Annotated in this window: 141 protein-coding genes and 2 riboswitches (1 of these 143 running past the window's edge); of the genes, 119 read left to right on the top strand and 22 right to left on the bottom strand. The window is 62.3% G+C overall.

Annotated elements, in window-relative coordinates; genetic code table 11:
* From VQ071_RS02325 to VQ071_RS02370, 10 genes are all read left to right on the top strand, one after another.
* Positions 1–1,203 carry the 3' portion of a response regulator transcription factor gene (locus VQ071_RS02325; protein ID WP_340512227.1) on the top strand. The gene continues 237 nt to the left of window position 1, outside the view, so the window shows 1,203 of its 1,440 coding nt (coding positions 238–1,440); its start codon lies off the left edge, out of view; it ends in the stop codon at positions 1,201–1,203.
* Positions 1,200–2,948 (top strand): extracellular solute-binding protein, encoded by a 1,749-nt coding sequence (locus VQ071_RS02330; protein ID WP_340512228.1) that lies wholly within the window; start codon positions 1,200–1,202, stop codon positions 2,946–2,948. The genes VQ071_RS02325 and VQ071_RS02330 overlap by 4 nt, the downstream gene beginning before the upstream one ends.
* Positions 2,949–3,036: 88 nt before the next feature.
* Entirely contained in the window at positions 3,037–3,495 is a 459-nt protein-coding gene (locus VQ071_RS02335; RefSeq protein WP_340512229.1) for an RrF2 family transcriptional regulator, read from the top strand.
* A gap of 52 nt (positions 3,496–3,547) precedes the next feature.
* Entirely contained in the window at positions 3,548–4,384 is an 837-nt protein-coding gene (locus VQ071_RS02340; protein WP_340512230.1) for a helix-turn-helix transcriptional regulator, read from the top strand.
* Positions 4,385–4,483: 99 nt separating this feature from the next.
* Positions 4,484–5,575, top strand: a complete 1,092-nt coding sequence (locus VQ071_RS02345) for an ABC transporter substrate-binding protein (protein ID WP_340512231.1) — start codon at positions 4,484–4,486, stop codon at positions 5,573–5,575.
* Positions 5,576–5,722: 147 nt separating this feature from the next.
* On the top strand, positions 5,723–6,157 hold the full coding sequence (fucU, locus tag VQ071_RS02350) for an L-fucose mutarotase (protein WP_340512232.1): 435 nt from the start codon (positions 5,723–5,725) through the stop codon (positions 6,155–6,157).
* A gap of 106 nt (positions 6,158–6,263) precedes the next feature.
* Positions 6,264–8,015, top strand: a complete 1,752-nt coding sequence (locus VQ071_RS02355; protein ID WP_340512233.1) for a GAF domain-containing sensor histidine kinase — start codon at positions 6,264–6,266, stop codon at positions 8,013–8,015.
* Entirely contained in the window at positions 8,012–8,704 is a 693-nt protein-coding gene (locus VQ071_RS02360) for a response regulator transcription factor (protein ID WP_340512234.1), read from the top strand. Before VQ071_RS02355 ends, VQ071_RS02360 begins: the two co-directional genes overlap by 4 nt.
* Before the next feature lie 681 nt (positions 8,705–9,385).
* Positions 9,386–9,952 (top strand): NADPH-dependent FMN reductase, encoded by a 567-nt coding sequence (locus tag VQ071_RS02365; RefSeq protein WP_340512235.1) that lies wholly within the window; start codon positions 9,386–9,388, stop codon positions 9,950–9,952.
* 16 nt (positions 9,953–9,968) lie between these two features.
* Positions 9,969–10,751, top strand: coding sequence for a VOC family protein (locus VQ071_RS02370; RefSeq protein WP_340512236.1), 783 nt, complete (start codon positions 9,969–9,971; stop codon positions 10,749–10,751).
* 216 nt (positions 10,752–10,967) lie between these two features.
* Here VQ071_RS02370 and VQ071_RS02375 read toward each other — a convergent pair whose 3' ends face one another.
* On the bottom strand, positions 10,968–12,134 hold the full coding sequence (locus VQ071_RS02375; protein ID WP_340512238.1) for an ROK family transcriptional regulator: 1,167 nt from the start codon (positions 12,132–12,134) through the stop codon (positions 10,968–10,970).
* A 254-nt stretch (positions 12,135–12,388) separates the two neighbouring features.
* On the opposite strand from VQ071_RS02375, the gene VQ071_RS02380 reads away from it, so the two are divergent.
* The 8 genes from VQ071_RS02380 (at position 12,389) to VQ071_RS02415 (ending at position 22,408) form a co-directional block, all read left to right on the top strand.
* Positions 12,389–12,970 carry a glycerol-3-phosphate responsive antiterminator gene (locus VQ071_RS02380; protein ID WP_340512239.1) on the top strand — a complete coding sequence of 194 codons (582 nt, stop codon included), beginning with the start codon at positions 12,389–12,391 and terminating at the stop codon, positions 12,968–12,970.
* Positions 12,967–14,460 (top strand): glycerol kinase GlpK, encoded by a 1,494-nt coding sequence (gene glpK / locus VQ071_RS02385; protein ID WP_340512240.1) that lies wholly within the window; start codon positions 12,967–12,969, stop codon positions 14,458–14,460. Before VQ071_RS02380 ends, glpK begins: the two co-directional genes overlap by 4 nt.
* A gap of 122 nt (positions 14,461–14,582) precedes the next feature.
* Complete coding sequence (locus tag VQ071_RS02390) at positions 14,583–16,247, top strand: glycerol-3-phosphate dehydrogenase/oxidase (protein WP_340512241.1); 1,665 nt, start codon at positions 14,583–14,585, stop codon at positions 16,245–16,247.
* Between the two features lie 524 nt (positions 16,248–16,771).
* Complete coding sequence (gene xylA, locus VQ071_RS02395; protein ID WP_340512242.1) at positions 16,772–18,091, top strand: xylose isomerase; 1,320 nt, start codon at positions 16,772–16,774, stop codon at positions 18,089–18,091.
* Positions 18,092–18,171: 80 nt separating this feature from the next.
* Positions 18,172–19,668: a xylulokinase gene (gene xylB, locus VQ071_RS02400; protein ID WP_340512243.1), complete on the top strand. Its 1,497-nt coding sequence runs from the start codon at positions 18,172–18,174 to the stop codon at positions 19,666–19,668.
* Positions 19,669–19,860: 192 nt separating this feature from the next.
* Complete coding sequence (locus tag VQ071_RS02405; protein WP_340512244.1) at positions 19,861–20,634, top strand: ABC transporter ATP-binding protein; 774 nt, start codon at positions 19,861–19,863, stop codon at positions 20,632–20,634.
* Entirely contained in the window at positions 20,631–21,953 is a 1,323-nt protein-coding gene (locus tag VQ071_RS02410) for an ABC transporter permease (RefSeq protein WP_340512245.1), read from the top strand. The genes VQ071_RS02405 and VQ071_RS02410 overlap by 4 nt, the downstream gene beginning before the upstream one ends.
* A gap of 59 nt (positions 21,954–22,012) precedes the next feature.
* Positions 22,013–22,408 (top strand): hypothetical protein, encoded by a 396-nt coding sequence (locus tag VQ071_RS02415; protein WP_340512246.1) that lies wholly within the window; start codon positions 22,013–22,015, stop codon positions 22,406–22,408.
* 76 nt (positions 22,409–22,484) lie between these two features.
* Here VQ071_RS02415 and VQ071_RS02420 read toward each other — a convergent pair whose 3' ends face one another.
* Positions 22,485–23,753: an NAD(P)/FAD-dependent oxidoreductase gene (locus VQ071_RS02420; RefSeq protein ID WP_340512247.1), complete on the bottom strand. Its 1,269-nt coding sequence runs from the start codon at positions 23,751–23,753 to the stop codon at positions 22,485–22,487.
* A gap of 190 nt (positions 23,754–23,943) precedes the next feature.
* On the opposite strand from VQ071_RS02420, the gene VQ071_RS02425 reads away from it, so the two are divergent.
* The 5 genes from VQ071_RS02425 to acpS all read left to right on the top strand — a co-directional run bounded on the left by VQ071_RS02425 (position 23,944) and on the right by acpS (position 27,713).
* Positions 23,944–25,614, top strand: a complete 1,671-nt coding sequence (locus VQ071_RS02425) for an ATP-binding protein (RefSeq protein WP_340512248.1) — start codon at positions 23,944–23,946, stop codon at positions 25,612–25,614.
* Positions 25,615–25,673: 59 nt separating this feature from the next.
* The gene (locus VQ071_RS02430; RefSeq protein WP_340512249.1) at positions 25,674–25,799 is read left to right on the top strand and encodes a hypothetical protein; all 126 of its coding nucleotides are present in this window, start codon (positions 25,674–25,676) and stop codon (positions 25,797–25,799) included.
* 128 nt (positions 25,800–25,927) lie between these two features.
* Complete coding sequence (locus VQ071_RS02435; protein ID WP_340512250.1) at positions 25,928–26,362, top strand: BrxA/BrxB family bacilliredoxin; 435 nt, start codon at positions 25,928–25,930, stop codon at positions 26,360–26,362.
* A 136-nt stretch (positions 26,363–26,498) separates the two neighbouring features.
* On the top strand, positions 26,499–27,308 hold the full coding sequence (gene nadE, locus VQ071_RS02440; RefSeq protein WP_340512251.1) for an ammonia-dependent NAD(+) synthetase: 810 nt from the start codon (positions 26,499–26,501) through the stop codon (positions 27,306–27,308).
* A gap of 9 nt (positions 27,309–27,317) precedes the next feature.
* On the top strand, positions 27,318–27,713 hold the full coding sequence (acpS, locus tag VQ071_RS02445; protein WP_340512252.1) for a holo-ACP synthase: 396 nt from the start codon (positions 27,318–27,320) through the stop codon (positions 27,711–27,713).
* 79 nt (positions 27,714–27,792) lie between these two features.
* Here the strand turns inward: acpS and VQ071_RS02450 are convergent, their stop codons facing one another.
* Positions 27,793–28,161 carry a c-type cytochrome gene (locus VQ071_RS02450; RefSeq protein WP_340512253.1) on the bottom strand — a complete coding sequence of 123 codons (369 nt, stop codon included), beginning with the start codon at positions 28,159–28,161 and terminating at the stop codon, positions 27,793–27,795.
* A 74-nt stretch (positions 28,162–28,235) separates the two neighbouring features.
* Between VQ071_RS02450 and VQ071_RS02455 the strand changes: the two genes are divergently transcribed.
* On the top strand, positions 28,236–29,117 hold the full coding sequence (locus VQ071_RS02455) for a helix-turn-helix domain-containing protein (protein ID WP_340512254.1): 882 nt from the start codon (positions 28,236–28,238) through the stop codon (positions 29,115–29,117).
* 54 nt (positions 29,118–29,171) lie between these two features.
* Positions 29,172–30,419: an A/G-specific adenine glycosylase gene (gene mutY, locus VQ071_RS02460; protein ID WP_340512255.1), complete on the top strand. Its 1,248-nt coding sequence runs from the start codon at positions 29,172–29,174 to the stop codon at positions 30,417–30,419.
* A 150-nt stretch (positions 30,420–30,569) separates the two neighbouring features.
* On the opposite strand, the gene VQ071_RS02465 is transcribed toward mutY, so the two are convergent.
* Positions 30,570–31,181: a superoxide dismutase gene (locus VQ071_RS02465; protein WP_340512256.1), complete on the bottom strand. Its 612-nt coding sequence runs from the start codon at positions 31,179–31,181 to the stop codon at positions 30,570–30,572.
* Positions 31,182–31,621: 440 nt separating this feature from the next.
* Between VQ071_RS02465 and VQ071_RS02470 the strand changes: the two genes are divergently transcribed.
* From VQ071_RS02470 to folE, 8 genes are all read left to right on the top strand, one after another.
* Positions 31,622–32,044, top strand: a complete 423-nt coding sequence (locus VQ071_RS02470; RefSeq protein WP_340512257.1) for a GNAT family N-acetyltransferase — start codon at positions 31,622–31,624, stop codon at positions 32,042–32,044.
* A 527-nt stretch (positions 32,045–32,571) separates the two neighbouring features.
* Positions 32,572–33,972 carry a Kelch repeat-containing protein gene (locus VQ071_RS02475; protein WP_340512258.1) on the top strand — a complete coding sequence of 467 codons (1,401 nt, stop codon included), beginning with the start codon at positions 32,572–32,574 and terminating at the stop codon, positions 33,970–33,972.
* Positions 33,973–34,334: 362 nt separating this feature from the next.
* Positions 34,335–34,931, top strand: a complete 597-nt coding sequence (locus VQ071_RS02480) for a DUF402 domain-containing protein (protein ID WP_340512259.1) — start codon at positions 34,335–34,337, stop codon at positions 34,929–34,931.
* Positions 34,928–35,512, top strand: coding sequence for a signal peptidase I (gene lepB, locus VQ071_RS02485; protein WP_340512260.1), 585 nt, complete (start codon positions 34,928–34,930; stop codon positions 35,510–35,512). Before VQ071_RS02480 ends, lepB begins: the two co-directional genes overlap by 4 nt.
* An 88-nt stretch (positions 35,513–35,600) precedes the next feature.
* A complete protein-coding gene (queG, locus tag VQ071_RS02490; protein ID WP_340512379.1) occupies positions 35,601–36,770 on the top strand; it encodes a tRNA epoxyqueuosine(34) reductase QueG in 1,170 nt (389 codons plus the stop codon).
* A gap of 206 nt (positions 36,771–36,976) precedes the next feature.
* The gene (locus tag VQ071_RS02495) at positions 36,977–37,996 is read left to right on the top strand and encodes an HD-GYP domain-containing protein (RefSeq protein WP_340512261.1); all 1,020 of its coding nucleotides are present in this window, start codon (positions 36,977–36,979) and stop codon (positions 37,994–37,996) included.
* A 163-nt stretch (positions 37,997–38,159) separates the two neighbouring features.
* Complete coding sequence (locus VQ071_RS02500) at positions 38,160–38,384, top strand: YneF family protein (RefSeq protein WP_340512262.1); 225 nt, start codon at positions 38,160–38,162, stop codon at positions 38,382–38,384.
* A gap of 66 nt (positions 38,385–38,450) precedes the next feature.
* Positions 38,451–39,044: a GTP cyclohydrolase I FolE gene (gene folE, locus VQ071_RS02505; protein WP_340512263.1), complete on the top strand. Its 594-nt coding sequence runs from the start codon at positions 38,451–38,453 to the stop codon at positions 39,042–39,044.
* 91 nt (positions 39,045–39,135) lie between these two features.
* On the opposite strand, the gene VQ071_RS02510 is transcribed toward folE, so the two are convergent.
* Entirely contained in the window at positions 39,136–39,888 is a 753-nt protein-coding gene (locus VQ071_RS02510; protein WP_340512264.1) for a GNAT family N-acetyltransferase, read from the bottom strand.
* A 220-nt stretch (positions 39,889–40,108) separates the two neighbouring features.
* Here VQ071_RS02510 and VQ071_RS02515 point away from each other — a divergent pair, with 220 nt between their 5' ends.
* The 3 genes from VQ071_RS02515 to VQ071_RS02525 all read left to right on the top strand — a co-directional run bounded on the left by VQ071_RS02515 (position 40,109) and on the right by VQ071_RS02525 (position 51,620).
* Positions 40,109–41,185 (top strand): Gfo/Idh/MocA family protein, encoded by a 1,077-nt coding sequence (locus tag VQ071_RS02515; RefSeq protein WP_340512265.1) that lies wholly within the window; start codon positions 40,109–40,111, stop codon positions 41,183–41,185.
* A 195-nt stretch (positions 41,186–41,380) separates the two neighbouring features.
* Positions 41,381–42,970 carry a sensor domain-containing diguanylate cyclase gene (locus VQ071_RS02520; RefSeq protein ID WP_340512266.1) on the top strand — a complete coding sequence of 530 codons (1,590 nt, stop codon included), beginning with the start codon at positions 41,381–41,383 and terminating at the stop codon, positions 42,968–42,970.
* Positions 42,971–43,217: 247 nt separating this feature from the next.
* Entirely contained in the window at positions 43,218–51,620 is an 8,403-nt protein-coding gene (locus VQ071_RS02525; RefSeq protein WP_340512267.1) for a cadherin-like beta sandwich domain-containing protein, read from the top strand.
* 147 nt (positions 51,621–51,767) lie between these two features.
* On the opposite strand, the gene VQ071_RS02530 is transcribed toward VQ071_RS02525, so the two are convergent.
* The 3 genes from VQ071_RS02530 to VQ071_RS02540 all read right to left on the bottom strand — a co-directional run bounded on the left by VQ071_RS02530 (position 51,768) and on the right by VQ071_RS02540 (position 55,883).
* Positions 51,768–53,225, bottom strand: a complete 1,458-nt coding sequence (locus VQ071_RS02530) for a M4 family metallopeptidase (protein WP_340512268.1) — start codon at positions 53,223–53,225, stop codon at positions 51,768–51,770.
* Between the two features lie 378 nt (positions 53,226–53,603).
* Positions 53,604–54,758, bottom strand: a complete 1,155-nt coding sequence (locus VQ071_RS02535) for a Fe-Mn family superoxide dismutase (protein WP_340512269.1) — start codon at positions 54,756–54,758, stop codon at positions 53,604–53,606.
* 84 nt (positions 54,759–54,842) lie between these two features.
* Complete coding sequence (locus VQ071_RS02540) at positions 54,843–55,883, bottom strand: alpha/beta hydrolase (protein WP_340512270.1); 1,041 nt, start codon at positions 55,881–55,883, stop codon at positions 54,843–54,845.
* Between the two features lie 210 nt (positions 55,884–56,093).
* Here VQ071_RS02540 and VQ071_RS02545 point away from each other — a divergent pair, with 210 nt between their 5' ends.
* Complete coding sequence (locus VQ071_RS02545; protein WP_340512271.1) at positions 56,094–56,837, top strand: IclR family transcriptional regulator; 744 nt, start codon at positions 56,094–56,096, stop codon at positions 56,835–56,837.
* Positions 56,838–57,491: 654 nt separating this feature from the next.
* On the opposite strand, the gene VQ071_RS02550 is transcribed toward VQ071_RS02545, so the two are convergent.
* Together VQ071_RS02550 and acnA are read right to left on the bottom strand one after the other, a co-directional pair.
* Positions 57,492–58,655: a SepM family pheromone-processing serine protease gene (locus VQ071_RS02550; RefSeq protein ID WP_340512272.1), complete on the bottom strand. Its 1,164-nt coding sequence runs from the start codon at positions 58,653–58,655 to the stop codon at positions 57,492–57,494.
* 177 nt (positions 58,656–58,832) lie between these two features.
* Positions 58,833–61,547 carry an aconitate hydratase AcnA gene (gene acnA / locus VQ071_RS02555; protein WP_340512380.1) on the bottom strand — a complete coding sequence of 905 codons (2,715 nt, stop codon included), beginning with the start codon at positions 61,545–61,547 and terminating at the stop codon, positions 58,833–58,835.
* A 220-nt stretch (positions 61,548–61,767) separates the two neighbouring features.
* Here acnA and VQ071_RS02560 point away from each other — a divergent pair, with 220 nt between their 5' ends.
* Together VQ071_RS02560 and VQ071_RS02565 are read left to right on the top strand one after the other, a co-directional pair.
* Positions 61,768–62,820 (top strand): amidase domain-containing protein, encoded by a 1,053-nt coding sequence (locus tag VQ071_RS02560; protein ID WP_340512273.1) that lies wholly within the window; start codon positions 61,768–61,770, stop codon positions 62,818–62,820.
* 59 nt (positions 62,821–62,879) lie between these two features.
* Positions 62,880–64,019, top strand: a complete 1,140-nt coding sequence (locus VQ071_RS02565) for a D-alanine--D-alanine ligase (protein ID WP_340512274.1) — start codon at positions 62,880–62,882, stop codon at positions 64,017–64,019.
* A gap of 107 nt (positions 64,020–64,126) precedes the next feature.
* Here VQ071_RS02565 and VQ071_RS02570 read toward each other — a convergent pair whose 3' ends face one another.
* Together VQ071_RS02570 and rpoD are read right to left on the bottom strand one after the other, a co-directional pair.
* Positions 64,127–64,360, bottom strand: coding sequence for a hypothetical protein (locus VQ071_RS02570; protein WP_340512275.1), 234 nt, complete (start codon positions 64,358–64,360; stop codon positions 64,127–64,129).
* A 15-nt stretch (positions 64,361–64,375) separates the two neighbouring features.
* Entirely contained in the window at positions 64,376–65,269 is an 894-nt protein-coding gene (rpoD, locus tag VQ071_RS02575) for an RNA polymerase sigma factor RpoD (RefSeq protein ID WP_340512381.1), read from the bottom strand.
* A gap of 1,370 nt (positions 65,270–66,639) precedes the next feature.
* Between rpoD and VQ071_RS02580 the strand changes: the two genes are divergently transcribed.
* From VQ071_RS02580 to VQ071_RS02620, 9 genes are all read left to right on the top strand, one after another.
* A complete protein-coding gene (locus VQ071_RS02580) occupies positions 66,640–66,960 on the top strand; it encodes a hypothetical protein (RefSeq protein WP_340512276.1) in 321 nt (106 codons plus the stop codon).
* Between the two features lie 26 nt (positions 66,961–66,986).
* Positions 66,987–67,184: a DUF4177 domain-containing protein gene (locus VQ071_RS02585; RefSeq protein WP_340512277.1), complete on the top strand. Its 198-nt coding sequence runs from the start codon at positions 66,987–66,989 to the stop codon at positions 67,182–67,184.
* 417 nt (positions 67,185–67,601) lie between these two features.
* Positions 67,602–68,456: a sugar phosphate isomerase/epimerase family protein gene (locus tag VQ071_RS02590; protein ID WP_340512278.1), complete on the top strand. Its 855-nt coding sequence runs from the start codon at positions 67,602–67,604 to the stop codon at positions 68,454–68,456.
* Positions 68,457–68,458: 2 nt separating this feature from the next.
* Positions 68,459–69,496 carry a Gfo/Idh/MocA family protein gene (locus tag VQ071_RS02595; RefSeq protein ID WP_340512279.1) on the top strand — a complete coding sequence of 346 codons (1,038 nt, stop codon included), beginning with the start codon at positions 68,459–68,461 and terminating at the stop codon, positions 69,494–69,496.
* Between the two features lie 3 nt (positions 69,497–69,499).
* Positions 69,500–70,282: a glucosamine-6-phosphate deaminase gene (locus VQ071_RS02600; RefSeq protein ID WP_340512280.1), complete on the top strand. Its 783-nt coding sequence runs from the start codon at positions 69,500–69,502 to the stop codon at positions 70,280–70,282.
* Entirely contained in the window at positions 70,279–71,487 is a 1,209-nt protein-coding gene (locus VQ071_RS02605) for an N-acetylglucosamine-6-phosphate deacetylase (RefSeq protein ID WP_340512281.1), read from the top strand. Before VQ071_RS02600 ends, VQ071_RS02605 begins: the two co-directional genes overlap by 4 nt.
* The gene (locus VQ071_RS02610) at positions 71,484–72,335 is read left to right on the top strand and encodes a sugar phosphate isomerase/epimerase family protein (RefSeq protein WP_340512282.1); all 852 of its coding nucleotides are present in this window, start codon (positions 71,484–71,486) and stop codon (positions 72,333–72,335) included. The genes VQ071_RS02605 and VQ071_RS02610 overlap by 4 nt, the downstream gene beginning before the upstream one ends.
* A gap of 17 nt (positions 72,336–72,352) precedes the next feature.
* Positions 72,353–73,261 carry a helix-turn-helix domain-containing protein gene (locus VQ071_RS02615; protein WP_340512283.1) on the top strand — a complete coding sequence of 303 codons (909 nt, stop codon included), beginning with the start codon at positions 72,353–72,355 and terminating at the stop codon, positions 73,259–73,261.
* 4 nt (positions 73,262–73,265) lie between these two features.
* The gene (locus tag VQ071_RS02620; protein ID WP_340512284.1) at positions 73,266–74,345 is read left to right on the top strand and encodes a Gfo/Idh/MocA family protein; all 1,080 of its coding nucleotides are present in this window, start codon (positions 73,266–73,268) and stop codon (positions 74,343–74,345) included.
* 1,181 nt (positions 74,346–75,526) lie between these two features.
* On the opposite strand, the gene VQ071_RS02625 is transcribed toward VQ071_RS02620, so the two are convergent.
* Entirely contained in the window at positions 75,527–76,600 is a 1,074-nt protein-coding gene (locus VQ071_RS02625; RefSeq protein ID WP_340512285.1) for an SIS domain-containing protein, read from the bottom strand.
* A gap of 177 nt (positions 76,601–76,777) precedes the next feature.
* On the opposite strand from VQ071_RS02625, the gene VQ071_RS02630 reads away from it, so the two are divergent.
* The 15 genes from VQ071_RS02630 to VQ071_RS02700 all read left to right on the top strand — a co-directional run bounded on the left by VQ071_RS02630 (position 76,778) and on the right by VQ071_RS02700 (position 103,295).
* On the top strand, positions 76,778–77,644 hold the full coding sequence (locus tag VQ071_RS02630; protein ID WP_340512286.1) for a class II fructose-bisphosphate aldolase: 867 nt from the start codon (positions 76,778–76,780) through the stop codon (positions 77,642–77,644).
* On the top strand, positions 77,641–78,570 hold the full coding sequence (locus VQ071_RS02635; protein WP_340512287.1) for a 1-phosphofructokinase family hexose kinase: 930 nt from the start codon (positions 77,641–77,643) through the stop codon (positions 78,568–78,570). The genes VQ071_RS02630 and VQ071_RS02635 overlap by 4 nt, the downstream gene beginning before the upstream one ends.
* A gap of 117 nt (positions 78,571–78,687) precedes the next feature.
* Positions 78,688–79,470 (top strand): DeoR/GlpR family DNA-binding transcription regulator, encoded by a 783-nt coding sequence (locus VQ071_RS02640; protein ID WP_340512288.1) that lies wholly within the window; start codon positions 78,688–78,690, stop codon positions 79,468–79,470.
* Positions 79,471–79,638: 168 nt separating this feature from the next.
* A complete protein-coding gene (locus tag VQ071_RS02645; protein WP_340512289.1) occupies positions 79,639–80,649 on the top strand; it encodes a Gfo/Idh/MocA family protein in 1,011 nt (336 codons plus the stop codon).
* A 62-nt stretch (positions 80,650–80,711) separates the two neighbouring features.
* On the top strand, positions 80,712–81,941 hold the full coding sequence (locus VQ071_RS02650) for a Gfo/Idh/MocA family protein (RefSeq protein ID WP_340512290.1): 1,230 nt from the start codon (positions 80,712–80,714) through the stop codon (positions 81,939–81,941).
* A 32-nt stretch (positions 81,942–81,973) separates the two neighbouring features.
* Positions 81,974–82,765: a M55 family metallopeptidase gene (locus VQ071_RS02655; protein WP_340512291.1), complete on the top strand. Its 792-nt coding sequence runs from the start codon at positions 81,974–81,976 to the stop codon at positions 82,763–82,765.
* A gap of 303 nt (positions 82,766–83,068) precedes the next feature.
* On the top strand, positions 83,069–90,670 hold the full coding sequence (locus tag VQ071_RS02660) for a fibronectin type III domain-containing protein (RefSeq protein WP_340512292.1): 7,602 nt from the start codon (positions 83,069–83,071) through the stop codon (positions 90,668–90,670).
* Positions 90,671–90,882: 212 nt separating this feature from the next.
* Positions 90,883–93,429 (top strand): beta-mannosidase, encoded by a 2,547-nt coding sequence (locus VQ071_RS02665; RefSeq protein WP_340512293.1) that lies wholly within the window; start codon positions 90,883–90,885, stop codon positions 93,427–93,429.
* Between the two features lie 11 nt (positions 93,430–93,440).
* Positions 93,441–95,225 carry a hypothetical protein gene (locus tag VQ071_RS02670; RefSeq protein ID WP_340512294.1) on the top strand — a complete coding sequence of 595 codons (1,785 nt, stop codon included), beginning with the start codon at positions 93,441–93,443 and terminating at the stop codon, positions 95,223–95,225.
* Positions 95,226–95,243: 18 nt separating this feature from the next.
* Positions 95,244–95,729, top strand: coding sequence for a hypothetical protein (locus tag VQ071_RS02675; protein WP_340512295.1), 486 nt, complete (start codon positions 95,244–95,246; stop codon positions 95,727–95,729).
* Positions 95,730–96,033: 304 nt separating this feature from the next.
* Positions 96,034–97,659: a response regulator gene (locus tag VQ071_RS02680; protein ID WP_340512296.1), complete on the top strand. Its 1,626-nt coding sequence runs from the start codon at positions 96,034–96,036 to the stop codon at positions 97,657–97,659.
* On the top strand, positions 97,652–99,457 hold the full coding sequence (locus VQ071_RS02685; RefSeq protein WP_340512297.1) for a cache domain-containing sensor histidine kinase: 1,806 nt from the start codon (positions 97,652–97,654) through the stop codon (positions 99,455–99,457). The genes VQ071_RS02680 and VQ071_RS02685 overlap by 8 nt, the downstream gene beginning before the upstream one ends.
* A 255-nt stretch (positions 99,458–99,712) precedes the next feature.
* Positions 99,713–100,606: an ABC transporter permease gene (locus VQ071_RS02690; RefSeq protein ID WP_340512298.1), complete on the top strand. Its 894-nt coding sequence runs from the start codon at positions 99,713–99,715 to the stop codon at positions 100,604–100,606.
* A gap of 18 nt (positions 100,607–100,624) precedes the next feature.
* Positions 100,625–101,506 (top strand): carbohydrate ABC transporter permease, encoded by an 882-nt coding sequence (locus tag VQ071_RS02695; RefSeq protein WP_340512299.1) that lies wholly within the window; start codon positions 100,625–100,627, stop codon positions 101,504–101,506.
* An 88-nt stretch (positions 101,507–101,594) separates the two neighbouring features.
* Positions 101,595–103,295, top strand: a complete 1,701-nt coding sequence (locus tag VQ071_RS02700) for a hypothetical protein (protein ID WP_340512300.1) — start codon at positions 101,595–101,597, stop codon at positions 103,293–103,295.
* 87 nt (positions 103,296–103,382) lie between these two features.
* Here VQ071_RS02700 and VQ071_RS02705 read toward each other — a convergent pair whose 3' ends face one another.
* The gene (locus VQ071_RS02705) at positions 103,383–104,588 is read right to left on the bottom strand and encodes a NosD domain-containing protein (RefSeq protein ID WP_340512301.1); all 1,206 of its coding nucleotides are present in this window, start codon (positions 104,586–104,588) and stop codon (positions 103,383–103,385) included.
* A 250-nt stretch (positions 104,589–104,838) separates the two neighbouring features.
* Here VQ071_RS02705 and VQ071_RS02710 point away from each other — a divergent pair, with 250 nt between their 5' ends.
* The 7 genes from VQ071_RS02710 to VQ071_RS02740 all read left to right on the top strand — a co-directional run bounded on the left by VQ071_RS02710 (position 104,839) and on the right by VQ071_RS02740 (position 110,829).
* Positions 104,839–105,855, top strand: a complete 1,017-nt coding sequence (locus VQ071_RS02710) for an ROK family protein (protein ID WP_340512302.1) — start codon at positions 104,839–104,841, stop codon at positions 105,853–105,855.
* Positions 105,845–107,038, top strand: a complete 1,194-nt coding sequence (gene nagA / locus VQ071_RS02715; RefSeq protein WP_340512303.1) for an N-acetylglucosamine-6-phosphate deacetylase — start codon at positions 105,845–105,847, stop codon at positions 107,036–107,038. Before VQ071_RS02710 ends, nagA begins: the two co-directional genes overlap by 11 nt.
* Before the next feature lie 168 nt (positions 107,039–107,206).
* Positions 107,207–108,250: a UV DNA damage repair endonuclease UvsE gene (uvsE, locus tag VQ071_RS02720; RefSeq protein ID WP_340512304.1), complete on the top strand. Its 1,044-nt coding sequence runs from the start codon at positions 107,207–107,209 to the stop codon at positions 108,248–108,250.
* Positions 108,251–108,431: 181 nt separating this feature from the next.
* Positions 108,432–109,250, top strand: a complete 819-nt coding sequence (locus tag VQ071_RS02725) for a sulfite exporter TauE/SafE family protein (RefSeq protein WP_340512305.1) — start codon at positions 108,432–108,434, stop codon at positions 109,248–109,250.
* A 135-nt stretch (positions 109,251–109,385) separates the two neighbouring features.
* The gene (locus VQ071_RS02730) at positions 109,386–110,225 is read left to right on the top strand and encodes an inositol monophosphatase family protein (RefSeq protein ID WP_340512306.1); all 840 of its coding nucleotides are present in this window, start codon (positions 109,386–109,388) and stop codon (positions 110,223–110,225) included.
* A gap of 9 nt (positions 110,226–110,234) precedes the next feature.
* Positions 110,235–110,435: a hypothetical protein gene (locus VQ071_RS02735; protein ID WP_340512307.1), complete on the top strand. Its 201-nt coding sequence runs from the start codon at positions 110,235–110,237 to the stop codon at positions 110,433–110,435.
* 85 nt (positions 110,436–110,520) lie between these two features.
* The gene (locus tag VQ071_RS02740; protein WP_340512308.1) at positions 110,521–110,829 is read left to right on the top strand and encodes a hypothetical protein; all 309 of its coding nucleotides are present in this window, start codon (positions 110,521–110,523) and stop codon (positions 110,827–110,829) included.
* Between the two features lie 578 nt (positions 110,830–111,407).
* Here VQ071_RS02740 and VQ071_RS02745 read toward each other — a convergent pair.
* Together VQ071_RS02745 and VQ071_RS02750 are read right to left on the bottom strand one after the other, a co-directional pair.
* On the bottom strand, positions 111,408–112,742 hold the full coding sequence (locus tag VQ071_RS02745) for a glutamate-1-semialdehyde 2,1-aminomutase (RefSeq protein WP_340512309.1): 1,335 nt from the start codon (positions 112,740–112,742) through the stop codon (positions 111,408–111,410).
* Between the two features lie 718 nt (positions 112,743–113,460).
* Complete coding sequence (locus VQ071_RS02750; RefSeq protein WP_340512310.1) at positions 113,461–114,477, bottom strand: LCP family protein; 1,017 nt, start codon at positions 114,475–114,477, stop codon at positions 113,461–113,463.
* A 114-nt stretch (positions 114,478–114,591) separates the two neighbouring features.
* On the opposite strand from VQ071_RS02750, the gene VQ071_RS02755 reads away from it, so the two are divergent.
* The 3 genes from VQ071_RS02755 to VQ071_RS02765 are packed head-to-tail and all read left to right on the top strand — an operon-like array spanning position 114,592 to position 117,275.
* Positions 114,592–115,674 (top strand): ABC transporter ATP-binding protein, encoded by a 1,083-nt coding sequence (locus VQ071_RS02755; RefSeq protein WP_340512311.1) that lies wholly within the window; start codon positions 114,592–114,594, stop codon positions 115,672–115,674.
* Positions 115,671–116,465: an ABC transporter permease gene (locus VQ071_RS02760; RefSeq protein ID WP_340512312.1), complete on the top strand. Its 795-nt coding sequence runs from the start codon at positions 115,671–115,673 to the stop codon at positions 116,463–116,465. Before VQ071_RS02755 ends, VQ071_RS02760 begins: the two co-directional genes overlap by 4 nt.
* Positions 116,466–116,471: 6 nt before the next feature.
* Positions 116,472–117,275, top strand: a complete 804-nt coding sequence (locus VQ071_RS02765) for an ABC transporter permease (RefSeq protein ID WP_340512313.1) — start codon at positions 116,472–116,474, stop codon at positions 117,273–117,275.
* Between the two features lie 526 nt (positions 117,276–117,801).
* On the opposite strand, the gene VQ071_RS02770 is transcribed toward VQ071_RS02765, so the two are convergent.
* Complete coding sequence (locus tag VQ071_RS02770) at positions 117,802–118,458, bottom strand: DNA-binding response regulator (protein ID WP_340512314.1); 657 nt, start codon at positions 118,456–118,458, stop codon at positions 117,802–117,804.
* An 802-nt stretch (positions 118,459–119,260) separates the two neighbouring features.
* Between VQ071_RS02770 and VQ071_RS02775 the strand changes: the two genes are divergently transcribed.
* The 12 genes from VQ071_RS02775 to VQ071_RS02830 all read left to right on the top strand — a co-directional run bounded on the left by VQ071_RS02775 (position 119,261) and on the right by VQ071_RS02830 (position 134,880).
* Entirely contained in the window at positions 119,261–120,277 is a 1,017-nt protein-coding gene (locus VQ071_RS02775) for a LacI family DNA-binding transcriptional regulator (RefSeq protein ID WP_340512315.1), read from the top strand.
* Between the two features lie 17 nt (positions 120,278–120,294).
* Complete coding sequence (locus tag VQ071_RS02780) at positions 120,295–121,167, top strand: carbohydrate ABC transporter permease (protein ID WP_340512316.1); 873 nt, start codon at positions 120,295–120,297, stop codon at positions 121,165–121,167.
* A 13-nt stretch (positions 121,168–121,180) separates the two neighbouring features.
* Positions 121,181–122,008: a carbohydrate ABC transporter permease gene (locus VQ071_RS02785; protein ID WP_340512317.1), complete on the top strand. Its 828-nt coding sequence runs from the start codon at positions 121,181–121,183 to the stop codon at positions 122,006–122,008.
* Positions 122,009–122,165: 157 nt separating this feature from the next.
* Positions 122,166–123,527 carry an ABC transporter substrate-binding protein gene (locus VQ071_RS02790; protein ID WP_340512318.1) on the top strand — a complete coding sequence of 454 codons (1,362 nt, stop codon included), beginning with the start codon at positions 122,166–122,168 and terminating at the stop codon, positions 123,525–123,527.
* 169 nt (positions 123,528–123,696) lie between these two features.
* Positions 123,697–124,956 (top strand): amidohydrolase family protein, encoded by a 1,260-nt coding sequence (locus VQ071_RS02795; RefSeq protein ID WP_340512319.1) that lies wholly within the window; start codon positions 123,697–123,699, stop codon positions 124,954–124,956.
* A 20-nt stretch (positions 124,957–124,976) separates the two neighbouring features.
* The gene (locus tag VQ071_RS02800; protein WP_340512320.1) at positions 124,977–125,165 is read left to right on the top strand and encodes a hypothetical protein; all 189 of its coding nucleotides are present in this window, start codon (positions 124,977–124,979) and stop codon (positions 125,163–125,165) included.
* Between the two features lie 273 nt (positions 125,166–125,438).
* Positions 125,439–127,202 carry a sedoheptulokinase gene (locus VQ071_RS02805; RefSeq protein ID WP_340512321.1) on the top strand — a complete coding sequence of 588 codons (1,764 nt, stop codon included), beginning with the start codon at positions 125,439–125,441 and terminating at the stop codon, positions 127,200–127,202.
* Positions 127,203–129,638, top strand: a complete 2,436-nt coding sequence (locus VQ071_RS02810) for an alpha-mannosidase (RefSeq protein WP_340512322.1) — start codon at positions 127,203–127,205, stop codon at positions 129,636–129,638.
* A 745-nt stretch (positions 129,639–130,383) separates the two neighbouring features.
* The gene (locus VQ071_RS02815; RefSeq protein WP_340512323.1) at positions 130,384–131,013 is read left to right on the top strand and encodes a D-sedoheptulose-7-phosphate isomerase; all 630 of its coding nucleotides are present in this window, start codon (positions 130,384–130,386) and stop codon (positions 131,011–131,013) included.
* Positions 131,010–132,041, top strand: a complete 1,032-nt coding sequence (locus VQ071_RS02820) for an ROK family protein (RefSeq protein ID WP_340512324.1) — start codon at positions 131,010–131,012, stop codon at positions 132,039–132,041. The genes VQ071_RS02815 and VQ071_RS02820 overlap by 4 nt, the downstream gene beginning before the upstream one ends.
* Before the next feature lie 26 nt (positions 132,042–132,067).
* Positions 132,068–134,212: a Sip1-related alpha-galactosidase gene (locus VQ071_RS02825; RefSeq protein WP_340512325.1), complete on the top strand. Its 2,145-nt coding sequence runs from the start codon at positions 132,068–132,070 to the stop codon at positions 134,210–134,212.
* Between the two features lie 194 nt (positions 134,213–134,406).
* Positions 134,407–134,880 carry a peroxiredoxin gene (locus VQ071_RS02830; RefSeq protein WP_340512326.1) on the top strand — a complete coding sequence of 158 codons (474 nt, stop codon included), beginning with the start codon at positions 134,407–134,409 and terminating at the stop codon, positions 134,878–134,880.
* A gap of 35 nt (positions 134,881–134,915) precedes the next feature.
* Here VQ071_RS02830 and VQ071_RS02835 read toward each other — a convergent pair whose 3' ends face one another.
* Entirely contained in the window at positions 134,916–135,815 is a 900-nt protein-coding gene (locus VQ071_RS02835; protein ID WP_340512327.1) for a hypothetical protein, read from the bottom strand.
* A 255-nt stretch (positions 135,816–136,070) separates the two neighbouring features.
* On the opposite strand from VQ071_RS02835, the gene guaA reads away from it, so the two are divergent.
* From guaA to VQ071_RS02980, 29 genes are all read left to right on the top strand, one after another.
* Positions 136,071–137,591, top strand: a complete 1,521-nt coding sequence (guaA, locus tag VQ071_RS02840; RefSeq protein WP_340512382.1) for a glutamine-hydrolyzing GMP synthase — start codon at positions 136,071–136,073, stop codon at positions 137,589–137,591.
* A 275-nt stretch (positions 137,592–137,866) separates the two neighbouring features.
* Positions 137,867–137,971: a sporulation protein YjcZ gene (yjcZ, locus tag VQ071_RS02845; protein ID WP_340512328.1), complete on the top strand. Its 105-nt coding sequence runs from the start codon at positions 137,867–137,869 to the stop codon at positions 137,969–137,971.
* A 365-nt stretch (positions 137,972–138,336) separates the two neighbouring features.
* Positions 138,337–138,437, top strand: a riboswitch (purine riboswitch).
* Between the two features lie 125 nt (positions 138,438–138,562).
* On the top strand, positions 138,563–139,954 hold the full coding sequence (locus VQ071_RS02850) for an NCS2 family permease (protein WP_340512329.1): 1,392 nt from the start codon (positions 138,563–138,565) through the stop codon (positions 139,952–139,954).
* A gap of 275 nt (positions 139,955–140,229) precedes the next feature.
* Positions 140,230–142,362 carry an ABC transporter transmembrane domain-containing protein gene (locus tag VQ071_RS02855; RefSeq protein WP_340512330.1) on the top strand — a complete coding sequence of 711 codons (2,133 nt, stop codon included), beginning with the start codon at positions 140,230–140,232 and terminating at the stop codon, positions 142,360–142,362.
* 32 nt (positions 142,363–142,394) lie between these two features.
* The gene (locus VQ071_RS02860; RefSeq protein ID WP_340512331.1) at positions 142,395–142,910 is read left to right on the top strand and encodes a hypothetical protein; all 516 of its coding nucleotides are present in this window, start codon (positions 142,395–142,397) and stop codon (positions 142,908–142,910) included.
* 215 nt (positions 142,911–143,125) lie between these two features.
* Positions 143,126–143,677 (top strand): hypothetical protein, encoded by a 552-nt coding sequence (locus VQ071_RS02865; RefSeq protein WP_340512332.1) that lies wholly within the window; start codon positions 143,126–143,128, stop codon positions 143,675–143,677.
* A gap of 720 nt (positions 143,678–144,397) precedes the next feature.
* Positions 144,398–146,224 carry an alkaline phosphatase gene (locus tag VQ071_RS02870; protein WP_340512333.1) on the top strand — a complete coding sequence of 609 codons (1,827 nt, stop codon included), beginning with the start codon at positions 144,398–144,400 and terminating at the stop codon, positions 146,222–146,224.
* A 210-nt stretch (positions 146,225–146,434) separates the two neighbouring features.
* Positions 146,435–146,536: riboswitch (purine riboswitch) on the top strand.
* 240 nt (positions 146,537–146,776) lie between these two features.
* Positions 146,777–147,262, top strand: coding sequence for a 5-(carboxyamino)imidazole ribonucleotide mutase (purE, locus tag VQ071_RS02875; protein ID WP_340512334.1), 486 nt, complete (start codon positions 146,777–146,779; stop codon positions 147,260–147,262).
* Positions 147,259–148,602 carry a 5-(carboxyamino)imidazole ribonucleotide synthase gene (gene purK, locus VQ071_RS02880; protein WP_340512335.1) on the top strand — a complete coding sequence of 448 codons (1,344 nt, stop codon included), beginning with the start codon at positions 147,259–147,261 and terminating at the stop codon, positions 148,600–148,602. The genes purE and purK overlap by 4 nt, the downstream gene beginning before the upstream one ends.
* Positions 148,599–149,894: an adenylosuccinate lyase gene (gene purB, locus VQ071_RS02885; RefSeq protein ID WP_340512336.1), complete on the top strand. Its 1,296-nt coding sequence runs from the start codon at positions 148,599–148,601 to the stop codon at positions 149,892–149,894. Before purK ends, purB begins: the two co-directional genes overlap by 4 nt.
* Before the next feature lie 33 nt (positions 149,895–149,927).
* Positions 149,928–150,851, top strand: coding sequence for a phosphoribosylaminoimidazolesuccinocarboxamide synthase (locus VQ071_RS02890; protein ID WP_340512337.1), 924 nt, complete (start codon positions 149,928–149,930; stop codon positions 150,849–150,851).
* Between the two features lie 638 nt (positions 150,852–151,489).
* On the top strand, positions 151,490–151,732 hold the full coding sequence (gene purS, locus VQ071_RS02895) for a phosphoribosylformylglycinamidine synthase subunit PurS (protein ID WP_340512338.1): 243 nt from the start codon (positions 151,490–151,492) through the stop codon (positions 151,730–151,732).
* Between the two features lie 6 nt (positions 151,733–151,738).
* Entirely contained in the window at positions 151,739–152,431 is a 693-nt protein-coding gene (gene purQ / locus VQ071_RS02900; RefSeq protein WP_340512339.1) for a phosphoribosylformylglycinamidine synthase subunit PurQ, read from the top strand.
* A complete protein-coding gene (gene purL, locus VQ071_RS02905; protein ID WP_340512340.1) occupies positions 152,409–154,652 on the top strand; it encodes a phosphoribosylformylglycinamidine synthase subunit PurL in 2,244 nt (747 codons plus the stop codon). Before purQ ends, purL begins: the two co-directional genes overlap by 23 nt.
* On the top strand, positions 154,637–156,280 hold the full coding sequence (purF, locus tag VQ071_RS02910) for an amidophosphoribosyltransferase (RefSeq protein ID WP_445293247.1): 1,644 nt from the start codon (positions 154,637–154,639) through the stop codon (positions 156,278–156,280). The genes purL and purF overlap by 16 nt, the downstream gene beginning before the upstream one ends.
* 607 nt (positions 156,281–156,887) lie before the next feature.
* On the top strand, positions 156,888–157,934 hold the full coding sequence (purM, locus tag VQ071_RS02915) for a phosphoribosylformylglycinamidine cyclo-ligase (RefSeq protein WP_340512341.1): 1,047 nt from the start codon (positions 156,888–156,890) through the stop codon (positions 157,932–157,934).
* A complete protein-coding gene (purN, locus tag VQ071_RS02920; protein WP_340512342.1) occupies positions 157,931–158,548 on the top strand; it encodes a phosphoribosylglycinamide formyltransferase in 618 nt (205 codons plus the stop codon). The genes purM and purN overlap by 4 nt, the downstream gene beginning before the upstream one ends.
* 4 nt (positions 158,549–158,552) lie before the next feature.
* A complete protein-coding gene (locus tag VQ071_RS02925) occupies positions 158,553–158,981 on the top strand; it encodes a hypothetical protein (protein ID WP_340512343.1) in 429 nt (142 codons plus the stop codon).
* 185 nt (positions 158,982–159,166) lie between these two features.
* Positions 159,167–160,726, top strand: coding sequence for a bifunctional phosphoribosylaminoimidazolecarboxamide formyltransferase/IMP cyclohydrolase (purH, locus tag VQ071_RS02930; RefSeq protein WP_340512344.1), 1,560 nt, complete (start codon positions 159,167–159,169; stop codon positions 160,724–160,726).
* 22 nt (positions 160,727–160,748) lie between these two features.
* Complete coding sequence (gene purD / locus VQ071_RS02935; protein ID WP_340512345.1) at positions 160,749–162,017, top strand: phosphoribosylamine--glycine ligase; 1,269 nt, start codon at positions 160,749–160,751, stop codon at positions 162,015–162,017.
* Positions 162,018–162,114: 97 nt separating this feature from the next.
* On the top strand, positions 162,115–162,837 hold the full coding sequence (locus tag VQ071_RS02940) for a cyclase family protein (protein ID WP_340512346.1): 723 nt from the start codon (positions 162,115–162,117) through the stop codon (positions 162,835–162,837).
* 346 nt (positions 162,838–163,183) lie between these two features.
* Positions 163,184–164,005: an alpha/beta hydrolase family protein gene (locus VQ071_RS02945; protein WP_340512347.1), complete on the top strand. Its 822-nt coding sequence runs from the start codon at positions 163,184–163,186 to the stop codon at positions 164,003–164,005.
* A gap of 169 nt (positions 164,006–164,174) precedes the next feature.
* Positions 164,175–165,182 carry an ABC transporter substrate-binding protein gene (locus VQ071_RS02950; protein ID WP_340512349.1) on the top strand — a complete coding sequence of 336 codons (1,008 nt, stop codon included), beginning with the start codon at positions 164,175–164,177 and terminating at the stop codon, positions 165,180–165,182.
* 183 nt (positions 165,183–165,365) lie between these two features.
* Positions 165,366–167,033 carry a helix-turn-helix domain-containing protein gene (locus VQ071_RS02955; protein ID WP_340512350.1) on the top strand — a complete coding sequence of 556 codons (1,668 nt, stop codon included), beginning with the start codon at positions 165,366–165,368 and terminating at the stop codon, positions 167,031–167,033.
* Positions 167,030–169,027, top strand: a complete 1,998-nt coding sequence (locus tag VQ071_RS02960; RefSeq protein WP_340512351.1) for an AraC family transcriptional regulator — start codon at positions 167,030–167,032, stop codon at positions 169,025–169,027. Before VQ071_RS02955 ends, VQ071_RS02960 begins: the two co-directional genes overlap by 4 nt.
* 78 nt (positions 169,028–169,105) lie before the next feature.
* A complete protein-coding gene (locus VQ071_RS02965) occupies positions 169,106–170,164 on the top strand; it encodes a FecCD family ABC transporter permease (protein ID WP_340512352.1) in 1,059 nt (352 codons plus the stop codon).
* A 73-nt stretch (positions 170,165–170,237) separates the two neighbouring features.
* Complete coding sequence (locus VQ071_RS02970) at positions 170,238–171,212, top strand: FecCD family ABC transporter permease (RefSeq protein WP_340512384.1); 975 nt, start codon at positions 170,238–170,240, stop codon at positions 171,210–171,212.
* A 73-nt stretch (positions 171,213–171,285) separates the two neighbouring features.
* Positions 171,286–173,019, top strand: coding sequence for an ABC transporter ATP-binding protein (locus VQ071_RS02975; RefSeq protein ID WP_340512353.1), 1,734 nt, complete (start codon positions 171,286–171,288; stop codon positions 173,017–173,019).
* A gap of 111 nt (positions 173,020–173,130) precedes the next feature.
* Entirely contained in the window at positions 173,131–174,144 is a 1,014-nt protein-coding gene (locus VQ071_RS02980) for a S66 family peptidase (RefSeq protein WP_340512354.1), read from the top strand.
* A gap of 153 nt (positions 174,145–174,297) precedes the next feature.
* Here VQ071_RS02980 and VQ071_RS02985 read toward each other — a convergent pair whose 3' ends face one another.
* Both VQ071_RS02985 and VQ071_RS02990 read right to left on the bottom strand, forming a co-directional pair.
* Complete coding sequence (locus VQ071_RS02985) at positions 174,298–176,259, bottom strand: glycoside hydrolase family 15 protein (RefSeq protein ID WP_340512355.1); 1,962 nt, start codon at positions 176,257–176,259, stop codon at positions 174,298–174,300.
* Between the two features lie 5 nt (positions 176,260–176,264).
* Positions 176,265–177,548 carry a LacI family DNA-binding transcriptional regulator gene (locus tag VQ071_RS02990; RefSeq protein WP_340512356.1) on the bottom strand — a complete coding sequence of 428 codons (1,284 nt, stop codon included), beginning with the start codon at positions 177,546–177,548 and terminating at the stop codon, positions 176,265–176,267.
* 335 nt (positions 177,549–177,883) lie between these two features.
* On the opposite strand from VQ071_RS02990, the gene VQ071_RS02995 reads away from it, so the two are divergent.
* The 4 genes from VQ071_RS02995 (at position 177,884) to VQ071_RS03010 (ending at position 183,113) form a co-directional block, all read left to right on the top strand.
* On the top strand, positions 177,884–179,206 hold the full coding sequence (locus tag VQ071_RS02995) for a sugar ABC transporter substrate-binding protein (RefSeq protein WP_340512357.1): 1,323 nt from the start codon (positions 177,884–177,886) through the stop codon (positions 179,204–179,206).
* A gap of 90 nt (positions 179,207–179,296) precedes the next feature.
* The gene (locus tag VQ071_RS03000) at positions 179,297–180,589 is read left to right on the top strand and encodes a sugar ABC transporter permease (protein ID WP_340512358.1); all 1,293 of its coding nucleotides are present in this window, start codon (positions 179,297–179,299) and stop codon (positions 180,587–180,589) included.
* On the top strand, positions 180,586–181,419 hold the full coding sequence (locus VQ071_RS03005; RefSeq protein WP_340512359.1) for a sugar ABC transporter permease: 834 nt from the start codon (positions 180,586–180,588) through the stop codon (positions 181,417–181,419). The genes VQ071_RS03000 and VQ071_RS03005 overlap by 4 nt, the downstream gene beginning before the upstream one ends.
* Positions 181,420–181,553: 134 nt before the next feature.
* Positions 181,554–183,113 (top strand): alpha-amylase family glycosyl hydrolase, encoded by a 1,560-nt coding sequence (locus VQ071_RS03010; RefSeq protein ID WP_340512360.1) that lies wholly within the window; start codon positions 181,554–181,556, stop codon positions 183,111–183,113.
* A gap of 462 nt (positions 183,114–183,575) precedes the next feature.
* Here the strand turns inward: VQ071_RS03010 and VQ071_RS03015 are convergent, their stop codons facing one another.
* Together VQ071_RS03015 and VQ071_RS03020 are read right to left on the bottom strand one after the other, a co-directional pair.
* Entirely contained in the window at positions 183,576–185,324 is a 1,749-nt protein-coding gene (locus VQ071_RS03015; RefSeq protein ID WP_340512385.1) for an alpha-glycosidase, read from the bottom strand.
* Positions 185,325–185,496: 172 nt separating this feature from the next.
* Positions 185,497–186,456 carry a hypothetical protein gene (locus VQ071_RS03020; protein WP_340512361.1) on the bottom strand — a complete coding sequence of 320 codons (960 nt, stop codon included), beginning with the start codon at positions 186,454–186,456 and terminating at the stop codon, positions 185,497–185,499.
* 246 nt (positions 186,457–186,702) lie between these two features.
* On the opposite strand from VQ071_RS03020, the gene VQ071_RS03025 reads away from it, so the two are divergent.
* The gene (locus VQ071_RS03025; protein ID WP_340512362.1) at positions 186,703–187,791 is read left to right on the top strand and encodes a DUF3048 domain-containing protein; all 1,089 of its coding nucleotides are present in this window, start codon (positions 186,703–186,705) and stop codon (positions 187,789–187,791) included.
* The last annotated feature ends 169 nt before the right edge of the window (positions 187,792–187,960 follow it).

A 187,960-nucleotide genomic window follows, 5' to 3' on the forward strand; every position in this document is an offset into this window, starting at 1 on the left:
GTCATCCTCACCTGCTATCATGAATTCGACTACGTGCAGGAGGCGCTGCGGCTCGGCGCGATCGACTACATCGTCAAGACGCTGCTCAACAAGAGCAACGTGGACGAGACGCTGCAGCGCATCGTCAAGCGGTTCGACTGGGAGCGGCGGCATGTGACGGCGGCGGGTACGCAGCGTCCGTTCGAATCGGCGGTCGTGCTGGCGCCCAAGGGAACCGCGGCCTCGGAGGAGGCGCCTGCATTCGCGGGCCTCGCGACCGACGGCAAGCCGCGCCGCCTCGCGGGCGGGCTGTGGCTCTGCCAGGCGCCGGCGCAGCAGGCGGACGAGTGGCTGCGCGAGCTGCCGGCGCATATCGCCGGCAAGTGGCAGGCCGCCCGGGTGACGGCGGGCGAGGACGACCGCGTCTCCGCGCGCGAAGCCGAGCGGCTGATCGCAGGACGCCTGCCGGCCAGGCTATTCTACGCCGCGAGCGGCGAGCCCGGCGGGCGCCCCGTCGCCCTGAGCGAGCTGCGGGCGGAGGGCGGCCCGGCGGGCGCCGAGCTGGACGCGGCGTTCGGGGAGTGGGCCGAGTGCCGCTGGCTGCTGTACGGCGACGACTGGCGCAGATTCGTCGCGCAGATCGAGCAGTGGCAGCCGGACCCTGCACGGCTGCAGGCCTGGCTGCGGTCGCTGGCCGCGGAGTGGGCGGTCTATCTGGGATGGAGCGGCTTACAGGAGGGCGAGGCATCGCCATCGTTGTCGCCATCGCTTGACGCGACGGAGGCGCTGTATGCCTGGAGACAGTGGAAAAGCTGGCTGTCCGCCGCCGCGCTCCTCACCCAGCAGCGGCTCGTCGAGCTGTCGCTGTCGCGGGAAGTGTTCGCGAGTCTGATCCGGGCCGTGCTGTATATGAAAGGACATGCGGGAGAGGATCTGAATCAGGACGAGGTGGCGCGCCGGATCGGCATGAGCCGCAGCTATTTCAGCCAGTGCTTCAAGCGGTTCGCGTCCGGCGAGCCGTTCGGCGATGCGCTCCGCAAGCTGCGCCTCGCAGCGGCGAAGGAGCTGCTGCGCGCGACGGATCTGCCGATCCGCGACATCGCGGGCCGGGTCGGCTTCGAGGACGACAAGTACTTCAGCCGCCTGTTCCGCGACCGGACGGGCATGCTGCCGTCCGAATACCGGAGCGCGCTCCAAGGCGCGCTCGAGGGAGGCGCGCCTTGACCCGGGCCGGCGCAAGGCGCGGCGGGGCGCGCCGGGATGGGGAGCGGCGGACCGCGGAGGCAGGAGGTGCGGGCGCGATTGCGTCTGCGGCGAAGCGGGCAACGCGGGCGGCGGCCGCGCTGGCCGTCTGCGCGCTCGCGTTGACGGCCTGCTTCGGCGGGGGCGGCGGGCAGGCGCAGGACGGCGCCGACGCGGACGTCCCGCCGGCCGACCGGCAGGCCTACGCCAAGTACGAGACGCCGGTCACGCTGCGCATCCCGCACCAGTACTCCGACATCGAGCTGCCGGAGGGCGACACGAGCGAGAACAACTTCGTGAGCCGGTATCTCGGCGAACAGACCGGCATCTCGATCAAGTACGCCTGGGAGGCGCCCAGCGGCGTGCAGTACGCGGCCAAGATGGACTACGCCATCCGCAGCGGCGACCTGCCCGACGCCTTCGTCGTCGACCGCCAGCAGTTCAGGGAGCTGACGGCCGCCGGCGTACTGGCGGATCTCACGGACGTATATGCCGCGTATGCGTCGACGCTCGTGAAGTCGTTCTACGAAGCGACCGACGGCAAGGCGCTGCAGGAGGCGTCGATCGGCGGACGCCTGTACGGACTGCCCAATGTCGCGATCGAAGCGGACGCCCCGACCTATCTATGGCTGCGTCAGGACTGGCTGGACAAGCTCGGGCTCGCGCCGCCCCGTACGCTGGAAGACATCGCGCGGATCGCGACGGCGTTCCGCGCGATCGACCGCGACGGCGACGGCAAGCCGGACACGGTGGGGATCCCGGTCGACCGCGAGATGGTATACGGCGAGAAGACCGGCAACAACGGGCTGAACAGCGTGTTCGCGGCCTTCGGCGCCTACCCGCGCAAGTGGGTCGCGGGCCCGGACGGGCTGCCCGTATACGGCTCGGTGCAGCCGGAGGCCAAGTCCGCGCTGGCGCTGCTCGCCGGATGGTATCGCACGGGCGTGCTCGATCAGCAGTTCATGCTGCGTCAGGACCCGCAGGACCTGGTGGCGGAGAACAAGGCCGGCATCTTTTTCGGACCGTGGTGGGCCCCGTACTATCCGCTGTCCAAGTCGATCTCCCAGGACACGAAGGCGGACTGGCGCGTGTACGCGGTGCCGCTCGACGAGGCGGGCCGCTTCAACGTCAGCGAGGCGCCGGTCACGGACCGCTATCTCGTCGTCCGCAAAGGCTACGCGTACCCCGAAGCGGCGCTCAAGCTGCTGAACGTATTCACCCGCATCGAGCGCAACCAGGATCCGGCCGCCAAGCGCTTGCTCGCGGTGACGGAGCAGCTCGACACCCAGCTGCGCAACTATTATCCGTTCGACCTGCTGCTGGACTATCCGGACGCGATCGCCCAGCGGCACGACCGGCTCGCGAAGGCGCTGGCCGGAGAGCTCGATCCCGCGCAGCTCGATCAGGAGACCAAGCGGCTGTACGAGGATTCCCTGACCGAGCGGGAGTCCCCGCGCAAGAACCTCGACGCCTGGAGCGGCTCGACGGCCTATCAGCTGTGGGGCAGCGTAGAGCGGACGGAGACAGAGAAGATCGGCGCCTTCTTCGCGGACCCGCCGCCGTCGATAGCCGCCGAATGGTCGCGCCTGCTGAATCTGGAGACGGAGACGTACGCCAAGATCATCACGGGCGAGCTGCCGCTGTCGGCGTTCGAAGATTATGTGAAGCGCTGGCATGCGGAGGGCGGGGACCGGATGACCGGGGCCGTGCGGGCCGCATCCTCCTGACGGCTACAAGCTCTTGCTAGAGACATCGCGTGCCCTATGCGCTATACTGTTGTAAACGCAATGACGGAAAATGGAGGTGGGTGTGAGCATGCCGACCGATAAATGCGGAGGCGCAGCGACGCCCAGGTGGTTCGGATACGCATTGCAGTCTCTCGTTTACCTGGCCCATCACGCCGAACGGGAAGACCGCTGCCCGAGCGGGCAGATCGCGGGAGGCTGCGCCACGGAGGCGACGCTGATGAGGCGTATCCTGTCGCGGCTTGCCAGGGCGCAGATCGTGGGCGCCCGCGAGGGGCGCGAGGGCGGATACTTCCTGCTCAAGGCGCCGGAAGCCATCACGCTCGGCGAGGTGTACCGGGCGCTCGAGATCGCGGAGCCGCTGCACAGCGGGATGCTGGACAGCGCAGACGATTGCTCCGCGCTCGGCTCCGGCATGAAGGAGGCGTTCGGCGACGTCATCCGCGAGACCGAGCGCCGCATGATGGAGGTGCTCGACGGCCGCACGATCGCGGATATGATCGGGCAGGTATTCGGGCAGAAGGTGTGACGAAAGGGCGGCGCTGCCGCCCTTATTTTATGGAGAGGGTCGAGCAGGCGCGATGTCCTACACTTGCGAGCAATTGGCGGAAGCCTTCGAAAGCGCGAACCTGTCCGTCCACGGCGTATTCCGCACGCGGCTCGAGCCCGATTCGCTGTATGCGGGACATGTGGAGCGGCCTACGACGAGAGGCGCGGTGCTGATCGGTCTGAGCGGTCGGGCCGATTTTATATTTGACGGGACAGAGCGCCATGCGGTCGAGCCGGGCGTCGCACTGATCGGCGGGCTGAACAAGCGGCTGGAGATCAGAACCGGCGGCGAGGCGTTCGAGTACGGACTCGTGCATTACCTGCCGGAGCCGCCGCTCGGCGAAGCAGCGCATTTGCTGGCAGCCGTGAGCGTGCTTCGCATTAGCGCGGATCCCGAGCATCGTCTGCTGCTGGAGCAGCTGCTGGTGGCGGCCTCGCTTCCCGACGGGATGGTCCGTTTGGAAAAGAAGACGTTGTTCTACCAGCTCGTGAACAGGCTGCTGATCGCGGCGCGCGCGATGAGGCACGGTCCCGCCACGGCGATCATCGACGAGACGCTGGCGCTCATTCACGCGCATTACGCCGAGCCGATCACGCTCGCGCGGCTGGCCGAGCGGCATGGCCTCGGGCCCAAGTATTTCTCGGCGCAGTTCCGCAAGTACATGGGGATGGGACCGATCGATTATTTGATCCGCTACCGCATGAACCGCGCACAGGAGCTGCTCGCTACCGGATCGTACACGGTGCTGGCGGTCGCCAGGAGCGTCGGCTATCCAGACGCGTATTACTTCAGCAGGCTGTACAAGAAGTACAAGGGCGTATCGCCTCGGGAGACCGGCCTCAAGCATAGACGAAATCGTCCATCCTGATCGCGAACCATTCTCCATTTGCAGCGGGCTGGAGAGGTGTTAAAGTCTAGATGATAATGAGAATCGTTATCTACTAGATGAGCGAGAGGGATGTTCGACATGAAATACCGATTCAAGCTATGGCCGGCGCTCGTCGGCCTCATCATGCTGCTGACGCTGCTGTCCGCGTGCGGAAGCGGGGACAACGCGGCCTCGGGCAGTCCGAGCGCAGCCGCGGGCACAAGCGTCCCGGGCGAGAGCGCTGGCGCCAGCGACTCGGGCGCAAGCGGCAGCGCCGCTGCCGGCGCGGGCGCATCTTCTGCGGCTGCCGGCGCCGAGGCGGCTTTTCCCCGCACGGTCCCAAGCGTCGGCGGCGACGTGACGATCGCCGAGCGGCCCCGCAAAGTCGCGGTCGTCCATTGGGGCTACACCGACTCCTTGCTGCTGTTCGAGCTGGCGTCCGCCGGGTTCGCGCTTCCTTTCTCGGAGAAGCAATCCCTGCTCGGCACGGAGCAGTACAAGGCATACGCGGACAAGATCCCCGATATTCAGATCGTCGGCGAGAATACCGAGGTCAATCTGGAAAAGCTGACGGCCTACGGTCCCGATCTGATCATCGCGGGCAACAAGACGAACGAAAAGGTGCTGCCGCAGCTGTCCAAGATCGCGACGACGGTCGTCGTCGACGAATCGAAGATCGACGTCTGGAGCGACTGGCCGGCGCTCGTAACCGAATTCGGCGACATTCTCGGCCAGGAGCGGACCGCAGCCGACTATATCGCCGCCTACCGGGCGGAGGTCGCCGCCGCCAGAGAGAAGCTCTCGGGACTGAACGGCACGGTCGCCTTCCTGCAGGTGAGAGACAAGACGGTGTACCTGCAGGGCAGCGACCTGCTGAAGGATTATTACGACGGACTCGGTCTCCGGGCGCCCGAGGGGGATGCAGCGAAGAGGGGCGCAGAGCTCACGCTGGAAGGACTGAGCGCTCTCGACCCCGACTATCTGATCCTCGGCTACTTCAACTATCACGACTCCACGCTCGCCGCGTTCACCGATACGTGGCAGGACAGTCCGATCTGGAACAATCTGAAGGCCGTTAAAAACGGGCATACGTACGACGTGGACGGCCAAATGGTGCTCGGGTACGGACCGATCGACCGGCGCACCGGCGTGAAGGTCATCTCCGATTCGCTCTCCGGCGCGCTCAAGTAAAGACAAGGCGCATCGCTTCGGGTTATACTGGCGGAAGACGGCAGAATCGGGAGCTCCGGCCCGAGCTGGAACGATCGGCGAGCGACACGGAGATCATGCGCGTTCTGACCGTACGCATGTGTGCCAGCCGGCGGGAGGTCGATTGAATTGTTGAAGGGAATACCGGCGATATTGTCGCCGGAGCTGCTTAAAATATTGATGGAAATGGGCCATGGCGACGAGATCGTGCTGGGCGACGGGAACTTCCCCGCGGCGAGCCATGCGCGGCGGCTCGTCCGCTGCGACGGCCACGGCATCCCCGAGCTGCTGGAGGCGGTGCTGTCGCTGCTGCCGCTCGACCAGTATACTGCGCGCCCGGCCGCCCTCATGCAGGTCGTGCCCGGCGATACGGTCGAGACCCCGATCTGGGACCGGTACGACCGGATCGTCCGCGAGCGCGCGGGGCTGACAGATGCGTTCGAGCAGGTCGAGCGATTCGCCTTCTATGAGCGGGCGAAGCAGGCGTATGCGATCGTGGCGACCGGAGAGAGCGCCCTGTACGCCAACATCATCCTCAAGAAGGGCGTCGTCGCGCCCGAATAACGACATCGCGACGAACCGGAGGAGCCGGATATGCTCTCCTGCGCGCAGCTGCGCCGGGAGAGCGTATCCGGCTCTCGGCGAAGAGACGAGGGAGCGTGATACGCGCATGGCGAGAGAGCCGCATCTGCACGAGTTGGCGACGCTGAAGACGATCGCCGAGAAGCTTAACCAGCTCAGCGAGCTGCAGCCGCTGCTCGGCGAAGTGCTGGAGCTGCTGCTCGCGCTCACGGGGCTCACGACCGGCTGGATATACGTCGAGACCGGGCCGCGCCGGTTCTCGCTGGCGGCGGACGTCAGGCTGCCGCAAGCGCTGTCGCTCGGCTGCAAGCGGCCGATGCAGGGCAATTATTGCTGGTGCCTGACGCGCTTCGCGACGGACGAATTGACTAGCGCCGTTAATATTTTAAGCTGCAAAAGAATCGAGCTGGCGGTCCGCGACGCCACGGGCGACACCGGGGGCATCACGCATCACGCCACGGTGCCGCTGCGGGCGGGCGCGCGGCGGTTCGGCGTGCTGAACGTCGCGGCGCCCGGCAAGACGCAATTCGACGCCGAGGAGCTCGCGCTGCTCGAATCGGTCGCGCTCCAGATCGGCAGCGCGGTCGAGCGCGTGCAGCTGTACGAGGCGGAGCGGCGCCGGGCGGCCCACTTCGCCCAGCTCGGAGAGCTGGGGCGGGCGCTCGCCGCTGCGTCGGGGGATCGCGCCGGCGCGCCGCTGGCCGTCCGCATCGTAGAAGAGCTGGGCACGCGCTTCGGTTGGCCGTACGTCGCGATGATCGATGCGGACGGCGCGGGGATGCGCATGCGCGCCGTATACGAGGCAGGCGGCGCGCGGGATTCGGCGGCGATGCTGTCCGTGCCTGCGGCGGAGCTGCTCGGCGGCCGCATGGCGAGCCGGCGGTACGGGCTCGGCTCCGGCTGCGCGCCCGAGCTTCGCGGCGCGCGGATCGTCCTGCCGGAGGCGCCGGATCTGCTGGCCGCGTTCCTCGTCCCGTTCGCCTACGCGGACGATGCGCACGGCTTGATCCTCGTAGGCGCCTCGCCCGACCGGGAGCTCGACAAGGTCGATATCGAGGTGCTCGAGGCGCTGTCCGAGCAGATCGCCGCCGCCTTCGTGAGCGAGCGGGACGAGGAGAGCCGCAGGGAGCTGGCCCGTCTCGACGAGCGCAACCGGCTGGCCCGCGACCTGCACGATTCGGTGACGCAGATGCTGTTCTCCTTGTCCATGACGGCCAAGGGGGTAGAGGCCCAGCTGGCGGTTGGCGAGATGGATGCGGCTGCCGCGAATGTGGGCGATATGCGCCGGCTCTCGCAGACTGCGCTCAAGGAGATGCGCGAGCTTATCCTGCAGCTGCGGCCGTCCGATCTGGAGGACGGGGTGCTGCGCGCGCTCGTCGCCTATGCCGGGCGCATCGGACTGCGCGCGACGGCGCGCCAGTCGGGCGCGGGCCGCCGGCTGTCCGGCGAGGCGGAGCAGGCGCTGCGCGGCATCGGGCAGGAGGCGCTCAACAATATCGCCAAGCATGCGGGTGTCCGCGAAGCCGAGATCGAGCTGGCGCAGCAGGGCGGACAGGTCGTGCTCCGCATCGCAGACGGCGGGCGGGGCATCGGGGCCCGGCCGGGCGGAGATGCGTCCGCGGATCATGCCCTCGGACAGGGAGTTCCCGGCGAGGGCATGGCCGGGCGGCCGGCCGACGTCCCGGCTGCGGATGCCGCGGCATCCGGCGGCAGCTCGATCGGCCTCTCCACGATGCGCGAGCGGTGCGAGGCGTTGGGCGGGACGCTGCGTATTTACGGCGAAGAGGGGCTGGGCACGACCGTCGAAGCGATATTGCCGATAAAGGAGTTCGCGAATTGAGTATTCGAATATTGCTGGCCGACGACCATGCCGTCGTGCGGCGCGGCCTGCAGGTCATGCTGTCCACCCAGGGCGGGCTCGAGCTGGTCGGCGAAGCCTCGAACGGCCTCGAGACGCTCGAGCTGGCGCAGCGTCTGGCGCCCGATATCATCCTTATGGATCTGCAAATGCCGGTGCTGGACGGCCTCGCCACGATGGAGCGGCTGCGGCAGAGCGGATCGACCGCGAAGGTCATCGTGCTGACCTCGTTCGCGGACCAGACCCATGTGCTGCCGGCCGTCCGTGCAGGCGCGCGCGGATATCTGCTCAAGGACGTGGAGCCCGAGGAGCTCATCCGGGCGATCCGTCGGGTACACGAGGGCAAGATCGAGCTGCATTCGGAGGTTGCCGGGCAGCTGCTGGAGCTGGTAGCAGCCGCCGAGCCGCTGGCCGGAGCGCCTGCGGCAGATACGCCTGCGGCTCGGACGGGCCTGCTCGCAGCGGTCGGCGCGGGACCGTTCGCAGCGCTGACCAGGCGGGAGCTCGAGGTGCTCGGACTGATCGCTTCGGGCAAGAACAACAAGGAGATCGCCGCCGCGCTGTTCATCTCCGAGAAGACGGTCAAGACGCATGTCAGCCACGTGCTGGACAAGCTCGGCGTGCCGGACCGGACCCAGGCCGCGCTGCTCGCCGCCAAGCACGGGCTGTAGCAGGCGGAGGGGCGAGCCGCCCGGCACGGAGACTGCGGTGCGGGAGGGGCGAGCCCAATGTTGTCAGGTTAAGAACCCTGCCGCTCCCCGGCGCGTGGTCTTCATGAATAAATTGTGCTTGGTCTGTTTGTTGCGTATGAACGAGCGATCCTGGACGACAGGGATGCGGCTACGTTGAAGTTCTTCCCCAAACCGTTCGTGCAACACAGCCTTGAAAGGGGAGATAACTGCCAAACCGCAGTTATTTTCTCCTGCGCCAGGACATCTGGCGGCGATAACTGCATTTATACAGTTAATTTCGAGTCTGAGCCGGATGACGGTCGATTTTCGCGAGATTAACTGTATATTCGCAGCTATCGCTCCGAAAAATGCCGCCACCACGGAGATTAACTGTATATTTGCAGTTAACCTGACAACATTGGGGGCGAGCCCGCCAAGTGTTGACTGTGGCGGGCTGGCGGATGCTCTCGCCGCGGGATGCGCCGGCCCGCTTGCGGGCAGGGCGGCACAATCAGCCCTGTGGGCGGCACCCCGCGCTCACTCCCTCATCCGATAGTCGTACGAATCTCAGCCTCCGGCTGAGATTTTTTGCATCCGCAAATCCGCCTTTTCGCCGACGACGCCCTCCGCGCCTGACGCTACAATAAAGCCATTCCTAACAGACGGAAAGGATGAACGACCATGAAAATCGCGATTATCGCCGGAAGCAACAGGCAGGACTCGAACAGTACGCGCCTTGCGCGCTATGTCGGAGCGCTCATCTCTCGGCAGGAACATCAGGTGTCCGTTTTCGATCCGAAATTAACGCCGCTGCCGTTTTTCTCGACCGACGAGGACTTCGCGGGACATGAGGCGTTGGCTGCGTTCAAGCAGACGGTGCTCGACGCGGATGCCGTCGTGCTCGCTACGCCGGAATACCACGGCGCGCCGTCGGGCGTGCTCAAGAACGCGCTGGATTTTCTGGGCCAATCGCACTTTGAAGGCAAAGCGGTCCTCAGCATGAGCTCCGCCGGCGGCGCGGTCGGCATCGGCTCGCTGCAGCAGCTGCAATCGATCGTGCGTTCGCTGCACGGGGTGAATTGTCCTGAATGGGTATCGGTGTCCGGATTCCAGCGCGATCTGCCGTGGGGAGACGCCGGGGATACGGAAGCGAGCAAGAAGGTAGAGAGCCGCATTCGCATCGCCGTCGACGCATTCCTGGGGATGGCGGCGCGCCTCCGGGGCATCGGGTCGCTGCAAGCGCAGTGAAGGGAGGTTTGATGAGATGATTACGCATATCGTGTCGCTGGAGCTCAGGACTTCGTCCGTGCAGGGCTGCAAGCAATTTTACCGCGATCAGCTCGGCTTCGCCGTTATCGGCGAGACGGCAGACGAGATCCGCTTCGCGCCAACGCCCCGCGTCTCGCTTATTTTTCGGGAATCGGACGAAGCGCCGGCCCACGCTCACGTGGCGTTTGAAGTGCCGCATTCGGCGTTCGGAGAGATCGTACGGGAGCTGGAGCGACGCCGCATCGCGCCGCTGCAATGGGCGGACGGCAGGATTGTAGACGAATTTGAGTCGGGAACCAACGTTTACTTTCGGGACTGCGACGGCAACCTGCTCGAATTCATCGCGCATCCCGGCATCACAGAAGGAGTTGTCGAGCCTTCCGGTCCGTTTCGCATACTGTACGTGCGGGAGATCGGACTGCCGGTGGACGACGTACTGGCGTTCCGCGCGTTAATGGTCGACCTGCTCTCACTGCGTCTCGCCAAAGCTGCGGACGACTTCGCCTTCGCGATCGGAGGAACGGCGCATCTGGTCGTCGCCTCCAAGCGGAGACGATGGATCCCGATCGCGATGCGCGCAGTGCCCCCAAGCTTGAAGGTTGTGCTCGGCGCTTCGGACGCGCGGACCATCGAAGGGCTGAAGGAGCGGCTGGCGATGAAAGGAATGGAGTTCGGCGAGCGGGAAGGGGTAGTCTTCGAAGTCGAAGGCTATGAGTTTGCGGTGAGATTGGACGCCCGGTTTGCAGACGTGCCGGCGCGGCTCGGGCTGAATGGTTGAGCGTCGTCCGGCGAGAGCCGGCTGCAACCGACTCTCCCGACAACAGCCGCCTATCGAGGGCGGGTGGCTTTAAAGGTTACGTCCGGAGTAGACCGCTTCCTTTGTGTGAGGCGGTGTATTTCCGTTTGTGGAAAGAAAGTATAAGTACGACAAGCGCCGCGAATGGGATCATTAGCGTCAGCTATAAATGAAATGATAGACTCGTCAAATAGAAGCTCAAGCCGTCCGCAGCCGCTGGAAAAAGGCCGAAATCGCCGTCTCCGCCGCGCCCATGACTGCGGAGCGGTCGCCCAGCTCGGCGAAGAGGAGGCGGATGCCGCGCAAATGGAAGTTCAGCGCCCGCGCCTCCACCGTGCGAATCATCGCATCCTCCAGCCAGGGGCGCGCGCGGCTCATCGTGTTGCCGATGACGACGGCCTCCGGGTTGAACACGTTCACGATGTTGGCGATGCCGACGCCGAGCGACTCGCCGATGGCCGCGAACAGCCCGCGTGCGGCCTCGTCGCCGCGCGACGCCAGCTCCAGCAGGCTGTCGAGCGAGCCGCTGCCGATGCCGTCCGCCGCCGCGCGGGCGAGCAGCGCCTGTTCCGACGCATACAGCTCCCAGCAGCCCCGGTTGCCGCAGCGGCATGCCGGGCCGGTGGCCTCGATCGACAGATGCCCCATTTCTCCCGAGAAGCCCGCCGCCCCCTTGTACAGCTCTTTTTGCAAAATAAGACCGGTTCCGATGCCCATGCCCACGCTCACATAGATCATGCTGCCGAGGCCGCGTCCGCTGCCGAACTGGCGCTCGCCGATGGCGCCTACGTTGGCCTCGTTGTCGATCAGGACAGGGATGCCGAACGCGCGGGCGAGCGCATCCTGCAGCGGCACCTCGCGCCAATCGAGATTGGGCGCATACAGCACGGAGCCGTCCCGGTCCACGAGCCCGGGCACCCCGACGCCGATGCCGACGACGCCGAACGCGCTGTCCGGCGCCTCGGCCTCGAGCGCCTGGATGAACGGCCGCAATACGCCGAACACCTCGTCCGGGGCAGTCTGCGACAGCGTTGTCGTACGTTCGAGCACGATACCGCCCCGCAGGTCGGTCAGCACGCCGCGTATATAGTTGACGCCGAGATCGATGCCCACGGCATAGCCTGCATCCGCGACGAACTCCAGCAGCACCGGCTTGCGGCCGCCGCTCGACTGCCCCGTCCCGATCTCGCGCACGAGACCGCTGTCGATCAGATCCTGGATCAGGCTGGACACGGTCGCCTTGTTGAGTCCCGTCGTGGCGGAGATATCGGCGCGCGAGAGGGGGGCGTCCCGCAGCACCGAGTCGAGCACGATGGCGGTATTCATTCTTTTGATGAGGGCTTGATCGCCGGTGGGCGTCTTCATACGGGGTGTGCTCCTTCGGGCAGGCGATAGGGTTCGCGTCGTTAATGGTTAACGTCATCATATCACAGACTTTGTTTAATGAATATACAAACTATATCTAAACAAAGATAGACATGACGCGGCCGCGCGTAATATAATCGAAGGTAAGTTCATACACGCGGCGGAGAAAAGGAGAACACGCAGCTCATATCCCATTCGGGGTGAGTTCGTGCTTTCCTTTTCTTTTTTTACATACTGAAAGCGAGGGGTGCAGCATGTCGTTCAACGGACAACGGATACTGCCGGCAGCGCGCAAGGCCAAAGACCTGGAGAAGCTTCTGGCGCTGCCGTACGAATGGATCGTGCTGCTGGATATGCACGTCGGCCAGCTTCAGCCGCTCGTCCAGCTGGCGAAGTCGCACGGCAAGAAGCCGATCGTCCACGCGGATCTGATCGAGGGGCTAAAAAACGACGAATATGCGGCCGAATACATATGTCAGATGGCAAGGCCCGCCGGCGTCGTATCGACCCGCGCGGGGGTCATCGCCAAGACGAAGAAAAACGGATTGCTGGCGATTCAGCGGATGTTCCTGCTGGATACGAACGCCCTGGAAAAAAGCTATGCGATGTTCGAGCGGACGAAGCCGGACTACATCGAAGTGCTGCCCGGCGTGATCCCGCATATGATTGCAGAAGTATACGCGCGGACGGGAATTCCCATCTTCGCCGGCGGGCTGATCCGCACCGAGGATGACGTGGAGCGGGCGCTGCAAGCTGGCGCTTCGGCGGTGACGACCTCCGACAGGGAATTATGGCAGCTGTACGGGCAGGATGACAAGCAGGGGGGAAGGTCATGAAGCAGCGGTTCATACTGGCGATTGATCAAGGCACGACCAGCACGCGGGCGATCGTCTTCGACAAGGACGGGTGCGCAGTCAGCACCGCGCAGCAGGAGATTCGTCAATATTATCCCAAGCCGGGCTGGGTCGAGCACGATGCCAACGACATCTGGCTCTCGGTGCTGGCGGTCATCGCCCACGCCCTGTCGGACGCGGATATTGCGCCCGAGCAGATCGAGGCGATCGGCATCACCAACCAGCGGGAGACGGCGGTCGTATGGGACCGCGCCACGGGGCGGCCGATCCACCATGCGATCGTCTGGCAATCGAGGCAGACGAACGACATCTGCGAGGCGCTGAGGCAGGCGGGACATGAAGACCTGTTCCGGCGCAAGACGGGGCTGCTGATCGACGCGTATTTTTCCGGGACGAAGATCAAGTGGCTGCTGGATCATGTCGAAGGGGCGAGAGCGCGCGCAGAGGCGGGCGAGCTGCTGTTCGGCACGATTGACACATGGCTTGTCTGGAAGCTGAGCGGCGGACGGACCCATGTGACCGACTACTCCAACGCCTCGCGCACGATGCTCTACAACATACACGAGCTTGCCTGGGACGACGAGCTGCTGCGGCTGCTCGATATCCCGCCCGCGATGCTGCCCGAAGTACGTTCGTCCTCGGAAGTATACGGGCACACGACCGCGCACCACTTCTTCGGCCGGCAGGTCCCGATCGCGGGGATCGCGGGCGACCAGCAGGCGGCGCTGTTCGGGCAGGCGTGCTTCGAGCGGGGCATGGTCAAAAATACGTACGGCACCGGCTGCTTCATGCTGATGAATACGGGAGACGAGGCGGTCGAGTCCGCACATGGCCTGCTGACGACGATCGCATGGGGCATCGAAGGCAAAGTCGAGTACGCGCTGGAAGGCAGCGTGTTCGTGGCCGGCTCGGCGCTGCAGTGGCTGCGCGACGGCCTGCGCATGCTGAAGTCCGCGGCGGACAGCGAGACATATGCCGCCCGGGTGACGTCTGCGGATGGCGTATACGTCGTTCCCGCCTTCGTCGGGATGGGCACGCCATATTGGGACAGCGACGTGCGCGGCGCGATCTTCGGGCTGACGCGCGGCACGACCAAGGAGCACTTCATCCGCGCGACGCTCGAATCGCTGGCCTATCAGAGCAAGGATGTGCTGGACGTCATGACCGCCGACTCGGGCATCGCCCTGCGCAGCCTGCGCGTCGACGGAGGCGCCGTCGCCAACGATCTGCTCATGCAGTTCCAGAGCGACCTGCTCGGCGTGGAGGTCGAGCGTCCGGCCGCCCTTGAGACGACGGCGCTGGGCGCGGCCTATCTGGCCGGGCTGGCCGTCGGATATTGGGGGAGCCGACAGGAGATTGCGGCGGGCCGGCGGCACGACCGCACGTTCCGGCCGGCCATGCCGGAGGAGGAGCGGCGCGGCCTGTATGCGGGATGGCAGAAGGCGGTGCGGGCCGCGATGGCTTTTAAGTAACGGATGGGCCGACAAGTTAATAGCGGGTTGGAGATCGGGAGAGACCACGACATTCGTTTGGCCGCTGCAGGCGGCCCGCATGCGCGTGGTCTTTTACTATGGTGGAAAGAAGGGCTTGAGCGATGGGGCACATATTCTCGGCAACGGGGCGCGGCGATAGCTGGAGGCGGTTGAAGGAAGAGACGTACGACGTGCTGATCGTCGGCGGCGGCATCACGGGAGCGGGGATCGCGCTGGACGCGCAGACGCGGGGCATGAAGACGGCGCTCATCGACATGCAGGACTTCGCGGCGGGGACGTCGAGCCGGTCGACCAAGCTGGTGCACGGCGGACTGCGCTATCTGAAGCAATTCGAGGTCAAGATGGTGGCGGAGGTCGGCAAGGAGCGGGCGGTCGTCTACGAGAACGGCCCTCACGTCACGACGCCCGAATGGATGCTGCTGCCGATCTATCAGGGCGGAACCTTCGGCAGATGGAGCACGTCCGTCGGCCTTCGCGTGTACGATTGGCTGGCGGGGGTGAGGCGCGGGGAGCGGCGGAAGATGCTCGGCAAGGAGGAGACGGCGGCGAAGGAGCCGCTGCTGCGGCGCCAGGGCATGCAGGGCGGCGGTTATTATGTGGAGTACCGGACGGACGACGCACGGCTCACGATTGAAGTGTTGAAAAAAGCCGCCGCTGCCGGAGTGGATGCGCTCAACTATGTGCGGGCCGACAAGCTCGTTTATGATGGGGATGGCCGCGCGGCAGGGGTGGAGGCAGCCGATCTGATCGGGGGCAGCGGCTGCACGATACGGGCACGCCAAGTCGTCAATGCGACCGGGCCGTGGGTGGACGCGCTGCGCGAGCTGGACGGGTCCAGGCATGGCAAGACGCTGCGGCTCACCAAGGGCGTCCATCTCGTGTTCGACGGCGGGCGGTTCCCGCTGCGGCAGGCGGTATACTTCGACACGCCGGACGGTCGGATGGTGTTCGCCATTCCGCGCGACGGCAAGACGTATGTCGGGACGACGGACACCGACTACGCGGGGGATACGGCGCATCCGCGGATATCGGCGGCGGATCGCGACTACCTGCTGCGGGCGTGCAACGACATGTTCCCGGAGCTGAAGCTCGAACGCGGCGACGTCGAGTCGGGCTGGGCCGGCTTGCGACCGCTCATCTATGAGGAGGGCAAGTCACCCTCCGAGGTGTCCCGGCGCGACGAGATCTTCGTCTCGCACTCCGGGCTCGTCACGATTGCGGGCGGCAAGCTGACCGGCTACCGCAAGATGGCGGAGACGGTCACGGACCGGCTCGCGGCGGCGCTGCGGGCAGCTGGGTGCGGCCCGTACAGGCCGTGCGGGACGCGGACGATGCCGCTGTCGGGCGGCGATGTCGGCGGGTCCGGCGGGTACGCCGCGTTTGTGCGCGAGGCGACGGCGGCGGGCGAGCGGGCCGGGCTACCGCGGCAGGAGGCGGAGCGCATCGCGGCCCGGTACGGCTCGAACGCGGGCGCCGTATTCGAGCGGGTCGGGCGCTGGCAGACGGCGGGCGACGGCGGCAGACACGGACTGTCCGCCGGCGATTATGCGGCCCTGCTGTACGCGATCGAAGAGGAGATGGCGGTCAAGCCCGTCGACTACATGATCCGGCGGACCGGCGCGCTGCTGTTCGATATCGACTGGGTGCGCCGGCACAGGGATGGGGTAGTCGCCCTGATGGCGGAATGCCTGGGCTACGGCTCTGAGGAGCTGGCGGCGTACGAGGAGGAGCTCGACCGGGAGCTTGCGGCTGTGCGGTGCGAGTGAGCGAGAGGCGATGGCTCCCACATACCGCAGCATGGTCCGATCGCCTTCACTACGAGAGGCGATGGCTCCCACACCCCGCAGCATGGTCCGATCGCCTTCACTACGAGAGGCGATGGCTCCTACACACCGCAGCATGGGCTCATCGCCTTCACTACGAGAGGCGATGGCTCCCCCACACCATAGCATGGTCCGATCGCCTTCACTACGAGAGGCGATGGCTCCCCCACACCGCAGCATGGGCTCATCGCCTTCACTACGAGAGGCGATGGCTCCCCCACCCCGCAGCATGGTCCGATCGCCTTCACTACGAGAGGCGATGGCTCCTGCACACTACAGCATGGTCCGATCGCCTTCACTACGAGAGGCGATCGAACGCCCGCACCGCAGTATCGCCTCCACTGTCCGCACCGTTATAACTTTCTAATAACTTTGTTTAGCCAATAGACAAACTAAGTCGGAGGTGCTATGCTAAGAGCAGCAATGTAACCGAATTCATCCACCACTCAAGGAGGCATCCTGCTATTATGAGCCTGTTCCCGAATGTGCCGCAGATCAAGTACGAAGGCCGCAAATCCGACAATCCGTTCGCTTTCAAGCATTACAACGCCCAAGAGGTCGTGCTCGGCAAGACGATGGAGGAGCATCTGCGCTTCGCCGTCGCTTACTGGCATACGTTCAACGCGAACGGCACCGACCCGTTCGGCGCCGGCACGGCGGTCCGCAGCTGGGATTCGCTGTCCCCGCTCGATCGTGCCAAGGTGCGCGTCGAAGCGAACTTCGAGCTGCTCGAGAAGCTCGGCGTGCCGTTCTATGCGTTCCACGACGCCGACATCGCGCCTGAAGGCGCTACGCTCGCCGAGACGAACAAGAACATCGACGTCATCGTCGCCAAGCTCAAGGAGTTCCAGCAGTCCACCGGCAAGAAGCTGCTCTGGAACACGGCCAACCTGTTCACGAACCCGCGCTACGTATTCGGCGCCGCGACGAGCAACAATGCCGAGGTGTTCGCGTACTCCGCTGCTACGGTCAAGAAGATGCTCGAAGTCGGCAAGGAGCTGAACGGCGAGAACTACGTCTTCTGGGGCGGCCGCGAAGGCTACGAGTCGCTGCTCAACACGGATATGGGCCTGGAGCTCGACAACCTGGCGCGCATGCTGCATATGGCCGTCGACTATGCCAAGGAGATCGGCTTCGGCGCCCAATTCCTGATCGAGCCCAAGCCGAAGGAGCCGACCAAGCACCAATACGACTTCGACTCCGCGACGACGCTCAGCTTCCTGCGCAAGTACGGCCTGAAGGATCACTTCAAGCTGAACATCGAAGCGAACCACGCGACGCTGGCCGGCCACACGTTCGAGCACGAGCTGCGTGTCGCCCGTCTCGACGGCGCGCTCGGCTCGATCGACGCCAACCAAGGCGACTACCTGCTCGGCTGGGATACGGACGAATTCCCGACGGACCTGTACTCGACGACGCTCGCCATGTTCGAGATTCTCAAGAACGAGGGCGGCATCGGCAAAGGCGGCGTCAACTTCGACGCCAAGGTACGCCGGACCTCCTTCGAGGACGACGATCTGTTCTTCGCCCACATCGCCGGCATGGATTCGTTCGCGCACGGCCTGAAGGCTGCCGCCAAGCTGATCGAGAACAAGACGCTCGACAGCATCGTCGACAGCCGCTACGCCAGCTTCGGCGAAGGCATCGGCGCCGAGATCGTCGCGGGCAAGCACTCGCTCGCATCGCTTGAAGCGTACGTGCTGAGCGGCCAGAAGCCGATCGTGAACCGTTCCGGCCGTCTGGAGCAGATTCGCCAAGCGGTGAACGAAGTCATTTTCAGCGTGTAACGTGTAAAGTGTAATTAGCAGCGTGTAGTATTAAGTGTATTAAGGATAGAAGGAAACGAATCGAAGGAGACGGGCCACACATGAACTATGTCATCGGCATCGATCTCGGCACGAGCGCCGTCAAGGCGCTCCTCGTCGGGCAGGACGGAGCGGTGGCGGCCGAGGCCTCCCGCGAGTACCCGCTGTACCACGAGCGCTCGGGCTGGAGCGAGCAGGATCCGGAGGATTGGGTCCGCGCGACGGTCGAAGTGCTGAAGGAACTCGGCGAGAAAAAGACGGCGGCGGGCGACAGTATCGACGGGATCAGCTTCTCCGGCCAGATGCACGGGCTAGTGCTCCTGGACGGGGAGCACCGGCCATTGCGCCGGGCGATCCTGTGGAACGATACGCGCACGACGGCGCAGTGCCGCGAGATCGAGCGCAAGCTCTCAGACAGCCTGCTGCGCCTCACCCGCAATCCGGCGCTCGAAGGCTTCACGCTGCCCAAGCTGCTGTGGGTGCGCGAGCACGAGCCCGACGTATTCGCCCGCGCCGAATCGTTCCTGCTGCCCAAGGACTACGTGCGCTACCGGCTGACCGGCGCCGTCCATATGGATCTGTCGGACGCCGCGGGCACGCTGATGCTGGACGTGGCGGACCGCACCTGGAGCGGCGAGGTGCTGCAGGCGTTCGATATTCCCGCCTCGTTCTGCCCGCCGCTCGTCGAGTCCGTCGCCCAGACGGGCACGCTCGGCGAGTGGGCCGCGCGCGAGACGGGCCTGCCCGCCGCGACGCGCGTATTCGCGGGCGGCGCGGACAACGCCTGCGGCGCGATCGGCGCAGGCATCCTGCAGCCCGGCCTCACGCTGTGCAGCATCGGCACGTCGGGCGTCGTGCTCACGCACGAGCCGGACGCCTCTGCCGACTACGCCGGCAAGGTCCACTTCTTCAACCACGGCAAGCCGGGAGCCTTCTACGCGATGGGCGTGACGCTCGCCGCGGGCTACAGCCTCAGCTGGTTCCGCAACACGTTTGCCGCCGGCGAGCCGTACGACCAGCTGCTCGCGGGCATCGGCGACATCGCGCCGGGCGCGGGCGGCCTGCTCTATACGCCTTACCTGGTCGGCGAGCGGACGCCGCATGCGGACGCGGTCATCCGCGCGAGCTTCGTCGGCATGGACGGCGCGCACACGAGAACCCACTTCGCGCGTGCGGTGCTGGAGGGGATTACGTTCTCGCTGAACGAGTCGGTCGACGTGTTCCGCAAGGCCGGCAAGTCCGTGACGAAGGTCGTCTCCATCGGCGGCGGCGCCAAAAACCCCGACTGGCTGCAGATGCAGGCGGACGTCTTCGGCGCGGAGGTCGTGCGGCTGGAGAGCGAGCAGGGGCCGGGCCTGGGCGCCGCGATGCTGGCGGCGGCCGGATGCGGCTGGTTCGACAGTCTGGAGGCGTGCGCGGACGTGTTCGTCAAGCATGCGGCCTCCTACGAGCCGGATGCAGGACGCACGCAGCGATACGGCGAGCTGTTCGGCATTTACCGCGACGTGTACGCCGCGACGAAGCCGCTGAACGAGGCGCTGGCCGCTTTTCGCAGCTAGGGCTTCAATGATAAGATAGACGGGAGGAGCTTGCCCCTGACGGGCGGGTGCCTCCCTATAGTGAGAGAGCTCCCCGCAATTCCGGCCGGTAACCGGAGGGGGGCTCTTTGTCTTGTCCGGCCACCGCCAGAGGAACGCGACGGGATGCCAGGCGTAATAGAAGGTATAATGGTTGAAATAGAGGTGATGTCGATGGGCGATCATACGGACGGGTTGATGCGGGCGCATATCGAGGCGGCCGGGTACGAGCAAGGAAAGGCGGTGCTCCGGAACGTGACGATCGAGGTCCGGCGGGGCGAACGCGTCGGCCTGCTCGGTCCGAACGGAGCGGGCAAGAGCACCGTCATGAAGGGGCTGCTCGGACAGCTGCCCTACTGGATCGCGGACGTCGCTTGGGACTCGTCTGCGGCCCCCGGCGACGCGGCCGGTGCACAAGGCGAGATGAACCGGCAGGTCGCCTACATACCGGAGCAGCCGATTCTGTACGAGCGGCTCACGCTGTGGGAGCATCTCCAGCTGGCTGCCGCCGTGTGCGGCATCTCCGAGGCGCGGCTTGCGGAGCGGGCGGAGGAGCTGCTGCGCAGATTCCGGCTCTCGCATGTGAAGCACGATTATCCCGTCAAGTTCTCCAAGGGCATGCAGCAGAAGACGATGCTGGTGGCGGCCTTTCTGCTGGAGCCGTCGCTGTACCTGGTCGACGAGCCGTTCATCGGGCTCGATCCGGGGGCCATCATGGAGCTGCTGGAGGCGCTCGACGAGGAGCGCGCGCGAGGGGCGGGTGTGCTGCTGACGACGCATGTGCTCGACTCGGCGGAGCGGCTGTGCGACCGGTTCGTGCTCGTCCATCAAGGGAGCGCGGCCGCCGCAGGCACCGTCGCCGATATCCGGGCGGCGGCCGGCATGCCTGCCGGGACGCCGCTGTTCGACTGCTTCCGTCGGCTGACGCTGACGGCGGAGGACTCATGAAGGCCGGCCGATCAATCGGGCGCAGCGGTCCGTGGCGGCTCGCGCTGAAGCGCTGCCTGGCGTTCTGGCGCGCATCGGCCAATGCCTGGCGCCTCACGCTGGACTGGACCGTGCTGCTCTACCTGGTGCTGCCGGGGCTATGGATACTCGGCGGCATATACACCGACTGGCTGCGCCATCCGCCGGACTGGCTCGCCCGGCTGCCCGAGCGCACGTCGGCCGCGGCGCTGGCCGCCCTCATGCTGCGGGCGAGGCTGCGCACGTTCGCCGATCCCGGCGACGCGCTGTTCCTGCGCGCGAGCCGCCGCTGGGTCGCGGCGCTGACGCGCGCAGGCCTCGCCTACACGCTGGCGGCGAGGCTCGCCGTGGCAGCAGCGGCAGGCGGCCTGCTGCTGCCGCTGCTGCCGGCCGAGCCCGCCTGGCGGCTGGCGGACGGAGCGGTGTTCGTCCTGGCCGCCGCGCTCACGGGCTTCATCTGGACGCTGCTGCGCGACCGGGCGGAGCGGCGCTGGCGGGGCTGGCGGCGTATGGCCGCCGTCTACGGCGGGCGGGTGGCGTTGTTCGCCGCCTGGCTGCCGGCCGCCTCGATCTTCACGGACGGCGCCGCATCCGCGCTCGCCGTCTATAGCGTCGTGGCGGCGCTGGCCGCCGCGGCCGCATTGCTCGGCCTGCTGCGCATGCGCATGCAGGGCATGTTCGAGCAGGAGCTGGGCGCAGAGCGCCGGGCCTACGCGGACAACGTCGGCTGGGTGCTGACCGACACGCCGCGGACCCCGCGTCCGCCCGCAGGCAGACGGCCTGTGCTGCTGCGGCGGCCGGGGCCGCTGCTCCGCAAGCGGGACCCGGCTTCCCGTATCGCAGAGCTCTGGCTGCGCAGCATGGTCCGCGACGGGGATATGATGAAAAATCTGATCTACTATACGCTGCTCGGCGTCGCAGCCGTATGGCTGTCGCCGCCCTGGCTGGCCGCGCTCGCGTGGTTCGGCATGGGCGCGCTGCTGCTGTGGTGGCTGAAAGGGCAGTGGGAACTATGGGTCGGGGAGCGCTACATGTCGCTCTTCGAATGGGGCGAAGAACCGAGGCGGATGGCCGGGAACGTCGGGCGTCGGCTGCTGCTGCGCCCGGCAGCGCTGCTGTGGAGCGCTGCCATCGGGCTGCATGCAGGCTGGCTGTACGGAGGGCTATGGTGGCTGGCGGCATTGGTCCTGCCTGCCGTCTGCTATCCGCTGCTCGGCCCGATGAGCCGCGCGATCTCCGCGCTGTCCATGCGCAGAGCCGCCCGCCGGGAGACGCGCGAGCAGGACAGACGCATTACATGAAGCCTGACCTGGACGGATATGCTATGGCTATTCGTTCGAAGAAAGGAAGGCGTACCGCGATGACCCACGGAGCCCTGATGTTTGAATTTCCCGACGAAGCGAGCGCGCGGCAGGCTTGCGGCACGCTGGACGAGCTGGGCTACGAGCCGCAGCTGCATGGCGGGGGCGTGCTGCATATTCATGTCGAGCGCGAGGATCTCACGAGCGCGCTGGAGATCGCCCAGAGCCACGGCGGCCGGCTGGTGTCCGAGCAGGCCGCCGCGGACGGCGCGCTGACAGCCTCGGCCTATGCGCTGGACGCGCTGACGATCCCCGCGCATACCGTGAACGAGGATTGGGAGCCCGCCTACTTCGGCGGGGAGCCAGAGGCGCCGCAGGCGGGAATTGACCGTCCGGCGGCACAGCCTGCAGACGCCGCGGACGACGGCAGCTACAACCGCTTCGAGGCATACTGAACGAGCGGGAGGGTGAACCGCGCGTCGTCCCGAGACGACGGCGATCGGCCATTCAGGGGACAGCTGCCATCACCGGTCAGCCGATCCCCCCGCCAGCCTCCGCCGACCCGGCGGCATTCAGCCCGGCCACATAGCCGGTCGAGAATGCCGCCGTAATATTGTAGCCCCCCGTATAGCCGTGAATATCGAGCACTTCTCCCGCGAAGTAGAGCCCCTGCACAAGCTTGGACTGCATCGTTTTCGGATCGATCTCCTTGAGATTCACGCCGCCGCCCGTCACGAACGCCTCCTCGATCGACAGCGTGCCATTTATGTCGATCGGGAAGCCCTTGAGCAGGCCAGACAGATGGAGCCACGCCTGCTTCGGGATGTTGGCGTGCGTCGTATCTCCGTCGAGGCCCGCCTGCGCGAGCAGCAAGGGGAGCAGCCGCTCGGCGACTGCGCTCTTCAAGACGTTGCGGACGGCCTTCTTCGGCTCCTCCGCGCTCAAGCCATACGTATAATCGTACACCTGCGCCGCGCTCATGTCCGGATACAGATCGAGCGTCAGCCGCACCGGCGCGCCGCCGCTTTTTTTGAGCTGCTTCACGACGAACTGGCTGCACCGCAGCGCGATCGGCCCGGACAGGCCGAAGTGCGTGAAGATCATATCCCCCCGGTGTGTCACGAGGGGCTTGCCCTTGTCTCCCCATACGGTGAGCGTCACGTCGCGCATCGACAGGCCCTGCAGCTCTCTGCTCCGGATGAAGGGCTCGCCGGAGGTCAGCGGCACCTCGGTCGGGAACAGCTCGGTGATCGTATGCCCGGCCTGCTCGGCCCAGGCGTAGCCGTCGCCGGTCGAGCCCGTATGCGGCACCGACTTGCCGCCGACCGCGACGACGACGGCGGAGGCACCATAGCGGCGGCCGTCGGCCAGTCGCACGCCGGTCGTCCTGCCGTCCTCGTACAGCACCTCGGCCACAGGCGCATGCGTCACAATCTCGACGCCCTGCTCTCTTACTTTGCGCACGAGCGCGTCGACGACTGTCTTGGCCTTGTCCGTGACGGGGAACATGCGCCCGTTGTCCTCTTCCTTCAGGCGAATGCCCATCTCCTCGAAAAAAGCGGCGATATCGCGGTTGCCGAACACGGACAGCGCGCTGTACAAAAACCGGCCGTTGCCCGGTATATGCCGGATCAGCTCGTCCGTCTCCTTGGCGTTCGTCACGTTGCAGCGCCCGCCGCCCGAGATGCCCAGCTTGCGTCCGAGCTTGTCCCCTTTGTCGAGGAGCAGGACGCTCGCGCCGGACCGGCTGGCGGCGATGCCCGCCATGAGGCCCGCCGAACCGCCTCCGATTACGATCACGTTATAAAAATCCGAATTTTGGTTATTTATATTACACTCCACGCTTCATACCCTCTCTGTCGCCTTGCAATTGCAACCTTTTCCTAATATATAGTTTAAACTATATTCCTATTATTGTAAGCGGAATGTTTATATGTTTTAATCAAAATGATTGCTCGACAACACAGGACGTCTGTGCGGGGGGATTCCTATGGTCAACAACCTGCTTCTTCAAGTCCTTATCGCCCTGCTGCCAGTAGGAACCTTCCAGGTCTGGTACTCGCGCCCGCGTCAACTGAAGCATTCGCGTTACTTTATCGGTGTCGTCTGCGGACTCAGCATGATGCTCGGGCATTGCTACAATATTCATTTTGACCCGGTTGTGCTCGATTTAAGCTTCATTGCGATCATTATCGCCTCCCTGTACGGAGGTATTGTGTTCGGTGTCGCGCTGAGTACCGTGTACACGCTGCTGCATTTCTACGAGATGAACGATCCGGCCGCCATTGTCGGCTTAGGCGCGTTTTTTGTTTTCTACTTAATCTTTATCTACAAGGTTTCTTCTTCCTTTCGCATTCAGAACCGCAGCGCGAGGATGAAGACGATCGTGCCGCTGTGGGCGATCGGTCTGGCCGCCCATTTTATATCGCTAATCGCCGCATCCATCAACCACGATGAGCTGCCGGGTGACAATTTCGGCTGGTTTTTCGCAGCTTATATGGTCGCCTACGCGGGGATCGTTCATCTATCCGTTTATTACATTGAGATCGCTTACGAACGGGTCAGCCTGCAGACGCAGCTCAAGGAGCTGTCCAGCCAGTACAAGCTCGAATCGATCCGGATGCGCCAATTTCTCGACGTCGTCCCGCTTGCCGTCATGTTTATCGACGGCAAGGGCCGTATCGCGCACGCCAACAAGACCGCGCTGGAGATGGGCAATGCGGCAGCGGCGGAGGCGGACGACCTGCATTATACGGAGATGGCCAGGCAGATGGGCATCGAAGATTCGGCGTCCGTCATTCACGCCATCCTGCAAGACGGGGAGAGCAGGGCGTCGGGCGTGTTCAAGCTGGAGGGCCGCTCGATGCTGGCTACGGCTTGTTCGGTCAGCGAGGCCGGGCCCGACAGACAGTCGCGGGGCGTCGTCTATATTGCGCAGGACATTACGGATACGCAGCGGCTCAAGGACGAGCTGGATAAGATGGAGCGGCTCAGCCTGGTGGGGCAGATGGCGGCCAGCATCACGCATGAGATCCGCAATCCGATGGCGGTCATCCGGGGATTCGTGCAGCTGTTGAACGAACGCAGTCCCGCCGAGCAGCGCTCTTATTTTCGCATCGTCATGGAGGAGCTGGACCGGGCCAACGCCATTATCAACGACTTCCTGTCGCTCGCGCAGAACCGGATCGTGGAGAAGGAGACCGGCCGCCTCCAGTCCGTGCTCAAGGACATGATGCCGCTCATCTGGGCGGACGCGAATCTGCGGGGACAGTCCGTCGAGCTCATACTGTGCGAGGAGCAGGATGCGCTCGAGCTCAACGGCAAGGAGATCAAGCAGCTGATTCTGAACCTGGCCCGCAACGGGCTGGAGGCGATGGACGACAAGGGCGTGCTGCGAATCGAGACGCGCGACCTGGGGGACCGGGTGCAGCTGCTCGTAGCCGATACGGGAGGCGGCATACCGCCGGAGAAGGTGGAGCGGCTGTTCGAGCCGTTCTATACGACCAAGGAGCAGGGGACGGGACTCGGTCTGGCGCTCTGCCTGAGCATCGTCGAACGTCATGAAGGCCGCATCGAGGTGCAGTCGCGGGTAGGCGAGGGGACGACGTTTATCGTCACCTTCTGCAAGAGCGGGCATGCGTGCTGGGCGGCAACCGTATAGGCATGTGTCAAAAGGCGTACAATACTCCGGAACGCTCATACGTACAAGGAGGGACACGGATGGCAGGCAAGCAGCCGAAACAGAAGGGACACAGTCCGGCTCCGGCGCGGGATAGAGAGCAAGCATCTCCGCTGGCCCCCGGCTTCGACAAGAAGCTCGACGGCCCGAATATTCCCTCGACCTGATCCGGTTCGGAGCAGCCCGGCGGCAGCGCCGGGCTTTTGGCGCTTTTGACGGCCTGCGCATGACCGCGCTATAATAACGTAAGCGGCAATCCGCCGATTAGCGACTCATGCGAAAGCGAGGGATAGGCATGTCTATGTCATTCGAACGATATATGCTGGATATGATTCAGCCGATGCGCGACGATCTGACCCGTGTGGGCATCCAGGAGCTTAGAACGCCGGAGGAAGTCGAGGCGGTGCTGCCGGACAGCAAAGGAACGACGCTCGTCGTCGTCAACTCGGTATGCGGGTGTGCAGCCGGCCAAGCTCGTCCGGGCGTAGCCGAGGCGCTTCGCCACGATGCGCTGCCGGATCATCTGTTCACCGTATTCGCGGGCCAGGACAAGGAAGCGACGGCCAAGGCAAGAGAATACTTCGCCCCGTATCCGCCGTCTTCGCCGTCGATCGCCCTGCTGAAGGACGGAGAGCTTGTGCACTTTATCGAACGTCATCAGATCGAGAACCGCAGCGCCGAAGATATCGCCGCCGATCTGACCGATGCCTTCGACCGTTACTGCCGCTAATGCGGACCATGCCGCGGATGAGCGTTCATCCGCGGTTTTTTTCACGAATTGGCAGGAGCCGAGGACGGGCTCGTTGTTTCAGGTGCGACGAAGCCGTCTTACATATGTAGAAGGACATGAGACAGGAGGCGTTCATATGAGTTTGCAACAAGACATCGTAGCGCGCTTGGGCGTGAAGCCGTCGATCGATCCCGAAGCCGAGATCGCGAGGCGCGTCGGGTTCCTCAAGGACTATGTCAAACAAGCGGGCGCAGCCGGCTTGCTCATCGCGATCAGCGGCGGCGTGGACAGCGCGGTGGCTGCAGGTCTGTGCAAGCGGGCGACGGACGAGCTGTCGGCGGAGACGGGCAGGAAATACATGACGCTCGGCGTATTCCAGCCGTACGGCGAGCAGGAGGACATCGCCCATAGCTACGCTGTGGCCGAGGCGTTCGATCTCAAGCACAAGGTGGAGACGAACATCGAGGAGGCGGTCGACGAGATCGCGCTCGAGACCGAGCATGCGTTCAAGTCGCTGGGCATGTCGCGCCATGTCAGCCGCGGGGGCAAGGGCAACATCAAGGCGCGCACGCGCATGGTGGTGCAGTATGCGCTGGCGTTCGATCTGAATCTGCTGGTCGTCGGCACCGACCATGCGTCCGAGGCGCTGACTGGCTTCTACACGAAGTGGGGAGACGGCGCGGTCGACATCACGCCGCTCAGCTCGCTCAACAAGCGCCAGGTGCGCCAGGTCGCGCGGGCGCTGGGCGTGCCGGCCGAGGTGGTGGACAAGGCGCCGACGGCAGGTCTGTGGGCGGGCCAGACCGACGAAGCCGAGCTGGGCGTGAGCTACGATGACAACAGCGACTATCTGGAAGGCAAGCCGATCCCGGACGCGGCGCGCGAGATATTGGAGAAGCATTATCAGCGTACGCATCACAAGCGCCAGGCGATTCCCGGCATCTGACCCGCAGCGATGATTGAAGGTATAGGGATAGACGTCGTCGAGATGGAGCGGATGGCGAAGCTGCTCGCGGGCGAGAGCGGGCCCAGGTTCGCGGCCCGCGTGCTCACGTCGGCCGAACTGGAGCGCTACGCGGGAATGCAGCCGCGGCGCGCGGTCGAGTTCGCGGCGGGCCGGTTCGCGGCCAAGGAGGCGGTCGTGAAGGCGATCGGCTGCGGGATCGGCAGCTGCGTCGGCTTTCGCGACATCGAGGTGCTGCCGGACGAGCGCGGCCGTCCGTTCTGCCGGCTGTCGCCGGAGGCTTGGGGGAGGCTCGGCATGGAGGCGTCCGCCTACCGCTTGCATGTCGCGATCACGCACGAGCGGCGGCTGGCGGCGGCGACAGCTACGTTGGAGAGAGTCGAATAAGCAATGCCGAAGCCCGGCCGATCTGGCCGGGCTTTTGTTGGCGCTGCGATGCGGGACGGGCGGGGAACGCCGCGGCGTCTTATTTCTTGGCGGACAGCCAGACGGCGAGTGCGTCGATCTGCGCTTCAGTGAGACGGTCCTTCATCGCCGGCATGAGCTCGCCGCCGTCCGCGATCTGGCGGGCGATCTGCTCCTTGGTCAGCCTGGCGCCGACAGATCGCAGATCGGAGGCGGCGCCCATCTTGCCCTCCAGGCCGCGGCCATGGCAGCTGATGCAGTTGCTGCGGTACAGCTCCACCGTCTCGGCAGGACCCGCCAGTGCGGCCGACGCCGGGGCGGAGGCGGCGGGGCGGGCGGACTGGCCGCCGCCGCAGGCGGAGACGATCAGCGTCGTCGTCAGCAGGACGAGCGCGACAGCCGGCAGGCGGGGGGACGTATATATTTGCAAATTTACCCCGCTCCTTTTGTTAAGTATAATAAATAGAATCTACATCTTAAGACAGGCTTCCTTGGAGTGCAACGATGAGCATACGCTATTTTAACATATTAATGAATCATCTCGAAAAGATGCAATTCGAAGTTACCGCCGCCTCCTTCGAGGAGCTGACGGGCCGGGAGACGGAGCCGCCGGATGTTTACGACTGCAACCGGGCGCTGCTCGTTACCGGAGGCAAGGGCATTTTACATATGGACGACCGCTCCTTCCCGATGAAGGCAGGCACGTTCAGCTTCCTGCTCGCAGGAAGGCAGCATTCGATGCAGGCGCAGCGGGGCGAGACATTGTCGTATTGGTGGTGCCACTTCCGCGCGAGTTATGCGGACAGGGCGATTTTCAAGGAGATCGGCATGCCCGAGCATGTGAGCATTCCCGATCCGCGGGAAGCGATCGCGCTGTTCGAGCGCATCGGGCGCAATCTGCTCGCGGACCAGCCGACCTCGCGCCTGCGGCTGAAGACTTCGTTTATGGAGCTTGTGAGCGTTTATTTGGACCATATCGTAGCGGATACGGGCATTCAGGAGACGCCTTCGCCGGAGATCGAAAAGCTGGAAATCGTGCTGAGCTACGTGGACGAGCATCTGGCGGATTCGATCACCGTAGAAGATTTAGCGGGATTAATCTTTTTGCACCCGAATTATTTTATCGTTTACTTCAAAAGTCTGATGGGCTGTTCGCCGATCCAATATGTGAACCAAAGAAGGCTTGAGGTGGCCCGGACGCTGCTGGCCGATCCGGCTTGCAACGTGTCGGACGCGGCGAGCCGGATCGGCATGAAAATTTATTATTTCTCGAGAATGTTCAAGGCGTATACGGGGTTGACGCCGAGCCGGTACAAAAAGCTCGTGCTCGGTACGGCCAAGCCTGTCCTCGGATCCGGCGATCCTGGCGAACCGCGTGGTCAATAGGGCGCTCGGGACAGCCGCGCTGCGTGCAGGAAAGATGAAGGAGAGGGTGACGGCGTGAACGAGCGGGAGATCAAGTCTTTTTTTAGCGGCGAGCTGCTGGCGTGGTACAGGCAGGCGAAGCGCGACCTGCCCTGGCGGCGCAGCAGGGATCCGTACCATATCTGGGTGTCGGAGATTATGCTCCAGCAGACCCGGGTCGATACGGTAATCCCGTATTTTAACCGGTTCATGGAACGGTTCCCGACGATCGGGGCGTTGGCCGGGGCGCCCGAGGAGGACGTGCTGAAGGCCTGGGAGGGGCTCGGCTATTACTCGCGGGCCCGCAACCTTCAGGCCGCGGCCCGCGAGCTCGCGGACAAGCATGACGGCAGGCTGCCCGACGACAAGAGCGTCGTAGCCGGCTTGAAGGGGATCGGCCCGTATACGTCGGGCGCGATCATGAGCATCGCATTCGGGCGTCCGGAGCCGGCGGTGGACGGCAATGTCATGCGCGTGCTGTCCCGCTACTTCTGCATTGACGAGGATATCGCGAGGCCGGCCGTACGCGTCGGGATGGAGGGGCTCGCCCGGGAGCTGATCCCCGAAGGCGAAGCGTCGGACTTCAATCAGGCGCTCATGGAGCTGGGCGCGCTCGTATGTACGCCCAAGTCGCCGAGCTGCCTGCTGTGCCCGGTCATGGCGCACTGCCAGGGCCGGCTGGCCGGCCGCGAGACGGAGCTGCCGGTCAAGAGCAAGGCCAAGCCGCCGCGGCCCGAGCTACGCCTGGCGGCGCTCGTTCAGGACGCTGCGGGACGTGTCCTCGTCCGGCAGCGTCCGGACAGCGGCCTGCTCGCCCGCATGTGGGAGCTGCCGCATATCGCCGTTCCCGAGCGCGCCGACTGGGAGTCGGAGACGCAGAGCCCGGCGCTGCTCGCCGCAGCGCTGGCTGCCGAGGGGATGCCCGGCCTCGTCGAGCCCGGCGGACTGCGCCATGCAGCGGATGCGGAGCATGTGTTCACGCATCTGCACTGGTATTTGCGCGTCTTGGGCGGCAGAGCTGCGAGCGCCGACGGGTCGGCGGCAGCGGCGAATATCGCGGCGGAGCGCGGGAGCGGTTATCTGACCGAGGCGGCCGCGGCCTCGGAGACGGACGGCGGCAGCGCGGCGGGCGGACCGGCGGCAGCGCTGCCGCCGGGCTACCGCTGGATCGGCCCCGCCGAGTTCGAGCAGCTGGCTTGGCCCAACGTGTTCAGCAAGCTGCTGGGTGCGCACTTCAGCGGTAGCCTGGATAGCATGGTCCAACCAAGCAAACGCCGCCGATAGTGCGGGAATAGCTGTCGCGAAGGCCGATATCCGCTGCCCGGAGCGAGGTTGTCGGGCAATGAGCCATACAGGCTGCGCAACAAAAAAAGCCAGGGCCGCGTGCTGCGACCCTGGCTTGTACCGCGTTCAAGCTTGAACTGGCGTCCGAGCTTACTTGGCGGCTTCGTAACGCTTGCCGACTTCTTCCCAGTTGACCACGTTCCAGAACGCGCCGATGTAGTCCGGGCGCTTGTTCTGGTACTTCAGGTAGTAAGCGTGCTCCCATACGTCGAGGCCGAGGATCGGCGTCTCGCCTTCGAAGATCGGGCTGTCTTGGTTCGGCAGGCTGTATACCTTCAGCTTGCCGTCCTTGCCGACAACGAGGAATGCCCAGCCGGAGCCGAAGCGAGTCGTAGCCGCAGCCGCGAACGTTTCCTTGAACTTGTCGAAGCCGCCCAGCTCGCTGTCGATCGCAGCAGCCAGCGCGCCGGCAGGAGCGCCGCCGGCGTTCGGGCCGATCGTCTCCCAGAACAGGGAGTGGTTGGCGTGGCCGCCGCCGTTGTTGCGGACAGCGGTGCGGATGGACTCCGGCACAGCGTTCAGGTCGGAGATCAGATCGTTCAGGCTCTTGTCCGCCAGCTCGGGAGCAGACTCAAGCGCCTTGTTCAGGTTCGTAACGTAAGTATTGTGATGGCGGTCGTGGTGGATCTCCATCGTGAGCGCGTCGATATGCGGCTCGAGTGCGTCGTTAGCGTAAGGAAGAGCGGGCAATACATGTGCCATAGTGGAACAGCCTCCTTAGAATAATAACTGGAATGGAAATCTTCTTTTGTATTATCTCCGATTTTAAATACTAAAGCAACATGGGTGTTTAGAAAGTCGGAGAACCACGCGCTTCCATCGGTACAGCATAACCGGGCGCCTTCGCATTTATACAGCGAATTAACATTTCCTGTCGTAAATGGGCAGGGATAAGACCTTTTTCCTATAAAAATCGATTTGGGATCAAATTCGGCGATTTTCGCGGGAATTATGGAGTTTATCATATGTAAACGTTTTATATAAAGCGTTTTCACTGCTTTGCGCGCAATTTCTCCAAAATAATTTATGCGATCTTCCTAAAATAGCATGAAATTCTCACGAAATTGTCGTAATATAAAAAGACGTTAAAGCGATGTTCACAGTTCAGCCTCTACTTTAACTGAATTCGGGGAGACAGGCTCATGCAGATTCGGACTTTTCAATTGTCGGATTATCGCTTGGTATCCGAACTTCTGACGGTTGCACTGTCGGAGGAATGCTGTGAGGAGACGATGTCGGCATTATCCCGCCAATTGTCCTGGGACAGCGAGCTCGTGCTCGTAGCCCTTAAGGACGATGAGATCGCCGGGATCATGATCGGCACGATCGATCATAGCAAAGGATATGTGTATCGGATTGCCGTCCATCCGGAGCGGCGCCGCCAGGGCGTCGGGCGCGGACTCGTGTCGGCGATGAACGCGCGCTTTCGCCAGCGCAACGTGCATAAGGTTTTTGTCGCAGTGGACAAGCACAACGAACTATTGCTTCCGTTCTACCAATCCGTTAGTGAAGAGATGCTTAAGCTTGTGACGCCGCAGCGTCCGCTATCCATCGTAGCAGGCTGAACACCGTGCTTACGCTTTTAACGCAACATGCTTCACAGAGATCAGGAGAGCATATCTTACGTGTCGACAGGCGCCGGGCACCGGTTGCTTTTGGCCATAAGATATGCTTTTCTTATACAAGCATTTCGAGGTCCGCTAAGGCATGATATACAAGGACGGTTTAGTTGGGCCGGTTGGGTTGGTGGCAGAGCTGTCGTAAAACTCTTCAGAATAATTCTTATAAACACTCACTCGAGCAACCGATAAGTAGTCTTTTTAAACTCATAACTTTATTCTTTTGCGTGTCGTTAAGCGTCTCGGCAACGATTTTAGCAATTAAAGAGATGGTGTCGCGGAATAGCTCAAGCGATAAAGTGCAGTTAAGCGTTATCTTCTGATTCTTTTGCATTATTGACCTCTTCGGCTTTCAGGCTTTTTTGCTTCTCTTAATCTTCCATCGTAATGTAAATATTTGTCGATAAATAGTCTTATCGTTCCTTAACTTTCCATGTATGATGAGGGCATTACATATTTGGGGAGTGGTTGGGTTGAAAAAAGCAAAAGTGGTTGCTGCTTTTTGCGTGTTTTTCGCGCTATTATTTTCACACATAGGATCTTTAAGCGCTGCGGATACATGGGTTACTAAAGCATCTATGTCACTTGCACACGCTTACGGAGGAAGTGCGGTTTTAGACGGTAAGCTTTACGCAGTATCGGGTGAAATTAATCAAGGCGTTACAAATATTGTTGAGGCATACGATTTTGCTACAAATACGTGGAGTACGAAAGCTAATTATCCTATTTCAGTTGTAGGCGCCACTGCAGTTGCATTTGACAACAAAATATACGTTTTTAGCGGTTCAACTTCACGCGGCTCCCCTGAAACAGTCCAAAATGTATATGAGTATGATCCCAATAAGAACATATGGACTTCCAAAGCAAATATACCCACCGGACGAGTGGGGGCTTCGGCTGTTGTATTTAACAACAAGATTTATGTAATCGGTGGAATGAAGAATGGAAATATAGAGTTAAATGTTGTGGAAGTATATGATCCTGCAACTAATACTTGGTCAACAGCGGCAAATTTAAATTATGCAAAATTCACCGGGACAGCGTTTGTGTATCAAAATAAATTATTTTTTCTTGGCGATAAACTTGAGGAATATAATCTAACTACTAATACTTGGGTCGCCAAGCTTCCTGGGTTTACTCCAAGCAGCTATATGTATTCTGTAGTGTATCAAAACGATGTTTATGTTACATTTTGGGGAAACCTTTTAATTTATGACCCTATAAACAATGTACTAAAAGATACTATAGCAATACCCGAGACGAAACAAATGCCTTTCATTGGCTTGATCAACAATTCAATTATCTTTGCAGGTTCCTGGAAGCCATATACTGCTACAACTGTGGGATATACCATTGAATCAACCCTTCCTAATGTGCCCACAAATCTGTTGGCGAGTCCCAGTGATCATTTAGTTTCTCTTGAATGGTCATCTATAGCAGAAGCCACGAGCTACAATGTAAAACGCTCCACGACAGCAGGCGGACCTTACACGACCATTGCAACGGGCGTTACCGGCACGACATACAATGACAACGGTCTGACTAACGGCACAAAGTATTATTACGTCGTTACAGCAGTCAATACAGGCGGCGAGAGTGGCAATTCGAACGAAGCAAGTGCGATTCCGACCGCACCAGTATCGGCCAGCCGCGCACTCCTGACGATTCATCTGGTCGGCGGAGCTGAGAAGGAATACGATCTGTCCGCAACTGAACTGGACAATTTCCTCGACTGGACCGAATCCGCAACGCAGAATTCCAAATATAAATTCATCAAGACGTTTAACAAAGGGCCATTCAAGACTCGTGCTGAGTACGTGGTATTCGGTAAAATCGTGAATTTCGATGTGGATGAATACGATCCAACTGAATAAAACTCATCGATCGTCTGGCTGTCGCCGGGCGGTCTTTGCTTTTCTTTAGAGCATTTTTGCGGATTTACTTTACATTTTCTATAGCCGGTCGACGTGGGTCATATAGCTGCAGGGCTTTTGTTTATTTATAAATGTTTTGAAGTCGAGCTCCCCATCCAACGTTACAACAAAGACTCGTTGTCGCAACCTTGCTGCAAAAAAATGTTGCTAAAGGCACGTAAACGGTCGTAAATTAGGAGAAAGGGTTAACGGGCATTCACAAACGTGCTTTGGTTTATGCGATTCCCGATAATCGGGTATAATGAAAAAAGCGACAAAACTATTCTTATATTATATCAGGGTTCTACGGCAGGGGGCTTGGCATGGAGCGCAGCGGCGGCCTAATATCTACATCTATATATGAGAGCTGTACGATCAAGAGCTTCAAGCACAACGGCTCGCTCCATCGCATGTGGCTCGAGAATTGGAGAGTCCCCGAGCATATTCTGCATCCTTCGCACCGGGACGCGGGGATCATGGTGTACGTGAACGACCACACGCCGATCCGCGAATCCGACGGCAAGGAATGGATCAGCCGCGTGCCGGCCGTGTCCTTCTTTTTGCCGGGCGAATGGTTCAACGTCGTGGCGTTGCTCGAAGACCGCGGCGTCCGATACTATTGCAATGTGGCATCTCCGCCTTACCGTTATCAGAACGTGTTGACTTATATCGACTACGATCTGGACGTCGTGCTGCTGCCGGGCGGCTCCGTGCTGGAGCTGGACCGGGACGAGTATGACAAGCACAAGGAAGAGTACCGCTACAGCGCGTCCGTCCGCAACCAGGTGGAGGAGGGACTGCGCGCGCTGCATGAGCGGGTGGCGGGGTTCGGCATGCCCTTCGGCGACGAGGAAGCAAGGCGATATTACCGCGAGTGGAGAGACAGCCCCCAGGCGAAGGAGACTGAGTCGCAGCCATGAAGGAACTATCAAGCGTCCGGCAGCCCGGCAGAGCCCGCTCGGTCAAGCCCGAATCCGTCTGGCGGCGCGAGCTGTGGGAGTGGCTGCGCGCGCTCGGCATCGCATTTACGATCGTCATCCTGCTATGGGCATTCGTCTTCAGACTGTCGACGGTGAAGGGCGAATCGATGCAGCCGACCCTATACGAGCACGAGTGGCTGTTCGTGAACAAGATCGCCTACGAGCTCGGCAAGCCCAAGGCGGGCGATGTCGTCATTCTGAAGGATCCGAGCGACGGACCGGACAAGAAAAAGTATCTGGTGAAGCGCATCATCGGCGTCCCGGGCGACACGATCGAAGGCCGGGGCGGCCAGCTCTATGTGAACGGTGAGCTCCGCGTCGAGCCGTACACGGACAGTGAGATCGAGGACGGCGACTTCGGCCCGGTGCAGGTGGGCGAGGGGAAGTACTTCATTATGGGCGACAACCGCCATCTTGGCGCGAGCAAGGACAGCCGCACCTTCGGCGAGGTAGATGAATCGATACTGCTCGGACGCACGGAGTTCATCATGTGGCCGATCGTGCGATGGAAGGTGCTGTGAGACAGAGGAGGGAATCTTGACGTTGGAAACGAGGGGCGGTGCCGCCACAAGCCGCAGCGCCGCATTCTGGTTATCGTTGAAGGAGGAGATGCAGGCGGCGGCGCCGTCGCTTGGCATCGACCGCATTGGCGTGACGACGTCCGAGCCTTTCCCGGAGCTGCGGGAGAGGCTCGAAGTTCATCGGGAGCGTGGATACGAGTCCGGCTTCGAGGAGCCCGATCTGGACAAGCGCACCCAGCCGTCGCTCTTGTTCGAGGAACCTCGCTCGATCGTCGCGATTGCGGTGGCATATCCGTCGAAGCTTAAAAATCCGCCTGTATCCAAGCCCGGCGAGCGCCGCGGGATACTGTCGCGCTCAGCCTGGGGAGAGGATTATCATCGGGTGCTGGACAAGCGGCTCAAAGGACTGGCGGCCTGGCTGGAGGAGCGGGTGCCGGAGCTCAGATGGCTGTCGATGGTCGATACCGGCGCGCTCTCCGACCGGGCCGTAGCCGAGCGGGCGGGCATCGGCTGGAGCGGCAAAAACTGCATGATCATGAACGACGAGCAGGGCTCGTGGATATATCTCGGTGAGATGATCACGAATCTGCCGCTGCCGCCGGATGTGCCGATCGCCGATCAATGCGGCGACTGCACGATCTGCATCGACGCCTGCCCGACGGGGGCGCTGGTCGGACCGGGGCAGCTGAACGCGCAGAAGTGCATCTCGTATCTGACGCAGAGCAAAGGGCTGCTCGACGAGGAGACGATGGTCAAGATCGGCAATCGGCTGTACGGCTGCGACACCTGCCAGATCGTCTGTCCGGTCAACCGGGGCATCGACCACAGACATCAGGCCGAGACGCTGCCGGACCCGGAGGTAGCCAAGCCGCTGCTGCTGCCGCTGCTGCGGATGGGCAACCGCGCGTTCAAGGACACGTTCGGCGCGAGCAGCGCCTCCTGGCGCGGGCGCAAGCCGATCCAGCGCAATGCGCTGATCGGACTCGGGAACTTCCGCGACGAGGCGTCCGCGGGAGATGTCGCGCAGGTGCTGCGCGAGGACCCGCGCTTCGAGCTGCGCGCGACGGCCGCCTGGGCGCTTGGCCGCATCCGCGGCGAGATCGCCGAGGCGGCGCTGACGGCGGCGGCCGAGTCGGACGCGGACGAACGCGTCCGCGCGGCCGCCGCGCGCGCCCTGGCGGCGCTGCGGGAGCCCGAAGCGGGCAGACGCGGGCGCGCTGCCGGCGCCCGCGAAGAAGATCCCAGTCACCGGGCGTAGCGCCGGTTGCCCCGGCTGCGGGGCTCCGCTGTGGGAGCAGGGGGATCGTGACGAGAGAAAACGGTCATGCGTTTTCTCTTTTTTTTGCAGATTAGCGTCTCCGGCGCGAATCTTTATTTGCTATAACGGACCATAGCGGGATAAGATGTTGATAGAACGACCGTTCAGCCTTTACTTTACAGGGCATCCATGGGGGAACTTGAGATATGAAGCTCGCTGACATCGATAGTCTCGAACCGGGGCAGCTGCTCGGCAGAACGTTATTCTCGGAAAACGGTACGGTCCTGCTCTCGGCCGGCGTGCAGCTGACCGTGTTCATGATCAGTACGCTCCGCAGGCTCGGGGTGCCGATGGTCTATATCACGGAGCCGGGGGAGATGGAGATCCCGCAGGACGAGGTGCTCTCGGAGCAGACCAAGCAGGCGGTCATCTCCCAGATGTCGGCGGTCTATCACTCGCTGCGTTCCGGCAAGGAGTTCAATGCCAGGGCGATCAGCCTGTCCGTCGATCAGCTGATGGAGGACGTGCTCCGCAGCCAGAACGTTCTCGTCCAGCTCTCGGATATCCGTACCGCGGACAATGAGATGTACATCCATAGCATGAATGTCTGCATGATGGCGACGATGGTCGGCGTCAATATGGGGCTGAACATGCTCCAATTGAAGGAGCTGGCGCTCGGCGCCCTGCTGCACGATATAGGCAAGCTCGGTGCACGGGAGCTTGAAGAGGGGCGCACGCACCACGCCTGGCGGGGCTTCGAGCTGCTCAAGCTGAAGCGGGAATACAGCCTCCTCACCGCGCATGTGGCATTCCAGCATCACGAGGCGCCGGACGGCAGCGGACAGCCCCGGGGCTTGTCCGGAGACGAGATTCATCCGTACGCCAAGATTACGGCAGTGGCCAACCTGTACGACAACCTCGTGCACGGCACGGCCGATACGCCGCGCATGCTGCCGCATGAAGCGATCGAACGCCTCCACGCGCTGTCGGAGACGGCGCTCGACCGCGAGGTGCTCATCGAATTTCTGAAGATCGTGTCCGTCTACCCGAACGGCGTGTCCGTCAGGCTGTCCAACCGCTTGATCGGCATCGTCGTCGCCCAGCATCGCGGATTGCCGGGCAGACCGATCGTGCGCGTCATTGCCAAGGAGGGAGATTCCTCCGCCGCGCGCGAGCTGGATCTGTCCACTCTGCCGACGCTGTTCATCGAAGCCGTCATCAACTAGCACGACAGCACCGGAGTGCCCTGCTCCACCTGTGTCCGGAGGGCGGGAGCGGCCGGAGCGGGTTGATCGCAGGCCGCGGCTCGTGCTATTATAGGCTGGCTGTCCCGCACATTCGCGAGACTGTCGTTCATGCAATTATGCACACAATTTGGAGGTATGGCAGATGGGCTTTTGGGATATTCTGATTCCGATTCTGACGTTGATCGTCGGGCTCGTGCTTGGCTTCATCGGCGGCGTCTTCTACCTGCGCAGCCAGATGACGAAGATGCAGAGCAACCCGGACATGCTGGCCAAGATGGCCAAGCAGATGGGATATAATATGAACAAGCAGCAGCTCCAGAAGGCCCAGCAGATGATGAAGAACCAGAACTTCAAACCCCGCAAATAATGGAGGCGCGGCGCCCGGGGCTTTGTGGGTCCCGGCGTCCGTCTTCGGATGAAGGAAGGGTCGAGTATGGCCGGTCTTAAGGATTATCTGAACACGAACGTCACGAACAACCGCGAGCAGGTCGAGTATCATATCCGCGAGCTGCTCAAGCTGATCGGCGAGGATGTGGAGCGCGAGGGATTGCTCGAGACGCCGGCTCGCGTCACACGGATGTACGAGGAGATCTTCGGCGGCTATGCGATCGATCCGCGCGACGCGCTCGGCGTCACGTTCGACGAGCAGCACGAGGAGCTCGTCATCGTGAAGGATATCGTGTACTACAGCCAGTGCGAGCATCATATGGCGCCCTTCTTCGGCAAGGCGCACATCGGCTACATACCGAGCGGCAAGATCGCCGGCCTGAGCAAGCTGGCGCGGCTCGTGGAGGCGGTCACGCGGAGACTGCAGGTGCAGGAGCGCATCACCTCGCAGATCGCCGATATTTTGGACGAAGTGTTGCAGCCGGGCGGCGTCATGGTCGTCGTCGAAGGGGAGCATCTGTGCATGTGCGCCCGCGGCGTCAAGAAGTACGGCAGCAAGACGGTTACCTCCGCCGTACGCGGGCAATTCCGCGGCAGCCCGGCGCTGCGGTCCGAGTTTCTCTCGCTGTTGAAGGAATAACGTATAAAAAGCCGTCTGTCCGGCCGCGCGATGCGATCGGACAGACGGCTTTTTTCGGTATGCCGGGGGCTGCGGATACAGGAGAGGACGTTCACGGCCAGCGTACGCGATACCAATACTCGTACAGCTTGCGGTAGCCCAGCTTGTCATACAGCCGGCGCGCCGCAGCGTTGCTCTCTATGACCTGCAGGTAGCTGCCATGCGCGCCGTGCGATTGTCCCCAGCGAAGGATGTGCCTCATGAGCCGTTCGCCGAATCCGCGATTGCGGTGCTGGAGGGAGGTCACGATATCGTACAGACCGAGATCGCCGTCATCGATGACGCCGATGCCGACGGCTACGGGGATGCCCTCCGAGCGAAGGGTGAAAAAGCCGCGGCGCAGGGAGCTGCTTGCCAGCATGGCGGCCGCGATCGCGGTCTGTTCGGGCCTCAGCTGCAGCAGCCGGGAGGCGGTCGCCAGCCATTCCTCCGTCAGGTCGCCGTCCACGCACAGGTCGTCGGTCGAGCAGACATCGACCTGTGCGTCCAGCGAGCGGACAAGCACCAGGGAACGGTCCGCGAGCCGGTATCCGTAATCGTCCAGCCGTCCGTCCAGACCGGCCGATTCGCATAGCGGCGTGATCTTGAATATGGTAGGCAGCCCCGCGCGGTGGTAGGCATCCTCGCAGTAGCCGACCATGGCGCGCAGGTCGGCTCCGGGGTCGGTCCAGAGGGGCTGCACGGAATTGGATCGCTTCGTATATCCCCGCGATTGCCTGAGCAGCCAGCCGCCGTACGTCATTTGCTGCAGGGCAGGCCAGGCGTTCAGCGTTTTCCTCTCGATGATGCCGATATCCTCGCGCATGACGCACGCTCCTTCGGGAAAAAATCGAATCTCAATGAGAATAAATATACATAAATATTAATAAATATGCAACTTTCGCCGAGCGCGCGCCGAGGTCGGGCCGAGGACGGGCCTAACGAGAATAAGAACTGGGCTAAATCGCTCCTCGTTCGACGTGTCTAAGTTCGGTATGATAGCGGTAACAGCAATCAGAAAATAATCCTGTAATGGAGGCTAATCCATGTCAACGACGGACAAAGTACGTATCGGCCTGATCGGTGCCGGCAACATCGGCAACGTGCACCTGCAAGAGTTCGGCAAGCTCGCGGAGATCTGCGAGATCGTCGCGATCACGGACGTCTACCTGCCGCTGGCCGAAGCCCGCGCGCAGCAATACGGCATCGAGACGGTGTCCCCGTCTCCGGAAGCGCTCATCGAGCGCCTCGATATCGACGCCGTCATCGTGGCCGTGCCCAATCAGAGCCATGCGCCGCTCACGATCCGCGCGCTCGAGCACGGCAAGCATGTCCTCGTCGAGAAGCCGATGGGGCTCGATTCGGCTGCGGCCAAGGACATCGTGCGGGCGCAGCACAAGAGCGGCAAGACCGTTATGGTCGCCCATCAGATGCGCTGGGAGTGGCTCCCGCAGCTTGTGAAGGCGCAGGTCGACCGCGGCGAGCTGGGCCGCATCTATACGGCCAAGACGGGCTGGTACCGCCGCAAGGGCATTCCCGGCTGGGGCACCTGGTTCACGCAGCATGATCAATCGGGCGGGGGACCGCTGATCGATATCGGTGTGCATATGCTCGACCTTGCGTTTTTCCTCATGGGAGAGCCCAAGCCTGTATCCGTCTACGGCTCGACCTACGCCGAATTCGGTCCCCGCAAGAAGGGCATCGGATCCTGGGGCAAGCCGGATTGGAACGGCATCTACGACGTCGAGGACCTGGCGACCGCCATCATCAAGATGGAGGACGGCTCCTCGCTCACGCTGGAGGTCAGCTGGGCGGTTCATATGAACACGGACAGCGCGCCGTTCGTTCATCTCATGGGTTCGGAGGGCGGCGCCTTCCTCAAGGGCGGCGAGGGCAAGTTCCTCACCGAGCGATTCGACCAGCCCGTCGACATCCCGCTCATCGCTCCGATCGAGGACGAGGGCGCGCGGGTCAAGCTGAGCCGCCACTTCATCGATTGCGTCCGCACCGGACAGACGCCGACGACGTCGGCCGAGACCGGGCTTCGCAGCAATCTGATCATCGACGCGATCTACGAATCTTCCCGCACCGGCGGCGAAGTCAAGCTGGACTGGTCGCTCTAGCCCGATCGGCGACAGCGTCCTCACGCACCGCGGCAGCCATGAACCGAAGCCCCGCTTCGGTCCGTGGCTGTTTGCGCTGAATTGACTTTCTATACATTGAACTAGCAATCTGTGGTAGAATACGATTCGTCGGATTATTGACGAACCATGTAGAATTTCAACGCTTTCCGCGAGCTCGAAGACTGGAGAACGTTCATGCACAGATTCAGGTTCAGGCGGGGCAAGGGCATCCGTCTCTCTGTCATATTCACCGTCGTTGTCGTGCTCTCCGTCGCTATTACGGCGGCGCTGAACACGATCGTCGGCTATCAGGCGCAAAAACAATCGCTGGCGCGCAACACGCTTGAGCTGAACCGGATAACGGCCAACGAGCTGAGCGTCGCCATCGATACGATATTTGTCTCCATGACGCAGTCGCTCAAGACGGCCAGCGAGCACTTCGCCTCCCCCGGCGGCCGGATCGGGCGAGCCGGCGACTGGCTCGACTATACGCGGGGGAGCATGTCCTTTTTTAATTCCATCGCGCTTGTGGACGACAAGGGCAAGATCACGGCGATCTCGCCGAACAAAGGAGACCTCGTCGGTCAGCTGCTGACATCGGCGGCGGCCAAGCAAGCGCTGAGCGAGCGCGTGCCGCTCGTATCCGAGCCGTACGTCGCATTGACCAAGCGGCTGCTCGTGCTCGTCAGTTACCCGATCTTCGACGCCGACGGGACTTACCGCGGCTTCGTCAGCGGGACGATCTACCTGCACGAGAGCAACGTGCTGCAGACGATTCTGGGCACGCAGGAGTCGAACATGAACGGCTCCTATTACTACGTCGTCGACAATCGCGGCAATGTCATCTACCATCCGGACAAGTCGCGGATTGGCGACAACGTAGCCGTCAATGGGGCCGTCGCCGAGATCATGCAGGGCAGGGGTGGCCAGAAGGAGATCACGAATACGAGGGGACTGCGAATGCTCGCGGGCTACGCCATCGTGCCCAGTGTCAAATGGGGCATCGTCTCCCAGACGCCCGCCTCGAACGTGACGCGCAGCGTCAAGGGCATCGTGACCCGTATGGCGCTTATCTCCGCGCCATTCATCCTGATGCTGGCGCTGCTCGTCATCGGGATCTCGCATCGTCTCGCCTATCCGCTCCGCCGGCTGGCAGGCTATGCATCCCTGCTCAACAAGGGAGAGACGGCCGAGATTCCCGTCCTGACGACCCGCCATCTCATCTACGAAGCCAATGAGCTCAACCGTGCGGTGATCGATGCCTTCCGCATGATGGGAGACCGTACCGAGGCGCTGTCCATCGAAGCCCATACCGACGCGCTGACCGGACTGCGCAACAGGCGCTTCCTCGACTCGCTCCTCGCGGCCTGGGACCGTCAGCGCCAGCCGTATGCGGTCATCCTGATGGACCTCGACCGCTTCAAGTCCGTCAACGATACATACGGCCACCTCAAGGGCGACCAGGTGCTGCAGTTCCTCGCAGGCGTGCTGATCGAGGAGAAGCGGGACTGCGACTACGCCTGCCGGTACGGCGGCGAGGAATTCATCCTGCTGCTGCCCTACGGGGACAAGGAGCTCGCATACCTGCTCGCGGAGAGCATCCGCGTGCGCCTGATGGAGGCGGAGTCGCCGATCGGCCGGCCGGTCACCCTGTCGCTCGGCATCGCCGCCAGGCCCCAGGACGGCGCGAACGCGGCAGCGGTCGTCCATTGCGCCGACGAGGCGCTGTACCGCGCGAAGGAGGGCGGGAGGAATAGGACGGTGCTGTACAGGCAGGATCTGTGATATGCGGCCATGACATGATGTCGATTTTAACGATATTTTAAGGAATAGGGCCCCCAGCATCGTTCTGGGGGCCTTTTTTCTACATAAAGATCTATTTTCTGAGTAAATATTCCATATTTTTTAGTGTTTTTTAAGTGTTTTTTAATATAATGGTCCTACTTATAGGCATTCAAGGAGGGGCGAAAGAGCTCGATTCGCAAGAGGGCAAATCGAAGCAAAAGACCAGTTAGAGAGGGAGACTATCTTAATGAGTATTTTCGCGGCAACAGGCAGCCGTCGCAAAATCGCGGCCGTGCTCGCATTTCTGCTTATGTTCCAGATGGTGCTGTCGGGGTCCGCATCGTTCGGAGGCAGAGCTCACGCGGCAGACAAGCCTCAGAAGTATATTACGTTTTTGTATACGGACTTCAAGGAAGCAATCGACAGAATGTCCTTCAACGGTTGGGCCACGGCTGCGGATAACGGCGCTTTGCAACTTACGCCGAATAAAGGCAGCACTTTCGGCACCGCATTTAATAGAGAAAAAGTGTCGCTTCGCGATAATACCGGCTTCAGCACGTATTTTACGTTCAATATGACCAACAAGGGCAGCGATCCCGGCGTTCCGGCCGGAGCCGACGGGCTCGTGTTCGCCATCCAGACCAAGTCGAACAGCGCGGGCAGCGTCGGCGGCGGGATGGGATTTGAAGGCATTCCGAACAGTGTCGGCGTCGAGTTCGATACGTTTGACAATGGGCCTTCCAAATGGGGCGCCAACGGTGATCCGAGCGACAATCATGTTGCGGTCGATCTGAACGGCTACGTCGGCCATGGCAGGGGCGGCAATCCGGCCGCATACGCCGAGCCGACCATAGACTTTAACTCGGGAAGCGATGTGTACGTCTGGATCGATTACAAGACGGCGGATCAGACGCTTTATGTCTACTACAGCAGCTCGAGCACGCGGCCGACAACGCCGAAGCTTACGTATTCGGGGCTCGACCTGGCTTCCGTGCTTGCTTCGAAGGATGTATTCGTAGGCTTCACCGCCGCAACGGGAAGTGCTTGGCAGAACCATAACATTAAACAATGGTACTTCACGAACACATACGATCCGATCGACCTCAACAGCGCGACTTATGTGGAAGCGCCCAGCATCATGTCGGTCAACGCCGCCGTGTACGATTCGGGCAGCGTACAGACGGCTGTATACTACAAAGCGGATTTGAATCTCAAGGATTCCAAGAAAAATCCCGGAAAAAAAATCGATCTGTACGTGGAAAATGTGAATAACACCACGTTCCTCGATCCTGAAAACGAGTTTGCGCCGCTATCTGCGCCTCCGACTTTGAAGACGGACGACAACGGCAATGCGACGTATTTCTATACCGCAGTCAATGCGGCGCAGGCGATTCCGACGTTCCGGATCTCGACACTATACGGCGCCTATTACGACATTCGACTGACGACGCCTCCGCAAGTCGAGACCGGCACGCCCGAAGAGTTGTACAATGCCAACGATTCGAATGGGCAGAGAGCCAATATTCCGGTGAATATTGTTAATACAGGCGGTACGAGCATCAGCGAGTGGGCTGCCGAATACAGAGAGAAGACAGATAACGATAGCAAACCGTGGATTCACGTTGTCGGCACATATCCGTCTGCAGTCTTGAACGCCTCGGGAACTTATACCGTGCGGCTGGAAGGTCTGAAGGAGGACACATATTACGAAGCGCGCGCCTTTGCTAAAAATAACAAGGACAAGACTTTGGGGCAGCCTGTACAGTTCGTCGTGCAGATGCCGATGCCGAAGGACGGTCTCAAATACTCGCGCGTCGGTCCGTCCAAGATCTACTATGAAGACGCCGAGTCCGTACAGGTCGTCGGGGAGAATCTGTATTGGCTGCTGAAAAAACTGCCGTACACGCTCAGCGTGAAGATTAGCGGCGGCGGGCAGACATACACCATACCGCGTTCCGATATTCAAACTGTCGGCAACTCGGGATTGAAGATCAAGCTTCCGACACCGAACGGAGCGAAGCTGCCGCTCGGCGTATACGATCTAAACATTACTCACGAGTTTTTCGATAGCAAGACCTTCACGTCCGCCTTCGAGTTGACGAAAGATACCGCGTATCGTTCGATCAATTACGATGAGATTGTCGTCGATAATACTATGGAAAGATCGTTGCGCAACCCTTCCGATGTAGACAATATTACGCTGCGAGGTCCGTTCGTTGAGAACGCTTCGGAGAAGGGTGTCTTCCGGCTACGCGATCCGAATGCTGTCGTTACCTTGAATGACAACTTGCTGTTCAAAGGTACCGATCTGGTTGTCGACAAATCCAATCCGGTTCGTCAAGTGATTCGAGGCAAGGGCCGGTTGTACGTCAATGGTAAAAATACAATTCCGATTCTATCGACGTATACGATACTCGATGGCAATTTTGAGCTGGATCCCACCAACTTCAAATTCGGGATTTCTTCGCTGGCGTCTAAGGCGTTGGATTATACCGGCATGAATATGCCTGTGGATCTTGTTTCGTTTACGTTTATCAAGGGCGGTATCCGGATATCCGGCAAGGCCGACCTCGGCTTCAAGATGGGAAGCGCCAAGATCAATGCAGGGGCCGATGTCACAGCCCTGGACTTCATGAAAAACCGCTTCGATCTCGCCGCCAACTTCAAGGCTGGCGCAGACTTCAAGAGCGGACCGCTCGAAGCGGCAGAGCTTCGGTTCAGCATCGACACCCGGACGCCGGAGTTCGGCGTCGGCGCATCGGCCGAGCTCAAGAAGGCGAAAGTCGGCTTCGACATCGACCTGCTGCTCAAGGACAAGAAGCTGGACTCCATCAGCTTCGCCGTCAAAAAAGAGATTAAGATCGGCTCCACGGGCGCGCAGATTACCAAGCTCGGCGGCGGTGTCTCCAATATGACCGCGCTGTCCGAAGCGCCGCTGACGTTCTCGGTGCTCGGCGGATTGTCCGACTATCTCACGCCGAAGATCGGCGGAAACTACATGGTCAACGGCAACGATCTGCGCGTCGATCTGTCGGCCAACCACTTCGGCGCATCCGGCAAGCTGGCGATCTATTCGATCAACATAGCCGGTGTAGACATGTTCATCGTGTTCAACCCAACCGGTTATCGCGGTTACGATCGCGCCGGCTTCGATTTGGGCGCGAACATCAACGTGCTCGACATTCTGGTCGGCCAGGTTGTCGTGAAGTACTTCCAGGGATCTTCGTTTACGGGCTACGCTAGTGCTGCTGTACAGGTGCCGCGTTCGGTGCCGCTGGTCGGCGGGCAGCGGCTCTCCAAGGCCGAAGTCGGCGTCGACTCCTCACGCTTCAGAGCGGCGCTGTCGGTCATCGGCATCGGGTTCGTGGTGAAGTATCCGTTCTCGACGCGCAGCTTCGACTGGGATGTCGACATGGCCTCTACGCTCAAAAACATTGGTAGCGCAGTCGTCAATACAGGCAAGGCGGTCGTGAACAAGATCAAGAGCTGGTTCTGGTTCGTTGACCCGAATGCGGCAAGCGAATCGACGGCTGCCGACTTCGGCGACGTGCCAGGTGTCGTCGGCGAGAAGCTGTTCAGCCAGAGCAGCATTCGCGCTTCGATCTTAGGCACGTATGTAAACGGCCGGATCTCTACCGAAGTCACGGAGACGAATCCGATCGTGACCAAGGCGGCTGACGGCAAGATTACGCATGAATTCACGGCAAACGAATCCTACGACGCGCTCATCGCGGTCAAGGGTGCCGGAGAGGACCTGAAGCTGATCTCTCCGGATGGCTCCAAGTACGGCATTCGACTTGAAAAGAAAGATGGCATTGCGCCGAACGCATATTACGATGCGGAGAAAGGCGTGCTTGTCATCGAAGCGGCCCTCACGAAGGGCGTATGGAAAATTGTCGCAAACGCAACGCTCGATATTAAGGTGCACAAGCTTCTGTATGCAGGCGGTACGGGGGCGATCGACGAGCTCGCGACTGATCTGAATGGCGCGGTGGCCAAGAACCTGGTGCCGCTCGATATCGTGCGGCAAGGCAAATACCTCGTCGAGATCGTTGGCGGCGCAGCCAATGCTGCCCTGATCAAGGGAGACGGCAGAGCCTATTCGACCGAAGCCAATGCGGCGGACGCCGCATGGAACGTCAAGCGCGACGATGCGGACGGCACGACGTGGATGCTCATCGAAGCGCCGGGCGCAGAACGCTGGTATGTCAATGCAGGCATGGATGCCAAGGTAAACTTGTACCGCATGCGCGCCGACGCTACGATGAGCGAGACGATGGCATGGCGCGGCGGCTCGGAGTTTGCGGCCGCAGCGAACTTCACCGCGCTCAAGGGCTTCCAGGCGACGCTCGATATTTACGGCGGCACGCAGGACACGAAGCTTTATCGTCCTGACGGCACGTCCTATCCGCTGGTTTTCGACAAGAATTCCAACGACTGGAATGCGATCTATGACGAGACGCACGGCGTGGTCAGTACGCTGATCGATGTCGATCAGGACGGCATCTGGATCGTCAAGTCCGGCGGCTTCGTCGATCTTGACGCCATGACGCTGATGCAAAAATCGACGATGGCCGATATGTACGGACCGGATGCTGTATATACGTATTCCCTGTCGATGATGGAGAAGGGCAAGTATCTGCTCGACATCGCCGGTGGCGATCTGAGCACGAAGATCTACGGCACCGACGGCCGCGAGATCGCGATCAACGCGACGCCGGATGCTGTGGGGCGCAACGCCATCCTGGACGAGAACGGGCTCAAAGTATCGGTGGACATCAGCATGACGGGCACACTGAAGGTCCAGACGAAGGGCCATACGACGGTCGAGCAATATCTGCTGGCTCCGCTGCCTCAGGTGGCCAAGCTGACGGCCTCGGCCCAAGCGGAACGCAACGCTTATGAAGTGACCTGGCGGGTAGAAAATGCCAAGCCGGACACCAAGGTCAAGTTAATCATGGCGAACGACGCAAACGAGCCGGTCGGCCAGGTGCTCGCCGAGAACCTCCCGGCTTCGGGCATTACGACGGTGACGCTGCCTGCGAACAATCTGCCGGGCGATTACTATCTGGCGCTCGTTGCGGATAGCGAGTCTTACGCGCCGGTGTTCAAGACGCTGGAGCAGCCGATCGCATACCAGGCTTCGCAGATGCTGGCCAAGCCGGCCAACATCCAGGCCCAGGCGACCGGAGACGCGGGCGTGACGATTAGCTTTACGGATGCCGGTTATGCGAGCACGACCGCTTACCGCGTCTATCCGGCCGACGCGAATGGCAACGTGAACTACAACGGTACGTCGTACGAGTTCCAACCGGATCAGGGGCGCGGCGCCAATCAGCGCTTCGTGCTGGCAGGCCTCACGACCGAACAGGCGTACAAGCTGCGTGTCATGATCGTACGCGCGGCGTACGAGGCGGACGGAGAGACGTTGAAGTCGCTTCTCGTCAGCGAGCTGTCCGACGTGGCTGAGGTGTTCCTGCCCAAGCCTAACCCGGCGAAGCTGGACGTATCGTATGAAGCGGGCGACCGCGCGCCGTCCGAGCAGCCTTACTATCCTTATGAGGTAAAGGCGGAAGATCTGAACGGCTTGAGCGAAGCGGAAAAACAAGCACTGCAACACACGCTGGTTGTGACGGATTCCGATCATGTTGTCTTGCATGTCGACAGTGATCAGCCTGCGAAGCTCAAGCTGCTGGTGAACGATGCGGAAGTCGCACCGAAGAGCGGCGATCCGGCGGCGTTCGAGCTGGATACGTTGACTGAAGGAGAGTACCGGATCGAAGTTCAGGCGACAAATGCAGGCGGCGACACGAGCTCTCGCTACAGCCGGTTGATCGTGGACCGTACCGCGCCGTACTTGTACCTGAAGACGCCGACGAACGGCGCAATCGTAGACGGCAGCCGTGCCAGACTCGAAGGCGCGACCGAAGCCGGAGCTGTCTTGACCGTTAACGGCACCGTCGTGCCGGTCGATGCAATCGGACACTTCGTCTACTATGCGCCGTTCCCCGACAGCGGCGTGCTGCCGCTCGAGCTCAAGGCGACCGATGCCGCCGGCAACGAGACTGTGCACAAGCTTGAAGTGCTCGCCAGCGGCGCAAATGCCGCGGGCGAATCGAGTGCGGATCTGGCAGCGTTCGGAACCGGTGAAGGCGTACTGGATGCGGTGTTCATCCCGAGCCTTACGTCCTACAAGACTTCGATCGACGTACGCGAAAAGCAAACCCGCGTATGGGCGGTGCCCGTAAACAAGGAGGCCACCGTCACGATCGGCGGCAAACCGGTCGACGATCAGTTCTCGGCCGTCGTCGATATGACGAACGGCAGCGCCGTCCAAGCGGTCGTTAAGTCTGGCGGGAACACGCAGACCTATAGTCTGAACGTGACGACCGAGTCGGGTCTCGCGGGGCTCAAGTCGCTCGATGTATCCGCTCAGGATGCAGGCGGTGCGACTGTATCGGAAGCCATCGAACTGAGCAAGGACTACGGAGCGCCGTTTGCAGAGAATACGGTCAGCTATGCGGCACAGACGGACAATGCCGTAGCATCCGTCCGGGTTAAGCCCGTGGAGGCTGCGCCGGGTTCGCTGATCCGCGTTACCTCTGAATTGGCGAAGGATCAGTATAAGATTGAGTCGGTAACTTCCGGTCAATCATCCGGTCCGATCGCGCTGAAGGTAGGCTCCAACAAGATCACGGTCGAGGTGCTGTCGCCGAACGACGCGGCGGCAGCAACGCCGGATTGGAAAAATGCCAAAAAATTCGAGCTGAAGATCGAGCGCAAAACGGCTTCGGATGCGAGCCTTAAGCAGCTGGCGCTGTCCGGCATCGCACTCATGCCGGGTACGTTCGACAGCAGCGTGCTCGACTACAACGCACGTGTCGGTGCAAATACGTCTTCGGCGCAGCTGAGCTTCGCGGCAACGGATGCGAACTCCGCCGTGTTCATCAATGGCGCAGCCAAGGGCTCCGCGGGTACCGAGACGCTCACGCTGGCGACAGGAACCAACAGTTATGTGCTTGAAGTTCATGCGGCAGACGGCACGGTGCAGACGTATTCGCTCGTGATTTATCGCGACAAGACGTTCTCCTCCTCGCTGCTGCTGAGCGAGCTGTCCGTCAAGGATATGAAGCTGACGACAGAATTTAAGCCGCTGACGAGAAATTACCAGATCAAGGACAGCACTTATAGCGAGACGATCGTAGTAGTTGCGAAGCCAGAAGTCACGGGCGCGATCGTTAAGGTTAACGGCAAGGAAACTAAAGAAGACGGAACGGCGATGGCATCGCTCTCGGTTGGTATCAACTCGGTGCAGGTGCAGGTGCAGTCGCCGGATACTCAGGAGACCAACCTGTATTCCATCTCGATCGTCCGGAACGCGATCAGCGTGGAGCCGACCGACGAGTTCACCGTCAAGATCAACGACGACCTCAACCATAAGGTCGCGACGGGCAAGAAAACGAAGGAGAACGGCAAAAATGTGCTGCGTGTCTCCTTTGTGAAGGAAGAACTGAACAAAATGCTGGCATCGAGCGGTGCCAAGCCGGTCATCAAGATTAGTGCAGATGCCGGGATCGATCGGGTCGTAACCGGCCTCACCGCCGAGCTGGTTAAAAATCTGCAGCAAAAAGAGGCGGTATTGTACATCGACACGGGCAGCTCCTACTACATGCTCCCGTCCGCCGCTTTGGACATCGCGCAGATTCAAAATACGTTCGCGCCCGGCAATCTGTCGGACGTTGCGGTCACGATCGACATCAAGCATCCCGGCGCGGATGAGCAGGAAGCAATCGGCAAGCGCGCGGCCAAGTCCGGCGCAGCCGTCATCGGTACGCCGACGGACTTCAGCGTGACGTACACGTACAATGGCAAGACGATCGCGGCAGACCGGTTCTCTCAATATGTAGAACGCGCGATCGAGCTGCCGGCGGCGGACGCAGGTCAAGTCACGACAGGCGTACGCATTCTGGAGGACGGCAGCCTGTATCACGTGCCGACCTTCGTGAAAAAAGTCGGGGAGCGCGACTTTGCAGTCATGAACAGCTTCACCAACAGCGTGTATGCCTTGATTGCAAATAAGGCAAGCTTCAAGGACACGACGGGCAGATGGTCGCAGCAAGCGGTCGAGGATCTCGCATCCCGTACGATCCTCACGGGCACCGGCGACGGCGTCTTCGAGCCTGCGCGCAGCGTCACGCGCGCCGAGTTCGCGGCAATGATCGTGCGGGCGCTGGGACTTCCGGCGATGACCGACGGCGTCTACAAGGACGTGAAGACGGCCGATTGGTACGCGCCGTTCGTCTCCGCGGCCAAGTCGTACGGTCTGATCAGCGGCTATCCGGACGGGACGTTCCGTCCGAAGCAGACGATCACGCGTGCGGAAGCCGTCGCGATTATCGGCAAAGCCTGGACGCTGGCAGGCAAGACGGCCGCGACTGAGGACGAGGCGGCGGCAGCGCTGGCCGGAATCTCGGACAGCGCGGATATCCCGGCTTGGGTGCGCCCGGCTTTCGGATCGGCCTTCAAGCTGGGCCTGATCTCGGGCTACGGGGACGGCGGCGTCAAGCCGCTGCGGACGGTAACCCGTGAAGAGACCGCGGCGATGCTGCGCAATCTGCTGGTCCGCTCGGAGCTTATCGAGTCCAAGTAAATAGCACGACCTTACGCCTTTCCGGGGAGCAAGCGGCCCGGAAAGGCGTTTTTTTGCATGCTCGTCGGCGATGGCCGCCGATACGATCCATACAAAAAAGCCTCGGCACACCAGCCGAGGCCTTGCTGCTATTGGGAAGTGTCTTCGTTAGTTCGGCCGTTCGTCGATACCCACGGCACTCCAGGCATCCTTCACCTTCTGTGCTACAACTTTCTTCTGCGCGGCCGTCAGACCGGACAGCCGGCCGGCAGCGGCGATGTAGCCTTCTCGTGCTTCGTAGAAGTCGGCTGTCGGCGAGATCAGGCGATCGCGCAGCATGATGTAGGTGAGCCGTCCCAGCGTGTCGCGTCCGCCGAGCCCGATATCCGCGTTCTCAATCTTCAATGCGGTGAGGTAGGCGGCATGCGCGGGAATGCCGCTGTTGATATGGACGCCGCCGTTGTCATGCTGCCCGTCGACGGGCAGGTTGACGAAGTCGCTCATATGGGCGGGTTGGCCGTATTTGCCCGGATCGGCTAGGCTCCGGACGGCCGCTCCCGTATCTTCGCCGATCTCCCAGTCGTCCGCATCCATCACCGAAGCCATGATGTCCGAGATCGCTTCGTTCAGAGAACCTGCTTGCCCACGATACTCGAGACCGACCGTATACTGCGTGACGCCGTGGGTCAGCTCGTGGGCCACGAGGTCATAAGCGCAGGAGGTGCAGTTGACGCCGCCGTTTTTGAGACCCGTGCCGTCTCCGTAATACATCGCCCAGCCGCTCCAGAAGGCGTTATTCCGGGTTTGCGCGCTGGTCCCTACGTGCACGTAGGAACGGATCGCCATGTTCTTGTCGTCGATGCTGTTGCGGCCGTACTTGTTTTTGTAAAAAAGGTAGACTCGCTTGGCATTCACATGCGCGTCTACGGCAGCGGCGTCGGCGAACGTCTTCGAAGCTGAAGTGACATATTCGTAACCCTCCGGAAGATCCTTGCGCGTGGACGGCTTGCGAAAATCGAAAGTCTGGATGGCCGCCGGGCGGGTGCTGTCCAGCAACTGATAGACGGTCTTGCCCGAGTCTACGCGAGGTTGGATATAAAAGGACTGCGATACGCCGGACCGGCCCTTGCCGGAACCGATCGGAGGCGCAGCCTTCGCCGCGCTGAGACGGTCGTAGCGGTCGACGACTTCGCCGGTGTCCGCGTCGACGTAGCCAATCCAATCCCCGATGACAGGCTGCGTGAATCGAAGCTGTACCTCGTAAGCCAGATGCACTTGTCCATGGTACGGATATACGAGGAGCTTCGACACCGGCCCGGGCACTTCACCATCCATCGGGTCGGAGCCGATCGCTGCGCCCAGCTCCTTTTCCAGCACGGTCTTCAGAGCGGCGATCGCTTCGTCATCGCGAATCTTCGGCTTCGTCGAAGCCAAGCCGGACAGATCGGGCTCTCCTCCGGAGAGCTGGCGTACTTCATAAGCGTCGGCTCCCGCCTGCTTGTCCAGGCGCAAATAGCTTCCGTATACAGGAACGCCTTGATATTGCGATTGGAGCAGCAGCCCGGTGCCGCCATCAGCCTCGGCAGACCGATAGACGACGAGATCGTCAGCATATAGAGGGGGCACGACATCCGTCGATCCGGTGCCGCTGCGAGCAGAGGAAGCGGCTAGTTCTCCTGCGGGGAGAAGCATGACCGCCGTCAGTGCGGCAAGGGCCAGCCTGGCGAATGAGAAACCTGAAAGTCCTGAACATCCAAATCTATGCATGCGACTGCGTACTGGAATCATATGCGCCTCCTGATGCGAGATCTTCGTTGACCGTGACGGTCGCGCCGCCGCCGTGTCAACAATGTTAATTCAAATATACACCATATAAAGGATAAAGGTTATAAAATAAAATTCCATTATATTCCTACAGGTGCTATCCTTGTTTGCGAAAATAAGCCTCGCCTTACCGAACGCGTTCGTTCGGCCTGGCGAGGCTGTACCGGCTGTACCGCCGCTTCAAAAAGGCTGCCACTTCAGCTTGCGCGCTTCTTCGAACCGGGCCGCCGCATACGGCCAGTTCACGACGTTCCACCAGTCCTTCACGTAGTCGGCGCGTTTGTTCTGATGCTTGAGATAGTAGGCATGCTCCCATACGTCGAGCGGCAGGATCGGCACATTGTCCCATTGGGACAGGTTCTGATGCTTCTCGGCGGTGAGGATCTCCAGGCGATGCGCTCTCGGGCCCCAGACGAGGATCGCCCAGCCGCCGCCTTCGACCTTGCCTGCAGCCTCGGAGAACTGGCGCTTGAAGGCGTCGAAGCTGCCGAAGTCGCGCGCGATCTGATCCGCGAGAGGGCCCGTGGGCTTGCCGCCTGCGCCGGGCGCCATGACGTCCCAGAAGATCGTATGCAGATAGTGGCCCGCGCCGTTGAACGCCAGCTCGCGCTCCCAATGCTTCACCAGCTCGAAGTCGTTTTTGCGCCTGGCCTCTGCCAGCTTGAGCTCGGCCTTGTTGAGATCGTCGACGTAGGTCTGGTGATGCTTGTCGTGGTGAATCCGCATCGTCGTCTCGTCGATGTAAGGCTCCAGCGCATTGTACGCGTAAGGCAGCGGCGGCAGCTTGTGGCCGCCGATCGGCACGGGCGCGCCGCCGGCGCCCGATACGGCGGGGACGCCGGGCTGTACCGCCTGCTGGGCTGCGGGCGTCTGGTTCTGAGCCGGCGGCGCCGTCTTCGCTCGGCCCGTCCGTCTCGGCATGTCCGCAGGCTCGGGTCCGGTGCCGTATCCGTCGTCATCGGCGCCGCTCGCGTCACCTGCGTCCGCGAGACGAATATCGACGCCTTGGCGCCGCACGGCCTCGCTGCCGCTCTGCATGAGCAGCAGATGCTTGCTGAACTCGCGGCTTTGCAGCATCGCTTCGCCGATCAGATTGCGCAGGCGGGCCTCGCTGGCGGTCGCCTGCGCGTACGTGCCCTGCACTTGATTGGCCGCTTGCTCCTGCGCCTCGAACTGCGCGGCTTCAAGCGTCTTGCCGAGCGCCGTCTCCCACTGCCGCAGCAGTTCGACATATGGAGGTTCCAAGCCGGGAATCGCTTCTCGCAGCGCGTTCGCATGCCGATATTCCTGCCATTTGTACGCGATGACTTTTTCCAGCAGCTTGCCAGGCAGCATGGCCTCAGCCTCCTACATAACATGATGGGCTTCGTTCCCATCGTATGCGGGCGGCGAGTTGTCCCATGTCATGGCTGCCGGCGGTCAAGCAGCCTGCGTGAGCTCCGTCGCGGCAGTCTGACGCGCCGCTGCATCCGTGTCGACGGTTTGCAGGAACGCGGTCGTGCGCCGGATGTACTCTTCCGGATGCGTGCGGAATACCATCTCGTGAATCGCGTCTTTGACGAGCCAGAGCGAGGAATCGGCATTGGTCTGTGCGCTCGCGATCCGCTCGGAGAGCTCATACGGCGCCTTGTCGTCCTTGGTGCCGTGGATGAGCAGCAGCGGAAAGCTATACGCGGTGGACTGTACCTCCTGGGAAGGAATCTGATCGAGCCTGACGCCCGACCAGATCGGTGTGAACAGTGACAGCAGATTCATCGTCAGATGTGCGGGCAGCGTCCCGACTTTTTTGAGATTGTAGGCGATCGTATCCGCGTCCGTCACGAATGTGCTGTCCAAAATCATGCCGTCTATGAGAGACGTATGAAGCGCGGCTTGGAGCGCTGTGCCGGCGCCCATCGAGAAGCCCCAGACGACGAGCTCCCGGGATCCCATCGCACGCGCATATTCGAGCGCACCGATAAGCTGTTTCGATTCGCCTATGCCGAAGGTCGCAGCTGTCCGATGCTTGCTGTCGGCATAGCCATAGTCGAACATCAATACATTGTAGGCTTGCTTGTGGAGCATATCCGCAATGTCGTACATCGGCACCCACGACTCTTCGCGGTTCGCGCCGAAGCCGTGGCTGAGCACGACCGTGCGCGCGCTGGCGGCCGAGGCCGGAATCCACCAGCCGTTCGTCATGCGGCCGCCGTCAGAGGCGGGGAAGGCAATCTCCGTATAAGGCAGGTTTTTGGCGGACATCGGGTTCATATTGAGAGCGTCTACGGGCGGATGCGTGAACTGCCAGCTCAAGTAGCCGTATAGACTGAATACGAGGAGAACGGAAGCGATGGCGACAGCGGCGGCAGCGATGCCGAATATGCGGCTGAGGCGGCGGGATACGGCGACACGGGCGACCGCTTCTTCAATCTGAAGCGATCCGGGATGCAGGGGCATCGGCGACAGGATGGTGGTGCTCATGAGGATCGCCTCCTACTAATCTACGATGTAAGCGCATTATTTTCTGATAATTTAAATTTAGTGCTTGCGGCCTAAAGCGTCAACGGACTTTGGCGAATTGTTAGCCTTATGTAATCGTTCTGTAATACTAGGTTTGGAGATTTACGAGAAGACGCGTAGGGGTTATACTAAGCGTAACAAGGTTTCATGGTGTGAAACGGAGGGGCGCTTGTGGAAGAGGAAAAGAAAACCGTGCGCGCCGTCGAGCGTGCGCTCGACATACTGCTCGTGTTCACCACGGGGAGCGAATGGAGCCTGACGGAGCTGGCCGCGAAGTGCGGGCTGCACAAGAGCACCGTGCACCGCCTGCTCGCCACGCTGGAGGAGAGAGGCTTTGTCATGAGAGACGAAGCGACGGAAAAATACAGGCTGGGGCTTCGGATTCTGGAGCTGTCCGCGCACTTCGCAAGGGCGGACGATCCGACGATCGGTCTCATCGGCGAGATGGAGAAGCTGAGGGACCAGCTGGGGGAAACCGTCAGTCTGTACATTCGCGACCGGCTGGAGCGGGTCCGGATTCAGGCCGTGCAGAGCAGGCAGGCGATCCGGCGGGTGGCGCAGGTCGGCGTTCGTCTGCCGCTGTCCGTCGGCGCCTCGAGCAAGGTGCTGCTGGCGTTCGCGGACAGCGATACGAGATCGGCGCTGTTGAACGATCCGGCCTGGCCCGCGGGGCTCAGAGACGCCGCCTACGAGCGGCAGCTGGACGAGGTCGCCGCCGAGGGGTATGCGACGAGCTTCGAGGAGCGGGAGCCGGGCGCCGCCGCGATTGCGGCGCCGATCTTCGGCCGCTCGGGCAAGCTGTTCGCGGCGCTGGCCGTCTCCGGGCCGTCCAACCGGCTGACGCCCGACGTCATGAGCGAGCGGGCGCCTGCGATCATTGGCGCCGCGAAGCGCATGGGTGCGCTGTTGGATTGATCGCGGCCTTAGACGCGCAGAAAGAGGGCTTCACGCCGTCATCAATATGACGCTGTGAAGCCCTCTTAATTATTAGTGCATTTCGTCAGTCAACGCGCTTGTTCGAGCGAGTTGTGCGATAGTACCGTGTATCTCCGGCGAAAATGCCGATAAGCCGTGCCGTTGTGCGATAGTACCGTGTATCTCCGGCAAAAATGCCGATAAGCCGTGCCGTTGTGCGATAGTACCGTGTATCTCCGGCAAAAATGCCGATAAGCCGTGCCGTTGTGCGATAGTACCGTGTATCTCCGGCAAAAATGCCGATATGCGGTGTCGTTATGCGATAGTACCGTGTATCTCCGGCAAAAATGCCGATAAGCCGTGCCGTTGTGCGATGGTACCGTGTATCTCCGGCAAAAATGCCGATAAGCGACGCCGTTGTGCGATAGTACCGTGTATCTCCGGCAGAAATGTCGATAAGCGACGCCGTTGTGCGGCACTATCGCATAACTCGCTGCAGCCAGCCCAGTTCAGCCGAGGGAGGCCGCTCGCAGCGAAGAAGATCCCCGCGTCGCACAGCGCGGCGCCCTAGCTGCCGAATCGCCGGGGCCACGCCGTCACATCGCCGGGGCCTCACTGTCACATCGTCGAGCCTCGCCGTCACATCGCATCGCTTCAGGAAGCCTTCGCGCTCGGTTCAGCGCTGCCGCCAGCCGTGCTCGCGTCCTTTTTCGGCTCCAGCCCGTTGAGGAAGTCCAGCGCATCCTGGAGCGAGGAGACCGGCACGAGCTTGGGGCTGAGCTTGAGGTCGGCGACGGTCTGCTGGGCCAGACTCCAGTTGCCGAAGCCGTTCAGCACCGCGTTGATCGCATCCTTGGGTGCGATCTTCTCGTTGTCCTGCCAGTGGTCGGCGGCTACGCGCGTGTACGGCACGAGGAAGTAGTCCACTTTTTCCCGATCCGCCGCCATAAGCTTGTACTGGATGCCGCCGATGAGTCCGACGCTCCCGTCCGCCGCGATCGTGCCCGTGCCTGCGATACGGTAGCCCTTGGTCAGATCCTTGTTCTGGAGTTGGGAGATGATCTCCAGCGTCATCATGAGACCGGCGGAGGGGCCGCCCGTGTCCTCGAAGTCGAACTTGACCTTGTCCGGCGGCGTCACCTTCAGCACGGTCTGGTTGTTGAAGCCGATGCCCGGCTTGTCCGTGCCCGGCATCTTGATCAGCGGCACATCGGCCTCGAAGGCTTTGCCGCCGCGGGTGCCCTTCAGCTTGACGCTGTCGCCAACTTTCTTGGACGAGAGGTACTTGCTGAGCGTCTCCGCATTGTTCGCCTTTTGACCGTCTACCATGTTGATGATGTCGCCTTCCTGCAGACCGTGCTCGCGCGCCTTCGTCTCCTTGATGAACGAGTTGACGATGACTCCCTGTTCCTTGACGTCGATCTTCTTGTTCATGGCCGTATAGGCGGCGAGCAGGGCATTAGCTTCGGAGCTGTCGCGCATCCAGGCCATCAGGTTGCGATAGGCGCCCAGATTGACGGTTCCGCCGGTCGCCTTGGCCTGCGTCTCGATATCCATTCTCGGGTTCAACCATGCATATATAATGGAAAAAACATTCGGCTTGGAATAGGACGATACGGTCGTGAAGAGCAGCGCGCCCTTCTGATCGACCTTGTGGTCCGTCTCCACACGCGGATGCACCGGCTCGGCCGAGCCCGGTCCGTACAGCACGTAGGGCAGCGACCAGTTGCTGGCGACGATAACGATAATCGCTAGCAGCGCGATGATGATCGCCGCTCGATAACGCCGGATAAATCCACGCTTACTCTCAGTTGGCATCGCGATCGTCACCTCCGTCCCTCATTATAGCGCATACGCTTAGCGTTTCCCAATAACAGACTCGCATGAGCCGCGCAGCCCGGCCCAACCTCCCGCATCCCCACCCAATCCGCCGCCATCAGAAAAAGCCGCATCGCCGGGAGCGACCCCGGGATACGGCTTGACTGCTAAAACGAATTATTGGTTCGCGATCATCTGGCGCAGTACGGTCTGCAGGATACCGCTGTTGCGGTAGTAGTCGACGTCGACCATCGAGTCGAGACGGACGATGACCGGGAAGGAGAACGTCGTGCCGTCTTCGCGCGTCGCGGTGACAGTGACCGTCTGGCCCGGCTGCACGTCGTTCGACAGGCCTTCGATATCGAACTTCTCGTGGCCGCTGATGCCCAGCGTCTTCCAGCCGTTGCCCGGTTGGAACTGGAGCGGCAGGACGCCCATGCCCACGAGGTTGGAGCGGTGGATACGCTCGAAGCTCTCGGCGATGACCGCCTTGACGCCCAGCAGGAACGTGCCCTTGGCCGCCCAGTCGCGCGAGGAGCCGGTGCCGTATTCCTTGCCGGCGATGACGACCAGGTTCGTCTTGCTCTTCTGGTACTTCATCGACGCGTCGTAGATCGACATGATCTCGCCCGTCGGCAGATACGTCGTCACGCCGCCCTCGGTGCCCGGCGCAACCTGGTTGCGAATCCGGATGTTGGCGAACGTGCCGCGCATCATGACTTCGTGGTTGCCGCGACGGGAGCCGTACGAGTTGAAGTCCTTCTTGTCGACGCCATGCTTGATCAGATACTCGCCCGCAGGGCTGTCGACCTTAATGTTGCCCGCAGGAGAGATGTGGTCCGTCGTGACCGAATCGCTGAGCAAGGCCAGCACATTGGCGCGCTTGATGTCGCCGATGTCGCCCGGCTGGTCGCTCAGATCGGTGAAGAACGGCGGGTTGGCGATGTAGGTCGACTTGTCGTCCCACTCGTACAGCTCGCCTTCAGGCACAGGGATTTTGTTCCACTGCTCGTTTTGCGTAAAGACGTTCTCGAACTTCTTGCGGAACATCTCGGGATCGAGCGAAGCTGCGACGGCCTGCTGGATCTCTTCGTTGGTCGGCCAGATATCCTTCAGGTAGACCGGCACGTTGTTCGGGTCGTAGCCGATCGGATCGTTCGCGAGGTCGATGTTGACCGTACCGGCCAGCGCATAGGCGATGACGAGCGGCGGCGAAGCGAGATAGTTTGCCTTGACCTGCGCGTGGACGCGGCCCTCGAAGTTCCGGTTGCCCGAGAGGACGGCGGCGACGGTCATGTCGTTGTCCGCGATCGCTTGGCTGACTTCGTCCGGCAGCGGGCCGGAGTTGCCGATACAGGTCGCGCAGCCGTAGCCGGCGACGTAGAAGCCAAGCTTCTCCAGATAAGGAAGCACGCCGGCCTTCACCAGGTAGTCGGTAACGACGAGCGAACCCGGAGTCAGCGAGCTCTTGACATACGCCGGCTTGGTCAGGCCGCGCTCGACGGCTTTTTTGGCGACGAGGCCGGCGCCGATCATGACGCTCGGATTGGACGTGTTCGTGCAGCTCGTGATCGCAGCGATGACGACGGCGCCCGTCGTGAGCGTGCTCGCCTGGCCGTTGCGGTGCTTGACCGGCGCGGTCTGCGCGATCTTCTCGTCGGAGAGGCCGTAGCCGCCCTTGTCGATCGGCGTACGGATGATGCTGTTGAACTCTTCCTTCATCGCCGTCAGCTCTACGCGGTCCTGCGGACGCTTCGGACCTGCGAGGCTAGGCACGATGGTGGAGAGGTCGAGCTCGATGATGTCCGTGAACGTCGGGTCCGGCGTGTCGTCCGTACGGAACATGCCTTGCGCCTTGTAGTAAGCTTCGACGAGCTCGATCTGCTTCTCGTCGCGGCCGGTCAGGCGCAGATAGTTCAGCGTCTCGCTGTCGACCGGGAAGAAGCCGATCGTCGCGCCATACTCCGGCGCCATGTTGGCGACTGTCGCGCGGTCGGCCAGGCTGATGTTGGACAGGCCGGGACCGAAGAACTCGACGAACTTGCCGACGACGCCCTTCTTGCGGAGGATCTGGGTGACGGTCAGCGCGAGGTCGGTCGCCGTCGCGCCTTCGGCCAGGCTGCCGGTCAGGCGGAAGCCGATGACTTCGGGCATGACGAAGTACAGCGGCTGGCCGAGCATGCCGGCTTCGGCTTCGATGCCGCCGACGCCCCAGCCTACGACGCCCAGGCCGTTGATCATCGTCGTGTGGGAATCCGTGCCGACGAGGGAGTCTGGGTATACTTCGGTGACGCCGTCTTTGGTCTTGGTCGCGGCGACGGAGGCCAGGTACTCCAGGTTAACCTGGTGAACGATGCCGGTAGCCGGAGGTACGGCGCGGAAGTTATCGAACGCCGTCTGCGCCCAGCGCAGGAAGCGGTAGCGCTCTTCGTTGCGCTCGAATTCGAGATCCATGTTGGTCTTCAGGGCGTCAGCGGTGCCGAACGCGTCGACCATGACGGAGTGGTCGATGACCAGATCGACCGGTACGAGCGGGTTGATGCTCTTCGGATCGCCGCCGGCTTGCTTCACGGTCTCGCGCATCGCGGCGAGGTCGACGACGACCGGCACGCCGGTGAAGTCCTGCAGTACGATGCGGGCGGGGATGAACGGAACTTCCTTATCTTCGCGGCCGTTCGCCCAATTGGCGATTTGCTTGACGTGCTCGAGCGTGATGGCGCGGCCGTCGAATTGACGGACGGCGGCTTCGAGCAGTACTTTCATCGAGAAAGGCAGCTTGGATACGGGACCCAGGCCTTGCTCTTCCAGACCTTGCAGGTTGTAGTAACGGTACGTGTTGCCCGTGGCCTGCAGGTCTGCCTGTACGTTGTACGGTAGGGTGGACAAAATAATCGGCCTCCTAGATAAGATTGCACGGATCTCGGCAGAACAAAGCGAGGAGATGAATGCATTCTCCGTTTGTTTCGCTGTATGAAACCCGATTTCAAAATTAAACCTTCCTCATTATTATAGCGCCAACCCCGCGCACAGTAAAGAGAATATGTGACTAGTCTGTGCCAATCCGTCATATACATGTACCGATGCTATCTGTGCCGTACGGGAGGGATGCCCGGTGCCTGAATTAAATGAAGCAATTAAAACGGCGCTGGTCGAATATGTGGAGGCGGTCAACGAAGCGGATCTGAGGCGTTCGCCCGAGGCGCTGGGGCGCATCGGCGACGAGACGCACCGCTACAGGCTCGAGAGGCGGTCGCGTGCGCTCCGGCGGCGCGATGCGCCGGCTTCGGCCGCGCCGCGGCGCGGGGAGATCCGCGCCCATATCGTCCGCTGGAGCGCGACGGACAAGGAGGCGAACGTCGAGCTGCGCATGCGGCTCGTCAGAGCCTGCGGCTTCGGCGCACACGCCTATACGGAGGAGCGGATCGAACGCGAGCGGATCCGGCTGGTGCCCTTCGGCGGCGTATGGCGGCTCGACCGCGCGGAGCCGCTGGGCGACGAGCGCTCGTCCGCCTCGCTGCTCGGCGCCTTCGATGAGGCGGCGGCGTGGCCGGTGGCGCCGTCGCTACCATATGCTCCCGGGCGCAGCGGGTTCGCAGCCACGCAAGGCGCCGCGACGCTGCCGTGGTCCAATCCGTACGGCGGCACGGCCGCGCGCGGCGCGCCGTACAACCGTGCGGAGGCCGTCGCCTACGCGGATCTGTGGTGGGACGCGGGCAACCCGTCCTACGAGACGTTCGAGGTGAATTGCACCAATTACGTGTCGCAGTGTCTCTTTGCAGGGGGCGCGCCTATGAACTATACTGGGAAAAGAGAAGCGGGCTGGTGGTATCAGGGCCTGTCGGGCGGCCAGGAGCGGTGGAGCTACAGTTGGGCGGTCGCGAATAGCTTGCAGCACTATCTGAGCCAGCCGCGCGGGAGCGAATTGCGCGCGGAGCGCGTCGAGAGCCCCGCGCAGCTCGCTCCGGGCGACGTCATCTGCTACGATTGGGACGGCAACGGGCAGTTCCGGCACAATACGATCGTGACGGCGATGACACCCGAAGGCATGCCGCTGGTCAATGCCAACACTGTGCCGAGCAGGCACAGGTACTGGGATTACCGCGATTCCTACGCCTGGACGGAGAATACCCGGTATCGCTTCTATCATATCGCGGATTTCTTTTAACCGGAGGGCGCATCATCCAAGGCTAAGGCAGTCGAACAAGGCGGAGGTCAAGCTGACAAATGGGAACTGGACACAAGATTCGGGTCGGACTCGTCTACGGCGGCCGGTCGGGAGAGCATGAGGTGTCGCTGCAGACCGCGCTCGCGGTGCTGAAGGCATTTGATTATGACAAGTATGAACTGATTCCTTTCTATATTACCAAGGAAGGCCGCTGGCGTTCGGGCCCGCTGCTTGAGGCGTCGCCGGCGGCGGTCGCCGAGCTGCAGTTCGAGCCGCGCGCGGCGGACCCGGAGGAGGCGCCCGCCTCCGACTCGTCGCTGCTGCCGCTCATGCAGGGCATGTCGGAGAGGGCGCTTGCCGCCGGCGGAGAGAGCGGCGGCATCGGCTCCGTGGACGTCGTATTCCCGCTGCTGCACGGCACCTTCGGTGAGGACGGCACGATTCAGGGGCTGTTCGAGATGGCGAACCTGCCATACGTCGGCGCGGGCGTGCTCGCTTCGTCCGTCGGCATGGACAAAGCCGCGATGAAGACGATGTTTGCGGCGGCAGGCCTGCCGCAGGTCGGGTACCGCTTTTTCACGCGGTTCAACTGGAACAAGGAGCGGGAGGCGATCTTGGACGGCATAGAGGAGGGCATAGGCTATCCGAGCTTCGTGAAGCCGGCCAACCTCGGCTCCAGCGTCGGCATCTCCAAGGCGAGGAACCGCGAGGAGCTGATCGCCGCCGTCGAGGAGGCGCTCCGCTACGACCGCAAGGTCATCGTCGAGCAGTTCGTGGACGCCCGCGAGATCGAGGTCGCCGTCCTCGGCAACGACGAGCCCCGCGCATCCGTCGCGGGCGAGATCGTCAGCTCCAATGAATTTTACGATTACAAGGCCAAGTATATCGACGGCAAGTCCGCGATGATCATACCGGCGGACATCGCCGAGGAGACGTCGCTGTCCGTCCGCGAGATGGCGGTCCGCGCCTTCCTCGCGATCGACGGCACGGGGCTGTGCCGCGCGGACTTCTTCATGCGCAGGAGCGACGGCGCGCTGTTCATCAACGAGGTGAATACGATGCCCGGCTTCACGCCGTTCAGCATGTACCCGCTGCTCTGGCAGGAGACGGGCGTCTCCTACCGCGAGCTGCTCGACACGCTGATCGAGCTCGCGATCGCCCGCCACGCGGAGAAGCAGCTGATCGATTACGGCGGCTGATAGGCCGGCCGTGCGCGGCATCAGGCGGTCCGCATGCGCATACAGCCGTACACACAAGACGGGACGAAGCGATTCAGCTTCGTCCCGTCTTGTTGCCTCATATACGCTCATGCCCGCGGCTTGGCGACGTCGCGCCACTCTACGATGAACTCTCCGCCGAACTTCCCGTTCGCGAACCTGCTCGTCTCCTCGAGCGCATTGCCGCACTCGCAGGAGATCTGGTCCGCGCCGTAGTTGTCCGTGCCGAACGTGATCTCTTCGTTGCGGTACGCGCGGCGGCCTGCTTCGACGCGCTTCTCGAGGCCGCAGTCCAGACATCGAATGACAAATCCGCTTGCCATCGCTTGGCGCCTCCTTTATTCGAGGAAATCCTTCAGCCTGCGGCTGCGGCTCGGATGCCGCAGCTTGCGCAGCGCCTTGGCCTCAATCTGCCGGATGCGCTCGCGGGTGACGCCGAACGCTTTGCCGACTTCCTCGAGCGTCCGCGTATGGCCGTCGTCCAGGCCGAAGCGCAGACGGAGCACGCTCTCCTCGCGCTCGGTGAGCGTGTCGAGCACCTCCTTGAGCTGCTCGCGCATCAGCTCGAACGCGGCGGCGTCGGCGGGCTCGGGCGCATCCTGATCCTCGATGAACTCGCCGAGGCGGGAATCGTTCTCCTCGCCGATCGGCATCTCGAGCGACACGGGCTCCTGCGAGATCTTCATGATCTCCCGGACCTTGTCGATCGTGATGTCCATCGCCTGCGCGATCTCCTCGGGCGTCGGCTCGCGGCCGAGCTCCTGCAGGAGCTGGCGGGAGATGCGGACGAGCTTGTTGATCGTCTCGACCATATGCACGGGAATCCGGATCGTCCGCGCGTGATCGGCGATGCTGCGGGTGATCGCCTGGCGAATCCACCAGGTCGCGTAGGTGCTGAAGCGGAATCCTTTGCGGTAATCGAACTTCTCTACAGCCTTGATCAGGCCCATATTGCCCTCCTGGATCAGATCCAGGAAGAGCATGCCGCGTCCGACATATCGTCTCGCTATGCTGACGACCAGCCGCAGATTCGCTTCGGCCAGCCGCTGCTTGGCAATCTCGTCGCCGTCCTCGATCCGGTGCGCGAGCTCGATCTCCTCGTCCGCCGTGAGCAGCGGTACGCGGCCGATCTCCTTCAAGTACATGCGGACCGGGTCATCCATTCGAATGCCTGCGGGCACCTTCAGATCGTCGTCATTGCTGAAGTCGACTACAGGCGAATCGGTATCCATCGTCAAGGCACATTCCTCCATCCGGTAAAAGTGCTGGGCGGAACGGTGTAGAATAACGGAATTGACATCCGGTAAAATATGTGCTATCCTGAAGTAGGAAGTTTGTGACTGGATGTCTTATAAGTACCATTTCTCATTATACCACGCGCCAGACATTATTACAACTACACATCTTAAATTTTTAGACCGGACTTTGCGCTTCGTTTTCGGACGAGCCCAGATGCCGGTCTTTTTGATGTGCATAATGGGCGCCCGGAGTGAGGCATCGCCTCTCGAGGTGCAGGAGATGGGCGAATGGGGCGCCCGGAGTGAGGCATCGTCTCTCGTAGTCCAGGCGATGGGCGGACGGGGTGCCCGGAGTGAGGCATCGCCTCTCGTGGTGCAGGCGATGGGCGGATGAGGCGCCCGGAGTGAGGCATCGCCTCTCGTGGTGCAGGCGATGGGCGGATGAGGCGCCCGGAGTGAGGCATCGCCTCTCGTGGTGCAGGCGATGGGCGGATGAGGCGCCCGGAGCAACGCATCGCCTCTCGTAGTGCAGGCGATGGGCGGAGTGGGCGCCCGGGGCAAGGCATCGCCTCTCGTGGTGCAGGCGATGGGCGGAGTGGGCGCCCGGAGTGAGGCATCGCCTCTCGTAGTGCAGGCGATGGGCGGATGAGGCGCCCGGAGTGAGGCATCGCCTCTCGTAGTGCAGGCGATGGGCGGATGAGGCGCCCGGAGCAAGGCATCGCCTCTCGTAGTACAGGCGATGGGCGGAGTGGGTGCCCGGAGTGAGGCATCGCCTCTCGTGGTGCAGGCGATGGGCGGATGAGGCGCCCGGAGCAAGGCATCGCCTCTCGTAGTACAGGCGATGGGCGGAGTGGGCGCCCGGAGTGAGGCATCGCCTCTCGTGGTGCAGGCGATGGGCGTATGAGGCGCCCGGAGCAAGGCATCGCCTCTCGTAGTGCAGGCGATGGGCGGATGAGGCGCCCGGAGTGAGGCATCGCCTCTCGTGGTGCAGGCGATGGGCGGATGAGGCGCCCGGAGCAACGCATCGCCTCTCGTAGTGCAGGCGATGGGCGGATGAGGTGCCCGGAGTGAGGCATCGCCTCTCGAGGTGCAGGCGATGGGCGGATGAGACGCCCGGAGTGAGGCATCGCCTCTCGTAGTGCAGGCGATGCCAGCCTCTCGCTGAGCAGTTTGCGGGCCGCCGCGCTCTCGGCCGCCGGCTGGACGAACCAGGCCCGGATCGCATCCTTGCCTCTGGCGGTCAGGGAGTACGCTTTTTTGTCCGGCTTGTCGCGCTGATTTCATTGGAGCGGCGCCGCTTACTTTCATTAGCAGGCCTTGCCGGTTTATAATAGCAGCACAAGCCAATGGTCGGAGGGATGCAGATGGGCTTCCAGACGGAGTTCAACTCAGTGTGCAAATTCAAGTCCGAGCAAGAGCTGTACGAGCTGCTCGAATACGGGCGGGGCAAGATGGTGAAAAAGCAGTTCCGCGTCTTCCCGACAGGGCAAAAGGTCATCGCGTACGCGCCGGACAACCGGGCGGTCGCGATCGTCCGCATCGTCGCCTCGATCGCAGAGATTAACTTCCAGGGAGAAGAAGTGACCGAGGTCGAGATGGAGCTGGTGCGCAAGCTCACGGACGAGGAGTCGCGTGTGCAGACGTCGCTCGCGCACGAGATGTTTTTCGGCGAACAGCAAGCCTGAGCACGGATCGGAGAGGAGCGGCGCGGATGGGGACGAAGTGGGAGTATTGCACACTTAAGTACAAGACGGGCGGCTGGCTCGGCGGCAAGGTAGACGAGCAGGAGTTCCAGGACGAGCTGAACCGGTACGGCTACGAAGGCTGGGAGCTGGTGTCCTGCTTCGATACGAGCCAGGGCCAGGGCGCCTCGAGGGATATCATCGTCGTCTTCAAGCACCAGCTGTAGTACGAACGCGTCGGGCGGCGGACCGCCCGGCCGTCACTCTTGACACGTTTTCAGCATGCGCGATGCCCTCGGCCCTCACGAGCCGGGGGCTTTTGATTTATGGGGATCGCCAGGGAACGATTTTTTCCCGGGCGGTCCTTTTCATTACGCGGGCCCGCTCATGGCCAGTCGGACGAGATGCCTTTGACGAGGCCGCTAACCCGCACTGTTGCCCGGCAGCAAGGAGGACCGTGCCGCCGTATCGATTGAAAGACTTCTATTCTGCAAAAGTGCAGGGCAGCGCCGCATCGGGGAGAGTTTGCAGTCTACTTATCCTAAAAAAATGTAAAAATCCTTCGTAAAATACGTCAACTTCTGGCCTTGCGAAGTTGCTATAGTAGGGGGAGAGAAGGCGCAAAGGGAAGGGAGCCGTTGCGAGTGTTCACAGGCAGATTAGGCGTGCTGACGGATGAAGTGTCCGACCATTACGAGGAAGCGCTCGATTGGGCGGCGGAGCAAGGGCTGGCGCATGTGGAGGTGCGCGTCATAGACGGGCGGAACGCAGCGAGCCTTAGCGACGAGCAGGCGGCGGAGGTTCGCCGTCAGGCGGAGGCGAGAGGATTGTTCATATCGGCGATCGCTTCGCCGGTATTCAAGTGTGCGCTGGACCCCGCGCGCCCGGTCGCGACCGGGGACACGTTCGGACAGCAGGAGGAGAGCGTCGAGGCCCACTTCGCGAAGCTGTCGCGCGTCATCGAGCTCGCAAATTTGTTGGGCACGAAGCGTATCCGGATTTTCTCCTTCTGGCGCGAGCGGCACCCCGAGCGCTATGCCGAGGAGATCGCCGGACATCTGCGGCGGGCGGCCGGGATTGCGCAGGAGGCGGGAGTCGAGCTGCTGCTGGAAAACGAGTCTTCGTGCAACGGCGGGTCGGCGCGCGAGGTCGCGGATCTCGTCCGGGCCGTCGATTCGCCGGCACTGCGCGCGCTATGGGACCCGGGCAACGAGGCGCATGCGGGCAAGGAGGCGTATCCGCTCGGGTATGAGACGATCAGGCCCTACGCCGCCCATGTGCATCTGAAGGATGCTTGCTTCGGTCCGGACGGTACGGCGCGCTGCGTGCCGCTCGGATCGGGCGACGTGCCGGTCATCGCGCAGCTTAGGGCGCTCGCGGCGGACGGGTATGAGGGGCTGTTCACGATCGAGACGCACTATGTGCCCACAGACGGGAGCCGGATGACGGGGACCCGGATGACGCTCGAGGCGCTGCGCGCGCTGGCGAAGGAGGTATAGAGATGGCGCAGTGGAGATTCGGCATTATCGGCTGCGGCGCCGTCGCGGACAGGCATGTCGAAGCCATCCGGCAGATTGAGGACGCGAGCCTGGTCGCCGTCTCCAGCAGAAGCGGGAGCCGGGCAAGAGCGGTCGCGGAGCGGGAAGGCTGCGACTGGGTCACCGACTACCGCGACCTGCTCAGCCGCGACGACATCGATATCGTCTGCGTGACCACCTCGAGCGGCAGCCATGCGGCCATCGGCCTCGACGTGCTGAATGCCGGCAAGCATCTGATCGTCGAAAAGCCGATGGCCATGAACGCGCGGGATGCGCGGCTCCTGGCGGATACGGCCAGCCGGCGCGGGCTCACGCTCTCGTCCGTCTCGCAGCGGAGATTCGAGGCGAACAACCAGCTGATCAAGCGGGTGCTCGACGAGGGAGCGCTCGGCAAGCTGCTGCTGGCGGAGATGAAGCTGCCCTACTACCGCAGCCAGGACTACTACGACAGCGCCGAATGGCGGGGGACGATCGCCGAGGACGGCGGCGTCCTGATGAATCAGGGCATCCACAGCCTGGACCTGCTGCTCTGGTTCGCCGGAGACGTGCGCGCCGTATTCGGCAAGACCGCCACGCTCACGCATCGTATGGAAGCCGAAGATCTGGGCCTGGCGATCCTGCAGTTCGACAGCGGCGCATACGGCACGGTGATGGGATCGACCAGCGTGCGGCCGGGCTACCCGGCCACCATCTCGCTCTACGGCGAAGAAGGGTCCATCGAGCTGGAAGGCACCTCGGTCGTGCGCTGGTCCGTACCCGGCTGGGAGAAGCCACACTGGTCGCAGGAGGAAGCTTATGGCGGCGTATCCGATCCGATGAGCATCGTCGCGGAGTTCCATCAGAGCCAGTTCCTCGACGTCATCGCTGCGATCGAGACGGGCACGGCACCGCTCAGCTCCGGCGAGGACGGCTGGCGGGCCGTCAGACTCGTCGAAGCGATCTACGAGAGCGCCCGCCGCGGGGCGGAGATTCGGATCGGTGAGCAACCGGAGGAGGGATAAGACATGGCGATCATGCAGCAGCCGGTGAGACAGCAATCGGCGGACGATCTGAAGGTCCGGGTGTATCGAACCCGCGGCGAGATGGGCGCGGCGGCCGGGGCGGACGTCGCCGCCAGAATCAAAGGGCTGCTCGCGACGAAGCGGACGATCCGCATGGTTTTCGCGGCAGCCCCGTCGCAGAACGAAACGCTGGATGCGCTTGCAGCGGATCCGGATATCGATTGGTCCCGCATCACTGCTTTTCATATGGATGAATATCTCGGGCTGCCTGCGGGCGCTCCTCAAGCCTTCGGGCGATATCTGCAGGGCAGACTGTTCGACAAGGTGAAGCCGGGTACCGTCCATCTGATCGACAGCACGGGCGACAGCAATGCGGAATGCCGCCGGTATGCGGCGCTGCTCGGCGCGGAGCCGATCGATATCGTCTGCCTCGGGATCGGGGAGAACGGGCATATCGCGTTCAACGATCCGCCGGTCGCCGACTTCGCAGACCCGCAGCTGATCAAGCCGGTCGAGCTCGACGAGGCGTGCAGGCGGCAGCAGGTGAACGACGGCTGCTTTTCCAGTCTGGACGCCGTGCCGACCCATGCGCTGACGCTGACGGTGCCGGCGCTGCTCGCCGGCGCGCATCTGTTCTGCGGCGTCCCCGGTCCCACCAAGCGGCAGGCGGTCGCCCGGACGCTGAGCGAGCCGGTCGCGACGGCTTGTCCGTCCACGATTCTCCGGCGGCATCCGGACTGCACGCTGTACGTGGATCTCGATGCGTTCGGGGAGGCGGGACGATGATCGTCAAGGCGCTCCACTATCGCACGGGAGAGCCTGTGGCGATCGAAGTCAAGGCGGGGAGAATCGCGCGGATCGTACCCGCCGAGGCCGATTCTCCGGAGCGGGACGCGCTGCCGTACGCGGCGCCGGGCCTGATCGATCTGCAGATCAACGGCTTCGCCGGCTACGACTTCAACCGGCTGCCGATCTCGCCCGAGCTGCCCGGGACGGTCGTGCGCGAGCTGTGGCGGGAGGGCGTGACCGGCAGCTATCCGACCGTCGTCACGAACGACTCGAAGGCGATCGCGACTCAACTCGCGGCGATCGCCGAAGCCTGCGAGCGGGATGCGGCCGCGGCCGCAGGCATCGCGGGCATCCATCTGGAAGGGCCGTTCATCTCGCCCGAGGACGGCGCGAGGGGCGCGCACAGCCTGGACTATGTGCGGGCGCCCGACTGGGAGCTGTTCTGCAGATGGCAGGAGGCGGCGGGCGGGCGTATCGCCATCCTCACGCTGTCCCCGGAATGGGAGGGCAGCGCCGGCTTCATCCGCCGCTGCACGGACAACGGCGTCACCGTCTCCATCGGCCATACGGCGGCCACGCCGGAGCAGATCAGGGAAGCGGTCGCGAGCGGCGCGCGTATGTCGACGCACTTCGGCAACGGCGCCCATCTGATGCTGCCCCGCCATCCGAACTACCTCTGGGAGCAGCTGGCCCAGGACGAACTGTGGAGCTGCCTGATCGCGGACGGCTTCCATGTGCCGGACCAGGTGCTGCAGGTCGTCCTCAAGGTGAAGGGACCGAAGGCGATGCTCGTCAGCGACGCCGTGTACCTGAGCGGCATGCCACCCGGCGAATATACGACGCATATCGGCGGCCGCGTCGTCCTGACGCCGCAAGGCCGGCTCCATCTGGCGGAGCAGGAGCGGCTGCTGGCCGGATCGGCGCAGATGCTGCTGTGGGGCATCCGGCAGATGACGGACCGCGGCATCGCGAGCCTGGCGGACGCGTGGGACATGGCGTCGGTCCGGCCGGCCGGATTCATGGGGCTGCCTGCGGCGGCGGGATTGTCCGCAGGCGCGCCGGCGGACTTCGTATTGTTCCGCAGCGCCGGCGGCGAGCTTCGCATCGAAGAGACCGTCAAGGCGGGCGAGCGCGTCTATCGGGACGAGCACGGTCGGGCGAGCGATGGGCGTTTTCATACAGAACAGGGGGAACGACAATGAAATTCGCGGCATTCAGCGGCGTATTGATCGAGTACAGCATACAGGAAGCGATGCATCTGACGAAGAAGCTTGGTATGGACGGGATCGAGATCGCGGCGCGCGAGCCTCATATCTCCCCGTCCAGCAGCATGGCGAGAGTCAGGGAGGTCAAGGCGCTCTCCGACAGTCTGGCGCTCCCAATCCCCGTGCTGGCCAGCTACATCGGCGGCTTCTCCGACGCAAGCGACAGTGAGGCGAAGAGCTTTCTCGACGAGTTCAAGCGGCTGCTCGAGATTGCGGGCGTGCTGGGTACGGGCATGATCCGCGTCTTTCCCGGCGGGCCCAATGCCTTCATGGCGCAGGATTATCACTACGCAAAGGCTGCATACTGGATGAACTTGTTCGCGGAGGAAGCCAAGAAGCATCAGGTGAACATCCTCGTGGAGATCCATAACGACTCGCTCGTCGAGACGGTGGACAGCAGCCTGCGCCTGCTCGGCATGATCGAGAGCGACAATATTGGAATGATCCACGATGCGGGCAATATGTACATTACAGATACCGATTACGGCCGCGAGTCCGTCCTGCAGCTGGGACGCCATCTGATGCATGTCCATGTGAAGGATGAGCTCCGCGTCGCAGAGCTGGGCGCGCCCGGCACGTTCGCGAGCACGACCCGCCACGGCCGGGAGCTGTTCCTGCAGAGCCGTCTGGGCGAAGGCGGAGCCGATCACAAGCCGCTGTTCGATGCGCTGCGCGAGACCGGTTATTCGGATTGGGTGACGCTGGAATGTCATGCGCCGTTCCCGGCGTACGAGCGGCTGGAACATGACTTCGAGGTGGTTCGCAGACTCATCGCTTCGGCCTAACGACAGGTGGTGGTTTCATGAGCGAAGACTTGGAGATTCCGTATTATCAGAGCCGGACGCAGCTGAACAGGGATTTTCCATTTAAAATATTCCGATACTCCAGCCCGCTCCTGAAGCAGAGCCTGCACATGCACGACTACGTCCAGATCGCCTATGTCCGCAGAGGGATGTGCAACCACCAGATGCTCGGCAAGTCGCTGACGGTCAGCCAGGGCGATCTGTTCATCATCGCGCCGGGCACGGGTCACAGCATCAGCGCGATCGAGGACCAGCCGTTCGAGCTGATTCTGACGGACTTCTCGCCGGAGCTGCTGGAGGGCCAGCTGGGGCCGATGGAGGATGCGCTGAGGAGATATCTGACACCGGGACCGGCTTCGGCGCCGCATGCCTGGCTGCATGTCGGCAAGCATCGGCAGCCGCTCGTCGTGCAGCTGCTTCAAGATTTGCAGGACGAGTACGAGCACAAGGAAGTCGGCTACGAGTACGCGATCCGGCTGGCCCTGCTCAAGCTGCTGATGGTGGCGGACCGCGAATACCGGGCCATCCAGCGCAAGCCGAGCCGGCGGTCCGAATCGGAAGGCCGGGAGCCGATCGAGCAGGCGCGCCGGTACGTCCACGACAATTACAGCCAGGATATCCCGCTCGAGCACGGCGCTTATATCGCGAATATGGCGCCGGCTTATTTCAGCCATATGTTCAAGCAGGTGACGGGACAATCGTTCATCGACTACGTGAACGAGATTCGCATCGAGCGGGCCAAGGAGCTGATCCGGCGCCAGTCGCTGACGATCACGCAGATCGGATTCCAGGTCGGCTACCGCCACCTGAGCCACTTTATCCGCACCTTCAAGAAGCGTACGGGCATCACGCCTACGGACTACAAAAAAGCATTCGGCGACATGGCCGAAACGGAAGAGAGAGGGTAAACATATGAACGCAACCCCATTGAAGGTCGGCATCATCGGACAAGGCCGCAGCGGCCGCGACATTCACGGCAGCCTGCTCGTGCGGCTCCCCGACCAATACCGCATCGTCGCGATCGCCGATTCCATCCCCGAGCGTCAGACGCGCGCCAGAGAGGAATACGGCTGCAACACGTACGGAACATGGGAAGAGATGGCGGCGAGCGAGCAGCTCGATCTGGTCGTCAACGCGTCGCCGAGCCATCAGCATTTTCCGATCACGCTCGAGCTGCTGAAGCGGGGCTTCAACGTGCTGTGCGAGAAGCCGCTGGCCAAAACCCCCGACGAGGTCGATCAGCTGATCGAAGCTTCCAAGCGGTCGGGCAAGCTGCTCGCCGTCTTCCAGCAGTCCAGGTACCATCCCGCGTTCCAGCAGATCCGCCAGGTGATCGAGTCAGGCGTACTCGGACGCATCGTGCAGGTGAGCTTCGACATGAACGGGTTCGCGCGGCGCTGGGACTGGCAGACGCTTCAGAGCAACAACGGCGGCAACCTGATGAATACGGGCCCGCATCCGGTCGATCAGGCGCTCCAGCTGTTCGGCACCGACACGCTGCCGCAGATTACGTGCATCATGGACCGGGCCAATACGTTCGGGGATGCGGAGGACTACGTCAAGCTGCTCATGCGGGGGCCCGGCCGTCCGACCATCGATATCGAGATCTCGTCCTGCTGCGCCTATCCGCAGGATTCCTTCAATATTCAAGGCACGAACGGCGGCCTGCACGGCAGCCCGGATCATCTGGAGTGGAAGTACTTCAAGTCCGAGGAAGCGCCGGTGCAGCAGCTCGTGAAGGAGCCGCTGTTCAATGCGGCGGGGCTGCCGGCATACTGCAACGAGGAACTGACCTGGCATAGCGATTCCTGGTCGATGGCGCTGCCCGCAGGCCAGAGCTTGTTCGGCTATATGACCGAGAAGCTGTACCTGATGCTGCACCGCTCGCTGACGGAGGGTGCGCCGCTGGAGATCACGCCGGAGCAGGTGCGTCAGCAGATGTGGGTGATGGAAGAATGCAGGCGGCAGAATCCGCAGATTTACAGCGCATAGGTAAGTGGATTTGGACAGGGGTTGTCCCGGCGGGCTATTCATGCTGGCTGGGACAGCTCTTTTTTTGCGTATAACCACCAAAGCCACTTTGGCTCTCCGGCGCATCGCCACCCCGCAAGAAGTCTCGGATAGGACTACTTTCGCCCCCGGGCGCATCGACACCCCCCAAGCAGTCTCGGATAGGACTACTTTTGCCCTTCGGCGCATCGACACTCCGCAAGAAGTCTCGGATAGGACTACTTTTGCCCGCCGGCGCATCGCCACCCCGCAATAAGTCTCGGATAGGACTACTTTGGCCCGCCGGCGCAACGACACCCCGCAAGCAGTCTCGGATAGGACTACTTATGCCCTCCGTCGTATCGACACCCCGCAAGCAGTCTCGGATAGGACTACTTTTGCCCTCCGTCGCATCGCCACCCCGCAAGTAGTCTCGGATAGGACTACTTTGGCCCGCCGGCGCAACGACACCCCGTAAGCAGTCTCGGATAGGACTACTTTGGCCCTCTGGTGCATCGACACCCCGCAAGTAGTCTCGGATAAGACTACTTTTGCCCTCCGGCGCATCGACACTCCGCAAGAAGTCTCGGATAAGACTACTTTTGCCCTCCGGCGCAACGACACCCCGCAAGCAGTCTCGGATAGGACTACTTTGGCTCTCCGTCGTATCGACACCCCGCAAGCAGTCTCGGATAAGACTACTTTTGCCCTCCGGCGCATCGCCACTCCGCAAGCAGTCTCGGATAGGACTACTTTGGCTCTCTGGTGCAACGAAACCCCGCAAGCAGTCTCGGATAGGACTACTTTGGCTCTCCGGCGCATCGCCACCCCGTAAGAAGTCTCGGATAGGACTACTTTCGCCCTCCGGCGCATCGACACCCTGCAAGCAGTCTCGGATAGGATTACTTTGGCTCTCCGGCGCATCGACACCCCGTAAGCAGTCTCGGATAGGACTACTTTCGCTCTCCGGCGCATCGCCACCCCGCAATAAGTCTCGGATAGGACTACTTTGGCCCTCCGTCGCATCGCCACCCCGCAAGTAGTCTCGGATAGGACTACTTTGGCCCGCCGGCGCATCGCCACCCCGCAAGGCAGTCTCGGATAGGACTACTTTTGCCCTCCGACTGGCCCGAATGACAAAAGAAGCTCCAATCGGAGCTTCTTCGGCCCGCGACTCGTCCGCTTCAGAGCTCGACCCAGGCGACCAGGCCGTCCGGGCTGTCGGGGTCGATGCCCTTGCGTTCGGCGCGGCTGAGCGCGGCGATCTGCGGCAGAAAGAGAAACGGGATACCCTGCGCCGCAGGATCGAGCGGCCGGCTGGAGAAGGCGGCATAGTCCGCAAGCGCCGCTGCCTCGGCGTCGGCCTCGTCGGCGTAGACGATGACGGACGCGCCCCTGCGCTTCAGATCGCGAAGCAGATTGTGCCGATGGTTCGCCCTGCCCTCTGCTCCGTGCCGCGCCCCGCCGCCGTCGCCGGATATGGCCGCGATGACGAGCGTGTCCGGCCCGACGACGACCATCGGCCCGTGGCGGACGTCGAGCAGATGATACGACTGGGCCTGCACGGCTGCGATCTCGGTCAGCGCGATCGCGCCCTCGCTCGCGAGGCCCTTCAGCTCGCCGTCGGCCAGCACGACTGTCTGCGTCCAATCGAACCCCGCCGCCTGGCGGATACGCGGCTCGGTCCGCGCCATGAACGCTTCGCCATCCCCAATGGCCGCATCGATCGATGCGACCAGCGCTTCGTCGCCGCCGAGGAAGGCGGCGATCAGCAGGTTGGCCGCATACAGATTGATCACTGTGCGGGTCTGGCAGACGCTGGCGTCGAATGCCCAGGGCAGCTCCAGCGCCAGATCGGCCTCCGCCGACAGCGGGGAGCCTGCGACGCAGGAGATGGCCAGCAGCGGGACATGCCCCGCGCAGCGCAGCTGCCGGACGGCCTCGACGATCTCTGTCGTGCTGCCGGATCGGGACGGCGCGACCAGCAGGGTGCCCGTCAGCGCTGAGCGGTAGCGTTCGCCGTTCAATAGCATGTCGCCGCCCGCGAATGCCTGCGCAGTCATCCCCGCGCGGAGCCGGACAGACAAAGCGGCCGACTCGCAGAGACAATAGCTGGAGCCGCACCCGATAAAGGTCAGCGAGGCAGGCCCGAGCTCCTTTACAAACGCTTCAATCCGTTCCCGCTCGCTTAGCATATATTCGTAGGTTCGGCGCAATGCCGCATATTGCTGCTTGATCTCCCGGTAAGTCAAGCTCATGAGAGCAAACCTCCATATTGTGAATTATACGATCATAATAATTTAATAAAATGACAATTACAATCATTTAATGATTGAAAAAATCATAGTAGTTCTCTATATTAAAGACATAACGTCATGGAGACCCACACGCAAGCGAACGCAAACATCATTCAAGCAGGCCGGGAGGGACCAGTCATGCCTCTAACTTCGACGACGGCGATGCTGCGCCACGCGAGAAAACACGGGTACGCCGTAGCGGCTTTTAACGTTCATACGCTCGAGATGATGCAGGCGGTCGTGGATGCCGCCATCGAGAGCGACGCCCCGCTCATTATCCAGACGACCGTAGGCACCGTACAGCATCTGGGCGCCGACTACATCGCCGCCGCGGCCGGTGTGGCCGCGAGCCGGACGCGCCTGCCGATCGGACTCCATCTCGACCATTGCACAGATTACAACGTCATCGTCAGATGTATCCGCGCGGGATATACCTCCGTCATGATCGACGCGTCGATGCATCCGTACGAGGATAACGTGGCGCGCACGGCCAGCGTCATCTCGGTTGCCGCGGCGGTCGGCGTCAACGTAGAGGCCGAGCTCGGCAAGGTGGGCGGCGTGGAGGACGACATCGTGGTCGAGACGCGCGACGCGCTGCTGGCGGACCCGGAGGAATGCGTGGCGTTCGTCGCGCGCACGGGGGTCGACACGCTGGCGCCGGCCATCGGCACCGCGCACGGCATTTACAAGGGCGACCCGGATATCGACTTCGACCGGATCGCCCGCATCGCCGGCAGCGTCGACGTCCCGCTGGTGCTGCACGGCGGCTCCGGCATCCCGGCCGACCAGGTCAGGCGGGCAGTCGGACTCGGCATGGCGAAGATGAACATCGCCACCGAGCTGCGCATCGCGTTCTCGGAAGCCATCAGGCGCGTATTCGAGGAGCGTCCGGGGGAGAACGATCCCCGCAAGTACATGGTGCCGGCCAAGGAAGCGGTCAAGCGTCTGGCGCTCGACAAGATAACGCTGTGCGGCTGCGCCGGACGGGGCGGTGAGGCGGTGTGATCGTCACGGTCACGTTGAATGCCGCCGTCGACAAAACCTACTATGTGTCCGGGTTCGCGGCGGGCGCCGTGCAGCGGGTCAGACAGCAGATCGCCGAGCCCGGGGGAAAAGGAAACAATGTCGCCAAGATCGTCCGGCTGCTCGGCGGCGAAGCGGTCGCGACCGGGTTCGCGGCGGGAGGCGCGGGCGCCTTCATCGAGGAGCGGCTCGCGGCGAGAGGCATCCGCACCGCCTTCGTGCGTATCCCGGGCGAGTCCCGCACCTGCCTCAACATCGTCGACGAGACGAGCGGCGGCTCGACGGAGCTGCTGGAGGAGGGACCGGCGGTTGGGGAAGCTGCGCTCGCGGAGGTCAAGGACGTCATCGGCCGGCTGGGCGCCCAGGCGAGCGTCGTCGTCTTGTCCGGCAGCTTGCCCGCAGGTACGCCGGCGGACTTGTACGCGGAGCTTGTCGGCATCGCGGCATCAGCGGGGGCGCGCGTCTACCTGGACGCGAGCGGCGAAGCGCTGGCGCTCGGCATCGGAGCGCGGCCGGATCTGATCAAGCCGAACGAAGAGGAGCTCGCCCGGCTGGTCGGCCGCAAGCGTATTGAGGGGGCGCTGCTGGCGCAGACCGCAGCGATGCTGCATGGCCGGGGCGTGCGCCAGGTGTGCGCGACGCAGGGGAGCCGGGGCGCCGTCGCCTGCATGGACGGCGTCTTGTACCGCGTCATCGCGCCGGCCGTCGCGGCAGTCAGTACCGTCGGCTGCGGCGACGCCTTCGTCGCCGGGATGGCCTATGCCGACGAGCAGGGGCTGCCGGCCGAGGAGCGGCTTCGCTTGGCGGCGGCAGCCGCTGCAGCTGCTGCCATGACCGACAGGGCGGGCGAGCTCGACCTGTCCGTCTGCGAGCGGCTGCTGGACCGCGTGAAGGTCTCGCCCCTGTAGCACAGGCGCCGCAGCGCTGCACTCCCGCATGCGAAGGCAGCGCCATTGTTGCAATCCGAACGACTTCTCCTGCACAATGTAGAAAAATACGCGGAAGACGGGCGGAGGAGACGGTATATGGAAGCGACGTCGAAGGGCGAGGCGCGCAGGGCAAAGCTGCTGGAGCTGATCAAGGCCAGCGGGAGGCTGTCGATTCAGGAGATTACGGGCGCGCTGCAGTGCTCTGAAGCGACCGCGAGGCGCGATCTCGATCTGCTGGAGCGGTCCGGACCGATTATCCGGACAATCGGGGGTGCCGTCTATGAAGGGGCGCCGGCGCAGGCGGCAGCCGAGCTGCCTTTTGCGGACAAACGGCAGGCCCAGCTGCAGGAGAAGGAGCGCATCGCGGAGACGGCGGCAGCGCTCGTGTCGGAGGGAGACGTCATCTGCCTGACCGGCGGGACGACGACATTCCTCATCGCGCGCGCGCTCAAGGCCCGGCGCAACATCACCATCGTCACCAACGCGGTCAATATCGCCTGCGAGCTGGCGGACGCGGAGGATGTCCAGGTCGTCGTGGTCGGCGGCGTCATGCGGGCCAAGAGCTACGAGCTGATCGGGCCGCTCGCCGAGATCGTCGCGGAGCGCATCAATATCACCAAGATGTTCCTCGGCGTGGACGGCGTATCGGAGACGCACGGATGGACGATGCATGCGGAGTTGGAAGTCCGGATCGCGCAAATTCTGATCCGGCGCTCGGGCGAGGTGTTCCCGGTATTCGACGACAGCAAACTGGAGAAGACGGCTCTATTCACCATCATGCCGCTGGCCGATGCGACCGGCATCATCACGAACCGCCGGCCGGAGGGCTGGCTGGAGAAGGCTTGCAGGGAGCATGAGATTGCCGTACACGTGCCCTGATCGTGCGTAGTGAGCGTGCGTCGCGGGCATGCGTCGTGAGCATGCGCCGTGAGCGTTCGTCGTGAGCATGCGCCGTGAGCGTTCGTCGTGAGCAGGCGTCGTGGGCATGCATCGCGAACATGCGCCGTGAACGGCATTGAACGATAGCAACGATAGAGGGGCGAGACCATGGAGCGACCGGCGTTCTCGATCATCGGCTGCCAGCACGGGCATCTGATCAGGCTCATGGATGATCTGCTGGGCATGGGCTACCGGTGTACGGGCATCTACGAAGAGGCGGGCGAGGATATGATGCTGGCGCGGCTGCTGGCGAACAGGTACGACGTCCCGCTGCTCGGCCATATTGCCGAAGCACTGACCCACGACGTGCGTCTGGTCGGCTGCGCGGCGGTCAACAGCCGCAAGATCGGCATCGCGGAGCTGTGCGAGGAGCGCGGCAAGGCGATCATGTTCGACAAGCCGGCGGTGACGTGCAGGGACGGTCTCGACCGGCTGGGCGGCATCGTCGGGCGCGGCCGGATCGAGGTCGGCATGCTGCTGACCCAGCGGTTCGGCCCGGCGGTATACACGCTGAAGCAGCTGCTCGACGAAGGCGCGCTCGGGCGGCTCCTATCGCTCGGCATTCGCAAGCCCCACCGGCTGAGCGCCGACGGACGGCCGCGATGGTTTTTCGACCGGGAGCTGTCGGGCGGCATCATCCAGGACCTGCTCGTGCACGATCTCGACCTGCTCCGCTGGCTGACGAACGGTGAGATCGCCGACTGTCAGGGCTATCTCGTCAAGCGGACGATGCCGGAGCATCCCGGCTTTTACGACGTCGCCCAATTGAACGTGAGGATGGAGAGCGGCGCGATCGCCCAATTGTACGCCGACTGGCATACGCCGGAGCGGCACTGGACATGGGGCGACGGACGCATCTTCGCCGTCGGCACGGCGGGCACTGCGGAGCTGCGGCTGCAGGGAGACCCGCTGATCGCCAGGGGAGCGATGCTGCTCATGTCCGAGCCGTCCGGCGAGCTGAGGAGCGTGCCGCTGCGCCAGGCTCCGGTCGGCGTCACGGGAGATTTCCTGAACCGGCTGGAGGGCCTGCCGTCCGCGCTCACCGGCGCGGACATATGGGCCGCCTCGCGCGCGGCCGTAGAGGCGGACGAGCGGGCGGAGCGAATCTGCTGCGTGTAGCATTCAGCAAGCGCATTCTTTGGCGGCGGCCATAGGCCGCCGGGGAGAGGGAGGGGAAGCGGATGTCCAAGCGCACGGCGCTTCTGATCGGAGCGGGGGGCTTCGGCCGGGTTCATCTGAATGAATTGGTTCGCTTGTCGGACGAGGGCTTGCTCGAATTGGCCGCCGTGAGCGACGTACGGCTGCCAGACAATGCGGCGGCCGTCATGGCGGAGCGCGGCATCCGGCACTATGCCGATTACCGGGAGATGCTGGCCGGGGAGTCCGGCGCGGACTTTGTCATCGTCTCCACGCCGATCCCGCTGCATGTCCCGATGAGCGTCGACGCGATGGAGGCGGGCTATCATGTGCTGCTGGAGAAGCCACCGGCCGCCGTCATCCAGGACGTCGATCGGATCGCCGCGGCTGCCGGGCGGACCGGCAGGCTATGCGCCGTCAACTTCATGGCGCCGTCCCCGAAGGCGCTGGCGCTCGTCGAGCGCACGGTCGCCTCCGGCGAGCTCGGCCGGATTCGCTGCATCAAGGCGATCGCGCTGCTGCGGCGAACGGCCGCCTATTACGGCCGCACGCCCTGGGCCGGCAAGCTGTCGGCGAACGGCGCGCTCGTGCTGGACGGCGCATTCCACAATCCGGCCGCTCACCTGCTCTACAGCATGCTGAAGCTCGCCGAGACGGCTGCCGGCGCGCTCGACAGACAGACGGAGCCGCTGCGCGTCACGGCGGAGATGTATCACGCCAATCAGATCGAGAGCGACGATACGTCCGCGATGCGCATCGAGATGAGCGACGGCACGCCGCTCTGCTATTATGTCACGCTCTGCGCGCGGGAGACCGAGACGCAGCGCATCCGCATCGAGGGCACCGAGGGCGCGCTGGAGTGGGATTACGGCGATCAGGTGCGCGTCTGGCGATACGGATTGGGGAAAGCGCATGATTGTGCGGAGGGCGGCATGCTCGAGCGCCGGTATCGGAATCTGATCCGCGCCATCGACGGCGAAGACGACCGGCTCGACGTCTCGCTGGCGTCGACGAGACGGTTCGCGCTCGCCGCGAACGGCGCCTTCGAATCGTCGGGGACGGTCCGGACGATTCCGGACGCCTTCGTCACGCGTTCGGCGGCGGAGGATATGCCGGGCGCCTACATTCACGGCATCGAAGCCGATATCAAGGCGGCGTATGCCGCCGGCAAGCTTTTCTCGGAGCTGGGCGTGCCGTGGGCCGTTCCCTCGGAGCCCTTCGAGCTCGAAGCCTACCGGCATTTTCCGCAGCGGTTCAACGCGGCCGGAATCTAGCGCTCTCGCAGCGCCCACAGGGAGGAAGCGCGATGCGATTTTACGTCAGCGTGGACATGGAAGGTATCGCCGGCATTGTTTTCAAGGAGCAACTCTATCGCAATGAGGCTCTTTATGCGGAGGCGCGCAGTCTGTTGACGGACGAGGTCAATGCCGTCGTAGAAGCGCTCGTCGAGGCGGGCGCAACCGAGATCATCGTCAAGGACGCGCATGGCTCGGGCTTCAATCTGCTGCTCGAGCGTCTGCATCCCGCCGCTGTCTGCGCCATCGGCGCGCTGCCGTTGTCCAACCGGTTCGCTGGTCTTCATGCGGGCTTCGACGGTGCGCTGCTGATCGGCTATCACGGCATGGCGGGCACGCGAGAGGCGATACTGGAGCATACGTTCAGCTACGCGGACATTTACGGCATCGAGTTCAACGGAGCGCCGATCGGCGAGATCGGCATAGACGCGCTCCTGTTCGGGCTGCACGGCGTGCCTGTCGTGTTCGTATCCGGAGACGACAAGACCTGCGCCGAAGCCGAGCGGCAGCTCGGAGCCGTGTTTACTTACGAGACGAAAAAAGGAATGGGCAGGTATGCGGGACTGCTCAAGGCGCCGCAGCGGGTGCGCGCGGAAATCGGCGCGTCCGTCAGGGAGGCGGTGCGCCGCAGGGCGGAATGCGTGCCGTACGCGGTGCCGGGTCCGTACGAGATGAAGATTACGTATACGAGCACGGGCCTGGCCGACGCGCACGCCTCGGCAGATGCGGAGCGGTTGGACGGCCGCACCTACCGGCTCCAGGACGACGATCTGCACCGGCTGATTATCAGAACCTTCGCCTGATCGCTACCGCTTCGCCTGCCTCGTACGAGAGGCAGGTTTTTTGTTATGGCGTCATAGGCTTCCGTCGCGCAATTTGTATGAAAATGTCCGGGTATAAGACAAGTTAGGCTCGTGGTACGCATGCAGCATGTGTGACAACTTAGAGGTAGAAGTGCCGGCAACGAGACTGGGGGTTACGATGCGCTTCGGGGATTGGACATTAACGTTACGGAGGAGGAAGAATTGAAGACGCCCGCAGATCGGATTGATGTGATCGGATTCGGCATTTAACGCAAGACCATTCGATGAAAAGGATGTGTCAGCATGCTGTCGATCGTCAAGAAATCTGGATTTACCTTACTTATCGCCGCTCTGATTTCCGCCCCGCTTACTTATGCTCCTGCATCCAAAGCTTATGCCGATCCGGCGGAGACGAACGTCGCGTTCGGTCAGGCGACCGTCACCACGAACGGCATCGTCAAAAACGCCGTATCGCTCGCCAAGCTCGTCGACGGCGACCGGCAGTCGTCCGGCTATGCGCTCATCGACGCGTCCGACGGTCCCAAGTGGGTCCAGCTCGATCTCGGCGAATCGTTCGACGTCACCCGCGTGAACGTGCTCAACGATTGGGGCGCGGCCGCCTCGGAGCCGAGGACCGGCAGGGATATCATCGTCCAACTGTCCAACGACCCTTCTTATGCAAGCGGTGTCACGACGATCTTCAACAACGATAGTGACAATACGGCCGGCCAGGGCGCCGGGACCGACGCCGCCTATCTGGAGCCGACCGACGGCAGCGGCAAGACCTTGACGCTCTCCGCGGCGGTGAATGCGCGTTATGTCCGGTCATGGGCGAACGGCCATACACGTTCCTCGAACGGATCGGTCCAGACCGTCAACACGCCTGTCGAGCTGGAGGTATACGCCGCCGTCCCCGCGACGAATACGTCGCTGCCGAGCGCCGTCGGCCTGGCTGCGGGCAGTCCGACGGTGAACAGCGTCACGCTGTCCTGGACCAGCCCGGGACCGTCGGCGGTCAGCGGCTACGACATCCGCTATTCGACTTCGCCGATCACGAGTGCCAACTGGGACAACGGGGCGGTCGTCAAGCGGGTGACCGGCGAGCCGGCCCCGGCAGCATCGGGGACGACCCAGAGCAAGACGGTGAAGGGGTTGCCATCCGGCACGACGCTGTACTTCGCGATGAAGACGGTGGGCAGCTCGGGCCAGGTATCGTCCCTGTCAACCTCCGTCTCGTCGGCAACGCTGCCGGTCGCGAATATTGCGCTCGGCAAGGCCGTCACGACGAACGGCGAGATCAGCTCCAGCGGGCAGCCGATCTCCGCTCTGACAGACGGCGTGAAGACACGGGACAAATACGCGCTCTACAGCGTGGCGGACGGTCCCAAGTGGGCGCAGCTCGATCTGGGGATGGCATACGACGTCGCCCGGATCAATATCCGCAACGACTGGGGGGCATCCGCCGATGTGTATCGGTACGCCCGCGACATCGTCGTCCAGCTGTCGAACGACGCGAGCTTCGCGAGCGGCGTCGTCACCGTATTCAATAACGACGGTGACAACAGTGCCGGCCTGGGCGCAGGGTCGGACGCCGAGTATACGGAGCCGGCGGACGGCAGCGGCAAAGACATCAATCTCGCCGATACGGTCAGCGCGCGTTATGTCCGCTACTGGGCGAACGGACATGTCCGGGTCAATGGCGCGGTCAACACCGTGAATACGCCCGTCGAGGTCGAAGTATACGCGGACCCGCAGGACAGCTCTCCGCCTGCCGCCGTGACCAACCTTGCCAGCACGCATGTGTCCTGGCAGTCCATCTCGCTGAGCTGGACGGCGCCGGGCGGCGACGGCAATACCGGGACCGCGGTCTCCTACGATCTGCGGTACTCGACCAGCGCGATCAATGCGTCGAACTGGTCCTCCGCGACGCCGGTATCCGGCGTACCCGCGCCCAAGACTGCCGGCAGCGCCGAAGCCTTCACGATCGCCGGGCTGACGCCGGGCACGACGTATTACGTCGCGCTGCGAGCGAAGGACCTGGTCAACCTGGCACCGCTCTCGAACGTCGTGACCTTCACGACGCCGGCCACCGACGCCGTGCCGCCGGCCAGCATCGCCGACCTGCAGGCGACGCAGGCGATGTTCAAGTCGGCCAGACTGACATGGACGTCTCCGGGCGACGACGGCGCGGTCGGCAAGGCTGCGAGCTATGACGTACGCTATTCGACGTCGCCGATCACGCTGTCCAACTGGGCATCGGCGACGCAGGCCGAAGGCGAGATGCCGCCGTCGACCGCAGGCACGACTGCGTCTTTCAAGGTGACGGAGCTGACGGCTGGCGTTACCTATTACTTTGCAGTCCGGACGACGGACGCCGTAGGCAACGTCTCGGGACTGTCCAACGTCGCCTCCGCCACGATCGCGACGCCGACGGCGGACGCCGTCACGGTAACTTCGCTCAGCGCGCTGCAGACGGCGATCAACGGCGCGCCGGCCGGCGGCCGCGTCATCACGCTGGCGGCGGGTACCTACAACCAGTCGACGACGATCAATATTACGGGCAAGAACAATATCACGATCCAGGGCGCCGGCAGCAATTATACCGCGACGGTCGTGAAGGGGCCGGGCATCAACAACAGCGCCATGGACATCAATTTCAAGGTCAACGACGCCGATTATGTCACATTCAAGAACATGACGATTCAGGATTCCTATTATCATGCCATCCAGGTCAATCAGGGCTCTAAGTACTTCCATGCCGACGGCTTGAAGACGTGGGACAACGGAGAAGGCGGGTTCAAGACGACCTTCGACAGCAACGGCTACACCGATTACGGCATCATCGAGAACTCGCTGATCGGCTACACCACGAGCGGCATGCGCAGCGTCGTGGAAGGCATCGACCTGATCGCCTCCAGGGGCTGGATCATCCGCGGCAATCGCGTCGAGAACGCCAAGACGTCGAATAACGGCGGCGGCTACGGCATTTTCGCCAAAGGAAATTCCATCGACACGGTCTTCGAGAACAACGTAATCGTAGGCAGCTTCATCGCCTTGTCGTTCGGCGGCGGCGGCACGGGGGCGGCATACTTCCGCAACCAGGACCAGACCTACGAGCACCGCGGCGGCATCATCCGCAACAATGTCGTCTTCGGTACGGTGGATACGGGCGTCTACCTGAACAAGGCCAACAACTACAAGGTGTACAACAACACGATTCTGAACACCGGCTCCGGCGTCGGCGCCATCGAGCCCCGATTCGCGGGGACGAGCGGGGAGGTCCGGAACAACCTGCTCACAGGCACCGTCAAAAACCGCGAAGGCGGCACCTCCGTGGCGAGCAACAACATCACGGGCGCGACGGCGAGCTGGCTGGTCGATCCGGCGAACGGCAACTACCATCTGCATCCGTTCAACGGCATGGCAGCCCGCGATGTCGGCATGACGCTGTCCGACGTGCCGACCGACATGTACGGCAATGCCCGTCCGTACGGCAGCGCGTACGACGTCGGCGCCGACGAGTTCATGCCGAACGAGACGACGCCGCCGGCGACGACGACGAACCTGGCAGCCGGCAGTCCGACCTCGCGCACGTTCACGCTCACGTGGACGGCGCCGGGCGACGACGGCATGACGGGCACGGCGTACGCCTACGATATTCGCTATTCGAACAGCAATATTACGGCCGCCAACTGGGACAGCGCCCAGAAAATTTACGACTCGCCGCAGCCGGCGGTCGGCGGGACGACGCAGACGCTCAAGGTCGAAGGACCGACGGCAGGCGCGACCGTCTACGCCGCGCTGAAGACGATCGACGACCAGGGCAACGTCTCTGGGCTGTCCAACGTGGCTTCCGTCACGATGCAGTCGAGCTCGGCCACCGAGTTCACGCCGTCCGACGACGTGAACTTCGCCGGCGCCGCCGCATACGGCAATTCCACCACCCTCATCATTCAGAACAACGGCAACAGCGTCTACTACGGTTATGTCAAGGCGGATTATTCCGGCTTCGCAGGCACATCGGCGGAGCGCGCGACGCTCAGGATGTTCGTGCAAAACAAACCGAGCAAGACATGGGGCGTCACGGTCACAGGGCTCGAGGACGACGCATGGACCGAGGGCACCATGACCAATGCCAACCGCCCGAGCGAGGCCGGTGCGGTCGATCTGGGCAAGATTATGGTCAGCCAGCCCGGCTGGTACGAATTCGACGTCACGGCGTTCGTGAACGCCCAGATGTCGGATCACACCGTATCCTTCAAGCTGCACGATCCGCTCGTCCAGGCGAGTTCGGTGACCTTCAACAGCACCGAGAACGCCTACAACCGGCCTTATCTCGTCTTGAGCGCGACGGACACGTTCGCGCCGGCGCGGACCGACGACCTCAGGGTTACGGCCAAGACGATGACCAGCGCCACGCTCTCGTGGACGGCGCCCGGCGATGACGGCAATGAGCGTACGGCGACGCAGTACGACATTCGCTACAGCACATCACCGATCACCGCATCGAACTGGAGCAGCGCCACCCAAGCGATCGGGGAGCCGACGCCTCAGGTGGCAGGCACCACGCAGAGCTTCACGGTGCTCGGACTGACGACGGGCGCCACATATTACTTCGCCATGAAGACGCGCGACAACGCCGGCAACGAATCCGACCTCTCGAACACGGTGCAGACCATGCTGGAGTCGACCGTCAATGTCGCGCTAGGCAAGCCGGTCACCACGAACGGTACGGTGACGAGCGGCTCCGTCTCGGCGGTGACGGACGGCACGCGAACCTCGAGCGGGTATGCGCTGATCAGCGTCGCGGGCGGTCCCAAGTGGGTGCAGGTCGACCTCGGCCGCGCTTATGCGATCAGCCGGATCAACGTGCTGAACGACTGGGGCGGCGTCTCGGGCATCGCCAGGACGGGGCGCGATCATATCGTGCAGCTGTCGGACGATCCGACGTTTGCAACCGGCGTCACGACCGTCTTCAACAACGATACGGACAACAGCGCGGGACTCGGCGCGGGCAGCGATGCAGCCTACCAGGAGCCGACCGACGGCTCGGGCAAAAACATCGTGCTGACGACGCCCGTCAGCGCCAGATACGTCAGATCCTGGGCCAACGGGCATGTGCGGGTCACCGGGGAGACGAATCTGGTCAATACGCCCGTCGAGCTTGAGGTGTATGCGGATCCCGGAGATACGACGGCGCCTGGCCAGATCACGGATCTGTCCGCTTCCGGTACGAACTGGAAGTCGACCATTCTGTCGTGGACCGCTCCGGGCGATGACGGCTCGACCGGTACGGCGGCTGCGTACGATATCCGCTACTACACGTCCAGCATTACGGAGAACAATTGGAACGACGCCGTGCAGCTGACGAACGAGCCGGCTCCGGCGCCCGCAGGCACGACGCAGACGCTGGCGGTGACCGGGCTGCCCTCCGGCACGACGCTGTACTTCGCGATGCGGACGTTCGACGAGGTGTCCAACGCCTCGGTCCTGTCCAACGTCGTGACCGTGACGACGGCGGCCAACGATCCGACGCCGCCCGCGGCGATAGCCGATCTGCAGGCGGTGAATCCGGGCGCGCGCAGCGTGCAGCTGACCTGGACGGCGCCGGGCAACGACGGCAACGTCGGCATGGCGGAGGGCTACGACGTCCGGTACTCGACTTCGCCGATCACGACCGAAGCCCATTGGGCTGCGGCGACGCAGGCGGAGGATGAGCTGGCGCAAAAGAGTCCGGGATCGACGATGAAGTACCAGGTCAATCAGCTCCAGACGGGCGTGACCTATTACTTCGCGGTCAGGACGTATGATGACGGGGGCAACTACGGCGGGCTGTCCAACCCTGTCAGCGCGACGACCGCCGTGCCGACGCCGGACAGCGTGACGGTCACGTCGCTGTCCCAGCTGCAGCAGGCGATCGACCAGGCGCCCGCGCAGGGCCGAGTCATCACCCTCGCTGCGGGAACCTACAACCAGACGGCGACGATCAACATTAACGGCAAGAACAACATTACGATTCAAGGCGCGACGTCGAACTACGACGACACGGTCGTCGCCGGTCAGGGCATCGACGCCTCGAGCATGGACATCAACTTCAAGGTCAACGATTCGGACTATGTCACGTTCAAGAACATGACGATCCGCGATTCCTACTACCATGCGATCCAGGTGAACTCGGGGTCGGATTACTTCCGCGCCGATCATCTGAAGACCTGGGACAACGGAGAGGGCGGCTTCAAGTCGACCTCGGGAGGCAGTCTGGATCTGCCTTATACGGACTACGGCACGATCGAGAACTGCTTGATCGGCTATACCGCAGGCGGCAAGCGCGGCTCCGTGGAAGGCGTCGACCTGATCGCCTCCAAGGGCTGGATCATCCGGGGCAACACGTTCCAGAACGCGAAGAAGGCCGGCGGCGTCGCCTATGCCTTTTTCGCCAAAGGCAATTCCATGGATACGATCGTCGAGAACAACGTGTTCAAGAACAGCTCCATCGCCATGTCGTTCGGCGGCGGCGGTACCGCTGCGCAGTATTTCCGCAACGGAGATACTTCGCTTGAGCACCGCGGCGGCATCATGCGCAACAATGTCGTGTACGTCACGGAAGACGCGGGCGTCTACATGAACAAGGCATCCGGCTTCAAGGTGTACAACAACACGATTCTGGGCGTACCGTCGGGCGTAGGCGCCGTGGAGTCCAGGTTCGCGGGAAGCAGCGGCGACGTGCGCAACAATCTGATGGACAAAGCGGTGAAGCTGCGCGACGGCGGCACGGCTACCAGCAGCAACAATATTACGAACGGCACCGCAAGCATGCTGGTCAATGCGGCCGCCGGCGACTATCACTTGAACGCGGCCACCGCCTCGGCGGCGATCGATACCGGGTACGCGCTGCCGGTCGACGTGCCGTTCGACATGGACGGCCAGCCGCGGCCGTCGGGCTCGGCCTACGACATCGGCGCCGACGAACTCAGCCTGGCGCCGGCTGCGCCGACCGGCCTCACGGCCAGCCTGGTCAGCGGCAGCGTCCAGCTGGCATGGAATTCCGTGTCCGGCGCGACCGGCTACACGGTGAAGCGCGCGACGGTCGCAGGCGGCCCGTACACGAGCTTGGCCACGGGCATTACGACCAATGCGTACACCGACAGCACGGCTTCGCCGGGCGCGACCTACTATTACACTGTCGCCGCCGCGAATGCGTCCGGCACGGGACCGAATGCCGCCGAAGCGTCCGTCACGATACCGCTCGCGGCGCCGACCGGCGTCACGGCGACAGGCGGCAGCGGCACCGTCAACCTCAGCTGGACGGCATCTCCCGGCGCGACCGGCTACAACGTGAAGCGCAGCACCGTGAGCGGAGGGCCGTACAGCATCGTCGCACCGAGCGTCACCGGTGTCGTCTACGGCGATACGTCCGTCACCAACGGGACGACGTATTATTACGTCGTCAGCGCGCTCGGCGCTGGCGGCGAGAGCGCTGACTCCGCGCAGGTGTCGGCCACGCCTTCGAGCGGCGCGGCGCTGAGCCGTACGGGCTGGACCGCGACGGCGTCGTCTACGACTTATTCGCCCTCCCTCGCCATCGACGGCAACGCGTCCACCCGCTGGTCGAGCAGCGGGGCGCAGGCCGTCGGCAGGTATTATCAGGTCAATATGGGTTCGGCCAAGACGTTCAACAAGATCACGCTTGACTCTACAGGCGGCAACGATTATCCCCGCGCCTTCGAGGTGTACGTCTCCTCGGACGGCACGAACTGGGGCACCGCCGTCGCCAGCGGTACGGGCAGCGGCAATGTGCAGACCGTCACCTTTCCGACGCAGACGGCGCAGTACATCAAGGTCGTGCTGACCGCGGCGGCATCGCCATGGTGGAGCATCTACGAGTTCAACGTGTATGAGCCTTAATTAGTCCTTCGTCCGAAGACCGCCGCGACTGCCCGATTTCAGGGCGGCTGCGGCGGTTTTTTTGGTCGCGACAGGCTGGCCGGAGGAGGATAAAAGTTACTCAGTAAAAGCCAGCATTGACTTGTTTATAAAGCACGTCTTCCTCTCTAACATGGTAGGTAGCTACAAGGACAATAAAGCGGTTCGCAGCAGAGACCGGGAAGGAATGGGCGATGACACCGATCAAGACGCAGACTGTCCGGCTCGACCGGGATTGGAAGGTTCAGGCGTACGACGGCAGGGAGGCTATCCCGGATGCCGTGCACCGGCACGACTTCGACGACGCGGAGTGGCTGGCGATCGAGGTGCCGGGCGATGTGCACGCCGCGCTGCTGGCGCATGGGCGAATCGAGGACCCCTACTATTCGACGAACGATCAGGCCTGCCTGTGGGTCGAGAAAAAAACGTGGGTGTACCGTACCGTATTCGACAGTCCGGAGGGGAAGGAGACCGCCGGGGTGCTGCTTGAGCTGGAGGGGCTCGACACGCTCGCAGAGGTGTTCGTGAACGGAGAATCCGTCGCCGTGTCGGACAATATGTTCCTCCCGCTCGCGGTCGAGCTCTCGGGCAAGCTGAAGGATCGCGGCAACGTGCTCGTCGTCCGCTTCGATCCCGTCGTCGAATACGCGGCTAAGCAGGACGTGTCCCGGTTCTGGGCCAAGATCAATTACGAGCGGATCTGGCTGCGCAAGTGCGCGACCAATTTCTCGTGGGACTGGAGTCCGCGTATCGTGACCGTCGGCATCTGGAAGGAAGCGCGCCTCAAGGTCGTCCACGCGGCGAGGCTCGAGCATCTGCACTTCAAGACGCTGTCGATCGGACCGGACCGGGCCGAGGTAGAGGTCGAAGCCGAGGTGCGGCACCGCTGCTCCGACATGCGGCTGACGGCGGAGACGATCCTGCGCGGCCGGGACGGCGAAGTGCGTCACGAGACGGAGGTGACGGACGGCAGAATCAAGGTGCGGTTCACGGTGGACCAGCCTGCGCTCTGGTGGACCTTCGATCACGGAGAGCCCTTCTTGTACGCGCTTACCGTCAATCTCAAGGCGGACGGCGCGATCGTGGATACGGCGACCGAGGAGGTCGGCATCCGCACGATCGAGGTCAGTCTCCGCTCGGAGAGCGGAAGTCCCCGGTTCACGTTCATGCTCAACGGCAAGCCGATCTATGCCAAGGGCGGCAACTGGATCCCTGCCCACAACTTCATCGGGGCCGTCCCGGACGAGCGATACGAAGATCTCGTCACGCTCTCCCGGGAAGCCAATATGAACATGCTGCGCGTATGGGGCGGCGGCGTCTACGAGAAGGCGGCGTTCTATCGGGCCTGCTCGAGGCAGGGGCTTCTCGTATGGCAGGACTTCATGTTCTCGTGCAGCGAGGTGCCGGATTACGACGAGGCGTACATGGCAAGCGTGCGCAAGGAGATCGTCGCCAATGTGAAGGCGCTGCGCAGCTATCCCTGCATCGCGATCTGGGCGGGCAACAACGAGAGCCAGGCGATACACAGCGAAAAAATGCGCTACCGCAGCGACACGCGCTTCTACGGCGCAAAGATCTACCACGAAATGATGCCCGAGCTGCTGGAGAAGCTCGATCCGACGCGGCTGTACTGGCCGAGCTCGCCGTGGGGCGGCAACGATCCGAACGGCTTCGACGAGGGGGATACGCACAATTGGGCCGTGTGGGCCGGAGACGTCTACCCGCGCCATTACGGCGAAGGCTTCAAGATGGACGTATCCCCATACGGCATCTCCTACAGGAGATACGCGGACGATACCTCCAAGTTCAGCAGCGAGTTCGGCATTCACGGCAGCACGGTGAAGGAGACGCTGCGGCGCACGATCCCGGAGGGCGAGCTGTATTACGGCAGCTTCGAGGTGGATTACCGCAACAAGGACTTCGAGCCGGAAAAGGCGACCATCACGATGGCGGGCTATACCGGACTGCCGCGGGACCTGGACGAATATATCGACTTCTCCATGCTGTGCCAGGCGGAAGGGCTGAAGTTCGGCGTCGAGCACTTCCGCAGGCGCAAGCCGGAGAACAGCGGATCGCTGATCTGGCAGCTCAACGACTGCTGGCCGGGCATCAGCTGGAGCATGATCGACTATTATTTGTTCCCCAAGGCTTCCTATTACTACGCGCGCCGGTTCTTCCATCCGCTGCTGCTGTCGTTCAAGGAGGACGGGGGCCGGATCTCCGTCTGGATGACGAACGACAGCTACGAGCAATACGAGGACACGATCACGGTCGGCGTGCGCAATAGCTTCGGCCATCCGATCTACGAGCAGACCTTCGAGGTGCGCGTCGCGCCGAATTCCTCGGCGCAGATCGTCGAATATTCGGCGGAGGAGGCAGAGTGGCGCCTTGGCGTCATCAACAAGCGGGCGCACTTCATGTTCGCACGCAGCGCGCGGGACGACGTCTACGACAATCATTTCTTTTTTGCCGAGCACAAGGAGCTGCGGTTCGGTCCTTGCCGGCTTCAGGTCTCGTACGAAGAGCGGCCCGAAGGGATTGTCGTCTCGATCGAGACGGATACGTTCGCCCGCTTCGTCAAGCTGGAGTGCCCGGTCGATCACACGATGTTCTCTGACAACTACTTCAATCTGCTGCCCGGCGAGCGCAGGACGGTGCTGGCGACGAACCGCAAGGGAACCGACTTCGCACCCGGAGATATCAGCGTCGGGGCGCTTAATGCCTCTAAAAATCGGACATAAGGAGACCGGCCATGAGCAGCAGCTACTTGATCCACGATATGATCCGCATCTGTCCGCAGACCGGAGCGGCGCTCGAAGTACAGTCGCGCACGCGGTCGCTCCCCGGTCAGGGCGCGCCGCTCGCGGAGCTGACGACGCCGCGCAATGCCTACGTATCTTTTCAGGTCGTCGTGAAGCTGGGCGATGCGGGCGTGCAGGGCATCCGTATTGAAGCCGAAGCGCTGAAGGGCGAGCATGGCGAGATCGGCGCAGGCGAGTTTGAATGGTATGCCCAGTGGTATCACGGCGTCCAAGGCCGCTATTATCCCGATGCGCTGGTCCCGCTGGACCAGGAGGGAGACGGGCCGCGCAGTCTGTCCCGGATCGCGGCGCGCAACGGCGTCGAGAACCAGGCATACGCAGCCGTATGGGTAGACCTGTTCATACCGTCCGACACGCAGGCGGGCGATTACCGGGGGGCGCTGCGGGTGACGGCGAACGGCGAGACGGAGTCGCACGAGCTTCGCCTCCGCGTGCTGCGCACGGCCGTGCCGGACGAGTCTCGCATCATCCTCGATCTCAACAGCTACGCCGACAATATATCCCGTCGCACGGACGCGCTTCGTGACAATCCGACCCGGTACGAGGACGGCACCTTCTTTAAGACGGAGCGGCAGTTTTATCGGATGGCGCACGAGCATCGCTGTCTGCTGCACTACCTGCCTTACCAGCATTCCGGCAAGATGCCCCCGACCTTCGCTCCCGAGCTTGCGGGCAAAGGCAAGGAGATGCGCGTCAAGGACTGGGCGGCGTTCGACGAGCACTTCGGCCCTTATCTGGACGGCTCCGCGTTCGCGGATACCAAGCGGGGCGCGATCCCGATTCCGTACATGTATTTGCCGTTCAACTTCCACTGGCCGGCGGACTATGCCAAGTTCGGGATGAAGGGCTACCGCACGGAATTTGCCGGCATCATGGAGGAATTCCACCGGCACTTCACCGAGAAGGGATGGCTGGGCACCAAGTTCGAGCTGTTCCTGAACCACAAGAAGCGCTACAAGCTTTTCCCGTATGACGGCGACGAGACGCGGTTCGTCTGGGACGAGAAAATCAACGATATATTTTACGAGCTGTCGAAGGATGTGCTCGAGAAGGAAGACGGCGCCCGGTTCATTTTCCGCACCGACGCCAGCTGGAGCTACGGGCTGCACTTCGATAAATACGCGAACATGATCAAGCTGTGGGTCGTCAATCAGCAGATGTTCTCCTGGTTCCCGGAAAGTGTCGACGTGCTCCGCGCGGCCGGCTGCGAGATCTGGACCTACGGAAGCGCCGAGCGAATCTCCGCGTCGCTGCTCGCCACCGTGTTCTCCCCGCTTGCCGCCGTGGCGCGAGGGGTGGACGGATTCACCTATTGGGAAAGCACCAAGTGGGGGGAGCGTTGGTACGAGACGCCGGATTCGGAGGGCAGCACCGCGATGTTCTATCCCGGCGATCGGCTGTTCGGCCTTCAGGGGCCGATCCCTTCGATCCGGCTCAAGGTGCTGCGCGGGGCGATGCAGATCGCCGACTGCATGGAGCAGTGGATCGACGCGCAGCCGGCGGACGGCAGAGCGCGGATGGGCGAGGCGATCGCCCGGGCATTCGGCCTCGCGCCCGGAGCCTGGTGGCCCGGCAAACCGGACTTTCTCGACAAGCCGCCCTACGAGTGGGAGAACAAGATGTTCAGCGAGGCGCCCAAGGCATCGATTCAGCAAGGCCAGGCGCCGGAGTCGTTCAACGATCTGAGGCAGACGCTGTGGGAGATTGTGGGCTAAAGGAGGACGAAGCCGTAAATGAAAACAAATAAGTACGACTTGATGGAGATGGCCCGGCTGGGCGTCCTGTTCCTCCCGGGCGATCTGCTCGAAGACATCATGCCGCCGGAGCGCAAGGAATACCCGCTGCGGGTGGTGGGCTCGGACAGCGACTTCGCGCTTACCGACGAGATCGACTTCGTCGAACACAACTTCAATGCTCTGAAGCGGGTGCTCCTGCTGACGGAGCGGATCGATCCGGACCGCAGTCCCTATGCGGCCCTATGGATACGAAGACCGGAGAATCCCGCGCTCTGCGAGATGATGATCGCAGGCAGCGCCCTGCCTTCGGAAGGCGTCCACATCCAGGAGCCGTGGCCGGAGCTCGAGCGTGCCTTCGGAGGCCTGCCCACGCGTCTGAACCGCGAGCGCGGGCAGACGGTGTATTATCCGGTCCGCAACTCGGACGAGGAGATCGTCGGGGTGTTCGAGCTGACCGAGGACGTGCCGCCGATGTTTATCTGACGATTTTATAGGATGTCTTTTAATGCCAGGCATCGTGTATGCAGCTCCTCCGGCTATGGCGCCGGATTAGCTGTATGCACGATGCTTCTTGCCGTTTCCGGCAGGTAAGCCGGCGTCGGGAAGCGAATAAATGTACCTAGAATCCGTGCCGGCAGGCCGGATTCGGCGACAGGGACAAAAATGGCCTGCATTGTTTAAGAATCGCCTATAGCGGCACCGAGGCGACCGTCATCACAATGGATATTAAATATAGTTCCGATTCTATTCCCTGGGGACTTACCAGCGAACTTGAGGAGGCGGCGCGATGGCCCGGATCTTGATAGTCGACGACGAAAGGGAAATTCGCAACGGTCTTGTCAAGCAGATCCCCTGGTCCGAGTGGGGCGTAGACGAGGTGCTGGACGCCGACGACGGCGATACGGCACTGGCGCTGGCGCTCGCTCGCCGGCCGGATCTGATCGTCACGGATATTCGCATGCCCCGCATGTCAGGATTGAAGCTGATCGCCGAGCTGATGCGCGAAAAGTATAGCGGCAGTCTGATCGTCGTCAGCGGGTTCGACGATTTTCATTATGCCAAGGAAGCGTTCAAATTGGGCGTGTCGGATTACTTGCTCAAGCCTCTCGACAAAAACGATCTGTTCAAGGCGGTCACGGCGGCGCTCCGGCGCCAGCGCGAAAAGAACGAAAGCGAGCTGAGCCGCAGTCTCATCCGGCAGGGATACGAATCGGCCGTCCCCAAGATCAGAGAGGAGCTTCTGCGCCAGTTGATCGGGCGGCCTTACCGGGAGGACCCCGCTGCGCGGACCGGGCACAAGCTGGAGCAGCTCGACCTCGCGTGGCTGTCGGGCGGGCAGCTCCGGCTCGCGGTAGTCGGGATCGATAGCTTGAAGGCGCTTACGCTTGAGCCGGCTGCGAAGGACAAGAATACGCTGCTCGCGGAAGTCGGCGGCATCCTCTCGGAGACGGTCGCAGCGAGGCATCCGGGTCGCAGTGTGCTGTTCAGGTCCGAGTCGGACGACTGGATCGTCATTCTCGAGCAGGGGGACGCGGACATGGTCGAGCCGTGCGCGGCTATGCTCGAGGAAGCCCGTGAGCGGATCGGAAGCCGGATGGAGATCCGGTTCGACATAGGCGAAGCCGTGAGCCGAGGCGGTCTCCCGCAGCTGTACGACCTGTACCGCAGCGCGATGGCGTCGCTCGTCAGCCGGAGGCTCCATGGCAACGTAGAGACGCCGGAGGGCGACAATTACGATCGGCCGCCCGAGTACCAGTTGGGCAGCCCGAAGGAGCTCGTGGAGATTTTGAAGTACGGTACGGACAAGGAGATCAGGGAGGCGATGGCGGGATTTCCGAAGCTGGTCAAGTCCTGGGAGGTCAGGCATCCGAAGGACCTGCAGCAGCGCACGTTCGAGTGGCTGCTCGACGTATTCAGGGCCGCGCAAAAAACGGCGGGCTGGAAGGAAACGTCCTGGGAAAAGCATCCGATCGCACTCTGGGAGCATCTCGAGCGCTTCGATACGCTGGAGTCGCTCCGGCAGCAGGCGACGGAGCAGCTGCTGAAGGCGGCGGAGAGCATCAAAGGGCAGTCCGGATCGCGAAGCCAGATCGTGGACGAGGCCCAGCGCATCATCCATGAGCGCTATCATGAGAACCTCACGCTTCAGATGGTCGCCGAGTGCGTGCATGTGACGCCGGTATGGCTGAGCAAGCTGTTCAAAAAAGAAACCGACATGAACTTCCTGGAGTATCTCACGGACGTCCGCCTGCAGAACGCGGCGGAGCGGCTGGGCGATCTCCAGTACAAAGTTTATCAGATCAGCTATATGGTCGGCTACCAGGATCCCGTCCACTTCGCCAAGCTGTTCAAGCGAGCGTACGGCTGCACGCCGCAGGAATACCGCAACAGCCGGAGCAGCCGGCATGAGTAGGCCGGTCCGGGCCCCGCTGGGGCGGTTCTCGATTCGCAGCCAGGTGATTCTGCTCTTTTTTCTCATCGTCGTGCTGCCTTTCCTGTTCATCGGGTACTTTGCCTATTCCAAATCCATCAAGGCCATTCAGAACGTGAGCTCAATCGTATCCATGGAGATGATGGACAAAAACGCGAAGGTGCTGGACAACTATCTCGACCTGGTGGACAACGCCCAGAACGAGATCATGTATTCGCGGGAGATGCAGGACCTGCTCAGCATACGGCCAGCCGATGAGCTGGAAGAGCTCGAGATCGCTTCCCGGCTCGTGCAGTATACCGGCATGCTCAACAGCAATACGCATGCGTATACGATCCGCATTTTCCCGATCGAGCCGTCCCGCTATCCGACCTTCACGCACACGATCTACCAGGATGCCGACGTGGAGAGCCAGGCCTGGTTCCGTCTGGCCAAGGAGATGAAGTCCCCTTACTGGCAGCTGTTCCTGCCGCGGGACAATCCGACCCTCTACAAGGAGCCGATCCTGTCGAAAATCAAGCAGCTGTACGGGCTGAATCAATCGCAGCCGCTTGGCTTCGTCTCCGCCGACATCAAGACGAGCACGCTCAGCGAATATCTCGCCCCGGTCAAAATGGTGGACCGGCAGCAGGTGATGCTGCTGAGCGGGAACAATACGATCGTCTACCATCAGGAAGCCGACAAGATCGGCACCCGCTTCGATTCGCCGGAGCTGGACGCCTTCCTGAGGCAGTCCGCGGATGCGGCGAGTCCGCTCTCGATCGGCGGCATCCACTACATGGCGACATACGCTTCGCTGACCCACAACGATTGGAAGGTGCTCAGCCTCATTCCGGTCTCGACGCTGACGCGGCCGGTATCGGGCATTGAGCAGCTCAGCCTGTTCTTCCTGCTGTTCTATTTGCTGATCTCCGTCTGTACGGTCGCCTTCTTTACGTTCCGGTTCACCCATCCGATCCAGAAGCTGGTCAAGGCCATGCGCAAGGTGGAGCGCGGGGAGACGGTGCATAGCTGGCCGCATCTGAAGCGCTCGGACGAGATCGGCTGGCTGTACATCGGCTTCGACAATATGGTCCGGAAAATCGCCGAATTGGTCAAAAATGCGGAGAAGGAGGCCAAGGACAAAAAAGAATTGGAGTTTCAGGTGCTTACGCATCAGATCAACCCGCATTTTCTGTACAACACGCTCGAAGCGATCCGCTGGAAAGCGGAAAGCCGGGAAGCGTCAGACATCAGCGAGATGGTCCGGTCTCTGGGCAATCTGCTCCGGCTGAGTCTGAACGACGGCCGGGAGCTGACGACGGTCGAACGGGAGATCGAGCATGTCAAGGCGTACGTCGCCATCCAGTCGGCGCGTCAGGATACGTCGATCCGGGTCGTCTATATGATCGATGAGGACATTCTGCCGCTGCCCTGCATGCGGCTCATGCTCCAGCCGCTCGTCGAGAATGCGATCAAGCACGGCACCCGGCACGCCGGAGACGGAGAGGCCGTCAAGATTGTGATCCGCGGCAGCCTCGAGCCTTACCGGCTGCAGTTCGAGATCGTGGACAACGGACCGGGCATTCCCGAGGCGCTCCGCGCCGGGCTGCTGACCGCCGGGACGGACGATCCTCGTCAACGAAAAGGGGTTGGCCTGCGCAACGTCCACGAGCGGCTGGCCCTCTATTTCGGCGAACGGTACGGACTGCGGATCGACAATGGAGAGGCGGGCGGGACGACCATCAGAATCTCGCATCCGGTCCTGAGCGCGGAGCACGAGCAGCGGGACGCGATATGAAGCAGACGCGGCGCGGCCGCTCGTCGGTTAAGTCTATTAACCGGCGGGCGGCCGTTTATTTGCGCCCATCCCGAAAAGTTTAATAATCTCCCAGTAAAGAACAACTTTAAGAGATACTATGCGGCCCGCGGCGGATTATATAATGAAACTCAAGTAAGACGGAGGTGAACCGGAATGGAAACAAACGCAGCCGCCAATACAGAATCGATCCAGCGCACGCGTCAGGCAGACACTGTCCGGAGGTCTCCGCTATGGATGAGGATCAAGAAGCAGCAGGTGCTGCTGTGGATGTCCGTTCCCATCATGCTGCATCTGGCGCTGTTCCAGTTCGTGCCGCTCTGGGGATGGCTGATGGCGTTCAAGGATTATCACATCGGACAGAGCTTGTGGAAGGCCGACTGGGTCGGGTTCAAGCATTTCAAGACGCTGCTCACCCACGACGAATTTTTGCAAGCGCTTCGCAACAACTTCGCGATGAACCTGATGCAGCTGGTCCTGGGTACGCTTAGCTCTATCGCGCTTGCCGTCGTACTGAGCGAGCTGAGGAGCAAGAGCTTCGTCCGCATCGTCCAGACGATGACTTATTTGCCCCACTTCGTCTCGATGGTCGTCGTCGCCAACATTTTCGTCATGCTCCTGTCGCCGGACGGCGGTCTGATCAACGACCTGCTGCTCAAGCTGGGCTGGATCAACGAGAGCATTTTCTTCTTCGGCAAGCCGACGTGGTTCTGGGTCATTCATACGATCATCCTCACCTGGAAGGGCTTCGGCTGGGGCGCGATCATCTATCTGGCCTCGATCGCCGGCATCAACCCCAGCCTGTACGACGCGGCGATGGTGGACGGTGCGAATCGCTGGCAGAAAATCAAGTACATCATCGTTCCGTCCATCATGCCTACCGTCATCCTGCTCACCATCCTGTCGATCGGCGGCCTCATGACCGGCGGGTTCGAATCGCAGTTCCTGCTCGGCAACGTGATCAATGCGGATTATTCCCAGGTCATCTCGATTCTGGCGCTCCGGTTGGGGCTCAATGCAGGCGACTTCTCGTTCGGTACGGCGGTCGGCATTTTCAACTCGGTCGTCAGCATTACCTTGGTTCTCATCGTCAACGCGATTGCCAAACGCTATCAAGCCAACCTCTTCTAACGATTGGAGCGAATCGCCATGCCTCTTCATCGCAGTGCAGGAGAGCGAACGTTCGACGCCGCGCTGTATGCGCTGCTGGCCTTGGCCGCGTTCACCACGGTCTACCCGTTTATCTACCTGCTGATTATCTCGCTTAACGAGACCGCGGATGCCTTGAAGGGCGGATTGTACTTTTGGCCCCGCAAATTCACGCTGGAAAACTACGCCTATGTATTCCAGAAGGACACCCTCTTGCGGGCGTCGGTCAACTCCGTGCTCCGCACCGTGATCCAGACCGTCGTATCCGTGTTCGCCTGCGGCATGATCGCTTATGTTCTCAGCCGCAGACACTTTATGCTGCGCCGCTTTTTCATCATGATGCTCATCGTCACGATGTACGTCAGCGGGGGATTGATCCCGACCTACCTGCTGATCAAAAATCTTCATTTGATGAACACCTTCGCGGTATACATCGTTCCGGGGCTCGTCAGCGCGTTCTATATTTTCGTCATGCGGACGTTTTTCGAGCAGTTGCCCGACGGACTTGTCGAATCCGCTTACATCGACGGGGCCAACGATTTCCGGATTTATACGCAAATTATATTGCCTGTCAGCCTGCCTGTCCTCGCTACGATCGCGCTGTACGTCGCGGTAGGGGAATGGAACTCCTGGTTCGACAACTATCTGTACAACAGCCGCAACCAGAAGCTGGCCGTACTGCAATACGAGCTGCAGAAGATGATTCAGGTCGTCGAATCGACGCAGCAGGAAGACGGGAGCGGAGAAGGCCCGCGCGTCATCTCGCCTCTTACCATCAAGTCTACGCTGACCATCCTTGTTACCGTCCCGATCCTGCTCGTCTATCCGTTTTTGCAAAGGTACTTCGTCAAAGGTCTGACCTTGGGCTCCATGAAGGATTGATTTCACGACGCCCGCCGCTATGCCGGCTCGTAAGTCGGCGGGCGCCTTGAAATAAATAGAACGATAAAAAATCGGAGGTCGCCAGCTTATGTGGAAAAAGAAAAAGCACGGTTTGGTGTCAGTGCTCCTGATGTTCGGCATGATCGCGACGGCTTGTTCGAACGGCAACAACAGCGGGGCTTCGCAGGGAGCTTCTCCCACCCAGTCGGCGACGCAGAGCGCGTCGGCATCCGCATCCCCGAGCGCATCTCCCAGCGGCGAGCCTGCACGCGAACCGTTCACCTTCACGATGAACACGGACAATCCGAACATCAACTGGAACAACGAGGTCGCACAGGAGATCACCAAGCGCACCGGCGCGACGGTCAAGTGGGACATCATCACCGGCGATTTCCGCGAGAAGATGAACGTATGGCTCGCAGCGGGCGACTATCCCGAAGTCATCAATATTCATGACAACACGCTGCAATCGTACATCGGCGCGAAGGCGGTCCTCGACCTGACGGATCTGATCAAGGAGCATGCGCCGAATATTATGAAGGCGTACAACAATGACCTGTCCATTTTGCAGCAGCCGGACGGCAAGATTTACGGCCTGCTGCAGCCGCCGACCCAGAAGGTTAACGACCTGACCCAATATGGATGGATCGCCATCCAGTCCGCCGTGCTGAAGGAAGCGGGCTATCCGGAGATCAAGACGCTAGACGACGTGAAGAAGGTCGCAGCCGATTATATGAAGAAAAATCCGGAGATCGGCGGCGGCAAGACGATCGGCTTCTCCAACTATGGCGCGGCCAATCAGCTGTACAATGTGTTCGATACGTCGGCCCGCTCCTATGCCGGCTTCCCGACGACAGCCCAATACTTTGTCGACGATCAGAACAACGCCAGATTGCGCTTCTTCGAGCCGGGATACACGGACTTCTTCAAGTTCCTGAATCAGATCAACAAGGAAGGACTGTTCGATCCCGAATCGCTCATCCAGACGCAGGAGCAATTCACCACCAAGTGCAGCCAGGGCCGCGTGCTTGTTATCTTCGGCAAAGGCGGCAACTGCAACGGCACCCTCGAGCAGAACGGCATGGCGGACCGGACGTACGTCAACTTCGACATCGTCGCGCCGGACAAGACGAAGTATGTCGTGACCCCGTCCAAAAATCCGAGCGTCGGCGGCGACATGTGGCTGTCGATCACCAAAAATGCCAAAAACCCCGAGCGCATCATCCAATTCTACGACGATATGTTCAAGCTCGAGAACCAGATTCTCGTCGGATGGGGCATCGAGGGTAAATACTACACGGTCGAAAACGGCGTTCGAACGGTTACGGATTGGTTCGTCGATCAATACAAAACGCATCCGAATACGTTCTGGGAGGACCTGGGTATCGGTTATGCCCGTCCGATGTCTACCAACTATGCTTCCGGCTTCACGCTGTCCGACGGCGACTTCGCCTTGTACAGCTCCTCGGAGAGCTGGATCGCCAAAAATATGAATTCGGTCGCGATCGAGACCCTCGGCAAATACGGGGCCAAGACAAACGCGGACCTGATGCTCAAGGGCGAGGAGAAAGACTATAAGTTCAAGACGTCCAAATGGACGGACGAGATTAAAACCTTCAACACGGAAGCGATCGCCGAGTGGGGCAAGACGCTGCCGAAGTTCATCCTCGAAAAGGACGAATCCAAGCTGGACGGCATCTGGGCGGGCCTCGAGAAGACGCTCAAGGGCAAGGGCCTCGACAAGCAGAACGAGCAGGTTACGGCCATTTACCAAGAGAGCTTGAAATAAGCTCGGAAGATCATGCGAAAGAAAGGCCGTTCCGGCAGCAGCGATGCGCCGGAACGGCCTTCTTGCGCGCCTGGCGGCGTCTGTCGCTCAGGCTTCCTGGTCGGGCAGCCAATGCGAGTGCGTCTCCAGCGCGCAATTGTCGAATTCGTTGTCCTCCATGGTGATGCGCGACGTATGCGCCTCCAGACAGATGCCGATCGTCCGGCCGGGCGGCGCCTTCGTGAACACGATCCGATTGGCGACGAGCTCGACGTCGTGCGTATGGCCGCGCATCCGGATGCCGACATACCCCATCGAATCGGAGCCGTTGTCCTCCAGGAGGTTGCCCTCGACCCGATTGTAGCTGGCGGACATCGGCTCGTCTTCGTTGCGGAAGAAAATGCCGTAATAGCCGTTGTCCGACAGCCGGTTGTGTCGGATCGCATTGCGAATGTCCTTGTGCCCGATCGACAGCCCGCTCATGCCGTTGCCGACGGCGGTGCAGCGCTCGACTACGCTGTCCTGCACACGCCAGCAGAGGAAGATTCCGTCCATCGCATTGTCGTCGAAGCGGCTGTTCACGATGTGCGTGCGGGAGGTCCCGCTGCCGGGATGAATGCCCTTGCCGCCGTTGCCGGCGCATTCGCATGCGTCGACGCGGATGTCCTCGCAATGCTGGTAGCTGATGCCGTCGCCGTTGTACCCGCGTACGGCGCAGTGCTCGATCGAGGCGCCGCGGACGCCGTACAGGTAGATGCCCGCATTGCGGCAGCCCTCGGCCAGCGTCGGATTGTCCCTGCGGCCCTCGACGATGAGGCCGACAATCTCGATCCGCTCGCAGTCTTGACCGCTGACAACGGGCGCCTGGGTCGTCACGATGCCGTCCTCGCCGAGCAGGACCGTGGCATGCAGCTCGCGGTCGAGATGCAGCGTGTTCCCCGATTTGCCGATGACGACGGCTACCGTATCCCTGAAGCCCATGCTCGACGCGGCCTTGCGGACGGCGACCGTCTGGCCGACCGGGAACAGGCGGGGGTCGCGGACCGTTACCTGGCGCTCGTGCAGGTCGGCGTCTGCGGCGAGCCGCGAGCTCCGCTCCGCCTCCTGGCGCAATACAGTGCGGCCGGGCACGCCTTCGAGCCGTATGCCCGAGCGGATGTGGAGCGTATTGTCCAGCGGGTAGACGCCTTCGCCGAGGGCGACCGTGCCGCCGCCCAGACGGGCGGCATAGTCGATCGCGGCCTGGATGGCCCGGGCAGCCCCGCCTGGCAGCGACGCCGAGTGCGGCGCGACGTCGACGATAATCTGATCCATATTTTTTCCCTCCTGCATCCTCGTCCTTTTGATCCAGTACAGTCTAGCACCGGGGCCGCGGGGCCGCGATGGGATAATCGCGCTTTTTACTGAGTCGATATTATCGAATCTCGAGCCGGTATGCATGAGAGGGATACGCGCGGCGTTCAGATAAGAGTCACCCAGTATAAGATAAGATCTGCCTGTTCTCCGCAGGCGCGATTCGCTCTACGATGAGGCTAGGCACTCGCGCAGGGGACGGTGGGCATATATGAAGGATGTAACGCAAGCGGAAGCGGCAACTACGGCGTACGTAGGTGCCGATATTGGCGGCACCAATACGGTCATTGGCCTGTTCGACGCTGCCGGCGCGCTGATCGGTACCGGACGCATCGCGACGCTGGCGACCGATCCGAGGCAGCCCACCACAGAGCCGGTTGCGTTCATGGACCAGCTGGCCTCCGAGATCGGGGCGCTGGCGCTGGCATGCGGAGGCGGGCGCCGCATTGCCGCGGCGGGATTCGGAGTCCCGGGATGGGTGGATACCGCAGCCGGTCTGGCGCTGGACGCCTCCAACCTCGGCTGGCGGCGCGTGCGATTCGCGGAGGAGATGAGCCGCCGCCTCGGCGTGCCTGCTTATATCGACAACGATGTGAGGCTGTATACGCTTGGCGAGGCCGTCGCCGGGGCGGGCGCAGGCTGCGGCGACCTCGTCTGCATCACGGTGGGGACGGGGCTGTCGGCGGGCATCATGCTGGACGGCGTATTGATCCGGGGCAGCCGTCTGCTGGCCGGCGAGATCGGGCATGACCGCGTGGACGGCCTCGACGCGCCGTGCAACTGCGGCAAGCGGGGCTGCCTGGAGACGATCGCTTCGGCGCCGGGCATCGCGAGGCTCGCGGCCGAGGCCGTGCGCGACGGCAAGTCCACGACGCTGGCGGGCGTCGAGCGCCCGCTGACCGCGCTCGACGTCTTCCGGGCGTGCGACGCGGGGGATGCCGTGGCTGCGGACATCTTCCGGTTCGTCGGCCGCGCGCTCGGCCGCAAGCTGGCCGCGCTCGCCTTCGCCGTCGATCCGCAGATAATCATCGTCGGGGGAGGCGTGGCCGCCGCAGGCGATTGCCTGCTGCAGCCGATCCGCGACGAGCTGACCGTGCATATTCCCGAGGCGGAGTGGAGGCCGGCCGTGGTGCCGGGCAAGCTGCAGGACAAAGCGGGCTTGGTCGGCGCCGTACGTCTCGCGATCGACAATTGGTCAAGAGAGAGGGGCAGCATACATGACAAATAACATCGGCCGCCGCCTGCTGGCGACGAACGGCACGATCTATACCGGCGGCCGCAGGATTGAAGACGGGCGCTTGCTGATCGGCGCCGATGGAGTGATCCAGGCCGTCGGCGGCGCGGAGCTGGGGGATGCGGCGGCGCAGATCCTCGACCTGGGCGGGAACATCGTGATTCCCGGCTTGATCGACCAGCATGTCCACGGCGGCGGGGGCTGGCAGGCGATGGACGCCGCGTACGAGGGCTTGAACGGGATGAGTCTGTATCATGCGGCGCACGGTACGACCTCGTTTCTGGCGACGACGGAGTCCGCCCCCGAGGAGCACATCCTCGATGCGCTGCGGAACGCCGTCCGGGCCGCCGGATCGGGACTTGAAGGCGCGGAGCTGCTCGGCGTCCATCTGGAGGGCCCGTTCCTGAACCCGATCCGCTGCGGGGCGCAGGACAAGGCGAATATTCGTCCGGCGAACCCGGACGAGCTGGACCGCTATCTCGAGGCGGCGGGCGGCCTCATCCGGCTCGTCACGGTCGCGCCGGAGATCGAAGGCGGCATGGAGGCGGCGGAGCGTCTGTCGCGGGCGGGCGTCACCGTGTCCGTCGGCCACTCCGACGCGACGCTGGCGCAGATGCGCGAGGCGATCGCGCGTGGAGCGACGCAGACGACGCATCACTTCAACGGCATGAGCCCGTTTCATCACCGGGAGCCGGGCGTGGCCGGCGCCGGGCTCATCTGCCCGGAGCTGACGACGGAGCTGATCGCCGACGGCATCCACGTGCATCCGGACGCGGTCAGGCTGCTGTACGACATAAAGGGGCCGCGCGGCGTATGCGTCATCACCGATGCCGTCTATTGCGCCGGGCTGCCGGACGGCGCCTACGGGGATACGACGATGAAGGACGGGCAGGTGTGGCTGAAGGACGGTTCGAGTCTGGCGGGCAGCAGCCTCACGATGCTGCAGGCGCTGCGGAACGTCCTGCGGTTCACCGGCCGCCCGCTGGAGGAGGTGCTGCCTTCGCTGACGGAGGTGCCGGCCCGGCAGATCGGCGCAGCGGGGCGCAAGGGGAAGCTGGAGGCGGGGATGGACGCCGACTTTCTCGTGCTGGACGGCGCGCTCGAGCTGCAGTCCACCTATGTCCGGGGCCGCGAGGTTTATGCGAAGCCGGCTGCGGCCGGCAGTACGATCGGATGACCGCCCTCGGTCGCTAGCTGCGCCGTTCCTCCTGAGAGTCGCGTCACTCGTTCAAGCAGCGATGCTTGGCGACGTGGCGTTTTTTTTCGTAAAATAGGATGTATTTGCAATTGCATGGGTGGGCTGCGCACGCGCGGGGTACACTTCATGTAAAAAGGAGGCGGTTCCGTGCTCGTCAGGTTCGGCTTTGTCGCCATGTCCGTGTTGCTGGAGAACGCATCTCCGTCGCGCACGATGACCTATACGAACTTCAGCAAGCTGCCGGACCGCGAGGGTGCGCTGCTCCGGCTGTCGCGCATCGCGCAGGAGAATCTGCAGCATACGCTGCGCCTGCTCAGCCACTGCAAATATTCGGACATCCACCTCTACCGGCTGACGTCCAAGCTTATTCCGCTCGCCACGCACGATGCGCTGGCCGATTGGGACCCGTATGCGATTCTGGCGGAAGACTTCGCGGCGGTCGGCGCTTATGTTCGCGAGACGGGCATCCGCGTTTCGTTCCACCCGGATCACTTCACCGTCTTCAGCACGCCGCGGCCGGAGGTGCTGCGCAACTCGATCAAGGACTTGCACCATCACGTCCGGATGCTGGAGCTGATGGGACTGGACGAGCGGGCGACCTGCAACATTCATGTCGGCGGCACGTACGGCGACAAGGAGTCGGCGGGCAAGCGGTTTTTGGCGCAGTTCGGGGCGCTTGAGCCGCGGATCGTGCGCCGGATGACGCTCGAGAACGACGACAAGACGTTTACCGCCGCCGAGACGCTCGCGATCAGCGAGGAGGCGGGCGTACCGATGGTGCTCGATATTCACCATCATGCGGTCAACAATCCGGCGGGCATCGCGCCCGAGACGCTCTGGGACCGGATTCAGCGGACTTGGCGGGACTACGGCTGGAACGGACTTCAGCGCGAGGCTGGCGGTACGGCAGCCTCGCCTTCTGCGAGCGGATGGCTGCCGCCCAAAATTCACGTCTCCACCCCCAAAAGCGCGACCGATCCCCGCGGACATGCCGATCATGTGTCCCTGGAGCCGCTGCTCTCTTTTCTGCGTACGATCGCCGGCTCGACACCCGCCGTCGACGTGATGATCGAAGCCAAGCGCAAGGACGAGGCGCTGTTCAAGCTGATGGACGAGCTTCGCGCAGAAGCTGCGGCCGGGGCCGGCGATATCCGGATCGTGGACGGCGCCAGCGTAGAGATCGACGGGTGAACGCGGGGCAGGGCGCTTTGAACCGGCCCCCCCTTCGCTTACTCGCCTATCCCCATTTCCTCATATTGGGCCGATCGTACGTTTCCTGGATTGTTTTCTGCAACCGATGCTTCGCTTCCTGCGCTGGTACAGGTATAATAAAGTGAATCCATCCAACAAGAACCAATAGGGAGAATTGCAGTTGGCTACGGTTATACTCGTACTGATCGGCATCGTAGCCGCGCTGTTCGGCAGCATTGTCGGACTGGGCGGCGGTATCATCATCGTACCTGCGCTAGTGCTGCTCGGTCCGGGCCTGCTCGGCGGGGACGTCTCGTCGCAGACGGCGGTCGGCACCTCGCTGGCAGTCTTGATCTTCACGGCGATGACATCCACCTGGACCTATCACAAGCAAGGCAAGGTCGACTTTCGCAGCGGCTGGCTGCTCTTCGCCACGAGCGGACCGGCGGCGATGGCGGGCGCGCTGCTCACGAATGCGATTCCGCAGGGCCCGTTCCAGCTGGCGTTCGGCCTGTTCATGCTCGCCATGTTCGGTCTGATGGTCGCCAGGGAGCGCATGCAGCCGCTGCGCATCGACTGGCCGATCAAGCGCTCGTTCACCGACGGGGCCGGTGTCGTACACCAGTACGGCTACAACCTGCCGCTGGCACTGACGATCGGTCTGGCCGTCGGACTCTGCTCGGGCTTGTTCGGGATCGGCGGCGGCTCGCTGTTCGTGCCGATCATGGTCATATTGTTCAGATTCCCGCCCCATATCGCGACGGCCAGCTCGATGTTCGTCATCTTCCTGTCTTCGATCCTCGGCAGCGTCGTCCACGTATGGCACGGCAATGTCGACTGGGCGTTGTTCCTCGCGCTGGCGCCGGGGGCGCTGATCGGCGGGAGACTGGGCGCGGTGATCGCGTCGAGGCTGTCGGGGCCGCAGCTCATGTGGCTGTTCCGGGTCACGCTGCTGATCATGGCCTGCTATCTGATATTCAAGGGTGCGCAGGAGATATGAGCGTCCAATCCGAATACCGGCGGCGAAGCGCCGGAACGCTCCGGAGCGCGCTTGCGTATAAGTAGAGAGATCAATGGTAGACAAGCGCTGCCTACGCAAAAGGAATTATGATTACGTTTAATGAGGGATGAGCAGATGAGCAGCAATTCGAATATGATCGGGGGCAAGAGCTTCACGGCCGTGGCGATCAACTGCGCCTCCAAGGCAGGCGAGTGGATCAAGAGCCGGATCGGCCAGTTCGCGGCTCCCGATGTCAAGTTTTCCAAGCATGACCTCGTCACCGAAGTGGACAAAGGCTCGGAGCGGCTGATCCGCAATCTGATCGCGACGCACTATCCGACGCATTCGTTCCTGGGCGAAGAAGGCGTCGAGCCCGGTCCGGAGGCGTCGGCCCGTTCGATCGCCCAGATGGGCGGCGACGAATATTTGTGGATCGTCGATCCGGTGGACGGCACGACCAACTACGTACACGGGTTTCCGTTCTACTCGGTATCGATCGCGCTCGCCTACCGTGGCGAGGTGATCGTCGGCGTCATCTACGATCCTTCGCGAGACGAGCTGTTCGTCGCGGAGAAGGGGAAGGGCGCCTACGTTCACGGCAAACGCATGCAGGTGTCGTCCGAGCCCGCGCTCGCGCAGAGCCTGCTGGCCACAGGCTTCCCGGCGGACCACATCTTGGCGCTGCCGCGCAATCTCAAGCAGACGCTGGCGCTCGCGCCGCAGGTCCGCAACATTCGCAGCTCCGGCTCGGCCGCGCTGCATATGGCGTATGTGGCGGCAGGCAGGCTCACCGGCTTCTGGGAGATCGGCCTGAACGCCTGGGACCTGGCCGCGGGCGCGCTCATGATCGCGGAGTCGGGCGGCGTCGTTGCGGACCAGAACGGCCAGCCTTATTCGCTCGGTGTCCGCGATGTCGCAGCGAGCAACGGCCTTATTCAAGACGAATTATTGAAGGCGCTTGCGGAAGTCAAGTAGTCAAGTGAAGTGAAGTTATGGAGAGTGAGGGGCTGCGCGATTGTGCAACAGGCGTTCGTCCTGAACTTTCTGACGGAGAAGAAGAGTAATCTGGCAGAACTGAATGCCCGACTGCAGCAAGGATGGCGTATCGCCAGCCAGGCTCCGATGGGCGGCGGCGACAATCAGAATGCGGTCTATTCCCTAGTCGTGCTGGAGCAGACGGGCTAACAGACCTGGCTGGCGATTTCCTCCCAAGTGGGTACATGAGAGTATGCTTGCAGGTTCATGCTACCCTTAGAAAGGAGAGGTCTACATGCGCGACGACAAGTTTGCAGGTCAGTATGACCAATCCCAGCCATTGCCCGAGAGACTCGAGGCGCAGGCTGCGGAGGAATACGTGGATGACGGGGCGGCCTTCATCACCGGCGCGGAGGCGGAGCTCGTCCGGCAGCTGACCGAAGGGGAGCCGGAAGCCGGCGATCCGAACGAGGAGGCGCTCGCGCGCCTGTCCCCCAGATGGGAGATCCGCATCCAGACCGAGCGCGACCCCGTCGCCGAAGAAACGGCGGCTTACCGCAAGCTCGCCAAGGAAGTGGACGGGCGGTACGACGGGCAACGCTAATTTGTGCCGGGTCCGGGCAGAAGAGTGACATGAGACGAGATGAGACGGCCTGCCGGGCCGTCTTTTTGTATGCTCTCCCCGACTGGCCGGAGAGACACAAGAACCGCACAAAAAATGTGCGGTCCAGCATGAAGATCGTATGCTCGACCGGAGGCAAGCATGTCGGTAGCACGCGAATGCACGAGAACCGCACAAAAAATGTGCGGCTCAGCATGAAGATCGTATGCTCGACCGGAGGCAAGCGTGTCGGTAGCACGCGAATGCACGAGAACCGCACAAAAAATGTGCGGTCCAGCATGAAGATCGTATGCTGGGCCGGAGGCAAGCGTGTCGGTAGCACGCGAATGCACGAGAACCGCACAAAAATTGTGCGGTCCAGCATGAAGATCGTATGCTCGACCGGAGGCAAGCGTGTCGGCAGCACGAGAATGCACGCGAACCGCACAAAAAATGTGCGGTCCAGCATGAAGATCGTATGCTCGACCGGAGGCAAGCGTGTCGGTAGCACGCGAATGCACGAGAACCGCACAAAAAATGTGCGGCTCCTATACACTCTTAGCGGCTAACGCTACACGCGACTATTTAATCGCCTTAAAGCTCTCGTCCGCCGCTTCGAGCGTCCTGTCGATGTCCGCATCGGTGTGCGCGGTCGTCAGGAACCACGCCTCGTACTTCGACGGCGCGAGATAGATGCCGCGCGACAGCATCTCGCGGAAGAATGCCGCGAAGCGCTCGCCGTCGGTATCCTGCGCCTCGTCGTAGTTCGTGACGGGATGGTCGCAGAAGTGGGTCGAGATCGCGCCTGCGATGCGGTTCACCGTCAGCGCCACGCCGTGGCGCGCCGCCGACTCGCGCAGGCCGTCGGCCAGGCGCGTGCCGAGCCCCTCCATGCGCGCGTAGACGCCCGGCTCCCGCAGTACCTCGAGGCAGGCGATGCCCGCCGCGATCGAGGCGGGGTTGCCGGCCATCGTGCCCGCCTGGTAGGCGGGACCGAGCGGCGCCACCTGCGCCATGATATCTGCGCGGCCGCCGTAGGCGCCGATCGGCAGGCCGCCGCCGATGATCTTGCCGAGCGCGGTCAGGTCCGGCTCGATCGCCGCCAGTTCGGGAAACGCCGCCGCATACGTCTGCGTCGTGCCATAGTGGAACCGGAACGCCGTGATGACCTCGTCGTAGATGACGAGTGCGCCCGCCGCCCGCGTCATGCGGCATACGGCCTCAAGGAAACCCGGCTTCGGCATGACCATGCCGAAGTTGCCGACGATCGGCTCGATCATGACGGCCGCCACATCGTCGCCCCAAGTCTCGAGCGCGAGCCGCAGCCCCTCGGTGTCGTTGAACGGCACCGTGATGACTTCGCTCGCGATGCTGACCGGGATGCCCGCGCTGTCGGGAATGCCCAGCGTCGAGGGCCCGGAACCGGCGGCGACGAGCACGAGGTCGGAGTGGCCGTGGTAGCAGCCGGCGAACTTGACGATCTTGTTGCGTCCGGTCGCCGCCCGCGCGACCCGAATCGTCGTCATGACGGCTTCGGTGCCGGAGTTGACGAAGCGGACCTTGTCCAGCGACGGGATCGCATCCTTGAGCATGCGGGCGAGCGTGACCTCGCCCTCGGTCGGCGTACCGTACAGCGTGCCGTTCTGCGCGGCGCGCACGATCGCCGACGTCACATGCGGGTGCGCGTGCCCGGTGATGATCGGGCCGAACGCAGCCAGATAGTCGAGATACCGGTTGCCGTCGACATCCCAGAAGTGAGCCCCCTCGGCGCGCTGCATGAATACCGGTGCGCCGCCTCCGACGGCCTTGAAGGAGCGCGAAGGGCTGTTGACGCCGCCGACGATATGACGCTGCGCTTCCTCGTAGAGGCGCGCGGATTCGGGCCGCGAAGCGGCGGACGAGTGAAGGGAAGACATAATTCGATTACCCCCTGCTAGAAATGATAAGGCGAAAACTGGGCAAATGTGCGAGCTGTGCGGAAAAGCGGGACTGGAGGCTAACGGTCGATAAAACGAAGGTAAGCGGGTGATAAAGCCTGCAAATTCGCAGGTTAGGTCCGCACCGAGCTTGGGCCATTCCCAAAGCCGCAGGCTTCAGACTCCAAACCGCGCGCATACGCCGAAAAGCCTGCACGGATGCAGGCTTTTGCAGTTCCCGAGCCGAATGGCGCTCAGGGCACAATCGATAACTGCAAATATGCAGTTATTTTCTTCCAAGCCAGGACGCTCGGCAGCGATAACTGCATTTAAGCAGCTATTCTTCGCTCCTACGCCGAATTGCGGCCGCTTTTTGAGAAATTAGCTGCATATTTGCAGCTATCGCTCCGATAAGGCCGTATTCTCGGAGATTAGCTGCATATCTGCAGCTATCGGCCCAACATGCAGTTGTCGGCCCAACATGCAGCCTCGGCCCAATATCCAGCCCTCGGCCCAACATCCAGCCTTCGGCCCAACATCCAGCCTCGGCCTAACATGCAGCCTTCGGCCCAACATGCAGCCCTCGGCCCAACATGCAGCCCTCGGCTAACATCCGGCCACCGGCCGAAACTCTAGGCATGGGCGCGATTGCTCGCGCCGCCCTCTCAAAGCCCCGGCTCCCGTGCGGTCCCGAGCCCGCCGCGCGCGCCCAGCGCTCTTAAGGCGCAGCGCTCGCGCTCGCCGAGCCGCTGGCGCCCGGCGAAGCCGCCGTCGAGGAGTCCGAGGCCAGCACCTCCTGGATGTACTCGCGCAGCTTGTCTTCGTTGCGGATGCCGATCGTCGAGCCGCCGATATTCTGCTCGACGAGCAGGTTCATCGGCGGCAGCTGCGCCGAGCCGGCCTGATGCGACTTGTAGCCGAGGCTGGCGAGCTTCCACATGTCGTCGACGGACATGTTCGTCTCGATGTACGGCACGACCTTGTTCAGGATGGTCGGCAGCTTGATCAGGTTCCAGCCGGACTGCAGCTTGTCGGCGACCGCGCCGAGGAAGGCGCGCTGCCGCTCCGTCCGCGTGTAGTCGCTCAGGCGGTCGTGGCGGAACCGGACGTACTGCAGCGCATGATCGCCGTCGAGATGCTGCTGCCCCTTTTTCAGATCGATGTCGAACATATGCTTGTCCGCCGCCGACGTATAGTGCATGTCCTTCTCGACGTAGAAGTCCACGCCGCCGATCGCATCGACCAGCTTGATGAACCCCTGGAAGTCCGCGTACACGTAGTACTGGATGTCGAGACCGGTCAGCTCGGAGATTGTCTTCATCGACAGGTTCGGTCCACCGATCGAGAGCGCCGCGTTGAGCCGGTCAGAGCCGTGGCCAGGTATCTTCACATAGGTGTCGCGCAAGATCGAGAACAGATGCACATTCTTCGTCGCCGGATCGAACGACGCGATCAGCATCGAGTCCGAGCGGGGCGTCTCGCCCTTGGTGAGACCGCGGTTGTCGCCGCCCATGAGGAGCACGTTCACCCGCTCGGTGCCCGTCCACTCCGGCGGCTTCTCCTCCGGCTTCTCCGGCACATTGCTGAAGATCGATTCTTCCTTGGGTTTCTCGAACCGGTCGAGCGCGTGAACCCCGCTGTAAACGTACCACCCGACGAAGGCGACAATAATTATTAATATGGAGAGGCCCGTATAGAGCGGCCATCTTCTTTTCTTACGCGGTGTGCTGCGCATCCTCATGTTCCCTTCGTTTTACGTTAAGAGCATTCTACTGTAAGATATCTTATTGAATTATATAGTTCCCGCACGACTCGAATCAAGTTACGTCGAATGACGGAGGAATATGGAATGTTAGCCATCGATGTGCACAATCTGCGCAAGCAATTCAGCGTCCAAAAAAACCGCGAGGGGCTCGGGGGAGCGCTGCGCGACCTGTTCAAGCGAGAATATACGGAAGTGGCGGCGGTCAAGGATATCAGCTTCCAGATTCCGCAGGGCGAGATATGCGGTTATATCGGGGAGAACGGCGCCGGCAAGTCGACGACGATCAAGATGCTGACCGGCATTCTCGTGCCGACGTCGGGCGATATCAGGGTCAACGGCTTCGTGCCGCACAAGGAAAGGGAAAAATTCGTGCAGGGCATCGGCGTCGTGTTCGGCCAGCGCAGCCAGCTGTGGTGGGATATCGGGGTCATCGAGTCATTCCGGCTGCTGCGCAAGGTATACGGCGTCGGCGAAGCCGACTTCAAGCGGCTGCTCGACGAGCTGGTCGAGACGCTGGCGCTCGGCGAACTGCTTAACCGTCCCGTGCGCAAGCTCAGCCTCGGACAGCGGATGCGCTGCGAGCTGGCGGCTGCGCTGCTGCACAACCCGTCGATTTTGTTCCTCGACGAGCCGACGATCGGGCTCGACATCGTCGTCAAGACGGAGATCCGCGAGTTTCTGAAGCGCATCAACCGCGAGCGGGGCACGACGATCCTGCTCACGACGCATGACCTGCAGGATATCGAGGCGCTCTGTTCGCGCGTCATCATGCTCGACGACGGGCGGATCATCTACGACGGCGGGCTTGAGGAGCTCAAGACGCGCTGGGGCAAAGGACGCGAGGTCGTCTTCACGTTCGGCGACGCGGTACGGCTGGAGCGGCTCGAGACGCTCACGGCCGGACTCGACGTCAAGTGGAGCCGCGAGGAGGGCGGATTCTCGGCGAAGGTATGGATTCCGCTCGAGATCAACGTGTCCGAGGTGCTGTCGCGCGTCGTCGGGACGATGGAGATCAGCGACATCAAGATCATCGAGACGAATACCGAGGAGATCGTGCGCGAGATCTACCGGACGGGCAGCGCGCAGACGCCGGCGGAGGTGCTCGCCGAGAGCGCAGGCAGCGACAGTGCGCAGCCCACCGCACAGCCGGAGGCGGTCCAGCGATGAACGCCGCGTACTTCGAGTTTGTCCGCATCCGTTTTCTGACGATGCTCGCTTATCGCGTTAATTATTATAGCGGCATTATCGTTTATGCCATTAACATCGGCGCGTACTACTTCCTCTGGAAAGCGATCTACGGCGACGCCGGGAGTCTGGCCGGCTTCACGGTCGAGCAGATGACGACCTATGTGGCCGTGTCGTGGATGGCGCGCGCGTTTTACTTCAACAACCTCGACCGTGAGATCTCGAACGAGATTCGCGACGGCAGCGTGGCGGTGCAGATGACGCGGCCCATCAACTATTTAATGGTGAAAATGATGCAGGGCTTCGGCGAGGGCGTCTTTCGCCTGCTGCTGTTCATGGTGCCGGGTATGATTCTGGCCACGCTGCTGTTCCATGTGACGCTTCCGTCGGACCCGGTGCGCTGGATCGTTTTTTTCGTCATGATCTGGTTCAGCTTCCTGATCAATACACAGCTCAATATTCTGACCGGGCTGTTCGCCTTCTTCGTCGAGAACAACGAAGGTCTCATGCGCATGAAGCGGGTGCTCGTCGACCTGCTGTCCGGCGTCATCGTGCCGATCGCTTTTTTCCCGGCGTGGGGGAGAGCGGTTATGGACTGGCTGCCGTTCCAGGCGATCACATATTTGCCGAGCTCGGTATTCACGGGCCGGACGAGCGGGACGGAGACGTGGCATGCGCTGCTGATTCAGGTCGTCTGGTTTGCCGTGCTCGTCGTGCCGATCGTGCTCATGTGGCGGTCGGCGCGGCGGCGGCTGTTCGTGCAGGGAGGTTGACGAGAGATGAGACTATCTAGGCTCGGCTATACGTTCGGATTGTTCAAAGAGTACATCGCCAACTACGCCAAGGTGAAGCTGACCTACCGCGCCGACTTCTGGGTGGAGGTCGTGAGCGACTTGCTGTTCTCGCTGACGAATCTGTTGTTCATCTTTATCGTGTTCCAGCACACCCCGACGCTCGGCGACTGGAGCGAGTCCGAGGTCGTGTTCGTCTACGGCTACTTCATGATCGCGCAGGGCGTGTTCAGCGCGTTCACGAATCTGTGGAACTTCGGCGACCGCTACATCATCAAGGGCGAGATGGACCGCGTGCTGACGCGGCCCGCCCACTCGCTGGCCCAGGTCATGCTGGAAAACGTCGACCCGCCGTCGCTCGTCTCCTCGCTGGTGGGCCTCGGCATCATGGGTACGGCATGGGCGAAGCTGGGGCTTGCGTTCGACTGGTACGATCCGTTCGTGCTCATCGTCATGGTGCTGGGCTCGGTGCTCATCTACACGGGCATCTATATCACGCTGGCTGCGATCTCGTTCTACTCGGACGCGCCGACGGGCATCATCCCGCTCATGTACAACATTCAGAGCTACGGCCGCTATCCGGTTCAAATCTACAACCGCGGCATCCGCTTCTTGCTCACATGGGTGCTGCCATTTGCCTTCGTCGGCGTGTACCCGGCGATGTTCTTCCTCGAGGCGCATCGCAACGTATTCATGGCCTGGATGACGCCCGTCGTCGGCCTCATCGCAGCCGGCATCGGCCTCGGTGTCTGGAACCGCGGCGTCAAGCGCTACCGGGGCGCGGGGAGCTGAGAGCGTCCCGCCCAGCAATAACGGCCTTAATGACCGCTATTGCACGCTAGGTGGGTGCTCCACCCAGCGATAACGGCCTTAATGAGCGCTATCGCACGCTAGGTGGACGCTCCGCCCAGTAATAACAGCCTTTTTGACCGCTATCGCACGCTTGGTGAGCGCTCCACCCAGCGATAACGGCCTTAACGACCGCTATCGCACGCTAGGTGGGTGCTCCACCCAGTAATAACGGCCTTTCTGACCGCTATCGCACGCTTGGTGAGCGCTCCACCCAGCGATAACGGCCTTTTCGACCGCTATCGCACGCTTGGTGAGCGCTCCACCCAGCGATAACGGCCTTTCTGACCGCTATCGCACGCTTGATGAGCGCTCCGCCCAGTAATAACGGCCTTAATGACCGCTATCGCACGCTTGATGAGCGCTCCGCCCAGTAATAACGGCCTTAATGACCGCTATCGCACGCTTGATGGGTGCTCCGCTCAGCCATAACGGCCATTCTGACCGCTAGCAGCCAGCTTTTATCGTTCTAGATATTGCTCTTTGTGAGCTTGTATGTTCGGATTCGGCGCTCGCCTGTCGCCGGTGCGATCCAGCCTTGCTCCGTCAGCTCACGCAGGAGTGAGCGCGCCTGCTTTTCTCCAATGCACAGCAGCTCGCACACCTCCCCTGGCGTGAACGACCGCTGCAGCTTGTTCGCGAATCGCAAGATCTCTCTGTGCTTCAGCGGGAGCGCGATCTCTTGTCCTGCGCCGAAGTCGCCGTACAATCTGCCGAGCGCGTGCAGGACGAATTGCTGACATTTGCGCGGCCGTTCCCGTATCAGATCCAGCGGCATGCGGAAGATTATCCAGCCGTTCAATACCAACTGGTTCTGCCTCTCGCGCTCGTATTCGAACGTTCGCCGGTTCACATGTTGGCCGTGGGTGGTGAAGTCGTCAATTTCCCAACCAATCTTATGAGGCGATCTGAGGTAGGCGTGGTCGATAAAAAACGATCCTTCGCCGAAGCCCGGCACTTCGTACTCGGCATGCAAATAGTCGAAGTTCCCTACAGCGCTCAACCAGACCTCCTTGGCAAACAACGCTTCGTTATGCGCATGGCCCTCCAGCAACCTGCGGAGCGACTCGCCGGTGCGCCCGCGACGCTGCTGCACCAGCCATTGCTCGTAATGCTTGTCCATCATGCTCATTCCCTCCTTATCGGCCAATAAAAAACACCGCCGTCTCCAAATAGGAGAGGCGGTGTGCTTCACGCGCGTCTGTATAGGATTAATATACTTCTAACTTGCGCGCGATGCAAGGGGAGAGAGTCAACTGAAAGTGGGCTATTGACAGGGAAGCATTTGATTTTGTATGATGAGCACATAAATATTTTGATTCACAAATTGGGAACGTTCCCAAAATGGCGCGCTGGAAGATGCGATCTGTCCAAGTGACGCTTTTACGCCCAACATGATGTTTTCTGTTCAGAATTAAACGGTTGTGGAACGCTTCGACCTCAAGGCGATACACTCGCTAGGGGCAATAGCGTCCAGAACAATTTAGGCGCGTTGTTTTTATAGAAAAATAGGAACGTTCCCAAAATTGAAATTGTAAGCGGTTTTGCAAACGGTTAATGGAATTAAGGGTTGGAGTAAGTGATGGATTTAAATGATGGAGTAAATGATGGAATTAATTGATGGAGTTAAGTGAATGGCGGCAAGCTTCGGCGCAGTACGTATTTGTCCTGAAAAAGTTACCGCTGTCCGACTGCCCCATGATAAAATGGGAACGTTCCCGAAATTTGGAGTCGCCGGATTGCGATGATGCCGTAACGGCTGTGTCTCGCGTGTAAGACCGGGCACCTCATCGCCAAGCATTCGCGGCTAAGCACCTGCACGCACCGCCCTGCCCTGCACCGCCTGCACTGCACCGCCAGCACTGCCATGCATCTGCATCGCTTGCGACCCGCCGGGAGCTAAACCATTCATAGAAAGCAGGCCGAACATGGGACCTACCATTCATGACGTTGCCAGACTCGCCAACACATCCAAAAGCACGGTATCGCGTTACCTGAACGGGCAGAAGGTCAAGCGCGCCACGCAGGAGGCGCTGGACCGGGCGATCGAGGAGCTTAACTTTCACCGCAACGCCAATGCGCGCCGCCTGGTCATGGATAAGACCAATACGATCGGCGTCGTCGTCGACAATATCTCGAACGTGTTCTACTCGGGCATCATCCGCGGGATCGAGATCGTCGCGGGGCGCAGGGGCTTCAACTGTATCTTCTACAGCTGGACGTCGAACTACGGGAGCGAGCGGGAGTTCCTCTCTCTCCTGTACGAGGGCCAGGTCGACGGGCTGATTCTCGTCAGCTTCCAGAAGCGGACACCGGAGGATCTGACAGTATTCCGGGAAACGGAATATCCGGTGGCGCTGGTGGGCGACCACGGCGAGATGGAGGGGTTGATGTCGGTCGACGTGGACAACGCGGCGGGGGTGGAGGAGATTGTGCAGTACCTGCACGGTCTCGGGCACCGGGAGATCGCCTATATCGCCGGCCCGCCGCATGCCGGAGCGAGCAAGTACCGGCAGAAGGGGTTCTTGCAAACGATGGAAGTGCTCGGTCTGAGCGCCCGGCCAGAATGGATCGTCGAATCGGACTGGAGCAACCAGGGCGGCTATGAAGCGATGCGCCGGCTGCTCAAGACGAAGGGCTTCACGGCGGTCGTCGCTTCGAACGATGAGACGGCGATCGGCGCCCTGCGGGCCATTCAGGAGCAAGGCCTGAGCGTGCCGTCGCGGCTCTCGCTCGTCGGGTTCGACGATATCTCGATCTCGGAGTGGGTGTTCCCCTCGCTCACAACCGTGCGGCAGCCGTTTCAGGAGATCGGCATACGGGCGGCCGAAGGGTTGTTCCGCCGCATCGAAGGAGAAGATGAAGGAATCGAGAGCCGTTCGTACCATCTGCTGAAGCCCAAGCTCGTCATCCGGGATTCTTGCGACAGACCGACTTCCACCTGAAACGAGGGTTGATGCGCATGAACACAAAAATCAACAAATCCTATTACGGTTATATTTTCATCGCGCCTTTTTTCATCGGTTTTCTGCTGATTGGCCTGGCGCCGATTTTGTACACCTTTTATCTCAGCCTGACCAAGTGGGACGGCTTCAGCGATCCGGTATACGTCGGCGCCGCCAACTATACCCGGCTGCTCCACGACAGCTTTTTCTTCCAGACGATCGGCAGCACGCTCATCATCTGGGTCATGTCGATTGTGCCGCAGATTATTTTGGCGCTCGGGCTCGCGCTCATCCTTAACGAGCGGTTCATCCGGGGCAAGCACTTTTTCCGGGCAGTGTTCTACTTCCCCCACATCGTCACGCCGGTCACGCTCGGCGTTCTGTTCAGCCTCATGTTCGACTGGCAGACGGGCAGCATCAACAAGGTGCTCATGAACATCGGCCTCGTCCACGATCCGGTCAACTGGTTCAACAATCCATGGTGGTCGCGGATTATCGTGGCGGGCGTCATCTGCTGGCAATACTTCGGCTTCAACCTGATCATCTTCATTGCCGGTCTCCAAGGCATCTCCAAGGAAGTATACGAGGCCGCCGAGGTGGACGGAGCGACCAAGCCCGTCATCATCCGCCAGATCATTCTCCCGCTGCTGCGTCCGGTCATGCTGTTCACCTTCATCACCTCGGTCATCGGCGGCCTGCAGCTGTTCGACGCGCCGCTCATGCTGGGAGACGGACCGGGCAACTCGACGCGGACGATGATCATGTATCTGTATGAGACCGCATTCAAGAACTTCGACTACAGCTACGGCTCGGCCGTCGCCTACGGCATCTTCGTCGTCGTCATGTTCTTCACCGCGGTGACCACGCTGGCCACGAGAACAAAGGAATAGGAGGCACCCGCTTATGAGATCCGGATATACCCACACCAAAGCCCTGCTGTATCTCTTGCTGGCAGCCGTCACATTCGTTTGTCTCGTTCCCTTCTACAGCATGCTCATCACGTCGACCCACGCGAACTCCGACATCGCGAGCAAGCTGCTGCTCTGGCCCGGCACGGAGCTGGCGAACAACTACAACCGGCTCGTCGGCTCCGTCAACATCTGGCGCGGCTTCGCGAACACCGTGTTCATCGCGGTTACGGGGACGCTGCTCAACGTCTACTTCGCGGCGCTGGCGGGCTTCGGCTTTTCCAAGTACCGCTTCCGCTACCGGGGCTTCCTGTTCCTGTTCGTGCTCGGCACGATGATGATTCCCGGACAGCTCGGCATTATCGGCTTCTACAAGGTTATGAGCATGCTGCAGCTGACCGACACGTACTGGCCGCTGCTGCTCCAATCGCTGTACAACGCGTTCGGCATCTTCCTCATGCGCCAGTTCGCGGACGCCTCGATCCCCGACGAGATCATCGAATCCGGGCGGATCGACGGGTGCGGAGAGTTTCGCATCTTCCACCGCATCGTGCTCCCGCTCATGGGGCCGGCCATCGCGACACTCGCTATTTTCTCCTTTATCGGAAAATGGAACGACTTCCTGACGCCGATGATCATTCTGTTCGATAACGACAAGCAGACGCTTCCCGTCATGATCGCCAGCGTCAAGTCCGCATTCTCCTCCGACTTCGGCGCCCAGTACGTCGGCATCGCCATCTCGGTCATACCGCTGCTCGTGTTCTTCGCCTTCATGTCGAAGCAGATCATCAGCGGCGTGGCGGCAGGCGCGGTCAAGGGCTGATCGGGTGACGGATCAATTGCAAGACCATGACACGCTGTGAAAGAGGTGATGCGGGTCCCGATGGACTGAAGGAGTTGTGAAAGCGCAGACAACCGCAAGGAACCCGAAAAGCGCAAGGTCAAGTTTCCTCATTAAACGATCTAAAGGGGCGATTGCTTTGAAAAGAAAATCATGGCTTCCCGTATCGCTGGTGCTCATCCTCATCCTGACGCTGCTGTCCGCTTGCGGCGGCAACAAGGACAACGGCGTTTCCCCCTCGTCTTCCGCATCCGCGTCGCCGTCGGCTTCGGAGCCGGCTTCGCCGTCCCCGTCCGATTCGGCCTCGCCGTCCGCATCCGCGGCGCCGAGCGCGCTGTCGGGCAAGCTCGTCATCTGGACGTTCTTCGACCAGGTCAAGGACATGGCGGCCAAGTTCCAGGAGAAGAACCCCGGCGTACAGGTCGAGGTGAAGATGTTCCCCGGCGACCAGTATCAGACCAAGCTGCTGACGGCGCTGCAGAGCGGCAAGGACCTGCCGGATATCTTCGACCTCGAGCGCGGCTATATCGGCAAGTTCATCGACTCCAAGTTCCTCGCGGACCTGTCGGCCATGGGCGGCGAAGATCTCGTCAAGGACTACGTGCCGTACGTGCAAGGCCTCGGCCGTTCCTCCGACGGCAAGCTGAAGGCGATCTCCGACCACTCCTCTCCGGGCGGCTTCTGGTATCTGAAGGAGACGGCCAAGCAATATCTCGGCACGGATGATCCCGCTCAGATCGGCGAGATGGTCAGCACCTGGGATAAGCTCATCGAGACCGGCAAAAAGGTGTATGACGACAGCAAGGGCAAGGTGCACCTGATCGAGAACGCGGGCGACCTGTTCGACATCATGGCGTACAACACGGAGCCGTGGGTCAAGGACGGCGCGCTGAACATCGATCCGAAGTGGAAGGATACGTACGCAACGCAGCAAAAAATCCGCGAGAACAACGTGGACGCGAAGCTGGAGTTCATGTCAGCCGGCTGGGGCACAGGGCTGAACAGCGGCTCCGTCGTGCTGACGTCGATGCCCGCGTGGGCGGGCTTTATGGTCGACAACAAGGATGACAAGGCCGTCGGCAAGTTCGGCGTCGCCAGCACGCCGCTCGGCTTTTACACCGGCGGCACGTACCGCGGCATCTACGACAAGTCGCCGAACAAGGAGCTGGCCTACGAATTCATCAAGTATATCGCGAGCTCCGAATGGCAGACGTACAACCTCGGCAAGACGGGCAACATGCCGGGCCTCGCGACGGTGTATCAGGACAACATGGATAAGTTCCAATCGAGCTTCTTCGGCGACCAGAACATTCTGAAGCCATACTACGACACCGTCATGAAGCTGCCGGCACTGTCCGCCGACAAATACGGCGAAGAGATCTTGAGCCTGTGGCGCAAGTCGGCGGGCCAGGGCATCGCGAACAAGACGGATTACGACAAAGTCGTCGCGAGCTTCAAGAAGGAAGTCAAAAACGCCTTCCCGGAACTCAAGGTCGAATAGGCGCGGGTTAACGGCGTGACAAGGGGAGGACCGGGCGAGTGCCGTCAGGCTTGAACTGCGGCGCGGCGCCGGTGCGGGCGAGGAGCGGGCCAGTCCCCGATCTTCGCCGGCTCCGGCTGCACGGCCGGTCCATATCCCGCACGGGCTAGCGGAAGGAGAGACAGAAGAGATGCAAACCATACACGATTACATCCGGCAGCTCCGAATTATCGACGCGCACGAGCATCTCGCGACACCCGAGATTCGCCGCAGGGAGAACCACGATCTGTTTTCCCTGCTGCATTATCTTGAATCCGACCTGATCACCGCGGGCATGAAGCGCGGCGCGCTCGACCGGCGTCTCGGCCTGTCCGACGAGGAGCGGGCGGACATTTTTATGAAGTACTGGCATCGTACGTCCAACACCACATACGCCCGCATGTTCAAGCAGGCGATGGAAGAGCTCCACGGCCTGCGCGAGTGGAATGCGAGCGGCATCCTGCAAGCCAATGCGAGCGTACTCGCGGCCAGCGCGAATCCCGGCTGGTACGACGAAGTGCTCGGCGAGCGCTCGGGCATCGATCTGGCGTTCACGCTCATCCAGACGACGGATCTCGGCTACGACCGGTTCCGGCCGATTATGTTTCTCGATTTTACTTTCCGATTGAATACGACGGAGGACCTCCTCGGGATCTGGCGGGCGATGGACAAGGACGCGGATGCGCGTTCGTTCCGCGCCTACCTGGACGCGACGGACGGCCTGCTGCAACGATACAAGCAACAAGGCATGGTCGCCACCAAGCTCGGACACGCCTACTGGCGGACGCTGGCCTGCAGCGACCCGACGACGGCCGATGCGGAGCGGGCATACGACAGATTGCTGGGCGGCGAGACGATGACCGAGCGCGAGCTGCGGCCGCTGCAGGACTATATCATCCGCCATCTCATTGAGCGGTCGACCGCGATCGGACTGCCCGTGCAGATCCATACCGGCCATCACGAGACGAGCGTCTCGGGCGACGGCAACATTATCGGACGCTCGAATCCGGAGCATCTGGTGCCGCTGCTGCTGGACTATCCGGACGCGCGCTTCGTGCTGCTGCATGCGGGATTTCCTTTCCATCAGGTGTATCTCAGCATGGTCAAGAACTTTCCAAACGCCTACGCGGACTTCACCTGGATCTACATCATCACGCCGACGGCGGCCAAGCAGACGCTGCATCAGGCGATCGAGATGGTGCCGGCGAGCAAGATCCAGGGCTTCGGCGGGGACTACAACCATATCGAAGGCACCTACGCGCATCTGAAACTGGCAAAACGGATCGTATCCGAGACGTTGAGCGAAAAAGTCGAGTCGGGCGAGCTGGGCGAGACGGAGGCGATCGAGCTTGCCCGGCGCATCTTCCGCGGCAATATGATCGAGCTGTATGAGCTGGAAGGAATGGTTTAGGGACGTGGAAATGCTGCCGGGTGCAGGAGCAGGTGCAGGTGCAGGAGCAGGAGCAGGAGCGGGAGCAGGAGCAGGAGCAGGAGCAGGAGCGGGAGCAGGAGCAGGAGCAGGAGCAGGAGCAGGAGCAGGAGCAGGAGCAGGAGCAGGAGCAGGAGCAGGAGCAGGGCAGGAGCAGGTGCGGCTTTGCGCGGCAGGCTTTTCGCAGCTGACATTTAGAGGCTCGCCTTCCGCGGCTGATTTTCCGCGGTGGCCGTTCCACAGCTGGATAGTTGCTGAGGAGGAGCGACAGCTGCTAAAAGGCAGCTATTTGTTCCGAAAACGCGGAAAAAAGCGAGAATGGCACGAATTAACTGCGTTTTAGCATTTATTTATCGGGATATGCCGGTCGCGCGGCAAATTAGCTGCTTTTTAGCAGTTATCGGGGGGCAGCGGCCCTTCGCGCGCGGCGAGTGACGGCGGAGCTTCTGAGGAAGGGGATGTCGATGCTGGCGAAAACGGAAAGTGCGGCACAAAGACCGAGCAAGCTGGAGCGTCATTGCGTCATCGGGCTCGATATCGGCACGACATCGCTGTGCGCGGTGGCGGCGGATGCGCGGGATGGCAGCATCATACGCTCGCTCGCAAGGCCGAACCGGGCGGCGCTGCCCGCCGAAGCGCCGGACGAGCGGCTCCAGGACCCGGAGCGGATCGTCGACGAGCTGCTCGCGATGCTCGGGGAGTGGCGGGACTTGCTTCCCGAGACGGCTGCGATCGGAATCTCCGCGCAGATGCATGGCATCCTCTATGTCGACGCGGACGGCAGAGCCGTCAGCCCGCTCTACACATGGCAGGACGGGCGGGGAGACCGGCCGCTGCCGGATGTGAACGGCCGCGAAGTAGGGGAGAGCGGGACGGAGCGCGGGGCGAGGACGAGTGAGAGCCGGAGTGACGGCGAAGCGGGCAGGACAGGGCGTGCGGACGAGACAGGGCGTGCGGATGAGACAGGGCGTGCGGATGAGATAGGGCGTGCGGATGAGACAGGGCGTGCGGATGAGACACACCCAGCGGATGTGGCAGATCGAGCGGACGAGGCGGCCGGTGACGGGGCCGAAGCCCGAACCTGGACCTATCGGCAGCAGCTCGAGGCGTTGACGGGGTATCCCGTTCCATCAGGCTACGGGCTGCTCACGCATGACGTGCTGCGGCGGACGGGCGCCGTGCCGCCCGCGGCCGCCAAGCTGTGCACGATCGGCGACTACGCGGCGATGCGGCTCACGAGCCGGACGGCGCCGCTGACGGACGCCACGCAGGCGGCGGGCATGGGGTTGTTCGACCTGCGCAGCCGGTCGTTCGATCTGGCCGCCGCGGCGCGTGCCGGCATCGAGGCGGCGCTGCTGCCCGCGCTCGCGGGAGCCGCCGGCACCCTCGTCGGTGCGACGCCGGAGGGCATTCCGGTTGCCGCCGCCATCGGCGACAACCAGGCGAGCTACCTGGGCGCCGTTCCGGCGCTCGCGGGCAGCCTGCTCTTTAATGTAGGAACGGGCGCGCAGCTGTCGCTCTATTCGCCGGAGCCGGCAGCGGCGGCGGGGCTGGAGCTGCGTCCGTTCCCCGGCGGCGGCTGGCTGCTGTCCGGCGCATCGCTCGGCGGCGGCAAGACATATGCGCTGCTCGCCGCCTTCTATCGCGAGATCGCGGAGGCGCTCGGCGACCTGTTCGCCGACGAGTGGCCCCTCGAGCGCGAAGACGCGGCGCCGGCTCGCGCAGATGCACCGCCCGGCGCCGCCCGCCCGGCCTTGCCCGCGGACAGGCTGTACGCAGCGATGAACCGCTGGGCGCTGGCCGCGCTCGACGAGGGGCGTCCGCTCCCGAAGGTCGATCCCGCGTTTTTCGGCACGCGCGCCGATCCGGGCCGCACTGGCGCGATCGCGGGGCTGACGCCGCAGACACTGACGCCGCAGGCGCTGACCGCGGGCCTGCTCGCGGGCGTCGCGGAGGAGCTGGCCGCGTTCGCCGGACAGCTGCCGCCCGACCTGCGCGCCGGTGTACGCCGCCGCGTCGGCGCCGGCAACGGCATCCGCCGCAACCCGGCGTTGCGCCGGCTGCTGGAGGAGCGTCTCGGCGCGCCGCTCGAGCTGGCCGAGGAACGGGAGGAAGCCGCTTTCGGCGCGGCCGTGTACGCGGCGGTATGCGCCGGCATTTTCACAGACTACGATGAAGCGCTGGCCCGTATGGGCGGCAATTGCCTGACGGAAGGGGATATCGTTTAAATGAAGCACAGGAAGCTCTATATGATCGGCAACGCCCACCTCGACCCGGTATGGCTGTGGCAGTGGCAGGAAGGATTCCAGGAGGTCAAGGCGACATTCCGCTCGGCGCTCGACCGCATGAAGGAGTACGACGACTTCGTCTTCACGTCCAGCTCGGCCGCCATGTACGAATGGGTGGAGAACAACGCGCCCGACATGTTCGAGGAGATCCGGCAGCGGGTCACGGAGGGGCGCTGGAATATCGTCGGCGGATGGTGGATTCAGCCGGATTGCAACATTCCGAGCGGCGAGTCGTTCGTGCGGCAGGGGCTATACGGACAGCGTTATTTTATGGAGAAGTTCGGCGTGACGGCGAAGGTCGGCTACAACGTCGACAGCTTCGGCCACAACGGCATGCTCCCGCAAATTTTGAAGAAGAGCGGTATGGACTATTATGTCATGATGCGGCCGATGCCCAACGAAAAAGGGCTGCCGAGCCGGCTGTTCTGGTGGCAGTCGGACGATGGCTCGAAGGTGCTGACGTTCCGCATTATGTTCGAGTATCTGTCGTGGGGCAAGGAGCTGAGCGGTCATGTGCGCCGCGCGCTCGGCGAGTTCAAGGAGCCGCTGAACGATCTGCTGTTCTTCTACGGCGTCGGCAATCACGGCGGCGGTCCGACCAAGGAGAACATCGAGAGCATCCGCGCGCTGAACGACGATCCGGAGCTGCCCAAGCTCGTATTTGCGACGCCCGACCAGTACTTTGCGGATATGGAGGCGTCCGGGCTGTCGTTTCCGGTCGTTCACGACGATCTTCAGCATCACGCGAGCGGCTGCTACAGCGCGCATTCGGGCATCAAGCAGTGGAACCGCCAGGCCGAGAATCGTCTCGCCGCGGCGGAGAAGTATTCGGCGCTCGCCTCCTGGATTACGGGGCAGCCGTACCCGCTCGAAGCATTCGGACGCGCTTGGAAAAACGTGCTGTTCAACCAGTTCCACGATATTCTGGCGGGCACGAGCCTGGAGGCGGCCTACGAGGATGCGCGTTACTTGTTCGGCGAGGCGATGGCGATCGCGGACCGCGCGCTGAACGATGCGGTGCAGTCGATCTCCTGGCGCGTCGGCATCGGGCAGGACGAGGGCATGAAGCCGATCGTCGTGTTTAATCCGCATGCCTGGGCAACCAACGTTAATGTGGAGCTTGAGGTCGGGGGCATCGGTCCGAAAAGCGTGCTCAAGGACGAGAGCGATACGCCGGTGCCGTTTCAGACGGTACAGTCGCAAGCGACCTCGGGCGGACGCTATCGCCTGAGCTTCATGGCGGAGCTGCCGCCGCTCGGCTATCGCACCTACAAGCTGGTCGCGGCGTCCGAGTCGCTCAAGACCGTCGGCGCACCGATCGCCGCCAGCGACCTGGTGCTGGAGAACGGCCGCTTCCGGCTCGAATTCGACCGCGACAGCGGGGCGATCAAAAGTCTGCGCGACAAAAAGGCGGAGCACGATGTGTTCGCTGGCCCCGCCGCCCGCGCGGTCGTCATTGACGACAAGTCGGATACGTGGAGCCACGACGTGCTTCATTTCAACAAGATTGCCGGGGAATTTAAGGCGGTTAAAGTGTCGCGCATCGAGCACGGACCGGTCAAGTCGGTTATCCGCGTCGTGAGCCGGTACGGCGATTCGAGGCTGGTGCAGGACTTCGCGATGTATGCGGACCGCGAGCTGATCGATGTCAGCGTGACGGTGGATTGGCGAGAGAAGTTTAAGATGCTTAAGCTTGTTTTTCCGATCAACGTCATCTTCAGCAAGCATACGTACGAGACGCCGTACGGCACGATCCAGCGCGAGCACAACGGCGAAGAGGAGCCGGGCCAGAGCTGGGTCGACTACACGGGGCTGACGCGCGGGACCAACAAGATTTACGGCATGAGCCTGCTGAACGACGCGAAGTACAGCTACAGCATCGCGGGCAAGGAGCTGGCACTCACCGTGCTGCGCAGCCCGATCTACGCGCATCACGACCCGCTCGTGCCGGAACCGGATGGCGAGTATTCGTTTATCGACCAGGGCATCCAGCGGTTCAACTATGCGCTGCTGCCGCACGAAGGCGGCTGGGAGCAGGCGGGCACGGCACAGCGTGCGGCCGAGCTGAACTGCCGGCCGACGGCGGTCATCGAGACGTACCACGAGGGCGATCTGCCGCTGACGGATTCGTATGTCGCGTCTGACGTGGACCAGGTCATCGTGAGCGCGGTGAAGATCGCGGAGGACGGCAGCGGCGACCTGATCGTCCGCGCCTATGAGACCGAGGGGCGCCGCACGCAGGCGGAGATCGCGCTGCCGCGCTTCGGCCGCACGATCCGCGCCGAGTTCGGGCCGAGCGAGATCAAGACGTTCCGCGTGCCGCGGGACGCGGAGCGGCCGGTCGTCGAGACGGACCTGCTGGAGCGGGGCGTTTAAGCCGGCAAGGCGTGAGCCGGGGATCTGCCGGGCGTGATAGCGGAAGAAAGTTTCGCTATTGCACCCGAGAGCGAGGCAGGCCGGTGCGATAACGGAAAAAAGTTCCGCTAAAGTGCTCATGAGTGATGCTGGCAGGCGCGATAGCGGAAAAAAGTTCCGCTAAAGTGCCCGGGAGCGAGGCAGGTCGGTGCGATAGCGGAAAAAAGTTCCGCTAAAGTGCCCGGGAGCGAGGCAAGTCGGCGCGATAGCGGAAGAAAATTCCGCTAAAGCATCCGAGAGCGAGGCAGGTCGGTGCGATAACGGAAAAAAGTTCCGCTAAAGTGCCCGGGAGCGAGGCAGGTCGGTGCGATAGCGGAAGAAAGTTCCGCTAAAGTGCCCGGGAGCGAGGCAAGTCGGTGCGATAGCGGAAGAAAGTTCCGCTAAAGTGCCCGGGAGCGAGGCAGGTCGGTGCGATAGCGGAAGAAAATTCCGCTAAAGTGCTCATGAGTGGTGCTGGCAGGCGCGATAACGGAAGAAAGTTCCGCTATTGCGCCCGAGAGCGAGGTTGGTCAGTGCGATAGCGGAAAAAAGTTCCGCTAAAGTGCTCATGTGTGGTGCTGGCAGGCGCGATAACGGAAGAAAGTTCCGCTATTGCGCCCGAGAGCGAGGCCGGTCGGTGCGATAGCGATAAATGACCGCGATTGCACGCGTTTCAAATGGCGCTATCGCCCTTAACGACATAAAGGATTAAAAGGAGGTGCCGCGCATGAGCCGGACGCTGGAGGACCTGATCGCAAAGTACCCGGAGCTGGCCGTCTGCCGCGCGGATATCGAGGCGGCGTTCGAGGCTGCGCGCAGTTCGTTTGCGCGCGGCGGCAAGATGCTGCTCGCCGGCAACGGCGGCAGCGCCGCGGATTGCGAGCATGTCGTGGGCGAGCTGATGAAGGGTTTCATGTTGCCGCGCCGCCTAGGTTCAATCGAGCGGGAGAGGTTCGCGGCTTGGGGCGATGAGGGTGCGTATATGGCCGACAGGCTGCAGGGCGCGCTGCCAGCGATCTCGCTCGTCAGCCAGTCGGCGCTGGCGACGGCCTACATTAACGATGTGGCGGCGGACATGGTGTTCGCGCAGCAGGTGTACGGCTACGGCCGGCCGGAAGACACGCTGGTCGTGTTCAGCACGTCCGGCAACTCGGCCAATGTCGTGCGGGCGGTCCAGGTCGCGCGGTCGCTGGGGCTCACGACGATCGCGTTCACGGGACGCGGCGGCGGCCGGCTCGCGGAGCTGTGCGAAGTCGCGATCCGTGTCCCTAGCGACAGGACGCCGGATATTCAGGAGCGGCATCTGCCGATCTACCACGCGCTGTGCATGATGCTGGAGGAGGCGTTTTTCCCATGAGACGGCTGCTCGGCGGCATGGACATCGGCGGCACGAAGTGTGCGGCGGTCATCGGCGAGGCATCGGAGGACGGCATCGACATTGTAGGAAAAAGAAGCTTTCCGACGCCAGGAACGCCGGAAGAGACGCTGGCTGCGTTGATTGCGGCGTTGGCGGCGCTGCTGGAAGAGCATGGCGCTGGCGGAGGTGAGGCTGGAACGAGCGTGGCGGCATCGTCATCAGAAGCCTGCGGCCGCCGACCTGCCCTGGCTGCGGTCGGCGTCAGCTGCGGCGGCCCGCTCGACAGCGAGGCCGGCCTCGTGCTGTCGCCGCCCAACCTGCCGGGCTGGGACGGCATCGACGTGCTGACGCCGCTGCGCGAGGCGTTCGGCGTGCCGGCGGCGCTGCAGAACGACGCCAACGCCTGCGCGCTGGCCGAATGGCGCTGGGGCGCCGGGAGAGGGACGCGGCATATGGCGTTCCTCACCTTCGGCACCGGCATGGGCGCGGGATTGATCCTGAACGGCAGACTGTACGCGGGGGCGAACGACATGGCAGGCGAGGTCGGCCATATCCGCATGCGGGACGAAGGTCCGCTCGGCTACGGCAAGGCCGGTTCCTTTGAAGGCTTTTGCAGCGGCGGCGGCATGACAAGGCTGGGCATCGGCATGATCGGAGAATGGCTGCAGGCAGGCAAGACGACGCTGCTGCCGACCGGAGCCGACGCCGAGCAATCGCTGACGGCCCGCCTGATCTTCGAAGCAGCCGAGCAAGGCGACGAGCTGGCCGCACTGATCGTGCGCGTCACCGGCATCGAACTGGGCCGCGGGCTTGCGGTGATAGTCGATATGCTGAATCCCGAAGCGATCGTCATCGGCAGCATCTATACGCGCCAGGAGCGGCAGCTCGTGCCTGTCGTGCTGGAGACGCTGAGGCGCGAGGCGCTGCCGCGTTCGCTCGCGGCCTGCCGGATATTGCCTTCGGGGCTGCGGGAGCATGTCGGCGATGCGGCGAGCCTGTCGGTCGCGCTGCACGCACTGGAGACATGAGCCGAAGGGCAAAGGAGACAGGGATGATGTTCGAATGGATACTGGCTTCCAGGGAAGACAGCGGAAGCGACGGTCAAGCGCAGCAAGTGCGCTGTGCGGTCAAAATCATCGAGCCCGGCGGCACGTCGGCCGAATTGTCGCTGTCCCCGGTTGCGGCAGCTTCGACGGATAACGACGGAAATTCGTTAACCGAGTTAAAGTACGCCTTTGCGGACAAAGCGGGGCTCGTACGCGTGACGCTGTTGTTGCGGCGGTCGGGGGAGTGTGTGACCGGACATGTCGAGGCGCAGCTTGCAAACGACAATGTGTTCGGGCGGCAGCGGTCGTTCGCTGCCGTCGGCAGCGTCGAACTGACATTGCGCGCAGGCGCGGCGCCCGGACGCTGGATGGCCGTATACCAGCACAAGGACTGGTGGACCCGGCCGGCCTTCGGACAAGCATGGGCGGCGGTTCCCGAGCGTACCCAATCGCTGCTCTGCGGCGAAGGCGGGCGCTATTGGCAGATGCTGCCGGTCAGCGGCGAGGCGGTCAGAGCGGACGTGTCCGGTGCGGAGGAAGGCATCGCGCTGCGCCTGACGCCGGGACAGGCGGGCATGACGCGGATCTCGGCGCTCGCATTCGTCCTGGGCGATGGCGACGATCCGTACGCGATGATCGAGCGGCATGCGGCCGCTGCAGCCGCAGCGCTGGGATATGCGGGCATGCTGCGCAGCAGCAAGACCTATCCGCCGCTCCTCGACAAGCTGGGCTGGTGCAGCTGGGATGCCTTTTACCATCGGGTCAATGAGGAGGGTGTCCTGCAAAAGGCGGAGGAGCTGCAGCGTCTCGGCGTGCCGGCGTGCTGGTTCATGATCGACGATGGCTGGTCGAATGTGCGGGACAGCATGCTGAACGGGTTCGAAGCGGACCCCGCCAAGTTCCCGGAGGGACTTGGACATACGGTCGACCTGCTTAAAAATCGCTATGGCGTCCGCCATGTAGGCGTGTGGCATACGATTGCGGGCTATTGGGGCGGCATCGATCCGCGTAGCGAGGAGGCGCGCGTCTACGCCCGGTCGCTGCGCGCCAATGCGCGCGGCCAGCTGCTGCCTTCGCCCGAGCCCGGCGAGGCGTTCGGCTTGTGGCACGGCTGGCATGGCTGGCTGTCGAGGCAGGGCATCGACTTCGTCAAGGTCGACAGTCAGAGCGCCGTGTCGAACTTCTGGGAAGGCGCGCATGCGGTCGGCGATGCGGCGGCGGCCGGACATGCATCTCTGGAAGCTTCGGTCGCGCTCCACTTCGACGGAGCCGTCATCAATTGCATGGGCATGGCCGCCGAGAATGTATGGCATCGTCCCAAATCCGCGGTCTCCCGCAGCAGCGACGACTTCGTGCCGCAGGACCTGCGCGGTTTCGAGGAGCATGCGCTGCAGAACGCCTACAACTCTTATTGGCACGGCGCGTTCTACTGGGGTGACTGGGATATGTTCTGGACCCGGCACCCGGATGCCCGCGCCGGAGCGCTGCTCCGGGCGATCAGCGGCGGGCCGGTCTACGTGAGCGATCCGCCCGGAGAGACCGATCCTGCGCTGCTGCGGCCGCTCGCCTACAGTGACGGTACGCTGCTCCGCTGCGATCGCACGGCCAACCCGGCGCCGGATTGCCTGCTGCGCGATCCGACAAGCGAAGCGCTGCCGCTGAAGCTGTGGAATACGGCAGGCGGCGCGGGCGTCGTCGCCATCTTCCGCATCGATGCGGAGTCCGGCGACATGGAAGCGGCGATCGGGCCGGAGGATGTGCCCGGATTGCAGGGCGAGCGCTTCGCCCTGCATAGGCACGGCTCCGGCCGGGCCGAGATCGTGCGGCGCGGCGCCCCGCACCGGCTGCGTCTCGCGCCCGGGGACAGCGCGTTTTGGACCGTCGCCCCGCTTGCGGACGGCTTCGCCCCGCTCGGCCGGCTCGACAAGTTTGCGGGCTCGCATGCGGTCATATCGTGCCGGACCGATCCCGACGGCTATACGCGGGTCCGCATCCGGGAAGGCGGCGGACCGTTCGGCTTCGTCTCCGACAGGCCGCCGCGATCCGCGCGCGTACATGGCGCAGATGTCGAAGTGAAGTGCGGCGCCGACGGTTTTTACACCGTCGAATTGCCCGAGAGCCCGGGGGAATGCTGCCTGAAGATTGCGCGTTAAGACGCGTTATTTCCCGCAGCCGCGCGGTTTGCCCCTACATGACCGGATTCGTCAAACCCGCGAGGGGTAGCGAATCCGGTTGTTCTTTTCCCGGGAAATAACGCCAATTGCCGCATGTTCTCCGACATGCTTTTACTCCGTTAACGACTTCTGCTACGCTATGGGGAGAGTTGTAGATAAAAGGAGAGAAGCATGTGGAATCATCGCTTCAAGTAGGCTCCCCCGCGCCAGAATTCGAGCTGGAGAGCGCGGCGGGCGTCGTTCGGCTGAGCCAATACAGAGGCCGCAAGGTCGTGCTTTATTTTTATCCGAAGGACAATACGCCGTCCTGCACGCAGGAGACCTGCGACTTCCGCGACGCGCATCCGGCATTCGGGGAGTCCGACGCCGTCGTGCTGGGCGTGAGTCCCGACGATCTGAAGGCGCATGTCAAATTTGCGGACAAGTTCGGCCTGCCGTTCTTGCTGCTGTCGGATCCCGAGCACCGGGCGGCCGAGCTGTACGGCGTATGGCAGCTGAAAAAGCTGTACGGCAGGGAGTACATGGGCATCGTACGCTCGACATTTCTCATCGATGAAGCCGGGATACTGCGTCGGGAGTGGCGCAATGTGCGAGTGAAGGGCCACGCCCAGGCGGTGCTGGCTGCGGTGCGCGGCGAAGACGCCTGATCTCGTGCAAGTGAGGAGCTGCTCAAGAGCGGCCACTATATCGCAGCGTGGGAATAAGGATGTGCCATCGTCTTATCCGGCCCGAACCGCGCCGCGACGAGCAGATAACGATACGCCATCGTCCTATCCGCGCAGAACCGCACCGCGACGAGCATATAGCGATACGCCATCGTCTTATCCGGCCCGAACCGCGCCGCGACGAGCAAATAGCGATACGCCAGCGTCTTATCCAGCTCAAATCGCGCCGCGCTGCGCATATAACGATGTGCCATCGTCTTATCCGGCCCGAACCGCGCCGCGCTGCGCAAATAACGATACGCCATCGTCTTATCCGGCTCAAATCGCGCCGCGCTGAGCAAATAGCGATACGCCAGCGTCTTATCCGGCTCAAATCGCACCGCGCTGCGCATATAACGATGTGCCATCGTCTTATCCGGCCCGAACCGCGCCTCGACGAGCAAATAGCGATACGCCATCGTCTTATCCGGCTCAAATCGCGCCGCGATGAGCAAATAGCGATACGCCATCGTTTTATCCGGCTCAAATCGCACCGCGCTGCGCATATAACGATGTGCCATCGTCTTATCCGGCTCAAATCGCGCCGCGATGAGCAAATAGCGATACGCCATCGTCTTATCCGGCTCGAATCGCACCGCGCTGCGCACATAACGATGTGCCATCGTCTTATCCGGCTCGAATCGCACCGCGCTGCGCAAATAACGATGTGCCATCGTCTTATCCGGGCCGAACCGCACCGCGACGAGCAAATAGCGATACGCCATCGTCTTATCCGGGCCGAACCGCGCCGCGACGAGCAAATAGCGATACGCCATCGTCTTATCCGGCTCGAATCGCACCGCGCTGCGCACATAACGATGTGCCATCGTCTTATCCGGGCCGAACCGCGCCGCGCTGCGCATATAACGATGTGCCATCGTCTTATCCGGCCCAAATCGCGCCCGCGCTGCGCATATAACGATACACCATCGTCCTATCCGCGCAGAACCGCCATCGCTTACGCCGCTCGGGCGCCCGAATCGCCTTGACGCTGTCGAAGCGGCGAAGCTATAATTACAACAATCGATTTGCACGTGTCAGGCCAGGCGCGCTGCGGCGGCTTCAGCCGTCGTACCGGCCGGCCCAACCCATTAGGAGGCTCTGTTCATCCAGTGACTAATCAAGAGCATGAAATGATCGCGGTTCTCGACTTCGGCGGCCAGTATAACCAGCTCATCGCCAGGCGGATCCGCGATCTCGGCGTGTACAGCGAACTGCTCCCCCACAATACGCCTGCGGACAAGCTTCGCGCGTTGAACCCGAAGGGCATCGTCTTCTCCGGCGGTCCCGCCAGCGTGTACGCCGAAGGCGCGCCTTCGGTCGATCCTGCCGTCTATGAGCTCGGCGTACCGATTCTCGGCATCTGCTACGGCATGCAGCTCATCACCCATCAGCAGGGCGGCAAGGTCGAGCCGGCCTCCAAGCGCGAATACGGCAAGTCCGATGTCGACTTCGTCGCAGACTCCCATCTGATCCGCAATCTCGACACGCGTCAGACCGTCTGGATGAGCCACGGCGACCACGTCACCGAGCTGCCTGCAGGCTTTCGCGTCGACGCCAGCACGTCTCATGCGCCCGTCGCGGCGATGAGCCATCCGGAGCGGCGTCTGTATGCGGTGCAGTTCCATCCCGAGGTGCGCCATTCCGTCTACGGCAACGAGATGATCCGCAACTTCTTGTTCGAGATTTGCAATTGCAAGGGCGATTGGACGATGGAGTCCTTCATTGAAGATATGATCGACGAGATCAAGCGCGAGGTGGGCGACCAGAAGGTGCTGTGCGCGCTGTCCGGCGGCGTCGATTCTTCCGTCGTCGCCGCGCTTATCCACCGCGCGATCGGCGATCAGCTGACTTGCATGTTCATCGATCACGGCCTGCTGCGCAAGGGCGAAGCCGAGAGCGTCATGGACACGTTTGTCGGCAAGTTCGAGATGAATGTCATCAAGATTGACGCCAGCGAGCGCTTCCTGGGCAATCTGAAGGGCGTGGACGATCCCGAGAAAAAACGCAAGATCATCGGCGGCGACTTCATCCGCGTGTTCGAGGAGGAGTCCGCGAAGTTCGACGACTTCGCCTTCCTCGCGCAGGGTACGCTGTATACCGATATCGTGGAGAGCGGCACGGCGACGGCGCAGACGATCAAGTCCCATCACAACGTCGGCGGCCTGCCGGAGGATATGAAGTTCAAGCTCGTCGAGCCGCTGAAGGCGCTGTTCAAGGACGAGGTGCGCAAGGTCGGCACCGAGCTCGGCCTGCCGGACGCCATCGTCTGGCGTCAGCCGTTCCCGGGACCGGGTCTCGCGATCCGCGTGCTGGGAGAGGTCACGGAGGACAAGCTCGAGATCGTGCGCGAATCCGACGCCATCCTGCGCGACGAGATCGCCAAGGCGGGTCTCGACCGCGAGATCTGGCAGTACTTCACCGCACTGCCTGGCATGAAGAGCGTCGGCGTCATGGGCGACGGCCGTACGTACTCGTACACGGTCGGCATCCGTGCCGTCACGTCTATCGACGGCATGACCGCCGACTGGGCGCGCATCCCGTGGGATGTGCTGGAGAAGATCAGCGTGCGCATCGTCAACGAAGTGCGCGACGTCAACCGTGTTGTCTACGACATCACGTCGAAGCCGCCGGCGACGATTGAGTGGGAATAGGTTTTTGAGCCAATCGGTCTGCTGCAATTGAATGTCAAAAGCGTGCATAATCACTCTCTTTTATTTGCGTTGTTCAGCAAATAGAAGGGAGTGTTTTTTATGACCAAGTCAAGGAACGATCCGTGCTTCCAAAAGCGAGCGCGATGCTTGATGCGCATCGGATAGGCATATGTTGAATTAAGCGGGAACTGGGCGAACGGACGGTCAATCAGAGGAGTCATTCATATTCTAACAAGGAAATAAAACAATCGACTCCTGTACGGGTGGTGAACAATATGGGATACCCGGTCGGCGGTGTAGCTTGTGGGGGCGGCGGTCAAGGCGCGGCATTCGTGCTCGTGCTTTTCATTCTCCTGGTCATCATCCTTCGTGTGATCTAAATGCAGTCGGTTCGGTCAACCAGACTCTGGTTGCACAATATCCCGCCTAGCCCTGCGGCTACGCGGGATGTTCCGCCGGTATGCCCATTCGAGCCGGACGCCATCGGTTCATCTGTCCTCCAAAAGGCGCAGTCTCTCCACAAAGGGAGTGGACTGCGTCTTTTCGCCTGCACGCAAGGGGGAGAGGGGAGACAGCTTGTACATAGGTAATGTTCATGTTGGTTTCGCTTACATTGTATTTTAAGTGGCCGAATAATCGGATTTAGACGAGGGTTTGGCGAGAATTGCCGGTTTGGAGCGCTCATATTTAACATTTTTATTGACACCTCTATAGACGAGCCCCTAGAATATGCATTGGAAGTCCCACGACAACAGCATACATTTTTCGTATATTTCCGGGGATCGGCCCGGATGTCTCTACAAGGTCACCGCAAAGGACCTAGCTACGAAAAGCGCGCACACCGGGAGCAGGGCTTGTTCTGCTTGGATACATGATGCTGCGCGCTTATGCGGAACCTAGGAGAGTTATCTTCTGGGTTATTTGGTTGTGGCGCCAACTTTAAATGGGGCGAAAGGGGAGCTTTGGAGACGATGGAACGTTTCTTCAAGCTGAAGGAGTTCGGTACTAACATTCGCACGGAGGTCATGGCGGGCATCACGACGTTCATGACGATGGCGTACATCCTGGCGGTCAACCCGCTGGTGCTCGGAGGGTCCGGGCTCGACATGTACGGCATCTTCCTGGCGACGGCGCTCGGCGCAGGCATCTTCACGCTGGCGATGGGCTTGTTCGTCAACTTCCCGGTCGCGCTAGCGCCAGGCATGGGTCTCAACGCGTACTTTGCGACGACGGTCGTCGCGTCCAAGGCGACGGATCATCCGATCTCGCCGTCGATGGCGTTGGCCGCCGTATTTATCTCGGGCATCATCTTCATCATCCTGACCGTGACCAAGGTCCGGCAGATGCTGATCGTCGCGATTCCCGACAGCATCAAGGTCGCGATCACGGTCGGCATCGGCCTGTTCATCACGATCATCGGCCTCAAGGGCAGCGGCCTGCTGACGATCTCGCTCAGCCCGTTCGCCGACTATGCGGCCGGGTCCTACAGCAACCTGAACAGCAACGAGACGATCTTCCACCTCGGCGACATCACGGAGCCTTCCGTATGGCTGACCGTGCTCGGTCTGCTCGTCATCAGCGTGCTGATGGTGCTGCGCGTGCGCGGCGCGATCCTGATCGGCATCTTGATCACGACGCTGGTCGGCGCCATTCCCGGCGTGGACGTCGTCACCTTCGATTCGCTCAAGGGCGCGGATTGGGTACCGAACTTCTCCAAGCTGAACTTCTGGGACTTCGACTTCGCGGACCTGATGACGACGGGGCTCCTGACCGCGATCGCGACGTTCACGTTCGTCGAGCTGTTCGACACGTTCGGCACGCTCGTCGGCACGGCGAACCGCGCAGGCTTCTTCAAGGATAAGGAAAAGGGCCGCAAGCTCGTCGGCAAGGCGATGCTCGTCGACGCGGCTGCCGTCAGCGGCGGCGCAATGCTCGGTACGAGCACGATGACCGCGTTCGTCGAGAGCTCCGCAGGCATCGCCGAAGGCGGACGCACCGGTCTCACGTCCTCCACGACCGGCGCGCTGTTCCTGCTGTCGCTGTTCCTCGCACCGATCGCGCTGCTCGTGCCGTCCCCGGCGACGAGTGCCGCGCTCATCATCGTCGGCGTGCTCATGATGCAGTCGATCAAGGAGATCGACTTCGAGGACCTGGTGCTCGGCATTCCGGCGTTCCTGACGATCGCGATGATGCCGTTCACGTACAACATCGCCAACGGCATCTCCTTCGGCATCATCTCCTATGTCGTACTGGCTGTCGTAGCTAACATGGCCGGCAAAAAGAAGTATCAGATTCACTGGCTGATGTGGGTGCTGTTCGTGCTCGTCATCGCGCGTTACGTATTCATCGGCGCCGAGGGCTGACCGCTCCTCTGCCGCAAGCCGCCATTCGCGATTCGTCGCGACATGGCGGTTTTTTTCATACCTTTTTCATACCAATGTACAAAAACCTCGCCGACAAGCGGGCAACGTTCGGACACGAATTGACAGTTTTCCAAAGCGTGCGATATGGTGGATACATTGATACAGTTGCTGTCGCAGCCAGATTCGCATGCCGATTGCCGACGCGACTGCATGCCGATCGCAGGTAGCAAGTTACATATCCATCACAAGCCAGCACATGCGGGCCGGGGGACATCATGCTCAAATACTTTACCGCTTACAAGGGGCTGCTCGCGCTGCTGCTCCTGTGCCTGCTGCTCGATGTCGCCTACGGCGTCGCGGCGCCGGTCAGCTTGAAGTACCTGGTCGACGAGGCGTTCGTGCCCAAGGACACGCATGCCTTCGTCCTCATCCTGGGCCTGCTCATCGGCACGGGCGTGCTGTCGATCGCGGCCGGGCTGGCCGGCGACGTCGCGCTCAACCGGCTGGTCGGCCGCGGCGTCGCCCGGCTCAGAACCGAGCTGTTCGACCGGCTGCAGCGGCAGTCCGTCGCCTTTTACCAGCGCTACGGCACCGGCGACCTCGTCGCCCGCTTCACGAGCGATACCGCCTCCGTCGAGCGCACCGCCTCCGACATCGCGCCGGCGCTGATCTCGCAGTCGCTCAGCGTCCTGCTCGGCCTCGGCATGCTGTTCGCGCTCGACTGGAAGCTCACGCTCGTCATGCTCGCGGGCGCCGTCCTCATGCTCGTCGGGCCGCGCCTTTTGCAGCGCCGGGCCGAAGCCGGCCAGCAAGCGCACAAGCAGGCGCAGGAGCGCTTCGTCAACATGATCGACGAGGCCGTCAAGGGTCACAAAACGATCCGCAGTCTCCACCAGCAGGAGCGCATCGCCGTCCGGGCGGCCGAGCGCGTGCGCGAGCTGCTGCGCACCGGGCTGCGCCTCGGACTCGTCGCCTCGTGGATGGAGCATCTGCCGCTCGTCTCGCTGATGGTGCTGAACGGCACGATGATCGGCTTCGGCGGATATCTGATTTTTCAGGACGAGATATCGGTCGGCGAGTTTATGGCGTTTTTTACCCTGTTCATGACCGTCGGGCAGTCCGGCACCAATCTGACCTATCTGATCCCGGGACTGATCGAGGCGCGCGTGAGCTTCGCCCGCATCGGCGAGCTGATGCGGCAGGAGCCCGACGTGCCGGAGCCGGCCCGGCCGGTCAAGCTCTCCGCGCCGGTGCGCCGGCTCGCGATGGAGGATGTCGTCTTCGGCTACGACGATAGCCGGGACCAGCTCTCCGGCGTCTCGCTCGCGATCGAGGGAGGCAGCTTCACCGCATTCGTCGGCGCCAGCGGCTCCGGCAAGAGCACGGCCCTGCAGCTGCTCGCCCGCTTTTACGATCCGAGACAGGGCCGCGTCGCCTATGACGGCATCGACCTGCGGGACGCCGAGGAGTCCGCGCTGCGGCAGCTCGCCCTGCTCGTCGGACAGGATACGTTCCTGTTCAATACGACAGTCCGCGACAATCTGCTGCTCGGCCGCACCGACATCGACGAGGCCGGCCTGCTCGACGCCGGCCGCCGCGCCGGGCTCGAAGAGGCGGCCGCCCGCTGGCCGCAGGGCTACGATTCGCCCGTGCGCCAGGAAGGCGGCAGCTTCTCCGGCGGCGAACGCCAGCGCATCGCGCTGGCCCGGGCGCTGCTGCGCGATCCGGACGTGCTGCTGCTCGACGAGGTGACGTCAGCGCTCGATCCGGCCTCGGAGGCCCGGGTCAACGAGCTGGTCCTCGAGCTGCGGGGCCGCCGCAAGACCATCGTCTCGGTGACGCACCGGCTGTCCTCGGTCGTGGAGGCGGATCGCATCTATGTGTTCGATCAGGGGCGCATCCTGGAGAGCGGCGGCCACGACGAGCTGCTGCGTCTGGGCGGCGCGTACGCCCGCTTGTGGGACAAGCAGCAGGGCTTCAAGCTGTCCGCGGACGGCCTGCATGCCGACGTGAACGCGGATTGGCTCGGGCGGCTGCCGTTTCTGGCGGGCATCGAGGCGGGGCTGCTGGACAGCCTGTCCGCCGCCTTCACTACGCAGAACTGCCGGGAAGGCGAGGAGATCGTCCGCGAGGGCGAAGAGGGCCACACCTTCTACATCATCGTCCGCGGCAAGTTCGAGGTGACCAAGCTGACCGACGCAGACGGCGAACGGCGCGTGGCGACGCTGCAGGACGGCGACTACTTCGGCGAGATCGCGCTCATGCGCGAGGTGCCGCGGACCGCCACTGTGCGCGCTCTCGGGCCGGGCATGCTGCTGACGATGCGCAGAGAGACGTTCCAGCGCCTGCTGAGCGGCGCGCCGCACGTTCGCGAGGCGCTGAATCGTGCCCTCGAGCGCCGGTCGTGAGCGATACGATCATATAGAGAGGAGGCGGCCGGATGACGAAGCTTCAATGCGAATTGTGCGCGAGCGACGACGATTTTGCCCGGGCCAGCCTGTTTTTGCTGCGGCATATGCGCGACGTGCACCCCTCCTTTTCGACGCTGGACACGGTCGCCCTGCTCTACCAATACATCACCGAAGGCCGGATCGTGCTGGTGCGGGACGGCGGCGAGACGGTCGGCCTGGGCGCGTATTATCACGGGACAAGGGAAGCCGATTTTGAGAATAAAGCGGTGGCGCTCATCGATCTCGCGCTGGCCGACCGTGCGTACCGGGGGAGTCGAGTATTTGTCGAAGGGTTCGGCTTCATGGTCCGGACGATCGCGGAGCGGCATCCGGAGGTGCAGGAGATCCGTCTGGCCGCACAGAGCGCCAACCGTTACCTGAACCGCCTGTACGCCAAATTCGCTGCGCCTTGCGGGACAAGGGAAGCCCGGTGGGGCAAGGAGACGCTGTATGTTAGCTCGATCGCGAATATTACGTCTATGCTGGCAAAATGGGATCGTGTATAATCAGGGTGGAATTATATCCAATTTTTGTCGAAGGAGGTTGCAGTATGTATCCTGTTCCGCCTAGCATTGACAAGGGTTCTCAAAAAGGCAGCGGCTTTGGCAAAATCGTCATCGGCAATGATAATCTCCGCGTCAGGCCGCAGCAGTAACATGCTGGCCGCTCCGGTCGGAGCGGCCTCTCGCAAGCGCCAACGAAGCACCGGGAGGTCAGGACTATGCCGCCGCTTGCCTATGCGAACTTTATATTCAGGCGCTGCGATCTCGACATGGACCACGCCTCCTATCTTCGCTTTTTAATATCGCGCCACGACAAGCTGGATCTTTCCTACGCGTTCGCGGTCAAGCTGAGCTTCGTCGCGGGTCCGCTCCTGTTCGGCAAGGCGCTGCTCATCCATCACGAAGACAGCTACCGCAAGCTGGGCGCCGTCGGCTACACCTACGGCACCGGCCCGGACGAATACAAGGATAGGGAGAACTGCCAGCTCGAGGTTTTTTATATCGAGCCGGCGTGCCGGACGCCCGATCTGCTGCTCGCCGCGGCGAGCGAGCTGATCGACTGCATCCGCGAGGGCGAAGCCGCGGTCCGGTACATCCAGTTCTGGACGCCGGCCGCGCCCGAAGGGCGGCTGCTGCGGCGGATCGCGGGTTTGCCGGGCGCATCGCGCGCCGAGGCGGGGGCGCTGGCGCTGTACAGGCTGCCGCTGGACGAGCTGGAGCGCTGGATCGCCGGGCTCGCGACGCGCCGGGCGCGGCGGCGGACGAAGTAATCTGCGCATACGCATGCGCATATGTTACGATACGAGGCGCACGAGGATGCCGAAGGCTGCGAACAAGCGGCTGGGGCGTCTTTTTTTATTTGCTTGGCGGACGGGAGGCGGCCACCCAATGTTGTCAGGTTAAGAACCCTGCCGCTCCCCGGCGCGTGGTCTTCATGAATAAATTGTGCTTGGTCTGTTTGTTGCGTGTGAACGAGCGATCCTGGACGACAGGGATGCGGCTACGTTGAAGTTCTTCCCCAAAACGTTCATGCAACACAGCCTTGAAAGGGGAGATAACTGCCAAACCGCAGTTATTTTCTCCTGTGCCAGGACATCTGGCGGCGATAACTGCATTTATACAGTTATTTTCGAGTCTGAGCCGGATGACGGTCGATTTTCGCGAGATTAACTGTATATTCGCAGCTATCGCTCCGAAAAATGCCGCCACCACGGAGATTAACTGTATATTTGCAGTTAACCTGACAACATTGGCCACCCCCCGCCGCTCAACCGGTATTAGCTGCCTTTCAGCCTTTCAGCAACTATTTCGCCGCCTCCATCACCCGCGCCACCAACCGGATACCCAAGCCGTCATGGCGATCTCCCCGGCGGCTTTTCTTATTGGGAGGCGTTTCCGATTTTTTACACAGACTTGTCCCAGGTTTGCTTCTTGCTTAACAAACGCCAGATAGAATATTCCTCGATAGCCAATATGCGGGAGGGATATTCGTGTATTCTTGGATCAAAAGGTTTGTCGCCGTCATGTTGGCCGCCGTCGTGGCCTGGTCGCTCGGCAGCGCGGGAATTCCGGCGGCACATGCGGCAGCGTCGGCAGCGCCGAGCATTACGATTTTGCCGATCGACCGCGCGACGATTCTCGCGGGGCAGCGCTTCGACTTTCGCGTCGAGCTGAACGGGGCGAAGGTTGCGCAGAGCGCGCTCAAGGTGACCGTGAACGGCAAGGACGCGGCGGCCTACTTCGGCGCCAAGGCCAAGTTCACGAACGCGAGCGACAGCAGCTCCGAGCTGACGCTTCGTCAGGTCAGCTTCCCGAAGGCGGCCAAGATCGGCGTCAAGGCGGTAGCGACCGTGAACGGGCGGACGCTGACCAAGATCGTCAACTACGAAGTATATGAAGCGATCGGCGATGTCAAAAAAGCGAAAAACGTCGTCCTGCTCATCGGCGACGGCATGAGCGCCAACATCCGCACGGCCGCCCGCGTCGTCTCGAAGGGGATTGGAGAGGGCAAGTTCAAGGGCTGGCTCGAGATGGAGAAGATGGACTATATGGGCTTCGTCACGACGTCCGGCATGGACTCGATCGTCACCGACTCGGCCAACTCGGCTTCGGCGTACGCGACCGGCCACAAGACGGCGGTCAACGCGGAGGGCGTATACCCGGACAACACGGCCGATCCGCTGGACGATCCGCGCGTCGAGAACATCGTCGAGCTGGTCAAGCGCACGAAGGGCATGTCCACCGGCATCGTCACGACTGCCGACGTCACCGATGCGACGCCCGCCGCGATGGCGACCCATACGCGCAAGCGCAGCGAGTCGGAAGCGATCGTCAATATGTTCCTCGAGCCGGCTTCGCGTCCCGACGTCATCATGGGCGGCGGCCTCGAATGGTTCCTGCCGGAGAAGGACGGCGGCAAGCGCAAGGACGGCAAAAGCAGCATCGACGCGTTCAAGTCGCTCGGCTACAGCTACGTGACCAACGCGACCGAGCTGAACAAGGCGGGCGGCGCGTCCAAGCTGCTGGGCCTTTTCAAGAAAGGCAACATGAACGTCTACTACGACCGCGAGTACACGAAGCCGGTCAATACGGATATCGTGGGCAAGGAAGTCGACCAGCCGACGCTGATGGAGATGACAAGCCAGGCGCTGAACGCGCTCGGCAAGAACAAGAAGGGCTTCTTCCTCATGGTCGAAGGCGCGTCGATCGACAAGATGGCGCATCCGATGGACTTCGAGCGGCTCATCTGGGACACGATCGAGTTCGACCAGACGGTCGGACTGGTCAAGCAGTATGCGGCCAAGCACCCGGACACGCTGATCGTCGTCACTTCGGATCACGGCCATTCGATGACGCTCAACGGCACCTACGATACGGTCGCGGCGGCGGGCAAGACGGGCGAGGAGCTGCGCGAGTTCGTCGGCACGTACGCGGACTCCAAGTTCCCGACCTATGTCGACGCGAACAAGGACGGCTTCCCGGACAATCCCGATTCGCAGTGGAAGATCGCGGTCGGCTGGGGCAATCATCCCGACTACAACGAGGACTTCCTGACCAATCCTGCGCCGGTCAATCCGACGATCCAGGACCCGGAGGTCAAGGACAAGGCATCGTATATCGCCAATCCCGACAAAGATCCGAACGGCATCCACTTCACAGGCAACATCCCGCATGACGAGTCTGTCGAGGTGCATACGTTCGACGACGTGCCGGTCAACGCTTCCGGTCCCGGGGCGCAGCGGTTCGCGGGATATATGGACAACACACAGGTATTCCGCAACATCGTGACGGCACTCGGCATCAAGGCGGCCAAATAGACGGATTCGACAGAAGCGGTCTCCCCGGAGGCCGCTTTTCGTCGCTTGGGCGTCGAGCGCATGGAGATCGGAATTGACAGAAAACTTATGGCCTTACCCGGTTAGCCTTATAGGAAAGGGCCGAAATCCGAACATTCGTTTTTTCAACAATCGGAAGCGTTCGCCTTTTCGTTTGACATCCATGTAAGGTTTCGGTTAAACTTAAAAACGGCAAATATCATCGGAATCGCTCGTATATTATCGGGAATATGGCCCGATCGTCTCTACCCGGAGACCTTAAATTTCCGGACTACGAGCTCTTGGGCGCGCTGCAGGCGCATGCGGGAGATCCCTCGCAGGGAGATCCGCGATGCGGCATGACGGCGGGCCGGGAGCGAAGCCGGGAATACGGTAGAGACGGGGTTAGACGGAGGACCGCAGCGGTCCGAGGTCGCCCTTTTTTGCGCTTAAGGCCGTATTCGCGGCGGCGGGCTACGGCGCATCGCCGCGAATACGGCATCGGATAGACAAGCGGCACTGGCAGGACAAGCTAACGGTGGAAAGGGTGGAACCATGTCGGCAATCGTCGGAGTCATCATGGGCAGCACGTCGGATTGGGAGACGATGAAGAAGGCGTGCGAGGTGCTGGATGAACTGAACATTCCCTATGAAAAAAAGGTCGTATCCGCGCATCGCACGCCGGATCTGATGTTCGAATATGCGGAGACAGCGGTTGAACGGGGACTTAGGGTGATAGTCGCCGGCGCCGGAGGCGCCGCGCATCTGCCCGGCATGGTCGCCGCGAAGACCGTCCTGCCCGTCATCGGCGTACCCGTGAAGTCCGCCGCTCTGAACGGGCTGGACTCGCTGCTGTCGATCGTGCAGATGCCGGGCGGCATCCCGGTCGCCACGGTCGCGATCGGCGCGGCCGGCGCCACGAACGCCGGGCTGCTGGCGGCGCAGATCGTCGGCGCGTTCGACGCCGACGTGCAGGCGCGCGTCGCCGCGCGGCGCGAGCGGATCACGCAGGACGTGCTGGACCATGCGGTGCTGCCATGAGCGGGCTCAATCGCGAGCTTGAAGGGCTGCTCGGCGGCGAAGGCGCAGCCTGCGGCGTCGACGGCTATTGCGCGCCGGCGGGCGATGCGACGACAGCGGCCGAGGGCGGCGACGCATCGCCCGCTGCCGCGCAGGCTGCGCCTCGCGCAGCCTCCAGCGCGGGCGGCCGCCCGGCGAAGCCGGCACGCCCGATCCTGCCCGGCGCCACGATCGGCGTCCTCGGCGGCGGGCAGCTCGGCCGGATGCTGGCGCATGCGGGCAGCCGGATGGGCTACCGCTTCGTGGCGCTCGATCCGACGCCGGATGCGCCTTGCGGCCAGACGGCGCAGCAGATCGTGGCCGGCTACGCGGACCGCGACGCGGCGCGCGAGCTGGCGCGGCGCAGCGACGTCATCACGTACGAGTTCGAGAACGTGGACGCGGACGTCGCGGCGATGCTGGAGACGGAGTCGTACGTGCCGCAGGGCAGCGCCCTGCTGCATACGACGCAGCATCGGCTGCGCGAGAAGCGCGCCATCGAGGCCGCGGGCGCGCGCGTCGCGCCGTACGCCGAGATCGCGAGCCTCGCCGACTTGCAGGCGGCGGCCGAGCAGCTCGGGCTGCCCGCCGTGCTGAAGACGGCGACCGGCGGCTACGACGGCAAGGGGCAGTGGGTGCTGCGCGGGACGGACGAGCTTGAGCCCGCCTGGGCAGAGGCGAGCCGCGCAGGCACCGAGCTTGTGCTCGAGAAGTTCATCGACTTCGAGCGCGAGATCTCGGTCATCGCTGCGCGCAGACCGTCCGGCGAGATCCGAACGTTCCCCCCTGCGGAGAATATCCACGTTCGCAATATATTGCATCTGTCGATCGTGCCCGCACGGGTGCCGGACGCCGTCATCGCCGAGGCCGAGCGCCTCGCGGTGTCGATCGCCGAGACGCTCGGCGCGGTCGGCCTGATCGCGGTCGAGATGTTCGTCGCCCATGACGGCACGCTGTACGTCAACGAGCTGGCGCCGCGGCCGCACAATTCCGGGCATTATACGATGGAGGCGTGCCGCACCTCGCAGTTCGAGCAGCATATCCGCGCGATCTGCGATCTGCCGCTCGGCGATACGGCGCTGCTGACGCCGGTCGTCATGGGCAATATTCTCGGCGAGCATGTCGGGCCGCTGCTCGATCGGATGCAGACGCGCGACGAGTCGGGGGAGCGCCTCGGCGTCGCGCCCAAGGTTCACCTGTACGGCAAGGCCGAGGCCAAGACCGGCCGCAAGATGGGCCACGTCAACGTGCTGGCCGACGACACGGAGACCGCGCTAGCCTGGATTAACGAATCAACCATTTGGAGGGTCAATCCATCATGATCGAACGCTACAGCCGCCCGGAGATGCGGGCTATCTGGACCGAAGAGAACAAATTCAAGGCCTGGCTCGAAGTCGAGCTGTGCGCCTGCGAGGCCTGGGCGGAGCTCGGGCATATCCCGAAGGCCGACACCGTCCTGCTGCGTCAGAACGCGACGTTCGACATCGACCGCATCTACGAGATCGAGCAGGAGACCCGCCACGACGTCATCGCCTTCACGCGCGCCGTATCCGAGAGCCTCGGCGAGGAGCGCAAGTGGGTGCACTACGGCATGACGTCCACCGACGTCGTCGACACCGCGCTCGGCTACCTGCTCAAGCAGGCCAACGAGATTCTCGAACGCGATCTCGTCAACTTCATCGCTATTCTTCGCCAGCAGGCGATCCAATATAAGTCGACCCCGATGATGGGGCGCACCCACGGCGTGCATGCCGAGCCGACGACGTTCGGCCTCAAGCTCGCGCTGTGGCACGAAGAGATGAAGCGCAACCTGGAGCGCTTCCGCAGAGCGGCCGACGAAGTCCAGTACGGCAAAATGTCCGGCGCCGTCGGCACGTACGCCAACCTCGATCCGTTCGTCGAGCAGTACGTCTGCGACAAGCTCGGCATCAGTGCCGCGCCGATCTCCACCCAGACGCTGCAGCGCGACCGCCACGCCGAATATATGGCGACGCTGGCGCTCATCGGCTCCTCGCTCGACAAGTTCGCGACCGAGATCCGCGCGCTGCAGAAGAGCGAATTCCGCGAAGTCGAGGAGCCGTTCGCCAAGGGCCAGAAGGGCTCGTCGGCGATGCCGCACAAGCGCAACCCGATCGGCTGCGAGAACATCAGCGGCCTCTCCCGCGTCATCCGCGGCCACATGATCACCGCCTACGAGAACGTGGCGCTGTGGCACGAGCGCGACATCTCCCATTCCTCCGTCGAACGCATCATCCTGCCGGACGCGACGATGCTGCTGAACTACATGTTGAACCGCTTCGGCAACATCGTGAAGAATCTGCAGGTGTTCCCCGAGAACATGCAGCGCAACATGCGCAGCACCTACAACGTGCCCTTCTCCGGCCGCGTCATGACCAAGCTCATCGACAAAGGCATGAGCCGCGAGCAGGCATACGACACCGTGCAGCCGCGCGCGATGCAGGCGTGGGAGGAGCAGCGCGACTTCAAGTCGATCGTATCCGAGACGCCGGCGATTACGGAGCTGCTGTCCGCGGACGAGCTCGAAGACGCGTTTAACCCTTCGTGGCATCTGAAGCACGTCGATACGATTTTCAAACGGCTCGGTCTGGAATAAATCACTTCTATATAAAGAGTGCAGGAGGCTGACATGTCTACAGAAGCGTTATCCACGGCGGAAGGGCTCGTCAAGGCGCCGCTCATCCACAAGGGCAAGGTCAGGGAGCTGTACGATCTGGGCGAGCATCTGCTCATCGTCGTCACCGACCGCATCTCGGCGTTCGATTATGTGCTCGATCCGGCCGTCCCCGGCAAGGGCAAGGTGCTGAACGGACTGAGTGCCTTCTGGTTCGACAAGACCAAGGATCTCGTTCCCAACCACGTCGTCCATACGGACGTCCGCAAGCTGGGCGATCTCGTGAGCGAGCCGGACAAGCTGGCGGGGCGGATCATGGTCACAAAGAAGGCGAAGCGGATCGATATCGAGTGCGTCGTACGGGGCTACATCACGGGCGGCGGCTGGCGGCAGTACCAGAAGAACGGCGAGGTCAACGGCATCCCGCTCCCGGCGGGCCTGCACAAGAACGCCAAGCTGGAGGAGCCGATCTTCACGCCCGCGGCCAAGAACGACGTCGGCCACGACGAGGACATCTCCTTCGCGGAGATGGAGCGTCGCATCGGTAAGGAGCTGGCCGCCGGCCTTCGCAAGCGCAGCCTCCTGCTGTACGATTATGCGCTCGCGGTATGCGAGCACAAGAGCATCATCCTGGCGGACTGCAAGTTCGAGTTCGGCCTGCTGGACGACGAGATTATCCTGATCGACGAGCTGTTCACGCCGGATTCCTCGCGCTTCTGGGCAGAGGAGAAGTACGAGCTGGACATCGAGATCGACAGCATGGACAAGGAGCCGGTCCGCACGTACCTGCTCAGCACGGACTGGGACCGCGACAGCACGCCGCCGCGCCTGCCGGACGAGGTCGTGTCCGCGACCGCGGCGCGCTACGAGGACATCTACCGCCGGCTCACGGAGCCGACGAGCTACGGGTTCACGGCGTTCAAGCCGATCAAGTACTAGCGTCTCAAGCGGTGCTGCTGTCGCCATTCTCAGCCTTGCGGCTACCGCAAGCCGCTGTTAGTAACCGTGGCACCATCACCAACGTCGTTATCGTGGCATCTTCGCTACCGAGCCATCATCGGCACCGTGCCTTCGCCGCTACCGAGCCACCGTCGCTAACGTTGTTATCGTGCCACCGTGGTATCGTCGCTACCGAGCCGCCGTCGTTACCGTGGCACCGTCGCTAACGTTGTTATCGTGCCACCGTGGTAACGTCGCTACCGAGCCGCCGTCGGCACCGTGCCATTGTAGCCACCATCGCTACCGAGCCACCATCGCTACCGTGTCACCGTCGCCGATAACTGCAAATATACATCTAATTTTCCGCGAACCGAGATGGTGCACGAGTTAACTGCAAATATGCATCTATTTTCGATAAATCGCGTCGTTACGAGTGAGTGGGGCTGAAGTAACTGTACATATGCAGTTAATTAGCTCGGAACCGGCCATCTCCAGGTAAATAACTGCATTTTTGCAGCTATTCGCTCCGCTCCGCTCAAGATCGACCGCTACTCGCCGTCCCGCCACCGTCTGTCGTTCTACTTTTCAACCTAGCAAGCCCCTAACCTATGTCCCCATCCAGGAGGAGACCCGTCCACATGAAAGCAACGGTATACGTCACGATCAAGGAAAACGTGCTCGACCCGCAAGGCAACGCCGTCCAGGGCTCGCTGCAGACGCTCGGCTTCGACGAAGTCGCGAAGGTGCGCATCGGCAAGTACATGGAGCTGACGCTCGATACGACGGACCGTGCGGTCGCCGAAGAGCGCGTGAAGGCCATGTGCGAAAAGCTGCTCGCCAACACCGTCATCGAAGACTACCGATTCGAACTGGAGGGCTGACACCTCATGAAATTCGCGGTCATCGTATTCCCGGGCTCCAACTGCGACCTGGACATGTATAACGCGGTCGTCGACACGGTCGGCGAGCAGGTGGATTATGTGTGGCACACCGCCACCGACCTGTCCGGCTACGACGCCATCCTCGTGCCGGGCGGCTTCTCGTACGGCGATTATCTGCGCTGCGGCGCGATCGCCCAGCTCGCTCCGGTCATGAACGAAGTGCGCAAGGCGGCGGCCGAAGGCAAGTTCGTGCTCGGCGTGTGCAACGGCTTCCAGGTGCTCACCGAGGCGGGCCTGCTGCCCGGCGCGCTCATCCGCAACAACAGCCTCAAGTTCCGCTGCCACCCGGTCGGCCTGCGTGTGGAGAACGCGAACACGGCGTTCACCCGCGACTACGAGCAGGGCGAGGTCGTGACGATCCCGATCGCGCACGGCGAAGGCAACTATTACTGCGACGAAGAGACGCTGGCGGGCCTCAAGGCGAACGGCCAGATCGTCTTCACCTACGACGGCGCCAACCCGAACGGGTCGGTGGCGGGCATCGCAGGCATCTCGAACGAGGCGGGCAATGTCGTCGGCATGATGCCGCATCCGGAGCGCGCGGTCAGCGAGCTGCTCGGCTCGGCGGACGGCGCGAAGATGTTCACGTCAGTACTGAACGCATGGAGGGAACGCAATGGCGCAGCAAGCACCCGCTAAAGAACCGACGGTCCAGCAGATCGCCGAGCAGAAAATTTACAAGCAATTCGGCGTCTCCGATTCCGAATTCGAACTCATCTGCGGCTTCCTCGGACGCCAGCCGAACTACACCGAGATCGGCGTGTTCAGCGTCATGTGGTCCGAGCACTGCGCATACAAGAACTCCAAGCCGCTGCTTCGCCGCTTCCCGACGAGCGGTCCGCGCGTCCTGATGGGGCCGGGCGAAGGTGCGGGCATCGTCGACATCGGCGACAAGCAGGCCGTCGTCTTCAAGATCGAGTCGCACAACCACCCGTCCGCGGTCGAGCCGTACCAGGGCGCCGCGACCGGCGTCGGCGGCATCATCCGCGACATCTTCTCAATGGGCTCGCGCCCGATCGCGCTGCTCAACTCGCTGCGCTTCGGCAAGCTCGAGAGCGACCGCGTCAAGTACCTGTTCGAGCATGTCGTCAGCGGCATCGCCGGCTACGGCAACTGCATCGGCATCCCGACGGTCGCGGGCGAGGTCATGTTCGACGAAGCCTATGAAGGCAACCCGCTCGTCAACGCGATGTGTGTCGGTCTCATCGACCACGACAAGATTCAGCGCGGCGTCGCCAAGGGCGTCGGCAACCCGGTGTTCTACGTCGGTCCGGCTACGGGCCGCGACGGCATCCACGGCGCGACGTTCGCGTCGGAGGACTTGACCGCCGAGTCCGAAGCGAAGCGCTCGGCCGTCCAGGTCGGCGACCCGTTCATGGAGAAGCTCGTCATGGAAGCGACGCTCGAGCTGATCGACTCCGGCATCGTGCTCGGCATCCAGGACATGGGCGCAGCGGGCCTCACCTGCTCGAGCGCCGAGATGGCGTCCAAGGCCGGCAACGGCATGGAGCTGTATCTCGACGAGGTGCCGCAGCGCGAAGAAGGCATGACCGCGTACGAGATGATGCTGTCCGAGTCGCAGGAGCGTATGCTGTTCGTCACCGAGCCGCACCACGAAGCGCAGGCCAAGGCGATTTTCGAGCGCTGGGGATTGCACTGCGCCAAGGTCGGCAAGGTGACGGACGACGGCCGTCTGCGCCTGTTCCATCAGGGCGAAGAGGTCGCGGACATGCCGGTCAAGGCGCTCGTCGACGACTGCCCGGTGTACGACAAGCCTTCCAAGGTGCCGGACTACTATCTGAAAAACGGCTCCATCGATACGAACCGCTACGAGCAAGTGATCGACCTGACGGATGCGCTCAAAAAGGTGCTCGGCTCTCCTTCGCTCGCAAGCAAGGAGTGGGTTTACAGCCAGTACGACTATCAAGTCCGCACGTCCACGGCCGTCGTGCCGGGCTCGGATGCGGCGGTCGTCGCGATCCGCGGCACGCGCAAGGCGCTCGCGATGACGACCGACTGCAACGGCCGCTACGTGTACCTCGATCCCGAGGTCGGCGGACGCATCGCGGTCGCCGAAGCGGCGCGCAACATCGTCTGCTCGGGCGGCGAGCCGCTCGCGATCACGGACAACCTTAACTTCGGCTCGCCGGAGAAGCCTGAGGTATTCTGGCAGATGGAAAAGTCGGTGGATGGCATGGCCGAAGCCTGCCGCTTCCTGGACACGCCGGTCATCGGCGGCAACGTGTCGCTGTACAACGAGAACGCGAAGGGCGCGATCTACCCGACGCCGGTCGTCGGCATGGTCGGTCTGATCACGGACATCGACCATATCACGACGCAGGAGTTCAAGGCCGAAGGCGACGTCATCTACCTGCTCGGCGAGACGAAGGCGGAGATCGGCGGCAGCGAGTTCCAATACGCGGTACACGGCCTGACCGAAGGCCGCCCGCCGGTCATCGATCTGGCTGTGGAAAAGGCGCTGCACGGCGCGGTACTCGGCGCGATCCGCCAGGGCCTCGTCGCCTCGGCGCATGACCTGTCCGAAGGCGGACTGGCTGCGGCGGTGGCGGAGGCGACGTTCGGACGCGGGCTTGGCGCGGAGGTGGACTTCGCGACGCATCTGCGTCCTGACCTGGCGCTGTTCAGCGAATCGCAGTCGCGCATCCTGCTGTCGGTCAAGCCGGAGCATGCGGGCGCGCTCGAAGCGTGGCTGGCGGAGCAAGGCGTGCCGGCGCAGAAGCTGGGCGTCGTAGGCGGGGAAGAGCTGGTCATTGCGGTTAACGGACATACGGCAATTCAGGCACCTGTGAACGAATTCCGCACAGAATGGAAGGAAGCGATCCCATGCCGGATGCAATAAATGCCGGATCGGGCCGCGCGCCGCATGCAGCCGGGGGAGCAAGCGCCCCGGACGGCATGCAGCCGCATGGGCCCGCCGCAAGCGTCCTGCCTTATGATATGAACGGGCTGGCCGGTGTTGGAGTGCTGCCGTCTTCGCAGACGGAGAGGCTGCCGGCTGCCGAGTCTCGATTCTGGTCGGGAGACTATTACAACCAGGGCAACGATCAAGCGTCCGGCATGATGGACAAGCTGAAGGAAGAATGCGGCGTGTTCGGCGTGTTCGGGCACAAGGATGCGGCCGAGCTGTCCTACTACGGTCTGCATGCCTTGCAGCACCGCGGCGAGGAGAGCTGCGGCATCTGTACGGCCGATCTGGGCGGAGACTTCCACTATCATCGGGGCATGGGCCTCGTGAAGGAAGTGTTCGACCGCGATCGGCTGGACTCGCTCGTCGGCGCCAATGCGATCGGCCATGTGCGCTATTCGACGGCCGGCGCGAGCCGGCTGGCCAACGCGCAGCCGCTCGTGTTCAAGTACCGCGGCGGCGATCTGGCCGTCTGCACGAACGGCAACCTCGTCAACGAGCCGATCATCCGGCGCGAGCTGGAGGAGACGGGCTCGATCTTCCAGACGACGAGCGACACCGAGGTCATCGCGCATATGATCGCGCGCTCGCCCAAGGATCTCGTCGAGGCGGTCAAGGATGCATTCTCGCGGCTGATCGGGGGCTTCGCGTTTCTGATCATGACCAAGGACGTGCTGATCGCGGCCTGCGATCCGAACGGGCTGCGTCCGATGGTCATGGGCCGGCTGGGCGACGCCTATATATTCGCGTCCGAGTCGTGCTCGTTCGAGGTCATCGGCGCGGAGTACGTGCGCGACGTGCAGCCGGGCGAGCTGATCGTGTTGGACCGCAACGGGTACCGCGAGGAGCGGTATGCGGTCTTGCAGCGGCGGTCGGTGTGCGCGATGGAATATATTTACTTCGCGCGCCCCGACAGCGACATCGGCACGATCAATCTGCACAGCGCCCGCAAGCGCATGGGCCAGCAGCTCGCGCTGGAGGCGTTCGTCGACGCCGACATCGTGACCGGCGTGCCGGACTCGAGCATCTCGGCGGCGATCGGTTATGCGGAGCAGACGGGCATCCCGTACGAGCTTGGCCTGATCAAGAACAAGTACACCGGACGCACCTTCATCCAGCCCTCCCAGGAGCTGCGCGAGAAGGGCGTCAAGATGAAGCTGTCCGCCGTCCGCAAGGTCGTGCAGGGCAAGCGCGTCGTCATGATCGACGACTCGATCGTGCGGGGCACGACCTCGCTGCGCATCGTTAACCTGCTGCGCGAGGCGGGCGCGCTTGAGGTGCATGTGCGCATCACGTCGCCGCCCTTCGCCAACCCTTGCTACTACGGCATCGACACGCCGGACCGCCGCGACCTGATCGCCTCGAGCAAGACGGTCGAGGAGATCCGCCAGGCGATCAACGCGGATTCGCTGTACTTCCTCAGCAAGCCGGGCCTGCTCGAGGCCGTCGGCGGGGCCGAGGGCGAGTACGACCGCGGCCTGTGCCTCGGCTGCTTCACCAACGACTACCCGACACCGGTGGAGTTCGAGGACGCCAAGGCAACGAGCTGCAGCTGCGACTGAGCGGCTGGGGCTGGAGAGTTGGCAGCAGGGTTAGGCTGCGGGGCAGGCCGCTGAGGCAGCTGAGGCGGTCAGCCAAAGCAGTGATGGAGCGAATAGCGGAACTATTTTCCGTTAAGCGCCAGTGCCGAGGTAGCTGTGAAGCGAATAGCGGAACTATTTTCCGCTAAGTGCCTGCGCCGAGGTGGCTGTGGAGCGAATAGCGGAACTTTTTTCCGCTGAGTGCCTGCGCCGAGGTAGCTGTGTAGCGAATAGCGGAAATATTTTCCGCTAAGTGCCTGCGCCGAGGCAGTAATGGTGTGGATAGCGAAACTATTTTCCGCTAAGTGCCAGTGCCGAGGTGGCTGTGAAGCGAATAGCGGAACTATTTTCCGCTAAGTGCCTGCGCCGAGGTGGCTGAGTAGCGAATAGCGGAACTATTTTCCGCTAAGTGCCTGCGCCGAGGTGGCTGTGGTGCAGATAGCGGAACTATTTTCCGCTAAGCGCCTGTGCCGAGGTGGCTGTGGAGCGAATAGCGGAACTATTTTCCGCTAAGTGCCTGCGCCGAGGCAGTAGTGGTGCAGATAGCGGAATGATTTTTTACAACTTTATGCAAGGGGGCTTAACCCAAGTGTCCGAAGCTTACAAACAGGCCGGCGTCGATATCGCCGCGGGTAATGAAGCGGTCGAACGAATGAAAAAGCACGTGAAGCGCACGATGCGTCCGGAGGTGCTGACGGGGCTCGGCGGCTTCGGAGGACTGTTCGGTCTGAACAAGGACAAATATGAGGAGCCGGTGCTCGTCTCCGGCACGGATGGCGTCGGCACGAAGCTGAAGCTGGCGTTCGAGCTGGACAAGCACGACACGATCGGCATCGACGCGGTTGCAATGTGTGTCAACGACGTCGTGGTGACTGGCGCGGAGCCGCTGTTTTTCCTCGACTATCTGGCCTGCGGCAAGCTTGTGCCCGAGAAGATCGAGGCGATCGTCAAAGGGGTGGCGGACGGCTGCGAGCAAGCCGGCTGCGCGCTGATCGGCGGCGAGACGGCGGAGATGCCGGGCATGTATCAGGACGGCGAGTACGATATCGCGGGCTTCACCGTCGGCATCGTGGACAAGCCGAAGGCGATCGACGGCAGCACGATTGCCGCGGGCGACGCGGTCATCGGGCTGGGCTCGAGCGGCATTCACTCCAACGGCTACTCGCTCGTTCGCCGGCTGCTGCTCGAGACCAATGGCTACCAGTTTTCGGACAAGCTGCCTGAGCTGGAGGGCAAGACGCTCGGCGATGTGCTCATCGAGCCGACGCGCATCTATGTGAAGTCGGTGCTGAAGCTGGTCGAGAGCGTGCAGGTGAAGGGGATGGCGCATATTACGGGCGGCGGCTTCATCGAAAATATTCCGCGCGTGCTGCCGGAAGGCGTCAACGTGGACATCGATCTCGGCGCATGGCCGGTACATCCGGTGTTCGGCCTGATGCAGCGCGATGGCGCGATCAGCGACCGCGATATGTACACGACGTTTAACATGGGCATCGGCATGGTGCTGGTGGTGCCGGCTGAGCAGGCAGAACGGGCGGTAGCGCTGGCTGGCGAGCTGGGCGAGAAGGCATACGTCATCGGCCGCGTGACCGAAGGCTCGCGCGTCGTCACGTTCGGAGGCGCCGAGTTCGCATGAGCCGCGACAAGCTCCGCATCGCCGTATTCGCATCCGGCAGCGGCAGCAACTTTCAGGCGCTCGCCGAAGCCGCGCGAGACGGCAGGCTCGGCCCGGCCGAGATCGCGCTGCTCGTCTGCGACAAGCCAGAGGCCGGGGTCATGGCGCGCGCGGAGAAGCTCGGCGTCGAGACATTCGCTTTCCGGCCGAAGGAATACGCGTCCCGCGAAGCATATGAGACGGTCATCGCCGACGAGCTCGCCGCGCGCGGTATCGGGTTGATCGTGCTTGCCGGCTATATGCGGATTCTGACCGACGTGCTCGTGCGCGCTTATGAAGGGCGGATGATTAACGTCCATCCGTCGCTGCTGCCCGCTTTTCCCGGCATCCGGGCGATCGGACAGGCGCTCGACTACGGCGTCAAGGTCACAGGTGTGACCGTGCACTTCGTGGACGGCGGTCTCGACAGCGGCCCGATCATCGCGCAACGGGTCATCGAGCTGTCACCCGGCGACACCGAGGAGACACTCGCGCCGCGCATCCACGCGATCGAGCATGAGTTGCTGCCGGAGACGGTGCGCCTGATCGCTGAAGGCCGCGTGCATCTGGAAGGGCGTATCGTCACAATCAGTTAACAGAGTGGCGGACAGCGCGCCGCACCAACGGGATAACGATGTGCTGCATCGCTATTTGCCGGAAAACGCGCCGCACCAACGGGATAACGATGTGCCGCATCGCTATTTGCCGGAAAACGCGCCGCACCAACGGAATAACGATGTGCCGCATCGCTATTTGCCGGACAGTGCGCCGCAACACCGAAATAACGATGTGCCGCATCGCTATTTGGCGGACAACGCGCCGCAGCCTCGGAATAACGATGTGCCGCATCGCTATTTGCCGGAAAACGCGCCGCACCACCGAAATAACGATGTGCCGCATCGCTATTTGCCGGAAAACGTGCCGCACCAACGGAATAACGATGTGCCGCATCGCTATTTGGCGGACAACGCGCCGCACCACCGAAATAACGATGTGCCGCATCGCTATCTTCACACTTTGCCGAAGTAACCTATCGTTCGACGGGATTGCGAGACTCATCGAGCCGCGATCGGGCCTAGCTAGTACTATGTCTTGCCGCCCCGGGGTGGGCTTATCCCGTTCGCTCAGGAACCGGCGCGCTGTCGCGGCTGAGTGAAGGGGATAACCCCACCCCGGCGGTCATAATCATACCCTTTAGGAGTGAATGAACAGTCATGGCTATCAAAAGAGCGCTGGTCAGCGTATCCGACAAGACGGGCATCACCGAATTTTGCCGCGCGCTCGCGGCGCAGGGCGTGCAGATCATCTCGACGGGCGGCACGCATGCGCTGCTCGAGCGCGAGGGCGTGCCGGTCATCGGCATCTCCGACGTGACGGGTTTCCCCGAGATTCTCGACGGCCGCGTCAAGACGCTGCACCCCGCGGTGCACAGCGGCCTGCTCGCGATCCGCGACAGCGCGGAGCATGTCGAGGCGATGGAGAAGCTGGGCCTCGACTACATCGACCTCGTCGTCGTGAACCTGTACCCGTTCAAGGAGACGGTCTCGAAGCCTGACGTCAGCTATGAGGACGCCATCGAGAACATCGATATCGGCGGTCCGACGATGCTGCGCTCCGCTGCGAAGAACCATGCCTTCGTCACGGTCGTCGTCGACGCGGGCGACTACGCCGAGGTGCTCGCGCAAGTTCAAGCCGGCGGCGACACGTCGCTTGAGACGCGCAAGCGTCTCGCCGCCAAGGTATTCCGCCACACGGCCGCCTACGACGCGCTCATCTCCGAGTACTTCGCGGAGCAGCTCGGCGATCCGCTGCCGGAGAGCCTCACCTTCACCTACGAGAAGGTCCAGGAGCTGCGCTACGGCGAGAACCCGCACCAGCAAGCCGCCTTCTACCGCAAGCCGCTCGCCAAGAAAGGCCCGAGCATCACGACGGCGAAGCAGCTGCACGGCAAGGAGCTGTCCTACAACAACATCAACGACGCCAACGCGGCGCTCGCGATCGTCTCCGAGTTCGACGAGCCGGCCGTGGTGGCCGTCAAGCATATGAACCCGTGCGGCGTCGGCATCGGCGCTGACATCGACGAGGCGTACGTCAAGGCATACGCGTCCGACCCGACCTCGATCTTCGGCGGCATCGTCGCGGCGAACCGCACGATCGACGCCCAGACTGCGGATCGTCTTGCGCAGATCTTCCTTGAGATCATCATCGCGCCGGACTTTACGCCGGAGGCGCTGGACATTTTGAGCCGCAAAAAGAACATCCGACTGCTCGCCACCGGCACCGACAGCCAGACGCAGAGCGCAGCCGAGCGCAAGCCGGAGTGGCTCGTCACGAGCGTCGACGGCGGCATGCTCGTGCAGCAGAGCGACGTTCACTCGCTGGACGAAGCCGACCTCACGGTCGTCACGGAGCGCGTACCGACGGCCGAGGAGCTGAAGCAGCTGCTGTTCGCCTGGAAGATCGTCAAGCATGTGAAGTCCAACGCGATCCTGCTCGCTGCGGACAGCATGACGGTCGGCGTAGGCGCCGGCCAGATGAACCGCGTAGGCGCGGCGCGCATCGCCATCGAGCAGGCGGGCGACAAGGCCAAGGGCGCGGTGCTGGCTTCCGATGCGTTTTTCCCGATGGGCGATACGGTCGAGCTGGCGGCGCAAGCCGGCATCACGGCCATCATCCAGCCGGGCGGCTCCGTCAAGGATGCCGAATCCGTAGCTGCGGCGAATGCGGCCGGCATCGCGATGGTCGTCACGGGCGTCCGTCACTTCAAGCATTGATCGGCGAAGGGAGAACGAGAGCATGCGCATATTAGTCATAGGCCGCGGCGGCCGGGAGCACACGATCGTCTGGGCGCTCCGCAAAAATCCGAAGGCCGAGCATATTTTCTGCGCGCCGGGTAACGCGGGCATCGCGCAGCTCGCGGAGCTGGTGCCGATCGGGGAGCTTGAATTCGACAAGCTCGTGCAGTTTGCAAAGGACAAGGCGATCGATCTGGTCGTCGTCGGTCCGGACGATCCGCTGGCTGCGGGCATCGTCGATGCGTTCGAAGCGGCGTCGATCCCGGTGTACGGCCCGAACAAGGCTGCGGCGGAGATCGAGGGCAGCAAGATTTTTATGAAAAACCTGCTCAAAAAGTACGACATCCCGACCGCGAAGTACGAGACGTTCACGGACTACGCGTCCGCGCGCGACTATCTGGCCTCGCAGCCGGTGCCGATCGTCATCAAGGCGGACGGGCTGGCGGCGGGCAAGGGCGTCACCGTCTGCTTCACCCGCGAGGAAGCCGAGCAGGCGCTGAAGGACACGATGGTCGACAAGTCGTTCGGCGCGGCCGGCGACAAGGTCGTCATCGAGGAGTTCCTGTCCGGGCAGGAGATGTCGATCCTGGCGTTCGTGGACGGCGAGACGGTCCGGGCGATGCCCGCGGCGCAGGATCACAAGCCTGCCTATGACGGCGACAAAGGCCCGAACACGGGCGGCATGGGCACCTATTCGCCGCTGCCGCACATCCCGCAGTCGATCATCGACGACGCGATCGAGAATATCGTGAAGCCGACCGCGCGCGCGATGGTGTCCGAAGGCCGCCCGTTCCGCGGCGTGCTGTTCGGCGGACTCATGATCACGGCGGACGGTCCGAAGACGATCGAGTTCAACGCGCGCTTCGGCGACCCGGAGACGCAGGTCGTGCTGCCGCGACTGAAGGGCGATCTGCTGGAGATCATCCTGGCCTCGCTCGAAGGTCGCCTCGACGACGTCGAGATCGAGTGGAGCGACGAAGCGGCGGTATGCGTCGTGCTCGCATCGGGAGGCTATCCCGGCTCCTATCCGAAAGGGCTGCCTGTCGACGGACTGGATGCAGCCGCCGGTGCAGGCGATGCGCTCGTCTTCCATGCCGGCACGGCCGAGCAGGAAGGCCGGGTCGTGACGGCCGGCGGGCGCGTGCTGGGCATCGTCGGTCTTGGTGCCGGTATCGCCGAGGCGCGCGAAGCGGCCTACAGGGCAGCGGCGCACATCGATTTTGAAGGCAAGCAGCATCGCACGGACATCGCCGCGAAGGCGCTCGTCTAAGCTGGGGCTGCCGCTTAAGTTCTCGCCGCTTGCGCAAGGCGGCGCAGGACGGGGCGGCGGCTTTTGTCTGTCCACTAACCGACAGGAGGCAAGCCCGATGTCATATTCGGAACTGGCGGCGACGCTCGCCGGCATGGAAGCGATCGACCTGTCCCATACGCTGGAGGAAGACATGCCGGTATACCCGGCGCATTCCCGTTACCACCATCCATTGTGGGATTCGTTTGCGACCGGTGCAGGCTGCATGGTCTATCAGCTCGTGATCAACGAGCATTGCGGCACGCATGTGGATGCAATCTCACATTTTATGCGGCCGGAGCATGCCGGATGGCAGGACATGGCGGGCACGCCGGTCACGCAGTTCACGGGCAGGGCGCTCACGCTGGATTTTTCCCATTATAAAGACACCGACGTCGTCACGGCCGAGGAGATCGTGACATGGGAGCGGGAGCGCCGCCTGTCGATCATGCCCGGGGACATCGTGCTGTTCCGGTTCGGTTGGGACAGGTACTGGGCGCCCCGCTCCGAGGATCGCACCTATACGGCCTCCTGGCCGGGGATTAGCGGCGAAGCTGCCGCTTATGTGAGAGACAGAGGCGGCAAGGCGGTCGGCTGCGACACGCTCGCCATCGACAGCTCCTATGCGGCCGATTCTCCGGCGCATTACGAGCTGCTCGGCGGCGGCGTCAACATTCTCGAGAACCTGACCCGCCTTGACCGTGTTCTGGGCGAATCGCTGTTCGTCGCGCTGCCGCTCAAGATCAAGGACGGCTCCGGCTCGCCGGTCCGCGCGATCGCTTACAAGCGGCAGGGAGAATAGCCGATCGGGATGGCGCATTGAACCGCGCATACAGTAGCAGAGACGTCAGGGGAGCCCCCCGGCGTCTTTTTATTGCTTATAGAACAGCGTCTTGCGATTTGCGATGACGAATATGACGGCGACGACCGAGCCGACGATCAAGACTGAGGCGAGCGCATGCGCAGACAGCCAATTCACAAAAGCCTCCACCATTTTCCCTCCTTTGTCCGATCCTTCCTTTTGACCGCTAGTGTTCCCCAAAAACCTGCTTTTTTTATCGCAGAGACTTATTGACAAGGGGGTAGAAGCCATATATATTTAAAACAAAGTAATTTAATCGGAATTAATGGAAAAGGGGCGATGTTCAATGGAACGCGCTTTGACGATACGACACGGGGATCTGACGCTGGCCGCCACCATCCACTATCCGCCCGCCCAAGGAAAAGCCGAGTGCAACAAGCTGCCGCTGGTCGTTATCAATCACGGCTTTGTCGGTAACCGCATCGGCGTAGACCGCTTGTTCTTGCTCGCGGCGCGAGAATTCGCCGGCAGGGGGAACCTGGTCATCCGCTTCGACTTCGCGGGCTGCGGGGAGAGCGAGGGCGTCTACGGGGATCATGGCCTCGATTCAATGATCGAGCAGACGCGCTCGGTGCTCGACTATGCGCTCGGTCTGGACGTCGTCGACCCGACGCGGGTCACGCTGCTCGGCCACAGCCTGGGCGGCGCCGTCGCCCTGCTCACGGGCGTGCGCGACAGGCGGGTCAAGTCGCTGGCGCTCTGGTCGCCGGTGTCGTACCCGTTCAACGACATCCTGCGAATCGTCGGCCGCAATACGTACGACGAATCCGTCACGAAGGGCCAGGCCGACTATCTCGGCTATGCGATCAAGCCCGCCTTTTTCGACGCGCTGATGAAGCATCAGCCGTTCCAGGAGACGCAGAAGTTCCCGGGCGACGTGTTCCTCGTGCATGGCACCGGCGACGAGACGATTCCGGTGGACTACACGTTTCTGCTCGAGAAGACGTTCTGGCTGCGGGGAGAGGGACGCTGCGAGAAATCGATCATTTTCCAGGCGGATCATACCTTCTCCAAAGGCGAGCACAAGGAGCAGCTGTTCAAAGCAACGGGCGATTGGCTCGGCGGCTACGAGCAGCGGCAGCGGGATTGGCAGCATTGGAGCATTTGACGGACTTTATTGTGAGCAGCGGCGCTTGCCGCTGTTTTTTTGTTGGCCAGCGTTTGTACAAAATCTAAATGCGCGATTTGAATTTGTCCATTGTCGGACGCGGAGGGATTGTTTAGTGTGGTAGATAATGAGAATCATTCTCTATCATTCTGCATGGGGGACAGCGAACATGAAAAAGAAGAGAAAGCTCTGGATGGCACCGGTCATGGCCGGATTGATGGGCATTATGCTGCTTGGCTGCGGTGCGAACAGCGGCAATGGAAGCCATGGGGGCGAGGCTGCGCAGGCGTCCGGGTCGGGTGCGGTGCGGGCAAGCGCAGGGCAGACGGCGTCCGCCGAGGCGAGCGCGGCTCATGCCTATACCGATTACAAGGGGCATCGCATAGAGATTCCGGCAGAACCCAGCCGCATTATATTCGCAGGCGAGACGACAGGCGATCTGCTGGAGCTCGACCTGCCGCTTGTCGGCATTTTCGGAGGAGAGCTGGAGGGCCGCGTGTACCGGGAAAAGGCGGAGAAAATCGAGGATGTCGGCTTTCCGATCAATCTGGAAAAGGTCACCTCGCTCAATCCCGACCTGATCATGGTGGCCAACACGGACGAGGAGGCATACGCCCAACTGTCCAAAATCGCCCCGACGCTCATGTTCGATACGTTCGCGCCGCTGGAGGATCGGATGAACGAGCTCGGCGATATTTTCGGCATCCGGGAACGGACGGACGCCTGGCTGGCGGACTACGAGCGCGAGGCGGCGGCGATGTGGGACAGGCTGTACGCAACCGTATTGAAGCCGGGAGAGACGGCATCGGTATTCACCTATTATCCGGGAGATCGCCTGTTCGCGATGGCGAGAGCCGGACTGCCCCAGCTGCTGTACGGCAAAGGCGGCCTGAAGCCGACGGCTCCGATCCAGGAGATTCTCGACGCGAACGAGGGGTTCAGGCAAATATCGGCGGAATCGATCGGTCAGTTCGCCGGCGACCTTGTTTTTATCCTCGATCCCGTCGCGGACGAAGCGAAGAAGTCGACCGAGTCGCTGCTGTCGAGTCCGGTATGGAAGGCGCTGCCCGCCGTTCAGCACGGCCGCGTATACCGGCTGTACATCCAGAGCGCGGATTCCGACGCAGCGACGCGCAAATGGCTGCTGCAGGAGCTGCCGCGAATGCTGGGCCAATAAGCCGGGGCAGGTGCACCGCGAATTGATGCGGGCTGTTAGCCGATTGTATCGGCTATAAGCTCCAGTGAATTCGTCCAGAGCCGGAACCACCGGACAGCAGTTTAAGCAAACAAGGGTTGAGCGATCGCCACATTTTTTATATGATAATAATGATAATCATTATCACGCAAAATGAGGCAACCTATGAACACTCAACCGTACGAACTCATATGTCCCGCCGCCGCGCTCGCGGACGGGCGGCTTTACTTTCGATTGCTGTCGGCGGACAAGCGCTGCCTGGCACCGGGTGCCGGCGAGTGTGCGCAGGCCGCCGCGTCCCACCGGCTGATCCTGATCGAGGAGGGCGCGGCGACGCTCGCGCTCGAAGACCGGACGCGGCGCCTGCCGGCCAGGGGAGCCGCGGCGCTGATCCCGCCAGGCAGCGGCTTCGAACTGCGAAGCGCATCGGAGGGCCGGACGGCCTGGAGCTGCTTGGCATTCGCCGCCGCGATCGGGACGGACGAGCGGGTAGCGACCTATTCGCATGCCGTCGACCTGGCGTTCTTGGCGCAGACAGACACTCAGGCGCTACCCGACCGCACGCTCAGACAGCTGCGGCGGCTCGAGCGGGAGACGGACCCGGCCTGGCGGCAGCTGAGATTCCAGGAGCTGATGCTCATGCTGTTCGCCGGCGGCGACAGCCGTAAGGATGCGGATGCGGCCGCCCGCGTCGAAGCGGCGATCTCCGCCATGAAGCAAGATTATGCGGAGCCGCTCACTGTGCGGGATCTGGCTGCCGCCGCCAAGCTGCCGCTTCATCGGTTCGCGGCGATCTTCCGCCAGCTGACGGGCAGCCGTCCGCTCGACTATCTGAACGAGCTGCGCATCGAGCGCGCCAAGGACAAGCTGCTGAGGTCCGCGGAGCCGCTGCGCGAGATCGCGCGGCTGACCGGCTTCAAGGACGAGTATTACTTCAGCCGCCGCTTCAGACAGAAGACCGGCCTGGCGCCCCGTCAGTACGCGAGGTCCGCCGGCAGCTGCATCCGGGTGACCGACGCGCTGGGCAGGCGGGTCGATATCCCGCTTCGGCCGCAGCGCATCGTCTATCAAGGCGAGACATTCGGCGATCTGGTCGCGCTCGGCGCCAAGCCGGTGGGCGGCAGCGTATTCTGGGACCAGCGAGCCGTGCTGGCCGAACATGTCGGACTTGTGGAGGATGTCGGGTGGCCGGTCGATCCGGACGCGCTGGCACGGCTCGGCCCCGATCTGATCATTATGGCCTGCGACGAGGAGGACCCTTGCGTCAGCGCCTCGCGCATCGCGCCGACCGTGGCGTTCGACACGTTCGCGCAGCTGGACAGTCGTCTCTTGAAGCTGGGAGAGCTGCTCGGCAGGCAGGCGGAAGCGGAGCGCTGGCTCGAATCGCATCGGGAGCGCACGGAAGCGATGTGGCAACAGCTGGCCGGGGAGCTCGGCGAGGAGGAGACGGCCGCGGTATTCACGATTGCCCGCGGCGGCCGGCTGTTCGTGATGGGCACGATCGGGCTCGCCGCCACGCTGTACCATGCGTCGGGCTTCCGGGCGCCGACGGCCGTGGACCGGCTGCTCTCGCATCGGCAGAGCTACCTGGAGATTGCGCCCGAACAGCTGCGCGCCTATGCGGGAGACCGGATCTTCCTCGTCGTGACCGACGAGCCCGCGTCGCATGCCGCCGCCCGGGCGCTGGCGAGCGCCGAGACGTGGAGGAGCCTGCCTGCCGTCCGGCAGGGGAGAGCGTACCAGGTCGGCGCAGTAGGCTGGAACTATGGAGACGCGCTGACGAGCAGCATGCTGCTGGACAAGCTGCCCGCCCTCCTGCGCCGTTCGTCATGAGAGAGGAGACGAGGGCGGACAGAGGGTGCGACGAGCTCGCGGCGCTGTGGAATCTGGCGGCGATCAAGCTGCTGGATGTGCGTCTGCACGCGATGAAGCCGGGAGAGCGGCGCTACGGCTACCGGCTGCCTGCGAGCGGATTTGTATGCGGGAGCCGGGGCAAGGCGAGGCTGCTGCTCGACGGCCGCCTGTTCGCCGAAGGGCGCGATTGGCTGCTGCACGGCGCGAAGGGCATGACGGTCGATATCGAGGCGGAGGAAGAGTTTTATTATTATGTCGTGTTCTACCGGGCGGCGCTCGCCTTCCCCGGCTGGCGCAGTCTGCGGCAGCGAATGGAGGCCGGCAGTCCGTTCAATGAGGCGTACGGATTCAGAGTGGCGGACCCGCTGCGGCTGCTGTGCCGGTTCGACGAGCTCGCGGCAGCTTGGGAGCGCGGCGGCATCGCCAGACTCGAGGCCAAAGGCCTTTTCTACCGGCTCGTTCATGAGGCGCTTCGACAAAGGGAGGCATCGCAGGGCGCGTCGGCGAATATCGACCCGATCGGCCTGGCGATCGCGTATATGCAGGCGCACTACACGGACAGCTTGACGCTCGACGGCATCGCCGCGCGCTTCGGCTTCAGCCCGCGCCACTTGACGCTGCGGTTCAGGGAACGCACGGGGACAAGTCCGATCGATTACTTGATTCGCTTGCGGCTGGAGCGGGCGCGGGAGTGGCTGACGCGGACCGATGTCTCCCTGCCCGATATCGCGGCAGCGGTCGGTTATGCGGATGTTTATTACTTCAGCCGCCTGTTCCGCAAGCATATGGGGATGTCGCCGATTCGCTACCGCCAAGCCCATGCGGACGGTCTCGCGCTGGATCGTCCATTCGGATTGTCCGAATTGTCCATTGGCGAAAGGAAGCCTTCACGCTATAGTGTTGTTGATAGTGAGAATCATTATCATAAAAGACACGAAAGCGGAGGGTTCATACAGATGAAAAGAAATGCAAGTACGGGCTGGGCGATGGTGCTGCTGCTAGGATTGACACTGCTGCTTGGCGCATGCGGACAGAGCGGCTCGAACGCGGGCGCGGCCGGGGACAGCAGCGCGGAGGCCAAGCCGACGCAGACATCGTCGGCTGCGTCCGCCGCCGCCGCGCAGTCCGGCAGCGAGGCGAAGACGCGAACCGTACATATGGTAAAGGGAGATATCGAAGTGCCTGCCCATCCGAAGCGCGTCGTCGTGCTATATATGCAGGGCGACCTGCTCGCGCTCGGCGTCAAGCCGGTCGGCATGTCCAATATTGAAGGCGGCGCCGCGTTCGCAAGCGAGACCAGGGATGCCGCGACGCTGGGCAATTGGTTCGAGCCCAACATGGAGGCCGTGCTGGCGCTGGATCCCGACTTGATCGTCGTGCCCTCCGAGGAGACGTACGAGATGCTGCACAAGGTGGCGCCGACTGTATTCGTACCGACGTTCACGATGACGACCGCCGAGCGCGTGAAGTTTATGGGAGAGATTTTCGGCAAGGAAAAGGAAGCGGCCGCCCTGCTCGCGGACTTTGACCGCAAGGTCGCTGCAGGCAAGGAAAAGCTGAAGGCCGCCGGCTTGGAGGACAAGACGGTCACGATCGTCGAAGGTGGCATCAAGGAGATGTCGGTCGTGGAAAGCAAGCAATACGGCCGCGGCTCGCAGATTATTTACGATTACCTGGGACTTAAGGCACCGGAAGTCGTCCAAAAGAAAATCGACGTCGCCACGGAAGCCTCCGGCGAGTCGGTCTCCATGGAGGCGCTCCCCCAATTCGTAGGCGACTATCTGTTCCGCTCGATGTGGGACGGTGCGGACGACATGTCCGGCTCGAAGGTATGGAGCAGCCTGCCGGCGGTCAAGGAAGGCCGACTGATCGAGATCGGCTTCGGCTTCTCCTACTACAGCGACATCTATTCGCTGGACAAGCAGCTGGACTTCGTAGTCGATAAGCTGCTGACGACGGGGAAAGCGCAGTAAGCTTTGTGCGTCCGGGTCTGCATCGCGCAGCTGACAAGGCGCGCGAGCGGCCCTATCAAGTAAATGCAGGGAGCTGCCATGACTAGCACAATCGAAACAACGGGCCCTTCGCCGGAGGGCGCCCCTCCTGTCCGCATGCGGGTGCGTCCGCAGCTGGCGACACTTATTCTCACGGCGGGGACAGCCTTGCTCGTGCTGAGCATCGGGCTGTCCGTCTCGTTCGGCGCGGCCGACATCCGGTTCGCGACCGTCTGGCAAGCGATATTCAACTTCAATCCGGGCCTGACCGAGCATCAGATCATCTGGGATCTGCGTCTGCCCCGCATCCTCGGGGCCGCGATGGTCGGCGCCTGCTTTGCCGTCGCAGGCGCGATCATGCAGGGCATGACGCGCAATCCGCTGGCCGATTCCGGTCTGCTCGGACTGAACGCCGGCTCGGGCTTCGCGCTCGCGCTTTGCTTTGCCTTTTTTCCCGGACTCCCGTTCATGTATCTGATCTTATATTCGTTCGCTGGCGCAGGGGTCGGCGCGGGTCTCGTCTACGGGCTCGGCTCGCTGTCGCGCGGCGGAATGACGCCCGCCAGGCTCGTGCTGGCCGGCGCCGGACTCAGCGCGCTGTTGGCCGCACTGAGCGAAGGCGTCGCCCTGTACTACCGCATCGGGCAGCATCTTGCGTTCTGGTACGCCGGCGGCGTGGCGGGCACGTCGTGGCTGCAGCTGCGGATCATGCTGCCCTGGACGGCGGCTGCCGTCGCAGGCGCGATCGCGCTGTCGCGCCAGATCACCATGCTGAGCCTGGGCGAGGATATCTCGCGCGGCCTCGGCCAGCGCACGCAGCGGGTCAAGCTCGCCGGGACGCTGATCGTGCTCTTGCTGGCCGGCGCGGCGGTATCGGTCGTCGGCGCGGTCGGCTTCGTCGGCCTGATCGTGCCGCATCTGACGCGCAAGCTCGTGGGCGTCGACTACAAATGGATCATTCCTTGCTCCGCGGTGCTCGGCAGCCTGCTCGTCGTCCTGGCCGACCTCGCCGGGCGGATGATCAATCCGCCCGAGGAGGTGCCGATCGGGACGCTGATCGCGCTTATCGGCGTGCCGTTTTTCCTCTATCTGGCCCGCCGCGAGAGGAGGGAGCTCTGACATGACGGACACCGGCCTTTCATCTGCGGCGCAGCCCAGAGGCAGAGGCGGACGCGGACGCAATGCCTCGATTATGATCGTGTTCGGCATCTTGATCGCAGCCGCTTTTCTGGTCAGCATGAACACCGGCTATATCCGGCTCCCGCCTGCCGATTTGCTGCGCACGCTTCTGGGGCACGGCACGGACAAGCAGAATTTGATTCTGTTCGACTTCCGTCTGCCGCGCATCGTCATCTCCGTGCTGATCGGCGCGGGACTGGCCGTATCCGGCTGCGTCATGCAGGGCATCTCGCGCAACGCGCTGGCCGACCCCGGCATCCTCGGCATTAACGCCGGTGCGGGACTGATGGTCATGCTGTTCGTCTCCTTTTACCCGGCTACGGCCGCCGCGCCGGTCTATATTTTGCCTTTGCTCGCCTTTGCGGGCTCCGGGCTGACCGCAGCGCTGATCTACGCCCTCGCGCACAAGCGGCACGAGGCGCTGTCGCAGACGCGGCTCTTGATGACCGGCATCGCGGTGGCGGCCGGCATCAGCGCGGCTTCGATCGTGCTCACACTGAAGCTGAGTCCGGACAAATACCAGTTTCTCGCGACGTGGCTGGCGGGGAGCATCTGGGGGACGAGCTGGAAGTTCGTCCTGGCGCTGCTCCCCTGGATCGTGCTGCTGTTGCCCTATGTGTTCTACAAGGCGCGGGTGTTGAACGTGCTGAACCTGGGCGAGGCGACGGCCACGGGCCTGGGCGCGCATGTCGGACGCGAGCAGCTCAAGCTGCTGGCCGCCGCGGTCGGACTCGCGGCTTCCTGCGTCGCCGTCAGCGGCGGCATCGGCTTCGTGGGCCTGATCGGGCCGCATCTCGCCCGCCGTCTGGTCGGCCCCCGCCATCAGGCGCTGCTGCCGGTGTCGGCGCTCGCCGGTGCGCTGCTGGTCATCGTCGCCGATACGATCGGCCGCTGGATCTTGCAGCCGTCGGAGGTGCCGACCGGCATCGTGGTCGCCGTCGTCGGCGCGCCGTACTTTTTATATCTGCTCGCCAGGAGCAGGTCGTGACGTCCCGCCGCGGCAGCCTTGAGGGGCCTATAGCGCGGTTGCGCAGGTATCGCCCATACCGAGGAGGAAGACGATGCTGAGACAGTTTCTATCCTATTACCGCCCTTATCGGCAACTGTTTATACTGGATTTCACCTGCGCCGTGCTGGCCGCGCTGCTCGAGCTCGTTTTCCCGCTGGCCGTCAACAAGGTCGTCGATGACCTGCTGCCGGGCGGGGATTGGACGATCATCGCGTGGTCGTGCCTCGGGCTGCTGGGCGTGTATATCGTCAGCGCGGGCCTGCACTTCGTCGTCACCTATTGGGGACACAAGCTCGGGATCAGCATCGAGTCCGATATGCGCAAGCAGCTATTCGACCGCGTGCAGAAGCTCTCGTTCCGCTTTTTCGACAACAACAAGACCGGCCATCTCGTCTCCCGCATGACCGGCGACCTGATGGATATCGGCGAGATCGCGCATCACGGACCGGAGGACCTGTTCATCGCCGTCATGACGCTGGCGGGCGCATTCGGAATCATGCTGTCGATCAACTGGCAGCTGGCCGTGCTGACCTTTGTCATCGTCCCGCTCATGGTCAGTCTGTCCGTCTACTTCGGCGGCAAGATGTCCCGCGCGTTCGACACGATGTTCTCGGATATCGCGGACTACAACGCGCGCGTGGAGAACAACGTCAGCGGCATCCGCGTCGTGCAGGCGTTCGTCGGCGAAGCGCATGAGATCGAGCGGTTTGCGGACAACAACGAGCGGTTCAAGCGGACCAAGCTGGTCACGTACCGGATCATGGCCTGGAATTCGTCGATCAGCTATATTTTGAAAAAGGTCGTCTCGCTGTTCGTGCTCGTGTGCGGAACGTGGTTCGTGCTGCGTCAAAATATGTCGTACGGCGAGTTCATCGCCTTCGTGCTGCTGTCCAATGTGTTCCTCGGGCCGATCGAGCAGATCAATGCCGTGATCGAGACCTATCCCAAGGGCGTTGCGGGCTTCAAGCGGTACCTGGAGCTGCTGGAGACGGAGCCCGATATCAAGGATTCGCCCGAAGCGAGTCCGCTTGGAGAAGTGCGCGGCGATATTGCGTTCAGAAATGTTACGTTCGGTTATCGCGATGAAGAGGGGGAGAGGGGACGCACCGTCGTGCTGCGCGACGTGAACCTGTCGATCGCGGCGGGCGAGACGGTCGCGCTCGTCGGGCCGTCCGGAGGCGGCAAGTCGACGCTGTGCAGCCTGCTCCCGCGCTTCTACGACCCGGACGACGGCGCCGTGCTGATCGACGGCAGAGATGTGCGCGGCATCCGGCTCGACTCGCTGCGCGCGCAGATCGGCATCGTGCAGCAGGACGTGTTCCTGTTCGACGGCTCGATCCGGGACAATATCGCCTACGGCAAGCTGGGGGCCTCGGAGGAGGAGATCTGGCAGGCTGCGCGGCGCGCCCAGCTCGAGGAGACGATCCGCCTTCTGCCGCAGGGGCTGGATACGACGATCGGCGAACGCGGCGTGAAGCTGTCCGGCGGACAGAAGCAGCGGCTGTCGATCGCGCGGATGTTCCTCAAGAACCCGCCGATCCTGATTCTGGACGAAGCGACCTCGTCTCTGGACACGGAGACCGAGGCTGCGATCCAGACCGCGCTCTCGGAGCTGGCGCGCGGGCGGACGACGCTCATCATCGCGCACCGGCTCGCAACGATCAAGGACGCGGACCGCATCGTCGTCGTCGCCGGCCAGGGCATCGCCGAGCAGGGGAGCCATGAGGAGCTGGCTGCCGGAGACGGCATCTACAGCCGGCTTCATCGGGTGCAGTTCGGCGCGTGAGCGCATGCGCCCGATTCCGGTGATAGACGCAGCCGTGCCGCAGCGTTAGACTAGGTCTATCGCGTATGCGGCTTGGCATCGACGGCCGCCAGGAGGAGGACTGACGACACCATGATCTATCCCGCCATGCCGCACTCGGCTACCGTCGCGGTTACCGCGCCATCCTCCGGAGTAGGGGAGGAGAGACACCATCTGCTTCGGGCGGCGGCGAGCCGGATGGAACAGCGAGGCTACGAGGTCGTCATGGGACGGACCCCGTGGACGCAGCACAAGGCCAAGTCGGCGCCGGCGTCGGAGCGAGCCGGAGAATTGAACGCTTTTCTGCAAGACGACAGAATCGACCTGATTGTGCCTCCGTGGGGCGGGGAGCTCTTGATCGAAGTGCTCGCGCATGTGGACTTCGCAGCGATCGGTCGCAAGTGGATCATGGGCTTCTCCGATCTCAGCGTGCTGCTGCTGGCCGTGACGCTCCGCACGGGAATGGCGACGGCGCACGGCATGAACTTCGTGGACCTGCGCGGCCCCGATACGGATGAGACGACTGCGCAGTGGGAGCATGTGCTGCGCGCAGGCTTGAACGCGGCGGTCGTGCAGCGGTCATCGGATCGTTACCAGGCGACTTGGGACCATCCCGATCCATCGCCTTGCGTGTTCCACCTGACGGAGCCGACGGTGTGGAAGGTCGTAGGCGGCGGCCGGGCGGAGATGCGGGGCCGGCTGCTCGGCGGGTGCATCGACGTGATCCGTCATCTCGTCGGCACGCCTTACGGCGACGTGCGGGGATTCCGGGAACGGCATATTCCGGGCGAGCCGCTGCTGTGGTATCTGGAAAACTGCGAGCTGTCGACGGTCGACATGCGCCGCTCGCTCGTGCAAATGAAGCTGGCAGGGTGGTTCGAGCATTGCGCGGGCATCTTGTTCGGCCGCAGCGCCGTGCATATCCCGATGGATGGATATACTGAGCTCGACGTGTTCGAGGAGCTGGCCGAAGAACTCGGCGTGCCGGTCGTCTACGACGCCGATTGCGGCCACAAGCCGCCGCAACTGACGCTGATCAACGGCGCTTATGCGGAGGTCGTCGCAGAGGCGGGGCGCGGGACGGTCGTGCAGACGTTCAGGCCGTGAGCGGGACGCCAGCCGCCGGAGGGGGAACTGAAGGCAAGCGGGCATAGCGCCGCTGCGGAAGCGTTCATCGGTTGCGAGCGTCCGCCGCACCGTCGGCTCAAATGAAAAAGAACCGCCGCGGCGGTTCTTTTTGCATACAAGCAAGGATGAAGCTTACTGTGCCGACCAGTAGCCGGCTTCGCTGAGCATGGACACGGTCAGCACGAACATCGCATGCGACCAGGTGAGCGGCACGATCCAGGCGGGACCGCCGGTCTCGCGGTCGATCTGTTCGGGCAGCAGGCCCGTCTCGGTGCGGTGGTCGACGGCCCACTGAAGCAGCTCGCGCGCCTCGGCGTATTGACCGTTCTGCACGCGGTATTGCGCCAGCCACAGCGTCGTCAGTATCCACGGATTGCCGCCGATATAGCCGTCGTCCTCGTAGCGCTTGATGCCGCCGATGCCGGGCGTGGTCAGCTTGCGCTCGATCGTGTCGGCCGTGCGGCGCATGTATTCGTGCTCCGCCGGCAGGACGCCGAACGGCGCGGATACGCCGAGCAGGCTGATGTCGACGATCGGATCATGCGCCAGCGTGAAGCGCTCATAGCCCTTGGCGTCGCGCGCTGCCGCCCCTTGGACTCCGAGCGCCAGGGCGCTCGCGAATCTGCCCGCATCGACGCTCAAGTTGAGCCCGCGGTAGAAGCTGCCCTCGGCTTCGTTCCAGCAGCGCGACTCGATGGCCGCCGCGATGCCGTCCGCGGTCGCAGCCCAGCGCGCTGCCGCGTCCGCGTCGCCCATCAGCCGGCCGAACGAAGCCGCGGCCCGCAATCCGGCGCAGACGGCAGCCGCGGAGTACGTATGCTCGCCCTTGCGCTCCTCCCACAGATCCATGCTCGGCCGCGGGAGACCGGTCTCGTCGTCGATGAAGGCGGCCAGGAACGCGGCGCCGCGCGATACGGCCGGCCACATCCGCTCCGCGAAGTCGCGGTTCCCGGTCTGCTCGTACAGCTGCCACATGCCCCAGACGATCGAGGCGCCCTCGTCGATCTGCAGACCCCAGGACGGCGCGAGGCTGCCGTCGTGGTAGTGGCGCTGCTGCCAGGAGCCGTCGGGCTCCTGCGCGGTTAACGTCCAGTCGTAGAACTTCTCCGAGACGGCAGTCAGACCGGCCTTGTTCAGCGCCGTCGTGATGAAGGCGGCATCCCGGCCCCAGCAGTAGGCGTACCCGCCGCAGCGGGAGAACGTCTCGTCCGGCTCGGGGGCGGCGAGCAGGCTGCCGGTCTCCTTGTCCGCCATCAGGCGGAACGTCAGGAGCGAGCGCTCGTAGGCTGCCGCGATCTCGGCGTCGGCGCCGGCCGGGCATGGCGCGGCGGCTGCGAGATATTCATGCCAGTAGGCGGTCGTCTCGGCGAGCCAATCGGCTGCGCGCTTCGCCTTGGCGGCGGCCATGACGTCAAGCGCTTCGGCGCGGGTCGTGCCGGCGGCGATGTAGACCGGCATCGAGACGGAGGCGCCGGGCGCGACGTTGTCGAAGCGCCAGACGAGCGCGCCGTCCGGCTGCATGTCGATATCGTTGCCGGACAGCCACGAATAATTAGCGCCATCGCGGGCATGTCCGGCCTGATATCCAGCGCAAACGTTTGCGCTGGAAATTGCAAAAAAAGTGCGCTGGCGGTAATGAACGAGGCTGTCCGAGCCGGCGTCGAACATCGTCGTGTTGTAGAGCGCGCTCTCGGTAATGTTAAAGGCCGAGTACCAGACGAACGAAAACGACTGCGCCTGGTCGGAGCGGTTCGTAATCGTATAGTCCCGCACGACGATATCGGCATCAGGAACGGCGAAGTCGCGCTGGACGACCTGCAGCGGATAGCGGTCGGACGCGGCCGAGACTTCGACGATATTGGTGCGGGACATGTACGCGATCTCATGGCTCCAGCCGGCGTCGGCTTCGTCGAACCAGAGCGTCGTGTCGCCGCAGCCGTCGATCTTGAGACCCGTGCGGATCACGTCTACATGCTGGGGAAAATCGATATGCGGCCACCACAAACGGTAGATGCGGCCCGTGCGGCCGACGGACGCAAGCGTGCGCCCGTTGCCGATGACCGCGTCCACGAGATAGGGCTTGTTGTCGTTCATGCGAATCAGCTCCTCTTAAACGTCGGATACATGGATGATTCCCGCACGATGAGGCGATGCGGGATGATGACGGGATTCTGATGCAGGGGTTCGCCGCCGATGACGCGCAGCAGCGACTGGACCGCTGTATAGCCGAGCTGATACGTCCCGATGTCTACGGAGGTCAACGGCGGCGAAGCGAGCTCGGACAGCGCAATATTGTTGAAGGAGACGATGCTGATGTCGTCCGGGACGCGGTAGCCGAGCTCCGACAGCCCGCGCAGCACGCCGAAGGCGACGTTGTCGTCGATGACGACGATGGCGGTCGGCCGCTCGGGCATATTCATGAACTGGGACATCGCCCTGAACCCGCTCTCCTGCAGGAATTCGCCCTCGACGATCCACTCGCCCCGCATCTCAAGACTGTGCTCCTCGAGCGCCTGGCGATAGCCGACCATGCGGTCGTGGGACAGCGTGAGGTCGGGCGGACCGCTCACGAATCCGATCCGGCGGTGGCCCTGGGCGATCAGATGGGCCGTAGCGTCGTAGGCGACCTGAACGTTGTTGTTGTCCACCATCACGGCATCCGGATACGCTTCGCTGCGCCCGAGCAGCACGAACGGGAACTGCTCCTTGCTCAAGAAAGCGATCAGCGGATCGTCGCGCTTGGAGCCGAGCAGCAGCACGCCGTCGACCCTGCGCCCGCGGACGAGCCTTGAAATCGTATTCACTTCGTCGGAGGAGGAGGTGGCCGTCGTCATCAGCAGATCGTAGTTCATGCGGGTCGCCTGCGTGACGATGCCGCGCAGCAGCTCCCCGAAAAAGTAATTCTGAAACAGCTCTTCGGCCGGCCTGGGAAGCATGATGCCCAGCGTCTGCGTCGTCTTGGACACGAGGCTCTTGGCCATGACGTTAGGATGGTAGCCTTGTTCTTCCATAATCGCTTTAACTTTGCGCGAGGTCTCCGGGCTGATCCGCGGGTGGTTCGACACCACGCGGGATACGGTGGACGGCGATACGCCCGCGAGTCTGGCGATATCTTTGATGGTGACCATATAGGGTACCCTCCAAGCGAAGCGTCCGATTGGGTTTGTGCAACCGTTTGAACAGGCATAAAACGGCTGCATGCCAACAGCTATATCCATCCTATCGCAGCCCATAATCAAAGTAAATAGCAAAATTAGAGAGCGGCGCAACAAACGGAAAATCGAGAAAAACATATGAAAAAGAGAGCAATCAAAAGAACGCCTGCGCTTTGTTTGCATTATCCCGGAATATCGACCTGTGCAAACGTTTTTACATGAAACCATCCTTGTTGTATAGTAAGTGGCGTAGATCAAACGCTTTCAACGCTTCGAGAAGCCTTTTGACAAGGCTGGAGCGGGTCCGGCTTGCTGGGAAAGGCGTAAGGTTCGGTTTTTTACTGACTTTTGTTCAAACGTTTGCGCATGCACATACTTTTATTGCTGCAGGCGCAAACTGGAAGAAAAGCGCAGTCCAACGAAACTTGCGTAAGCCTCGGCTCTGCCGACATCAGCCGCAGGCCGGCGGAAACAGCACCGTCCAAAGCCCAATCGCACCGTCCAAGTTCAGCCGTTCCAGTCAAAGTTTCGACATTTCCATCATTGAGAGGGGTCTGCATCACATGGAAATCAAAAAAGTATCCGCGCTATTGGTATCGGCGGCTCTCGTAGCCGGACTCACCGCTTGCGGAAGCAGCAGCAACAATAAAAACGCGGCATCGTCCGCTCCGGCTTCGGAGGCTGCATCCCCGTCGTCCTCGGCATCCGCTTCTGCATCCGGCGAAGAGGAGTATGCGCCGGAAGCCGGCGCGAAGCTGCTCGTCTGGTACAGCGCCAGCGAGAAGGCGATCGTAGAAGCAGCCGCCAAGACTTTCAAGGAAAAGTACAACATCGACGTCAAGGTAGAGGACGTAGGTCCCGACAAGTCGATCGAGAAGATGATCACGGACGGTCCTGCCGGCGTAGGCGCCGACGTATTCTCCGCCGTGCACGACCGTCTGGGCTCCGCGGTGCAAGCGGGCATCATCCTGCCGAACGACCTGCACGAGGAAGAGACGAAGGCCAACAACTCCGAGAAGTCGGTCGACGCCTTCACGATGGACGGTACGCTGTACGGCTATCCGATGTCCGTCGAGACGACGGCCGTCTTCTACAACAAGGACCTCGTCCCGAACGGCGAGATGCCGAAGACCTGGGACGACGTCATCAAGTTCGCCAAGACGTTCAACGACGTTAAGGCCAACAAGTACGCTTATATGTGGGAACTCGGCAACGGGTACTGGAGCTGGGGCTTCTTCGGCGGATACGGCGCGTACGTATTCGGCAACGGCGGCACCGACGAGAGCGACATCGGCATCAACAAGCCGGAAGGCGTAGAAGCCGCCAAGTTCTTCCAGAGCCTGAAGGAGATTCTGCCGATCAAGGCGGCCGACGTGAAGGCCGACATCAAGACGAGCCTGTTCGGCGAAGGCAAGCTGGCGATGAACGTCAGCGGTCCGTGGCAGACCGAAGAGTTCAAGAAGAGCGTCAAAAACCTCGGCGTAGCCGAATATCCGACGCTGCCGAACGGCAAGCCGATGATGCCGTTCTCCGGCGTCAAGGGCTTCCTGGTCAACGCCAACACGAAGTATCCGATCGCGTCCAAGATGTTCGCGGAGCTGATCTCCTCCGAGGAGTTCCAGGCGCAAAACTTCGAGCTGTTCGGCAGCCTGCCGGCTAACAAGAACGTAGCCGCCAGCGACAAGGTGACGAGCGATCCGTTCGCCAGCGTCTTCCTGAAGCAGTTCGACAGCTCCACGCCGATGCCGAAGGTTGCAGGCATGAATGCTTTCTGGTCGACGCATGAAGCCGCGCTGTCCTCGCTCTGGAACGATCAGGCCGACGCGCAAAAGACGATGGACGACTGGGCCAAGAAGATCAAGGACGCCATCGCTTCCGCACAATAATCCGCCAGTTCTGCTAGACGACAACATCAGACCCATTCACCCGCCGCAGCCCGGCGGGTGTAATGGTCTTTAAGGAAGGAGAGAGCCTGTGTGAAGCGACAAGCAATGTCGGCAGCCTGGCTGTCGGTTTTATTTGCGGGGCTCGGACAGCTCTACAACAAGCAGTACAAAAAAGCGGCCATGCTGCTCCTCACGCATGCGGTCGGCATCTATATCGTCGCCGCCCAGTTGTTCCCCTATCTCGAAGGTCTCGTGACGCTCGGCGATCAAGGCCGGCACTTCGAGAAAAAAGGCAAGATCAGTGTCATGGTCGAAGGCGACCACTCGATCTTCATGATGATTCACGGCGTTCTGGCCGCGCTCGTCGTTGTGGTTCTGCTTGTTATTTACATTTTGAATATTCGCGATGCTTATCGGGTCGGACTGCGTATCCAGCAAGGCAAAGAAATCCACGGACTCAAGAACGACATATTCCCGTGGCTGCTGCTCGCGCTGCCATTCCTCGGCGTGCTGTTCTTTACCGTCATGCCGATCGTGTTCACGTCGCTGATCGCATTCACCAACTATGCGTCGCCCAATCATATACCGCCCAAAAATCTCGTCGACTGGGTCGGCTTCGACACATTCCACAAGCTGTTCAATATGAACGTCTGGAAAGACACCTTCTTCGGCGTCCTAAGCTGGACGATCATCTGGGCGATACTCGCCACCGTGACCTGTTACTTCGGAGGCATCCTCGTCGCGCTGCTCATCAACCAGCAGGGCATCAAGTTCAAGGGCTTCTGGCGCATGCTATTCATCATTCCGTATGCGATCCCGCAGTTCGTATCGCTGCTCATCATGAAGAACATTCTGAACGAGAAGTTCGGGCCGATCAACGCTTACTTCAGGGCGTTCGGTCTCGAAGGACTGCCGTGGCTGAACGATCCGTTCTGGGCCAAGGTGTCCGTCGTCGTCGTCAACATGTGGATCGGCATTCCGGTGACGATGGTGCTCGTCATGGGCATCCTGACGAACATCTCCAGGGATCTGTACGAGGCTGCGGACGTGGACGGGGCTTCGGCCTGGATGAAGTTCCGCCACATCACGATGCCGTACATTCTGTTCGCGACCGCGCCGCTGCTCATCACGCAGTTCACCGGCAATATCAACAACTTCAACGTCATTTTCCTGCTGACGGGCGGCAATCCGGCCACGATGGCTTACAACAATGCCGGCAAGACCGACCTGCTCGTCACCTGGTTGTACAAGCTGACGCTCGACTTTAATCAATACAACATCGCGGCGGCCGTCTCGATCCTGATCTTCCTGTTCATCGCGACGATGGCCATCCTGATCTACACCCGCACCAAATCGTTCAAGGAGGAGGACATGATCCAATGAAACGCCCCAAACTGGTATTCAGCTACGTGCTGCTCATCCTGATCGGCATTGCGGCGCTGTACCCGGCGCTCTGGACGCTCCTGTCCTCCTTCCGGGTGGGCAACTCCCTGTTCAGCGATACATTCATCCCGCAGCACTGGACGCTCGATCACTACCGCGATCTGTTCCGCGACCGCGCGGACCGCAGCATCCCGTACGCCACCTGGTACTGGAACACGCTGAAGGTCGCCACCGTCAGCATGGTGCTCGGCACGCTCATCCAGCTGCTGACGGCGTATGCCTTTTCCCGGTTCCGCTTCAAGGGCCGCAAGACGATGCTGACGCTCGTGCTCATCCTGGGCATGTTCCCCGGCTTCCTCGCCATCACGGCGCTGTTCGTCATCTTCAACATGCTGAACCTGCTTGATACGCAGTGGGCGCTCATCATCGTCTACTCGGCGGGCGCCGCGCTCGGCATGTTCGTGGCCAAAGGCTTTTTCGACACGATCCCGCGCAGCCTCGAGGAGGCGGCGGTCATCGACGGCGCAGGCCATATGAAAATTTTCACCAGCATCATCCTGCCGCTGTCGCGACCGATCGTGACATATATCTCGCTCACGACGTTCGCCGGCGCCTGGGTCGACTTCATCTTCGCCCGCATGATCCTGCGTTCGCCGGAGAAGTGGACGCTGGCCGTCGGGCTGTGGAATATTATCGATTCCTACAATAGTACGGAATTCACGCTGTTCGCGGCAGGCTGTGTACTCGTCGCGATCCCGATCACGATTCTGTTCATGTATACGCAGCGCTTCCTGGTCGACGGACTGACGGCCGGCGCGAGCAAGGGCTAAGACGGCAACGACTAAGCGGCGTCGCGGTCCGCGTGTGGCATGTCGCTAGCGGTATGTCGCTAGCGGTATGTCGCACGCGGTATTTGCCATATGCAAGCATTGCGGCTCGGACGAATGCAAAATGAGGTGGGCGGATGAGAAGATTTGTGTCGGGGGCGGCGGCGATCGCGCTGTGCGGTTCGCTGCTGGCGTCCTGCTCGCCAGGCAAGGAGACAGCGCCGGACGGCCCGTCCGGCGTTTACTATGAGATCTTCGTGCGCTCGTTCGCCGATTCGGACGGCGACGGCGTCGGCGATCTCAAAGGAATCGAGCAGAAGCTCGACTATCTGGAGGGACTCGGCGTGGACGGTCTGTGGCTGACGCCGATCCAGCCTTCGCCGAGCTATCACGGCTACGACGTGACCGATTATTACGGCATCAATCCGCAGTTCGGCACGATGGACGATTACAAGTCGCTGCTGAAGGCGGCGCACAAGCGGCACATGAAGGTTCTGATGGACCTCGTTGTCAACCATACGAGCTCGGAGCATCCGTGGTTCGCGGAGTCGGCCGAGGGCAAGGACAGTCCGCGCCGCAACTGGTATACGTGGGCCGAGGACCGCGGGCTGTCGACGTCGGCGATGAGCGCGACGGGCGGAGAGGCGTGGCACGCGCGCGGCGGCGATCACTATCTCGGGACGTTCTGGAGCGGGATGCCGGATCTGAACTTCGACGAGCCCGCCGTGCGCGCCGAGATGGTCAAGATCGGCAACTTCTGGCTCGATCAGGGCGTGGACGGCTTCCGGCTCGACGCCGCGAAGCATGTGTACGAGGACTTCAAGACGCAGGCGAACAGTCCGAAGATCGCGCAGAAAAACCAGGCGTGGTGGCAGGAGTTCCGGCGCGGCTTGACCGGGGCGCATCCGGACGTTTACCTGGTGGGCGAAGTGTGGTCGAGCGCCGGGGCCATCGTACCGTATGTAAAGGACGCGCTCGATTCGACGTTCGGCTTTGACCTGAGCGACTGGATTCGCGAGGCGGCGTCGAAGGGGACCGCGGCGGATATCGCGGACCGGCTGGCGCGGACGAGCGAGGTGTACGCCCGGGAGTCGGGCGGCAAGTACATCGACGCGCCGTTCCTCGACAACCACGACCGGGACCGCTTCATGAGCCTGGCCGGCGGCGATGCCGCCAAGGGCAAGCTGGCGGCCGCGATGCTGCTGACGATGCCGGGCCGGCCGTTCGTCTACTATGGCGAGGAGCTCGGCATGCAGGGCGCGGGCGCGGACGAGCTGAAGCGCGAGCCGATGCGCTGGACGCAGTCCGGTGCTGGCGAAGGGCAGACGAGCTGGGAGCAGTCGGTCGCAAATACGGACCCGGCGGTGAGCGTGGAGGCGCAGGATGGCGCGAAGGGCTCGATGCTGGAGCGGTACCGCGAGCTGATCGCGCTGCGCGCGTCGACCGCGGCGCTGCGCGACGGTGCGATCGAGCCGGTCGCGGCCGAGCCGCCTGCGGGCACGGTCGCCTATGTGCGGGCGACGGCGGACGAGCGCGTCTACGTCGCGCACAATCTGACGGCGGAGCCGCAGACGATCGCGCTGGACGCCGACGCGGCGAAGGCGTACCGCAAGCTGCTGTACGCCAGCGAAGCGGGTGCGGCGCTGAAGGACGGCACGATCACGCTGCCGGCGTACGGAACGGCTATATTGAAATAAGAAGAGTCTGTCCTCAAGGTTAGCGGCCTTGGGGACAGACTCTTTTTTGGTTCAGCGACGAACCGATTCCGACGAGGAGGCGAGGAGTGGCGGGCAGGTGGGATAGAGGCAATGCTGGTTGGTTAAAAACCGGATTGCGCCAAGCCCACGGTAGCTGCAAATATGCAGCTAATTGCTCGAGAATGCGACATGTTCGGAACGATAGCTGCAAATATGCAGTTAAGCTCACGGAAAGTGGCTTATATCCGGCGAGGGAGCGAAAGTTAACTGTATAAATGCAGTTATCGCTGCCAGGTGTCAAGGCTCAGGAGATAATAACTGCAGAATTACAGTTATCGGATATACGTCAGCGTCCTATGACACCCCGCGCCCCCTTCACATGGCGCCCGCCCACGACGTTGCCGGCAAGCAGTCAACCTGACCCTCGGGAGGGTTCACAGCGCGGCTGGCGCTGCGCGGGCACTACTGCACCTGCCGCCACACCGCGTAGCCGAACGCCGGCAGCACGGTTTGCAGGCGTCCGCCCGCGACCGGGGCGGTCTCGCCGGTGTAGGCGTTCTCCCATGCGGCGATGCCGGCTTCGACGGATACTTCGGCCGGCAGCACGCTAGCGTTCATCGCGATGATGAAGCGGCTGCCGTCGGTCCCGCAGCGCTCGTACACGAGTGTGCCGCTGCCGCGCTCCGCCTGCAGGAAGGCGATGTCGGCATCGCGGAACGCGCCGTGCGCCCGGCGCAGCGCGATCGTCTCGCTGTAGAAGCGCAGCAGGTCCGCGTCCTGCTCGGACTCGTCCCACACCATGCAGCCGCGGCAGCCGGGATCGCCGCCGCCGGCCATGCCGACTTCGTCGCCGTAGTATATGCAGGGGACGCCGGGATATGTGAGCTGGAACAGCGCCGCGAGCTTCATGCGCCGCTCGTTGCCGCCGCACAGCGTGAGCAGGCGCGCCGTGTCGTGGCTGTCGAGCAGGTTGAACGCCGACTCCGTGACGGTCTGCGGATAGGCGGCGAGCTGCTTGCCGATGGCGTTGGCGAAGCCGTCCGCATCGATCTTGTCCTTGGCGAAGAAGTCCAGCACCGCATTCGTGAACGGATAGTTCATGACCGCGTCGAATTGGTCGCCCTGCAGCCACATCATCGAATCGTGCCAGATCTCGCCGAGGATGTAGGCTTCGGGATTGACCGACTTCACGGTGTGCCGGAACTCCCGCCAGAAGGCGTGGTCCACCTCGTTGGCCACGTCCAGCCGCCACCCGTCGATGCCGATCTCCTCCACCCAGTAGCGGGCCACGTCGAGCAAGTACTTTTTAACATCGGGATGCTCTGTGTTGAGCTTGGGCATGATCGGCTCGAACGCGAACGTCTCGTACGTCGGGATGCCGCCCGTCACCTGCAGCGGGAACTCGCGCACGTGGAACCAGCCCGCATATTCGGAAGCCTCGCCCTTCTCCAGCACGTCGACGAACGGGGGGAACGTCTTGCCCGCATGATTGAACACGGCGTCGAGCAGCACGCGGATGCCGCGGGCATGGCAGGCCTCGACGAGCGCCTTGAGATCCTCGTTGGTGCCGAAGTGCGGATCGACCTTGAGGTAGTCGGTCGTGTCGTACTTGTGATTCGTCGTCGCTTCGAACACGGGAGTGAAGTAGATCGCGTTGACGCCGAGGCGCTCGATATGGTCGAGATGGTCGCGGACGCCCTTCAGGTCGCCGCCGAAGAAGTTGCGCGGGGTCGGCTCGCCGCCCCAAGGCTCCGTGATCTCGGGATTAAGCGACGGATCGCCGTTCGCGAAGCGCTCGGGGAAGATCTGATAGAAGACGGAATCCTTCACCCAGGAGGGCGGGGCGAACACATCGACCGGATTAATGTACGGAAAGTCGAAAAAGTCGTCCGGGTTCGGCGGGAGGCGGTCGGCGAAGCCTTTTTCCGTAACATAGAGCGTCTCGTCCGCATCGGTCAGCCGGAAGGCGTAACGCAGGCGGCGGTAGGGCGGCACGACCGGCGTCTCCCAGTAGTCGAACAGCTCGTCGCTCGCGAAGCGGCGCATCGGCACGGACTGGGCGGTCCGCTCCCAGGCGTACTTGTCGCCGACGATCGCGTCGGCCTGCGCGAGGTCTCCGCGCTTCGCGCGAACGCGCAGATGGAGCGTCTGCCGGTCCGCCGCGTAGGCGAAGTTCTGCTTGGGGCGATGGTACACGGCTTCTCTGAGAATCATATGATCATGCTCCTTTTGTGGGATTGGGCAAGCATCGTATGCACAAAAAAAAGCACAACCCCGAATGCTTACCCGAGGTTGTACCTGTTGGTAACATTGCCTTTAGATTGTGCTACTTTTTATTATAAACGATGCATCCCGCGCTGCCAACCTGGCGTATGGTGCCGAATTAGCGGCCGCCGTAAGTCTCCACGATCTCCTGCCGCCGGTTGCTTAGCGTCTTAATTTGGCTTTCCAGCTGCTGCCTCTCCCGCTGCAGCTTGCCGATCAACTGTCCGATGTCGCGATTCTGGCTGCTGACGGATTCAAGCGAATTGTTGATGCGTCCCTGGACCATCCAATCCGCGAGCAGCCCGTCGAAGAAATAATCCGAGAACTTGAGCAGCCCGCTCACCTGCGGCACGGCGCTGTCGTGCGACAAGTTCAGATCCCCCAGCTCCTTGCGGAACCGGCGCATGGCATCCTCCGCTTGATGAATGTACATCGTTGCATCGTCGATCCGCCCGTGCTTCACGGCCGTCGCAATCATGCCGCCGCCGAGCATGTCGTATGTCCCCCAATTTTTAGCCGAAGACAGCTTCTCCTCCGCCTGCCCGAGCGCGCCTTCGACCTCCAGCCCGGCGCGGATCGCTTCGTCGAATTCGACGATCATCGCCTGCAGCTGTCCGATCTCTGCGGGCAGCGCTTCAAGCTCCGCCCACTTGTCCGCGTCGTATTGCCGAATCCATTGCTCCTTCATGGAGAGCAGCTCGCGGTAATCGCGCTCCGCATGCTCGACTTCGGCCAGCTTGCCGACGAGTTCGGTCCGCTCGCGCTCCAATGCGGCCAGGGCGGCTGCTGCCGCATCGTGCTTCAGCTTGGCTTCTGCCGCTTCGCGCTCTTCCTTGGACAGTTTATCGTCCAGCTTGCCGAACAACTGCAGCAAAAATTGCGAAAAGCTGGACGATCGCAGTCGTTCGACATCTGCCTGCTCGCTCGCGAGCCGCTCCGACCAATACGCGACCTCCCGCTGCTGCTGCTGCGCTTCGCGGGCGAGATCGGTTCGACGCTTGGTCCATTTGGCCCGCAGCGTCATGTCTCTCTTTGCTTGCGCCAGCTTCTCGTTCCACGCCAGCAATGGCTCGCTCATACAGGTCACCTCAATTTTTATAGGTCAGGGCAGTTGTGGTAATCCTTTAGACGAATACGAGGCGAAAAGGTTTCTTTTGGCATCGGAGGCGGGCTTCAGGCCAATCGCTCTGACCGAAATCCCTCAGGCCGGAGCTGCTGCGCTCATCGAACATTGGCAGCGTATTCAGTCTCAGGCAGGACAAGCGGGGGGCGGGTGTGGTTTAATGGAAATACCTATAATACATATCTGTCTGGAGGCAACCGAATGACCGCGACAACACCGGGCGCGATGCGCCGAACGCTGCTGGCGTTGACGCTGGCGTCCGCGATGACCGTCCTCGGCGCATGCGGAGGCGGCAGCGAACCCGCGACGGCGCCGATCGAGACCGCATCCGCACTTCCATCCGCCAGCCCGACGGCCTCGGCGTCCGCTTCGGCCGAGCCGACCGCCGCCTTCCTCGCGCCGCTCACCGGCATGCCGGTCGATCAGGCCGTGACGCGCAGGCCGCTCAGCGTCATGATCAACAACTTCAGCGCCGCGCGCCCCCAGTCCGGCTTGACGCATGCGGATACCGTGTGGGAGATTCTCGCGGAGGGCGGGATCACCCGGCTCGTGGCGATCTTCCAGAGCCAGACGTTCGACGAACCGATCGGACCGATCCGCAGCATCCGGCCGTACCTGATCGACATCGGCGAATGGTACGGCGGGGTGCTCGTGCATGCCGGCGCGAGCAACGATGCGCTCGCCCTGCTGCAGCACTCCGGCAAGGCCGACATGGACGAGATCAACAATGCCGGCGCTTACTTCTACCGGTCCAAGGACCGCAAGGCGCCGCACAATCTCTATTCGACGCAGGACAAGCTGTATACCGGCGCTCACAAGATGAAGTATGCGGAGACGGCGCCCGTACAGCCGCTGCTGCAGTTCAATCCGGCGCCGGACCTGACGGGCAATCCGGAGGCGGCCAAGGTCGAGCTCAAGTTCCAGCTGTCCGACTACAAAGTGTCCTACGACTACGACGCGGCGACCAAGCTGTATGCCCGTTCGATCAACGGCAAACCGCATATCGATCTGAACAATTCGCAGCAGCTGGCCGCAGCCAATCTCGTCGTATTGTCGGCCAAGCACCGCACCTACGACGATTACGGCCGTCTCGTGATTGACTTGAGCAGCGGCGGGCAGGCTGTGCTGTTCCAGCAGGGTCACGCGATCGCCTGCGAGTGGAAGCGCGACAAAGGCGACGTCATCCGGCTGTACCGGGACAGCCGCGAGCTCGCTTTTCTGCCGGGCACGACGTACTATCACGTGGTGCCGACGGACGGCGGGTTCGACAGTCATGTGAAGTACGAGTGAGGGCTGCAGCTATCAAGGGAACAAAAGAGGTTGTATCTGACCTGGAGTGCTACGATAAAAATGCAGTCGAAAAACCCCCTCGTATGAAATAAAATGAAAGCTAGCGAGGGGACGAGGACGCATGAACAGGTATGACAAGGCATTCAAAGAAGAAGCCATAAGACTGAGC

Source organism: Cohnella sp. 56, assembly GCF_037963805.1.
Classification (GTDB): Bacteria; Bacillota; Bacilli; order Paenibacillales; family Paenibacillaceae; genus Cohnella.

Coding starts and splice junctions, on each gene's coding strand:
- VQ071_RS02820 (WP_340512324.1), top strand. CDS start 131,010: ATGAGACGGCTGCTCGGCGGCATGGACATCGGCGGCACGAAGTGTGCG.
- VQ071_RS02685 (WP_340512297.1), top strand. CDS start 97,652: ATGAGTAGGCCGGTCCGGGCCCCGCTGGGGCGGTTCTCGATTCGCAGC.
- glpK (WP_340512240.1), top strand. CDS start 12,967: ATGAAGCAGCGGTTCATACTGGCGATTGATCAAGGCACGACCAGCACG.
- VQ071_RS02335 (WP_340512229.1), top strand. CDS start 3,037: ATGCCGACCGATAAATGCGGAGGCGCAGCGACGCCCAGGTGGTTCGGA.
- VQ071_RS02995 (WP_340512357.1), top strand. CDS start 177,884: ATGGAAATCAAAAAAGTATCCGCGCTATTGGTATCGGCGGCTCTCGTA.
- VQ071_RS02890 (WP_340512337.1), top strand. CDS start 149,928: ATGTCTACAGAAGCGTTATCCACGGCGGAAGGGCTCGTCAAGGCGCCG.
- VQ071_RS02550 (WP_340512272.1), bottom strand. CDS start 58,655: ATGCCAACTGAGAGTAAGCGTGGATTTATCCGGCGTTATCGAGCGGCG.
- purK (WP_340512335.1), top strand. CDS start 147,259: ATGAGCGGGCTCAATCGCGAGCTTGAAGGGCTGCTCGGCGGCGAAGGC.
- VQ071_RS02500 (WP_340512262.1), top strand. CDS start 38,160: ATGGGCTTTTGGGATATTCTGATTCCGATTCTGACGTTGATCGTCGGG.
- VQ071_RS02740 (WP_340512308.1), top strand. CDS start 110,521: ATGCGCGACGACAAGTTTGCAGGTCAGTATGACCAATCCCAGCCATTG.
- VQ071_RS02390 (WP_340512241.1), top strand. CDS start 14,583: ATGGGGCACATATTCTCGGCAACGGGGCGCGGCGATAGCTGGAGGCGG.
- VQ071_RS02535 (WP_340512269.1), bottom strand. CDS start 54,758: ATGCTGCCTGGCAAGCTGCTGGAAAAAGTCATCGCGTACAAATGGCAG.
- VQ071_RS02985 (WP_340512355.1), bottom strand. CDS start 176,259: ATGAACGACAACAAGCCCTATCTCGTGGACGCGGTCATCGGCAACGGG.
- VQ071_RS02465 (WP_340512256.1), bottom strand. CDS start 31,181: ATGGCACATGTATTGCCCGCTCTTCCTTACGCTAACGACGCACTCGAG.
- VQ071_RS02660 (WP_340512292.1), top strand. CDS start 83,069: ATGCTGTCGATCGTCAAGAAATCTGGATTTACCTTACTTATCGCCGCT.
- VQ071_RS02850 (WP_340512329.1), top strand. CDS start 138,563: ATGGAACGTTTCTTCAAGCTGAAGGAGTTCGGTACTAACATTCGCACG.
- VQ071_RS02865 (WP_340512332.1), top strand. CDS start 143,126: ATGCCGCCGCTTGCCTATGCGAACTTTATATTCAGGCGCTGCGATCTC.
- acpS (WP_340512252.1), top strand. CDS start 27,318: ATGATTGAAGGTATAGGGATAGACGTCGTCGAGATGGAGCGGATGGCG.
- VQ071_RS02650 (WP_340512290.1), top strand. CDS start 80,712: ATGTCCAAGCGCACGGCGCTTCTGATCGGAGCGGGGGGCTTCGGCCGG.
- VQ071_RS02750 (WP_340512310.1), bottom strand. CDS start 114,477: ATGCGCAGCACACCGCGTAAGAAAAGAAGATGGCCGCTCTATACGGGC.
- purQ (WP_340512339.1), top strand. CDS start 151,739: ATGAAATTCGCGGTCATCGTATTCCCGGGCTCCAACTGCGACCTGGAC.
- VQ071_RS02795 (WP_340512319.1), top strand. CDS start 123,697: ATGCAAACCATACACGATTACATCCGGCAGCTCCGAATTATCGACGCG.
- VQ071_RS02365 (WP_340512235.1), top strand. CDS start 9,386: ATGAAAATCGCGATTATCGCCGGAAGCAACAGGCAGGACTCGAACAGT.
- VQ071_RS02595 (WP_340512279.1), top strand. CDS start 68,459: ATGGCGCAGTGGAGATTCGGCATTATCGGCTGCGGCGCCGTCGCGGAC.
- VQ071_RS02470 (WP_340512257.1), top strand. CDS start 31,622: ATGCAGATTCGGACTTTTCAATTGTCGGATTATCGCTTGGTATCCGAA.
- purB (WP_340512336.1), top strand. CDS start 148,599: ATGATCGAACGCTACAGCCGCCCGGAGATGCGGGCTATCTGGACCGAA.
- VQ071_RS02625 (WP_340512285.1), bottom strand. CDS start 76,600: ATGAGCTTGACTTACCGGGAGATCAAGCAGCAATATGCGGCATTGCGC.
- xylB (WP_340512243.1), top strand. CDS start 18,172: ATGAACTATGTCATCGGCATCGATCTCGGCACGAGCGCCGTCAAGGCG.
- VQ071_RS02970 (WP_340512384.1), top strand. CDS start 170,238: ATGATCGTGTTCGGCATCTTGATCGCAGCCGCTTTTCTGGTCAGCATG.
- VQ071_RS02630 (WP_340512286.1), top strand. CDS start 76,778: ATGCCTCTAACTTCGACGACGGCGATGCTGCGCCACGCGAGAAAACAC.
- guaA (WP_340512382.1), top strand. CDS start 136,071: ATGATCGCGGTTCTCGACTTCGGCGGCCAGTATAACCAGCTCATCGCC.
- queG (WP_340512379.1), top strand. CDS start 35,601: ATGCAGGCGGCGGCGCCGTCGCTTGGCATCGACCGCATTGGCGTGACG.
- VQ071_RS02455 (WP_340512254.1), top strand. CDS start 28,236: ATGAGCATACGCTATTTTAACATATTAATGAATCATCTCGAAAAGATG.
- VQ071_RS02950 (WP_340512349.1), top strand. CDS start 164,175: ATGAAAAAGAAGAGAAAGCTCTGGATGGCACCGGTCATGGCCGGATTG.
- VQ071_RS02580 (WP_340512276.1), top strand. CDS start 66,640: ATGGGCTTCCAGACGGAGTTCAACTCAGTGTGCAAATTCAAGTCCGAG.
- VQ071_RS02745 (WP_340512309.1), bottom strand. CDS start 112,742: ATGTCTTCCCTTCACTCGTCCGCCGCTTCGCGGCCCGAATCCGCGCGC.
- VQ071_RS02645 (WP_340512289.1), top strand. CDS start 79,639: ATGGAGCGACCGGCGTTCTCGATCATCGGCTGCCAGCACGGGCATCTG.
- VQ071_RS02770 (WP_340512314.1), bottom strand. CDS start 118,458: ATGATGGACAAGCATTACGAGCAATGGCTGGTGCAGCAGCGTCGCGGG.
- VQ071_RS02810 (WP_340512322.1), top strand. CDS start 127,203: ATGAAGCACAGGAAGCTCTATATGATCGGCAACGCCCACCTCGACCCG.
- VQ071_RS02665 (WP_340512293.1), top strand. CDS start 90,883: ATGACACCGATCAAGACGCAGACTGTCCGGCTCGACCGGGATTGGAAG.
- VQ071_RS02695 (WP_340512299.1), top strand. CDS start 100,625: ATGCCTCTTCATCGCAGTGCAGGAGAGCGAACGTTCGACGCCGCGCTG.
- VQ071_RS02515 (WP_340512265.1), top strand. CDS start 40,109: ATGTCAACGACGGACAAAGTACGTATCGGCCTGATCGGTGCCGGCAAC.
- yjcZ (WP_340512328.1), top strand. CDS start 137,867: ATGGGATACCCGGTCGGCGGTGTAGCTTGTGGGGGCGGCGGTCAAGGC.
- purS (WP_340512338.1), top strand. CDS start 151,490: ATGAAAGCAACGGTATACGTCACGATCAAGGAAAACGTGCTCGACCCG.
- VQ071_RS02430 (WP_340512249.1), top strand. CDS start 25,674: ATGGCAGGCAAGCAGCCGAAACAGAAGGGACACAGTCCGGCTCCGGCG.
- VQ071_RS02525 (WP_340512267.1), top strand. CDS start 43,218: ATGAGTATTTTCGCGGCAACAGGCAGCCGTCGCAAAATCGCGGCCGTG.
- VQ071_RS02730 (WP_340512306.1), top strand. CDS start 109,386: ATGAGCAGCAATTCGAATATGATCGGGGGCAAGAGCTTCACGGCCGTG.
- VQ071_RS02670 (WP_340512294.1), top strand. CDS start 93,441: ATGAGCAGCAGCTACTTGATCCACGATATGATCCGCATCTGTCCGCAG.
- VQ071_RS02765 (WP_340512313.1), top strand. CDS start 116,472: ATGAGACTATCTAGGCTCGGCTATACGTTCGGATTGTTCAAAGAGTAC.
- VQ071_RS02980 (WP_340512354.1), top strand. CDS start 173,131: ATGATCTATCCCGCCATGCCGCACTCGGCTACCGTCGCGGTTACCGCG.
- rpoD (WP_340512381.1), bottom strand. CDS start 65,269: ATGGATACCGATTCGCCTGTAGTCGACTTCAGCAATGACGACGATCTG.
- VQ071_RS02375 (WP_340512238.1), bottom strand. CDS start 12,134: ATGAAGACGCCCACCGGCGATCAAGCCCTCATCAAAAGAATGAATACC.
- VQ071_RS02610 (WP_340512282.1), top strand. CDS start 71,484: ATGAAATTCGCGGCATTCAGCGGCGTATTGATCGAGTACAGCATACAG.
- VQ071_RS02940 (WP_340512346.1), top strand. CDS start 162,115: ATGTCATATTCGGAACTGGCGGCGACGCTCGCCGGCATGGAAGCGATC.
- VQ071_RS02565 (WP_340512274.1), top strand. CDS start 62,880: ATGGGAACTGGACACAAGATTCGGGTCGGACTCGTCTACGGCGGCCGG.
- VQ071_RS02355 (WP_340512233.1), top strand. CDS start 6,264: ATGGCGAGAGAGCCGCATCTGCACGAGTTGGCGACGCTGAAGACGATC.
- VQ071_RS02345 (WP_340512231.1), top strand. CDS start 4,484: ATGAAATACCGATTCAAGCTATGGCCGGCGCTCGTCGGCCTCATCATG.
- VQ071_RS02965 (WP_340512352.1), top strand. CDS start 169,106: ATGACTAGCACAATCGAAACAACGGGCCCTTCGCCGGAGGGCGCCCCT.
- VQ071_RS02425 (WP_340512248.1), top strand. CDS start 23,944: ATGGTCAACAACCTGCTTCTTCAAGTCCTTATCGCCCTGCTGCCAGTA.
- VQ071_RS02825 (WP_340512325.1), top strand. CDS start 132,068: ATGTTCGAATGGATACTGGCTTCCAGGGAAGACAGCGGAAGCGACGGT.
- purD (WP_340512345.1), top strand. CDS start 160,749: ATGCGCATATTAGTCATAGGCCGCGGCGGCCGGGAGCACACGATCGTC.
- VQ071_RS02710 (WP_340512302.1), top strand. CDS start 104,839: ATGAAGGATGTAACGCAAGCGGAAGCGGCAACTACGGCGTACGTAGGT.
- VQ071_RS02755 (WP_340512311.1), top strand. CDS start 114,592: ATGTTAGCCATCGATGTGCACAATCTGCGCAAGCAATTCAGCGTCCAA.
- purN (WP_340512342.1), top strand. CDS start 157,931: ATGAGCCGCGACAAGCTCCGCATCGCCGTATTCGCATCCGGCAGCGGC.
- VQ071_RS02780 (WP_340512316.1), top strand. CDS start 120,295: ATGAACACAAAAATCAACAAATCCTATTACGGTTATATTTTCATCGCG.
- VQ071_RS02415 (WP_340512246.1), top strand. CDS start 22,013: ATGACCCACGGAGCCCTGATGTTTGAATTTCCCGACGAAGCGAGCGCG.
- VQ071_RS02655 (WP_340512291.1), top strand. CDS start 81,974: ATGCGATTTTACGTCAGCGTGGACATGGAAGGTATCGCCGGCATTGTT.
- VQ071_RS02835 (WP_340512327.1), bottom strand. CDS start 135,815: ATGGCACATCGTTATATGCGCAGCGCGGCGCGGTTCGGCCCGGATAAG.
- folE (WP_340512263.1), top strand. CDS start 38,451: ATGGCCGGTCTTAAGGATTATCTGAACACGAACGTCACGAACAACCGC.
- VQ071_RS02955 (WP_340512350.1), top strand. CDS start 165,366: ATGAACACTCAACCGTACGAACTCATATGTCCCGCCGCCGCGCTCGCG.
- VQ071_RS02855 (WP_340512330.1), top strand. CDS start 140,230: ATGCTCAAATACTTTACCGCTTACAAGGGGCTGCTCGCGCTGCTGCTC.
- VQ071_RS02805 (WP_340512321.1), top strand. CDS start 125,439: ATGCTGGCGAAAACGGAAAGTGCGGCACAAAGACCGAGCAAGCTGGAG.
- VQ071_RS02760 (WP_340512312.1), top strand. CDS start 115,671: ATGAACGCCGCGTACTTCGAGTTTGTCCGCATCCGTTTTCTGACGATG.
- VQ071_RS02405 (WP_340512244.1), top strand. CDS start 19,861: ATGGGCGATCATACGGACGGGTTGATGCGGGCGCATATCGAGGCGGCC.
- VQ071_RS02370 (WP_340512236.1), top strand. CDS start 9,969: ATGATTACGCATATCGTGTCGCTGGAGCTCAGGACTTCGTCCGTGCAG.
- VQ071_RS02690 (WP_340512298.1), top strand. CDS start 99,713: ATGAGGATCAAGAAGCAGCAGGTGCTGCTGTGGATGTCCGTTCCCATC.
- VQ071_RS02705 (WP_340512301.1), bottom strand. CDS start 104,588: ATGGATCAGATTATCGTCGACGTCGCGCCGCACTCGGCGTCGCTGCCA.
- VQ071_RS02380 (WP_340512239.1), top strand. CDS start 12,389: ATGTCGTTCAACGGACAACGGATACTGCCGGCAGCGCGCAAGGCCAAA.
- VQ071_RS03020 (WP_340512361.1), bottom strand. CDS start 186,456: ATGAGCGAGCCATTGCTGGCGTGGAACGAGAAGCTGGCGCAAGCAAAG.
- lepB (WP_340512260.1), top strand. CDS start 34,928: ATGAAGGAACTATCAAGCGTCCGGCAGCCCGGCAGAGCCCGCTCGGTC.
- purH (WP_340512344.1), top strand. CDS start 159,167: ATGGCTATCAAAAGAGCGCTGGTCAGCGTATCCGACAAGACGGGCATC.
- purE (WP_340512334.1), top strand. CDS start 146,777: ATGTCGGCAATCGTCGGAGTCATCATGGGCAGCACGTCGGATTGGGAG.
- VQ071_RS02680 (WP_340512296.1), top strand. CDS start 96,034: ATGGCCCGGATCTTGATAGTCGACGACGAAAGGGAAATTCGCAACGGT.
- nagA (WP_340512303.1), top strand. CDS start 105,845: ATGACAAATAACATCGGCCGCCGCCTGCTGGCGACGAACGGCACGATC.
- VQ071_RS02775 (WP_340512315.1), top strand. CDS start 119,261: ATGGGACCTACCATTCATGACGTTGCCAGACTCGCCAACACATCCAAA.
- VQ071_RS02975 (WP_340512353.1), top strand. CDS start 171,286: ATGCTGAGACAGTTTCTATCCTATTACCGCCCTTATCGGCAACTGTTT.
- purL (WP_340512340.1), top strand. CDS start 152,409: ATGGCGCAGCAAGCACCCGCTAAAGAACCGACGGTCCAGCAGATCGCC.
- VQ071_RS02410 (WP_340512245.1), top strand. CDS start 20,631: ATGAAGGCCGGCCGATCAATCGGGCGCAGCGGTCCGTGGCGGCTCGCG.
- VQ071_RS02510 (WP_340512264.1), bottom strand. CDS start 39,888: ATGCGCGAGGATATCGGCATCATCGAGAGGAAAACGCTGAACGCCTGG.
- VQ071_RS02990 (WP_340512356.1), bottom strand. CDS start 177,548: ATGGTTTCATGTAAAAACGTTTGCACAGGTCGATATTCCGGGATAATG.
- xylA (WP_340512242.1), top strand. CDS start 16,772: ATGAGCCTGTTCCCGAATGTGCCGCAGATCAAGTACGAAGGCCGCAAA.
- VQ071_RS02435 (WP_340512250.1), top strand. CDS start 25,928: ATGTCTATGTCATTCGAACGATATATGCTGGATATGATTCAGCCGATG.
- VQ071_RS02480 (WP_340512259.1), top strand. CDS start 34,335: ATGGAGCGCAGCGGCGGCCTAATATCTACATCTATATATGAGAGCTGT.
- VQ071_RS03010 (WP_340512360.1), top strand. CDS start 181,554: ATGAGAAGATTTGTGTCGGGGGCGGCGGCGATCGCGCTGTGCGGTTCG.
- purF (WP_445293247.1), top strand. CDS start 154,637: ATGCCGGATGCAATAAATGCCGGATCGGGCCGCGCGCCGCATGCAGCC.
- VQ071_RS02620 (WP_340512284.1), top strand. CDS start 73,266: ATGAACGCAACCCCATTGAAGGTCGGCATCATCGGACAAGGCCGCAGC.
- VQ071_RS02540 (WP_340512270.1), bottom strand. CDS start 55,883: ATGAGCACCACCATCCTGTCGCCGATGCCCCTGCATCCCGGATCGCTT.
- VQ071_RS02570 (WP_340512275.1), bottom strand. CDS start 64,360: ATGGCAAGCGGATTTGTCATTCGATGTCTGGACTGCGGCCTCGAGAAG.
- VQ071_RS02815 (WP_340512323.1), top strand. CDS start 130,384: ATGAGCCGGACGCTGGAGGACCTGATCGCAAAGTACCCGGAGCTGGCC.
- VQ071_RS03005 (WP_340512359.1), top strand. CDS start 180,586: ATGAAACGCCCCAAACTGGTATTCAGCTACGTGCTGCTCATCCTGATC.
- VQ071_RS02520 (WP_340512266.1), top strand. CDS start 41,381: ATGCACAGATTCAGGTTCAGGCGGGGCAAGGGCATCCGTCTCTCTGTC.
- VQ071_RS02960 (WP_340512351.1), top strand. CDS start 167,030: ATGAGAGAGGAGACGAGGGCGGACAGAGGGTGCGACGAGCTCGCGGCG.
- VQ071_RS02605 (WP_340512281.1), top strand. CDS start 70,279: ATGATCGTCAAGGCGCTCCACTATCGCACGGGAGAGCCTGTGGCGATC.
- VQ071_RS02675 (WP_340512295.1), top strand. CDS start 95,244: ATGAAAACAAATAAGTACGACTTGATGGAGATGGCCCGGCTGGGCGTC.
- nadE (WP_340512251.1), top strand. CDS start 26,499: ATGAGTTTGCAACAAGACATCGTAGCGCGCTTGGGCGTGAAGCCGTCG.
- VQ071_RS02615 (WP_340512283.1), top strand. CDS start 72,353: ATGAGCGAAGACTTGGAGATTCCGTATTATCAGAGCCGGACGCAGCTG.
- VQ071_RS02495 (WP_340512261.1), top strand. CDS start 36,977: ATGAAGCTCGCTGACATCGATAGTCTCGAACCGGGGCAGCTGCTCGGC.
- VQ071_RS02640 (WP_340512288.1), top strand. CDS start 78,688: ATGGAAGCGACGTCGAAGGGCGAGGCGCGCAGGGCAAAGCTGCTGGAG.
- VQ071_RS02600 (WP_340512280.1), top strand. CDS start 69,500: ATGGCGATCATGCAGCAGCCGGTGAGACAGCAATCGGCGGACGATCTG.
- VQ071_RS02700 (WP_340512300.1), top strand. CDS start 101,595: ATGTGGAAAAAGAAAAAGCACGGTTTGGTGTCAGTGCTCCTGATGTTC.
- VQ071_RS02945 (WP_340512347.1), top strand. CDS start 163,184: ATGGAACGCGCTTTGACGATACGACACGGGGATCTGACGCTGGCCGCC.
- VQ071_RS02340 (WP_340512230.1), top strand. CDS start 3,548: ATGTCCTACACTTGCGAGCAATTGGCGGAAGCCTTCGAAAGCGCGAAC.
- VQ071_RS02860 (WP_340512331.1), top strand. CDS start 142,395: ATGACGAAGCTTCAATGCGAATTGTGCGCGAGCGACGACGATTTTGCC.
- VQ071_RS02585 (WP_340512277.1), top strand. CDS start 66,987: ATGGGGACGAAGTGGGAGTATTGCACACTTAAGTACAAGACGGGCGGC.
- VQ071_RS03025 (WP_340512362.1), top strand. CDS start 186,703: ATGACCGCGACAACACCGGGCGCGATGCGCCGAACGCTGCTGGCGTTG.
- VQ071_RS02785 (WP_340512317.1), top strand. CDS start 121,181: ATGAGATCCGGATATACCCACACCAAAGCCCTGCTGTATCTCTTGCTG.